Raw genomic sequence first — 203,683 nt, forward strand, 5'->3', positions numbered from 1 at the left:
TACAGGCACTGGAAGGCGGGCGCGGTGACGTTGTGCAGCCCGTGGGTGGCCAGGTGGAAGCGGCCGGAGCGGGTCAGCGCGCGCAGCACGCTCTGCCGGGTGGCGCGGTCGCCGACGAGCGCGTGGCGGGTGATCGCCAGCGCCTCCTCCTCGGCCTCGGGGATCGGCTCGAAGCCGAACTCGCCGCGGGGGAAGCCGAACGCCGCCGCGCGCGTCCTGCCCGCCGCCTGCCGTACGGGCTGGTCGAGCAGTGCGAGGTTGGGCAGGTAGCTGACCGTCCAGGAGTCGGCCAGCGGCCGGCCGTCGAGGTGGCACAGGTGCAGCGGCGCGAAGTGGAAGGGGCCGTGCGGCACCACCAGCAGGTGACCGCCCGCCCGCTCGCGCAGCAGGTCGGCCGCGGGCCCGAGGAACCAGCCGACGTCCAGCGCGCCGGCCCGGGCGGGGGAGTGGGCCCGGCCGGAACCGGGCTCGGCCAGGACCGCGTCGCGGATCAGCTCCACCCGCAGCTGCACGTCGTCCAGGACGCGCACCCGCTCGGCGTGCACCTCGTAGGCCTGGCTCGCCAGCCCCGGCTGCGTGGTCACGGCCACCATGTCGCGGGCGCAGACCACGATGACGCCCAGGTACATCCACAGCAGCACCGTGCCCTCGGGCAGTGCGGCGGTGACGGCCGCGCTGTCGAGCAGCTGCGGCCCGGCCTGCGCCCGCGCCGAGATCGCGCGCTGCACGCGCGCGTCGAAGGTGTGCTCCAGGTTCTCGCGCACCGGCGCGCGGCTCTCCAGCCGCTCGGAGTACGGCGTGACGAGCGTGACGGAGTCGAGCAGCTGGTCGCGCGGCCGTTCCGGCGCCCAGGACACCGACTCCAGGAGCTGCCGCCCCTCGGGGTCGGCCTCCCAGTCGTACGGTACGCGCCCGCGCCACGCCGCCGCGAACCTGGCTCCCTTGGCCCACTGCAGGCAGGCGAACAGGGCGTCGACGTCGTCGCGCTCGGAGTGCACGGCGTGGGCCCAGATGGTCTGCAGGACCGGGGTGGCGCGGGTGCCGACGAGGTTCTCGGCCCAGAGCGCGATCTGGCCGAGCGTGCCCGCCAGGGTCCTGGCCAGGCCCTCCTGGTCGGCCACCAGCCTGGCGATGATCGTCAGCGACTCCTGGGCGGCGTCGGCCAGGCCGAGCGACAGGAAACCGGCGCAGGCGCTGACCTGCGCGGTGACCGCGTCGGCCCGGTTGCCCGCCTCGAAGGCGGCAGTCGACAGGCGCGTCAGCCAGCCGGCCGCCAGGTAGGCGATCGCGTGGTGGTGACGCTCGCCGAAGGGCTGCGGCAGGTCGTTGAGAAGCGCGATCCAGGCCAGGGCGCCCTCCAGGTCGGTGGCCCCGCGCACGCCGGACTCGACGGCGGCGATCAGGGCGAGGGTGTGCCGCTCGGCGCTCCAGGATCCGGCCGACGCCCGTCCCGCGAGATCCGCCGCGGCCTCGGCAGGACTCCGTTCGCCGCCGGGCACGCCGGCGTCCTGGTCGATCAGCAACGCCGCGTGCAGGAGCAGCAGCCGCACCCGCTGCTCCTCCTCCAGCCCCAGCACGAACGCCGCCGACCTGGCGAACAGGGCCCGCCCGCGCGCGGGATCGTGGCGCGCCAGCAGCTGCGCCAGGCCGGTGAGCACCCCGATGGCGGCGTCGCGTCCCTGCTCGGCGGCGATCCGCTCGACGGGACGCTCCACGAGCTCGTCGTCGGGCATGCGGTCCAGGGTCACGAGCGCGTGCACGAGCAGCTGCGGGTAGCGTTCGCCGTCGGCGGTCGCCGCCATGCGCTCGGCCAGCTCCCGCAGCTCCGCCTCGTCGGGCCGCATCCCGAGCACGGTCCGCGTGCGCAGCACCCCGAGCAGCGCCCCGATGACGTGCGCCACCTGCACGTCGGCCGCCATCGGCAGCGCCCGCCGCAGATGGCCCTCGGCCACGTCCATCGTCTCGCCGACCGGCGGCATCGCCGTGTCGCCGTCGTCGCCCTCGACCGGGTCGAGCGGCTCCTCCCCGAGCCGCTCCAGCCAGCGGCGCAGGTCCTCCCAGAACAGCTCGACCGGCCGTCCGGCCCCGTACGGCTCGGCGTGCAGGGCCCCGAGCGCCAGCAGCACCTCGGCGTACTGCGGCGTGCCCTCGTCGAGGGACTCCAGCACGAACCGCCCGGCCTCGGCGGCGCTGCGCAGCACCCTGGCGTCCGGCAGCTGCGCGAGGACCTGGCGGGCCACGAACAACCAGCGGAAGCGCGCCAGCCGGGCCATCGCGTGACCCGTCTCCGACGCCGGAAGCCCGGCCACGGCGGCCAGCAGCAGCTGGTGGAGGCGCAGCGCCTGCCGCCACTGCCCGGCCACCAGCAGCGCCATCGACTCCCGGCACAACGCCTGCACGTAGAAGGGCGACAGCGTGGCGACCACGTTCGGCTGCCTGGCCAGCTCCATCGCGTCGGTCATGCCCATCGCGACGTCGACGGCGTTCAGCAGCTCCTCCAGCGGGCCGCCGCCCAGCCGGTAGGCCTCGGGGTCGCGCGTCAGGTAGTCGTAGACCGAGGCCACGGCCCGCATGCCCGCGTCGACCACCCGCCGGTCGTCGTCGCCCTCCACGCCCGGCACCCGCCCGTCGCTCACCCCGCGCAGCGTCATGATGGTGACCATCGAGAGCAGCTCGGGCCTGGCCATCACCCGGGCGATCCACTCCTCCTGCGGCGAGGCGCCCAGCTCGCGCACGTCGTCGAGCAGCGGGTCGAGGCGCTCCAGCACCGCCATGACCGTCTCCGCCGTGCCCTCGCCGTCGAGCAGGGTGAGCACGTGCAGGCAGGCGGAGCCCAGGTAGTCGTGGAGCCTGGCACGGGAGGCGGCGGCCCGCTCCGCCTCCCCGAGCGCCTCGAAGTGCTCGATCTCCCACGTCATCACCCGGCGCAGCCGCCTGCGCAGGCGCGGATCGGGGCTGTCGTGGAAGTGGCGGTGGAACCTGGCCACCAGGGCGGGCAGCCGGCCCTCGGCGGTGTCCTCGTCGAGCATGAGCGAGGCGTGGTTGAACAACGCCAGCGCCACCCAGAACAGCACCCCCTGGTCCGGGTGGCCCTCGAACTCGGCGACCACCTGCCGGTAGGCCTCCTCCGCCTCGCCGTACCTGCCCATGACGCGCAGGACGGCGGCGCGGTTGTAGCTCAGGGCCGCGCGGGAGTCGGGCGGGCCGTCCTGTGCCAGCAGCTCGTCCATCGCGGCCAGGCCCTGGCGAGGGTCGCGGCCCGCCAGCGCGATCGCCCGTTCGACCGGGTCCATGCCCGGACCCTATGCCGCGGGAGCGGCCCGGTCACGAGTCAGACGGCCACGCTCTGCGAGCTGCGGATCGCCTGGCGGTAGCGGCCGAGCAGCACCTCGACCAGCTCCGGCGCCGGTCCGAGCACGTCGGCGACCACGTCGGCGCCCGCCTCCAGTGTGCTGTGGCGCACCTTGTCGGCGAAGTAGCCCGGTGCCAGCAGATAGGGGGCGACGACGATCCTGGGCGCGCCGGCCCGCTTCAGCAGGGCCACGGCCTGCGCGGGCGTGGGGTCGGCGGCGGAGGCGTAGGCGGCGGTGACGCCCCACCAGCCGTGCCACGACCGGGCCATGGCGCCGATCACGGCGTTGGCCTCGGCGCTGCTGGAGCCGGCGGAGACGAGCACCACGGCGGTGTCGCGGTCCCTGGCGACGCCGGCCTCGGCCAGGCGGCGCTCCAGGGCGGCCGTCATCAGCGGGTGCGGGCCGAGTGTCGAGCCGTAGTGCACCCTCGGCCCGCCGCGGGCGGCGCGCACCTCGGCGATGGCGGCCGGCAGGTCGACCCGGCTGTGATAGGCCTCGGTCAGCAGCAGCGGCAGCACGACCGCCTCGTCGAGCCCGGCCAGAGCCTCGGGGAGGCGGGGACCGGCGTGGTCGAGGTAGGCCGAGCGCACCACCAGGCCGGGGCTCGCCTGCCGTACGGCGTCGAGCAGGGCCTCCACGGTGCGGGCGGCGCGCGGGTCGCGCGAGCCGTGGGCGACGGCCACCAGGGGGAGGGCCGTGGGGGGGGGGGGGGGGCGGGGCGGGGGGGGGGGGCCGGGGGGGGGGGGGGGGGGGGGGGGGGCGCGGCCGCCCGGCCCGCCGCCCCCCCCCCCGCCCCCCCCCCCCCCCCCCCCCCCCCCCCCCCCCCCCCACGACCGCACGCCGCACGGGTGAATGCCCACCCGACGGCGGAAACGAGTCCGCGCAGCCTGCCAACGGCGCGGTCTCGTGGCTCAGAGGTGCAGGCCGCATTCGGTCTTCCCGAAACCCTGCCAGCGCCCGCTGCGCGGGTCCTCGCCGTCGGCCACCTGCCGCGTGCACGGCGCGCAGCCGATCGACGGGTAGTTGTCGTAGTGCAGCGGGTTGATCAGCACGCCGTTGTCGGAGATGTAGTTGTCGACCTCCTCCTGAGTCCAGGCGGCGATCGGGTTGACCTTCACCATCTGGCGCTTGGCATCCCACTCCACGACCTTGGCGCCGGCCCGCGCCGGCGACTCGTCGCGGCGGATGCCGGAGATCCAGGCCAGGTACGGCTCCAGCGCGCGGTTCAGCGGCTCCACCTTGCGCAGATAGCAGCACAGGTCGGGATTGCGGCCGAACAACCGCGGGCCGAGATCCCGCTCCTGCTCCGCGACGGTGCGCGAAGGCTTCACATTGATCACATTGACGTCATAGACCGCCTCGACGGCGTCGCGCGTGCCGACGGTCTCGGCGAAGTGGTAACCGGTGTCGATGAACAACACGTCGACACCGGGTTTGACGCGGCTGACCAGGTCGATCAGCAACGCGTCACTCATCGAGGAGGTCAGGCACAACCGGTCGCCGAAGGTCGCCGCCGCCCAGCGGATGATCTCGCGGGCGGACGCGCCCTCCAGGTACGACGCGGCGGACTCGACGATGCTCTGCAGGTCGAGGGTGCCGCGCTGCTCTCTTAACGTGAGTTCGAGGTCGACGACGCTCATATCTTTACTCCGATTCCGAGGAAAGTCAGCTTGAAGGCGCGGGCGCAGGAGCGGCAGTACCAGCCGCCGTCCTTCTCGTAGGGCTCCAGGTCCTCGTCACCGCAGTAAGGACAGTGGAACGGCACGGCGCGGGTCGTCATTTGAGATCACCCTCGTCCGCCCGCTGGACCCAGTCGGAGAACCGCTCGCCTTCCTTCTTCTGGGACTCGAAGTTCGTGACCACGCGCTCGACGTAGTCGGGCAGGTCCTCCACGGTGGTCTTCAGACCGCGCACCTTGCGCCCGAAGTTGGCGTTGGTGCCGAGCGAGCCGCCCAGGTGGATCTGGAAGCCCTCGACCTGCTCGCCCTTGTCGTTGACGACCAGCTGGCCCTTCAGGCCGATGTCGGCGACCTGGATGCGGGCGCAGGAGTTCGGGCAGCCGTTGATGTTGATCGTCAGCGGGTCCTTGAAGTCCGGCAGGCGGCGCTCCATCTCCTCGATGAGGTGGATGCCGGTCGCCTTGGTCTCGACGATCGCCAGCTTGCAGAACTCGATGCCGGTGCAGGCCATCGTCTGGCGGCGGAAGGTGGAGGGGTTGACCTTCAGGTCGTTGGCCTCCAGCTCGGCCACCAGGCCCTCCACCTGGTCGGGGGCGACGTCGAGGATGACCATCTTCTGCTCGACCGTGGCGCGCACGCGACGCGAGCCGTACTTCTCGGCCAGGTTCGCGATCAGGTGCAGCTTGTCGCCGTCGAGGCGGCCGACCTTCGGCGCGAAGCCGACGTAGAAGTTGCCGTCCTTCTGCTGGTGGACGCCGACGTGGTCACGCCGGTCGCCGCGCGGCTCCTGCGGCGCGGGACCGTCGGGCAGCTGCTCCTTCAGGTACTCGGTCTCGAGGATCTCGCGGAACTTCTCCACGCCCCAGTCGTTGACGAGGAACTTGATCCGCGCGCGGTGACGCAGGCGGCGGTAGCCGTAGTCGCGGAAGATGCCGATGACTCCGCCGTACACGTCGCCCACCTGGTCGGGGCGGACGAAGACCCCGAGCCGCTTGGCGAACATCGGGTTGGTCGACAGGCCGCCGCCGACGAACAGGTCGTAGCCGACCTCGCCGTCCTTGGTGACCGCCACGAACGCCACGTCGTTGATCTCGTGCACCGTGCAGTGCGCCGGGCAGCCGGAGATCGCCGACTTGAACTTGCGCGGCAGGTTGGAGTAGGCCGGGTCGCCGATGAACCGGTCGTGCACCTCGCGGATCGCCGCGGTGGTGTCGACCAGCTCCTCGGTGTCGATGCCGCTCAGCGGGCAGCCCAGGATGACGCGCGGGGTGTCGCCACAGGCCTCGGTGGTCGACAGGCCCACCGACTCCAGCCGCTCCCAGATGTCGGGCACGGCCTCGATCTCGATCCAGTGCAGCTGGATGTTCTGGCGGTCGGTGACGTCGGCGGTGCCGCGGCCGTAGTCGTTGGAGATGTCGGCGATGACCCGGAGCTGCTCCAGCGAGAGCTGGCCGCCGTCGATGCGGACGCGGAGCATGAAGTAACGGTCGTCCAGCTCCTCCGGCTCGAGGATGGCGGTCTTGCCGCCGTCGATGCCGGGCTTGCGCTGGGTGTACAGGCCGTACCAGCGCATCCGTCCACGCAGGTCGGCGGGGTCGATCGAGTCGAAACCGCGCTTGCTGTAGATGTCGATGATGCGCTGGCGGACGTTGAGCCCGTCGTCGTTCTTCTTGTTCTCTTCGTTCTTGTTGAGCGGCTCGTGGTAACCGAGGGCCCACTGGCCTTCACCGCGCGGGCGCTTGTGGTGTCGACTGGCAGCCGTGCTGTTCGGCGGGGTCATTGCGCGTCCTTTGGGTTACGGGCGCGCGCGGCTTGCCTCCTGCCTCGTCATCGAGTGCAGGGGTCAGGCGGGGTGGCGTGCGACGCGCCAACTTCGACTGGGAAGGGGTTAGCGGGCGTCGCAACAGATCGCGCTGCGGACACGCTGAAGATCGACGTGGCGCCGACCGACGAGCATGGGATCCGCTGGCATGTAACAAACGATACATTGGCGTTCCGGGATGTCCAAGACTGGGTCCACACTCTGGACGTCCTGCCTCAAAGCGCCAGCCAGAGCAGCAGGAGCACCGCGACCCCTCCGGCCAGCAGCATCACGTCCGGCGCCGGGCGGGCTATCCGGGGCAGCCGGGCGCGGGTCAGGATCACCAGTCCGGCGGCGGCCACGCCTGGCCAGACGATCGCGTCGGGCGCCCACCGCGGGAGGCAGGAGAGGGCGGCCGAGAACGATGCGAGCGCCAGCAGGGCACCGCCCGCGCCGGTGACGGCTGGGGAGCGCGTCGGGATCGACGCCATGGCGACGGGGCCGAGCAGGACGACGACGAGAGTGGCGGCCTCCTGGCCGGTGAACCCTTGGTACGGTGCCAGCGCCGGTTCGCCCGTGCCCTGGTCGAAGAAGGGCAGGAAGGCCGTCGCCAGCGCGGCGGGCCACAACGCCCAGTCGGCGCGCCCGGGGAGCCGGCCGCTCGGGCGCGCCTTCCCGGCGGCCAGCGTCGCGGCCAGAGCCACCCCGTAACAGGCGACCGACGCCGTTTGCGCGGATAACGCGGCGGTGAACAGGATGGCGGCCGCCGCCCGGTGCACGGCGTGACGCGCGCCGGCCGGCTCCGACAGGAAGATCGTGGCCAGCAGGAAGGGCAGCACCGCGGGCAGGTCCATCAGCAGGACGTCGAGGTCCGACGGCGTGGTGATGATCGTCACCACGAGACCCGGATACACCCGGTCCCACTCCGAGGCGGCCACCACCGACTCGGCTGCCGGGGCGACGAAGGGCATCGCCGTGGCCAGCACGGCCAGCAGCCGTACGGCTAACGCGGAACGATCACCCGGCACCCGCGAGACGATAGCTAACCCTGGCGCGGCCAGTCGAGCGGAGACTCCTCGGCCTCGACCTCGCCCAGATGCTGGCAGTCACACCACGAGCCGCCCTTGCACTCCTCGTGCCGGCGCTCCTTGCATTTTTCGCATATCACTTGTACAGCATCGCTCATGGACTTAATCGGCGAACTGCTGGACGACCTGAGAGCCGAGACGGCCGACCTGAACGACCTGCTGCGCCCGCTGCGCTCCGACGACTGGGAACTGCCCACCCCGGCGCAGGGCTGGGCGGTCCGCGACCAGGTGAGCCATCTGGCGTACTTCGACGAGGCGGCGACCAGGGCCGTGGCGGACCCGATCGGGTTCCGCGCCTCCCTGGCCGAGGTGAGCGCGCAGTTCGTCGACGACCAGGTCGACGAGAGCCGCATCCTGCTGCCCGAGGAGGTCGCGGAGTGGTTCTCCAGGGCCAGGGCGACCATGCTGGAGACGTTCGCGACGCTGGGGGCCAAGGACCGGGTGCCCTGGTACGGGCCCGACATGTCGGCGGCCTCCTTCGTCACGGCCAGGCTGATGGAGACGTGGGCGCACGGCCAGGACGTGGCCGACGCCGTGAAGGTCGAGCGCAGGCCCACCGCCCGGCTGCGGCACGTGGCGCTCATCGGGTGCCAGGCCCGCCCCTACAGCTACGCCGTACGCGGCATGCAGCCGCCCGAGCGGCCGGTCAGGGTGGAGCTGTCGTTGCCGGACGGCACGCCGTGGACCCACGGGCCGCAGGACGCCGCCGACCGCGTGAGCGGGACGGCGCTCGACTTCTGCCTCGTCGTCACCCAGCGCATCCACCGCGACGACACCGGGCTGGAGATCACGGGCGAGGCGGCGGCCGAGTGGATGGGCATCGCCCAGGCCTTCGCCGGTCCTCCCGGGTCCGGGAGGGCGTCAGGGGCGAATCAGGGGGATACCGGATGATCTATTACAGAGCGTGATGAAAGACTGTTCATCATGCGGACCATCCTGAATGTCATCTGGTTGCTCTTCGCGGGGATCTGGCTGGCGATCGGCTACGCCATCGCGGGCGTCATCTGCTGCATCCTGATCGTGACGATCCCCTTCGGCATCGCCTCGTTCAGGATCGCCGCCTACGCCCTGTGGCCCTTCGGCAGGACCGTCGAACGTGATCCCGACGCCGGGATCATGTCGACGCTCGGCAACATCATCTGGCTGATCTTCGCGGGCTGGTGGCTGGCGATCGGCCACGTGGTCACGTCGATCCCGCTGTTCATCTCGATCATCGGCATCCCGCTGGGCATAGCCAATCTCAAGATGATCCCCGTTTCTCTTCTGCCCCTGGGTGCACGAATCGTGGACATTGACTGATAGCGGCCACGCTTCCGGGTAGCTGCCTCACCAGGTCGTAAGCTGGGGCGCGAGATGACATCCACGGACGCGAGGACACGGCCCACGCGAGGCAAGCGCAGGCCGCTCAAAGACGTCAGGACCCGGTTGAGCTGGTTGCTCGACACCCGGTCCTGGTCCATCGTGCGCGCCACCGTCAACGCCGGGGTCACCTACCGGGTCACCGGCCTGGCCGGCGAGGCGGCCTTCTTCGCGCTGCTGTCGCTGCCGCCGTTCGTCCTGGGCCTGCTGGCGGTGCTCGCGCCGCTGAGCAGCCTGCTGGGCGAGGACGTGATCCAGACGATCCGCGCCGGAGTGCTCGAACAGGCCGACTACCTGTTCACCGACTACGCCATCGAGCAGGTGCTCACGCCGCTGCTCGACGACGTGCTCAATCCCAACCACAGCGTGCCGCTGATCTCGCTGGGCTTCCTGCTGGCGCTCTGGTCGGGTTCGCGGGCCCTGTACGTCTACGTCGACCTCATCTCCGTCGCCTACGGCCTGGGCGAGGCACGCGGCATCATCAGCACCCGCCTCATGTCCTTCGGGCTCTACATCGTCTCGCTGCTGATCGGCGTGGTGGTGATGCCCGTCATGCTGATCGGCCCCGACCTGCTGCGCGCGGCCTTCCGCGACTACGCGGTCCTGGTCGACCTGCTCTACTGGCCGGTCGTGATCAGCGGCTCGGTGCTCTTCCTGACGATGCTGTACCACATCAGCGTGCCGGTGCGGACCCGCTGGTTCCGCGAGCTGCCGGGGGCGATCCTGGCGCTGGTGCTCTGGATCGTGTGCGCCGCCGTCCTGCGCGCGGTGCTGGCCTCGTGGCTGTCCCCGGTGAGCGTGTACGGCTCGCTGGCGGCCCCCATCGCGGTGCTGCTGTGGTTGTACATCACGGCCCTCGCGGTGCTCATCGGGGCATTGCTCAACGCCGAGGTCGACAGGCTCTGGCCGAGTTCCGCCAGCCGCATCTCCCGCTGATAAGGTCTAGGGCGCGACTGGCGCACAGAAGGTGGGGCACCACCGGGGAGCGGGCCGAGCGGGGGCCGAGCGCCTGGGTCCCCGCATGACGAGGAGTTTTCATGGGTTCTCTCGCGAACGTCGATCCCCAGCTCGCCGAGCTGATCACGGCTGAGGAGCGACGCCAGGCCGACACGGTCAAGCTGATCGCCTCCGAGAACTACGTCTCCAAGGCGGTGCTCGAGGCCACCGGCACGGTGCTGACCAACAAGTACTCCGAGGGCTACGCCGGCAAGCGCTACTACGAGGGCCAGCAGGTCATCGACCAGATCGAGACCCTCGCCCAGGAGCGCGCCAAGGCCGTCTTCGGCGTCAACCACGCCAACGTGCAGCCTTACTCGGGCTCGCCCGCCAACCTGGCGATCTACATGGCCTTCCTGCAGCCGGGCGACACCGTCATGGGCATGGGCCTGCCCTTCGGCGGCCACCTCACCCACGGCTGGTCGGTCAGCGCCACCGGCAAGTGGTTCAACCCGGTCCGCTACGGCGTGCGCAAGGACACCGGCCGCGTCGACATGGACGAGGTGCGCGAGCTGGCCCTCGAGCACCGGCCCAAGCTGATCTTCTGCGGCGGCACCGCCATCCCGCGCACCATCGACTTCGAGGGCTTCGCCGCCATCGCCCGCGAGGTCGGCGCCGTGCTCGCCGCCGACATCGCGCACATCGCCGGCCTCGTCGCCGGCGGCGCGCACCCGTCGCCCGTCGGCCACGCCGACGTCATCTCCACCACCACCCACAAGACGCTGCGCGGCCCGCGCGGCGCCATGCTCATGGCCACCGCCGACGAGCACGCCACCGCCCTCAACAAGGCGGTCTTCCCCGGCCTGCAGGGCGGTCCCCACAACCACACCACCGCCGCCATCGCGGTGGCGCTGCACGAGGCGGCCCAGCCCGAGTTCAAGACCTACGCCCACCAGATCGTCTCCAATGCCAAGGCCCTGGCGGAAGAGCTGTCCGGCCGCGGCTTCGACCTGGTCTCCGGCGGCACCGACAACCACCTCATCCTGCTCGACCTGACCCCCAAGGGCATCGGCGGCAAGCCCGCCGCCCAGGCCCTCGACCGGGCCGGGCTCGAGACCAACTACAACACGGTGCCGTTCGACACCCGCAAGCCGTTCGACCCCTCCGGCATCCGCATCGGCACCCCCTCGGTCACCTCGCGTGGCATGAAGGAGGCCGAGATGCGCCAGATCGGCGCCTGGATCGACGAGGTCGTCACCGCGCTGGCCAAGGGTGACGCGGAAGACGTCATCAGTCGCGTGCACGCCGAGGTCAGCGAGCTCACCTCGCAGTTCCCCGCGCCCGGCCTGTAAGCAGTCGCGCCCGGCCCGTGAACAGCCGCCGGACGAGCCCCGCCGGTCATCCGACCGGCGGGGCTCGTCCCGTCTAGCGCCGGCCGCCGAACACCCAGTCGTGCACCTCGACGGCGGCGTACCGGTCCGGGGTGAGCACGGCCCGTGCCGCGTCCGCGTCCGGCGCGAGCAGCAGGACCGCCGTCCCCAGCCAGGCCTCGCCGTCGTCCGACAGCAGCGGACCGTACGCGATCAACCCGTCCTGTCCTCGCGGCGGCGTGAGGTCGGCCGCCTGCCCGGCGCCCAGGCCCAGCACCAGGTAGCGGTTGCCGCCCTCCCTGCCGCCGGGGAACTCCCACATGGTCCGCCCCAGCACGTTGCGCCACCGGCGCACCATCACGTCCCGATACACCCCGGCCTGGTAGTTGGGCTCGTCGAAGGCGAACGCCCGCGCGCGGGCGGGATCGGGCAGGTCGACGATGTGCACGCTCCCGGTCGCCACGTCGGCATCGAGGTCCAGGGTCGGGCCGCGGGCGATCAGCTCCGCCTCGAAGCCGTCCATGTAGGACCAGTGCGCTTCGAGCAACTCGTCGCGCAACCCCGCCGAGCCGGGACGATCGCGGTGAAAACAGAAGAACTCCATGCCGGAATGATCACACCTTCACGGTCAGCAACCTGTCACCGGCCGAGGTGGTGACCTCGAACCTGTCGATGTCGCCCATCGGCAGCGCGCTGCCGCCGTGGACGTAGAGCGGCTCGGGGGAGCCCGGCACGCCGTACCCCGGCTCGGGCACCGCCCAGCCGGTCACGACGCTGCGCTCACCGGACCGCGACACGGCCACCAGCTCGCACCTGAGCGGGCCCCTCACGCCCGCCAGCCGCAGGACCGCGTGCGTGCCCCAGGTCTTGGCCTCCAGCACCACGGCGCCGCCGACGCCGGGGGAGCCGACGCCCTCGATGGGGGTGCCGATCAGGTAGGCCGCCTCGGCCGGGCGGTGCGCGTGGTCGAGGATCACGGCGCCCCCGACCTCGCCCTGCTGGGCCGCCGCCGGGCTCGCCGCGCCGTGCTGCGCCGCCACCGCGTGCGTGCCGCCGTCCATCGTGAAGCCGAGGACCGTGCCGCCGGAGACCAGGGCGAGCGCGGCGGCCATGCCCGCGACCGCCATGCCGTACCTGCGCCGGCGTTCGGCCCTGCGGCGCAGCAGCACGACCGGCCTGGCGCGGTCCAGCAACGCGGCCACGCCCTCCAGCTCGGCCAGCTCCACGACGCACGGCGGGCACCCCTCCAGGTGCTCGCCGAACGCCAGAGCGTCGGCCACGTCCAGCAGCCCGAGGGCGTACGCGCCCACGTCGGTGTGTTCGACCCGAGCGATCACGCCGATCGCCCCATCCCCAAGAGCGTCCCCATGGCTGGTAGTACGGGCGCGGGGCGCACCGGGGTTCAAGAGTTTGCTACAGTTTCTCCAGGCACGACTACCAGGGAGGTGACGACAGCATGCGGGTCTTTGTCATGACCATGCCTTCGTCCATCAACCTCCGGGTGTCTGCCTGAAAGACACCCTTTCCTGCAAGGGTGCATCGCGTTGTCTTTTGATCTTTCCCTGCTCGGCTGGACCGATTCCATGGCCGCCGAGCTTCCCGTCGACACCATCCCGGCCCGCGTGGCCAGGGTCGACCGCGGCGCCGCCGAGGTCATCGCCGCCGACGGGCACCACCAGGCGCGCTACAGCGCCGACGTGCGGCGAGCCGCCGCCACCGACCCGGTCGCGCTGCCGTGCGTGGGCGACTGGGCCGCGATCAGGATGCTGCCGGAAGGCCGCTACGAACTCGAGGCCGTGCTGCCGCGCACGACCGCCTTCGTCCGAGGGGGCGTCGGGCGCGACTCGCGCGGCGGCCTGTCCGGCGACAGCCAGGGCCAGGTCCTGGCGGCCAATGTCGACATCGTCTTCGTCGCCGAGCCGTCCATGCACTCCACCGACTTCGCCGACCTGGGCCGCATCGAGCGGCTCGTGGCGCTGGCGTGGGAGAGCGGCGGCACGCCGGTCGTCCTGATCACCAAGTCCGACCTGTTCGAGCACGGCCTGGAAGAGCTCCTGGCCGACGTGCGCGCCGTCGCCCCCGGCGTCGACGTGCACGCCGTCTCCTCGCTCCAGGGCGAGGGCGTCGAGCTGGTCTCCGGCTACCTCCAGGGCTCGCGCACGGCCGTCGTGCTCGGACCCTCGGGAGCGGGCAAGTCCACGCTCGTCAACGCCCTGGCCGGCGACGAGGTCATGGACACCCAGCAGGTGCGCGCGGGTGACGGCCGCGGCCGTCACACCACCGTGCACCGCGAGCTCATCACGCTGCCCGGCGGCGGACTCGTGATCGACACCCCCGGCATCCGCCGGGTGGGCCTGTACGGCATGTCGGAAGGCGTCGACCTGGTCTTCGCCGACATCGAGGAACTGGCCGGGCAGTGCCGCTTCGACGACTGCAACCACGACGGCGAGCCCGGCTGCGCCGTCCTGGCGGCGCTGGAGAGCGGCGAGCTGCCCGAGCGGCGGCTGGAGAGCTGGCGCAAGCTGCAGCGCGAGGCGGCCTGGATGGCCTCGCGTGGTGACGCGCGGCTGCGCAAGGAGCAGGAGTCGAAGCGGAAGTCCATCACCAAGTACTTGCGCACGCACTACAAGAATCGCGGACGGTAGCCGCGGGTAGACCCCCTGCATGGGTCACCTGTTCGCCGACCGTGCCGAGGCGGGCGCGCTGCTGGCAGAGCGTCTGTACGGCCTGCGGGACCCCATCGTGCTGGCGTTGCCGCGCGGTGGGGTGCCGGTGGCGGTCCCGATCGTGCGGCGGCTGGGCGGCACGCTCGACGTCCTGGTGACGCGCAAGATCGGCTATCCGCCCACCCCCGAGCTGGGGGTGGGCGCGGTCTGCGAGGGCGGCGAGCCGGTCTTCGACACCCGGCTCATGGACCGGCTCGGGCTCGCCGAGCACGACCTGCGCGAGGTGGTGGCGCGCGAGGAGCGCGAGCTGGATCGCCGGGTGAGCGCCTACCGCGGGGAGCGGCGGCTTCCCTCGCTGACCGGGCGCGAGGTCGTGGTGGTCGACGACGGCCTGGCGACCGGGGTGACGGCTCGCGCGGCGCTCCGCGCGGTCGCGGCGGCCAAGCCGGGCAGGCTCACGCTGGCCGTCCCCGTGGCCGCCCAGGAGACGGTCAGGTCGATGCGGCCCGAGGCCGACGAGGTGGTCGTGCTGGCGACGCCCGCCGGCTTCCGCGCGGTGGGTCAGTGGTACGGCAGCTTCGGCCAGCTCAGCGACGGCGACGTGCTGGAGCTTCTCGCGCAGCGGTGAAAGAGGGTCAGCGCAGGACCGCCCAGACCCGTTTGCCGTGGGTCATCGGGTACCAGCCCCAGCAGATCGACAGCGCCTGGATCAGGTGCATGCCTCTGCCGTACTCGGCGAAGTAGTCGGGCGTGGTCGGAACGGGTGGTGCCGTGCTGTGGTCGCTGACCGCGCAGCCGACGTGCGTGCCACGCAGCACCAGCGCCAGGCTGGCGGCCCCGCCGCCGTGGCGCATGGCGTTGGTGATCAGTTCGGTGACCACCAGCTGGGCGTCGTAGACACTGTCGTCGGCCTGCCACTGGGTGAGCACCGTGGCGACGAAGACCCTGGCGGCCGAGACCGGCGAGGGTTGGTCGAACACGGCCAGCTCGCCGTCCGGCGAGGTGTCGGACAGGACGGTCTGTAACCACTCGGGCGGTGCCGGACCGGCGGCGGCTTGCGGTCTGGCGGCGGAGGTCGTCATCGCGGTCCCCGTCTAGGCGTGATCTCAGTGACCATACTTATGTCACGAGGTTGCCGATGCAAGACTTTTCGTGATTTACGGATGCATATTCCATTTGCACGTGCACCGTGGAAGACTTGGCACTCACGATCAAGGAGCGGCCATGGGCGCGGCGGAGAACGTCGGGGAAGGTTCGGTCCTGGATTTCACGCAGGGTGGCCCCACCGTCCTGCGCATCCTGCTGGGCACCCAGCTGCGCAAGCTGCGCGTGGCCAACGGCATCTCCCGCGAGGACGCCGGCTACTCCATCCGCGCCTCCCACGCCAAGATCAGCCGCCTCGAGCTCGGCCAGGTCAGCTTCAAGGAACGCGACGTCGCCGACCTGCTGACCCTCTACGGCGTCACCGACCCCGAGGAGCGCGCCCCGCTGCTGGAGCTGGCCCGCACGGCCAACGCCCCGGGCTGGTGGCACAAGTACTCCGACGTGCTGCCCGGCTGGTTCGAGGTCTACATCGGGCTCGAAGGGGCCGCCGCGGCCATCCGCACCTACGAGAACCAGTTCGTGCCCGGCCTGCTGCAGACTCCCGTCTACGCCCGCGCCGTCATCGCCCTGGACCACGCCCGCGCCCCCATCACCGAGATGGACCGCCGGGTCTCGGTCCGCGTCACCCGCCAGCGCCGCCTGACCGGCGATCGTCCGCTGAGGTTGTGGGCGGTGCTCGACGAGTCGTGCGTACGGCGCAGCCCGGGTGGCCCCGAGGTGCTGCGCGACCAGCTCGACCATCTGCTGACGATGGCGGCCCTGCCCAACGTGACGCTGCAGATCATGCCGTTCGACCGTGGCGGCCACGCCGCGGCTGGCGGGCCCTTCTCGCTGCTGCGCTTCCCGCAGCCCGAGCTGCCCGACGTGGTCTACATGGAGCAGCTCACCTCCGCGCTCTACCTGGACAAACCCGCCGAGTCGGAGCATTACACCGAGGTCATGAACCGGCTCAGCACCCAGGCTCTGACGCCTGAGGAAACCACCCAGTTCATCGCTGCCCTCCGAGGCTGATTTTGGTCATCCGGTATATGAAGATCAGTTCCCTGCCCTATCCTCGGATGCACGTGCATTCGTAATCACGGAGGAGCCATCCCCCATGCAGGGCATCCATAACGGAATCGCCGCAAACCACCTTCCGGTCACCTGGCGTAAGAGCACCCGCAGCAACCCCAACGGTAACTGCGTCGAACTCGCCCCGCTGCCCACCGGCGAAGTCGCCATGCGCAATTCCCGCTTCCCCGACGGCCCGGCCCTGGTCTACACCCGCGCCGAGATCGAGGCGTTCGTCCTGGGCACCAAGGACGGTGAGTTCGACGATCTGATCGCCTGACAGCGGTCGCCCGCCGGGGTTCGGCCCACCCGGCGTGCCGTACCCATCGCGCGCCCGTGACCGCCCTCCCGGTCCGGCCGCCCACCGCCCGCAGCCAATCGGCGGGCCGCACCGGCAGGGTGCGGCCGTCCGAAACCCACCGGGCAGCCCCATCGGGGCACCAGGAGACCCCCCAGAACCGCCCGCCCGCAGCCCTTCGCCCGGCGGGCACTCATCGGCCCTCTCGCGCATGAGGCCTCGCTGACGCGGCCTCGCGCACCCACCGCTGGCAGGCGAGAACCCCGGCCCCCTCACAACCAGCCCCGCTCGTCGGCGATCCTGGCCGCCTCCGCGGGGTACGGCGCGGCCATCACCCGCACGATCTCGCGGCCGGTCATCTCCTTGAGGAAGCCGCCCGACCGGAGCATCGCGCCCACGAGCCCTTCGGCGGTGGCTGTGGCGGGGATGCAGCCGAACAGGGACACCGTGCCGGCGTCGGGGGTGGTCAGGCCCAGCAGTCTCCTCGGTGGTGGTTTTGCCGACGCCGTCAGTGGCCGCCACCTTGCCGGGTGCGCCCATCAGGTCGACGCCGTCGGCGGCCCTGACCGGGCCGTAGATCTTGCGCGGTCCGCGCAGGGCGATCGCCGCCCGCGTCCACGTCGGTTGTCATGCGGCGATGGACGCGTCTCGGAGCCGGGAAAGGCCTCGGCCGGCTGTCACGCTCCGCCCGTGAAGATGTCACGGGCGTGTCCTGACATAGAGTGTTCGATCACGCACTTATCGTGATCGTCATGGACGCGTTGGATCTGGCGAGATGGCAGTTCGGTATCACCACGGTGTACCACTTCCTCTTCGTGCCGATCACCATCGGCATGTCGCTGCTGGTGGCCTTGATCCAGACCGCCTGGTTCCGCACCGGAAAGCCCGCCTACAAGCGGGCGGCCAAGTTCTGGGGCAAGCTGCTGCTGATCAACTTCGCCATGGGCGTGGTCACCGGCATCGTGCAGGAGTTCCAGTTCGGCATGAACTGGAGTTCCTACTCGCGCTTCGTCGGCGACATCTTCGGGGCGCCCCTGGCGATCGAGGCCCTGCTCGCCTTCTTCCTGGAGTCGACCTTCCTGGGGCTGTGGATCTTCGGCTGGGACCGCCTGTCCAAGGGCCTGCACCTGATGTGCATCTGGCTGGTGGCGATCGGCACCATGCTGTCGGCCTACTTCATCCTCGCGGCCAACTCCTTCATGCAATGGCCGGTCGGCTTCGCCGAGCGCAACGGCCGGGCCGAGCTGACCGACTTCGCGGCGGTGCTGACCAACAAGGTCGTGCTGGCGACCTTCCCGCACACGATCTTCGGAGCCTGGCTCTCCGGCGGCGTCATCCTGATGGCGGTCTCCGCCTACCACCTGGGCCGCAGGCGCGACCTCGACGTCTTCCTCCCGTCGCTGCGGCTGGGCGCGTGGACCGCGCTGATCTCCTTCGCGCTGGTGCTCGTCTCCGGCGACACGCTCGGCAAGATCATGACCCAGACGCAGCCGATGAAGATGGCCGCCGCCGAGGCGCTCTACGAGACCCGGCAGCCGGCGCCGTTCTCGCTGTTCACGATCGGCACCCTCGACGGCACCGAGCCGATCTTCTCCCTCGAGATCCCCGGCCTCCTGTCGTACCTGGCCACCGGCTCGTTCGACGGCCGGGTCGAGGGCATCAACGACCTGCAGGCGCAGTACGAGCAGCGGTTCGGGCCGGGCGACTACCGCCCCTACATCCCGATCACCTACTGGGGCTTCCGCCTCATGATCGGCTTCGGCGCCCTGGCCGCGCTCGTGGCGCTGGTGCTGCTCTGGGTCACCCGCAGGGGGCGCCTGCCCGACAAGCCCTGGTTGTGGCGCGGCGCGGTGTGGGCGGTGATCCTGCCCTCGCTCGCGCACAGCTTCGGCTGGATCTTCACCGAGATGGGCCGCCAGCCGTGGCTGGTGTTCAGCGTCATGCCGACCCCCGACGGGGTCTCGCCGGCGGTCGGCTCCGGCACGGTGCTGACCTCGCTGATCGGCTTCACCCTGCTGTACGGCGCGCTGGCCGTCGTCGAGGTGGGCCTGATGATCAAGTACGGCAAGGCGGGGCCGCCCCCCGAGGAGGAGCCCCGCGATGCCGACAAGCTGGCGTTCGCGTACTAGGGGGAGTCATGACACTCAACGATGTCTGGTTCATCGCGATCGCCGTGCTCTGGGTGGGTTACTTCGTCCTGGAGGGCTTCGACTTCGGTGTCGGCATGCTGCTGCCGGTGTTGTCGAGGGACGGCGTCGAGCGCCGCGTGATGATCAATACGATCGGCCCCGTCTGGGATGGCAACGAGGTGTGGCTGCTGACGGCGGGCGGCGCGACGTTCGCGGCCTTCCCCGAGTGGTACGCCAGCCTGTTCAGCGGCTTCTACCTGCCGCTCTTCGTGATCCTGGTGGCGCTCATCCTGCGCGGGGTGGCGTTCGAGTATCGGGGCAAGCGCGATTCGGATCGCTGGCGGGCCAACTGGGACAAGGCCATCGTGTTCGGCTCGTTCGTGCCGGCGTTGTTGTGGGGCGTGGCGTTCGCCAACATCGTGCGCGGGGTGAAGCTGGACGCCTCGCATGAGTACGTCGGCACCCTCTGGGATCTGCTCAACCCGTACGCGCTGCTCGGCGGGCTGGTGACGTTGTCGTTGTTCGCCACGCACGGAGCGATCTTCGTCTCGCTGAAGACGGTGGGGGAGATCCGCAGGCGGGCCAGGTCGATCGCCCTGCAGGCGGGTGTGGTCGCGGCGGTGCTCGCGGTCGCGTTCCTCGTGTGGACGCAGGTGATGAGCGGCAACGCGGTCACCATCGTGATGGCGGCGCTGGCGGCCCTGGCCTTCGTGGGAGCGCTCGGGATGGCGGTCGCCGGACGCGAGGGATGGTCGTTCAGCCTGTCGGCGGCGGCCATCGGGCTAGCCGTGGCGAGTCTGTTCGTGGTGCTCTATCCGGATGTCCTGCCCTCGACGCTGGATCCGGCCAACAGCCTCACGGTGACCAACGCCGCGGCCTCGCCCAAGACGCTGGGCATCATGACCTGGGTGGCGGTGATCTTCCTACCGGTGGTGCTGGTCTACCAGTCGTGGTCGTACTGGGTCTTCCGCCGCAGGATCGGCGTTCAGGACATCCCGGCTTGATCAGGCAGTTGTCCCGACCGGGTTCGCGTCCGCCCGGGTCCGTCGCCGGATCCGGGCAGGCATCATCGGGACAACTGCGTGATCACGCTTCTTGTTCGTACCGGGATAACTCAGGCGGCGGAGATGCCGGCGCTCGCGGCGCGACGCATACGACGACGACGCTCGGAAGCGCGCTCGTCCTCGTTCAAACCGCCCCACGTGCCGTACTTCTCCGGACGGGACAGCGCGTAGTCGAGGCACTCGTTGCGCACCGGGCAAGCGCCGCAGATCGCCTTGGCCTTCTTTTCGCGGTTGTCACGCTCGGGCTGCCGCTCCCCATCGGGGCCGAAGAACAGCACGAGGTCCTCACCCCGGCACGCGGCATCATCCTGCCAACCCCAGCTGGGGCGCGGGCGGGTGAGCTGCCGACGTACCTGAGACATGAGAATCCACCTTCTTGAGAGTATTTCTGGTCTGATGAGCCGCATTGGACGCATTTTGGCGTCACTGCTCCAACGCAAAGGGTTGCCGGGATGTTCCCTGCTCAAGTGAGGACGGGCGTGACGTACCGCACAGGCGAAAGCCTGTCCAGCGAGATCAGCCGATAGGTCGTGATCGTTTCGGCGCAAGCCGTACCACACGGTGTTTGGAACACCGATGGCTCAACCACAACCTGAAGCCGCACGTCTCCGCAGCGCACGATGGCTTCGGTGACGTCGCCGTCCAACCTGGAGGATTCCACGGACACACCGCAGACCGAAAGCACACCCGTATGGATTCGGGCGAAATGCTCAACGGCTTGCAATGGCTCAGGGATGCCTGCGCGTCCCCGGTAACGGTCGAGGATGATCTCGCCCGACCGGTACGCGCTAGCCGCCGACAACGCGGCAGCCTGAGACATGCTGCCGTAATAAAGTCCGTGTGGCAAGCACACGAGGTTGGCGGCGTACCTATCGCCGCCAACGTGTGACGTTTCCCACACTCTGTCCGGCAAAAACTCTGCCAGCGACCGAGCGAGGGGTAGTCCAATGCGGGCGCAGCACGCATTGCGCTTGGCGTGCGTGCAGACCAGAAATACCGGCTCGTCTTCAAGTATGCAGGACTCTGGGACCACTCCCGCCATCACGGCGTCAAGGTCAAGATCATCGGGACCTGCGACGATTCCCTGGGCCAACCAGGGACGCTCTCCTGCCGCGTACGCGACTAGCACACGGATTCCCTGGTCCGGCAGCGGGGTCCGGCGACCGGGGCGGCGGATCAGCTGCGGCCTGATGCCCCTCTCGGTGGCACGCCGCACGAGTTTGGCGATTCCATCGGGGAGACTTGAATTCTCCACCCGGTCCGCCCATGGGCCGCTGTATTCGACCAGCAGCCACGACCGGGCTCCGACCGTCGCGCTCGCGAAGGTCGGCAGGGCGCCGGTGTGGCACCCCTCCGGATGGTCGCAGCCTCTGGGCACGTTCCGGTCCCCCCGAATCCGTCGATCAACTTAGGCAAGGCTAACCTACCGGGTGGGGGGTTGTCCGGGAGGGGTGGAAACAACTCTCCGGGCTTATCGCATTCATGCCCAGGCATTTGCCCTTGTCACCCCGCGTGCAGCGCCGCGCGCGCCAGGGGGAGGGCCGCCGCGCGGTCCTCGGGGACCAGGCCGATGCGGGTGCGGCGGTCGAGCAGATCGTCCTCGTCGAGGGCGCCCTCGTGCCGGACGGCCCACATGAGCTCGGCCAGGAGTCCGTCGTGCTCGGGATGTCTTCCCGCCAAGCGCCAGACGTCGGCGGCCTCCGCGCCGTAGCGCGCCACCAGTCGGGCGGGGACGGAGCCGTCGCGTGCCATCGGGCCGCGTGCGCCGACCAGGGGCAACGACGCCGTCACCGACGGCCCGGCGTTCAGGGACCGCAGCGCCACGGCACGATCCACCGCGTCCTCCGCCATCCGCCGATATGTCGTGAGCTTGCCGCCCACCACCGTCACCACCCCGTCCTCGTCGAGGACGGCGTGCCTGCGTGACAGGTCGGCCGTCCGCCCCTCCGCCTCCAGCAGCGGCCGGAGCCCGGCGAACGCCCCCGCGACGTCGTCACGCGTCAGCGGCGCCTCCAGGACGGAGTTGAGCACCTCCAGCAACGCCGTGATGTCCGACTCGGGCGCCTCCGGGACGTCGGGGATCGGCCCGTCGACGGGCTCGTCGGTCAGGCCCACGTAGACGCGGCCGTCCGCCTGCGGCAGGACGAGGGCGAAACGGTTGGAGCTTCCGGGCAGCGGCACGTGCAGCCCGCCGCGCAACCCGGGCAGCGACCCCGGCCGCAGGACCAGGTGGGTGCCGCGCGAAGGGCGCAGCCGTACCGACGGAGCCAGGCCGCCGGCCCAGACGCCGGTCGCGTTCACGATCGCGCGGGCGCGGACGGTCAGCGTCGAACCGGTCAGCTCGTCGCGCACCTCCGCCCGGCCGTACGACAGGCGCAGCGCCCGGCAGCGGGTCAGGATCCGCGCGCCGCACCAGGCGGCGGTGCGGGCGAGGGCCACCACGAGGCGGGCGTCGTCGACCAGCCGGCCGTCCCACGACAGCAGCCCGCCGCGCAGGCCCTCGCGCCGCAGCACCGGCGCCAGCTCCAGCGCCCTGCCCGCGCGCAGGCGCGCCGGTCCCGGCAGCGCGCGGCGCGGGGTGCGCGCGGCGGCGCGCAGGGCGTCGCCGAGGCGGTATCCGGTCATCACCAGCGCCGCCTGCGACGCGGGCACGTCCGGCGTGAGGGGCAGCAGGTACGGCGAGGCCTTGACCAGGTGCGGTGCGGTGCGGGTGAGCAGGATGCCGCGTTCGACGGCGCTCTCGTGGGCGACGTCGAGCTGGCCCTTGGCCAGGTAGCGCAGCCCGCCGTGGATCATCTTGGAACTCCAGCGCGAGGTGCCGAAGGCCAGGTCGTGCGCGTCGATCGCGGCGACCGTCAGCCCGCGCGAGGCGGCGTCGAGGGCCGCGCCCGCGCCCGTCGCGCCCAGCCCGACCACCAGCACGTCGACCGTCTCCTCGGCGACGCGCCGCAGGTCAGCCGCCCGCCTGGCGGCGTTGAGAGAGCTGTCCAAGGTATGCCTCCAGCAGGGTGCGGAGCTCGGCGTCGAGCTCGTCGGTGGTGGTGGGGCAGAGCATCGTGGGAGCGGAGATCAGGAACGACTGCGCGGTCAGCAGCACCGCGCGGGCCTTCGCGGGCGAGCCTGCGACCGGTTCGAGGACCGACAGGATCGCCTCGTGCGCCGCGCCGCGCCGGTCGGTCAGGTACGGCAGCAGCAACTCGGGGTCCACCTCGACGATCTTGCGCCACAACGGGTGCCCCCGCATCGCCCTGACCCCCGACACCACGGCCTCGACCGGGTCCGACAGCTCCAGTCCTTCGAGCACGCGGGTCCACTCGCGGGTCATCAGATCGGCCACCAGCGTGCGCACGTCGGGCCAGCGGCGGTAGATCGTCATGCGCGATACCCCGGCCCGGCGCGCCACGTCGGTCAGCGTCGTACGGCGCACGCCGTGGGCGAGCACGCAGGCCAGAGCGGCGTCCAGCACGCCGTCGTTGTGACGAATTGACGTCATGTGTCACAGTGTAGAGGTGGATGCGATGAACTGGCAGGGCTGGGGCGATCCGGCCAAGGCCCGAGAGCTGCCCGAGCCGATCGTCAAGCTGCTGCACGACCTCCTCGGCGTGCGGCCGCCCGTGGCGCCCGTCGCCATGGAGCAGGTACGGCTGGCGGAACCCGTTCTGCCCGCCCTCGACGAGCTGCGGGCGATCACCCGCGTCAGCACCGACAGGGAGGCGCGCGTCCGCCACACGCGGGGCAAGTCCACGCCCGACCTGATGCGCATGCTGGCGGGCGACGGATCCGACGCGCCCGACGCGGTCGTCTCGCCCGGCTCCCACGACGAGGTGCTCGCCGTGCTCCGGGTGTGCGCGGCCGAGCGGATCGCGGTCGTGCCCTTCGGCGGCGGCACCTCGGTGGTCGGCGGCCTCGCGCCGGCGCGCGAGGGCTTCGCGGGCGTCATCGCCCTGGACCTGGCCCGGCTGGACCGCCTCGTCTCCGTCGACGCCGACTCGATGGTGGCCGTGTTCGAGCCGGGCATCAGGGCTCCCGAGGCCGAGCGCCTGCTCGGCGAGCACGGGCTGACGCTGGGACACTTCCCGCAGTCCTTCGAGTACGCCACGCTCGGCGGGTTCGCCGCCGCCCGCTCCAGCGGCCAGGCCTCGGCGGGCTACGGCAGGTTCGACGACATGGTGGTGGGGCTCACCGTGGCGACCCCCGGCGGGACGCTGGAGCTGGGACGCGCGCCGAAGTCGGCCGCCGGGCCCGACCTGCGCCAGCTGGTCCTCGGCTCCGAGGGGGCGTTCGGGGTGATCACGTCGCTGCGGCTGCGGGTCCGACGCGCGCCCGCCGTCCAGGAGTACGAGGGGTGGAGGTTCCCGGCGTTCCAGGACGGGGCGTCGGCGATGCGGTCGCTGGCACAGCGGGGGCTGCTGCCGGCCGTGCTCCGGCTCTCCGACGAGACGGAGACGATGATCGGTCTGGCCAAGCCCGAGTCGATCGGGGGCGGGGGAGAGGGCGGCTGCCTGGCGATCGCGGGCTTCGAGGGCTCGTCCGGCACCCCCGCCGACCGGGCGCGGTGGGACGCGGCGCGCGCCGTCCTCGCCGAGCACGGCGGCGCCTGCCTCGGCGAGGAGCCAGGACAGGCGTGGGCGCACGGCCGGTTCTCCGCGCCGTACCTGCGCGACTCCCTCCTGGCGGCCGGCGCGACCGTCGAGACCCTGGAGACCGCCACCTTCTGGTCCAATCTGCCCAGGCTCTACGACGCCGTACGGCTCGCGCTGCTCGGGGCGCTCGGCAACCCGCTGGTCATGTGCCACATCTCGCACGTCTACGAGACCGGCGCCTCGCTCTACTTCACCGTCGTCACCAGCGCCGACCTGGAGACGTGGGAGGCGGCCAAGCGTCAGGTCAACGCCGCGATCGTGAGCGCGGACGGGACGATCTCGCACCACCACGGCGTCGGCAGGGACCACCGCGAGGCCTACGCCGAGGAGATCGGCCCCCTGGGCGTGGAGATCCTGCGCGCGGTGAAGGAACGGCTCGATCCGGCGGGAATCCTCAACCCGGGCGTGCTGATTCCTTAATCGTCTACTATGTCCCGCCATGAGCGCCGCCGCCTACGGGCCGCCTGCCGTACAAGCCCTCCGTGAAGGCGATCCCGTCGAGCTCGGCCCGTACCGGATCGCCGGCCGGCTCGGGCAAGGCGGCATGGGCTCGGTCTTCCTCGCCGAGGGGCCGCAGGGGCCGGTGGCGGTCAAGGTCATCACCCCGCACCTGGCCAACGACCCCGAGTTCGCCGAGCGTTTCCGCCGCGAGGTCGCGGCGGCCGGACGGGTGCGGCGCTTCTGCACCGCCCCCGTGCTCGACTCCCGGCTGGACGCGGCACCGCTGTGGCTGGTCACCGAGTACGTCGCCGGACCCGACCTGGGCCGGGTGCTGCGCGAGAGCGGGCCGCTGACCGGCTCCAACCTGGAGGCGCTCGCCGTCGGGGTGGCCACGGCGCTGACCGCCATCCACGGCGCGGGCGTGGTGCACTGCGACCTCAAGCCGGCCAACGTGCTGCTGTCGCCGCTCGGCCCGCGCGTCATCGACTTCGGCATCGCCCGCGCCCTCGACCTCGGACACGGCAAGACCGTGACAGGCCGGCTGCTGGGCACGCCCGAATACATGGCGCCCGAGGTGATCAACGATCACCACCTCACCCCGGCGGCCGACATCTTCGCCTGGGGCTGCGTCGTGTTCGCCGCCGCCACGGGCCGCTCACCGTTCGCGGCGCGCACGGTGCCCGAGGCGCTCATGCGGGTCGTCAACGACCGGCCCTCGCTGGAGGCCGTCGAACCCGGCCTGCGCCCGCTGGTCGCCGCGGCCCTGGAGAAGGACCCCGCCAGCCGCCCCTCCGCCCAGGACCTGGCCGCACGCCTGGTCGGCAGCACCCGGGTCGACGCCCAGGCGGTGGCCGGCACGCTCCGCATCGACCTCGCCTCGCTCACCACGCCGCCGCCCACCGCCGTCGCCTCGCCGGGCGGCCCGGGCGGCCCTGGCGGCCCGGCCGGCGCCCCGTCGGCCACCGTGCCGCCCCGGCGCAGGACCGGCAGGTGGATCGCGATCGGCGCGGGCGCCGCCGCCCTCGTCGCGGCCGCCGCGACCGCCCTCGTGGTGCTGAGCCCTTCCGGGCCGCCCGCCGCCGACGGCGTGCTCTACACCGAGGCCTTCGACTCCAACGAGTCCGGCTGGATCACCGACTCCGGCGGCGCCTACTCCGACCCGCCCGGCCAGTTCGTCCTCACCGCCAGCGGCGGGGCCGGCTCCTGGTCGCGGCCGCCGATCAACGCCAACTTCCCGTCGCGGCTGCTGATGGAGGCGACCGTGCTGATCGAGGGCAGCCCCGGCGCCAGGGCCGGGCTGTACTGCAACTACCTCCACGACGGGCAGGGCGCCTCCTACGACCTGGAGATCCGGCAGGACGGGCGGGCCAGGATCCGCAAGGCCGTCGACAAGGACGGCTGGGACCTGACGGCCGACGTGCCGGTCTCCGGGTTCAAACCGGGCAAGGTACGGCTGCAGGCCCAGTGCGCGCGGGAGGGGGAGCGCATGAGCCTCGCGTTGTGGGTGAACGGCACGCTCGCCGTCACGGTGGACGACACGCTCAAGGCGGCCTCCGACAAGCAGCCGAGCGTGGGAGTGCAGCTGACGCACGCGGGAGAGGCCGACGCCAAGGCCACGTTCGACGACTACCGGGTGTCGTGGTTCTAAGGGCCCTTCGGTGTTTGGTCGCCTTCCCCACGACGTGGACTCGGTCCCCGCGCCGCTGGGCACCCTCGTGGCCGCCTCACGCCTTCGTCGGCGTCAGCCGGCGGACATCCATCGCGGTGGAGGCGAGCGCCACCGCGACCGCGGTCACCACGCAGATGCCGAGCGCGACCTGCGCGGGTACGCGTTCGATCAGCCATGCCACCGCCAGCCCCGCCGCGCCATACCCCAGACCCGCCGCACCGTACAGCGCCGAGAACCCGGCCGCCCAGCTGGACTCGGGCAGGACGTCCTGAAGCGCGGCCGCGCGAGCGGTCAGTGCCGGGGTCTCGAAGAACCCGGCCAGCGCGAGCAGCATCACAACCGCCCCCAGCACCGGGACCAACGCCGCCGCGACCAGTGACACGCTGAGCCCCAGCGCGAACAGGACGGCGTGCCGCAACGGCGTCCCCGGCCAGACCCGCACCCCGTACAGGAGGCCGCCGACGATCCCGGCCAGCGCGAAGGAAGTCAGTACCAGTCCCGACAGTCCCGCTTCGGCGCCGTGGTCTGTCAGGAGCACGGGCAGGGCCAGACTCACCGCGCCGAACGCGAACATCACCGCACCGTCGTAGGCCATCGCGGGCCAACTCGATCGCCACAGCCCAGACGGCTTCGAGGTCGCCGTCCTGATCGCCCTGGAGATCTCCTCATCCGACCTCTTGCTGGTCGCCTCCTCGGCCGCCATCGCCGCCGTTCCTCCGCCCGCCTCTTCGGATGCTTGGCCGGTCGCGACGGCGGGGGCGAGATCGCGCAGCCGCCTGGCCAGTACGGCGCCCGCCGCGGCCAGCGCCGCCATCGCGGCGATGGGGATCCTGGCGTCGATGACGGCGAGTCCCGCGACCAGGGCGGGGGCGGCGGTCCACACGATCGTGGAGGTCGTCGACTCGAGGCTGAGCGCCGGGACACGGCTTTCCGCGGGTGCCAGCCGTACCAGATAGGCACGCAGTCCGCCGTGTGCACCGGCGGAAACGCCGCCACCCAGGCAGGCGGGCACGATCATCCCGACCGTCGCCCACGGGGAGGCGCCCGCCGCGGTCAGCGCGGGGGCAGCCACCGCCAGGGCGGCGAAGACGGCGGCTTCGGCGGACAGCACCCGCGCGAGTTCGCCGCGTGCGGGGCGCACGTCGAAGCGCCTGCCCAACGGTCCGGCGGCGAGTGCCTCGGCCAGGGCGTGGGCGCCACCGAGCAGGGCTCCGACGGCGTAGGAGCCGGTGACTGCGTGGCCGAGGAAGACGAGAGCGAGCGGGGCCATGGCGACGGGGAAGCGCTGGCACACCATCACCGCGGACCAGACGCCGATCCCGGGAGTGCGCAGTACGGCCGCATAGCTGTTACCAGTCATACTTTTAGACGGTAACAGTTACCGCTTAAGTGGTAAACTGGTTACATGGCGGAGAGCGTGGCTCCTGGAGGACTGGAGCAGGTGCGGGCGTTCATCAACACCTGGTGGGTGCCGAATGACACCCGCGTGCCCGAGGATCGATTGCCGGGACTGGTCGCCGATCCGGCGGCGTGGCGGGCGGAACTGCCGGCCGTACCGACTCCAGGGGTGGGCGGCTCATCGGACGGCGAGCTGGCGGAGCTGCGGCGGGACCTGCGTGTGGTGCTCGGACAGGAACAGCCGATCGGGCTGTCGCCGTGGCTCGTGCGTCACCCGCTGCGCGCCGATCTGTCGTCTGATGCGCCCGGAGTGGTGCTACGTCCGCAGACGGACGGTACGGCCGGCCGACTGCTCGCACTGGTGGTGGAGGCGGTCAGGGCAGGGCAGTGGGCGCGGCTGAAGGCATGCCCGGACTGCTCGTGGGTCTTCTACGACCACAGCCGCAACGGCGCCCGCCGCTGGTGTGCCATGAATCCGGCGCCCGGTGCGCGGGGCTGCGGCAGCATCGCCAAGGTGCGCGCGTATCGTGACCGCCTCAGAGAATGACCTGTTACGGCCTGCCGTCCCCCGACCAGCCGCCACACTTCGGCTGAGCCTCAGGCCCTGAGTGGGTGTCGCTGAACTGTGAAAACGCCCGTGCTCATCCAGAGAAGGCTCCCGCGACCGGGGTTGAGGACTGAGACTTCGCAGCGCGCCGCTTGCGGCCGGCGATCTGGTCGGCGCGTTCGGGGATGGCGGACTCCAGCACCTGGCGCAGGCGGGTGCAGTCGTTGACGTTCCCGCCAGTGATCACGAACGCCGGCGGGCGGCCGGTCCCATCGCGGGCCAGCTGGATTTGCCGTTCGGCAGCCGCCGGTCGTCCTCGCGAGGACGACCGCGACGGCCGGTGGGCAGTAACTCAGGTGAGCTTGTCGGCCTCGACCATGGCCATCGCCGCCTCCTCGTGGCGGCCCAGGGCCGTGAGGACCTCCGACAGGCATCCGAGTGCCAGGATCAGCGGCGCCCCTCCCACCGCCCTGGCCAGCTTCACGGCCTCCTGCGCGGACGGGAGGGCGTCGTCGGGGCGCCGGCGGCGGAGCATCAGGCGCGCCGCCGTGCGCAGCGAACGAGCGAGCAGCGCCGTGTGCGCCCCAGGATCGGTTCTCGCCAGTTCGCGGCTGAGCGCGACCGCCTCCCAGACCCGTTCGATGGCCAGGCGGCTCCATCGCGACTGGGTCGAGGCGTAAGCGAGAAGACCCTCGACGGCGTCGACACGCGCCGAGGTGCGTTCGTTGAACCCGTTTCTGGCCATATGAATCCACCCATGCCAGCCCTGAGCGTCGAGGGTATCGCGCTGTGTCGTCAGATGCACGCAGAGTTGGCTTGAAAGGATGCGTTCCGGCAAGATCAAGGTAAAGATATTGCCATGGTCGAGCTGGCGGCGGAGCGCGGGAAACAGGTCTCTTCGAGGGTCTCGGAGGCGGGGGCCGGCTGGCGGTGCCAGCAGATCGGAACGTTCAAGGATCTGCGGCCCAACGACCGCAGCTTCTCCTGGCTGAACCCTGCCACCTTGTGGCGTTCGCGCAACGAGATCCTGGCGGGGCTGTTCGGCGACCCCTCGGGGGAGGTGCGCAGGCGGTGGATGGACTACCAGCGCAGCCGCGAGGACTTCGACCCCGAGCTGAAAATCCGGCCGCCGGTGGGCGAGAGCTTCTCGTTCCTGCTGCTGGGTGACCCCGGCGAGGGCGACGCGTCGCAGTACGCCGTGGTGCCGGGGATGGGCAGGATCGGCCAGGACACGGACTTCGCGGTCGTGGCCAGCGACGTGATCTATCCGACGGGCTCGGGCAACGAGTACTGCGACAAGTTCTTCCGCCCGTACAAGGACTACCGGGCGCCGATCTACGCCGTGCCCGGCAACCACGACTGGTACGACGGGCTCGGCGGGTTCATGCGGGTCTTCTGCGACGCGCCCCCGCTGAAGCCGCAGCCCGACCGGGGGCTGCGCGGGCTGCTGTGGCGCAAGCCCGAGAAGATCGACGAGCCCGCCCTGGCCGAGGCACGCAAGATGCGCGGACTGCCCGAGCAGCAGGCCGTCCAGCAGGCGCCGTACTGGGTGATCGAGACGCCGCACCTGCTGCTCGTCGGCGTCGACACCGGGATCCGCGGCGAGCTCGACAAGGACCAGGTCGCGTGGCTGCGCCGCACCTCCGCCGACCCCCGGCCGAAGATCCTCGTCACCGGCAAGCCGATCTACCGCCGCAACGACTACACGCCCTCACCGCTGGAGGGAGGCGGGACGATCGACGACATCGTGCGCGACCCCGCCCACAACTACGTGGCGGCCATCGGCGGCGACGTGCACAACTACCAGCGTTATCCGGTCAAGGTGGGCGACCGGGTGATCCAGTATCTCGTCGCGGGCGGTTCCGGGGCGTTCATGCACGCCACCCACACCGTGCGGCGCGTCGACGTGGGCGGGGTGCACGAGGAGGAGTACCGGTGCTACCCGCTGCGCGGCGACTCCCTGTCGTTCTACAGCCAGCTGTACGCCAAGCGGCTGCGCATGCGCTGGCTCTACCTCACCCCACAGGAGGCGGTCTGCATCATGGCCGAGCAGATCGGCATCAGGCCGGTCCGGCCGGTCGAGGAGCCGGTGACGATCACCCGGCGGATGAGGTGGGCGGCGCGCATCCTGGGCGCCTGGCCGTGGCCGCTGCGGCTGCCGGTCGACAAGGTGTTCCACCGGTTCCTGTCGGAGTTGTCCGACTGGGACACGCCGCCGTTCTTCAAGAGCTTCCTGCACGTGGCGGTCACGCCCTCCGACGTCACCATCCGCTGCTTCGCGGCGACCGGGTGCCTCACGCAGGAGCTGGAGCCGCCGGTGGAGGACGAGGTGGTGATCAGCCTGCGGTGACGGCCCCGGCGTCGCTTCCTGGCTTGTCGGAGCCGTCTGCCACAGTGGGAGCGTGTACGTACCGCTGACTCCCACCCACGTCGGGCCCGACCGTCCCGACGACGTCGCGGCCGCCGTGCGAAAGCTCGAACACGAGCGCCCGCGCTGGGTGTGGGCCGACGCGCGCGAGGCGTACACACCGCTGCTGCGCGAGGGCGTGCGGGTGAGCCGCTGCCACGATCTGGCGCTGACCGAGGGGCTGCTGCTCGCGGCCGAGGGCCGGTACGGCGCGGCGCGATCGGCCAAGGCGGCCCACGCGCGGCTCCACGGCCTGCCCGAGCCGCACGAGAGCGACGCGGGCGCCGACACGCTGTTCCCCGCGGAACCGCTCGGCGTCTCCGCGGTCGAGGAGGTGCTGGCCGACCAGCTCGCCCGCATCGAGCGGCTGCCCGAGCCCGGCAGGTTCAGGCTGCTGGTCGCCGCCGAGTCGGCGGGCGGGCTGATCGCGGCCGAGATGGCCGAGGCGGGCATGCCGTGGAACCGCCGCGCGCACGACGCCCTGCTCACCGAGAAGCTGGGGCCGCGGCCGATGAGGGGCATGCGGCCGGTCAAGCTGCAGGCCCTGGCCGACGAGCTGGCCGCGATCTTCGGGCACACGATCAACCCCGACTCCGCGCAGCAGGTGATCAAGGCCTTCAAAGCGGCCGGGGTCGACCTCAAGTCCACGCGATCGTGGGAGCTCAAGCAGATCGACCATCCGGCGATCGCGCCGCTGCTCGCCTACAAGGAGCTCGCCAGGCTGCACAGCTTCCACGGCTGGGCCTGGGCCGACCAGTGGGTGCGCGACGGGCGATTCCGGCCCGAATACGTGGTCGGCGGCGTCGTCACCGGGCGGTGGGCGACCAACGGCGGCGGCGCGCTGCAGATCCACAAGTCGATGCGCAAGGTCGTGGTGGCCGAACCGGGCTGGACCCTCGTCGTGGCCGACGCGGCGCAGCTGGAGCCGCGGGTGCTGGCGGCCATGGCCGGCGACGGCGGGCTGGCGCGGGCGGCGGGCGAGATCGACCTGTACGCCGCGCTGGCGCAGTCCTTCGGCGGCGAGCGCGACCACGCGAAGATCGCGATGTTGTCTGCCATGTACGGCGGCACCAGCGGTGACGCGCCCAAGCTGCTGGCCGTCATGCGGCAGCGCTTCCCCAAGGCCTACCAGTTCGTCGAGGACGCCGCCCGGGCCGGGGAGGAGGGGCGCGTGGTGCGCTCCTGGCTCGGCCGTACCTCCCCGCCGCCCTCCGACCGGTGGCGATCGCTGGTGTCGGGACCCGAGGGCGGTCGCGCGGCGCGCGACCGGGGGCGTTTCACGCGCAACTTCGTCGTGCAGGGCACGGCCGCGGAGTGGGCGCTGGCGATGATGGCGGTGCTGCGCGGGCTGCTGCCGGAGGCGGCGCGGTTGGTGTTCTTCCAGCACGACGAGGTGATGGTGCACTGCCCGGCCGAGCAGGGCGACGAGGTGATCGCCGCGGTGGGCAAGGCGGCGGAGGAGGCCACGCGGCTGCTGTTCGGGGGCACGCCGGTGCGGATCCCGATGGAGGCGGTCGCGGTGGAGTGCTACGCCGACGCCAAGTAGCGCGCCGTTCGGTGCTCGCCGTCCAGCGCCCACTGCGGGGCCCGTGACGTGGGCCCGTGACGTGGGCCCGTGACGTGGGCCCGTGACGTGGGCCCGTGACGTGGGCCCGTGACGGTCCCTCGCGCTACGTCGCGGTCAGGGCGCGTCTGCGGATGGCGAGCCAGACGCCCGTGACCGTGACGACGATGCCGACCGCGATGCCGAGCGCGCCGTACGACAGCCCGCCGACGATCAGGCCCGCGACCACCGTTCCCGTCGCGCCGCACACGCTCACCAGCAGGTCCGACAGCCCCTGCACCGACGCCCGCTGCCCGATGGGGGTCGACTCGGTCAGCAGCGCCGAGCCCGCCACCAGCCCGCACGACCAGCCCAGGCCGAGCAGGATGAGCGAGGCCGTGATCTGGCCGACGCTGTGCTCCCCGGCGGTCATGGCCAGGACGGCGGAGCCGAGCAGGATCGCCATGCCCAGCACGAGCACCTGGATCTTGCCCGCCTTGTCGGCCAGCCAGCCGACGAGCGGGGAGAAGACGTACATGCCGGCGATGTGCAGGCTCAGCGCCAGGCCGATGATGCCCGTGGTCGCGCCGCCGTGCTTGAGATGCACGGGGGTCATGGACATGATCGAGACCATCGCCGTGTGGCTGATCGCGATGGCCAGCACCGCGGCGCGGGCCCCGGCGGAGGAGCGGATGGCGTCCCAGCCCGCCCGCATGACCCGCTTGGGCACCTCGCCGCCGCCGGTGCTGACCGTGCGGGCCAGCTTGAGCGGGTCGGGCCGCAGGAAGAAGAAGAGGAACAGCAGCGCGAGCAGGAAGGCGAAAGTCGCGAAGGCGAAGGGTCCCGCGTATTCGGCCAGCCCCAGATTCTTGCCGATGGTGTCGGCGGGCTGGGCCAGGTTCGGTCCGGCGACCGAGCCGATGGTGGTCGCCCAGACCACGAGCGACAGGTGCCGGGCGGTCGTGCCCTTGGGCGACAGGTCCGTGGCCGAGTAGCGGGCGGCCAGGTTGGTCGTGCTGCCCGCGCCGATCAGGAGGAATCCCACCAGCACGAGCGGCCACGACCCGATGCCGATGGCCAGCGTGGCCACCGCGCCGCCGATGGCCGCCGACGCGTATCCGAGGGCGAGGCTGGCCCGGCGCCCGGAGATCGTGGCGACCTTGGCGATGGGCAGGGCGAACAGCGCCGAGCCCAGCACCATCGCGGTGCCGGCGAACCCGCTGATCGTCACGGAACCCGAGAGGTCCTCGACGATCAGCGAGCTGAAGGCCAGGCCCACGGCCACGCCGAGGCCGCCGATGATCTGCGACAGCGACAGCACCGCGAGGGTGCGCCGCTGGACGGACTTGAACTGCTCGACGCCGGGGCTAGCGGGGGCTGCTTTCACCAGCAAAGTGTGTCATAGCACCTGAATTCGGTCGCCGACGACCACCGCTCCCGTGGTGTCCGGAATGAGGTTCATCGCGAACCAGACCTTGCCGTCCCACTTGCGGTGGCGCGACAGCGTGCGGATCGGCTCCTTGCCCTTCTTCAGCGTCTGCGCGTCGATCGTGGTCAGCACGCAGCGGTCGCAGCCCTTGACCACGCGGAAGCCCACCTCGCCCACCCGGATCCTGGTCCAGGAGTCCTCGGCGAAGGGCTCGTCGACGCCGTCGACCACGAGGTTGGGGCGGAAGCGGGAGATGGGCAGCGGCTCGGGCACCTCCTCGCCGCGCTCGGCGGCCTCCCCGGCGATCCAGTCGTTCAGCTGGGCCAGCGAACGGGTGGAGGCCAGCAGCACGGGGTAGCCGTCGGCCAGGGCGACCCGGTCGTCGGCGGTGCCGTACTCGGGGTTGACCGGGCGGCGGGTCGGGTCGTCGAGCCAGGCGAGGCGGGCCGGGAAGCCGAGCAGGGCGCCGAGCCACTCGGCGGCGTCCTGGCCGCCGTCGGTGAGCTCGACCGGGGTCTTCCAGACCTTCGTCTCGCGGCGGCGCGAGGAGGGCAGGACCTTCAGGGGCGCGGCGTGCGGGCCCGTGAGGGTGATCGTGTCGCCGGTCAGCTCCGCCCGCACGGTCAGCAGGCGGGGGTTCTCGCGGGCGGTGAGCATCTCGCCGTCGGCGTCGGTCACCAGGTAGCGGCGGTCTCCTGCCAGGCCCCAGGGCAGGACCTCCGCAACGTCGAGGTCATGGCCTTGGGTCGATTTGACGGGATAAATGTGGATGCTCGCGAGCCTCATGAGCCCGACGGTACACGGCCCGGCCAGCCAGAGTCAGAGGCGGCCAGAGTCAGAGGCGGCCAGAGTCAGAGGCGGCCAGGGTCGGGGGCGGCCAGGGTCGGGGGCGGCCAGGGTCGGGGCGGCAAGGGTCAGCGGTGGGTCAGGGGCGGGCGGCCGCGTCGAGCAGGGCGAGGGCGGCGGCGCGGGCGTGGCGGGCGGCGTCGGGGGTGCCGGGGTGGTGGTCGGCCACGATGGTCGCCCCGGTGACCAGCATGAGGAACTGGCGTCCCAGCACCTCGGGCTGGGCCGCTCCGGCGCCGCGCGCGATGTCGGTGAGCAGGGCCAGCCGCCGCTCCAGGTGCCGCGCCGCCACCTCCCGGGGAGCGCCGTGCGGCCCGGCCGCCGTCGCGGCGGGGTTCTTCGCGCCGTGGTGCCCGCCCACTGCCGCCTCGGCAGGGCTCCTCACACCGTGGTGCCCGCCCACCACCGCCTCGGCGGGGCTCCTCACGCCCTGGTGTCCGCCCACTGCCGCCTGGTGGCCGTGGTGCTGGGTGGCGGCGTTGAGGATCGCGCAGCCGCGGAACCCCGGCTCCGCGTGCCACGAGGCCAGGGCGTCGAAGACCGCCCCCAGCCGCGCCCGCGGGTCGCCCCCCGCCGCCTCGGCCGCCTCCGACAACCACCGCGTGACCCGCTCGCTGCGCTCCACCAGGACGGCCTCGATGAGCCCTTCCTTGGACCCGAAGTGCCGGTAGAGCGTCTCCTTGGAGATCCCCATGGTGGAGCAGAGCTCGGCCACGCCGATCCCGTCGAGGCCGCGCGCGTAGAAGATCTCGGTCGCGCGGTGCAGGACCGCGGCGCGGGTGCGGGCGGGATCGAGTGGGCTTCCCTTGCTGACTGGCACGCCATAGATGGTACCGCCCGGTTCGGAGGCCTGTTATGGTACCGATCGGTTCCATTGAAGAGAGGCGACCATGACGGCCACCACCCCCTCCATCACCATCGAGAGCGGCGGCGAGCAGCTGCTCGGCGTGCTCCACCTGCCCGCGGGGCCCGGCCCGCACCCGATCGTGGTGATCATGCACGGCTTCCCCGGCAACGAGCGCAACGGCGACCTCGCCCAGGCCCTGCGCAGCCACGGCTACGCCGCCCTGGTCTTCCACTACCGCGGATCCTGGGGCGTCGGCGGCACCTGGAGCTGGAACAACGCGCTGCAGGACGCCCTGCGCGTGACGCGTGCCGTACGGGAGGAGGGCTTCGCGGGGCGACACAACCTGGACCCCGGGCGGCTCGCGGTGGTCGGGCACAGCTTCGGCGCGTTCGCCGCGCTCAACGCCGCGGCCGAGGACCCCGGCGTGCGCGCGGTGGTGTCGATCGCGGCCTTCGACTTCGGCACCCTCCCGCTGCCCCTGGACCAGGCGCGGCGCGAGCACTACGAGGACTTCTTCGGCGGCGACCTGCTGCCCCTGCGCGGAACCAGCGGGGCGGCCCTGGTCGAGGAGATCGAGGCGCACGGCTGGAGCCTGGCCGCGCTGGCCCCCGCGCTGGACGGGCGCCCGGTGCTGCTGATCGGCGCCTCACGCGACACGGTCGCCCCGGTGGGCGAGCACCACCGGCCCCTGCTGGAGCCGTACGGCTGGGCGGAGCGGCACGAGTGGCCGACCGACCACGCCCTGTCGGACCACCGGGCCGAGCTGATCGGTGCGGTCCGGGCGTTCCTGGACCGCGCCCTCGGTCAGCTCCTCGGGCCGAACGTGTCCAGGAACACCTGACGCAGCTCCGCCTGGTCGTCCCAGTGCAGGTCCGACATGGTGAACACGATCTTGAAGCCCTTGCTGTCGTTCACCGACACGTAGCGCGCCAGGGCGTGCATGGGCACCCCGTTGGGCAGCTTGTAGGTGTACTCCCAGTCGGCCGCCTTCCACCCGCGGAAGTCGATCTCCTGCAGCTGCACCTGGATGTAGTCGTCGACGCCGCCCGCGCGCTCTTCGGCGGTGAGCTTGGCCAGGCCGCCGTCGTTCTCGGCGGGGCCGGAGCGGACCGTGATCTTCATCCCGGAGTCCTTGGGCCCGGTGAAGACGGTCTCGCCGCCCGAGGCGCTCACCTTCCAGGCGGTGGGCACGGCCGCCGCGAAGCCGCCCTGGGAGTGCTCCTTGTAGCCGTCGGGCACGTCGGTGGGCAGGGGACCCTGCTGCTCGGTGACCGTTTCGCTGGCGGAGGCCGACGGGCTCGCGGTGTTCTGGCCGCCGGAGTCGCCGCCCGTCGCGATGATCACAACGGCGAGCACGACCGCGGCCAGCGCGCCCCCGCCCGCCAGCATCAGGCGCGGCGTGGGCCTGCCCTCGCGCATCCAGCCGTTGCCGCTGGGCGGCGGCTCCTCGGCGCGCCGGCGGCTGCCGACGCGCTGCTGGCCGCCGGTGTGGGTGACGGCGGACTCGGCGTCGCGGGTCAGGTCGCGCGAGTGCGCGGCCAGGTCGTCGGAGGAGGCGAGCGGCCACGGCGTGCCGCCCGTCGTCCGGCCGCCGGTGGTGCTGCTGCTCGTGGTGAGCGGCAGGATCGGCTGCGGCTTGGAAGCGGCGGGCTGCGGCCCCGACAGGTTGCGCAGCTCCTCGTAGGGGTCGGGCTGGCGAGGCTCGGGCCCGCGCTGGGGTCCGGTCGGGCCGGCCGGTGCCTCGCGGGGCACGGGCCCGGACGGGCTGCCGAAAGCCTCGAACGGCACGGGCCCGGACGGGCTGCGGAGGGCTTCGTACGGCACCGGCCCGGACGGGCTGCGCAGCGCCTCGTACGGCACGGGTCCCGACGGGCTGCGCAGGGCTTCGTACGGCACGGGCCCGGACGGGCCGCCCAGCCCCTCGTACGGCACCGGCCCCGACGGGCTGCGCAGCGCCTCGTACGGCACCGGCCCGGAGGCGGCAGGCGGCGCGGGCACGGGACCCGAGGCGCTGCGGAAGGCGTCGTACCCGGTCAGCCGATCGGTGTGCTGCTCGGACGACGGGCTCGCCAGCGGGTCGAATCCCTGCACCGCGTTCGGGTCGTACGGCACGCGCACCGGCCCGGAGGGCGTCTCGATGATGCGCGAGGGCAGCGGCCCCGACGGCTGCTCCAGCGGCGGCAGCAGCCCGATGGGCGTGGAGTCGGCGGCGGTCGGGATGGCGTCGCGCCCGCCCCGCGAGCCGTGCGACCCGTGCGAGCGCAGCACCCGCTCCAGCATCTCGGCCACCTGGGCGGCCGGCAGCCGTTCGGCGGGGTTCTTGCGCAGCAGCCCCTCGATGACCGGCATCAGCGCTCCGGCCCGCTGGGGTCTGATCGGCTCCTGGGTGAGCACGGCGCCGAGCACGGCGATGGCGTCGGGCCCCTCGAACGGCGGCCGCCCCTCGACGGCGGCGTACAGCGTGGCGCCGAAGGACCACAGGTCGGCCGACTGCCCGATGGGCTGGCCGGAGAGCCGCTCCGGCGGGATGTAGGCGGGCGAGCCCATGAGCAGCCCGGTCTGGGTGATGGTGACGTCGCCCTCGATGGCGGCGATGCCGAAGTCGGTGAGCACCACCCGGTCGGTGGTGAGCAGCACGTTGCCGGGCTTGATGTCGCGGTGCAGGATGCTCGCGGCGTGGGCGTGGCGCAGGGCGTCGAGGACGCGGACGCCGATCTCGGCCGCCTGGATGACGGGCAGCGGGCCGCTCTGCCGTACGGCCTGCTCCAGCGACCAGGCGCGCACCAGCTCCATGACGATCCAGGGCCGGCCGTCCTCCTCGACGACGTCGTGGACGGTGACGATGCCGGGGTGGGTCAGCCGCGCGGCCGAGCGCGCCTCGCGCAGCATGCGGCGGTGGGCGACCTGCTTGCCCGCGTGGTCGAGCCCGTAGGGCAGCAGCAGTTCCTTGACGGCGACGTCACGGTCGAGCAGGACGTCGTGGGCGTGCCAGACCATGCCCATGCCGCCCCGGCCGACGGGAGACATGAGCCGGTAGCGGTTGCCGACGAGGCGACCCTGGCTCGAGGCGTGACCCTGGGAGTCCTGCCCGCTGAGCATGCGGTCGGCCGACATCTCGGGCCCCCCATTTCTCCGCATGAATCGTCAATGGTTGGCCACAATAACGGCATTGCCGTGTAATGCGAAAGTTGCCCCTCTATTGGGGACTAATCGAATTCGCCAGTGCCGTGAGCGCCGCGGTGAAGGCCTCGACGGGTGGTTTGACCAGGCCAGCACCGACTTGCCCGGTGCCGGCGACCCGTCCGGCGATGCCCGTGTTCACCACCGGGAGGATGCCCGTTCTCGCGATCAAGGTGACGTCTATTCCGATCGGCGTGCCCCGGAAACCCAGCCCAGGTATCTGGTAGACGGGATGCTCGGCGAGCGTGATCTCGTACATCGACCGGGTGGCGTTGACCGCGTCGGCCACCTCACCGCCGACGAAGCGCACGATCGCCGGGGCCGCGGCCATCGCGAAGCCGCCCAGCCCGCTCGTCTCGGTGATCGTGGAGTCGCCGATGTCGGGATTGGCGTCGCCGGGGCCGTACGCGCCCAGGTAGAGCCCGTCGGGCACCCCGGCGGGGCCGGTGAACCACCGCTCGCCCAGCCCCGAAAGCTGCACGCCGAAGTCCGTGCCGTTGCGCGCCATCGCCACGACCAGGCTGGAGCCCGGCACGTCGCGGGCGGCGTCGGTGCAGACCTTGCCCGCGGCCATTCCCGCGTTGAGGAAGAAGTGGTCGTTGCCGTTGATGAAGCGCAGCACCTCTGCGGCGTGCGCGGGCGCGGCCTCCACGATCGCGGGCGCCAGCTCGCGCAGGAGCAGGCTGGTGGCCGCCCGGTTGCGGTTGTGCAGCTCGTCGCCCATCTGGAGCGCCTGCGCGATCAGGGCACGCAGGTCGATCGGTCCGGCCCTGAGCAGCGCGTCGCGCAGCGCCGGGCCGAGCACCTGGTCCATCCAGCGCAGCCGGTCGAGCACCTCGGGGCCGTAGGCGCCGTACCTCAGCACCTTGCCCAGTCCCTCGTTGAGCGAGCAGTAGGCGGTGCCGCCGTGCACGGCGTCGCGCACCTCGAACAGCCACATCGACGGGCTGACGAGCCCGGCCATCGGCCCGACCGTGCGATGGTGGTGGCAGGAGTCGAGCGTCATCGTGCCGATCCGCCGCTCGGCCTGCTCGGGATCGTCCGCGTGCCCTTCGAGGAGCATCGCGCCGATGAGAGCCCCGCGCATCGGGCCTGAGGCCCGTTCCCACGTGATCGGCGGCCCGGCGTGCAGGAAGGTGCGCTCGGGAAGGATCTCCGAGGCCCGCACCACGCCCACCAGCTGCGGATGGGCGGCCAGCAGGCGTTGCACGGCCCGCGCGTTGGCCTCGGGCCGCCGGGGATCGGCCAGCACCCTGGCCAGCGCGTCCTCGGTGCCCGGCAGCGGCGGGCGCCAGGCCACCGGGACGGTCTCGACCGCCTGGGCGCGCAGCGACTCCTCCAGCAGGGACGCCCCCGCCGTGATCACCCTCGGGACGCCGTCGAGCAGGCTGTTCACCGCGCTCCACCTCCTGCGAACCTGGCCGCGTCCGCGTTGGAGGTGAACACCCACGCCCCGGCTCGTGTCAGTGCGGAGACCTGGTCGTCCAGGCCCTGCGGGTCGCCCTCGGTGCCGACCAGGCAGACCACCACCCGCGCCGGGACGGCCGCGATCGCGGGCGCCAGGGCGGCGGCCGGATCGGGGTCGGCGCCGTGACCGAGGACGACGTCCATGAGGACCGTGTCGCCCTCCTCGGCCTTGTCCAGGGCCTCCAGCCGGAGCGAGGGGTCGATCATCGGGTGCGCTCTGCCCCTGGTGTAGGCGTCGTCGCCGAAGTCGGTGAAGTCGCCGTGCCCGGCGACGAGCCGCGCCTCCTGGCAGAGGGTGCCGCCGGAGAAGAGCCCCAGGAGCCGCCCGCCGGATGCCTGCCCGCCCGCTTCCGGCTCCCAGGAGGGCCACTCCGGTACGGCGCGGCCGAGCACGCGCAACGCCTCGGCGGTGGCCGAGGTGAGGTCGGTGACGCCGAGCATGGCCTGGACCACGGGCGTGGACAGCTCCGCGACGGCGGCCTGGACGATGGCGGAGGCCGACGGGTCCGGCGGCTTGGAGATCAGGACGATCAGCTCGGTGGCCGGGTCGGCGTCGAGCATGCGCAGCGCCTGGACCGTGGCCAGCCCGCCCACCTCGGCCGACAGGTCGCGTCCGCCGACGCCGAGCACGTGGGTGATCCCGACGCCCGCCCGGTCCAGCAGGCAGGTGACGTGTTGCGCGCCGGTGCCGGAGGCGGCGACCACGCCGACGGGGCCGGGCTTGAGCACGTTGGCGAAGCCCAGCCCGGCGCCGGCGATGACGGCCGTGCCGCAGTCGGGGCCCATGACCAGCAGCCCGGCGGCGCGGGCGAGCCCCTTGAGTCGGACCTCCTGCTCCAGGCTCACCCCGTCGCTGAAGATCATCACGTTGAGCCCGGCCTCCAGGGCGTCGAGGGCCTCGGCGAAGGCGTGCTCGCCCGGCACGGAGACCAGGGCCAGCCCGGCGGGCGCGCTGCGGGCGGCGGCGCGGGTGGTGCGCGGCGGCAGGTCGGCCGCCTGGGCCGCCGACTGGCGCGACAGGGCGTCCAGCAGCCGGTCCAGCTCGGCGGCCGCGGCGGCCGGGTCGTGGGCGCGCACCGCCACCAGCAGGTCGGAGGGTTCGCACGCGGGCACCTCGAAGCCGAGGTCGCGGGCGAGGTCGACGTTGAGCGAGGTGGCCATGGCGACGATCGCGACCTCCACGCCCGGCAGGTCCGACAGGGCCTTGCTGACCCGCATCAGGCTGACCGAGTCGTGGTAGATGCCCCGTCGCAGGGCCACCAGCTCGCTCACGCGGCCACCCCGCGGCGCTCGGCTCCGCCAGGAACCGCCGGCGACCCGCTCATGCGGCCTCCCCGCTCAGCCCGCCGCGCCCGGCCATGCCCAGAACCGCCTCCAGCCCGATCGCGATGCCCTGCGCCAGGTCGGAACCCGAGGTGTGACCCAGGCGCCGCAGCCGCGCCAGGGCGGGCTCCAGCGGGGTGCGTCCCGCCACTGCGCGCAGCACGCCGCAGACCTCGGGGCTGGCCGCTCCCTGCGCGGCGCAGTGCAGCAGGGTGGCGGAGATGGGGGTGGTGCGGGTGCGGGCGTCGTACGTCACCGTGGCGGCCAGCCAGTCGCCCACCCTGACCGCCTGCCGTACGCCCGCGGACTTGCCGATGTGCCGCAGCGTCACCAGCAGCCCGGCCAGCACGTCGTCGCCGCTCGGGGTGAGCCCGGGGCCCAGCCCCACGAGTTGTTCGGCCGCGGTGAGGACTCCCAGCAGCCAGCCCGTGCGGCAGGCGCGGGTGAGCAGCTCGATGTTGCCATTGCCCGCCAGGCCCTCGCCGCCGTCGGGGGCCAGGGCGGGCAGGGCCCGCTCCAGCCGTACGGGATCGACGCGGCCCGTGTGCGGGGCGGGATCCCACCATCGGCGCACCCGCATGGACAGCGGCCCCAGCTCGACGGCGCCGTCGCCGACCATCGCCTCGTCACCGACGGTGAGGTGCGGCAGCTGTCCTGGCAGCAGGAGCGCGTTGGGCAGGCGCGTGGCGGTGCCGGTGATCACGGCGATCACCGAGGGTTCGAGTTCGGTCCTGACCTCGAGGTAGGCGCCCGCCGGGAAGACCGCCAGGACTCGTGCGGGCCGGCGCGGTGCCTCCAGGACGGGGCGTACCGCCGCACTGGCCGCGCCGGTCACGGGAGTGCGCACCCGTCGGGGGGCGCCCTTCTGGGCCGTCACAGTCACGGGACGAACGTAGAACGCCGCCGATTACTCCCCGTACGGAGAAATCTGACAACAAAGTCTTAACCTTTGGGCTCTTCCTGACAGACGATTCACAGGCCACAATCGCCCCATGGAGCCCCCCGTCCGTCTGGCCAGCACCGGCACGATCATCCACGGCGTCTCCGTCGGCGAGGTCCTGGGCGTCTCGACCCTGGCCGAGGCCAAGCTGATCGCGGGGGAGAGCGGCCTGGGCCGCATCGTGCAGCGGCTCAACGTCATGGAGGTGCCCGACATCCTGGCCTGGGTCAAGCCGCACGAGCTGCTGCTGACCACTGGCTATCCGCTGCGCAACACGCCGCAGTCGCTGGGCAGGCTCGTGGCCGACCTCGACGAGCGCGGGCTGGCCGCCCTGGCGATCAAGCTCGGCCGCTACGTCGACGAGCTGCCCGAGGAGATGGTCGAGCAGGCGGACCGGCTCGGCTTCCCGCTCATCCTGCTCCCCAACGACGTCGGCTTCGACGACATCCTCAACCAGGTGCTCACCGACATCCTCAACCGCCAGGCCGCCGTGCTGGTGCGCGCGGAGGAGGCGCACCGCGCGCTGGTGCAGGTCGTGCTGGCGGGCGGCGGGCTCAACGAGGTCACCAACGAGGTCTCCGGCCTGCTCGACGTGGCGGTGGCCGCGGTCGACGGCTCGGGCCGGGTGCTGGCCGCCGCCGGTCCCGCCGACCACGTCGCCGCCCTGCGCGCCGCCGTCCCGCGCCTGGCCGGTACGGCCGGCAGCTCGCCCACCTTCGCCTGGGTCCCCGTCGTCGCCGGCGGTCACCACCACGGCCGCATCGTCGCCCACAGCCCCGCGGGCTCCATCCACGACAGCGACGTCGGCATTCTGGAACGTGCCGCCACGGTCGCCGCGCTGGTCGTCACCCGCCAGGACGCCGTCAACGCCGTCGAGTCGAAGTACCGCGCCGACTTCCTGCGCGACGTGCTCACCGGCCGGGCGGGCGGCGCCGAGCGCATCACCGCCCGCGCCCGCGCCTTCGGCTGGGACCTGGAGCGCCCGGTGACGGTCCTGGTGGCCGAGCTCGACCTGTTCGGCGAGGAGCGCACCGCCCAGGACCGCCTGGTGACCGCCTGGACGGCGGCCCTGCGCCGCCACGACTCGCGCGGAGCGGTGGCCGGGTTCTCCAACGAGGTCGTCGCCGTGCTCGACGCGGGCGTCGACTGCGCGAAGGTGGCGCGCGACGCCGCCACCGCCTTCACCGACGCGCTGCCCGCGACGTTCTCGACCGGCACCTCGCGCCTGTGCTCGCGTCCGGAGGCTCTGCCGGAGGCCTACGCGCAGGCGCTGAAGGCCGCGCGCGTCGGCCGCCAGCTGCACGGCCCCGCCGCCGTCGCCCACTTCGACCAGCTCGGCGTCTACCGGTTGTTGTCGCTGGTGAGCGACACCGACGAGCTTCACGCCTTCGTGCGCGAGACGCTCGGGCCGCTGGCCTCCGACGACGACGCGGAGAACGCCGACCTGCGCCGCACACTGCAGGTGCTGCTGGAGACCAACCTCAACGTGGCCGAGACCGCGCGGCGCCTGCACTTCCACTACAACACGCTGCGTTATCGCATCGGCAAGCTGGAGCGCCTGCTGGGCAACTTCACCGCCGACCACCACCTGCGGCTCAACCTGACGCTGGCCCTGCACGTGCTGCGCATGCGCGGGATCTGACGCGCGAGGGCCCTGGATCGTGAGAGCGGCCCGCGTCTAGCCGGCCACCCGCTGGAACAGCTCCTCGCGCAGGCAGCGCAGCGCGACCTCCTCCGCGCCGATGAGCACCGCCTCCTCGCCCAGCGCCGAGCGGGTGACGGGAGGGACCAGGCGGGCCAGCGTGGCCAGCTCGGCGCGCAGGGGCTCCAGCAGCTCGGGTCGGCCGCCGACGGTGCCGCCGAGCACGACGAGCTCGGGGTCGAGCACCGGCACCACCGAGGCCACGGCGCGGGCCAGGTGCCTGGCCAGCCCGGCCACCAGCTCCGCGGCGCCGCGTTCGCCGCGCGCCGCGGCGGCGAACAGCTCCTCGGCGTCCATTCCGGTGCGCTCGCGCAGCGCGGCCTCGGAGATGGCGTGGTGCAGCGGCCCCGACTCCCACAACGCCGGGTCGGCGGGGTCGCCGTCGCCGATCGGCATACGGGAGATCTCTCCGGCCGCGCCCCGCGATCCGCGGTGCACCCGGCCGCCCAGCACGATGCCCATCGCGACGCTGCGCGCCACCCACAGGTAGACGTATTGCTCCAGGCCGCGGGCCGCGCCCCTGGCGCCCTCGCCGAGCGCGGCCAGGTTGATGTCGTTCTCGACCGTGCCGGCGCCGCCGGTGATCGCCAGGATGCGGTCGACGGCGTCCTGGTGGAAGTCGGGCAGCGGGGAGGGCAGGTCGCGGTGGAGGTAGCCGGCCGCGTCGACGATGGTGGGCACCGCCACCACGGTGTGCCAGACCTGCGCGGGGCCGCCGCCCGCCTGGGCGAAGGCGCGCCTGGCCAGGGCGGCGATCTGCTGGGCCAGGGGTGCTCCCGCGGGCAGCGGCTCGGGCTCGCGCTCGACCAGGGCCAGGCGTTCGCCCCGCAGCGAGATCAGGGAGACCTGCAGGCGCACGGGGGAGATGACGACCGACAGCCCGGTGCCGCCGTCGGCGGGCCGCACGTCGTAGAGCGCGGCCGCGGGGCCCTTGCGCGAGGTGTCGTGGCCGACGGCGGTGACGAGGCCGGCGCGTTCGAGGTTGGCGACGGCGCGGCTCACGGTGGGCAGCGCCAGCCCGGTGCGGTCGGCCAGGTCGACGCGGGTGAGGGGCGCGGCGTCCACGAGGTGGGCCACGACGGAGCGCTCGTTGAGCGAGCGGAGGACCCCGGGGGACCCGGACGGCAGCGCGTGCATGCGCCGCAGTCTAACTCTCTAACACTTCGTTAGTGAAAGAGTTCCACTTCTTGACGTCGAAAGCGGAACGGGTCTACCGTCACGGCACCTAGTAGTAACTAACTGTTCGTACTAGAAAGTGCCGGGGAGGCACCCGATGGCCCCCAACTCGATCTCCCGGCGGACTCTGGCGATCGCGACCGGCGCGCTCCTGCTCGCCGGGTGCGCCAGCAGTACCCAGACCCAGAAGCCGCAGACCGGCGGCAGCGGCCCGCTGCTGACGATCATCGCCGAGCAGGGCGCCACGCTCGCCCGCAACTTCAACCCCTTCGCCGCGACCTCACGCTGGGCCACGCGCAACGCCCTCTACGAGCCGCTGATGATCTGGAACCACGTCACCGGCAAGCTCGAACCCTCGCTCGCCACCGGCCACACCTGGTCGGCCGACAACAAGACCCTCACGCTCACCCTGCGCGAGGGCGTCACCTGGTCGGACGGCACCCCGTTCGGCTCCGCCGACGTGCTGTTCACCCTGGAGCTGATGCGCACCCACAAGGGCCTGGTCGGCGAGGCCGCCACCCCGCTGGCGCAGTACGTCGACACCGTCACCGCGCCCGACGCCAAGACGGTCGTCATCACCCTGCGCGAGGCGATCACCCCCGCGCTGTACGACCTGGTCAGCCAGCGCATCGTGCCCAAGCACATCTGGGAGAAGGTGGCCGACCCCGTCACCGAGACCAACCAGAACCCTGTCGGCACCGGACCCTTCGTGCTGTCGACCTTCCGCCCGCAGGGCTACGAGCTCAAGCGCAACGACAAGTACTGGCAGAAGGTCGAGATCCCCGGCCTGCGCCTTTCCGGCTACACCGGCCAGGACCAGATCAACGCCGCCGTGCTCAGCGGCCAGATCGACTGGGGCGCGGTCGTGCCCGACCCCGACAAGACCTTCGTCGCCAAGGACCCCAGGAACCACCACTACTGGTGGCCGCGGACCGCCGACGTCAACCTGGTCGTCAACACCACCCTCAAGCCCTTCGACGACCCCGCCGTGCGCAAGGCCTTCAGCATGGCGCTCGACCGCGCCCGCATGGTCGACATCGCGCTGTGGGGCAAGAGCGACGTCGCCAACGCCGTGGGCATCCCCGCCCAGGCCTACCCGGGCTGGCTCGACGAGTCGGTGCTCGCCGAGGGCAAGAAGGCGGTCACGTTCGACCTGGCCGCCGCCGGCGCCGCCCTCGACGCGGCGGGCTTCAAGAAGGGCGCCGACGGCAAGCGCACCACCCCCGACGGCAAGCCCGCCGCGTGGGACCTGATCGTGCCGACCGGCTGGACCGACTGGATCTCCGTCGCCGGCATCGTCAGCTCCAGCCTGGCCCAGGCGGGCATCACCGCCAACGTCAAGACCGTGGGCTTCGACAACTGGTCCTCCACCGTCTACGGCGGAAAGTTCCAGCTCACCCTCGGCGCGGGCAAGCGCGGCGCGACGCCGTACGGCTACTTCCGCGACATGCTCTCCACCGCGACGGTCAAGCCGGTCGGCGAGGTCTCCACCAACAACTTCCACAGGTACGGCAACGCCGAGGCCGACAAGCTGCTCACCGCCTTCGCCGCCACCAGCGACGAGGCCGAGCAGAAGCGCATCGCCGCCGACCTGCAGCGCATCTACGTCGCCGAGCTGCCCACCATCCCGCTCTACGAGCAGCCCGACTGGGGAGCCTTCGTCACCAAGCGCTACACCGGCTTCCCCAGCGCCGACAACGCCTACGCGCCGCTGGCCAACGACCCGCTCTTCCCGACCACCTATCTCGTCTACCCCAAGCTGAAGGCGGCCCGTTGAGCCGGTTGCCCCGGCGGGTGCTGTTCTACCTGGCGGCCGGGGCGGTCGCGGTCACGCTCAACTTCTTCCTGCCCCGGCTGATGCCGGGCGACCCCGCCACCACCCTGGTCGCCACCTACTCGGGCCAGCTCACCGCCGAGGACCTGCAGGCCATCCGCGAGGCCTACGGGCTCGTCGACGCCCCGCTCTGGCAGCAGTTCGCCACCTACCTGAGCCACCTGTTCAGGGGCGAGCTGGGCGTGTCGCTGTCGCAGTTCCCCACTCCGGTCACCGAGGTGATCGGCACCGGATTCGGCTGGTCGCTCCTGCTGGGACTGGTCTCGGTGCTGCTGAGCTTCGCCATCGGCAGCGTCATCGGCGCGGTGGCGGCCTGGCGGCGCGGCAGCCGTTTCGACTCCATCGCCCCGCCCGTCGCGCTGTTCGCCGGGTCGTTCCCGTACTTCTTCATGGCGTTGCTGGCGTTGTACCTGTTCGCCGTGCAGTGGCAGCTGCTGCCGCTCGGCCAGGCCTACGGCTTCGACGTCGAGCCGGGCCTGAACGCCGCCTTCGCCGTCGACGTGCTGGCCCACCTGGTGCTGCCCGCCGGGACCGTGGTGCTGGTCTCGATCGGCGGCTGGGTGCTGAACATGCGCAACACCATGATCGGCGTGCTCGACGAGGACTACCTGCTGATGGCCGAGGCCAAGGGGCTGAGCACCCCGCGGGTGGTCGGCGCCTACGCCGCGCGCAACGCGATCCTGCCCACCTTCACGCTGCTGGGCCTGTCGATCGGCAACGTCTTCGCCGGCCAGCTGCTCACCGAGGTCGTCTTCTCCTACCCCGGCCTCGGCTACCAGCTCTACCAGGCCGTGACCACCCACGACTATCCGCTGATGCAGGCGCTGTTCCTGCTGATCACGGTCTCCATCCTCGTCGTCAACCTGCTGGTGGACGTCGCCTACGTGCTGCTCGACCCCCGGGTGAGGTGATCGCCGATGAAATCCGCCGCAGGCGGCGTGATACTGGCCGTGCTGGCACTGGCCTGCCTCGCCGCGCCGCTGCTGGCCCCCGACGGGCCGGCCGCCGCCACAGCCGCAGCCTTCGAGGCGCCCTCGGCCGCGCACTGGCTCGGCACCAACGGCCAGGGCCAGGACGTCTTCGCCCAGCTGGTGTGGGGCGGGCGCGGCTCGCTGCTCATGGCCCTGTCCGTGGGCGCGGGCACCACGCTGATCGCGGTCCTGGTCGGGCTGCTGGCCGCCTACTTCGGCGGGCTGGCCGACGAGGCGATCTCGCTGGTGGTCAACATCGTGCTGACCGTCCCAGGACTGCCGCTGATCATCGTGCTCGCCGCCTTCCTGCCGCCAGGACCGGCCACCATCGCCCTGGTGCTGATCATCACCGGCTGGGCGTTCGGCGCCAGGCTGATCCGCGCCCAGGCCCTGAGCCTGCGCCAGCGCGACTTCATCGCCGCCGCCAGGGTCGCCGGCGAGCGCCCGCTGCGCGTCATCGCCGCCGAACTGCTGCCCAACCTGTGGTCGGTCATCGCCGCCTACCTGTGCGGCCAGGTCGTCTTCGCGCTGACCGCCGGATCCGCGCTGGAGTTCCTCGGACTCGGCGACGCCGGCCAGACCTCGTGGGGGACCATGCTCTTCTGGGCCCAGAACGACTCGGCGCTGCTGCAGGGCGCCTGGTGGACCTTCGTCTCGCCCGGCCTGGCGATCGCGCTGACCGCGGGCTCGCTGGCGCTGCTCAACTTCGCCCTCGACGCGGCGACCAACCCGCGCCTGCGCGCCCCCGGCGGCGCCCGCCGCGCCACGGAGGTGCTGCGCCATGGCTGACGCGCTGCTCACCGTCGAGGACCTGTCCGTGGAGTACCGCGGCCCGCGCGGCGCCGCCCGCGCCGTGGACCGCGTCAGCTTCGAGGTCGCACCGGGCGAGGTGCTCGGCCTGGCAGGGGAGTCGGGCTGCGGCAAGTCCACGCTCGCCCTGGCCCTCCCGCGCCTGCTGCGCGCCCCCGCCGTCATCACCTCCGGCACGGTACGGCTCGGCGGACGCGACATCCTGGAGCTCGACGACCGCCGGCTCAGGTCGATCAGGTGGAGCGAGATCGCGATGGTCTTCCAGAACGCGATGAACGCCCTCAACCCCGTCATGCGCCTGGGCGCGCAGTTCGCCGACGTGATCCGCACCCACACCGGCCTGAGCCGGGCGCGGGCCATGGAACGCGCCGCCGAGCTGTGCACCCTGGTCGGCATCGACCCGGCGCGGCTGCGCTCCTACCCGCACGAGCTGTCCGGCGGTATGCGCCAGCGCGCCGCCCTGGCGATCGCGCTGGCCCTGGAGCCCAAGCTCGTCATCATGGACGAGCCGACCACCGCGCTCGACGTCGTGCTCCAGCGGGAGATCATGGAGGAGATCACCGCGCTGCGGGAACGGCTCGGCTTCGCCGTCCTGTTCATCACCCACGACATCTCGCTGCTCATCGAGGTCGCCGACCGCATCGCCATCATGTACGGCGGGCGGATCGTCGAGCAGGCGCCCGCCCGCTCGATCCTGGAGTCGGCGGCCCACCCCTACACCCGCGGCCTGCTCGCCTCCTTCCCCTCCATCGACGACGACGGCGAACGCCTGACCGGCATCCCCGGCTCCCCGCCGTCGCTGATCGACCCGCCACCCGGATGCGGCTTCGCCGCCCGCTGCACGCTGGCCGGCGACCGCTGCCGCGACACCCCGCCGTTCGTCGAGATCGCCCCCGCCCACCGGGCGGCCTGCTGGGAGGTGGGCGCATGAGAGAGCGAAGCGAACGAATCAATCAGCACTGCGCCCCGGCTCAGGGGCCCGACGAAGGAGGGCGCATGAGCCTGCTGGAAGTCGAGGACCTGGGCCGCACGTTCGGCTCCGCGCACGCCGTACGGGAGGCCTCCTTCTCGCTGCAGCGCGGCGAGATCGTCGCGCTGGTGGGGGAGTCCGGCAGCGGCAAGTCGACCACCGCCCGCATGGTCGCCCGCCTGCTCGCCCCGACCACCGGCCGGGTCCTGCTCGAAGGCTCGGCCACCGTGCCGGAGCTGGAGTACCGCTCCAAGGTCCAGATGGTCTTCCAGGACCCGTTCGGCTCGCTCAACCCCGCCAGGACGATCGGCCACCACCTGACCAGGCCGCTCCTGCTGCACGGCCGCGCGACGCGCAAGCAGGCGCCCGAGGCCGTCGCCGCGCTGCTGCAGACCGTCGGGCTCGATCCGTCGCTGGCCGTACGGCACCCGCACGAGCTGTCGGGAGGCCAGCGCCAGCGCGTCGCCATCGCCAGGGCCTTCGCCGTCGAACCGCTGCTCGTCGTCGCCGACGAGCCGGTCTCCATGCTCGACGTCTCCATCCGCATCGGCGTCCTCAACCTGATGGAACGGCTGCGGGACGAGCGGGAGACCGCCTTCCTCTACATCACCCACGACGTCGCCTCGGCCCGCTACCTGGGCGGGCGCATGCTCGTCATGTACGGCGGCCACATCGTCGAGGGCGGACCTGCCCGCGTGCTCACCGGCGAGCCCGCCCACCCCTACACACGGCTGCTGCTGGCGGCCGTGCCCAACCCGCGGCGCGGCTCGTCGGCCACCGTTTCGAGCGCCGTGACCCGGCCCACCGGCCCGCGCCCGGCCGCAGGCTGCCCGTTCACCGCGCGCTGCCCGCTGGTCACCGACGAATGCCGCACCACGATGCCGCCCGTCACCCGGGTGGCCGACGACCACTGGGCGCGCTGCCACGCGCTGGGAAAGGAGAACCAGTGAAGATCGGCATCTGCGGGCGCAAGTTCCCGCGAGCCGCCGAGCTCGGGCCGGAAGGGCTGCTCCGGGAGTGCGCCGACCTCGGCCACGACGGGGTGTTCTTCCGCACGATCCTGGAGATGTCGCCCACCCTCGACCCCGGCTACCTCGAGCACCTGCGCGAGATCGCCGACGACAACGCGCTGTACCTGGAGACCGGGCTCGGCAAGGTCAACCCCTTCAACACCTCCGAAGAGCCCACGATCCGCGAGATCGGCGAGGGCGACTACCTGCTGGGGCTGCGCCGCATGGCCGAGGCCGCCCGCGCGGCCGGCATGACGGAACTGTGGGCCGACACCGCCAACTACCAGCGCTACGACTGGGGCCTGCACGCCATCGACCGCTTCCGCACCGACGTCACCTGGAGCGAGCAGCTCGAGGCCACCCGCCGCCTGCTCCACCGCGCCGCGCCCATGCTGCGCGACCTCGGCTGCCGCATCAACCTCGAGACCCACGAGGAGATCACCACCCACGAGCTCGTCGCCCTCGTCGAAGACGTCGGGCCCGACGTGCTCGGCATCACCATGGACCTGGCCAACGTGGTCGTGCGCGGCGAGGACCCGGTCGCCGCCGCCCGCCGCGTCGCCCCCTACACCCACCAGACGCACCTGCGCGATCTGGTCCTCTACTTCACGCCCGACGGCGTGGAACGCCAGATCCGCGCCTGCGGCGACGGCGTCATCGACCTGCGTGCCGTACTGAAGGAACTCGACCCGCGGGTCAACCTCACCATCGAGAACACCGGCAGCCGCGACCGCAACGGCATCCAGCTCTTCCTTCCCGCCTGGCAGCGGGCCCACCCCGACCTGCCCATGGCGGACGTGCTGGAGCTCGTGCGCCTGACCGTCGAGAGCGAACGGCTCATGCGCGACGGGCACATCCCCGACGCCGACGCCTACTACGCGCCGCCGCTCGGACCCGACTGGGAGAAGGCGTTCATCCGCCGCTCCGCCGACCACCTCACCGCACTCCTGGAGGACAGCACTTCATGAAGCGCACGCTTCGCGTCATCGTCATCGCCGCCCACCCCGACGAGCCCGAGGAGTACGCGGGCGGCACCGCCGCGCTCTACGCCCGGCTGGGACACGCGGTGAAGTTCATGACCCTGACGAACGGATCCGCCGGACACCACGTCCTCGACGCCCCCACCCTGGTCGCCCGCCGGGCCCGCGAGGCCGCGCTCGCCGCCGACCGGCTCGGCGTGGCGCAGTACGAGATCCTCGACATCGACGACGGCTCGCTCATCCCCACCCTGGAGGTACGGCAGGCGGTCATCCGCAGCATCCGCGAATGGCGCGCCGACGTCGTCATCAGCTTCCACGCCGACGGCGGCGGCCACCCCGACAACCGCGCCTCCGGCGTCGCCGTCCGCGACGCCCTGCCGTTCGTCGTCCTCGGCAACATCCTGCCCACGGTCGCCCCCCTCGCCAGACGCCCGCTGCACCTGCAGATGGTCGACTACGGCACCCACGACCTGCACCGCCACGACCTGGCCGTCGACATCGGCCAGGTGCTGGAGGACAAGCTGCTCGGCTGCGACGCCCACGCCACCCAGTTCTACGAGTTCGCCCCCCACTCCAACGGCTGGGGCGAGCAGGTGCCCGGCGACTGGGCGGGCAGGCGCGAGTTCATCCTCAAGTACTGGAGCGAGTACTTCCACGCCGACGCCTCCATGCGCGAATCGCTGACCAGGTGGTACGGCCCCGACACGCGGGCCGAGTTCGCCGAGACCTTCCACCTGGCCCGCGGCAACCGCTCCTACAGCGACGAGGAGCTGCGGGAACTGGTGCCCATGCTGGGCGACTAGTCTTGACCCGTGGACCTGGACTTCGAGCTGAGCTCCGACTTCATCCCCCTGTGCGACCTGCTCAAATACTGCGGCGTCACCGAGACCGGCGGCATGGCCAAGCAGCTGATCTCCGAAGGGCTCGTCACGGTCGACGGTGAGGTGGAGCTCCGCAAGACCCGCAAGGTGCGCTCCGGCTCCGTGGTCAGCGGCGACGGGTTCAGCATCCACGTTTCGTGACTGTGCGCAAGGTGACCTCTGGTCACGGTCCCAGATTTGGCAGATCATGCCGGTGTAGGCGGGCGCGATCAGGCCTAATGTGCCCGCAACAACGCGAGTTCGGGGGCCAACCGGCACGCCGGAAGTGACCAGAGGGGATGCGCTCCATGGTTATGGGTTGGACCAAACACGGTGACGGAAGACACCTGGCCCCCGGCGAGGTGGTCAAGCCCGACGAACGGCTCACCTGGCCGAGGATGATCGGGTTCGGCGCCCAGCACGTGGTCGCCATGTTCGGCGCGACATTCGTCTTCCCCCTGGTCATGGGGCTGGACCCGAACGTCGCGATCATGATGTCGGGCGTGGCGACGATCCTGTTCCTGCTGATCGTCAAGGGCAAGGTGCCCAGCTACCTGGGCACCAGCGCCTCGTTCGTGGGCGGCGTCCTGGCGATCAGGGCGCTGTTCGGCGGCGACACCGCCGGGGCCGACGCCATCGTGACCGGGGCCATCCTGGTCGCCGGACTCGTCCTGGCGCTGGCCGGTGTGGCCGTGCACTTCCTCGGGGTGCAGATCATCCACCGGATCTTCCCGCCCGTCGTGACCGGCGCGGTGGTCATGCTGATCGGCTTCGGCCTGGCCTTCGTGGTCGCCGACGTCTACTGGCCGCAGGACCAGTGGATGGCCCTCGTCACCATGCTGATCACCTTCGTCGTCATCGTCGCCTTCAAGGGCTTCATCGGGCGCATCGGCATCCTGATCGGCCTCATCCTCGGCTTCGTGCTGTCGTGGGGAGCCGACCGGGTCTTCGGCAACATCACCGCCTACAACGCCGGCACCGGCGCCGTCGACACCCACCCGCGGGTGAACTTCTCCGGCCTCGCCGACGCCCCCTGGTTCGGCCTGCCCGACTTCCACGCCCCCGACTTCCGCTTCAGCGCCGTGCTCCTGGTGCTGCCCGCCGTCATCGCGCTCGTCGCCGAGAACATCGGCCACGTCAAGGCCGTCGGCGAGATGACCGGCACCGACGTCGACCCCTACGTCGGCCGCGCCGTCGCCGCCGACGGCGTCGCCACCGTGGTCACCAGCGCCGTCGGCGGCTCGCCCACCACCACCTACGCCGAGAACATCGGCGTCATGGCGGCCACCAAGGTCTACTCCACCGCCGCCTACTACATCGCCGGCGTCATCGCGATCGCCTTCGGCCTCATCCCCAAGTTCGGCGCGCTCGTCGCCGCCACGCCCGGAGGCGTGCTCGGCGGCGTCACGGTCATCCTGTACGGCATGATCGGCCTGCTGGGAGCGAAGATCTGGATCGAGAACCGGGTCGACTTCGCCGATCCGGTCAACATGGTCCCGATCGGCGCGGGCATCATCCTGGCCATCGGACCGGTCAAGCACATGATCACGGGAGAGTTCACCCTGGAGGGCATCGCGCTCGGTACCATCGTCGTCGTGGGCGGCTACCACCTGCTGCGCTGGATCGCGCGAAGGCCCGCCGAGATCAGGGAGTCCACCGGGTCAACCACCACCGACTGACACCGGTGGCTTGCTCTCACGGTCCCGTCTGGCAGAAGGGAGGCCGGTAGCGTGCGGGGAGTTGACTGTCCCCCAGCCCTCGACACCGCGCCGGGCGATGTTGAGTGCCGCGATGTGGTCGGCGTGCCCAGCGAGGCCACACCTGATGCAGTCGAACCGCCCGCGCGCCGGCCGATTCCTGCGCGAAACGCACCCGCACCGGGGGCAGCACTGGCTGGTGTAGGCGGCGTCCACCAGGACGAACGCCACACCCGCGAGCGCGGCCTTGTAGCGGGTGAAGGCGGCCTGCTGGGCGAAGGCCCAGCCGTGCAGGGTGCGCCGCTGGAACCGGTGAGCCCTTACCCGGCCGCGGATGCCACGGAGGTCTTCCATGGCGACACCGCGGCCGGTGCGTTCGGCTTCGCGCACCACGTGACTCGAGATCTGATGGTTGACGTCGGTCATCATCCGGCGTTCGCGGCCCGCCAGGCGGCGCAGCACCCGCCGCGCCGACGGCGTGCCCTTCCGCTGCAGGCGACGCCGCTGACGGTGCCGCCGTCTGCGCAGGCCTCGGATGTGCCCGTTCCCGGCGATCGTGCCTGGCAGCGCCTTGCCGGGCAGCACCACCCCGTCGGAGGTGACGGCGAGATTGGCCAGGCCCTGGTCCACTCCGAGGAACCCTGCTTCGGGTTCGTTCACCTCGGGCTTGGGATGGGTGACGGTGACCTGCAGCAGCCACTTTCCGCCGCGGAACACCAGATCCGCCTCTCCCACGGGCAGCGTGTCGATCGCGTGCCGATCGGCGTCGCGACCCGCGTAGGCGATGTGGACGCGGCCGGTCGGGGTCCACAGCGAGGCGGTGCGGGCAGCGCGGTTGAAGGTCAGCATGCGCGCGTCGTAGGGCACCGCGCCATGCGGACGGAACACGTGCGCGCGCTTGCGAGTGGCGCGCCGATTGGCATAGGCGGCATGCACCTGGGCGATCGCCAGATTGGCGGCCTGCGCGCCCAGGCCGCGCACCTCGGCCCGGACCGCCAGGTAGGCCAGCCGGTGCAGCGCCACCCTGCCGAAACACTGCTGCCGCCAGGCCAGCACCGAGACCACGTTGGCCGCCTGGTTCGCCACCTTCGCCGCGGCTGCCAGCGCTACGGACTGCTCGGTGGTGGGGAACAGGCGAAGTTGCACCATGGAGGTGAGCCCGGCTTGCTTGGCACCGTTTCTGCGGAATGCCACGGAGCACCTCCGGACTCGCGCACCAGTTCGAATCGTCTAACGAAGGTTATCGTGAGTCATCGATTCCTTGTCGGCCCGGACAGCTCCAGTGCCTCCGGTTCTCTCATGGCGGATTCGCCGTGAAACCACCCCCGTTCACCTACCACGCGCCCCTCGACCTCGGTTCGGCGCTCGACGCGCTGGCCGGGGCGGGGGCGCATGGGAAGGTGCTGGCCGGAGGCCAGAGCCTGATCCCGCTGATGAACATGCGGCTGGCCTCCCCGTCGCATGTGATCGACATCAACCGGGTGCCGGGGCTCGACACCGTCGTGGCCGAGCAGGGCGGGGTGCGCATCGGGGCGCTGGCCCGGCACTCGCGGGTGGAGCGTTCCGGGCCGGCGCCGTTGCGGCGGGCGCTCAAGCTGGTGGCACACCCGGTGATCCGTAACCGCGGGACGGTCGTCGGCAGCCTCGTGCACGCCGACCCGGCGGCGGAGCTGCCCGCGGTGCTCGCGGTGCTGGGAGGGTCCGTTCGGCTGGCGCGCAAGGCCGACGGGTCCGTTTCTGCTGACGGGGCGGCGGTGCGTGACGTGGCGGCGGCCGACTTCTTCGTCGGCCCCCTGGAGTCCGATCTGCGTGCCGGTGAGCTGGCCGTGTCCGCGTTCTTCCCCGATCTCCCGCCGGGGTCGGGCTTCGCCGTCCACGAGCTCGCGCGGCGGCACGGCGACTACGCCCTGGCCGGGGTATGCGCCGTCGTCACTCTCGGCGGCGACGGACGCATCGCCGCCGCGAGGGCCGCCTGCATCGGCGTGGCGGCGACGCCCCTGCTGGTCGAGCTGGAGGGCGGCACGCCCGCCGAGCTGGCGCGTGCCGTACAGGAGCGGACCGATCCGGAGGGCGACATCCACGCGAGCGCGGCCTACCGGCGGCACCTGGTCGGGGTGCTGGCCGAGCGGGCGTTCGCCGACGCGGCCAGGGAGGCGGCCCAGTGACCGAGCCAGTGACCCAGCCAGTGACCCAGCCAGTGACCCAGGAGGAGCGGCACGAGATCACCCTGGTGGTCAACGGGGTGGCCCGCCAGGCGCGGGTTCCGGCGCGCAGGCTGCTGTCCGACGTGCTGCGCCACGATCTGGGCCTGACCGGCACCCATGTGGGCTGCGAGCACGGCGTGTGCGGTTGCTGCACGGTGCTGCTCGACGGCGAGCCGGTGCGCTCGTGCCTGACCTTCGCCGTCACCGTCGACGGCCGCGAGCTGACCACGGTGGAGGGCCTGGCGGGTCCCGGCGGCATGTCGCCGGTGCAGCGCGCCTTCGCCGAGTGCCACGGCCTGCAGTGCGGTTTCTGCACGCCGGGCTTCCTGTGCACGGTCACCGCGTTCCTCAGGGACAACCCCGCGCCCACCGACGACGACGTCATCGAGGGCATCTCCGGCAACCTGTGCCGGTGCACCGGCTACCAGAACATCGTCAAGGCCGTGCACCGGGCGGCGGAGCTGATGGCGGAGGAGTCCGAATGACGACGCGGCTGTTCGGTGAGAAGGTGCAGCGGCTGGAGGACCCGCGGCTGCTCACCGGGCAGGGACGCTACCTCGACGACCTGGGACGGGGCGCGGTGGCGGTGGCGTTCGTGCGCTCGCCGCACGCGCACGCCCGCATCCGCGACATCGACGTGAGCGCCGCGCTCGACGCCGAGGGGCTCATCTCGATCTACACGTGGGAGGACCTGCCGGGCCGGCTCGCCCAGCCGCTGCCGCTGCTCATCCCGCATCCGGCGCTGACCCACGGCCGCACCGCCTACCCGCTGGCCAAGGAGACCGTCCGCCACGTGGGCGAGCCGGTCGTCATGGTCGTGGCGGAGGACCGCTACCTGGCCGAGGACGTCTGCGACCTGATCAGGGTCGACTACGAGCTGCTGAAGCCGGTCGTCGGCATCGAGGAGGCCGCGCACGGCGCGCAGCTCGTCCACGACGACGTGCCGGGCAATCTGGGCGCGCACTTCGTGCAGGAGGTGCCCGCCGCCGACGGCAGGGGGGCGCGCGAGGCGATCGAGCAGGCGGCGCACACCCTGGCCTTCCGGCTCGACATCGAGCGCAGCGCCTCCATGCCCCTGGAGGGACGCGGCGTCTACGCCCGGTGGGACGGCACCGACCTGCGCGTCTACTCCAGCACGCAGACCTCCACCAGCGTGCGCATGGCGATCGCGGCCAAGCTCGACTTGCCCCTGCCCAACGTCGAGGTGATCGCCCCCGACGTCGGCGGCGGCTTCGGGGTGAAGATCGTGCACCCGTGGCCCGAGGAGATCCTCGTGCCGTGGGCGGCGATGACACTCGGGCGCGAGGTCAAGTGGACCGAGGACCGGCGCGAGCACTTCGTCTCCAGCGCGCACGAGCGCGGCCAGGTGCACTTCGTAAGGGTCGGCTTCGACGACGACGGCCGGGTCGAGGGGCTGGAGGTGACCATCCTGCACGACCACGGCGCCTACACGCCCTACGGGATCATCGTGCCGATCATCACCTCGACGCAGTTGCTCGGGCCGTACAAGCTGGGCTCCTACCGGGTGGAGTTCTCCTCGATCTACACCAACACCGTGCAGGTCACCCCGTACCGGGGCGCGGGGCGCCCGCAGGGCGTTTTCTGCATGGAACGCACGATGGACAAGATCGCCCAGTACCTGGGCGCCGACCGCACCGCGGTCCGCGAGCGCAACTTCATCCAGCCCGCCGACTTCCCCTACGACCAGGGCATGGTCTTCCAGGACGGCCGCCCGCTGATCTACGACAGCGGCGACTACCCCGAGATGTTGCGCATGCTGAAGGAGCTCATCGGCTGGGACTCCTTCGAGCGCCGCCCGGGCGTCGGCATCGGGATCGGCTGCTATGTCGAGGGCACCGGCGTCGGGCCGTACGAAGGCGGCCACGTGCAGATCACCTCCGACGGCCGCGTGCACGTCTCCACCGGCCTGACCAGCCAGGGCCAGGGGCACGAGACGGTGTTCGCGCAGATCGCCGCGACCGAGCTGGGCGTGCCGATCGAGCGGGTCAGCGTCGTGACCGGCGACACCCGGCGCTTCGGCTACGCGGTGGGCACCTTCGCCTCGCGCGCCGCCGTGATGAGCGGCAACGCCATCGCGCTGGCCTGCCGCAAGGTCCGCGAGAAGGCGCTGCGCATCGCGGCCGACGCGCTGGAGGCCTCCGCCGACGACCTGGAGATCACCGAGGGCGTGGTGCACGTCAAGGGCGCTCCCGGGGCGGCCGTGCCGCTGGCCACCGTCGCCGTGCTGGCCAACCCGCTGCGCTACGCCTTCGACGAGGAGGCCAAGCGCGCCACCCAGTTCGCGGGTACGGCCTCGCCCGACCTGCCGCCGGTCGCCGAGGGCGAGGAGCCGGGGCTGGAGGGGCGCGACTACTACTCGCCGGTGCGCTCCACCTTCGCCTCGGGCATGCACGCCGCGATCGTCGCGGTCGATCCCGACACCGCGGAGGTCGAGATCCTGCGTTACGCGGTGGTGCACGACTGCGGGCGGCTGATCAATCCGATGATCGTCGAGGGGCAGATCCACGGCGGCGTCGCCCAGGGCGTGGGCGGCGCGCTGTACGAGCGCATGGTCTACGACGCGCACGGCCAGCTGCTCAACGCCTCCTTCATGGACTTCCTCATGCCGTACGCCACCGAGGTGCCGCGCGTGGAGACCGCCCACCTGGAGACCCCGTCGCCCCTCAACCCGCTCGGGATCAAGGGGGCGGGCGAGGCCGGGGTCATCCCGGTGTCGGCGGTGATCGCCGGCGCGATCGAGGACGCCGAGGGCATCGCGATCGACCGCATGCCGATCTCACCGTCGGAGCTGTTCCACCTGCGCGGCGAGCAAGGGTGACACCGACTCCATGATCGAATTCCGCGCCCCGGGCGCCGGCCTGGCCCGGCTGCCCGAGGATCTGGCCGACCACCCCGAACTGCGCCTCGTCGACGTGGCCTGGAACGACCTCACCGAGCTGCCGTCCTCCATCGGCAAGCTGGCCGCCCTGGAGGAACTTCGCCTCGACGGCAACCGGTTCGTCACCCTGCCCGCCGAAGTGGGCGACCTCACCGCGCTCAGGGCACTGCACGCAGACGGCAACGAGCTGTCCGGCGTGCCGTACTGCCCGCCGCGACTGGAGGTCCTCTTCCTGTACGGCAACGCGATCTCCACCGTGCCCGCCCGCCTCGGCGCGCTGGAGCGGCTGAGGCATCTCTCGCTGGGCGGCAACCGGCTGGCCGCCGTCCCCGACGCGTTGTGGCGCATGACCTCGCTGGAGTCGCTCAACCTCGCCCAGAACCAGCTCGCCGACCTGCCGCCCGCCATCGAGGGGCTGCGCTCGCTGCGCATGCTGGACGTCGCCCACAACGTGCTCGCCTGCCTGCCGGAGGAGCTCGGGCGGCTCGGCCTGACCGACTACCTCTACGTGGGCGACAACCGCCTCACCGAGCTGCCCGCCTCGCTGGGCGGGCTCGACAGGCTGGCCTACCTCAACGTCAGCGACAACCGGCTGACCGCGTTGCCCGCCACGATCGGCGGCATGACGGCCCTGCGCGAGCTGCGTGCCGACGGTAACCGGCTGACCTCGCTGCCGCCCTCGCTCGGCGGGCTGCGGCGGCTGGTCGAGCTGCACGTGCGCGGCAACCGGCTGACCTCGCTGCCGGCCGAGCTGGCCGGGCTGGGGGCGCTGCGCGAGCTGAACCTGCGCGACAACCTGCTGGCCGAGCTGCCCGGATGGGTGTCGGAGTTGCGCCGGTTGCGCCACCTCGACCTGCGCAACAACCGGCTCAGGGCGCTGCCGGAGAGTTTGGCGGAGCTGCCCGGGCTGGAGCGGCTCGACCTGCGGTGGAACAAGCTCGACGACCGCCGCGCGCTCGTCGCGGCGTTGCGCGCCAGGGGAGTGGTCGTGCTCGACTGAACCGTGCTCGGGACTGCTGCGTACCCCGGGACATGACGACTTTTCCGCGTACTGCCGCTCTCGCCGTCACGGCCGTGCTCTGCGCGGCCTGCTCACCCGGTCCCTCCGGCGACGGCGGTTCCTACGTCGCGGCCGACCAGGCGGCGGCCGCGAACGTCGAGGCGCTGACCGTCGAGCAGCTCGCCGCCAAGGTCGGCTGCAAGCCGCGCATCCAGGTCGACGCCACCGACATGCGCACGGGGCACTGCAAGACCTCCGACGGGGAGTTCTTCCTCAGCACCTTCTCCACGCAGGCGGGCAAGGACGCCTGGATGGACACCGCTCCGGAGTACAACCCGCACCTGGTCGGGCACCTGTGGACGGCGCTGTCGGGCCGCAAGGTGCTGGACCGGCTCAAGGAGCGCCTCGGGGGCGACCTGCACCTGAAGGACCACCGCACCCACACGCCGATGGCCTCGCCCGCCGGCTACTAGGGCGCGGGGCCCGTCGAGGCGCGCACGACCAGTTCGTGGCCGGTGCGGCGGCGGCGCGGCCGGGCGGCGGGCGGCTTGAGCACCAGGTCCAGGGCCTGCCGCCCCATCGCCACCATCGGCAGCCGCACGGTCGTCAGCGCCGGGAAGACGTCGGCGGCGAGCGGGATGTCGTCGAACCCCGCCAGAGACACCTCCGACGGCACCCGCCGCCCCGACCCCAGCAGCCACGACAACGCTCCGACCGCCATCGGGTCGTTGAGCGCGATCACGGCGGTGAGCGAGGGATGCGCGCCGATCAGCTCGGCCACCGCCCTGGCCCCGCCCTCGCGGGTGAAGTCGCCGTCCACGACGGGGACGCGTCCCCAGTCGAGCCCGGCGGCCCCGGCCGCGTCGCGCAGCCCGGCCAGGCGGTCCTCGACGGTGGTCAGGTTGGCCGGTCCGCCGACCACGCCGATGCGGCGGTGGCCCAGGCCCAGGACGTGGCGCATCAGGGTGGCGCCGCCCTCGGCGTTGTCGGGCAGGACGGCGTCGACGGGCAGGTGATGGCGGCCGATGACGGCGACTCGGCCGCCGCTCGCGGTGATGGAGCGGACCTCGGCGGCCAGCGGGTTCTCGGCGGAGGCGTCGATGTAGCCGGAGCCCGCCAGCACGATCGAGGTGACGCGGTGCGCGCGCAGGGCGCGCACGCGTGACAGCTCGGCCCGCGGGTCGCGCTCGGTCTGGCTGATGAGGGCCAGGTAGCCGCGCTGCTCGGTTTCGCGCAGCACGCCGCGGGCGATCTCACCGAAGTAGGGGTCGCCGACGTCGTGCACGACCAGGCCGACGATGGAGGTCTGCCCTCCGGCCAGGGCGCGGGCGTGGCTGTTGGGCACGTAGCCGATCTGGGCGGCGACCGCCTGCACGTGGGCGGCGAGCGAGGGGCTGACGCCGTGGCTGCCGGTGATGGCGCGGGAGGCGGTCGCGAGGGAGACCCCGGCAGCGCGGGCGACGTCGATCAGGCGGGGCGGGCGCTCCATGCGGCCCCCTTGTCATCGGGCACTCCCCGTGCAATGTTAACCGAAAGCGCTTCCGAAAGCGCTTTCGCGCCAGCAGGAGGTCCCTCGATGGCAAGAATCCTGGCGATCACCGTCACCTGCGCCCTGTTAGCGACCGCATGCGCCAAGACCGACGAGCCGGGCACGGCCCCGCAGACCGGTCCGGTCAAGATAGGCATCTCGCTGCCGCTCTCGGGCGACTTCTCCGAGCCCGGCAAGGGCATCCAGGAGGGCTACCAGCTCTGGGCCGAGACGGTCAACGAGAAGGGCGGCCTGCTCGGGCGGAAGGTCGAGCTGATCTTCCGTGACGACGCCTCCGACCCCAACCGCGTCAGCTCCGACTACGAATCGCTGATCACCCAGGACAAGGTCAACCTCGTCTTCGGCCCGTTCTCCTCGCGCCTGGTCATCCCCGCCGCCAAGGTCGCCGAGTCGTACAACATGCTCTTCGTCGAACCGGCCGGAGCCGCCAAGGAGGTCTTCGAGCAGGGCTTCAAGCGCCTGTTCTACGCCGCGCCCGCGATCGCCGACGACCACTACAACTACCTGGCCGAGTACATCACCAAGCTCCCCGAAGCGCAGCGGCCCAAGACCGCCGCCTACGCCAGCCTCGACGACCCGTTCGCCCAGGGCACGGCCTACGGCCTGCGCGACAAGCTGGCCGCGGCCGGCATCACGACGGTGGTCGACGAGGTCTACCCGCCCGACACCACCGACTTCGGCCCCATCGCCGCCAAGATCGCCGCCGCCAAGCCCGACATCGTGGTCGGCGGCACCCAGTTCGAGGACTCGGTCGGCCTGGTCCGCGCGCTCCAGGAGCTGAAGGTGCAGCCCAAGCTCGCGGCCTTCTCCACCGGGCCCACCCTGCCGGAGTTCCCCGCGGCGGTGAAGAACGCCGCCGAGCACGTCGTCTCGCCGGTCGGCTGGGCGCCCACGACCGACTTCCCCGGCAACGCCGACCTGGTCAAGAGGTACAAGGCCAAGTTCGGCGGCGACGCGCACGAGGACGCCGCCAACGGCTTCACCGTCGGCCAGGTGGTCGAGGCGGCCGTCAACGCGGTCAAATGCGTCGAGCCCACCAGGGAATGCCAGGACAAGCTCGCCGACCACATCCGCCAGGGCACCTTCGACACCGTCGTCGGGCCGCTCTCCTTCGACGACCAGGGCAGGCCGGAGCAGGCGCACATGATCCAGCAGTACGTCGCGGGCAAGGTGGAGATCGTCCTGCCCGCCGAGGCCAAGACCGCCGACCTCGTCTTCCCGAAGCAGGCGTGGTGACGCTCCTCCTCCAGGGACTGGTCCTCGGCCTGCTCACGGGCGGGCTGTACGCCCTGCTGGCCGCGGGCCTGTCGCTCTACTTCGGGGTGATGCGGGTGGTCATGGTCGCCCACCCCGCCTTCCTGTTCCTGGCCGCCTACCTGACCTACTCCCTGCACACCGGCTTCGGCCTCGACCCCCTGGCCACGATGCCGATCACCGTGCCGCTGTTCTTCGGGCTCGGCGTGCTGCTCCAGCGGGTGATCATCAGGGGGCTGGACCCGATGATGAGCGTGCTGCTCACCTTCGGGCTGGCGCTGACCGTCGAAGGGCTGCTCGGCACGATCTACACCGGGTCGTACAAGTCGGTCTCGATGGACTACGCGACGAGGTCGCTGAGCATCGGCGAGGTGCATCTGCCGTACGACAAGATCATCGCCTTCTGGATCGCGGTGATCACGCTCACGGCGCTCTTCGCCCTGCTGGTCAAGAGCAGATTCGGGCGGGCGTTGCGGGCGACCGTCCAGCATCCGGAGGCGGCCAGGCTGGTCGGCGTCCGCACCGAGCGGGTCGCCGGCTACGGCTTCGGCGTGGGCCTTGCCACGGCCGCGGTCGGCGGCACGGTGCTGGCGCTGGTCACGCCGTTCTTCCCCGCCTCGCACTGGGCGTGGATCGGCAAGCTGATGGCGATCATCGTCGTCGGCGGGCTGGGCAGCGTGCTCGGCGCGGCGCTGGCGGCGATCCTGCTGGGCGTGGTCGAGGGGCTGGTGCTGGTCACCGTCGACGCCACCTGGGCGACGCTGATGTTCTACGCCTTCCTGCTGGTGACGCTGCTGCTGCGGCCCCAGGGCCTGTTCGGGGGACGGCTTGCGCATCGTTTCTAGCCTGCTGCTCGTCGCCGCCGCGCTGGCCTACCCGTGGCTGGTGCCCAACTACTACCTGGTCTACGCGGGCGTGCTGACCGTGATGTACGCGGCGATGGCCACCTCGTGGAACATCCTGGGCGGCCTGTCCGGCTACGTCTCGCTCGGGCACTCCGCCTTCTTCGGCCTCGGCGCCTACGGAACCGGGCTGCTGGTCGCCCGCCTCGGCTGGCCGTGGCCGCTCGCGCTGGGCGTCTCGACGGCGGGCGTGGCGCTGTTCGCGGCGCTGGTCGGCGTCGCCGCCGTCCGCGTGCGCGGCGCCTCCTTCGTGATCGTCACGATCGCGCTGGTGTCGGCGATGAACCTGCTCGCGCAGGGCTGGCGCTCGCTGACCGGCGGCTCCATCGCGCTGCAGGTGCCCTCGCCCTTCGCCGGGCTGCACAGGGGCCAGACCCACCTGCTCTTCTACCACCTGTTCCTGGCCCTGCTCGCGGCCGTGCTGCTGGCCTGGTGGCTGATCTCCAGGTCCAGGTACGGCAGCGGCCTGCGGGCCATCCGCGAGGACGAGGACAAGGCCGAGTCGCTGGGCGTTCCCACCGCCGCCTACAAGGTGGTGGCCCTCGCCCTGTCGGCGCTGTTCGTCGCCCTCGCCGGAGGCCTGTACGCGCTGTGGTTCGGCTCGCTCGACCCGATCTTCGTCTTCTCCATCGTCTTCGGCGCCTCCATGGTGCTCATGAGCCTGCTGGGCGGGCGACGCCACCTGCTCGGGCCGCTGCTCGGCGCGCTGATCGTGGCCCCGGCGGGCGAGTACTTCCTGATCGCGCTCGGGGAGACGCAGATCCACCTGACCGCCACCGGCGTGCTGCTGGTGCTGGTCGTGCTGTTCATGCCCGAGGGCATCCTCGCGAGGAGGTGGAGACGTGATCAGAACCGCCGGGCTGGGCAAGTCCTTCGGGGGAGTGACGGCGGTGCGTGACGCCACCGTCGAGGTGCTCCCCGGGAAGATCAACGCGCTGATCGGGCCGAACGGCTCGGGCAAGACGACCTTCTTCAACCTCGTCACCGGGCTGATCAAGCCCGACAGCGGCGCCGTCTTCCTGCGCGACACCGACATCACCGGCAGGTCGCCCCACCGCATCGCCCACCTCGGACTCGGGCGCACCTTCCAGCTGTGCAGGATCTTCCCGCGCATGACCGTCCTGGAGAACATGCTGGTCGCCGTCCGGCGCACCCGGCTGCGCGAACTGATGGCCGGCATCGGCAATCCCGCCGAGATCGAGCGCGCACGCGGCTGGCTGCGCCGTACCGGCATCGAGCACATGGAGCGGGCCGAGGCCCGCGACCTGTCGTACGGCCAGCAGAAACTTCTGGAGCTGGCGGCGGTCCTCATGGCGGAACCCGAGCTGATCCTGCTGGACGAACCGGCCGGCGGGGTCAACCCGGCCCTGATCGAGCGCCTGGTCACCCTGATCCGCGAGCTCAACGCCGAAGGGCACACCTTCCTCGTCGTCGAGCACAACATGGACATGGTGATGGGCATGAGCGACCACGTGATCGTCTTCGACCGGGGCGCGCCCATCTGCGCCGGGCCTCCCCGGCAGGTGCAGTCCGACCCTCGTGTACTGGAGGCCTACCTCGGTGTCTGACGTGCTGGTCCTGCGTGACCTCGTGGCCGGGTACGGCAGGGCGGACCCGGTGCTGCGCGGCCTGTCCGTCACGGTCCGAGCCGGGCAGGTCGTCTGCCTGGTCGGGCCCAACGGCGCGGGCAAGTCCACGGTGCTCAAGGTGGCCAGCGGCCTGCTCGCCCCGCGCTCGGGCGGCGTGCTGCTGGAGGGCGCGGACGTGACCGGCCTGGCGCCGCAGGCCCTGCTGGCCAAGGGGCTGGCCCACGTGCTTCAAGGCCACAGCGTCTTCCGCGAGATGACGGTCGCCGAGAACGTCCGCCTCGGCGGCTACACCCTGCGCGACCAGGCCGTCGTGCGCGAGCGGATCGCCCGCGTCAAGGAACTCTTCCCCGTCGTGGCCGAGCGGTGGGGGACCATCGCCGGGCTGCTGTCGGGCGGGCAGCAGAAACAGGTCGAGTTCGCCCGCGCGCTGATGCTGCAGCCCAAGGTGATCCTGCTCGACGAGCCCTCGATGGGGCTGGACCCGCGCACCACCACGACCGTCTTCGAGCAGATCGACCTGATGCGGCGTACCGGGGTGGCCGTGCTGCTGGTCGAGCAGAACGCGCGGCGGGCGCTGGAGATGGCCGACCTCGGCTGCGTGCTCGACCTCGGCCGGGTGCACATCAGCGGCCCCGCCGGGGAGTTGCTGGCCGATCCCCGGCTGGGCCGCCTCTACCTCGGCGGCGGCGTGGCTAGTGAGCCAGGCTGACGCGCTTCCTGAACACCCAGTACGTCCAGCCCTGGTAGAGCAGGATGAACGGCAGGATCGCCAGGCCGATCCAGGTCAGCACGCCGAGCGTGTACGGTCCCGAGGCCGCCTCCTCCAGCGTCAGCCCGGGCAGCGGCGCCGCACGCAGGGTGGTGAAGACCGCGACCGACACCAGGACGATCGCCCCGGCGGTGGCGGTGAAGGCCCAGCCCTCGCGGCGCTGCCAGATCAGCAGCAGCGCCCCCATCAGGGCGATCAGGGCGGCGATCGCGACCGGGCCGAGCGCGGGCAGCGCCAGCGCGGCCAGCGGCAGCGCCACCAGGCCGGTCACCAGGGCGGCGACCCGTGCGCGCCGCCGTACCGCGCCGTCGGTCTTGAGCGCCAGGAAGATCGCGCCGTGCAGGGCGCTGGCGGCCAGCGAGAACAATCCGCCCAGCACCGGGCCGTAGCCGAGCACCTGGGCGAAGACCGCGCCCCAGACGAACGCGGGCAGCGCGCTGCCGACCACGATGCCCAGGTCCGCCCAGCGGGTGTTGGCGACCTTGCCGCGCCACTCCAGGCCCACCCCGCGCACGATCAGCCCGGTGAGCACCAGGACGAGCGGGATGTAGAACGACGACAGCAGCCCCGCGTACCAGGCGGGGAAGGCGGCGAACGTGGCGCCGACCGCGCTGATCAGCCAGACCTCGTTGCCGTCCCAGACCGGGCCGATGGTCTGCAGCGCCTGCTTGTGCTCGTCTTCGTCACCGCTGACGAAGGGGGCGAGCAGGCCGACGCCGAAGTCGAATCCCTCCAGGACGAAGTAGCCGGTCCACAGGAAGGCGATGACGACGAACCACAATTCGATCATGATCAGTATCCCATCAGGACGGGTTCGCGCTGCTCTTCGATCTGCACGGTCTTGTCGGGGCCCCGCTTGACGTGCCGGACCAGCAGGACCGCCTCGGCGATCGTGAGCGCGCCGTACAGGACGGTGAAGATCGCCAGGCTCGTCGCCACCTGGGCGGTGGTGACGCCGGGCGAGACGCTCGCGGCGGTCAGCAGCTCGCCCATGACGGTCCAGGGCTGGCGGCCGATCTCGCTGAGCAGCCAGCCGAAGATGACCGCGAGCCATGGCAGCGGCAGGGCCAGCAGGAGCATGCGGTTGAACCACGGCGGTGGCTGCCTGCGCCTGCGGGTCAGGAACAGGCCGAGAGCGGCCAGGCCCACCGTCGCCATGCCGAAGGCCTGCATGAGACGGAACGACCAGAAGACGACCGGGATGTTGGGCGTGTAGTCCTCAGGGCCGAACTTCGCCTCGAACTCCCGCTGCAGGTCCTCGGTGCCCTTGACCGTCGCGTCCGGGTCGTGGGCGGCCAGCAGGCTCAGCAGCTTGGGCACCTCCACGCCGGGCACGATCGTGAACGGCGCGCCGTCGGTGGTCTCGCTGAGCCCTTCCGCCGCGGCCAGCTTCATCGGCTGCTGGGTGTGGAGCAGTTGCGCCGACATGTCGCCGGTGCCCGCGACCACCGCCCCCGCGATGGCGGTCATCACCAGCGCGCCGCGCATCGCGCTGCGCCACTCGCCCTCGGTCTTCTTGATCAGGTGGTAGCCGCAGATCGCGAGCACGAAGCCGCCCGCCACGATGAACGAGGCCGCCACCACGTGCGGCACCTGCGCCAGCGCGGTGTCGTTGGTGAGCACCGCCCAGATGTCGGTCATCCTGGCCTTGCCGTCGACCACCTCGTAGCCCACCGGGTGCTTCATCCAGGCGTTGGCCGCGAGGATGAAGTAGGCCGACAGGTTCGAGCCGATCACCGCGATCCAGATCGTGGCCAGGTGCACCCGCTTGGGCAACCGGTCCCAGCCGAAGATCCACAGGCCGATGAAGGTCGACTCCAGGAAGAAGGCGAGCAACGCCTCCAGGGCCAGCGGAGCGCCGAACACGTCGCCCACGAAGATCGAGTATTCGCTCCAGTTCATCCCGAACTGGAACTCCTGCACGATGCCGGTCACCACGCCCATCGCGAAGTTGATCAGAAAGAGCTTCCCGAAGAACTTGGTCAGCTTGAGGTAGTGCTCCTTGCCCGTGCGGTGCCAGGCGGTCTGCAATCCGGCCACGAAGACGCCGAGGCCGATGGTCAGCGGCACGAACAGAAAGTGGTACACGGTGGTGATGCCGAACTGCCACCGCGCAAGATCCAACGCGTCCATTTTCCCCTCACGGGCTCTGGAGCTCTACAAGCTGTAGTTCATCTATCCCCAGTAGTACTACGTCTTGTAGAGCAAAGCGATGGAGGGGAACTGCGATCTTCCTCACATGAGCCCCCGCCGAGGATGCAACTGTCTCGCGCAGGACCTCGCGAGCGCGTCACCCGGCGGGCTGAACCCCGATCCGCCGCTCGGCGGACAACCGCAGGAACCACAGGGGCATCGACAACCAGGCGAGCAACCCCGGCACGGCGATGACGATCCTGGCGGCCGGGGGGACGGGCAGCAGGAAGGACGTGGCGAGCGCGGCGACCACGGAGAAGATCACCAGCACGCCGCACGCCACGGCCCACCGGCGCGTCACCCGGCTCAGCCCGGACGCGCGACGGCCCATGCCGATCAGCCAGGCGTGCAACAGCAGGTAACCGGCGACCGCCGAGAGGAACTGCACCGGCCACCACCACGCGGCCGGGGAGATGCTCAGGGCGGGCCTCGTCAGGGCGACGGCCACCATGCCGATCACGCCCAGGACGCGCATGACCCCGCCAGGCGGCAGCCGTACGCCAGCGGGATCATGCAGGCCGCCGAGAGGCCCCCCGCGATCTCGGCGGCGACGCCGACGGCGGGGGAGCGGGCGGCGTAAGCGGTCAGGAAGAGCACACTCGAGACGATGCCGACAATGCCGGCTGCCATGGCCCAGCGCCTCATGTGCCCAGTCTAGGTCGGCCCTACCTCACCCCGGCGGCCTTCAGATACGCCTGCAGATTGCCGAGCTCGAAACCCCGACGCTTGATCTTCTTCACCAGGATCCGGAAGTCACGGTCGAGATTGGGACGGAAGTGCAGCAGCAGGATGTCGCCCGGGCGCAGCCGCTTGTCGGGCACCTGATAGGCGATCTTCCCGCCCGGCTGCACCGTCGCCGTCCACAGCAGCAGCGCCTTCATCCCGCAGGCGCGCATCGCGTCGAGCGTCGCCTGGTTGTAGTTGCCGAACGGCGGCCGGAACAGGACCGGCCTCACGCCGATCTCCTTCTTGATCACCTTGGAGGCGCCGCAGAGCTCCTTCTGCTGCGCCTGCGCGCCGAGCAGGCGCAGGTTGGGATGCGTCAGCGTGTGGTTCTCGATGGAGACGCCCGCGTCACGCAGTTCCCTGAAATACCCCCACTTGCCGGCCCCCACGAACCTCGCCGTGCCCCCCGACTGATCGGGCGTGCCCTCCGCCTCCACCGCCTGGCGCGTCGCGAACACGGTGATCGGGATCCCCTGCTCCCGCACCTGCCGGACGAACCCCGGATCCTGCTCCCACCCGTCGTCGATGGTCAGGAACACCACCTTGCGCTTGGTCGGCACCGAACTGATCACCTCGGACGTGACCCTGCCCACCTCACCCGCCCGCGGCACCGCCCCCACCGGCCCGGCTTCGCGTGTCGGCGCACCGCTCCCCGGCGTCGCCTCGACCGTCGAACCACCCTGCGTCCCCTGCGCCACCGACTGAGCACACCCCGTCAGCACCACCAGCGCCCCGCACGCCGCCACTCGCCCCCAGAACATGGTCTTGGAGTCTAAAGGCCTATGGCACATGTTGCCGTTCAGCGACGCGGGCGGCGAACCCTAGAGTGTGCTGGGTGAAGGTCGCAGGCAGTGCCGTGATCGGCGCCGACAGAGAACAAGTGTGGGCCGCGCTCCAGGACCCGTCGGTCCTCGTGCGCACCATCCCCGGGTGCGAACGCCTGGAGGAGATCGGGCCCGACACCTACCGCATGACCGTCAGCGCCGGAGTCGCCACCATCAAGGGCGTGTACGACGGGGAGGTGGCGCTGTCGTCGCCGCTGCCACCGGAGAGCTTCGTCCTCAAGGCCAGGGGCGCCGGCGCCCCGGGGACCGTCGAGGCGACGGTGGTCGTACGGCTGAGCGAGGCCGACGGGGGGACCCGCGTGGACTACGACGCCGAGGCCGTCGTCGGCGGAGTCATCGGGGGAGTGGGGCAGCGCATGCTGGGCGCCGTCGCCAAGCGAACGGCGGGGGACTTCTTCGCGGCGGTGGAGGGGGTGCTGCTCGCGCCGTCGGGCTGGCCCGCTGCCGAAGGCGCGCTGGCCGGGCCCGAGGGGGCAACCTATCCGGGCCTGTCGTCAGGCGCCTCGTCGCCCGCCTCGTCGGCCGTCTCCCCAAGCCCCACCTCGGCCGCCACTTCGGGCTCCACTTCGGCACCCGCCTCCTCCCTTACTAACGCCGCCGCGCTCACCCCCGCCGCGGCGTCCACCGCTCCATCCACCTCCGCAGCGTCGCGTCCCACCGTCTTCCACCGCCCCACCGCTCCACCCTCGGCCTCACCGTCGCCCAACGCCCTACTCGCGGCCTTCGGCCTCGGCGCCCTCAGCGCCCTCGTCGGCGTCGCCGTCGGCTGGTTCCTCGGCCGCCGCCGCCCCCACTGACGGCTCGGTCCTCGCCGGTCGTGCGCCTTCGGCGCGGGTCGTGCTCGGGCTGTGCTCTGTGGGGGTGCGCCTGCGGCCCACCCCCACACCCCCGGACGAGGGGCTCCGCCCCTCGCGCTCCCCGATGGTCGCCCCAGTCCGACGGACCAAGACGAGGAAGGTCCCAAGTCTGGTTGGTGGTGATAGGCGATCAGTGATCGGGTGACGGGCTGGCCTGTTGTCTGGTTGTGCCAGATCACGGTGGTCAGGGTCAGGATGTTTGAGCGATTCTTGCCCGGCGCCTTTCGGAGTGCGGGCGCCGTGCACTCGAGGTCGAGCTGGCTTGAGGGTGTGGTTGACGCATTCGATGAGCTGGCGGACCGGCTTTGGGCGTATGTGGGCTGATCTTCTGCCCTGTTCCAGCGTCAAAAGTGGTCATCAACGTGGTCTCGGCCGCCGAGGCTCCCGCCGCCCTTGCCGAGCGCGGTAGCGGCCCGGCAAGAAGGCGTAGGCCTCGACATCGGACGTGGGCGGGGGCTCAGTCGGCGGGGATTTCGCACCCGCTTGTCAGGCCCTGCTGAAGGTGAGTGCATCGGGCAGGACCGCGAAGACCGACCGTAGTTCGGTCGCGAGAGCTGCGTGGGTGGGGGTGCCGGGTTTGGCGGTCCAGGCTCGCAACGCGGCGTGGAATGACGCGACCAGCAGGTCCAAGGCCAGCCTCGGCCGTGGGTCTGCCGGATCCAGGCGAAGCCTGCGCTGCAGGGTCGCCTCGATGGCCGCGCTGGTGCGGTCGCAGTACTGGAGCCCGTAGGCGGTGATCGATGGCGTGCGCTCGGCCAGTTCGCGGCTCTGCCGTACGCGGGTCACCCAGGCGCCGCTGTCGTCCATGCGTGTGAGGGTCATGAGAAGCGCCTCCTGCAACACCTCCAGGACGGGCGCGCCGTCGAAGGACAGGTGCTCGACGTCGTCCCGCAAGCCGTCCCACAGCGCCTCCAGCGGAGCGGAGGCGACCTGTTCCTTGCTGGCGAAATTCCGGAAGAAGGTGCGCTTGGAGACCTCGACGGTTTCGCACAGCTCGTCGAGGGTCACCCCGTCGAAGCCGCGCTCGGTGAAGAGCGAGAGGGCCGTGTCGACCAGCGCGGTCCTGGTTCTGAGCTTCTTCCGCTCTCGCAGCGGGAGCGTTTCCGGCGCGGACTCGGAGGAGGTGTCGGCGGTCATCTTCCAAGTGTAACGGGTGCGCAAACGCCCTCTATAGGCTTATGCTCCTCAGTGGCACTTTGTGTGGGATGTCTGAGGAAAGGATCGCCATGCGCGCCCTGATCGTTGATCGTTCCGTCCCCGGTGGCCTGCGGGTGGGGGAAGTGGCCGAGCCTGTGCCCGCCCCCAACCAGGCGCTGGTCCGGGTCACGGCCACCTCGCTCAATTACGGCGAGGTCAAGCACGGCATCGAGACAGCCGCAGAGGGGACGGTGCTCGGCTGGGACGCCGCCGGAGTCGTCGTCCAGGCAGCGGCGGACGGGTCAGGGCCCGCCGTGGGGACCCCCGTCGTGACCCTGGAGGAGAGCGGCGGCTGGGCCGAGGTCCGAGCGGTGCGTACCAACTGGATCGGCGTGGCGCCCGAGCATGCGGAGCCGGGCGCGCTCAGCACCATCCCGGTCGCGGCCGGCACCGCGCTGCGCGCGCTCCACCGGATCGGGCCCATCTTGGGACGCAGGATCCTCGTGACCGGCGCCACCGGAGGCGTCGGCCGCTACGCCGTCCAACTCGCCCGGCTCGGCGGCGCACAGGTGATCGCCTCCACCGGCGACCCCGCCCAGCATGGCGAGGCCTTGCGCGCTCTGGGCGCCCACGAGGTCGTGACTGGGCCTGCGCAAGCCGGCGGCGGGTTCGACGGCGTGCTCGACCTGGTGGGCGGCCCGCAACTCGTGGAAGCATTCGATCAGCTCGGCCAGGGAGGCACCCTGGTGGCGGTCGGGCACTCCTCGGGTGACGGCGAGAACTTCCCCTTCGGCGCCCTGTTCAGTGGGCCAGGACGGGACGATCGCTCGATCGTCACGTTCATGCTGATGTTCTGCGACGGGCTGGACAGGGACCTGGCCTGGCTGGCCCACCAGGTCGCGGACGCGGTGCTGAGCCCCGAGATCACGTGGCGCGGCACCTGGAACGACGTGCCCGAGGCGGTGAGCGCCCTCATGGAACGCCGTCTGCACGGCAAGGCGGTGCTCGACCTCACCTGACGGCCCTGCCGTCTCCGGGAGGCCGGCCCCGACCGGGGCACGTCGACGCGGTCCCGATCAGGTCTGGCTCCGTGCTCCCTTCACCTGATCCACGGGCTCTAGCTGGGCACCCATGAGCCTTCCCGCTGCTCGACGGCGGCGGGAAGCAGCCCGTAGGGGTCGGGGTGGATCTTGCGGACGAAGTCCATGAGTTCGACCCTGTGCGGTCGCAGCCGGATCAGCACGAAGTCGTTCCCGGCCGGGCCGTCCGGAAAGAACGCCTCCAACCCGTCCTGCCACCGAGCTACCCGTTCATCCTTGTCACGGACCAGTTCGGCGTCCGCTTGCAAGCACACATAGGCGAAGGCGGCCCGGTCTTCGACCGCATAAGTCACCATCCGATGACGTGAGATCTCGGCCGCCTTGCGAGATGCCGGGCTCGTCCCGATCCACACGGTCCCGTCGGCGTCAACACTGACGTGCTGGACGAGGCGACTATGCGGCTGCCCGTCGTTCACCGTGGTCAAGAAGCCATAGGGGTTGGCTCGCAACAGCGTCAACGCCACATCGAACAACTCGCCAGACACCGGTTGTCACTCCCCGTCATCTCCGATGATCATTAGTGTCCAGATCCTACTTCGCGGGAACCCGACCTGCTGGGCGGGGCGAACCAGGACTCCGCTGCGGTGATCGCCTGGTCCACCCTCCTCGGCGGCCTCGTGGAGGTGTCCTGCCGTGCCGGTCCAGATCCCGAGGCAACAACCGCCGCCTGCTGTCGGCAGGCGACGATCCTGCTCGCCTCGGCAGGACACCGTGCGCGAGGTGATCCACCGCTTCAACCAGATCGGGCCGGCCTGCCTGGACCCTCGCTGGATCGCGCGGGCGGGTCGATCTGGAGCTCCTCACCTCAGCCACGTGGAACAGCCCTAGCCGCGTACGTGCAGCCCGAAACCCGTGCGGCCCGCGGGCTCCAGTCCTTTTTTCAGATGGAGCGAGGGAATCTCGTAGTCGCCGAAGTTCTGCCGCCGGAACGCGATCGGTTCAGTCGACTCCAGGGTGAGCAGGCGCTGCTCCCAGGCCTTGGCGACGTCCGGGTAGTCCTCGCTGGTCATTCGGTCGGTGCCGTACAGCACGAACGGCGGCAGCACCTCGATGCCCGGGTAGTAGAGGATGCCGTGGTGGATCGGGAACAGCAGGTCGTCGATGGGGCCGTTGATCCCGCGAGCGGCGTAGTGCGACTCCGGTCCGCCGGCGGTCACCGACAGCAGTGCCTTCCTGCCCGCGAGGGTGCCTTCGCCGAAGCGCTCGCCGTACCTGGTGTCGCTGTGCTCGCCGACGCCGTACGCGAAGTGGTAGGTGAACACCCGGTCCACCCAGCCCTTGAGGATCGCGGGCATCGTGTACCACCACAGCGGGAACTGGAAGATGATGGTGTCGGCCCACAGCAGCTTCTCCTGCTCGGCGAGGACGTCCGGGGTGAGCGTCCCGGCGTCGAAAGCCCGGCCCGAGTCCAGGGCGACCTTCAGCGGACTCGAGGCGTCGGGGCCGTAGTCCGCGGCGTCCACGACCGCCTTCCAGTTCATCGCGTACAGATCGCTCACCCGTACCTCGTGCCCGGCGGTCTCCAAGGCCGACACCGCGAGATCCTTCAGCGAGCCGTTGAGCGAGTTCGGCTCCGGGTGGGCGTAGACGATCAGCGTCTTCATGGGAACTCCTTCAGATCGGGTGCCTTCGATTCTGGGAGCTGCGGCGCTCGGCGTTCAGGGGCGCCTCTTCCAGCGGACGGGACTTCCTGGTAATGGCAGGACCACCTTCACAGGCACTGCCGATGCCACACTGGGGGCATGGACGATCTCGCGGGCTTCCTGCGGACCCGGCGTTCCCGGGTCGACCCGGCTGCCGCCGGCATCCCCGCCGACAGCCGCCGCCGGGTCGAAGGGCTGCGCCGCGAAGAGGTCGCGCACCTGTCCGGAGTCAGCGTCGATTACTACGTACGCCTGGAGCAGGGCCGCGCGACCCAGCCCTCCGAGCAGGTCCTCGACGCGCTCGCCCGCGTATTCGGCCTCGACGAGACCGAACGCGGGCACCTCTACCGGCTTGCCCGGCAGCGCCGCCGCCACGCGAAGGCGCCGGTTGGGTGGGTCCGGCCGGAGCTGCTGCGGGTCCTCGACATGGTCGCCGGCGCACCCGCGCTGATCATGGACCACCGCCTGGACGTCCTCGCCGGGAACCGCCTCGCCTGGCTCCTCTACGGCCGGCCGATGCCGGGCCTGAACACCGCCCGGCACCTCTTCCTTGAGGAGGCCGAGCGCGGCCTGTACGCGGACTGGGACAGATGCACCCTCGACGTGGTCGGGCATCTGCGCCTGGCCGCCGGCAAATACCCCGAGGACCCTCGCCTGGCCTCACTCATCGGCGAGCTGGCGATGGGCAGCGAGCGCTTCCGCCGCCTCTGGGCCCGCGCGGACGTGCGCGCCCGCACGCACGGATGCAAGGCGTTCCGGCACCCGCTGGTCGGACTGCTGGAACTGCACCAGGAGAACTTTGCACTACCGGATGAATCGGGCATGGAGGTGCTGGTGCTGTCCGCGGTCCCCGGCAGCCCCGCCGAGGACGGGCTGCGTCTGCTCGCGGGCCTGGGCATGGACAGCGGTGACGCGCATCCCGCAGTGAACGCGCAGGTCCGCGAGTAACCCGACGACGCATGCCCGCCGCCGGAAACGCCTCACCGGCCTGATCGCGCCGGTCGGCTTCGTGGGCCTGATCCTCGCGTTACGGCGTGCTCCCGCCGCTTGCCGCTCAGAACCCGCCGATTCAGCCACACCATCGCCACCGTGGAGACGGCCACCACGATCACGCTCACCTCGAGGACGAGCCACTCCTGCGGCGTCGGTTCCTCCCTGGCCACCCGCGGCGTGATCGGATCCTGAACCATCTCCACTCGCGTCTGCCAAGGTAGGGGCGAAAGTTGATGATCCATGTCAAAAGTCATGAACGGGTACCTTACCGAACCTTGTCAAGTATCCGGCGATCGACACAGCGGTATGACGGCTGCAAGGCCTCGCCGAAAAGGATCTCCCGGCGTAGCGTGGGCATATGCGCCAGGCACGTGCTGAAGACGCCCGCATCGAGGCAAGACGAGTCATTCAGAATCTGCTCGGCGAGGAGCGGCCGACCTCGTCGCTGCTCATCGACGACGCGCGGCCGGTCATCGGGCCGGACCGTACCGCTCGCTGCGTGGCGCTCGCACTCGGCGCCTCCCTCACCAGGCGGTCGGCCGAGCTGGCCTCCATCGCCGCGCTGCTCGTGGGCACGCGGGAGCTGGGGGAGCAGTGGTGGACCCAGGCGCGTGGCGGGAAGTTGCCGCCGCCTCAGGAGGTGCTCGACACGGCCGCGGCGATCGAGCCGTGGACCGATCTGACGGTGCTGGAGATGCTGGCCGCCTGGATCGCCGACGACGCGGCCGACGCGTTGTGGGGGGCCGCGGTCGCTCAGGTCGACCTGAACTCGTGGCAGGCCGAGGACCGTTTCGATCTGCCGGAGGGCGCCAAGCCGGGGCAGCGGCTGGTGGTGCACTTCGACGCGGGAGGGCGGCTCGACGCGGTCGTGACACGGCGGCCGGACGAGGATCTGGGGTCCAACCTGGACTTCCAGTCGTTGCGTTACTCGCGGCCTGCCGAGACGCAGTGGAGTTGGGGAGTCGCCGCCGGGTTGGGGCCGCATCCGCTGCCGGGAGATGAGCCCGATCCGTATGCGCGGGAGGTGCCCGAGGAGGCGGTGAAGATCCTTTACGACTGGGCGTTCCGGCATGGGGCGACCTCCGACCTGCTCGGGGAGCGCTGGCGCACGGTCGGCGAGGTGGTGGGGGCGATCGAGCGGGCCGACTGGATGTGGCGCAGCGCCGAGTGGTTCGGGTGGTGGCGCGGTGCCTCGGCGCTGGTGGACGATTCGGGGTATCTGCCGCATCGGTTGCGGGAGCTGGCCGACGGTTGACGCGGGCGCTTCCCCGGCCGCTGGTCAGCGGAAGCGGCGCTTGCCCACAATCGCGAGCACCTCGCGCAGAGCGTCCGCCGCCTGCCGTACCGCCTCCTCCGGCACGCCCGCGACCACCTCCCCGTGCGCCCGCACGGACGCGTCGAGCGCCTGCGCGGCGATGTGCCGCCCCTCCGCCGTGAGCTGGACCCACCGGCTGCGCGCGTCGCCGGGATTGTCCTCCCGCTCCACGTATCCCGCCGAAGCCAGCCGCTGCAGCACGTTGCTGGTGCCACCTGAGGTGAGGTACAGCGACTTGGCCAGGTCGCTGGGCTTCATCCGATGCGGCGGCCCGGCGCGGTGCAGCGCGGCCAGCACGTCGAACTCGGCGTAGGTCAGCCCCAGCTCGGCCAGCTCCGCCTTGAGCGCCTGCTCGAAGAGGCCGCCGATGCGCGAGATGCGCTTGCTGAGCTCGAGGGTGGCCACCATCGACGGGGGCAGGCCCCGCGCCCATCCGGCGGCCAGCTCGTCGATCTCGTCCCTGTGCACCCTCCGAGGCTACAAGCCTTCCATATTGCTTTTAAGAAAGCTTTTCACTAAGCTAATCTCATGTTGATCATCAAGAACGGCACCGTCATCGACACCGAACCCGTCCCCGTGGTCCTGGGCACCGCCGATGTGCGCATCGTGGACGGGCGCATCGACGCCGTGGGGCCGGCTCTGCCGTACACGGAGGACGCCGAGGTCATCGACGCGACCGGCATGATCGTCATGCCGGGGTTCGTCGACGGCCACCGCCACACGTGGCAGGCGGGCCTGCGCGCCGCGGGCGGCGACATGGCCTTCGGCGACTACCTGGAGCGGGTCATCAACGGGGTCACCCACCGCTACCGGCCCGAGGACGTGCACGCCGCGAACCTGGCCGGCGCGCTGGAGTGCCTCGACGCCGGAATCACCACGATCCTGGACTGGTCGCACATCCAGCTCACCCCCGACCACACCGATGCCGCCGTGGACGCACTGCTGGAATCGGGCGTCCGCGCCGTCTTCGGCTACTGCGGCACGCTCGAAACGCTCCGGGACGAGGCGGCACGCGTGAGCGGACGGATCACGACCGTGCTGGCCGCACGCGGACCGGAGTTCATCGGGCCGGAGGCGGCCGGGCGAGAGCTGGAGATCGCGCGCGAGCTGGGCCTGCCGGTCAGCGTGCACCTGCGCAACGACGGACTGTACGGCGAGCGCACCAACTACGTGCACGGCGCGGCGTTCACCGGGGAGGGGCTGAAGCGGATCGCGGACTCCGGCGGCACGCTGTCGGTGTCGCCCGTCGTGGAGGCCAGGCTCGGCATGGGCGCCCCGCCGATCGTCGCCGCGCAGGAGGCGGGGGTCGTGGTGGGGCTCGGCGCGGACACGGTGATGTGCGGGCCGGGCGACATGTTCGGCATCATGCGCACCACCGCGATGCTGCCGGGACTGTCGACGCGGGACGTGCTGCGGATGGCCACGATCGGCGGCGCGCAGGCCGCGGCGGTCGGTCACGTCACCGGGTCCCTGGGCGTGGGCAAGCAGGCCGATCTGATCCTGATGCGGACCGACCTGGCCGGGCTGTCACCCGTGCACGACCCGATCGCCACGGTCGTCCTGGCCGCCGACACCCGGGCCGTGGACACGGTGCTGGTGGGCGGGAAGGTGGTCAAGCGCGGCGGACGGCTGCTTCGCGACGACCTGCCGGCCGCTCTGGAGGCCCTCGCCCGCTCGGCCCGGGACCTGGCCTTCGCCTGACCACGGCAGGCTCCTGGCCACCCCGGGAATCTGGACAAACCTCGCATGGTTGTCCATGGACGTGAAAGTGGAGATCTTCTCAGATGTCGTCTGTCCCTGGTGCTACATCGGCCACGTGCGCTTCGCCAAGGCCGCCGATCGGTTTCGCGCCAAGGGCGGCAAGGTCGAGGTGACCTTCCGCCCGTTCCAGCTCAGCCCGGAGGCCACCACCGAGGGGCGGCCGCTCCTGGAGGCGCTCGCGCAGAAGTTCGGGCCGAACGTGGCGCAGATGACCTCGCGGGTGCGTGAGGTCGGTGCGCAGGAGGGCCTGGAGATGAACTTCGACCAGGCCGTGCACACCGGCACGTTCGAGGCGCACCGGCTCATCGAGGTCGCCACCGCCCAGGGCAAGGGCCACGAGATGGCCGACGCGCTGTTCAGGGCGCACTTCACCGACGGGCTCAACGTGGGCGACCCCGACGTGCTGGCCAAGCTCGCGGCCGAGGTGGGCGTCAGCGACGACGGCGAGGGCGCCGCTCAGGTCGACGAGCAACTGGCCAGGGCGCGCGAGCTGGGCATCACCGGCGTGCCGTACTTCCTGTTCGAGGACAAGTACGCGGTGTCCGGCGCGCAGCCGGACGAGGTGTTCGACCAGGTCATCGACGAGGTGGCCGAGCGCACCGGCCAGGTGCCGCTGGCTCCCGCCGGCGACGGCTGCGACGACGGATACTGCGCCGTGTGATGACCTTGTCTTGGGGCGGCTCCGGGTAGGAGCCGCTCATGAGATGGTGGCTGCTCGCCGTACTGGCCCTGGCCGGATGCGGCGCCGAGACGAGTGCCGGGATGAGCGTGGCGGTGCCGACGCCGACGCCGACCGTGCAGATCGACTTCGACGAGGCCGCGGCGGCGGCGGCGAAGGAGGGCACGCCGACGCTGCTGCAGTTCACGCGCGGGCAGGCGCCGCCGCCGGTGTGGCTGGCCAGCGTGTACACCCAGGCGGGCAAGCTGACCGACCTGCGCATCGACGCGGCAAGCGGGCAGATCACGGGGCGCCAGGACGAGGGCGCCGACGACGCGGCCGAAGCCAAGGCCGAGCTGGCCGCGGCGAAGGTGAGCATGACGCAGGCGGTGGAGAAGGCCAGGCAGGCCGTTCCCGGCAAGCCGGTCGTGACCGCGCAGCTCGAGCAGGACGACGGGCGCACCTTCTGGGAGGTCGAGCTGGTCGGCGACGATCGGGTGGTGGGCGAGGTCGAGGTGGACGCGGTCACGGGCGCCGTCACCAGCAAGACGGCCACCCCGGGCGGCTGACGGACCGCGGGCGGAAGGCCGGTCGGCTCGCTGTCGCACCGCAGGTGGACTACAGCTGTGGTCGCCCGTTCCGTCGCGTGATCCACGCCCGCGCCCGTACCAGCCACGCCGGGGTCCACGACGAACCCTCCGTGCGCTCCGGCCAGATCCTGCTGTGCCGCTGGACCGCCGCTTCCACGAGGGAGGGGTGGAGCCGAAGCCAGCCGCCGGCCTGCCTCACGTGCTCACGCGGCTCCGTGGTCGTCACCGTGATCGACGTCACCCGTGCTTCGGCCTCCGTCTTGACCACCGCGAGCTCGATCGAGCCGACCTGCTCCCAAGGGATCAGCTGCGGCGGTTCGTCGCCCTTCGGCAGGTAGATCCCCACCGGCCCGACCCCCAAGGCCACCCGGCGGCGTAACAGCCGCCAGCTCTGGACGAAGATGAAGGCGCCGAAGCCGCCGGCGAAATGGAGGGAGACGGTGCTGCTGGTCACGGCGGTGTAGACCGAATACCCGATCGTGGGCGCCAGCGTCCACGCGAGTGCGCGGCCGCTGTAGCCGACGATGAGTGCGTTGTCCCCCAGCTCCCGCTTCGCCCCACGTTTCCGCAGCGGGTGTTTCACAAGGCGATGGTCCGTCAATCCGACGAATCCGGCAACCCCAGATGTCCGAGGATCAGAGTTCGGCGTCGGCGCGCCGGGCCGGGGAGAGTCCCAGGTTCCCCTCGCGGTGGTGGCGGCGGCACAACACCTGGTAGCGCACCTCCGGCTGGGAGATCTCCAGGTCCGGCAGGGGAGCGGGAGCGGGCTCGGAGGTGTCGGGCACGGTGTCGCCGATCACGACCTGCTCGCCGGTGCGCACCATGACGCCGTCGACGATCCTGGCGTTGAGCTGCCCGGCGCGCCCGCACCAGCACAGCACCTCCACCTGCAGCCTGCAGACCTCGTCGGCCAGCTCGAACAGGCGCTGCGCCGCGGGGAACATCACCGAGCGGAAGTCGGAGGCCAGGCCGAAGGCGTAGACGTCGACGCCCTGCTGGTCCACCAGATCGGCCAGCTGCTCGATCTGCTCGACGGAGTAGAAGCAGGCCTCGTCGCAGATGAGGTAGTCGACGCCGTCGTTCAGCTTGACCAGCTCGATCAGGTCCATGGTGTCGGTGACCTCGATGGCCTCGAGTCCGAGCCCGATCCGGCTCGTGACCTGCGGTCCGCCGGACCTGTCGTGCTTGGTGAGCACCAGCCCGCGCCGCCCCTGGCGGCCGTGGTTGTAGTTCATCTGGAGGGCCAGGGTGGACTTCCCGCAGTCCATCGGCCCATAGAAGAACCGAAGCTGGCTAACCCGATTGAACTGCACTGATCCCCCTTTATGGTCATCGGGAGACTACCAAGGCGGTTGGCTACTCCTGTCACTACGTGGAAGATTTGTCCCAAGAGCAACAGGAGGAACCTTGCCAACGGAAACAGCGCTCGATGCCATGATGCGCACCGACGATCTCACCGCGCAGCAGGCCGACCAGGTGCGCTGGCGCTACGGCTTCCTGGTCGTCGTGATCGGGATCGTGGCCATCCTCGCCGCCTTCGGCGCGGCGGTCTTCGCCACCCAGGAGTCGGTGGTCCTCTTCGCGGGCCTGGCCGGGGTGGTCGGCACCATCATGGGCGCCTATTTCGGCATCCAGGCCGGCCAGTCCGGCAAGGCCAAGGTCGAGGCCGAGCTGGCCAGGTCGCAGGAGCTGGTCGTACGGCTCGCGGCCTACGTGGGCACGGAACACGCACCCAGAGTGATCGATGAGGTCTTGGGTAGGCGCAGGAATTAGCCGAAGTAGATACTGAGCCATGCGTAGCCTGCGTATCGGCGTCGACACCGGGGGCACGTTCACCGACGTGGTCGCGGTCGACGAGCACACCGGTGACCTGATCACCGTCAAGACCCCGTCGACCCCCGCCAACCCGGCCGACGGCTTCATGACCGGCCTGGCCAAGGTCGGCGACGTGGACGACGCCTCCGTCGTGCACGGCACCACCGTGGCCACCAACCAGCTGCTCGAGGACCGGATCGACGACCTCGGCTTCATCACCACGGAGGGTTTCGAGTACATCCTCGAGATCGCCCGGCAGAGCGTGCCCGACGGGTACGGCAACTCCTACTTCTGGGTCAAGCCGCCGCGCATCGTCCCGGTGCACCGCGTCAGGACCGTCGGCGGCAGGCTCGACCACCGCGGCGGCGAGGTGCGGCCGTTCGACGAGGCGCAGGCTGTCGAGGCCGCCCGCTGGTTCAGGGGACGCGGCGTGACCTCGATCGGCGTGTGCTTCCTGCACTCCTACGCCAACCCCGCCCACGAACGGCGCATGCGCGAGGTCATCGCCCGTGAGCACCCCGAGGCCGTGGTGAGCCTGTCGAGCGACGTGCTGCGCGAGTACCGCGAGTACGAGCGCTCGATCACCACCCTGGTCGACGCCGCCGTCAAGCCCGCCATGCAGCGCTACCTCGCCAACCTCTCCCAGCGCCTGGGACGGCAGTTCTCGGTCATGAAGTCCAACGGCGGCATCCTCAGCGCCGCCGAGGTGGTCCACCAGCCGATCACCACGGTGCTGTCGGGACCCGCCGCCGGAGCGCTCGGCGCCGCGCTCATCGCCTCCACCGCCGGGCACCCCAGCGTGATCACCCTCGACGGCGGCGGCACCTCCACCGACGTCGCCGTGGTCGTCGACGGCGAGCCCTCCATCACCACCGAGGGCTCGGTCGGCCGCTACCCGTGCAAGATCCCGATGATCGACATCGTCACCGTCGGCGCGGGCGGCGGCTCCGTCGCCTGGATCTCGCCCGAGGGCACCCTGAAGGTCGGACCCAAGTCCGCCGGGGCCGACCCCGGACCGCTCTGCTACGGGCGCGGCGGCACCGAGGTGACCGTGACCGACGCCCACGTCTTCCTCGGCCGCATCCCGCCGCACCTGCTCGGCGGGGAGATCCCCCTCGACGTCGAGGCCTCGCGGGCCGGGATCAACGCCCTCGCCGAGAAGCTCGACCTCACCCCCGAACGCCTGGCCGAGGGCATCCTGGAGATCAGCGCCTTCAACCAGTCGAACGCCATCCGCCAGATCACCGTCAAGCGCGGCCTCGACGTGCGCGACTTCCCGCTGGTCACCTTCGGCGGCTCCGGCCCGCTGCTGGCCTGCCGCCTGATGGACATCCTGGGCCTGCCCGCCGTCATCGTGCCGCCCGACCCGGGCACCGTCTCCGCGTTCGGCCTGCTCACCGTGGACGTCAAGAACGACTACGTGCGCACCTACGTCACCCGCGAGCTGTCGCTCGACAGCGCCGCCGACCTCTACGGCTCGCTGGAGCGCGAGGCGGCCACCGCCCTGGAGCGCGAGGGCTTCGACGAGCCCGTGTTCGCCCGCAGCGCCGACCTGCGCTACTACGGCCAGGCCTACGAGGTCAGGGTGCCCGCCCCGGCGGGCGAGATCTCCGAGGAGTGGCGCGAGGAGGTGCTCGACCGCTTCCACGAGGCGCACGAGAGGCTGTACGGCTACGCCTACCGCGACGATCCCCGTCACGCGGTCGAATGGGTCAACCTCCGCGTCTCCGGCATCGGGCCGATCACCCGGCCCCCGATCCGCCGCAGGGTGGCGCAGGACCTGCTCGCCGAGCCCGCCGAACCCGCCGAGCCCGCCGAGCCCGCCGTGACGCGCACGGTGCACTTCGAGCGCCACCACGACACCCCGATCCACCAGCGCCGGGCCCTCGGCCCCGGCGCCACGGTCACCGGCCCCGCGGTCATCGAGGAGTACGGCTCGACCGTCCCCATCCACCCGGGCTTCACCGCGACGGTGGACGAGTTCGGCAACCTGGAGATTAGACGTGACCACAGCTGATCCCATCTTGGTGGAAATCGTTGAGGGCACCCTGGCGAGCGTGGAGAAGGAAGTCGAGACCGCCATCGCCCGCACCGCGCGATCACCCATGATCCGCGACGCCCACGACTTCCGCGCCGGCATCCACGACGTCGGCCTCCGCAAGCTCACCGGCCGCAGCTACAGCGCCCTCGTCCAGCCGGTCGTGCGCGACTTCCCCGTCGAGACGATGAAGCCGGGCGACGTCTACTTCCACAACGACGTCTACCTGTCCGAGGGCGGCATCGGCCACCTGCCCGACCTGTGCGTCACCGTCCCCGTCTTCCACGACGGCCAGGTGGTCGCGTTCGTGCAGGCCTTCGGCCACCACGACGACATCGGCGGCGCCGTGCCCGGCAGCATGCCCTCGCACGCCAGGTCCGTCTTCGAGGAGGGCCTCATGGTCCCCCCGATCAAGCTGTGGGACCAGGGCGTGCCCAACGAGGCGGCGCTGCGCATCATGACCCGCAACTCGCGCATGCCCGACTCCCTGGCCGGTGACCTCGACGCCGAGTGCTCGGCCTGCCTGATGGGCGCGCGGCGCCTCACCGAGCTGTTCGACCGGTACGGCAGAGCCGCCGTCGAGGCCTGCTTCGACGCGATCATCGACAAGACGACGGAGACGTTCCGCCGCGAGCTGCTCGCCAAGATCCCCGCCGGGACGTACGTGTGGGAGGACTACGCCGAGCACGACGGCGTCGACGAGCCCCGCCTGCACACCCAGCGCATCACCCTGACCGTCGACCACGCGCAGGCGGCGCCGCTGACGATCGACTTCACCGGCACCTCGCCGCAGGCCAAGGGCCCGATCAACCACGCGGGCGACTACGCGGACGGCGTGTTTTTGAAGAAGTGGCTCGCCCCGATCCTGCGCAACCTCGCCGACACCCCCGAGCGCATGGCCGAGCTCGATGTCAACGAGGGCGTCGTGCCGCTGATCAAGATGGTCTTCCCGGAGAAGGGCACCCTGCTCACCCCGGTCTTCCCCGCGCCCACCAACGCCAGGACGTTCGTCATCCTGCGGCTCCTGGGCGTGCTGGCCGGGGTGCTGGCCAAGGCGACCGGCGGACGCATGCCCGCCGACCAGGAGACCATCCGCTACACCGGCGTCTACGGCTCCGACGCCGAGGGCGTGCCGTACCTGATGCGCGAGGTGCTGGGCGGCGGTTCCGGCGGCCGGTGGTACGCCGACGGTGAGGACACCATCCACGTGGTGCCCGACTCGCGCAACATCCCGGTGGAGTTCGCCGAGGCCCGCTGGCCCTTCCGCGTGGAGCGGCTGGCTCTGGCGTGCGACTCGGGCGGGCCGGGCGAGTTCCGCGGCGGGCTCGGCTACGACAAGCACATCAGGATGCTGCGCGACGCGTCGTACATGTCGATCGCCGACCGGTCGATCCTGTCGTGCTGGGGCGTCAACGGCGGCCTGGCCGGCAGGCCCTTCCGGGTGGACGTCAACGGCAAGGAGATGGAGGGGCTCGTCGACGACCACGCGGTCAAGGCGGGCGAGGTCATCAGGATCCGCACGACCGGGGGCGGCGGCTGGGGCTCGCCGTACGACCGCGATCCCAGGAAGGTCGCGGCCGACGTGCGCGACGGCAAGGTGTCGATCGCCGGGGCGCTGGGTGACTACGGCGTGGTGCTGGAGGACGGCCGGGTCGACGAGGTCGGCACGGCCGAGCTGCGCGCCACGATGAGGGCGGGCAAGCGTGCCTTCTTCGACCGGGGGCCCGGCTACCCGAAGCTGGCCGGCGGCCGTACGAACGCGGACGTCGACGAGCTGTAGCGCCCGCTGCCCGCCGCGGGGCCGTCCTCGACCCGAACCGCCCCCGGCATCGGTCAGATGTCGTCGGCGGTCCACTCCGTCAGGCCGTAGGTCTGCGCGAGGGGCCGCCACGCGTCCACGAACCGGCGCTTCGCCTCCTGCGCGCTCTCCGAGTGCGCCAGCCCGCGCCGGTAGTCGCGGTCGCCCGCCACCGGCCCCGTGCACCCGCCGTCCTGGTAGCGCCGCGCCCACGCGTGGAAGGCGGCGTCGGCGCGGTGGGAGGAGTCGAGCGCCTCGACGAGGGTCCGCTTCACCGCCTCCCCGCCGGCCAGCGCCGTGACGTCGAGTTGCCGGGCCTCGGCGAGCTGTTCCCGGCGGCTGGCGGTGATCCGCGCGATGTCCGTCACCCCCGAACGTTCGCACCGCCCGGCGGCCGTGATCGCCTCGGAGAGGCTGCTGCGGCTCGAATGGCTGCCCGACAGGAGGGCCTCGACGGCCTCGGCCTGCGGCGTGCCGTCGTCCTGCGCCGTCTCGGGTGTCGTCTCGGTGGTGGTCTCGTCCGTCTCGGGAGCGGCCTGGGTCCGCTCCACGTGCGAGGGCGACGGCGCGGGCGGCGGCTGCTGCGCCGCGACCCCCTGCGCCTGCGCCTGCCGCTCGCCGGGCGGCTCGCGCGTGAGGATCCACCAGCACGTGCCGAGCGCGGCCGTGACCAGCACCGCGCCCATGGCCGCGCGCGAGAGCGCCCTGCGGCGTTGCCGCCGGTAGCGCACCAGGTCCTCACGTGGTTCCGCCGGCGACTGGCCCGCCAGGGTGGCGCCGCAGCGGGGGCACGCGGTGAGGTGGCCGACGGCGGCGCCGCAACGCCCGCACATCAGACCTTTTGCCAATTCCTCCATAAATCAACCTTCTGCGACAATTCGCCGGTGTCGAATATTTGTTATTGACGCTATTTGATAACAAGGATCGGAGTCTTGGGCGGCTTTTCCTATGCTTTACCTGTCGCGAAGGTGAGGGAGCCCATGACGAACCCATCCACGGCTGACGTGCTGCATCAGTCGCCTCCTGGCGGTATGAGGGTCATGGGGAACACCACGCGATATCTCAGCGCGGCCGCTTATCTGGATGCCGGATTCCGCGACCGCGTGCTGGCCGAAACGCTCCTCGACCCCTTCAGGGCAATTTCACCGTCATATGGCGGTTTTGACCTTGTGCCCGTTATTTACCATTGCAGGCGTTCGCGTTCCATGCTGCTCGTGCGCGACGCGGTCATCACCGCCTGCCTCGTGGCGGGCCTGGTGCTGAGCCCCCTGCCCACCCTGGGATGGATCTCCACCCTGCTGCCCTTCGCCCTGCTGTCCCTCGACCGGGTGCGCACGGGCTCGCCCGTCCTGCGCGCCGTCCTGTGGGTCTGGGCCGCGATGACGATCCTGCAGGTCGTGCTCTCCGGCGTGCTGCTCCTGCTGCTCGACTCGCTGACGGCCACCTTCGGCGTGCGGCGCGACCCGTTCGGCGGCGACCCGGCGTCGGGACCGCTGCTCGAGGAGTTCGCCCTCTCGCTGCTGGTGCCCCTGGCGGCGGTGGGCGTGGCGCTGGCCTACCGGTGCGCGGTCTACCTCACGCTCGCCGGCGGGCTGCGGCCCGGCAGCCCGGCGCCGCCCGCCTACACCACCGACTACAAGCTGCGCGGCCGGCTCGCCTACATCGAGCAGGCGCAGTGGGGCAACATCACGATGTACGCCACCGAGGACCCGTTCATGGGCGCCGGGGTGGTCACGCGCACCTGGTCGATAGCGGTCGAGCTCGACCGGGTGCGCCGGGGCGGCACGGCCGAGGCCCGCAGCACGATCCAGGAGTCGCCGGTCGACATCGACCCCGTGGAACTGCACGGGTTCGTCCGCCGGCGGCTGACCGACATGCGCGAGCGGGTCCTGCGCCCCTGGGAGGGCATCCACCACCTCGACATCGGCGACCAGGTGGTGGTGCGCGGCGTGTTCACCGTCGCCGACTGGAGCCGCCGCCAGGCGCCCCACCCGATGCTCGGCAAGGACGGCCTGCCGCGTCACCGGGCCACGCCCGAGGAGATCGCCGCCATCATCCGCCACCCGCAGGGCGGCGTGCGCTATTACCAGCGGGTCACGGTCAGCAACACCGGCCAGGAGATCCGCGACGCGTCGGACCACCTCGTGGCCCCGGCCGCCGACCAGGAGGCGCTCACCTCGGCGTTCATCTACCTCGCCGTCGAGGGGCGCATGCTCTACACGCAGTTCGTGGTGACCGTGCTGCCCCCGGCGAGCCCGCCGTACCACGTGGTGGACCAGCTGCCCGTGGCGGGCAGCGGCCGCATCGCCTGGGAGGCGCTGGCGGCCGTGCGGCTGACGATCCTGCGCGACGCGCTGGCCGCCCCGTGGCGCCTGGCCCGCTCGGCCGTGCAGGCCGTACGGCAGGGCATGTCGGCGCCGGTGCCGGGCGATCACCCTGTCTACCCGTACGGCGCGCGCTTCAGCGTGCGCGAGCTCGGCGCGAGCCCCACCCTGCAGACCTTCGTGCAGAGCCTCGACGTGTCGAAGTACACCCGCATGATCGAGCAGCGGCTGACCGAGGCGGTGCTCGACTTCCTGGAGGAACGCCAGGTCGACACCGGCGCCTACCGGCTGCAGGCGGCCGGGGTGACGATGAACACCGTCAACGTCGGCGCCGGCGCCTCGGTCGGTCCCATCGCCGTCGGCCACCACGCGGCGGCGACCGTCAACACCGGCCAGAGGGGCGGAGCGGCATGAACACCGTCAACATCCACGGCGGCGAGGTCAACGGTCCCATCGCCGTCGGACCGCACGCCAGGGCGAGCGTCACCCACGCGGGCGCCTCCCCTGAGCGGAGCGAGATCGCGGCGCTCCTGGACCGGCTGGAGCGCCTGCTGGCCGAGCACGCCGGGCAGGTGCAGGAGCCGGAGAGGGCCGCGCGCGACGCGGGCGACGTGCGGCAGGAGCTGGCCGAGGCCGACCCCGACCGGTCGCGCGTCCTCGACGCGCTGCGCAGGCTCTCGGTGCGCGCCGGCGAGGTCACCGCCATCGTCGAGGTCGTCGACCGCATCCGCGAGCTGCTTGGCTGAGCCGCCCCCGCCGCTATGGTCGTCTCCTACCGCTCAGGAGGAGACCGTGCGCATCGCCATGGCCGGACTGGCCACCAGCCACCCCTACGCCGACGCCCGGACGCTCGCCCGTCACGGCGAGCTGGCCGTCTGGGAGCCCGACGCGCAGCGGCTGGCCACCTTCACCGAAGAGCACCCGTCGGCCGCGGTGGCCGCCGGCCTGGAGGAGCTCCTGGCGCGCGACCTCGACGGCATCGTGCTCACCGTGCCCACGCCGCTGGTGCCGGCCGCGCTCGGGCCGGTTCTCGACGCCGGCGTGCCCGTCTTCATCAACAAGCCGGCCGCCGCCACCCGCGACCAGCTGACCGCGATCGACAAGCTGATCAGGCCGTGCGCCGAGCGGGTGCTGTCGAGCTCGGTGCTGCGCTTCGCGCCCGCCTTCCGCGACCGCTCGGTCGATCCCGCCGACGTGCTGGCCGTACGGGCGACCGTGCGTCACGACGTCGGCATCTGGGCGACCGGCTACAACCCCTGGCAGGACACCCCGGGCGAGGGTGGCGGCACGCTGGTGACGATGGGGGTCCACGGCGTGGAGCTGCTGGTGGCGCTGCTCGGCCCCGAGGTGAGCCTGGTCGGCGCGGCCGGGGCGATCAGGCACTACGACACGCTGCGCTCGGAGGACACCGGTGTGATCGCGATGCAGTGGTGGGGGAGCGGCATCCCCGGCACGGTCGAGGTGCTCGGCGTCAGCGAGGAGGAGTCCTACACCGTCACCGTCCACACCAGGAACGGCGCCGAGGAGATCGTCATCGCCGGGGATCTGGGTTACGAGGGCACCATCGACGCCTTCCTCTCGATGGTCGGCGGCGCCCCGAGTCCGGTCCCGTGGGAGCAGACCCGGGCCATCCTCGACGTCCTGGTCAGCGCGCGGGAGGCGTAGGGGGCATTGACACCGCAACCCCCTCCTAGTTACGGTCTGGACCGTAAATGAGAGGAGTCGGGGTTGCTTAACGTTGCCGAACTCGAAGAGCGCCTGGCCGAACCCAGCGCCGCACTCACCGCGGATCTGGCCGAGCTCGACGGTGACCTGCTGATCCTGGGCGCGGGTGGCAAACTCGGTCCCAGCCTGGTGCGGCTGGCGCTCAGAGGCGGGGCCAAGAACGTCATCGCCGTGTCCAGGTTCTCCGAGCCTGGCCTGGCCGACGCGCTGACCGACGAGGGCGCCACCGTCGTCAGGGCCGACGTGGCCGACGAGCGGGCGCTCAGGGACCTGCCCGACGCGAAGAACGTCGTCTTCCTGGTGGGGGCGAAGTTCGGCACGTCCGGGCGCGAGCACGCCACCTGGTTCACCAACGCCTACCTGCCCGGCCGCGTCGCCGAGCGCTTCCGCGACAGCCGCATCGCCGCCCTGTCGACGGGCAACGTCTACCCCCTCGTGCCGGTCACGAGCGGCGGCAGCACGGAGGACTCCCCGACCGGCCCGGTGGGGGAGTACGCCATGAGCTGCCTGGGCCGCGAGCGGATCTTCGAGCACTTCTCCGAGAGGTACGGCACGCCGCTGGCGCTGATCCGCCTCAACTACGCCGTCGAGATGCGCTATGGGGTCCTGGTCGACCTGGCTCAGAAGGTGCTCGACGGCACCCCCGTCGACCTGTCCACGGGGCAGGTGAACGTCGTCTGGCAGGGCTACGCCAACGAGGTCACGCTCCGCGCGCTCAAGCACGCCTCCGCCGCCCCGCCGTACGTGCTGAACGTGACGGGACCCGAGCTGGTCTCCGTACGGCAGGCGGCCACGGCCCTGGGCGCCGCGCTCGGCAGGGAGCCGGTCTTCACCGGCCAGGAGGCGCCCACGGCGCTGCTGTCGAACGCGGGCAGGTGCCACAGGACCTACGGCTATCCCGGCATCACGCCGGAGGAGCTCATCGAGCACACCGCCCGCTGGGTGGCCGGCGGCGGTCCGCTGCTGGGCAAGCCGACCAAGTTCGAACGACGGGATGGGCAGTTCTGATGTTGTCGACGGCGCCCGAGGCGCAGACGAGCGTGCGCGAGCTCTTCCGCCGCGGGCTGGTGATCCCGGCGCACCCCCTGGCCCTGACCGCCGAGCGCGAGCTCGACGAGCGGCGGCAGCGCGCCCTGACCCGCTACTACGTCGAGGCGGGCGCGGGCGGGCTGGCGGTGGGCGTGCACACCACGCAGTTCGCCATCCACGGCACGCCGCTGCTCTCCCCGGTGCTGGAGCTGGCGGCGGAGACGGCGCGTGAATACTCCCGCGACGTGGTGCTGGTGGCGGGGGCGACCGGGCCCACCGCGCAGGCGGTCGCCGAGGCCGAGCTGGCCCGCGACCTCGGCTACCACATGGTGCTGCTCAGCCCCTACCGGGAGGCCGACGAGGACGAGCTGATCGAGCGTGCCCGCGCGGTCGGCGAGGTGCTGCCGGTGATCGGCTTCTACCTGCAGCCCGCGGTGGGCGGCCGGGCGCTGTCGCGCGACTTCTGGACCAGGCTGGCCTCGATCGAGGCGGTGGCCGGCATCAAGGTCGCCCCCTTCGACCGCTACCGCACGCTCGACGTGCTGCACGGCGTCTGCCGCTCAGGCCGCGAGGACGAGGTGGCGCTCTACACCGGCAACGACGACCACATCCTGGCCGACCTGATCACCCCGCACCGGGTCGTGGTCGACGGCCGCGAGGTGGAGGTCGAGTTCGTCGGCGGGCTGCTGGGCCAGTGGGCGGTGTGGGTGCGCCGCGCGGTCGAGCTGCTCGACGAGGCCCGGCGGGCCCGCGCGGGCGACGACGCGGCGACCAGGCGGCTGCTGTCGCTCGACGGCCACCTGACCGACGCGAACGCCGCCATCTTCGACTCCGCCAACGGCTTCCACGGCTGCATCCCCGGCATCCACGAGATCCTGCGCCGCCAGGGCCTGCTGGCCGGGCGGTGGTGCCTGGATCCGGAGGAGGAGCTGTCGCCCGGCCAGCTGGCCGAGATCGACCGGGTCTGGGCCGCCTACCCGTGGCTGCGCGACGACGACTTCGTCGCCGAGGGCCTGGATCGCTGGCTGAGGTAGCGGCCGCCCATGTCAGATCGTCAGCCGGCCCCCGCCTCAGATCGTCAGCCGGTACAGCGTGAGCGGGCGGCCGCTGGAGCCGCTGGTCAGGTTGCCGGTGCGCTCCGCCAGCCCGGCCAGCTCCAGCCGGTAGAGCATGCGCCTGGCGGTGCGCTGCTGGACCGCGAGCCGTTCGGCGATCTCCTTGGTCGTCAGCGGCTCGCCGCCGGCCGCCTCGCGGGCCTCCAGGAGCTTCTCCAGCGTCGGCACCGACAGCCCCACCCGGCGGGCGATGACCGACAGGTTCTGCTCGGGCGCCGGGGCGGTGCCCACCGACTCCAGGACGATGTCGGTGTCGGCGCGCAGCGACAGCACCGCCGCCACGTCGCCGATGCGGCGGGCCCGGCTCAGCGCCCGGCGTGCCAGGCTCTCGGCCTCGGCGGCGCTGCGGCCCAGGCCGAAGCCGACCCGCACCACCCGGTTGCCCGCGCCGGCCAGCCTGGCCAGCATGGGCAGCGCCGAGAAGCCGCCGGTGGCGTCGTGGAGCGGTCCGCGCGTGGTGACCAGCAGGTGCGTGCCGCCGCGGAAGGCGGCCAGCGTGCCGCCGAGCGCGGTGGCCTCGCGCAGCAGTCCTTCGTCGCTGTCGGCCTCGATGAGCCCGAGGGCGATCTGGGCGTCCTCGGTCGCCTGGCCCTCGGCGGTCAGCAGCAGCTGGCGCAGGGCGACGCGCACCGAGTGCACGGAGGGGACCAGGCGGTGGACGTGCATCGAGCCGCGCAGTTCCTCGTAGACGGAGCTCAGGCAGGTGATCGCCGCGTGCGACTTGCGATGGAAGGCGGCGGTCTTGGCCGAGGTGACGCCCGCCCGGTAGGGCATGGTGCGCACCTGGCCGACCGGAAGGCCCGCCTCGGTGAAGGTCGCGGTCACGTCGCCGGTGGCGAGCGTGTCGATCGACAGGCGGGTCACGTCGTGGCCCTCGTGCTGGAGCCGTACCAGGGCCGACAGGAGTGTCGCGCCCGAGTAGTCGACGAACGCGGCCGGCCTGGTGAGCTGGTCGGCGTCGCGGGCCAGCATGTAGGGCACGATGCCGGTGAACAGCCAGCCTTCGACGGCGCCGGCGTGTGCCTCGACGATCGAGGTGGCCTGCGACTCGTGGTCGTAGTCGAGGCGCAGCGCGCTGACGCCCGGCTGCTCCTCGCAGGTGGCAGCGACGTCGTCGACCAGATCATGCGGTCCGACGACCCCGATGACGATGCCCACCCAGGCCTCCCTTGTTCCGGTCCAGACCGAAAGGCTAACTAATGGAGCTCCACTTTCCAACCATGGCCGAGCCCGAAGGCCGCACCCTCGGCGATGAGGAGGTGGCCGCCGCGGAGCGGGTGATCCGCTCGGGCATGCTCAACTCCGTCTGGGGCACCGAGGCCCGCGCCCTGGAGCGCGAGGTCGCGGAGCTGCACGGGGTACGGCACGCGGTCAGCGCGAGCTCCGGCACCGCGGCCCTCCATCTCGCTGTCGTGGCGGCGGCGCCGGATCCCGGTGACGAGATCATCACGACGCCGATCACGGATTTCGGGACCGTGGCCCCCATCTTGGCGCAGAACGCCGTCCCTGTCTTCGCCGATGTCGACCCGGCCGACGGCAATCTGGATCCCGCGGCCGTCGCCGGGCTCATCGGACCCCGGACCAGGGCGATCATGGCGGTGCACCTGTTCGGCGCTCCCGCCAGGCTCGGCGAGCTGCGTGAGCTGGCCTCCGACGCCGGGATCATGCTGATCGAGGACTGCGCCCAGGCCTGGACGTCGACGTTGCCCGACGGGCGGCCCGTGGGCGGTGCGGGCGACGTGGGATGCCTGAGCCTGCAGCAGTGGAAGCACATCACCTGCGGCGACGGCGGCCTGGCCGTCACCTCCTCCGACGAGCTGGCCCGCCGGATGCGGCTGTTCGCCGACAAGGGCTGGGACAGGGCCGCCGGCCGCTCGCACGCCAGTTTCGGGCTCAACTACCGCATGACCGAGCTGCAGGCCGCCGTCGCCCGCGCCCAGCTCGCCAAGCTGCCGGGGGTGGTCAGGTCCAGGCGCTCGACCGCGCTGGAGCTCCTGGAGCTGCTGGAGGGCCTGCCGGACGTGGTCCTGCCGCGCCCGGAGGGCCACGCGTGGTGGTTGTTCCCGCTCATCGTGCCCGACGCCGCCGCCCTGGCGGAGCGGCTTCGCGCGGCCGGGGTCCCGGCCAGGGCCGGCTACCTGGAGGCCCCGCTGAACCGGGCGCCCGTCTGGGACGCCCCGATCTACGGCACGTCGCGTTACCCCCTCGAGGGCTACGAGCCGCGGCCGTGCCCGGTCGCCGAGGAGCTGGTCGGCAGGACCCTGCTGGTCATCGAGTGGAACGAGCACTACACCACGGAACACGTGGCATGGATCGCGAAGGTTATCCGGACCGGTCCGTAGTTACGTTCATGTATCAAGCATTGACCCCCTGTCTCCCGGTCACTAGGTTTCGGTCAGGACCGGTATTATGAAGGAAAGGATGGCGCCGATGAGGAAGCTCGCGGCAGCCGGCCTCGCGGCCGCCCTGGGAATCGTGCTCGCCGGGTGCGGATCCGGGGGCAGCGGCTCCGGCTCGGACAAGAGCACCGTCACGCTCTGGATGTACCCGGTGATCGGGGACCAGGCCAAGAGCCAGGCGTTCTGGGCGAAGGTCGAGAAGGACTTCGAGGCCAAGAACACGTCCGTGGATCTGAAGATCGACATGCAGCCCTGGGAGGGCCGCCAGGAGAAGGTCACCACCGCTCTGGCCGCCAAGAAGGGCTTCGACCTGGTCGTGCTCGGGCCCGACCAGATCCCCCAGTACGCGCAGCAGGGCACCCTCGAACCGGTCGACGACATCATCGCCGCCGAGAAGGCCTCCTACCTGCCCAACTCGCTCGCCGCCCTGACCGTCGACGGCAAGCTGTACGGCGTGCCGGTCTACCAGACGATCACGGCGCCGATCTACAACAAGAAGCTCTTCGCCGACGCGGGTGTGACGGAGATCCCCGACACCCTGGCCGAGCTCAAGGAGGCCGCGCCCAAGCTGGCGGCCAACAAGGTCGCCGTCCTCGACTACCCCGGCAAGCCCGAGGTGTCGCTGAACCAGAGCTTCTACCCGATCTTCTGGGCCAACGGCGGCTCCATCTTCGCCGCCGACGGCAAGACCGTCGCCTTCAACGGCCCCGAGGGCGTGGAGTCGCTGCAGTTCCTGCTCGACCTCAAGGCCGCGGGCGGGCTGCCCGAGAACACCGCCTCCAAGGGCAACGACATCGAGGGCGGCGCCCTGGCCGGCGGCCAGTCGGCCATGTACCACGCGGCCACCGCCCTGCAGGCCGTCCAGCTCGGCAAGGTCATCGGCGACGAGAACGTCGGCATCGGGCTCCCGCTCGAAGGCAAGAAGCGCGTCGCGTTCGGCATCCCCGGCGGCCTGGTGATGGCCAAGCACTCGGAGAACAAGGAGGCCGCCAAGAAGTTCGCCGCCTACCTGTCCTCGCCGGCCGTCGCCGCCGACCTGGCCAAGGAGTCGGGCTTCTTCTCCGCCCGCACCGACGTCACCATCCCGGGCCAGACGCCCGCGGCGGCGGAGTTCGCCAAGTCGCTGGAGTTCGCCTTCCCCGGTGACACCCACCCGAAGGCCCGCCAGGTGATGGGCATCATCGCCGCCCACCTCCAGGCGGCGCTGCTCGGCAAGGAAGACGCCAAGGCGGCTCTGGACGGTGCGGCCCAGGAGGCCAATACCCTTCTGGCCAGCGGCGGCTGAGTTCAGCTCCGGCCGGCGGCCCCTGCGCGGGCCGCCGGCCGGATCCCCCTGAAAGGTGCGAAGTGCGTCAACGCTTGAGAGATCCGGTAACCGGGCTGCTGTTCGTGTTGCCGATGCTGGTGCTGTTCCTGATCTTCCGGATCTTCCCCTCGCTGGGCGCGGCCGGAATGAGCCTCACGAACTGGAACATCGGCGGCGAGTGGGAGTTCACCGGCCTCGACAACTACGCCCGGATGCTCGACGATCCCACCTTCTGGATCAGCCTGAAGACCACGCTGGTCTACGTGGCCGTCTACGTCCCGATGACCGTGCTGTTCTCGCTGGGCACGGCACTCCTGCTCAACGCGGTCGTGACGATGCGCGGGCTGTGGCGCGGCATGCTCTTCCTGCCCTACGTGACCAGCTTCGTGCTGGCCGGAGTGATCTGGCGCTGGATCTATGAGTACAACGGCCTGATCAACGGCCTGCTCGCCAAGCTGGACCTGGGCCCGGTGATGTTCCTGGAGCGCTCGGAGATCGTCCTGCCCGCCCTGGCGCTGGTCAGCGCCTGGAAGGGCTTCGGCTACTCGATGCTCATCCTGCTGGCGGGCCTGAAGGCGATCCCCGGCTCGTACCTGGAGGCGGCCAGGGTCGACGGCGCCTCGGCCTGGCAGCGGTTCCGCAGCATCGTGCTCCCGCTCCTCAAGCCGGCACTCTTCTTCGTCCTCATCATCGAGACGATCAGCGGCTTCCAGGTGTTCGACACCATCTACGTGATGACCGGCGGCGGACCCGCCCGCGCCAGCTACACCCTCATCTACGCCATCTACGACAAGGGCTTCCGCGGCTTCGAGTTCGGCTACGCCGCGGCCTTCGGCATGGTGCTGTTCGCGATCATCCTGATCGTCTCGCTCATCCAGCGCCGCCTGCTCGGACGGGAGAACACATGACGATCACCGACTCCCGCCCCGCCGTACGCAACGCGAAGACCTCCGCCGCCCGCCCCCGCCGCGCCGCGAGGTCGTGGCCGCTGGTGGCGCTGCTGGCCGTCCTGTCGGTGCTGACGGTCAGCCCGTTCGTGGCGATGTTCATCGTGGCGCTCTCGCCCGCGGGCGAGCCGACGGTGCCCGGCAGCTGGCCGTCGAGGCTGACGCTCGACAACATGCTGCAGGTCCTGGAGACCTCCGGCTTCCTGGAGTGGACGGCCAACTCGGCGATCTACTCGGTGGTCTCCGTGGTGGTCATCCTCATCACCGCCTCCATGGCCGGCTACGCCTTCGCCAAGAAACGGTTCCCCGGCCGCGACGCCATCCTGTGGACCTTCCTGGCCACGATGATGGTCCCCTTCCAGGCCACCCTCATCCCCACCTACGTCCTCGTCTCCGACCTCGGCGGCGTCGACACCTTCTGGGGCCTGATCGTCCCCACCCTGGCCAACTCCCAGGCCGTCTTCCTGATGCGGCAGTTCATCCTGGGGCTGCCCGACGAGCTGTTCGACGCGGCCAAGGTCGACGGCGCCTCGGAGCTGCGCATCTACTGGACGATCGTGGTGCCGCTGACCAAGCCGATCCTGGCCACGCTGGGCGTCTTCGTCTTCCTGTGGCACTGGAACGACTTCCTGTGGCCGCTGGTCATCGGGCAGAGCGACGCGACCCGCACGCTGACCGTCGGGCTGACGATCCTGCGCACCGAGGAGATGCAGATCACGCTGCTGATGGCCTCGGCGGCGATCACCGTGCTGCCGTGCCTGCTGGTCTTCTTCCTGCTGCAGAGGTACCTGGTCAACAGCATCGCGATGACCGGGTTGAAATAGTCTGTCGCTTCATGAGCATCTCCCCGGCGGCCGCCCGGCTGCGCGACCTGCTGCGAGGCAGGCTACTGGCCGCGGCCGCGACCCCGATGACCGCCGGCGGCGAGGTGGACCTCGGCGTGGTGCGGCGCTACTACGCCTCGCTGCTCGACGACGGAGCCGACGGCCTGGCCGTCCTGGCGCACACGGGCCGGGGCCCCTTCCTCGGCGAGCGGCTGCGGGGCGAGCTCGTCGAGCTCGCGCTCTCCTTCGGCGCCCCCGTCGTCGTGGGCGTCGGCGGGACGGAGGGTACGGCGGAGCGTCAGGCGAGGGTGGCCGCCGAGCGGGGCGCTTCCGGCGTGATGCTCTTCCCGTCGCCGGACGACCGGATGGCCGAGCACGACGAGGTGTGGCGCGCCACCGGCCTGCCCATGATCGCCTTCGACCTCTACACCAACCCCTGCCCGCCCGCCGTCCTCGACAAGCTGGTGCACCATCCCGGCGTGGCCGGGCTGAAGGTCGCCCTGCTGTCGGACGCCATGGCCTGCCAGGACGCCATCGCCGCCACCCGCGCCGCCGGACGCCTGGCCATCACGGGCGAGGACCGCATGTTCGGCCCCTCCCTGCTGTGGGGCGCGGAGGCGGCCCTGGTCGGCCTGGCCGCCGCCAGCGTCGGGGTGACCGCGGCGGTGATGCGCGCCTTCCGCGGCGACGACCTGCGCGCCTTCGAGGTGGCCTCGGCGCGGCTCGACCGGCTGGCGGGGCAGACCTTCGTCGAGCCGATGGAGGGGTACGTGCAGCGCATGCTGACCCTGGCGGCCCAGGAGGGCCGCATCCCGGCCGCACACGCCCACGACCCCCACCGCCCCGCCTGACCGGCGCGGGGCGATGGGGGCCGTGAGGCGGCTCGTCAGACCGTGATGCGCACCAGGTTGCGCCCCTTGATCGCGAACACGTGGTCGCCCGACGGGTCCAGCGACAACTTCGGCTCGCCGCCGAACCACTGGCCGCCGAGCCCGGAAACGACCGTCGTGGCGGTGAAGCGCCGCAGGTCGATCCGGTACACCGCGTCGAGGTCGCCGGTGAAGGCGGTGCGTCCGCGGATGACCAGGTCGCCGCCGCGCGCGCTGACCTTGAGCGTCCTGGTGACCGCCCCCGCCTGAAGGTCGTACTCGAACAGCACGCCCGTGTTCGTGATGCCGTACAGCGCGTGGGGCGTGCTCACCAGCCCCGTGACGGACCGGGCCCCGGGCACCGGCTCCACCTGCCACAGCAGCGTTCGCGAGGTCAGGGAGAAGGCCGCCAGCCGCGCGGTGGTGGTCACCGGGGGCAGGCCGAGGCCCTCCTGGGTGAGCGTGCCGAGGTAGGCCACGCCGCGCCGGGTCGCGACCGAGTACACGGTCTGCCGCTCGACCACGGGCCGGTAGGTCGCGCGCTCGCCCGTACCGGGCGAGTAGAGCGTCAGGGCGCCGTTCATGTGGCCTGGCTCGGGCTGGCTGGGCATCACGATCAGGCCGGTGCGCTCGTCGTAGGCCAGGTCGCGTGGCCGGTCCTGCTGGTTGCCCGCCCTCAGCAGCAGGGTGGCCTCCTCCTGGCCGGGCACGTGGGAGTAGAGCGCCGCCTGGGTGTAGACGCCGAGGTAGGTGGTGCCGGCGACGGTCAGCATGGTCTTGGGCTCGCCGGGGATGCCGAGCCGCACGACCGAGCCGGTCGCCAGGTCGTGGATGTCGGCGCCGCTCTTGCCGCCCACGTAGACCCGCCTGTCGTCGGAGTGCACCGACATCGGCTCCTCCGGCGCGGCCTTGAGCCCGCGCTGCACCAGGTTGCGATACTCCAGCGAGCCGGTGGCGGGGTCGTAGACGAAGACGGCGTTGTCCTGCACGCCGTAGATCCGGCCCTCGTGGGCCAGCAGCCGGTGCGTCGCGGCCTCGAAGTACGGCACGCCGATCACCTCGAGCTCGCCCGACTCCAGGTGGTAGCGGTAGAAGGTGCCCGTGGGCCGCCCGGCGAAGTAGACGGAGCCGTCGTGGACGAGCACCGAGACGATGTACTTCTCGCCCGGCGCGGTGGCCTTGACGACCTTGTAGGCGCTGGGGTCGGCCTTGCTGAGCACCAGCAGCTCGGCCAGGGAGTTCATGCCCCCGGCGATGTGGGTGTCGGAGATCGACATGCTGGAGACCCAGTCGCGGTCGGCGACCTCGGCGGGCAGCAGGTCGCGCTTGTCGCCGGTGGCCCGGTCGATCGCGACGAGGTGGGCGTTGGCGCCGATGCCGCAGTAGACGTGGGTGGCGTCGGCCTGGATGCTGCGCACGTACGCCTCGCCGGGCGCGGGCTGGCCCAGGTCGCGGCTGGCGCCGGTGGCCGGGTCGTACTCCCAGACCCGGCCGGGCTCGGAGCAGCCGAGGTAGACCTTGCCGTCGGGGGAGGCGGCCATGGTCCAGATGAAGTGGTCGGGATAGGAGCCGACCTTGGTCACCTGCCCGGTCAGCGTGTCGATCTTGTACAGGTCGGAGCGGGAGTGGGTGCCCGCGTAGACGTCGGTGCCGACCTTGCACATCGCCCAGACGCCGATGCCGGTCGGGATGTCGTAGTGCGCGACCACGCGGTCGGCGGCCAGGTCGTAGGCGCCGACGACGTTGGGGGACAGGCCGCGCGAGCCGGCGTAGAGCACGTTCCCGACGAACTCGCCGTTGCCCAGCGGGCTGGCGACGCTGGCCGGACCGAGGTCGGTGACGGTGCCCGGCGGCGAGACGGCGGAGCGCGTGGAGGCGTGGGCGGGGACCGCGGGCAGCAGTCCTGCGGCTAATCCGAGCTGGAGCAGGCGGCGGCGACGGATCATGGGATCTCCAGGTTGAACAGGGAGGCGGCGTTGCGCCAGGCGATGAGCTCGGCCACGCCGGGCTCGAGCCTGGCCGCGGCGACGGCCCCGTAGGCGGACGAGGGGTCGATCAGGGTGGCGTCGGTGCCGAAGAGCAGCTGCCGGTGGTCGACCGAGGCGACCACCTCGGCGATGCGCCCGGCGGGGAAGTGCGACCAGCAGGGTTCGAGGTAGAGGCGCTCGCAGGCGCGGGCGGCCTCGATGGCGTGGCGGAAGCCGTCGGCGCCCATGTGCCCGGCGATCACCCGCAGCCCGTCGATCTCCGCGCACACGCGGGCCAGGTCCAGCACGGAGGCGCCCCAGGTGTGCACCAGCGCGGGCACGCCGTACGACGCCACCAGTTCCAGGGCCCGGCGCATCTGGGGCGAGGTCACGGGCGAGCCGGTGTAGTCGGTGTGGATCTTGACGCCGACGAAGCGGCCGGTCGGCAGGTAGGCGGCCAGGTCACGCTCGGCGTCGGCCAGGCGGCGGGGGTTGACGGTGACGTAGCCGTACAGCCGGTCCGTCAGCGCCTCGGCCAGCGCCCTGTTGCCCGCGGGCGCGTCGTAGATGACCGCCTCGGTGGCCGAGACGATGGCCAGGTCGATGCCGTAGCGGTCCATGGTGCGATGGTTGGCCTCGGCGACGTCCATGGTGAAGAACCACGGGCCCCAGTGGGCGTGCACGTCGATGATCATGGGTGCAGCAGCCTCCTCGCGTTGCCCCCGGCCACGGCGGCGACCTCGTCGGGCTTCAGCCCGCCGGTGGCCAGCCGAAGCAGGGGGACCAGGGGTTCGTAGAAGGGCGCCCGCGAGCCGTACAGCAACCGGGAGGCGCCCGCCTCGGCGGCGGCGATCTCCAGCGCGTCGGGGGAGTTCAGCAGGCGGGTGGAGGTGTGGAAGCCGGGTTCCTCCTGGGCGGCGACCAGGAAGTCGCCCAGGTGGTAGAAGTGCGTGTCGAGGAAGACGACGTCGAGGCCCAGGCCCGACAGCGGCTGCCAGAAGCGGCGCACGTCGCCGCCGGTGAGCACGACCAGGCCGAGCGCGGCGCAGCGCCGGGCGACGTGCCGCACGCTGGGGAAGCCCGCCTCGACTCCCTGCTCCTCGGGGAAGAGCCGCACGGCACGCACGCCCAGGCCCGCGACCCGCTCCAATTCGCGGGCCGCTCCGATGGGGTCGCGCAGGTCCACCGCGGCGACGGGCGTGAACTCCCGGCGTGCGAGGATCTCGTCGTTGCCCGACTCCACGTCGAAGAGGGCGGCGCGCAGGGAGGCGGCCGCAGCGCGGCGGATCGGGTGCTCGCCCAGCACGTCGTGGACGGGGCGCGGCAGGTCCCTGTCGGGGTAGGCGCCGACGAGCACGTCGATGTCGAGCGTCACCTCCAGCTCGCCGATCAGGTTCCCAGCGTCGAACACGAATCCTCCCTTGACGGTTTCTGCGCGAAAGATTACGGTCTGGGCCATAATTGAGCAAGAGTGAAAGGCTCGCCCGTGGCCGGACTCCGCAGAATCCTCATCGCCTTATCGGTCGGCACCGCTCTCCTGGCAACCCCCGCCCACGCGGCGGACCTCCAGATCGCCAACGGCGACTTCGACGCCGGGCTGACCGGCTGGAGCGGCTCCCACAGCCCCGGCGGCGTCACCGCGACGACCCACGAGGGCCGCACGGTCGCCCGCTTCGACGACCTCGACACCACCAAGGCCTACGGCAGGGAGAGCCAGCCCGGCCTGCCCGCCACGGCGGGCGCCCGCTACCGCGCCCACGCCAGGGTCTGGATCACCAGCGGCTCCGCCGACCTGTACCTGCGCTTCCGCGACGCCTCCGGCACCCTGCTGGCCAGCGCCTACACCCCCGGCACCCAGTCGGGGGAGATCAGCGTGAGCGGCACGGCTCCCGCGGGCACGGCCAAAGTCTCGGTCCTGCTCTACTCGGGCGTCGCCAACACCGGCACGGCCTACTGGGACGACGTGCTGATCACCAAGGACGTCACCGACCTCGGCGTGCAGATCGAGAGCACCGTCCCCAACGCCACCACCTTCTCGGGCGGCACGGCCTACGCCGTCTACACCGGCACCGCGGCGACCTCGCCGCAGCTGGCCGTCATCGACCTCGCCACCGAGACCGTCACCCGCACCGTGCCGATCCCGGGCGCGACCGGCGGCTGGGCGGCGACCACCGCCACCGACGGCTCGATCTACCTGGGCACCTACCCGGCCTCCAAGCTCTACCGCTACACGCCGGGCGGCACCAGCGTGACGAACCTGGGCAGCGCCGAGGGCGGCCACTCCTTCATCTGGGACCTGGACGCCGGGGCCGGCGGCAAGGTCTACGGCGGCACCTACAACGACGGCCGCTACTTCAAGTACCAGAACGGCGCCTTCACCACGATCGGCAGCGTGCCGATCTGGAGCGACGAGGAGTACGTCCGCACCCTCGACCACGACGAGCAGGCCAACGCCACCTACCTGGGGGTCGGCGGCGAGAGCGCGGCGCTCGTGCGGTTCGACAACGTCACGGGCGACAAGTCCAACCTGCTGCCCGAGCCGTACAGCGTGAACTCCATGGTCGGCAACGTCACCTGGACGGGCGGCAAGCTGTTCGCCCAGGTGAACGGCACACTGCTGGTACTCACGGTGATCGCGAACGCCGACGGCACCTACAGCAGCAGCACCGACGCCACGATCACCGACGCGGCGCTGCACCTGTCGCCCGCCCGCGACGGCAAGGTCTGGTTCCTGCGCGACGGCGCGCTGACCTCCTACGACCTGGCCACCAAGACCGTGCAGTCCACCACCGTCCGTCCCGAGATGGACGTGACCGGCTACACCTGGCTGGCCGACGGCACGCTGGCCGGGCTCGGAGCGGGCACCGGCCGCACCAAGATCCTGAAATACCGCCCGTCGACCGGCGCCTGGTCGAACAACGCCGTCGACGGCACCCCGATCCTGCCCGCCGCGATCAACGCCCTGGGCGCCGGACCCGACGGGAAGATCTACACCGGCGGCTACCTGACCGGCGGCACCGGCGTCTACGACCCGCTCAGGGGCGACGGCGACGACATGAAGCCCGACACCGAGACGCTCCACGGACTGCACCAGACCGACAGCATCCAGGCGCTCGACGGCAAGCTCTACATCGGCGTCTACCCGTCGTCCAAGCTCTACCAGTACACCGGCACCTGGCCTCCGGCGCTGCTGTACACCGGCGGCCAGGCGGGGAACATCGAGCACGACTGCGGCCAGAACCAGGGACCGCCGCCGCAGGACCGCCCGTACGCGCTGGCCGGGGCCCCCGACGGCACCGTCTACATGGGCGGAGTGCCCAAGTACGGCAAGCGCAGCGGCGGCCTGACCATCTGGAAGGCCGGCAGCGGCGGCACCACGATCTGCGCCGTCCCCGGCCAGGCCATCGTCTCCCTCGCCTACGCCGGCGGCCGCGTCTACGGCGGCACCTCCACGCGCGGCGCGCTCGGCGTCACCCCCGTCTACCTGCCGGGCGCCGAGGCGACCCTGTTCTCCTACGACGGCACCCAGATCAGGACCCACCCGCTGCCCGCCGCCATCACCGCCCGCACCGCCATCACCGCCCTGACCGAGGTCGACGGCCTGCTCTGGGGCATGTCGGGAGGCTGGCTGTTCGTCTTCGACCCGGCCACGGGCACCTATCCCACGGTCAAGAAGGTCCTGGCCGACCCCGACTACGTCACCAGCCAGGGCAGGGCCTTCCGCGACGCCGTCCTCCTGGAGGTCGCAGGCGCCGTCTACGGCACCCTGGGCGACCAGCTCTTCAGGATCGACAAGACGAGCAAGAACCTCACCGTGCTGCACACCGTGGCGGGCATGGACGGCCTGACGGCCGACCGCCACGGACACCTCTACTACAAGGCCGGCGAAAGGCTGTACCGCTATGCGCTCTAGATTCGCCGTCATCCCCCTGCTCGCCGCGCTGCTGACCGCCTCGCCCGCCGAGGCCGCCACCGCGTGCGAGCCACCGGGATACCAGACCTACGGAACCGCCTCCACGACCGGCGCGATCGTGGGCGCCACCGTCCACGAGGGCAAGGCCTACGTCGTCTCGCGCGGGCCCAAGCCGCCGGTCGTGGCGGAGATCGACCTGGCCACCCGCAAGGTGACCAGGACCGCGACGCTGCCCGACGGCCCCGCGGCGGGAGAGCCCGAGGGCGGCTGGGCCACCGCGGTGTCCGGCGGCAAGCTCTACATCGGCACCTACCCGGTGCCCGACCTGTACAGCTACGACCTGGCCAGCGGCCAGGTGACGCACATCCGGTCCTTCGGCGCCCAGGGCGGTTTCGTCTGGAGCCTGGCCGCTGCCCCCGACGGCACCCTCTACCTCGGCACCTCCTCCGACGGCCGGGTGTGGGAGTACGTGCCCTCGACGGGAGCGGTCCGACGTTACGGCGTGCTGGTCTCCGGCGAGCACTACGTGCGCGCGGTGGCCGCCGACGACACGACCGTCTACGCGGGCCTGCTGGAGAAGACCAGGCTGATGGCCGTCGACCGGGTCAGCGGGGCCGTCCGCGAGCTGGCCCTGGGGCCGGGGGCCGTCGGCACGATCGCCCTGCACGGCGAGCGCGTGCTGGCGTCGAGCGGCACGTCCCTGCTCGACGTGCGCAGGGACGGCACCGACCTGCGCACGGTCGCCTCCAGCGCGGGCACCATCGACGCGTTCGCGCCCGCCCCCGACGGCAGCGTCTACCTGACCGCCCGCCCCGACGGCGCGCTCTACCGCTACCGGACCGGCGACAGCGCTCTCACCAAGGTCGCCGCGCCGCCCGCCGTGGGCGAGGAGACCCGGCTGCTCCACCTGGACGGCGGAACGCTGACCGGCCTGTCCGGCAGCGGCCTGATGTGGACTCTCGACCTGGCCACCGGCGCGACCCAGGTCGACGACCTGCTCGACATCGGCTTCCCGGCGGGCGCGGAACGGGTGCAGAGCATGCTCCTGGTGCCCAACCGGGCGCTCTACATCGGCGGCCACTTCGCCGTCGAGGTGCTCGACCTGCGCACGGGGGACCGGCGGCGCATCCGCGTCGTCGGCGAGCCGAAGGCGATGACGCGCCGGGGCAACAAGGTCTACGCCGCCATGTACCCCACGGGCCAGGTCATCTCCATCGACCTCCGCACCGACGAGGTGCGCACGCTCGGCACCATCGGGCACGGCCAGTCCAGGCCGTGGGACATCGAGCACGACCCGGTCACCGACACGCTCCTGGTGGCCTCCGCTCCCACGGGCGCCAACCTCAAGGGCGCGCTGACCATCGTGGACCCGGACACCGGCCACATGGAGGTCCACCACGACGTCATCCGCGACCAGAGCCTCATGACGCTGGCCGTCGACTCCCCGAACGGCATCGTCTACCTCGGCGGCGACGTGCTCGGAGGGGGCGGCACGCCGGTCAGGACCACGGCCGCGCTGGCCGCCTTCGACCTGCGCACCCGCAGCGTCCTGTGGGAGGCGGAGCCGCTGCCCGCGCACCGCACCTTCCAGGACCTCAAGGTCCACGACGGCCTGGTCTACGCGGTCTACAAGCGGGTGCTCGGCGCGTGGACGGCCTTCGACCCGCGCACGAAGACGGTGGTCCGCCAGGGCCTGCTCTCGGGTCACGGCGAGCTCCAGCAGCACAGGGGACGGCTGTTCACCTCCACCTTCTTCGGCGGCGGCAACGCCTACGAGCTGGGGGAGGAGGCCAAGCTGCTGGCCACCGGACTCGGTGACGAGTGGCACACCGCTCCCCAGTTGCAGTTCGAGCCCGGGTCGTGGAACGCCTGGACCATCATCGGCCGTGACCTGGCGAAGGTCCGGCTGGACCCGGGGTGCCCGGCCTTGACTATTCCAGCCGCCCAAAGCTAGGTTTCGGTCTGTGCCGAAATTCGTGCTCGACGCGCATCGCCTGATCGGGCCGCACCCCTTCGACGACCTGCCGGAGGACCCGCGGCCCGACCTCGACCGGCTGGGCATCGACCAGGCCCTGGTCACCCACACGCTCAGCCTCTACACCGATCCGCAGGCGGGCAACGACGCGCTCCTGCGGATCGACGACCCGCGGCTGATCCCGGTGCCCGTCGTGGTGCCGGGATTCTGCGAGAGCAGCGGCGTCATGGTCCGCCTGTGCCCGGAACGCCACCGCTTCGACCTCACCGGCCCCGTCGCCCTGCGCACCGTCGCCGCGCTCGGCGTGCCGGTCGCGGTCGACCTGGAGGAGAGCTCGCCCGGCCAGCTCCTGCGCCTGGCCGGGGAGGTCCCCAAGCTGCTGGTGCTCAACCCCGGCTACCGGCGCCTGCGCGCCGTCGCCGAACTCATGGCCGAGGCGCCCAACGTCTGGCTGGAGATCGGCACGGTCAACACCCAGCGCGGCGTCGAGTGGCTGGCCGGGCAGTTCGGGGCGCGGCGGCTGGTGTTCGGCACCGGAGCGCCCGTCATGGACGACTGCGGGCCCCGCTTCCTGCTGGACCACCTCGACCTGCCCCAGGACGACATCGAGCTCATCGCCTCCGGGGGAGACCTGCTGTGATCATCGACGCGCACGGCCATCTCGGAACCTGGCCCGACTTCCTCATCCCCGAACCGACCGCCGCCGGCATGGTCGGGCTGATGGACCGGGCCGGCATCGACATGATCGGCATCAGCCACCTGCTCGCCGTCGGCCCCGACGCCGTCGCCGGCAACGAGCTGGCCCTGGCCGCGGCCGCGGAGTTCCCCGGCAGGTTCGGCGTCTGGCAGGTCTACAACCCCCACCACCGCACCCCGCTCGCCACCGAGGGCGTGTGGGGCGTCAAGATCCACCCCGACGTGCACCAGTGCCGCCTCGACGACCCCCGCTACGAGCCGGTCTTCGAGCTGGGCCTGCCCGTGCTCTCCCACGGGCAGACCGACTCGCCCTGGAGTGACCCGTCGCAGTTCGCCGAGGTCGCGCGGAGGCACTCGCGGATCCCGCTGCTGATGGGACACTCCGGGCTCTGGCCGTACGGCTTCGCGCGCGCCGCCCGCTTCTCCAGCGAGCACCCCAACCTCTACCTGGAGACCTGCGGCTCGAAGGCGACCGGCCGGTGGATCGCCCGCCTCGTCGAGCTCGCGGGCGCCCGCAAGGTCGTCTACGGCTCCGACGCCTGCTTCCTCGACCTGCGCGTCGGCTACGGCCGGGTCGCGCTCGCCCCGCTCTCCGACGCCGACCGCGCCCTGGTGCTCGGCGGCAACCTCGCCCGCATCCTGGAGCTGAGCCCATGAACTGGCCCGAATGGCCGCCGCCCCTCGACGACGCGCAGCGGAAACTGGTCAACGACGTGCTGGAGAGCGGCCTGTGGGGCGCCACCCAGGGAGGCGACGTGGTCGCGCGGCTGACCGCCGCCTTCGCCGCCAGGTCCGGCGTGCCGTACGGCGTGGCGGTCGGCAACGCCACGCTCGGCCTGTTCGCCGCGCTGAAGGGCCTGGGGGTGCGGCCCGGTGACGAGGTCGTGGTGCCCGCCTACACCTTCGTCGCCTCGGCCACCTCGGTCCTGCTCGCGGGAGCCGTACCGGTGATCGCGGACGTCGATCCCGTCCACCTGCACCTGTCGCCGGAGGCGGTGACGGCGGCGCTGTCGCCGCGCACGGCGGCGATCATGCCCGTGCACCTGGCGGGCAGTCCCGCGCCGATGGACGAGCTCAACGCCGTCGCCGCGCGTCACGGCCTGGCCGTGGTGGAGGACGCGGCGCAGGCGCATGGCGCGACCTACCGGGATCGTCCGGTCGGGGGGCTGGGCGACGCGGGCGTCTACAGCTTCCAGTCGAGCAAGGCGATGACGGCGGGCGAGGGCGGTCTCATCACCTGTCGTGAAGAATCGGTCCACGAGGCCGTCTGGTCGGTGTGCAACGTCGGCCGCGGTCTCGGCGGAGCCTGGTACGGCCATCCGAACGTGGGCTGGAACCTGCGCCTGACCGAGATCCAGGCGGCGCTGCTGCTGCCGTGGCTGGACCGCCTCGACGACGAGATCGACCGGCGTAACGCCTTCTGCGACGCCCTGGACCTCGAAGGCCTGCCCGTCGAGCAGGTGCCGCGGCCGGAGGGCACCACGCGCGACTCGCGGCACCTGCTGATGCTCAGGCTCGATCCCGCGGTCGACAAGGCCAGGGTGCTGCGGTCGCCGGAGTTCGACGGCGGCTACCCGGCGCTGGGGTCGATGCCCGCGCTGCTGGAGGCGGGCGCGCGGGTCACCGACTGCCCCGCGGCCGAGGAGGCCGCGCGTTCCGTGGTGTGGATCCGCCAGAACATCCTGATGGCCGACCCGGGTCGCGCCTCAGAGATCACTGAGAACCTAAATGCGGTCCTAGCCGAAACCTGACCGCATGCTCTAGATTCCGGTCATGACCCTTATTCGACGCGTGTTAGTGGCTCTGCTCGTGGTGGCCGCCTCGGCGGCACCCGCGCACGCCTCGCCCGGCGACCGGATCCAGGACCTGGGCGTCCCCCTCCAGGACGTGCTGCTGATCGGCGGCACCGTCGCCCCCGGGCCGGACGGCAAGACGGTGCTCTGGGGCGCCTCCTCGGGCGCTCCCGCCCACCTCAACGCCGTGGACCCGGCCACCGGCGCCGAGGTCGCCCGCTACGACCTGCCGGGGGCCGGCGGCTCGTGGGCCGTGGAGGCCACTCCCGACGGCAGCGTCTACGTCGGCTCCTACGGCGACGGCCGCCTGTACCGGTGGACCGCCGCGGGCGTGCAGGACCTGGGGCGGCCGATCGCCTCGGAGGACTTCATCTGGTCGGTCGCCGCCGGAGAGGGCGCCACGATCTACGGCGGCACCTCGCCCGGCGGGCGGCTGTTCGGCTACGACCCCGCCACCGGGGTGCGCGACTACGGCAAGCTGTCGGCCGCCCACGCCTACGTCCGCAGCGTGTCGGTGGCCGGCGGCAAGATCTTCGCCGGCACCGAGGCGCCCGCCAAGGTCTTCGAGGTCGACGCCGTCGGCGGCCAGTCCGTCGAGCTGCCCACCCCGCCAGGCCTGGACCCGGTGGGCAAGTGGGCCTACGACGTCAACGCCGTCGGCGGCTACCTCTACGTGCGCTACGGCGGCGCCACCCCCGGCCCGCTGCACGTGTGGGACATCGCCGCCCGCCAGTGGGTGGACGCGCTCGACCAGGCGCACGGCCTGGACGTCTCGCCTCCCGACGCCGAGGGGCGAATCTACTTTGTAAAGGGCGGCGAGCTGGTCCGCTACGACCCGCGCACCCGTACCACCACCTCCACCGGCATGCCGTTCACCGGCCGGGTCGCCAACACGCGCGGCATCGGCTGGGCCGAGCTCGGCCTGCCCGACTACCCCGGCAAGAGCGTCGTGGGCCTTCTGTGGCGCGGACTGATGTTCCGCTACAACCCCGAGACCGGCGCCAAGAGCTTCGTGCAGACCGGCGTGCGCGGCGAGCCCATCGACGTGACCGCGATGTCCGAGGGCCCCGACGGGCGCGTCTATCTGGGCGGCTTCCTCAACGGCGGCTTCGCCGCGATCAACCCGCAGACCGGGGAGCGGGAGGAGTTCCACACCTTCTCCCAGAGCGAGGACATGACCACCCACGACGGCAAGCTGTACGTCGGCGCCTACCCCGAGGCCCGCGTCTACAGCTACGACCCCGCGCTGCCGTGGAACAGCACCGAGTACTCTCCCAGCCCGGAGCCGGGACCCGCGGCCAACCCCGCGCGGCTCTTCGACTTCGCCGCCGACCACCAGATCCGGCCGCGCGCCATGGTCTCGGCGGGCCGCCACCTGGCCGTGGGCACCATGCCCGACCTGGGCCACCTCGGCGGCGTGCTGGCGCTCTACGACGGGACGAACGTCACGTCGCAGCGCCACGTCGTCCCAGACCAGAGCATCGTCTCGCTGGCCTACCGCGACGGCGTCGTCTACGGCGGCACCTCGATCTACAGCGGCCAGAGCGCCACGCCGCCCACCCAGCCGGAGGCCAAGCTCTTCGCCTGGTCGGTGGCGGAGAACAGGCTGCTGTGGGAGATGGTCCCGGCGCCCGGCAAGCCCGCCATCCCGGCGCTGACCTTCGACGACCGCGGCCGGCTGTGGGGCATCGCCGGCGGCGAGGTGTTCGGCGTGGACCTGGGCAGCCGCAAGGTGGTGTCGCGGGTGACGCTGTCGGCGTCGAAGAGCGCCGGCGGCCAGCTGGCCTTCAACCGCAAGGACCGCAAGCTGTACGGCGCGCACGCCGGCCAGTCGCTGTTCTCACTCGACCCGCGCACGCGCCGCCATGCCGTACTGAAGCAAGGACCTGTGCACCACCTCGCGGTGCACAGGTCGGGAGACGTCTACTTCGCCGAGGGTTCCCGGCTCTTCCGGCTTCAGCAGATCCGGTAGGTGTGGAAGTTCTCGTTGCGTGACAGGTACAGGTGCCCGTCAGGGCCCTTGAGCAGGTTCGAGATCGGCCGGGCGATGAGGCTCAGCGCCATCGTCGCCCGGTCGATGCGGTAGGCCTTGCCCTGGACCTTGCCCCACAGGTAGCCGTTGTGGAAGACGATGTTGGTGTCGAGCCACACCTGGACGGCGGTGGACCAGGGGTAGGTGCCGTGCTTGGAGACGCGCAGGGTCCGGCCGGTGGCCGGGTCGACCTCGTAGAGCGCGTCGGGGGTCAGGCCCCACAGCCGGCCCTGGTCGTCGAAGGTGATCGAGCCGAGCGACAGGTCGCCCTCGACAGGGACGGTCTGCCACTTGAGCGCGTCGGCGGCGATGTCGTAGGCGAACAGGGTGCCCTGTCCCTGGGGCGTGCTGATGCCGCCGAAGGCGCTGGTCGCGCCGTAGACGATGCCGTCGCGGTAGGCCAGGCCGATCACCGATTGGCCGGGGATGATGCCGCGCCTGACCCTGAGGGTGCCGGTCGCGGGGTCGAGCAGGCTGAGCGCCCCGCCGAGCGTGCCGGACTTGGGCACGGTGCCGAAGGCCAGCCAGTCGCCCGCCGAGACCATCGCGAACGGGCGGTCCTGCTCCTGCTCGCTGAGGTTGGCCAGCAGCTTCGGGGCGCCGTTCTCGAACTCGTAGATCCGGGCTCCCGGGTAGACGCCCAGGTAGAGCTTGCCCTTGTGGGTGGTGATGCCCTCGCTCTGGCCGACGTTGGGCCAGAACTGCGACTCGCCGGTGGCCGGGTCGTAGGCGGCCAGGCCGCCGGTGAAGAAGCCTCCGCCGTAGACGCGGCCGTCGGGGCCGTTGCCGAGGGATCGGATGCTGACGGGCTGGCCGGTCAGCGTGCCGTCGAGGAGTCTGCCCTTGCCGGTGGTGCGGTTGTAGTGCCAGATGCGGCCGGTCGAGCCGGTGCCGATGAGGGTGTCGCCGACCCAGCCGAGGGTCCTGGCGGCGCCGCCGCCGTAGTCGGTGAAGCCCAGCTTCGTGATCCTGCCGGAGACGAGGTCGTATCTGACGAGTTCCTCGTGCTGGAAGAAGTAGGCGTGGCGGCCGTGCCTGCCGCCGCCGACGGTCAGGCTGTCGACGTCGTCGACCACGTCCTTCCAGGCGCGGCGCTCCAGGTCGTAGACGCCCATGGGGTTGGTGCCGTCGCTGCGGCCGAAGCGCACGAGCAGGTGGTGGCCGACCACGTCGAGGTCGTAGGCGTAGCCGCTGCCCTGCACGGGCGGGTCGATGACGGTGGTGCCGGTCGTGCCGACCACCGCGATCTTCATGCTGGAGGCGCCCATGCCGGCGTAGAGCTTGCCGTCGGGGCCGACGGCCAGGTCGCGGACGAACTGCTCGCCGGGGACCGGGTTGCCCAGGTCGGTGGTGATGCCGGTGGCCGGGTCGTGGCGGAAGAGCTTGCCGCCGGGGGAGGTGCCGCCGTAGACGGCGTCGGCGGTGGCGGCCACGGTCCACACGAAGGTCTCGGTGGCGATGGGGATGCCCAGTTCGACGACCTTGTCCTGGCCGGGCAGGTAGCGGAACAGGCGGCCCATCGCTCCGGCCGTGGCATTGTAGCTGCCGACGTAGACGCTGTGGTCGGGGGCGACGGAGACGGCCCACGAGCCCAGGGCGAGCGGCAGGGGGCGTTCGGCGATGAGGCTGCCGTCGAGGGCGTCGCGGATGCCGAGCTGGGCGGGGCCGGAGGCGCTGGAGGTCACGGAGTAGACGCGCGGGCCGTCCGGGTGGTCGCGGTCGAGCGCGGTGCCGGCCGTGGTGGCGCCGGTGAGGGGGAGGGTGCCGAGGGTGGAGAAGCCACAACCGGTCGGTGGAGCCGCTGCGGCGGATTCGGCCTGGACCGCACTGGTGAGGGAGAAAGCTAACAGTAACGCTGCCAGCTTGGGGAGCATGCCATCCTCCAAGGGATCGACGATACGGTCTTGACCGTAATCCGCAATGGAGGGTCTGGCAAGGGTGTCAGGCGGTCGTGACGATCTCGTCGGCGCGCTCCCTGGTGCCGTCGGCGGCGAACCACTCGCGCTCGGCGGCGAACCAGGCGCGCCACTGCCGCTCCAGGCCGGGGCCGTCGCGCTCGGCGACCCGCCGCCACCGCGCGGGCTCGGGGGCCTCGACCCACACCGTCCAGGCGAGCAGGTGGGCGATCGAGCGCCTGGCCGTACCGACGCCCTCGATGACGAGCACCGGCGCGGGCGGGACGGTCACCACCTCGGCGTAGGCCTCGCGCACCCAGTCGTAACGGCGGAACCTCCCCGTACGGCCGGCGGCCAGCGGGACGAGCACGGCCCGCTCCAGGGCGGGGAACCAGGCGCCCGGCCCTTCGTCCCAGGGCACGGGGAAGTCGTCGCTGCGCACCACCTGGGAGCCCAGCTCCTGGCCGAGTGCCAGGGCGAGGGTGGTCTTGCCGGATCCCGCGGGCCCGTCGACGGCGACCAGCCGCGCCGGGCCGCACGACGGAGCCAGGGAGCGGATGCGGGACGCGAGCTCGGCGACGTTCACCATCGGGCCGATCTTCCCATGTCAGGACCGGCAGCAGCCGCAACGCCGGGCATGAGGGATGATGGTGGCTTCGACCCACGTGGAGGCTGACCTTGCACGGACCCCTCGGTGACATCGTCGTCCTTGATCTGTCTCGCGCGCTGGCGGGCCCGCACGCCGCCCAGATGCTGGGTGACCTGGGCGCCAGGGTGATCAAGGTGGAGCACCCCGACGGCGGGGACGAGTCGAGGGGATGGGGACCCCCGTTCACCGGGCCATCGGGCGATATCTCCACCTATTTCCTGGCGGCCAATCGCAACAAGCAGTCGATCGCCGTCGACCTCAAGGCCCCCGAGGGCAAGGACCTCATCGAACGGCTCGTCCGGCGGAGCGACGTGCTGATCGAGAACTTCCGCACCGGCGTCCTCGACAGGCTCGGCTTCACCGTCGACCGGCTCCACGAGCTCAACCCGCGCCTGGTGATCCTGTCGATCACCGGCTTCGGCCACGACGGCCCCGAGGGCGGCAGGCCCGGATACGACCAGATCGCCCAGGGCGAGGCCGGGCTCATGTCGCTGACCGGCCCGGGGCCCGGCGAGCCGTACCGCGTGGGCGCCTCCATCGCCGACCTGCTGGCCGGCATCCACGGCGCCTACGGCGTGGCCGCCGCGCTGTACGAACGCGAGCGCACCGGACGCGGCACCGTCGTGCGCACCTCGCTGCTGGCCGCCGTGACCGGCGTGCACTCCTACCACGGCACCGCGTGGACCGTCGGCGGCCAGGTGCCCCGGGCGGGCGGCAACCACCACGCCTCCATCGCGCCCTACGGCGCCTTCCGCTGCGCCGACGGCATGATCCAGATCGCCGTCGCCAACGAGAACCAGTGGCGCAAGGTGGCCGCCCTGCTCGACCTCGACAGGCCCGGCTACGCCACCAACCGCGAACGCTTCGCCCGCCGCGACGAGCTGATCGCCGACATCGAGAAGGCCCTGGCCGCCCACGACCGCGCCCACTGGCTGGAGCGCCTGGCCGAGCTCGGCATCCCGGCCGGGGCCATCCGCTCCCTCGACGAGGTCTACGCCTGGGACCAGACCCGCTCCCAGGGCCTGATCGTCGAGGTCGACCACCCCGTGCTGGGCACGATCGAGCTGCCGGGGCCGCCGCTGCGCTTCGACGACCACCCCGAGTTCCGCCACACCGCGCCGCCGCAGCTCGGGGCCGACCGCGACGCCGTCCTGGAATGGCTGGGCAGGGCCGAGGACGAAGCCGAGGGGGGCATGTGAGCCGTCCCGACGCGCGCACGCTGATCGCCACCGTCCTCGACGACGGTTCGTGGCGCTCCTGGGACGACCCGATCACCGACCCCGCGCCGCCCGGATCCTCCTACGCCGAGGAACTGGCGGCGGCACGCGCCAAGTCGGGCTGCGACGAGTCGGTGATCACCGGCGAGGGGCTGCTCGACGGTCGGCGGGTGGCCATCGTGGCCAGCGAGTTCTCCTTCCTGGCCGGGTCGATCGGGGTGGCCGCAGCCGACCGGATCGCCAGGGCGATCCAGCGGGCCACCGCCGAGCGGCTGCCGTTGCTGGCCGCCCCGGCCAGCGGGGGCACGCGCATGCAGGAGGGGGCGCCCGCCTTCGTCCAGATGGTCAAGATCACGACGGCGGTGCAGCTGCACCGCGGCGCGGGCCTGCCCTACGTGGTGTACCTCCGTCATCCGACGACCGGTGGCGTGTTCGCCAGCTGGGGCTCGCTCGGCCACGTGACGGCCGCCGAGCCGGGGGCGCTCATCGGCTTCCTGGGGCCCCGGGTGTTCGAGTCGCTGCACGGCTACCCGTTTCCCGAAGGGGTGCAGACGGCGGCGAACCTGTTCACCCACGGGCTGGTCGACGCCGTGGTCGACGCCGCCAGCGCGCGCGCCGTGGCCATCCGCGCCCTGAGCGTCCTGTGCAGCGACGACGCTCTGACGCGAGCCCGGCCGGACGAGCCCGAGGAGGACCTGCGGCCCGTCGAGGCGTGGGAGGCCATCACCCGCTCCAGGCGCGACGACCGGCCCGGCGTGCGCGCCCTGCTCAAGCTCGCAGCCCGCGACGTCACCCCGCTCAACGGCACCGGCGAGGGCGAGCACGACCCCGGGCTGCTGCTGGCGCTGGCCAGGTTCGGCAGCGCTCCGGCCGTGGTGCTGGGCCAGGACCGGCGCAGGCAGCGGGCCATCGCGCCCCTGGGCCCCGCCGGGCTGCGCGTGGCCCGCCGCGGCATGCGCCTGGCCGCCGAGCTCGGCCTGCCGCTCGTGACCGTGATCGACACCGCGGGCGCCGCCTTGTCGAAGGCGGCCGAGGAGGGCGGGCTGGCCGCCGAGATCGCCCGCTGCCTGGCCGACCTCGTCATGCTGGAGGCGCCCACCGTCTGCCTGCTGCTCGGCGAGGGCGCGGGCGGCGGGGCGCTGGCTCTGCTCCCGGCCGACCGGGTGGTGGCCGCGCAGCACGCCTGGTTGTCGCCGCTGCCCCCGGAGGGTGCGTCGGCGATCCTCTACCGGAGCGTCGACTTCGCCCCGGAGATCGCCCAGGCGCAGCGGGTGCGCGCGACCGACCTGCGCACCGCCGGCATCGTCGACCGCGTCGTCCCCGAACGTCCCGACGCCGCCTACGAGCCGCGCGCGTTCTGCGAGCGGGTGGGCAGGACCCTGGAGTACGAGATCGCCGGGCTGCTCACCCGAGACCAGGCCGAGCGCCGCACGGCCCGCCTGGCCCGCTACAGCTAGGCTCCCCGTCGGCTCACTGGGTGTGCAGCCGTTCCGCCGTGCCGTCCCGGTGGCCCACGGCGATGGCGGCGATCCGCGCCTCACGGGGGAAGCGCAGGAACCAGATCCGGTACGTCGCCCCCGGCGGCCGCTCGAACGTGCCGGGGAAGCGCCGCCCGTCGGCGGCGACCGCGGTGACCGACGTCCAGCTCTCCCCGGCCGCGCCGTACCTCGTGACCTCGGCGCCCTCCGGCGGATAGGTGGTGATCCTTGCGCCGGAAGGGCCGAGCCCGTCCTGCGAGGAGGGGAGGCAGCCCAGGCTGCCGCAGACCTGCCGCCCCTGGCCCGGCACGTCGGCCCACCAGAGCCGGAGGGGCCCGGCGCCCTCGCTGCCGGCCACGGTGACCGGCTCCCCGATCCGCCACCTGGTGAAGTACTCCTCGTCGCCCTCGGTGCGCACCCGCCACAACTCGGCGCCCGACGCGTCGTGGCCGGCCCAGGAGGTCATGGCCGTCTCCCCGCCGGGCACGGCGAACAGGGCCAGCCCGAGCCCCCAGGGGTCGGGCACGGTGTCCACGCCCTTCCGGCCATCGCGGAAGGCGACCGTCACGTGGGCGGTCGCCCCTGAGACGACGCCGAACAGCAGCCCCTCGCCGGAAACCATGCGCGGCGTCTGGACGGGGTCGAGCGGGGTCCTGCCCACCGGCACGCCCCGGCGCGTGAAGAGCACGTCCTGCTGCTCGCCGGTGCGATACGCCAGGATCCCGCCCGTCAGGGTCACCGCCGGGTCCGTCGACGCCGGGGGGTCAGGCAGCCACGCGCGGCTGAGGACGGCCACCTGCCTGCCCTCCGCTCCGGTGAACCGGATCTCGCCGACCTGGTCGGCGGCCTTCAGCGGGATCGACCAGATCGGCAGCGGCGCGCCCTCCGGCTGCTCCATGCGGCCCTCGACCACCGATCCGTCCCTCGTCACCGCGGTCACCGTGGCCGGTTCCCCGCGGTAGACCCCGTAGTCGACGAACTCCTCGGCGCCGGTCACCTCGGTGGTGCCCGCGTACAGGGCCTGCTGCGAGCTCAGCTCGAAACCCGCGGTGATCCGGCAACCGCCCGACCGGGGGCGGTCGATGCGGAAGCACAACTCCACCTCGCCGCGCGGCCCGCGGGCGAACCACAGCTCGACGCCGGCGGGATCGTCCAGGGTGACCGATCCGCCCAGGGGACTGGTGCCGGTCATCAGCTGGTCGATCACCGGATCGGCGGCGGCGTCCGGTTTCGGCGGATCGATCCGCGACACGGCGGGCGCCACCAGGATGGCCGCCAGCGCGACGGCCAGCGCCGCCGGCAGCCACAGCCGCCCGCGTGCGCCACGCTCGGTGCGACGGCGGACCTCGTGCCAGGCGCCGGGGCTGATGTCGTAGGTCTGCGCCCGCGCGTGCAGCGCCGCGCGCAGGCGCTCCTCGATGTCGTTCACAGCGTTCCCCTCAGGGTGGCCAGGGCGCGGCTCGTGTGGGTCTTGACCGAGCCGGTGGAGACTCCCATCGCCTCGGCGATCTCCCGCTCGGACAGGTCGAGCCAGTAGCGCAGCACAATCGCCTCGCGCTGGCGGCGGGGCAGGCGGTCGAGGGCGCCGAGCAGCTCGCGGTGCTGCTCGGCCACGAGCGCCTGGTGTTCCCCGCTGGGGACCGGCTCGGGGGGTTCAGGTCTGCGTAACCGCGCGATCCGCAGGTGCCGTATGCGGTTGCGGGTCAGGTTGCAGACGGTCGAACGCAGGTAGGCCAGGCCGGCGCCGCCGTCGCGCAGGGTGCGGCGGTGCAGCCGGGAGAAGGCCTCCTGGGCGATGTCCTCCGGGTCGTCGGCGCCGAGCAGGCCGGCCAGCCGCACCATGGCGGCGTACTGCGAGGCGAACAGCTCTGCGAAGGAGGGGGTCTCGCGCGCCACCGTCGGGGATTCCATCACGCTCTTAGAGACACGCGAACCGCGCGTGCGTTGACACGGGTTAAGGAACGGGTATCCGCTCCACTCTGATGGAGAAGACCTCCTCAGCTGGGACGATCACCTCGTAGGCGCCGTGGTCGACCATCCAGTAGCCCAGGGCCTCGGCCTTCATGCCGCTGTGGCCGAGGTAGGCGATGTGCAGGCCGCTCTCGTCCTCGTCGAGGACGACGCAGGGCTCGCCGCCGAACGCGCCGACCGTGCGCACCAGCACCAGCCACTCCAGCTCCGTGCGGTGCACGCCGCGCCGCCAGTAGCCCGAGGCCTGCTCGAAGCCGTCGCGCTCCGACTCGCTGAAGAGCACGACCTGGTCGCTGTCGGGCCCGAGCGCGGCGGGGAAGCTGTCGTCGCCGTACTTGGCCACGAAGCCGTTGGAGATGATGGCGCTCATGCGGCCGGCCGCCAGGTCAGGCCGTCGTACTCGGCGAAGGAGCGCCACCGCTCGCCGGTCACGTGCATGATCTCCGCCCCCGCCGGGATCGGCATGGGCATGGTGTGGAACTGCGGCACGACGTGGTCGCGCGAGGTGGTGAAGCCGTTGCCGGCGAAGGGGGCCACGTCGCTCCAGTCGCCGCCCATGTGCGGGCCGTACGGCACGGCGTAGGTGTCGACGTCGCGGGCGTACCAGCGCATGACGTACAGCTCGGGCACGGCGGCGGTCAGCTGGGAGCCGTCGAAGGACAGGTCGAGGCCGTGGTAGAGCTGCTTGGGCGTGGTGAGCCTGGCGCAGTCCTGCACGCGGTAGACGTAGCCGGACACGATGGTGCGCTTGCCTGACAGGTAGGGCACCAGCAGATGCGGTGGCACCACTTTCTGCATCTGCGTTCCGCTCACGATCCCTACTTTACGATCTGTTGACCCCCAGCACGCGGTGTTCCAGGCAGGGCAGTGTTCTCCGGGCTGAAGCAGTCAGTTCCGGGTCTATCCGCACAAGCTGGACGCCGGCTCCACTGCCCAGATCCGCGCGGACCACGCCCAGCGGGTCGACGAGCATGCTGCGCCCGATGCCGAAGCCGTCGGACGACTCCTGAGGGTTGGGCGCCTGCCCGACGGCGGCGGTCCACGTGGTGTTCTCCAGGGCGCGGGCCCGCACGAGGGTGATCCAGTGGTCCTCCTTCAGCACGCCCGACCCCCAGGCGGCGATCACCGCGAACACGTCGGCGCCCTGGTCGACGAGGGCGCGGGCGAGCTCGGGGAAGCGGATGTCGTAGCAGGTGATCAGGCCGACGCGCAGCCCGGCCAGCTCGACGACGGTCGGGCGGTCGCCGGGGGCGACGAGGGACGACTCCGAGGCGCCGAAGGAGTCGAACAGGTGGATCTTGCGGTAGGCGGCCTGCAGCGCGCCGTCGGCGTCGAGGGCGACGGCGGTGTTGTGCACGCGGTCGTCGCCCGGCTCGAACACCCCGGCGATGACGGCGATGCCGTGCTCGCGCGCGGCCTGGGCCAGGCCCGTGACGAAGGGGCCGTCGAGGGGTTCGGCCAGCTCCGTGATGCGCGTGCCGTACCTGGTGAGGGTGGCCTCGGGGAAGATCGCCAGGTCGGCTCCGCGCGCGTGGGCGAGCGCCTCCTGGGCGCGCTTGAGGTTGACCGAGGGATCAGGGGAGACCGGGATCTGGCACAGGGCGATGGTCGTCACGTCGGAAAGATACCCGTTCGAGCCTCGTCAGACAGCGCCAGACCCATTCCAATGGGCCGTAACGGAAGGCGCGCAGCCACCACCAGCTGATCAGCGCCTGCGCGACGATGGCGACCCCGGCCACGACGAGCACCGGCTGGGTGACGAAGGTGATGACGATGGTGCCGGAGACGTAGTTGGTCAGCGCCATGCGTCCCATCGGCTCGAAGATCCGCATGCGCGGCAGCAGCAGGAAGCCAGTGGCGTAGGCGGCGGCGCCCGTGAGCGCGGCCAGGCTGTAGAGGGTCCACGGGCTGAGCGGCGCCGACTGCGGCTCGGCCAGCCACAACCAGGTGAAGGTGGCCGACAGCACCGCCGACAGGGCGAAGGCGGGCAGCAGCCACCGGCGCGTGGGCCGCAGCTCCATCACCGCCATCCCGGCCAGCAGCAGGCCGGGGATGAGCGCGGCGCCGCCGCCGACCCGCATCCCGGCCCACAGGGCCGCCGCCGACAGCAGCGCGATCAGCGGCGCCGGCACGAACGACGCGGGCAGCAGCGCCACCGCGCCCCACACGGCGTAGTCGGTGAGCACCTCGCCCGGGTAGTACATGCGCACGATCAGCCCGAAGCACAGCAGCCAGAACAACCGCCGCAGCAGCACCCAGCGCGAGCCGGTGCGCAGGATGAGCACGAAGCTGACGCCGAACAACGCCGAGAAGATCGGGTAGAAGCGGCCCTGGAACAGCGTCTCGATCACGGGGTCGGAGGTCTGGCTGTGCTGCCAGGTGTTGACCAGCATGATGCCGCACACCGCGAAGCCGCGGAGCGCGTCGAGCTCCCGGATCCTGCTCACATCGCCCAGATGAACCACCATATGAGAAATCCGGCGCCGACGACGGCCGAGGTGATCTGCGGCCATCGCCGCCTGAAACGCAGCGACAGCGCCGACAGCAGCACCGACAGGATCGCCAGCCACGTGACCGGCCACACCGCCGCGGGCACGCCCAGCGCCAGCACCACCTCGTTCTCCTCCAGCTGGCCGTAGACGATCTGGAGGGTGAGCCCGGCGAAGGCCAGGCCGCTGAGCCCGGCGAAGGCGGTCAGCGCCCAGCCGTGCCCGCCGCCCGCCACCAGCTGCAGCACCGCGATCAGCGCGAACAGCGCCAGCGGCGCGGCCAGCCACGGCTCGCTCATCAGCCGGTACGGCGCGGCCGTCAGGTGCACCTGGCCCGCCTCGACCCGCTCGTAGGGCGCGGGGCACGGCGCCGCGGCGGGTGCGGCCGGGTCGGCGACGAAGGCGGCGATGGTGCGCTGCCCGCACCGGGTGGCGAGGAAGACGGCGTGCCCGACCCCGGGGAACTCCACGAAGCGGGCGCCGGGCAACCGCTCGGCGGCGGGCCTGGCCGTACGGCTCGGCGTGGTCGGGTCGAGCGTCCCGGACACGACCAGCACCGGAGCCTCGGTGGTGGCGGCGGCCGGCTTGCTCGACGGCAGCTTCCACTCCTTGCAGGTCCGCCTGTCCTCCAGCGCGGTGAACAGGCGCGGCTCGGCGGCGAACTCGTTGAACGGCACCTCGTCCTGGCACTGCACGGCGTGGTAGAGGCCCCAGTCGTAGCTCGCCAGCGCGGGCGCCGCCCGGTCGAGGATCGGCTGGAGCACCTCGTGGCGCCCGTGCTCCAGCGCGTCGATCAGGGCGGGCAGCGCGGCGGCCACCTGGGCGTCGCGGATCGCCTCGCCCAGGATGGTCATCAGATCGCCCCCGCTCAGCGTGAGGACGAGCCTGCCCCCGGTCAGCGGGTCGGGCGCATCGACGGCGAGCGGCTCGGCGTCGAAGCGGGCGGCCAGCCGCTCGAAGCGCTCACGCACGCCGAGCGCGGCCATCACGTCGAGGATGTTGCGCTCGGCGTCGTCGTACCAGGCGACGCCCTCGGGCAGGAAGGAGTCGAGCACGAGCGCGCGCGTGCCCTCCGGGTCCAGCGCGGCGGCCCGCAGCATGGAGCGGGTGGAGTAGCTGACGCCGAACAGGTTCCACTGCGGGTAGCCCAGCGCCTGGCGCAGGTCCACGACGTCGGCGGCGATCTCCTCGGTGGTGTAGCCGCGCAGGTCCACGCCCTCCTCGCGCAGCCGTGGCAGGCAGGTCTCGGCAGGAGGCTCGCCGGAGCCCGACGGGGGGATCAGGTGCTCGATGATCCGGGTGACCTCTTCCGGGCAGCCCAGGCTGGGGCGGGAGAACCGGCTGCCGCGCTGCTCCAGGGCGATCACGTCGCGGTCGGGGAACATCTGGCGCAGCGTGCCGATGAGCTGCAACGTCCCGGCGCCGGGACCGCCCGCGGTGAAGACCACCGGGTCGGGCTTGCGGCGGATCGAGGGGGAGGAGAAGCGGGCGAAACCCACCTTGATCGTCTTTTCGGGCTTGTCGCGGCGTTCCGGCACCACCAGGAAGCCGCAGCGGGTGCCGCTCGGCACCGCGACGGGGCAGCCGCCCTGCCACTCGATCTCGGGCGGGGCCGCGGGCGCGGATAACAGGAACGACAGCGCGAGCACAAGCCGGGAGATCACGAGGTGAGCCTAATATTCTGGCCACGTGAGTACTGATAGCGCCACGCCGAACCCCCTCGTCGCCAGGATGCGCGGCTTCGGGACCACGATCTTCGCCGAGATGAGCGCGCTGGCCGTCCAGACGGGCGCGATCAACCTGGGCCAGGGCTTCCCCGACACCGACGGGCCCGCCTCGATGCTGGCCCGCGCGGCCGAGGCGATCGCCTCGGGCGCCAACCAGTACCCTCCGGGGCCCGGCGTCCCCGAGCTGCGCCAGGCCGTCTCCGACCACCGCCGCGACCACTACGGCCTGGCCTACGACCCCGACGGCGAGATCCTCGTCACCGTCGGCGCCACCGAGGCCATCGCCGCGAGCGTGCTGGCGCTCTGCGAGCCGGGCGACGAGGTGATCGCGTTCGAGCCGTACTACGACTCCTACGCCGCCTCCATCGCGCTGGCCGGAGCCAGGCTGGTCGCGGTGACCCTGCGGCCGGTCGAGGGCCGCTTCACCTTCGACCCGGCCGAGCTGCGCGCCGCGATCACCCCGCGCACCCGCGCCATCCTGGTCAACTCGCCGCACAACCCCACGGGCACGGTCTTCACCCGCGACGAGCTCACCGAGATCGCCGCGCTGTGCCAGGAGCACGGTCTGACCGCGATCACCGACGAGGTCTACGAGCACCTGACCTTCGACGGAGCCGAGCACATCCCGCTGGCGACCCTGCCCGGCATGCGCGAACGCACCGTCATGATCTCCTCGGCGGGCAAGACCTTCTCCGTCACCGGCTGGAAGACCGGCTGGATCTGCGCCCCCGCCCCGCTCGTGCGCGCGGTGCAGACGGTCAAGCAGTTCCTCACCTTCACCTCCAGCGCCCCCTGGCAGCTGGCCGTCGCCCACGGCCTGCGCCACGAGCTCGACTGGGTCGCGGGCCTGCGCGCCGAGCTTGAGGGCAAGCGCGACCGCCTCATGGAGGGCCTGCGCGCCGCCGGATTCGAGGTGCTCAAGCCGCTGGGCACCTACTTCGTGCAGACCGACATCAGGCCGCTCGGCCACACCGACGGCCTGGAGCTGACCCGCAACCTGCCCGCGCTGGCGGGCGTGGTCGCCATCCCGACCCAGGTCTTCTACGACCATCCCGAGCGTGGCGGCCACTTCGTGCGTTTCGCCTTCTGCAAGAAGGACGAGGTGATCGACGAGGCGGTCGCCAGGCTCAAGGTCCTGGGTCGCTGACTACGTGCATTTACCCTGGTGGCGCGGGAGGCGCTCGCCTACCGTTGACCGATGGCACGCGCCCTCCTGCTCACCCTGCTCCTCCTCGCCGCCGTGGCCGCACCCGCCGTCCCCGCCTCGGCCCAGGCGCCGGGCTGGCGCCACTCCTACGCCGACCCCACGCCCGACGGCCGGTTCACCGACATCGTCACCACCGGGCCCAAGGACGGCTGGGCGGCGGGAGTCGCCGGCGACGCCCTGCTGCTGGCCCGCTACGACGGCACCAGGTGGGTACGGCAGGCGGCGCCCGCCGGATACGTGCCCGGCGGTCCCCATCCCCGCCTGGCCGCCTCGGGATCGTCGAACGTCTGGCTGATCTCCTCGCAGGTCTTCCGCTTCGACGGCACCTCCTGGCATCGCGTGGGCGCGCTGCCGCGCCTGGACGAGGTCCTCGACGCCGAGACCCGCGGCCCCTCCGACCTGTGGATCGCCGACGGCGACGACACCCTGGCCCGCTGGAACGGCGCCGCGTGGAGCAGCGTCAAGCTGCCCGCCAACGCCCGCGCCCTGGCCCGCTCAGGCCAGCGGCTCTGGGCCGCCGGCTACCGCACCTCGGGGCCCGGCGTCGGCAAGGACATGGAGGCCCAGCCCGCCGCCATGCTGCTCAAGGGGACGACCTGGACGCTGACGCCCACGCCCACCTACCGCTTCCCCATCCCCGCGCCCGAGGCCGAGGCGCTGCTCCACCACGTCGCCGGCACCTGGGCGGTGGGCGAGCACACCTTCAACCACGGCGAGGTCTCGCCCGAGCCCACCGACACCGCGATCCTGCTGCGCTGGACCGGCGCACGCTGGTCCAAGGTGAAGATCCCGGCGCGCGAGAAGTACTGCTGCCCGCGCATCGCCCCCGCGGGGCCGGGCCGCGTCCTCTACGCCACCAGCGGCTACGGGCTCAAGCAGAGCTGGTTCGTCCGGCCGGGCGCCGCCCCCGTGACGCTCGCCCCGCTGCCCGCGCTGGCCGGCGCACCCGCCAAGCAGTTCGCCTCGATCGAGGCGATGGCCGCCGGAGGATGGGCGGCAGGACAGCTGTCCGCCAACGGCGGCTGGCGCCGCGCGGTGATCGTCCGGGCGACCGGATGACGGCGTCGCCCTCGCGGTCATAGGGTCGACTCGTGCAGGCTCTGGACCCGGCCGACCCCCGCGAGATCGGCGCCTATCACCTGACCGGCGTGCTGGGCCGGGGCGGGCAGGGCTCGGTCTACCTCGCACGCGCGCCGGAGGGCGGTCAGGTCGCGGTCAAGCTGCTGCACGCCCGCGTGGGCGACGGAGAGGCGCACCGCCGCTACGTCCGCGAGGCCGACGCCGCGCGCAGGGTCGCGCCGTTCTCCACCGCCCGCGTGATCGACGTGGGCGTGGCCGCCGACCGGCCCTACCTGGTCAGCGAATACATCCCTGGCCCTTCGCTGGAGATGCTCGTGCGCGGCGAGGGCCCGCGCGCCGGCAGCGGGCTGGAGCGGCTGGCGGTGGCGACGCTGACGGCGCTGGCGGCCATCCACCGGGCAGGCATCGTGCACCGCGACTTCAAGCCGAGCAACGTCATCATGGGTCCCGAGGGGCCCGTGGTGATCGACTTCGGGATCGCCAGGGCGCTCGACCACACGACGACGCACTCGATCGTCGGCACGCCCGCGTTCATGGCGCCCGAGCAGTTCCACGACGGGCGGCTCACGCCCGCGGCCGACCTGTTCAGCTGGGCGAGCACGATGGTCTACGCGGCGACCGGGCAGCAGGCCTTCCGCGGGCAGACGCTGCCGTCGCTCATGCACGCGATCCTGACCCGCGAGCCCGACCTGTCGGCGGTGCCCGCCGGGTTACGGCCGATCCTGCAGGAGTGCCTGGCGAAGGAGCCCGAGGTACGGCCGGCGGCCGAGGCCCTGCTGCAGCGCCTCCTCGGCGAGCCGCTCACCCTGAAGGCCCCGACGCTCCCCGACCCCCGCCCCTCCGCCGACCCAGGCCCGCAGCAGCGGCCCACGTGGTCGACGGCGCCTCCCACGCGCTTCGTCACCTCGTCGCCCGCCGCCGCTCCCGCGCTCCGCCTCCCGTCGGTGCCCGTCGCGGCGACCGCGCTGGTCCTGGCGATCCCCGCTATCGGCGCCTCGCTGATCATGGCGCTGCTCGCCCTGCGCTTCGCCGTCGACGGCCAGACCCAGCCCGGGTTCGGCTGGACCCGCTGGGAGACCATCCGCAACGTGGCACTCCTGCTCGCCATCCCCGCCCTGGCCGCAGCCCTGTGGCGCGCCGCGGTCGGCGTCGCGGTCGCCGTCGTCGGCCTGACCGCCACGATCGCCCTGCAGCTGGTGTGGGACTTCGCCTTCGAGGGCTACGAGGTGATGCCCCAGCTGATGGCGGGCGCCACCGCCGCCATCCTGCAGGGCCTGCTGTTCCTGGCGGCCGGGCTGCTGTCGGCGCGGGTGAGCGTCACGGCCTGCGCGGCCGGCACGCTGGCCGGGCTGGCCATGCTCGCGGGCGACCTCGGCTGGATCGCGGGAGTCATCACCGAGCAGGACGACACCGCCTACTGGCGGATCGTGCTCGCCGCGACGTGCGTGAGCCGGGGCCTGGCGGCCGTCTGGCTGGCGCTGATCACCGCAGTCCTGCTGGCGCGTGCCGTACGGGCCGGGCAGGCGCGGGCCAAGCGCACCTAGGCCTGCAGAAAGCGCAGCACCTCGCGCAGGAACCCCTCGGGGTCGTCGAAGTGGATCAGATGCCCGACCTCGATCGTCACCAGCTGCGCGCCGGGGATCAGGCCGGCGACGCTGGGGGAGTCGACGTGGCTGGCCGAGCCGCCCGACAGCACGAGCGTCGGCGCGGTGATCTGCTTGAGCAGCCCCGGCCAGGCCGGGTCGGAGCGCACGAACTGCTCCTCGGTGGCGAACATCATCGCGTGGTCGAAGCCGGTCCACTCGTCGGAGGGCACGAGCGGGGGCCGGTGGGGGTGCGGCAGCGGCGGGGGAGGGTCCTCCAGCACCAGGCGGCCGACACGCGAGGGGTGGGTGGCGGCCAGGAAGTAGGCGACGACGCCGCCCAGCGAGTGGCCGACGACCGTGGCCTCCTCGACGCCCATCGCGTCGAGGAATCCCGCGATGTCGTCGGCCATCTCCCGGAAGGAGTAGCTGCCCGGCCAGGCGCTGTCGCCGTGGCCGCGCATGCTCACGGCGTAGACGTGGAAACGTTCGGCCAGGGGGCGGACGACGCCGTTCCAGTCGTTGTGGTTGGCGGTGCGGCCGTGCAGCAGGACGAGCGGTGGAGTGGTCGCCGAGCCGAGCTCGCGGTAGTCGAGGGTCACACCGTTCACCGTTGCAGTCGCCACTCGACCCACCTGTCCACGATCTCGAAGCCGATCATCTCGTTGATGGCCAGCATAGGGCGGTTGGAGTCGGCGTTGCCCGTCAGGATCTTGGTGACCTCGGGCCGCTCGGCGCGCAGCAGCTCCAGGTTGGCCAGCTTGACCAGCAGGCCGAGCCGGTGGCCGCGGTGTTCGCGCAGCACCGTGGTGTCCTCCTGGTCGGCGAAGCCGTCGTCGCGGTCGTCCTCGACGAAGATGCGGGTGAAGGCGGCGACCCGGCCCGTGGCGGCGTGGCGGGCGAGGGTGACGTAGGCACGCTGGCCGCTGCGTTCGATCGCCTTCTCGTAGGTGCGCACACGCTCGACGTCCCACACCATGTCCTCCAGGCCGGTGTCGCCGACGGGGGCGTCGTTCATGCCCTCGGCGAGCCTGGCCAGGTCGGGCAGGAGGTGCTCGGGCGTGGGGCCGGTCCACTGCTCCAGGGTGTAGCCGTGGCTGTGCCGTACGGCCTCGGAGCGCAGCTCGTCGAGGCGGTCGTCGCCGAGCCCGCCCAGGTCCAGGCAGCGGATCGCCTCCGGCATCGCCTCGGTCATGCCGAGGCTGCGGGCGAACGGCACGGCGGGGCCCTCGATGCTGGAGGAGGCGATGACGGTCGTGCGGTCGCAGCCGTCGAGCAGGTGGCGCGCCAGGGCGGTGCCGACGCCCCGGCGCCGGTGCCCGGGATGCACCGCCAGGTTGGACAGGCGGGCCATGTGGGTGTTGTCGGCGACGGGCAGGACCAGGCCGGCGCCGCCGACGACCACCCCGTCGCGCAGCGCGATCACGACCTGGACGTCGTTGCCGGTCCAGCCGGTCGTCGCCCACACCGTGAAGCGGCGCAGGCCGAACGGCGGGACGGGGCTGCCGGCGTAGGCCGCGCAGAAGACGGCGTGGAACTCGGGGATACGATCGGCTTCGAGCGGCACGATGTCCATGGGGTCAGGAGACACCCGCGCGCCGCGCGCGGTCCACCGAATTTCCGCCTCAGCGCGGCGGCAGGTCCGCCGCGGTCGGAGGCTGCGCCCAGGCCGCCTCGAAGGCCGCGGGGTCGGGGTCGGCCAGCACGGCGCAGGCCAGCCAGTGCTCGCCCGGCGGGTGCTCGCCCAGCAACGACGGCAGCCCGGTGCGCGGCACGATCAGGTTCGTGTTGGGGTCGACGACGATCATCTCGCCGGCGCGCTCCCCGCCCAGGTCGACGATGCCGCTGACCCCGGCCCTGGCCGAGCCGGCTCCGGCCTCGACGACGGCACCGTTGCGGTCGGCGGCGAATCCGCCCTCGGCGCTGTGCACGGTGCGGTCGCAGGTCAGCCGGTGCACGCGCAGGTGCCAGGGGGCGTGCGGGATCAGCCAGGTCTCCACCTCGACGCCGGGCATCGGGCTCCAGCGCGAGTGCACGACGTGGCCGTCGATCTTCGACTCAGACTCCTCGCGCACCCGCCAGTGCCGCCCGTCGTCCGACAGGGCGAGCATGCTGTCGGCCGCCGCCTGCCGCAGCCCGATGGAGCCGGTCGGCACGCTGAAGCCGAAGTGGGAGGAGTAGGCGAACTTGGCGTACTTCTCGGCCACGTGGCGCGGGTTCCAGCTCGCCCACTGCCCGCCGCACAACGCCGTGACGTGCGAGCCGGACATCATCACCATGCGCGCGTGCGGCAGGGCGTGCAGCGCGGGCACCTTGGGCATCGCCTCCTCCTGCGCCTGCCAGAAGGGGTGATCCTCGGGCAGGGCCAGGGGCAGGAAGGCCTTCATGGCCCAGTACGGCGAGCCGGGGGAGTTGTAGGCCTCGGCCATGTTGAGGCTGGCGTAGCCGTACCCGATCGACAGCGTGCCGTCGGTCTGGAAGATCGGCCTGCCGCGCCACCAGCGCAGGTGGCGCAGGAGCAGGCCCTTGACCTGGCCCCAGGGCAGCGCCTCGACGCCGGCGAAGGCCAGGGCTCCCCAGAACGCGGCCTGGGCGAAGCGGTAGGTCAGGCTCCTGCCGTACGGCACGGCGGCGCCGTCGGCGGCGAACCAGGTGGCGAAGTCGCGGGCGAACACCGCGGCGCGCTCGCGGAAACGCGCCGCCCGCGGGGTGCCGGGCCGAAGGCCCGCGTAGATGAGGCCGTAGAAGTGCATCGCGAACGGGATGTAGTAGTCGCGCTGCTCGGTGGCGCCGTCGGAGTACCAGCCGTCGGCGAGGTAGAACTCCTCCAGCCGGTCGAGCGCCTTCTCGGTGGCCTCGGGGTCGTGGGGCGCGCCCACGTTCTCCAGGCCGAGGTTGACCAGGACGCGGAAGAAGTGCCAGTTGTTGTCGGCCGGGGTGCGGTGGTTGATCTGGTCGAGCCAGGCGGCCAGCCGCTCCTGCGCGGCGGGGCGCAGCGGGGTCCAGAACCGTTCCGGCGCCAGCGCGAGTGCGAAGCCGATGGCGGCCATCTCCACCAGGCGCTGGTCGTGGTCGCGCGCCTCGCCCCAGTATTCGGCGTGGCCCGGGTCGCTGCCGCTGGTCAGGCCGTCGAGGTAGACGGGCCAGTCGGCGTACTCCCCGCCTCCGGCGGCCAGCGGGGCCAGTCCCCACAGCGGGCGGGCGAACCCCTCGAGCTCGGCCGCTTCCGGGTCGAAGTGGGCGGCGGTGGTGCCGACCTTGACGCGGGCGCCGCCGGGGCTGTGGGTCAGGGGCTCACAGAGCGCGCGGACGGCGTCCTGCAGGTCGTCGCGGGTGCGGAGGGGGTTGTCCATGGGCTCGCTTTCACGCGGTGGCGGGGATGGTGGCGGGGGTGCCGCGCAGGAGTTCTTCGACGACGAGGGTGGCCGCGCCCATGGCGACCGCGTCGGCTCCCAGGCGGCCCAGCACGATGGGCACGGGAGGGAAGGAGCTCATCGTGTTGGCGGCGGCCGAGGCCTGCACGCGGGCGAGCTGCGCGCCGCCGAGCATGAGTCCTGCCCAGCCGCCGATGACCACGCGTTCGGGGTTGAGCAGGTGGATCACATTGGACAACCCTATGCCGAGCAGGTCGGCGCTCTCCTCCACCACCGGCGAGCCTTCGCGGATGAGGCGGGCCAGGGTCGGTTCCTGGTCGGCGGCGTCGGCGGTGATCCCGGCCCTGTCGATGATCGACTCCGCGCCGACGTAGGCCTCCAGGCAGCCCTGGCCGCCGCAGCGGCAGGACCGCCCGCCCGCGACGATCTTCAGGTGGCCGAACTCGCCGGCCGCGCGGCCCGCGCCGCGGTAGATGGAGCCGTCGGTGACGAGCGTGCATCCCACGCCCGACCCTATGAAGACGACGACGGCGTCCCCGGCGTCGCGCGCGGAGCCGAACCACAGTTCGGCCTGGCCCATCGTCTTGGCGCCGTTGTCGACGAACAGCGGCAGCGAGGTGCCGCGGCGCAGCAGGGCGCCGAAGGGCACCGAGTCCCAGCCGAAGGTGGTGGCGTGCACGAGGGCGTCGGGGCCGCCCTCGACGATGCCGGGCACGCCGACGCCGATGCCGAGCACCTTGTCGTACGGCACGGCCGCGTCGGCCACGACGCTGTCGACGCCCATGAGCAGGTGGCGCGCCACCAGCTCGGGATCGTGCCTGGCGGTGTGGAGGGCGTAGTAGGCGCTGGCCCGCACGGTCATCGCCAGGTCGAACAGCTCCACCCTGACGTGGGTCTCGCCCACGTCGACGCCGACCACGTAGCCGTAGTCGGGGTTGACCCGCAGCAGCACGCGGGGGCGCCCGCCGTCGGAGTCGACCTGGCCGGACTCCACGATCATGTTCTCCGCGAGCAGGTCGGCGGTCAGGGTGCTGACCGATCCGGCGCTCAGCCCGGTCGCGGCGCTCAGGGCGTGGCGGTTGGTCTCGCCGGCGAAGTACAGCTCCCTGAGCAGCATCGCGCGGTTGCCGCGGCGCAGGTCTCGGACGGTCTTACGTTCAGACCTGCTCATGGATGCAACCTTTCACGACGCGAGGATAGATGACCCCGCTGTTACCAAAGCGTTTCATGACTTTCTTCAAGGCTTAGATTATCGTCTGGAGCCACCCCCAGTCGATAAGGAGACGACGACATGAGCCGAGCAATCGCGGCGGCGGCGGTTCTGGCCTTCGCATTAACCGCCTGCGGCAGCGGCGACAGCGGCGGCGGTGGGCAGGCCGCGGAGACCAAGACGTTGACCTACTGGATGTACCAGGACCGCACCCCGCAGGCGGGCGAGGTCGTGGAGAAGATCCGCAAGGACTTCGAGAAGGCCAATCCCGGGGTCAGCGTCAAGATCGTCAAGATTCCGAAGGACGACTTCAACACCAAGCTGGGCAGCGCCATCTCCAGCAAGACCGGGCCCGACGTGAGCACCTTGGACCAGCCGCTGGTCTCCAAGTACGCCAAGGACGGCACGATCGTGGAGCTGCCGGCCGGGCTGGTGACCGAGGGCACCTATTTCAAGGGCGCCTACGACACCAACCTGGGCACCGACGGCAAGTACTACGGCCTGCCGCTCGACCAGACCGGCGTGGCGCTGTTCTACAACAAGAAGCTGGTGCCGACCCCGCCCACGACCTGGGACGAGATGAAGGCCGCCAGCGAGAAGGTGCACGCGGCCGACCCGAACGTCGCCGGCATGGTCGTGCCCAAGGGCGACGGTTACGGCGGATGGATGTTCCCCGGCATCGTCGCGGGCAACGGCCTGGAGATGGCCGACGTCGCGAGCAAGAAGATCCTGTTCGACCAGCCGCAGGCCGTCGAGGCGCTGCAGCTGTGGGTGGACCTGCTCAAGTCCTCGCCGCGCAAGATCACCGACTCCGACCAGCCGTTCCAGAACGGCCTGGCGGGCATGATGATCTCCGGCCCCTGGGACGTGCCCACCATCCGCGAGCAGTTCCCCGAGCTCGACTTCAGCGTCGCGCCGCTGCCGTACAAGACCGAGGCCGCCGGAAACATCGGCGGCGAGAACGCGGTCGTCTACAAGACGAGCCCGAACCAGGACCTGGCCTGGAAGTGGCTGACCTTCATCACCAACGAGACCAACAACGGACCGCTGGCCGACGCGCTCGGCGGCTTCCCCGTCCACACCAAGGCCACGGCCGTCGGCTCGGGACCCGAGCACGAGGCCTTCCTGGCCCAGCTGAAGGTGGCGCACGCGCGCCCGGCCGTACCCGAGTGGATCCAGATCAACGACGAGATCATCGCTCCGGCGATCGAGTCGGCGCTGCTGGGCAAGATGACCGCGCAGGAGGCCTTGACCGACGCGGCCAACAAGACCCGCTCGCTGCTCGGGTGGAACAGCTGACATGAGTACTCCGGTCGTGGCCGGGCGGCGTCGCCGCCGCTCGGCCCCTGGACGGCGCAGGGACCACGTGATCGCGTGGCTGCTCATCGCCCCGGCGCTGGTCTACTTCGTGGTCTTCCTGCTGTATCCCGCCCTGTCGGCCCTCTACTACAGCTTCACGGACTGGAACCTGCGCGCCAGCGCCAACTGGGTCGGGTTCCAGAACTACGTCGACCTGTTCACCGACGAGGTGAAGTATCCGCACTTCTGGAAGTCCGTCCAGGTCACGCTGCAGTACACGCTCATCGCCGTGCCTCTCACCCTGGGCACCGCGCTGATCCAGGCGCTGCTCATCAACGCCATCAAGCGGGGCTCCAACCTCTTCCGCCTGCTGCTGTTCCTGCCCGTGGTCACCGCGGAGGCGGCCGTGGGCGCGATCTGGCGCTGGCTCTACGACCCGCGCTACGGCCTGATCAACAGCGTGCTGGAAGTGTTCGGCATCCCCGGGCAGAACTGGCTCAACACCCCCGAGCTGGTCATCCCGGCCCTGGCCTTCATCTCGGCCTGGCAGTGCGGCATCTCCATGATCATCTTCCTGGCGGGGCTCAAGGGCATCCCCGGCTCGATCATCGAGGCGGCCACCATCGACGGCGCCAACGCCTTCCAGCGCTTCCGCAAGGTCGTCATGCCGATGCTCCGGCCGACCACCTTCTACCTGCTGGTCACCGGCGTGATCGCGGCACTGCAGGTCTTCGGCCTGGTCTACGTGATCTTCAGCGGCGCGGGACGCAGCGTCACCGGCGGTCCCGAGCAGTCAGGCCTGGCCTACGTGCTCCACCTGTACCTGTTCGCCTTCCGCTACGACGCGATGGGCGCGGCCTGCGCGATGTCGTTCATCCTGCTGGTCTTCATCATGATCATCACTGCGCTGCAGTTCAAGTTCGTCAAGCAGGAGGCGGCGTGAGACGGCTGTCGATCTACGGCGCGCTGATCATCCTGACCCTGATCTCCGTGGTGCCGTTCCTGTGGATGCTGGCCACCTCGTTCAAGCACGGCTCCGACATCTACACCAAGGTCCCGCAGCTGCTGCCGCTGGACAAGGAGACCGGCGAGTGGGCGGGCACGCTCGAGAACTACTCCTACGTCATGGAGATCGGCGGGCTCGGCCAGGCCTTCCTCAACAGCGTCTGGATCACGCTCGTGCTGGTCCCGGCCAAACTGCTGGTCGACGCGCTGGCCGCCTACGCCTTCGCGCGCATCCCCTTCCCCGGCCGCGACAAGATCTTCGTGCTGCTGCTCGGCGGCATGATGGTGCCGACCATCACGCTGCTCATCCCGCGCATCCACGTCACGCAGGCACTGGGCATGTTCGACTCCCCGTGGGGCCTGATCATCCCGAACGTCGCCTCGGTGATCGACATCTTCCTGCTGCGGCAGTTCTTCCTCTCCATTCCCAAGGAGCTGGAGGAGGCCGCGCTGATCGACGGCGGCGGGCGCATGCAGATCTTCTGGCGCGTCATCCTGCCGCTGTCGAAGCCGGTGCTGGCCGTCGTGACGATCACCAGCTTCCTGTTCCACTGGAACGACCTCGTCTGGCCCCTCGTGGTGCTCAACGACCCGGAGCTCTACACGCTCCCGCTGGCGTTGCAGCAGCTCGTGGCCTCGCCCGACGGCGGACGGGCCTACTACATCATGGCGGGCGCGACGCTGGCGGTCATCCCCGTGATCGTCGTCCTGCTGATCTTCCAGCGGCGAATCCTGGCGGGAATCGCCTTCACCGGTCTCAAGGCCTAAGGAGTCTGCAAGCGTGTCCATCGAGGTACGGGACGGGGTCACCGTCATCGAGGGCGAAGCCAGGGTGCTCGTCAGCGCCGACTATCCCTACTACCGGGACCGGCCGGAGGTCTGGGCCGACCGGCTGACGGCGCTGCGCGACGTGCTGGGGATCGACGTGATCACCAGCTACATCCCGTGGCGCCACCACCAGCCGCTCGCCGACAGCCCGCCGGACTTCACCGGGCACACCCACCCGTCGCGCAACGTCATCGGCTTCCTGGAGCTGTGCCACCGGCTGGGGCTGAAGGTCGTGGCCAAGCCGGGCCCATTCATCCACGCCGAAGTCGACTACGGCGGCCTGCCCGACTGGGTGTGCCCCGACGCCGACCCGGCCATCGAGCCGCTGCTGGACGTCGACGGCAAGGCCTCGCGCTGGTTCTACGGCTCGGGACCCGGCGGCAAGCCGCTGCCCGCGCCGCTGGCCGAGCCGTTCGCCGGCCTGGTCCAGGAGTGGCTGTCGGCGGTCGGGTCCAAGGTGCTGGACGCCGCGACCTGGCCCGACGGCCCGGTGATCCTCATGCAGATCGCCAACGAGGGCATCTACACCAACGGCGCCCGGCCGGTGACGGCCTACGACTTCAGCCCCTCCTCGGTGGAGTTCTTCCGCGCCACCACCGGCCGCCACGAGCCGCCGCGCTCGGCCGGCGAGGACCCGATGCTGCTGGCCGACTGGGGCCGCTACCACGCGGTCTACCTGTCCACCGTCTACCGGCGCTGGGCCGAAGCGGTCGGCTGCCGGGTGCCCACGGTGATCAACCTCAACCCGCCGACCGTCGAGGACCTCGACGACTGGCTGGTGCGGGTCTCGCCGGGGGAGTGGGGCGACATCGCCTACGGCTTCACCAACTGGATGGGCGTGGTCTCCTCCGAGGCCGACGCGCACTTCCGCTACGTGACCGCCGCCAAGCTCGCGCCGGGGCCGAACCTGGAGGAGAACTGGGGCTTCTCCCAGCTCTACGACCCGGCCTACGGCGACGCCACCACCTCCTTCCACCAGTCGCTGCTGGCGCTGGCGGCGGGGGCGACCGGCTTCAACGTCTACACCGGCGTCTCCACCTCCGGCTGGCCGCAGGAGCTCGACTCGCAGACCGCCTCGCCGTACCCGGACTGCTCGCCGATCGCCGCGGACGGCACCGCCACCGTCAAGGCGCCCGCCGTCCGGGCCCTGGCGGACTTCTTCGCCCGCCACGGCGTGGAGTTCCTGGAGAGCACGCCGGTCGTCGGCGGCAGCTTCGGGCTCTACCGGCCCTGGTCGGGCATCGCGGCCTGGGACGTGATGGAGAACGGCGAGGCGCTGCGGGCCTTCCACGCCCGCATGCGGGCGGCCGGGCACGACTACCTCATCGCCGACCTGGCCGGCGACGTCAGCGGGCACGAGCGGATCACCATCCCCGGCGGCCGGTTCATGCACCGCTCGGTCCAGGAGGCCCTGGCGCGCTCCGGCGCGGCGATCGAGGTGCTCGGCCAGGTGCCGGTGCTCGACGAGAACCTCGAACCGTGCACCGTGCTGGCCGACGCGCTCGGCGCGCCGGTCCCGGCGCTGCCGGAACCGCCCGCCCGCGTCGTCGACGGCTCCGCCGACGTCTACGTGCGCAGGCACCCCGAGCGCGACGTCGCCTACCTGACCGTCCTGGTCCAGGACGACAACGCCGGACCCGTCCGGGTGCAGTACGGCACGCGCTCCCTGGAGGTCGTCGCCGCCAGGGGCGGAGCCGCGGTGCTCAGGATCGTGGGCGGTCAGCTCGACGACCTGCTGGTCAAGGGCGTCAACGGCTACCTCGGCTCGAGCGTGGCCGCCTCGGTCTCGCTCGACGGCCAGACCGTGGCATTGGAGGAGCCCGGAGATCTGTACCGGCTTGCCTAAGAAGGGCGCTTTAGTGGGCAGAGATTGCCCATGAACCCCAGGTGAGGGCTCGCTAGCGTCGTCACCGTGGGTGAACGGATCCTCATCGCGCTCGGCGGCAACGCCATGACCGGGCCCGACGGCACGGCCTCTCCGCGCGACCAGCAGGCCGCCGTGGAGCGGGCGATGCGCCACGTGCGCTCGCTCGTCGCCGCCGGGCACCGGGTGATCCTCACCCACGGCAACGGCCCCCAGGTGGGCAACCTGCTGCTGAAGAACCAGCTGGCCGCCTCGGTCGTGCCCCCGGTGCCGCTCGACTGGTGCGGCGCCCAGACGCAGGCGACCATCGGCACGCTCATCCTCAACAGCCTCCAGGGCCGAAGCGCCGCCGTGGTCACCCGCACGCTGGTCGACGTCGGCGACCCCGCCTTCCTCGACCCGGTCAAGCCGATCGGGCGCTACTTCCCCGAGGCGGAAGCGCGCATCTTCGAGAAGCTCGGGCAGAGCTGGCGCTCCTTCGAGCGCGGCTGGCGCCGGGTCGTGGCCTCGCCGGAGCCGCTGGAGATCCTCGACGCGCCTGCCGTACAGGTGCTCATGGACGCCGGATACACCGTCGTCGCCGCGGGAGGCGGGGGAGTGCCCGTCGTCCGGCTGGACGACGGCTCACTGGCGGGGATCGAGGCCGTCATCGACAAGGACCTGGCGGCGGCGCTGCTGGCCCGCTCCGTCCGCGCCTCCGTGCTGATCATCGCCACCGACGTCCCGAACGCCGTCGTGGGCTTCGGCGGCCCCGATCCTCGGCCGCTCGGCGCCATCTCCGTGTCCGAGCTGCGTGTCCTGCACGCCGCCGGGCACTTCGCAGGGGGCAGCATGGGTCCCAAGGTGGAGGCGGCGTTGCGCTTCGTGGGGGCGGGCGGTCGCCTGGCTGTCATCACCGGGCTGGAGTCGCTGGGCGGCGCCCTGACCGGAACCATCGGGACGAGAGTGGAGAGAGATGCCGGATCCGATTGAAGTGCGCAAAGTCATGATCGAGAGCGTGACCGACGCCTCCGGGCTGTCGAAGCTCATCGACGAGGGCGTGATCGAGGCGCACCGGGTGCTCGCCGTCATCGGCAAGACCGAGGGCAACGGAGGCGTCAACGACTACACCCGCATCCTGGCCGACACCGCCTTCCGCGACGTCCTGGCCCGCCACGGCCACCCGTCGCCGTCGTCGGTGCCCCTGGTCTGGTCGGGCGGCACAGACGGCGTGCTCAGCCCGCACGCCACGATCTTCGCCACCGCCGACCCGTCCACGGTCACCCCGTCGGACGAGCCGCGGCTGTCGGTCGGCGTCGCGATGAGCGACATCATCCTGCCCGAGGACATCGGCCGGCCCGCGATGGTGGAGAAGGTCGCCGCCGGCGTGCGGGAAGCCATGAAGGTCGCCGGCATCACCGACCCGGCCGACGTGCACTACGTGCAGACCAAGACGCCCCTGCTGACCCTGGCCACCATCGAGGACGCCCGCAGCCGCGGCAAGGAGACCGTCATCGAGGACACCGGTCCCTCGATGGACCTGTCGAACGCCACCACCGCGCTCGGCATCGCCGTGGCGCTCGGCGAGATCGAGATGCCCACCGCCGCGCAGATCTTCCGCGACCTGTCGCTGTACTCCTCGGTCGCCTCCTGCTCCTCGGGCGTCGAGCTCGACCGCGCCCAGATCGTCGTCGTCGGCAACGTGCGCGGCATCGGCGGCCGCTACCGCATCGGGCACTCGGTCATGAAGGACGCCCTCGACGCCGACGGCATCTGGGAGGCCATCCGCTCGGCCGGGCTCGAACTGCCCGAGCGTCCGCACCACAGCGACCTCGGCGACCGCCTCGTCAACGTCTTCCTCAAGTGCGAGGCCGACCCGTCGGGCCGGGTGCGCGCCCGCCGCAACATCATGCTCGACGACTCCGACGTGCACTGGCACCGGCAGATCAAGGCCGCCGTCGGCGGCGTCACCGCCTCCGTCACCGGCGATCCGGCCGTCTTCGTCTCGGTCGCCGCCGTCCACCAGGGCCCCTCGGGCGGCGGCCCGGTCGCGGCCATCGTGGATCTCTCGACGGACTGACCTGGGCATATCGTCCGGCTGACCGGGAAGGGGAACCGCGAGGAAAGGAGACGACCATGCCTCGCGGTTCCAGCCCGAAACGGGAACGGCAGTACGAGCACATCAAGGACAGCGCCAAGAAACGCGGCGTGAGCGACAAGCGCGCCACCGAGATCGCGGCCCGCACGGTCAACAAGGAGCGGGCCAGGGCGGGGGAGTCCAAGACCGCCAGCCGCACCTCGACGGACGACATCTCCTCGTCCCGGCGCGGCGGGCTGCGCTCGCACAAGGGGGCGGGCGGCCGCACCAAGGACCAGCTGTACGCCGAGGCCAGGAAGCGCAAGATCCCCGGCCGCTCCGGCATGAACAAGGCCCAGCTGGAGAAGGCGCTGTCTTGACCTGGAGTGCGCTCCAGTGCCTAGCGTCGCCCCCATGCGACAAGTCCTACTGGGCCACAGCGGCCTGAAAGTCAGCGAGTTGTGCCTCGGGGCCATGACCTTCGGCCGCGAGAGCGACGAGCGCACCAGCCACGCCATGCTCGACGCCTTCACCGAGGCGGGCGGCGACTTCATCGACACCGCCGACGTCTACTCCTCCGGGGTCTCGGAGGAGATCCTCGGGCGGTGGCTCAAGAGCCGCCCGCGCGAGGACGTGATCGTGGCCACCAAGGTGCGCTGGGGCCCGGGCGGCAACCGGGAGGGGCTGACCCGGGCTCACATCCTGCGCTCGGTCGAGGGCAGCCTGCGCCGCCTCGGCACCGACTACATCGACCTGTACCAGCTGCACGGCTGGGACGACGTGACCCCGCTGGAGCAGACCCTCGGCACGCTCGACCTGCTCGTACGGCAGGGCAAGGTGCGATACCTGGGCGTCAGCAACTGGTCGGGCTGGCAGCTGCAGAAGGGCGTCGACCTGCAGCGCCACCGGGGCTGGGAGCCGTTCGTGTGCCTGCAGCCCCTGTACAACCTGCTCGACAGGGAGAGCGAGCTCGAACTGCTGCCGGTGTGCGCCAACGAGGGGCTCGGGGTCATCCCCTGGAGCCCGCTGCGCGGCGGGTGGCTGAGCGGGAAGTACCACCGGGGCATGGACGCGCCGCCCGCCGGGACCCGGGTGGAGGAGGCGGGCAGGAACAACTGGTCGGAGGACTGGGACACCTACGCCACCGAGCGCACCTGGCGGGTGCTGGAGGAGGCCGCGGCGGTCGCCCGGGAGGCGGGGCGCACCGTGGCGCAGGTCGCGCTGCGGTGGCTGCTGCAGCAGCCCGGGGTGACGGCGCCGATCGTGGGGGCGCGGACCATGGAGCACTTCGGCGACAACCTGGGCGCCGCGGGGTGGGAGCTGAGCCAGGAGCAGATGGCACGGCTGACGGCCGTCAGCGACCGGCCGCTGCCGTACCCGTATGACGTGCTGGCGAGGTCGTCGCGTCGTTGACCTATGACTGACCAGTCAGTCATAATACGATTCATGCCGAAACGAGTGGACAGGGCGGCCAAGCGCGAGGCGATCCTGGAGGCGGCGGTGCGAGTCTTCGCCCGCAAGGGCTTCGCCGCCTCCAGGATCGAGGACATCGCCGCCGAGGCCGGCATCGCCAAGGGCAGCGTGTACCTCTACTTCGACAGCCGCGACGCCGTCCTGGAGGGCGTGTTCGCGGCCTACGCGGAACGCGCCGAGCGGGTCCTGTCCTCGCTCGGCGACGGGCCGCCCCTGGAGCGGCTGGCGGCGTTGATCAGGGGGACGCTCGGGATGCTCGCCGAGCACCCCGACCACGCGAGGGTGCTGGTCGATCTGTGGTCCACGGCCGCGCCGCTCGACATGGCAGCCCTCTACCGCGACTACCGCGAGGTGATCGGGGGGTTGCTGGAGGAGGCGGGGCAGCAACTGCGGCCCGGCATCGGGCGGGCGCACGCCGCGGTGATCGTGGCCGCGATCGAGGGCTGCCTGGTGCAGTGGCTCGTGGACCCCGCCCTGGACCTGCCCGCCCTCGCCGGCCCGGTCATCGACGTGTGCGTGGAAGGAATCCGCGCATGACACCCGACGGCACCCGTGTCAGTCTCACCGACCGCCTCATCGCCCCTGGCGCCACGCGCGGCGAGGTGTCGCTCAGCTTCGGCGTCGCCTTCGCCGGCGCCGCCGTCGCCACCGTCCTGGCCGCCCGCGCGTCCCTGCCCGCCCTCGCCGTCGCCCTCATCGCCCTGGTGGCCTTCGACCTGTACGGCGGAGCCGTCGTCAACGCCACGACCTCGGCCAAACGCTGGTTCCACCGCCCGGGCCGCACCGCCCGCCACCACCTGCTCTTCGTGGCCGTCCACGTCCAGCCCTTCCTCCTGGCCTGGGCCGTACCCGGAGTGACGTGGCGGGCGGCGGCGACGATCTACCTGATCACCCTGGCCGCAGCCCTGGCCGTGGAGTTCACGCCCGCGTCCCTGAAGCGCCCCGCCGCCTTCGCGGCCACCGCGCTGGCTCTGGCCCTCCTGCCCGCCCTGCCCGCGGCCCTGTCGTGGTTCGCCCCGCTCCTCCTCATCAAGCTCCTCCTGGCCCACCTGCTCCCGGAGAGCCCAGCCGCCCGCTGACCGGCGCCCATCAGGCGAAGGCGGCATCCCTGGCCAGCGCCAGCGCCGTCAGCACGGCACCCTGCAGGATCGCATTGCCCTCGACCGTGCTCGCCCGGATCTCGGTCGGCGCCGGAGACCGCGCGGCCACCTTCTCCTGCACCAGCCCGGCCAGCTCGGCGCCGCCCGCCCGTCCGATGGACCCGCCCAGCACCACCAGCCCGGGATCCAGCACCGACGCCACCGTGAAGACGCTGGCGGCGACCAGCTCCACCAGCTCGTCCGAAGCCGTGCCCAGTGCCCGGGTGTTCTCGATCGCGCAGCAGAACGGCTCGCCGTCGAGCTCCAGCAGTCCGACCTCGCCCGCCCCGCCCGAGGCCCCCCGCCGCAGCTTTCCGTCGAGCACGATCGCTCCGCCGACGCCGTCGTCGAGCCAGATCAGCGCGAAGTCGTCGCGCCCGGCCGCGGCACCCAGGCGGTGCTCCGCGATGGCCGCCACGTTGACCTCGTTCTCCAGCACCGTCTCGACCTCGGGCAGCCGGGCCTGGACCGCCGTCCGCAGGTCGGTGCGCCAGCCCGGCACCCCTTCGCCCCGCGCCTCGCCGGTGTGCGGATGCACCAGCCCGGGCGCGCCCAGCACGACGGCCTTGAGGTCGCGCCCGTCGGCCGCCTCCCGCACCGTCGCGGCGATCTCCGCCGCCAGATCGGCCGTCCGTGGCCCGAGCGCGCTCCGCGCCTCGCCCACCCCCCGCCCCGTGAGATCGGCCACCGTCACGTGGACGGCGCTGCGCCGCACGTCGACCCCCACCGCATGGGTCAGCCCCGCCACCAGCCCGTAGAGCTTGGCGTTCGGCCCCCGCCGGTCCTCCCCGGACTCGCCGGTCACCTCGATGAGCCCGTGCGCCTGGAGCCGTTCGATGAGATCGGACACCGTCGGCCGCGACAGCCCGGTGAGTTCGCGCAGTTGGGGCGCGGTGAGCGGCCCGCGCTCGAGCAGCAGGTCGAGAGCCAGCCGGTCGTTGATCGCCCGGGCCAGCGAAGGGGTGGCGGTCTTCACGCCTCCCATAATAAGCAGGGTTCCTGCCTAAAAGGGCTTTTCATCAGGAACCCTTCCTGTTAATTTCTTGGGCATGAACTCCCACCACCGCTCCATCGGTTTGGTCTTCGCCGTCCACGGCATGGTCGCCGGAAGCATGTCCACCCGCATCCCATGGATCCAGGACCAGCTGGACCTGGGCCCCGGCACCCTCGGCCTCGCCCTCCTGTGCCCCTCCATCGGCGCCTTCCTGGCCATGCCGACCGCCAGCCGGCTGGCCCACCGGTTCGGCACCCGTGCGACCACCCGCCTGTTGATCGCCCTGTGGTGCGCCGCAGCCCTGTTGCCCCCCTTGTCTCCCTCACTCGCCTGGTTCTTCGCGACGCTCCTGCTGTACGGCGCCGCCGCCGGGATGTCCGACGTCGTCATGAACGCGCACGGCGTGGTCGTCGAGAAACACCTCGACCGCCCGATCATCTCCGGCTTGCACGGCATGTGGGCGGTCGGCAGCCTGGCCGGCGGCGGCCTCGGCGTCCTGGCCGCCCACTTCGGCCTCGACGCCCGCCTCCACCTGGCCGCGGTGTCGCTGGTGACGCTGGCAGTCGGCGTCCTGGTCGGCCGGGGCCTGCTGGCCGACGGGCCCGCCGGCGCCCACGTCCCCGCGCCCCGCCGTTTCGCCCTGCCCACCCGCGCCATCGCCGCCATCGGCGTCGTCGGCTTCTGCGGCACCTTCGCCGAAGGCGCCAGCGCCAACTGGGCCGCCGTCTACGTCACCGAAGTCGCCTCCGCCGGGCCAGGCATGGCCGCCGCCACCTACACGATCTTCATGCTCTTCATGGCCGGCACCCGCCTGTCGGGCGACCGCATCGTGCAGCGCTTCGGCCCGGTCGCGGTCGTCAGGGTCGGCGGCGCCACCGCCGCCCTCGGCGCCCTCCTCGTCGTCTTCGCCCGCACCCCGCTCCTGGCCATCACCGGCTTCTCCCTGCTGGGCCTGGGAGTCGCGGTCGTCGTCCCGCTCGTGTTCGCCGCCGCCGGCCGCACAGCCGCCACCCCCGGCGAAGGCGTGGCAGGCGTGGCCACCATCACCTACCTGTCAGGCCTCACGGCCCCGGCGATCACGGGGTGGGCCGCGGGCGCCTTCTCCTACCCCACGGCGTTCACGCTGGTCGCCGTGATCCTCGTGGCCATGTCAGCCCTCGCCGGCGCCCTCCGCCCCAAGCCCGCCCCGACCCAGACCCCCGAGCCCGCCCTGCGCTGAGCGCACGCTGCGAGCCTGGCGTGTCACGCCCATGCCGCTCCACTCACCCCGCGGGGCCAGAGGACTCACGCCCACCAATCGAGGTCCGGCAACCGCAGCCAGACATCGGGCTCGCCGGCGATCGCCCGGTCGTCGGTCGGCCGCAGCCCGGCCCGGGCACAGCCGAACGCCACCGGCTGAACGAAGTAGAGAAACTCCCACAAGATCCAGTCGGCCGACGTCGTCTCGTCCAGCCGAACGCCATCGGACGCGACGTACTCCCCGTCCAGATACTCCCGCCACTGGTGACCACTCTTGGGGTTCGAATAGGCGGTGTGGCAGATCGTCCCCGCCGACAGCCGCCGCCCGACCCCAGGAGTGCTCGCGCCGTACGCCCACGGTTGCGTGACCACGCAACCGCCCTGCACCTCGGTCACCCCGACGATCGACAACTCGTCGCCGTCACCCGCCCACGGATCCTCCCGCAGTTCCTCGACGCGCTCCTCTTCGGCGACCTCGGCCCCCAGCCGCCGTGCGACGTCACGCGCCGAGAGGCCGGCGGCGCACGCGAGGCTCCTGCCGTAGAAATCGAACCCACCGAAGACCGCGATCAGCCGCCTCGCCTCATCGACGGCCGCCCGCTCGTCCGGGCTCAGGGCCACCCCGCCCGGTGGCTCGCCGAACAGCCCCGGCTCCCTGCCGGCCAGGCTCAACCGGCCGGGCGACCAGCCCGCCATCATCGGCCGCCACGGGTCCGCGCCGGCCGCGACCAGGGCCCGCGCGTTGTCCGGCCGGTTGGCGAAGACGGCCTCCCACAACGCTGTACGGCCCCGGTGCACCGCCTCGGCCACGGCTCCCGCGGCCACCAACTCCCCGATCGCCTCCGGGCTGCCGTGCCGCGCCGCCATGTGGAGCGGCGGCCTGCGATGACGGATCTCGGCGTTGGGATCGGCGCCGGCGGCCAGTCTCGCGCGGACCTTGGCGGCGTCCTTCCAGTCATGTCCGGGAAAGGGAATCCAACCAGTCACCCGCCCATGACTACACGGCGGCACCGACACTCAAGGGATCTCCGACAGGTGGGCGATGTTCGCCAGATCGGTCTCGTCGTCGCTCGGGCCCGCGGTGAACCACGCGTCGAGAATCTCCGCCAGCACGACCTCGGAGGTCAGCCGCAGGCTCAGCGCCAGGACGTTGGCGTCGTTCCAGGTGCGGGCGCCGGTGGCGGTGTAGGCGTCGCCGCACAGCGCGGCCCGCACGCCCGTCACCTTGTTCGCCGCGATCGCCGCTCCTGTGCCTGTCCAGCAGCACACCACCGCCTGGTCGGCCCTGCCTTCGCCGACGTCGCGGGCCGCCGCTTCCGAGGCCCAGGCCCAGTCGTCGCGTTCGCCGGGGGTCAGGGCGCCGTGGGTGACCACCTCGTGGCCGCGCCGGCGCAACTCGGCCACGACCTTCTCCGCCACCCCGTCGAGGCTGTCCGCGCTCACCGAGATCCGCATGGGGCCATTATCCGCTCCAGGTGGGTGGCTGGCAGACCGCTCGGCGCACGTGTCGGGAAGCGCGCTGGCCCGGCTGATGTGGGAGGGCCGGGAACGGCGGTAGCCTCGACGTTTGTGCCGAGCATTCCCCAGCCTCTCGTCCCGAGCGACGACGGCAGCACCTCGACCGAGGTCGCCGACGCCCTGTCCGCCTTCGCCGCCGGTACGGCCGACGCCACCGCGGTCCTGTCCGCCCTCAACGGCTCCCGGTTGCTGGTGCCCGTCGTGGCCCTGCTGACAGAGTCCGAGGTCGGCGCACACGGGCTGAAGCAGGAGAAGGAAAGCGAGATGGCCCTGCCCAAGCTGGTCGGGCAGGACGGCAGGGAGGCGGTGCTGGCCTTCACCGGGGCCGAGGCGCTGATGCGGTGGCGGGCTGACGCGCGGCCGATCCAGTCGACGCTGCTGTCGGTGTGTCAGGCGGCCGTGCACGAAGGGGCCGCCGCGGTGGTGGTCGACGTGGCGGGTCCGGTGTCGTTCGTGATCGAGGGGCAGGTGCTGGAGGTGATGGCCGCCGTCGAGTCGGGCACGCTGTCGCAGGTCGACGGGGTGACCGTGGCGCGGATCGCCGAGGCACCCGAGGTGTCAGAGGTGCCCGAGGTGTCGGAGGTGTCCGACGCAGGGGTGCCGGAAGCGGCGCCGAAGCGTCGCGGCTGGTTCCGCCGCCGCTGAGCTCGCGCCGCAACACCGCGCCGCGCCCTCACCGTCTCCCCCCGACCCCTGCCTCCGCGCATAGCTCAACCCCGCCCCCGCCTCACCCGTTAAGGTCGGGACGGTGACGATCGCCCTTCTCGCGCTGCTCGGCTTCGTCGCCGGCGTCTACCTCCGCCCCGTCGCCGCCGCCTTCGAGTCCGATCCCGCCGACACCCGGGCCGAGGCGCGGCGCGCGGCCAGGGCGGCGTTGGTCCCCCCGATCCCCGCCTGGCCGCCGCTCGTCGAGCTGGGCACCGCCGCTGTGGTGGCGCTCATCTCGTGGCGGGCCGCGGAGCCGTACCTCGTGGCGTTCGTCTTCGCGGGCCTGGCCGGGACGCTTCTGGCGCTCATCGACTGGCGGACCTACCGGCTGCCCGACGTGATCACGCTGCCCGCCGCGGCGATCACGGCGCTGCTGCTGATCCCTACCGGCCAGGTGGTGGCCGGGCTGATCGGGGCGGCGGCGTTGACCGCGTTCTACGGCGTCCTGTGGTTCATCAGGCCCGAGGCGATGGGCCTGGGCGATGTGAAGCTGGCGCTGCTGATCGGGCTGGTGGCGGGATCGCTGGGCTGGCAGGCGTGGTTGGTGGCGGGGGTGGGCGGGCAGGTGCTGGGGGCGCTCTACGGCATCGGTGTGATTGTCGTGAAAAAGCGAGACAAGAAGACGGACATCCCTTTCGGTCCCTTCATGTTGCTCGGCGCTCTGGCCGCCGTCTGTCTCACCTAGTGGCCTCGCGGACGGTGCACAGGGTCTGATCTGGAAGACTTGACGGCATGTTGCGCTGGTTGACCGCCGGAGAGTCCCACGGGCCCGAACTAGTCGCCATCATGGAGGGCCTCCCCGCCGGGGTCGAGGTCACCACCGAGGCGATCGACGAGGCCCTGCGCCGCCGCAGGCTCGGTTATGGCCGCGGCGCGCGGATGAAGTTCGAAGAGGACAAGGTCTCGATCGTGGGCGGCGTACGGCACGGCCGTACGATGGGCAGCCCCGTGGCCATCCGCGTGGGCAACACCGAGTGGCCCAAGTGGGAGAAGGTCATGGCGGCCGACCCGGTCGACCCGGCCGAGCTCGAGGGCATGGCGCGCAACGCCCCGCGCAGCCGCCCGCGCCCCGGTCACGCCGACCTGGCGGGCATGCAGAAGTACGGCTTCGACGACGCCCGCAACGTGCTCGACCGGGCCAGCGCCCGCGAGACGGCCGCCCGCGTCGCCCTCGGCGAGGTCGCCAAGCGCTTCCTCAAGCAGGCACTCGGCGTCGAGGTCTTCAGCCACGTCGTCTCGATCGGCGGCACGTTCACCACCGGCCTGGAGCTGCCGACCCCGGCCGACCTGGCCCGCATCGACGACGACCCGGTGCGCTGCTTCGACGCGGGCGGCAGCGCGGCGATGGTCGAGACGATCGACAAGGCGCACAAGGACGGCGACACGCTCGGCGGCGTCGTCGAGGTGCTGGCGTACGGCCTGCCGCCGGGCCTGGGCAGCTACACCCACTGGGACCGCCGCCTCGACGCCCGCCTGGCCGCGGCCCTCATGGGCATCCAGGCGATCAAGGGCGTGGGTGTCGGCGACGGCTTCGAGACGGCCCATCGGCCGGGCTCGCGCGCCCACGACGAGATCGAGTACACCACCGCCGACGGCGTCAAGCGCATCACCAACCGCGCGGGCGGCGTCGAGGGCGGCATGACCAACGGCGAGATCCTGCGCGTCAGCGCCGCGATGAAGCCGATCTCGACCGTGCCCAGGGCGCTGGCGACGATCGACGTGAAGACCGGCGAGGCCGCCAAGGCCCACCACGAGCGTTCCGACGTCTGCGCGGTGCCCGCCGCGGGCATCGTCGCCGAGGCGATGGTGGCGCTGGTGCTGGCCGACGCGGCCCTCGAGAAGTTCGGCGGCGACTCGGTCGAGGAAGTCGCCCGCAACCTGTCCGGCTACCTGTCTTCCATGGTGATCAAGTGACACTCAAGGCTGTTCTCATCGGCCCGCCCGGCTCGGGCAAGTCCACTCTCGGCCGCCTGCTGGCCGAGCGCCTCGGCGTGGAGTACCGCGACACCGACGCCGACGTCGAGGCGGCCGCCGGCAAGCCGGTGAGCGACATCTTCGTCGAGGACGGCGAGGAGCGCTTCCGCGAGCTGGAGGCCCAGGCCGTCCATCAGGCGCTGGCCGAGCACGACGGCGTGCTGTCGCTGGGCGGCGGCGCGATCCTGCGCGAGGCGACCCAGGAGCTGCTCGCCGGCCACCCGGTCATCTACCTCCAGGTCGGCCTGGCCGACGCGGTGCAGCGGGTCGGCCTGGGCTCGGCCCGGCCGCTGCTGGTCCTCAACCCGCGCAGCCAGCTGAAGAAGCTGATGGAGGAGCGGCGGCCCGTCTACGAGCGCCTGGCCGTCCTGACCGTCGTCACCGACGGGCGCAAGCCGGTCGAGCTGGTCGAGGAGATCGTGGAGGGCCTGTCCCGATGAGCGTCCCCGTCCACGGCAACATGCCAGCGACCCGCATCACCGTGCGCGGCGACCAGCCGTACGACGTGGTGGTCGGCACGAACGTGCTCGGCGAGCTGCCCGGGTTGCTGGGCGCGGGCGTGCGCACGGTCGCGGTGATCCACCCGGCGAGCCTGCCGGAGCTGTCGCGCCCGGTCGTGGCGGCGCTGACGGACGCCGGGTTCGAGGTCGTCGACCTGCCGGTGCCCGACGGGGAGGCGGCCAAGTCCGTCGAGGTCGCCGCCGGTTTGTGGTCGGCGTTCGGCCGCTACGGCATGACCCGCTCCGACGCCGTCGTGGGCGTCGGCGGGGGAGCGACGACCGACCTGGCCGGGTTCGTCGCGGCCACCTGGCTGCGCGGCGTCAAGGTGGTGCTGGTGCCCACCACGCTGCTGGCCATGGTCGACGCGGCGGTCGGCGGCAAGAACGGCATCGACACCCCCGAGGGCAAGAACCTGGTCGGCACCTTCCTGCCGCCCACCGGGGTGCTGTGCGACCTGGCGACGCTGACGTCGATGCCGCGCGACGACTACGTCGCGGGCCTGGCCGAGATCATCAAGGGTGGCTTCATCGCCGACCCGACGATCCTCATGCTGGTCGAAGACGACCCCGAGGGCGCCACCACGCCCGCGGGCGAGCACACCCGCGAGCTCATCGAGCGCAAGATCAGGGTCAAGGCCGACGTGGTCGGCGCCGACCTGCGCGAGGCGGGCCTGCGCGAGATCCTCAACTACGGCCACACCCTCGCCCACGCCATCGAGCGCCACGAGCACTACCACATGCGCCACGGCGAGGCCGTCGCGATCGGCATGATGTTCGCCGCCGAGCTGGGCCGCCTCGACGGGCGCGCCGACCTGGTCGACCGCACCCGCGACATCCTGACCTCGGTCGGCCTGCCGACCCACTACCGCCGCGACGCGTGGAAGGACCTGCGCGACCACATGCGGCTCGACAAGAAGAACCGCGGCGCCAAGCAGCGTTTCGTGGTCCTCGACGACCTGGCCAGGCCGGGCCGCCTCGAAGACCCGGGCGAGGAGATGCTCGACGCCGCCTACTACGAGGTGTCGCGATGAGAGTCCTGGTCCTCAACGGCCCCAACCTGCGGCGGCTCGGCACCCGCGAGCCGTCGATCTACGGTGCCGAGACCTTCGACGACCTGGTCAAGCTCTGCCGGAAGACCGGCGAGGAACTGGGCTACGACGTCGAGGTGCGCCAGACCGACGACGAGGCCACCATGATCGGCTGGCTGCACGAGGCCGCCGACGGCCGGATCCCCGTCGTGCTCAACCCCGCCGCCTTCACGCACTACTCGTACGGCCTGCGCGACGCCGCCTCGCAGCGCACCGCGCCCCTCATCGAGGTGCACATCTCCAACCCGCACGCGCGCGAGGAGTTCCGCCACACCTCGGTGGTCTCGGCCGTGGCCACCGGCACCATCGCCGGATTCGGCATGCAGTCGTACGTCCTGGCACTCCGAGCCCTGGCCGCCCTGTGACGCCCCGCAACTACGTCGCCGTGGGCGACAGTTTCACCGAGGGCGTCGGCGACCCCTACCCCGACGGCACCTTCCGCGGCTGGGCCGACCGCGTGGCCGAGGTGCTGGCGGCGCACGATCCCGCCTTCGAGTACGCCAACCTGGCGGTGCGCGGCAAGCTGCTCGACCAGATCGTCGAGGACCAGCTGCCGCTGGCCGTGAAGATGGCGCCCGACCTGGTCAGCTTCTGCGCCGGAGGCAACGACCTCATGCGGCCGGGCAGCGACCCCGACCAGCTGGCCAAGCGGCTGGCGGCAGCCGTACGCCAGCTGCGTTCGACCGGCGCCGAGGTGCTGCTGTTCACCGGCGTCGACCCGCGCGACATGCCGCTGATGCGGCGCATGCGGGGCAAGTTCGCCCTGTACTACCTGCACGTGCGCTCCATCGCCGACCTGAACGGCTGCCTCGTCGTCGACCAGTGGTCGATGCAGGGGCTGCGCGACCGGCGCGCCTGGTGCTCCGACCGGATCCACCTCAACTCCGAGGGGCACCGGCTGGTGGCCGCCCGGATCCTCGACCTGCTCGGCGTGCCGACCGAGCATCCGTGGCGTTACACCTGGCCCGAGCAGGCGGTCGACCCGCGCCGGCGGCGCCGCGAGGACGCGCTGTGGTTGCGGGAGTTCCTGCTGCCGTGGATCAACCGGCGGCTGCGCGGCACGTCCTCGGGCGACGACGTCACGGCCAAGCGGCCCGAACTGGGTCCCTGGAGCTGACGGTGGCGGCCCGCCCGGCGTCGTAGGCGACGTCCATGCGGGTGGCGGCGGCCAGGGCGCGGCGGGCGTGGGCTCCGGCCCTGCGGTGGTGGCCCCGGGCCTGGTGGAGCAGGGCCCTGCCCCAGCCGAGCCTGGCGGCGGCGCCGGGGTAGCGGTCGATGTAGCGCGCCAGGTGGCGGTCGAGCACGCGCAGGCGCCGGCGGGCCGCCCGGTCGGGCGTGCTCGCGTGGAGATGGGCCAGTTCCGCCAGGCCCGACCAGCATTCGATCATGCCGGGCTGGGTGCGGGGGAGACGGGCGGCGAGCGCCAGGATGTGGTCGAGTTCGGCGAGCGTGGCCCTGGGGTCGCGGTCCGAGGGCGGGCCCGGCCGGGCGTGCAGCCTGGCGGTCGCGGTGAGGAGGCGGATCTCCTGGACCAGCCGCGCCGCCGGATCGTCCCTCACCCCCAGGAGCGCTCCGTGCGTACGGCGGCGCTCCTCGGCGGCGCGTGCCCGCTCCAGGATCGCGAGGATCTCGCCGGGATCGGTCCCGTCGATGCGCAAGAGGGTCTCCGCGGTGCCCGTCAGGCACCAGTGGCGGCCCACCTCGTCACCCACCCGTGATGCGGCCAGCTCGGCCGTCTCGGCGAACAGGTCGCGGGCCGCGGCGAAGTCGCCCTGCCAGACGGCGGTCTCGGCGAGCAGGCCCGCGCAGGTCTCCGCCAGGCGGGGGTCGACCGTGCGCCCACGGCACTCGGTGAGGACCAGCCGGGCCTCCCGCAGCCGCCCGGCGTTGAGGTGGGACAGGCCGCGGGCGAGGCGGGCACGATCGGCCGCGTCGCCGTGCCCGAACTCGTGGCGCGGGGGGACAGGGCCTGCGGGGGGCACGCCGTGCCGCGAGGGGGCGGGGCCGGCCGTGGAAGGCACGGCGTGCCGTACGAGGTCGGTGTCGGCGCGGTGGCCGATGCGGTCGGCGAGGCGGCGGCGGCCCGCCACGCGTAAGGAGATCGCCAGGTGCGCGTAGGCCTCCGCCCGCAACGCCGCGTCCCCCGACCGCCAGGCCGTGTTCGCCTGCCCGGCGGAGGCGGCGAGCATGGCGGCCAGGTCGTGGCGCCGGTAGGCGAGCAGCGCGATCAGCGCCAGCGCCTGCGCGGCCTCCGCCGCGTCGGGATCGCACCCGCCGCCACGCGCGCGCTGACGCCGCACCTGGCCGAGCGCGGCCGGCGCCCGCTGCCACAAGCGGCTGAGCACGTCCCGGCCTCGCGTGCGCCGCCACAGATGGCCGAGTACGCCCTGGACCCCCGCGCGCTGCCACAGATGGCCGAGTACGTCCCGGACCAGCGCCGTCATCAGGGCGGGAGCCGACGCGGGCCAGTCGCGGTCCAGCGCGCGCAGGGCCGCCACGGCGTGGCCGGCCGCGTCGGGGTCGCGCCCGAGCTGGTAGAGCATGACGCCGGATAGCCGCAGCCAGCGGGCGCGCAGCCGGGACGGGTCGGCGGTGCGTTCCAGCCGGCGGGAGAGCACCGCCAGCCCCTCCTCGTACAACCTCAGCCGCAGGCACAACGTCCAGTACCGGTCCAGGAACGACGGGTCGCCGTCGCCGCGCGCCAGGGCCAGGCGCAGGTTGTCGAGTTCCGCGCCGAGGATGCGGGCGGCCGCGCCGTCCAGGCCGTCCTCGACGGCGTGGCCGCGCAGGAGGCGGGCGAAGTAGGCGGTGTGCCTGCCCACGACCTCGGGCTCCGCGCGATACGGCAGGTGCGATCCGGCGTACTGCTGGATGATCGGGTGGAGGTGGTAGCGCCCGGCCGGGTCGAGGTGGATCATGCAGTGGTCGGCCAGGCGCACCAGCACGCGCCAGGAGGTGGGCGCCACTTCGAGGGCCGCGTCGAGGGTGAAGCCGCCGCGGAAGACCGACAGAGCGGCGAGGGCCTGCTGGGCCGGCGGGTCCAGCAGGCGCCAGGAGGCTTCGAAGACCGCGCGAAGCGACCCGTGGCGGCGGCGCGGCGCCGACTCGGGGGCGGCGAGCAGGTCGGGGTCGGTGGCCAGGCGCCGGGCGACCTCCTCCAGGGGGAGCGCGCGCAGGAGGCTCGCGGCCAGCTCGATCGCCAGCGGCAGCCCGCCGGTGGCCGCGCAGACCGCCGCCACCAGCGCCGGTGACCCTCCGGGCTTGGGGACCTGCCCCCAGGGGGAGGCGGTCTGTGCTCGTTCGGCGAACAGCGCTTCCGCGGTCGGTCCCGCCAGCCCTCGTACGGCGACGCACACCTGCTCGGGTACGGCCGGCCGCCGCCTGCTCGTCGCCAGCACCCGGACACCGGGAGCAGCCCGCAGCACTCGCGCGAGCACCACGTCGAACCCCGGCAGATGGTCCAGATTGTCCAGCACCAGCAACACCGGCCGATCGGCGAGCGCGGCGACCAGCAGGTCCTCCGCCGGGCGGGGCGGCGACAGATCGACCCCGAGCCGCCTGGCCAGCGTCGTGACCACCGCCTCCGCGTGCACGCCCACGAACGACACGAAGGCCCGCTCGCCCTCCCCGTCCCACCGCTGCGCCGCCGCGATGGCCAGCCGCGTCTTGCCCACCCCTCCCGGCCCGTGCAGGGTCACCAGGCGCTCGGTGACGAGCAGGGCCAGCACCTGCTCGATCTCCGCCCGCCGCCCCACGAGCGAGGTGCGCGGCACGGGAAGCCCGGCCCGCCCGGACACGCCGGGAGCCGCCCGGCCGCCCGCCCGCGCGAGCTCCTCCCGGCCGCCGGCCCGCGCGAGCTCCTCCCGCAACGCCACGGTCTCCGGAGCGGGAGCCACGCCGAGCTCCTCCCGCAGCCCGCGTCGCAGAGCCTCGTAGGAGGTCAGGGCCGCCGCCCGGTTGCCGGTGCCTGCCAGGGCCGCCATGAGCAGCCGTCCCGCCTCCTCGTCCAGCGGATCCAGCGCGGTCAAAACCCGCGCGAGCCGCACCAGGGCGGCGTCGGGATGGCCGGCATGGCGCAGCACGACCTGGCGCAGCATCAGGCGCGTGCGCTGCCGTTCGCCCTCCAGCCAGGCGGTGAACGCGGGCGCGTCGTCGAGGCCGACCCCGTCGAGGAAGTCGCCGCGCCACAACCGCAGGGCCTGCTCCACGCCGGGCTCCCCGGCGAGCGCCGCGTGGTCGACGAAGCATCCGGGGCCGAGCCGCAGGGCGATCCGGTCACGGGAGATGTCGAGCCAGGCCCCCGCGTCGCGACGCAGCTCCAGGACGGCCAGCCGGAGACTGCCGCGGGCCCGCGCGTCGGGGCGCTCGCCCCACAGCAGCCCGGCCAGCTCGGCCCGCGAGCGCGGCGTCCGCGTGGCCGCCAGGTAATACAGGAGCGCGCGGGCCTTGGCCGACCTGATCGGCAGCGGCCGGTCTCCCAGGAGCAGGTCCGGCGGGCCCAGAAGCAGGATCCTGAGCGGGTCTCCCATACGACGGGACGCTAGAACGGCCCGCGCGACCCGTCCACGCACCAGCGCTGAGCTGGCCTTTAACGAAGCACTGACGGCCGGCTCCGCAGCCTGGGGCGAACACTCCACGGGGAGGACCCATCATGCGCCGACGCTCCATCCTCTGCGGGATCGTCCTGACAGCCGGACTCGTCCCAGCCGCCCCCGCCCACGCCGCCACGGCGGGCACGAAGGCGACCTACTGCTCAGTCTCGGTCTACTCGGTGTACGCGGGAGACGTCGCCGAGCGGGACGGGCGCGACGAGATCCGCATCAAGGCGGGCGGCAACCTCTACCCCGGCGACGGCTTCTACAAGAAGTTCAGGACCGGCGACACCTTCTACGGCTCCGCCTTCGACAACGCGGCCACGACGGTCGACGAGGACAGCGACGCGAGGTTCAGCCTGCGCGAGGTGAAGCCCCCGGCCGCCGGCGGCGGCACCAACCTGGGCTCGTTCCGCGTCAAGTGGAAGGACTGCAAGAACCTGCAGGTCGGCGCATACGCGTACTCCACCACCAAGCAGGTCAGCGGCAAGCACCAGACGAAGTACGACTACCGCGTCGTCCTGAAGATCACCGGCAAGGGCTGAGACCTATAGGGGATCTATAGCGGCCGCCTCTAGCCTGGAATCTTGGAGGCCGGCCGGAAGGACTGGGGCTCGGCCGGCTTCCGGTGCGGGCTCAGGGTGTCATCTGGTCAATGGCTCCGGGGCCTCGAGCGTGGACATCTCACGTTCGCCACGCGCCTCATCAAGGGGTTCATGAGGCCGAGGCCGCGAGGATGTCCACGCTCGCGCCGGATCCGGCCGGATCGGGTCTCTACTGCCTGGAAAGGATCACCACGGGGATCTCACGGCTGGTCTTCTTCTGGTAGTCCGCGTACGCGGGCCACACCTCGACCATCCGCGGCCACAGCCGGGCCTTCTCCTCGGCCGTGGCCGTACGCGCGACCGCGTCGAACCTGTCGGCCTCCACCTGGACCCCGACTTTGGGGTCGTCGACCAGGTTCAGGTACCACAGCGGATGCTTGGGCGAGCCGCCGAGCGAGGCCACGATGACGTAGTCGTCGCCGTCGCGGTCGTAGATGAGGGCGGTACGGCGAAGCAGGCCGCTCTTGCGTCCCGTGGTGGTCAGCAGCAGGGTGGGGGCACCGTGGAACTGGTGCCCCTTGGCCCCGTCGGACTCCACGTACTGCTTGATGTGCTTGGCGACCCAGCCGGTCGGGCTGTCGTGGATCTCGTCCATGACGATCACCCTAACCCGGCCACGCCGGTCTTACCGGACCCGGGTCGCGACCGACTCGTAGCCGCCGCCACCGGGGTACTCCCAGGCTCCGCTCAGCGTGTCGCCGTCGGCGCTGAACGTGCCCCGGTAGCAGGCGCCCGAGTCCTTGAAGCCGCCCCAGATCGTCAGCTCGTCGCCGTCGATCTCGTAGACGTAGGCCAGGGTGCTCCCGCTGCTGCCGTAGTAGCGCGACTTGATCTCCGGGTCGGGGGTCTCGCTCCCGAAGGGCTTCTCGTGGCCGATGATCTCCAGGCCGCTCTCGCCGCCGAGCTCCACGTCCTGCAGGAGGAAGTGGCCGCCGTCCATCCAGCGGTAGGTGACGGTGCCCTCGGCGCCGCCGGTGACCTTCCAGGTGCCCACGAGCCGGTCGAGTGCCTTGACGTCGGACATGATTCCGGTCCCTTCGTTCGTCAGTGATATCCGTGAGACCGGACGGCGCGGAGAAAGGAATCGGTCCTTCTCAAGATTTTTCTAGAGGGTTGTCTCCAGGCCGAAGGCGGGCAGCAAATCGGCCCCGAACGTGGTGATCTCGGCGATCAGGCCGTCCTCGAAGCGCAGCACGTCGATGTTGACCGCGGTGAAGCGGCTCTCGCCGGGCCTGCGCGCGTAGTTGGCGACTGCGAGCTGCCGGTTGGCGGCGATCTCGACCGTGCGCCACTCGTCGCCGGCATGGCCGCCGGCGAGGGCTTCGCGCCACATCGTGACGATCGCCTGCCTGCCGTCGAAGAGCAGGTTCGCGGGCGGCATGGCCTGGCGGGCGTCGTCGCGCAGGAGCGTGGCCAGCTCGTCGACGTCGGCGCTCTGCGAGGCGGCGATGTAGCGGCGCAGCACCTCGCGCTCCCGCTCGCCCGCCGCCGAGCCCCACTCGTGGCGGTCGGTCGGCAGGGTGGTGCGCAGGGTCTCCCTGGCCCGCTGCAGGGCGCTCTTGGCCGCGGGGACGCTCATCTCCAGCGCTGCCGCCGCCTGGTCGGCCGGCCAGCCCAGCACGTCGCGCAGGATTAGGACCGCCCGCTGCCTGGCGGGAAGGTGCTGGATGACGGCCAGGAAGGCCAGCTCGACCGTCTCCCTGGCGATCGCCACCGCCTCCGGGCCGCGTTCGGCCTCGTCGAGCAGGTGGTCGGGGAAGGGTTGCAGCCAGGTGATCTCGGCCAGGGGCGAGCGCGCGTCACCGCCGCCCGAGTCGGCGGTCATGACGATCTCGCGCGAGCGGGAGGGGGCGGCGAGCATGTCGAGGCAGACGTTGGTGGCGATGCGGTAGAGCCAGGCCCGCAGCGCCGAGGGGTCGGTGAGGGTGGCGCGGTGTTTCCAGGCGCGCAGCAGCGTCTCCTGGACGAGGTCTTCGGCGTCGGTGAACGAGCCGGTCATGCGGTAGCAGTGGACCCGCAGTTCGTGCCTGTGCCGCTCGGCCAGCTCGGAGAAGCCCCCGCCGTCCATGGTCACCACCTCGCCCCGTCGTACACGCCAGTGGTTGTGTGCCCCCAGACCCTAGTCGCCCGCGAGCCTCTTGAGGGCCGCCCGCGGCACCGCCGGGTCGGTGGTGCGCCAGAACGGCGGCAGGGAGTTGAGCAGGAAGCCGCTGTAACGCGCGGTCGCCAGCCGGGGGTCGAGCACCGCCACCACGCCCTTGTCGTCGTGCGAGCGCAGCAGCCGCCCCACCCCCTGCGCCAGCAGCAGCGCCGCGTGGTTGGCCGCCACCGCCATGAACCCGTTGCCGCCGCGAGCCGCCACATGGCGCTGCCGGGCCGAGGTCAGCGGGTCGTCGGGCCGCGGGAACGGCACCCGGTCGATGATCACCAGCCGCAGCGAGGGCCCCGGCACGTCGACGCCCTGCCACAACGACAGCGTGCCGAACAGGCAGGTCGGCTCGTCTTCCGCGAACTGCTTGACCAGCAGCATGGTCGAGTCGTCGCCCTGGCACAGCAGCGGCACGTCGATGCGCTCGCGCAGCGCCTCGGTGGCGGCCTTGGCGGCGCGCATCGAGGAGAACAGCCCGAGTGTGCGCCCGCCCGCCGCCCCGATCAGCTCGGCGATCTCGTCGAGGTAGGCCTCGGGCAGCCCGTCGCGGCCCGGCTGGGGCAGGTGCTTGGCGACGTAGAGGATGCCGGCGCGCGGGTGGTCGAACGGCGAGCCGACGTCGAGCCCCTCCCACTCGCCGTCGGCCAGGCCCCACTGCTTGGCCAGGCCGTCGAAGGTGCCGCCGAGGGCGAGCGTGGCGGAGGTGAGCACGACCGTGCGGTCGCCGAAGAGCTTGTCGCGCAGCATGCCGCCGACGCCCAGGGGCGCCACGCGGAGGATGGGCGGGCGCCGGTCGGTGCCCGCTTCGAGCCAGACCACCTCGGCGCGGTCGACCTCGGAGTCGTGGCCGTAGGCGTCGAGCATGCGCACGGCGGTGTCGTGGACCTCGTCGAGCGCGGCGAAGGCCATCTTGCGCTGGCCGCCCTTCTCGGGGTCGTCCTTGTCGGCGTTGCGCGAGCCCATGGCGGTGATGCAGGCGTGGGCGGAGTCGCGGACCAGGGCGAGGGTGAGGCCGAGCACCTGGGGCAGTTCGTCGATGCGGCCGGAGGGGGCGGCGGCCAGCAGCGCCTTGAGGTCTTCGCCCGCCTCCTGGAGCCGGTCGGAGATCGGCTGGTCGATGAGGCGCGCGACGCGGCGCACGGCCAGGAAGACGGAGTTCTCCGACAGCTCGTCGGTCACCACGGAGGTCACCCGGTCGACGAGTTCGTGGGCCTCGTCGACGACCACCACGTCGTGCTCGGGCAGGATCGCCATGCCCTCCATGGCGTCGATGGCCAGCAGCGCGTGGTTGGTCACCACGACGTCGACCTCGCCCGCCCGCTCCTTGGCCAGCTCGGCGAAGCACTCGCCGGCGCTGGGGCAGCGCTGGCCGCCCAGGCACTCCTTGGCGCTGACGGAGAACTGCCGCCAGGCCTGCTCGTTGACGCCCGGCACCAGCTCGTCGCGGTCGCCGGTCTCGGTGGTCTCGGCCCACTCCTGGATGCGCTGGACCATGCGCCCGGTCGCGCTCACCTCGCGCGGGTCGAAGAGCTGGTCGCCCTCGTCGTCGTCGGGCCAGCCCGCGGTGGCCTTGTAGCGGCACAGGTAGTTGCGCCGGCCCTTGAGGATCGCGAAGGACGGCTCGTGGGGCAGCTCCTTGGCCATCGTCTCGGCCAGGCGTGGCAGGTCGCGGTCGACGAGCTGGCGCTGGAGCGCGATGGTCGCGGTCGAGATCACCACGGTGGTGTCGGAGCCCATCGCGTGGCGGATCGACGGCACGAGGTAGGCCAGGGACTTTCCGGTGCCGGTGCCAGCCTGGACGGCCAGATGCTCCTCTTTGTCGATCGCGTGCTGCACGGCACGCGCCATGCTCACCTGACCTGGTCTCTCGCTCCCGCCGAGGGCGGAGACGGCGGCCTTGAGGAGTTCTTCGACAGGGGGAAGGAGGGAGTCCGGCACGGCGACAACGCTACCCCGATCCGCACCCCGCTCCGGGCCGGTCTGTGGACAACCATGACCCCGGACATACGCATCCTGGCGGTCCTGGACCCGCCTCGGGTCACCCCGTGGCACACTGACGAAACGACCGGAAGGTTCAATAAAGATCTTCCTGTGACCGGTGAGAAGCCCGATTTTGCAGGGTTTTCAGAGGCTGAGTGGACGAATACGGGCTGGTAAAGGAAAAATGTCCTCCATGTCGGAAGTTGTGCCCCTGCCGTCGTTCGGCGAAGTGTTCTTCGATGCCCGAGGTCAGGAGCGGTGCCTTCGGGTCACCTGGCACGAGGGAACCCTGGTGCTGAGCCTGTGGCGAGGCGAGATGTGCACCGGAAGCTTCCGTATGCCCATGGACGACGTGGGCCGCCTCCTCGACACCCTCGACGACGGCTACGCGGAGGCCACCGGCGAGCAGCCCGCGGTCGGCGCGTCCGGAACGGTCGTCGGCGAGGAGCCGATCCCCGGCACCGGGCAGTACAACCGCCCGCCCGAGGGCTTCCCGCCCGGCCAGCCACCCGGCCATCTCGACGAGCGCCCCACGGCCGCCATGTCGCCCAGCGACGTGCTCGTCGCCCGCGGCACTCCCGCGCCGCCCGACAAGCTGGTCGCCTCCTTCGGCGAGACCACGGCGCCGCGCGACTCCTACTACGCCGAGCCGATGGCCGCAGCCGCTTCGGGCGAGGCGGTCTACCAGCTTCCCGGCGAGCCCCAGATCCGGCGTTCCGACCCGCTCGGGCTGGCCACCCCGCCCGCCGACCCGTACGGCCAGCGCTCCGCCGACCCGTACGGCCAGGCGCCCGGCGACCCCTACGGCCAGGGCGACCCGTACGGCCAGGGCGGCCAGGGCGGCCAGGGCGACCCCTACGGCCAGGGTGGTTACGGGCGCCAGCCCGCCGACGCCTACGGCCAGCAGCGCCCGGCACCGCCGGGCGACCTGTTCGCGCCCCAGCCGAACACCCAGCCGAGCCACGACCCGTTCGCGACGCAGCACGCGTCCGACCCCTACGCCGCGCAGCCGCCCCACGCCACCGGCCCGTTCGCGGCGCAGCGCCCTGCCGACCCCTGCGGCCAGGGCGGGTACGGCCAGCAGCCCGACCCCTTCGCCCAGCAGCAGGACCCGTTCGCCCAGCAGGATCCGTTCGGCCAGCAAGACCCCTTCGGCCAGCAGGATCCGTTCGGCCAGCGGGGCCAGCAGCTGCCGCCGCAGCACTACACCGGCCACCAGACCGGCCAGCAGATGGCCGCCCAGCCCGTTCCCGGTCCGAGCACGCCGGGCCTCGGCACGCCCATGCACGGCATCCCCGGCGCGGGCCGGCGTTCCCGCGACCAGGGCCATCCCCAGCAGCAGCCGCCGCAGGCGCCCAACCCGGTCGACTCGCTGCTCGCTCTGGCCACTCCGCAGCAGCAGCCCGAGCCCGGCATCTCCCGCCCCTACGTCAGCGACGAGATGTTCGTCACCGGCGAGCGGCTGCGGCCGGACCAGCAGTACGACGACAGGAACTGGTAGCGCTTACGCCAAGCGTGGGCAATCCGTGATCGCCGGGACGGGGCGCAGGCCTTAGCCTGCGTCCCGTGCGCAAGGATCTTGCCCGTGTGGCCCTGCTGGCGGCCGTGAGCCTGCCCGCCGGTCTCGTCGGCGCCCCCGCCCTGCAGTCCGCCCCGGCACACGCCAGGACCGACCCGGCGCGCCCCGGCTGGCACGGCTCCGGCGTGGCCCCGTTCTTCGCCGCGCCCAGCCGGTCGCTGCCGGGCACGGAGACGACGGTCGCCTGGCAGACGACGCCGGCGGCGAAGAGGGAGGCCGTCCCGCTCGCGCAGCCGGGCGAGCCGCTGTTCGCCGACTCCTTCACCCTCGCCATGACCGGCGACATCCTCCTGCACCAGCCCTTGGTCGCCCAGGCGCGCTCCGACGGGGGCGGCCGCCCCGACTTCCTGCCGATGTTCTCCGGCATCCGCCGCGTCATCTCCGGCGCCGACCTGGCCCTGTGCCATTTGGAGACGCCGCTGGCGCCCAGGCGCGGCCCGTTCAGCGGCTACCCCACCTTCAGCGCCCCTCCGCAGGTCGTCACCGCGATCAAGCGCATCGGCTACGACGGCTGCTCGACCGCCTCCAACCACACCGTCGACAAGGGCGAGCCAGGCGTGATCCGTACGCTGCAGGCCCTCGACCGCGCGGGCCTGCGCTACGCGGGGTCGGCGCGCACCGCCGACGAGGCCAGGCTGATCACGCTCTACAACGCCAACGGCGTGCAGGTCGCCCACCTGTCGTACACCTACGGCACCAACGGCCTGCCCCTCCCGCCGCGCAAGCCGTGGATGGTCAACGTCGGCCTGGCGCCCAGGAAGATCGCCGCGGCGGCAGCCCGCGCCAGGCGGGAGGGCGCCGACGTGGTGGTCGTCAGCCTGCACTGGGGCGAGGAGTATCGCCACGCGCCCACCGCCGAGCAGCGCAGGGTCGCCAGGGCGCTGCTCGGCTCGCCGTCGGTGGACCTGGTCGTCGGCCACCATGCGCACGTGGTGCAGCCGTTCGAGCGGATCGGCGACAAGTGGGTCGCCTACGGCCTGGGCAACCAGGTGGCCAATCCGTCGGCCGGGATCGCGGCCACGCACGAGGGCGCGATCGCCTGGTTCCGCTTCGAGCGAACCGCGGATGGATGGAGAGTGCATCCGTCGTTCGCGCCCACGAAGATCGGTGCCGGCCCGCCGATCAGGCTGGCCGTCACGCGCTCACCGTCCGTCGCGCAGGTGGTCAGGTCGCTGGGTGAACGGGTGCCGCTGCTGAAATAGTTCCATCGGGGTTGCCGAGGTAGGGAGTCTGGCGTGGAGTCTGGCATCGAGCTGGCGACGGTGCTTCAGGTGCTGCTCCTGGCCGCCGGCGGCCTGGCGGTGGCCTGGGCGGCCAGGCGCCGCGGCTGGCCCGCGCCGCTGCTGCTGGTGCTGGCGGGGCTGCTGGTCTCGCCGTTGATGCCCGACGACCTCGTGCTCGACATCTTCGTCAGCGAGCCCGAGCTCATCCTGTTCGTGTTCCTGCCGCCGCTGCTCTATTCGGCCGCCCTCGACAGCTCCTACCTGCGCCTGCGCGACGTCAAGAAGCCCGTGGCGCTGCTGTCGGTCGGGCTGGTGCTGTTCACCATGACGGTGGTCGCCCTGGTCGTGCACTGGATGGTGCCCTCGTTGCCGATGGCGGCGGCGTTCGTGCTGGGCGCGGTCATCGCCCCGCCCGACGCGGTGGCGGCGGTCGCGGTGGGCCGGCGGCTTGGCCTGCCCCGCCGCGCGCTGACGATCCTCGTCGGCGAGAGCCTGTTCAACGACGCCACCGCGCTGACCGCCTTCCGCGTGGCGCTCGGCGCCATCGGCGGTGAGGCCTTCACCCTGCTGAGCGCCACGGGCCAGTTCCTCTACTCCGCCGTCGTGGGCGCGGTCATCGGCATCGTGCTGGCCCTGGTCTTCGGCTGGATCCTGGAGCGGCTGCGCGACTCGCTGGTAGAGAACACCGTGATGCTGCTCATCCCGTTCGCCTCCTACCTGGCGGCGGAGATGGTGCACGCCTCCGGCGTCATGTCCGTCGTGATCGTCGGCCTCTACATCGGCAACCGCATGCACCGCATGGGCTTCGGCACCCGCCTGGTGGCCGACGGGGTCTGGAAGGTGCTCGACTTCTTCCTGGAGACGGTCGTCTTCGCCCTCATCGGGCTGCTGTTCCTCCAGGTCATCCCCAAGGGTTACTCAGGCTGGCAGCTCGTGCTGTACGCGCTGGTCGTCTTCGCCGTCACCGTGCTCGCCCGCTTCGTCTGGCTCGTCCCGTTCTCCTACTTCCAGAAGAACCGGCCCCCGATGTCGAACGTGGTGGTCGTCGGCTGGGCGGGCATGCGAGGCGTCGTCTCGCTGGCCGCGGCGTTCATCTTCATCCTGCAATACCCCGAGCTCGACCTGGTCGCCTTCCTGACCTTCACCACCGTGCTCGGCACCCTGCTCGTCCAGGGCCTCACCTTCCCGATCCTGATCAGGCGCCTGAAGATCTCCTCCGCCGAGGAGGACTTCCAGGACGACCTCACCGAGGCCGCGGCCAAGCAGGAGGCGATCGCCGCCGGCACCGCCGCCCTGGAGGCGGCGATCCAGCGCGAGGGACTGACCGACGAGATCGTCGCCGACGTCGTCTCCCAGCTGCGGGCCAAGACCGAGCGCCGGGCCCTGAACGCCTGGGAGCGCCTGGGCGGCGGCACCGGCCAGGACGGCTCGGAGACGCCCAGCACCCTGTACCGCCGGCTGCGTCTGGAGATGCTCGAAGCCGAGCGAGGGGTGTTCGTACGGCTGCGCGACACCCGGCGCATCGACGACGAGGTGCTGCGCCGCGTCATGGCCGAGCTCGACTTCGAGGAAGCCATCCTGGAGCGCTGATCCGGTCAGGCTTTGACAGACCGGTCACGAATCGAGAAGCGCAGGTCGAGAGCCCCCACGTAGCGTGAACGCCATGGGCACCACCCGTCACGAGCGGGCGGGCCCTCGACGCGAAACGGCAGGAACTCGATATGACCGAGGGCATCAAGACCGTCCTTCACCCGGTGTCCGACCTGGAGAAGGCGAAGAAGGTGTACACCGCCCTGCTCGGTGAGCAGCCGACCGCTGACTCGTCCTACTATGTCGGTTACGACGTCGGGGGACAGCACATCGGGCTGGTCCCGGGCGGAGCGGACCAGGGCATGACCGGTCCGGTGGCCTACTGGCACGTCGCCGACATCGAGGCCAAGCTCGAGGAGCTGACGGCCGCGGGGGCGACCGTGAAGGAGGCCGTGCGCGAGGTCGGCCCCGGACGCGTGGTGGCCACCGTGATCGATTCGGACGGTAATGTTCTGGGGTTGCTCCAGGACCGATAGGCGCCACGGAGCCGGGGAGGCGAACCCCACGCATGGACGGAGAGACGATGAGCAAGAGCACGGACCCGCAGTCGCCCGCGCTGCACGCTGCCGACAGCCATGACATGATCCGCGTGCACGGCGCACGCGTGAACAACCTCAAGGACGTCAGCATCGAGCTTCCCAAGCGCAGGCTGACGGTGTTCACCGGGGTCTCGGGCTCGGGCAAGAGCTCGCTGGTCTTCAGCACGATCGCGGCGGAGTCGCAGCGGCTGATCAACGAGACCTACAGCGCCTTCGTCCAGGGATTCATGCCGACGCTGGCGCGGCCGGACGTCGACGTGCTCGACGGCCTGACCACGGCGATCATCGTCGACCAGAAGCGCATGGGCGCCAACCCCCGCTCCACCGTCGGCACCGCCACCGACGCCAACGCGATGCTGCGCATCCTGTGGAGCAGGCTGGGACAGCCGCACATCGGCTCGTCCCAGGCCTTCTCCTTCAACGTCGCCTCGATCAGCGGGGCGGGCGCCGTCCAGATCGAGAAGGCGGGCAAGACGGTCAAGGAACGCCGCGACTTCAAGATCGTCGGCGGTATGTGCCCGCGATGCGAGGGCATGGGCGTCGTCAACGACATCGACCTGAGCCAGCTCTACGACGAGGAGAAGTCCCTCGGCGAGGGCGCGCTGACCATCCCCGGCTACACCATGGACGGCTGGTACGGCCGGATCTTCTCCGGCAGCGGCTTCTTCGACATGGACAAGCCGATCAAGAAGTTCACCAAGCGCGAGCTGCACGACCTGCTCCACAAGGAGCCCACCAAGATCAAGGTCGAGGGCATCAACCTCACCTACGAGGGCCTGATCCCCAAGATCCGCAAGTCGATGCTCTCCAAGGACGTCGAGTCGCTGCAGCCGCACGTGCGCGCCTTCGTCGAGCGCACGGTCACCTTCACCACCTGCCCCGACTGCGACGGCACCCGGCTCAGCGAGGAGGCCCGCTCCTCCAAGATCAAGGGCATCAGCATCGCCGACGCCTGCTCGATGGAGATCCGCGACCTGGCCGAGTGGATCCGCGGCCTCGACGAGCCGTCGGTCGCGCCCCTGCTCGGCAAGCTGCTGCACACCCTCGACTCCTTCGTCGAGATCGGCCTGGGCTACCTGTCGCTGGAGCGCCCCGCGGGCACCCTGTCGGGCGGCGAGGCGCAGCGCACCAAGATGATCCGCCACCTCGGCTCCGCCCTCACCGACGTCACCTACGTCTTCGACGAGCCGACGATCGGCCTGCACCCGCACGACATCCAGCGCATGAACGACCTGCTGCTGCGCCTGCGCGACAAGGGCAACACGGTGCTGGTCGTCGAGCACAAGCCCGAGGCGATCGCGATCGCCGACCACGTCGTCGACATCGGCCCCGGCGCCGGCACGGCAGGCGGCACGGTCTGCTTCGAGGGCGACCTCGACGGCCTGCGCTCCAGCGGCACGGTCACCGGCCGCCACCTCGACGACCGCTCCGCGCTCAAGGAGCAGGTGCGCACCCCGAAGGGCAAGCTGGAGATCCGCGGCGCCACCCGCCACAACCTGCAGGACGTCTCCGTCGACATCCCGCTCGGCGTGCTCTGCGTCGTCACCGGCGTGGCCGGATCCGGCAAGAGCTCGCTCATCCACGGCTCCATCCCCGGCTCCGCGGGCGTCGTCTCGGTCGACCAGGCGCCGATCAAGGGATCGCGGCGCAGCAACCCGGCGACCTACACCGGGCTGCTCGACCCGATCCGCAAGGCCTTCGCCAAGGCCAACGGGGTCAAGCCCGCGCTGTTCAGCGCCAACTCCGAGGGCGCCTGCCCGACCTGCAACGGCGCCGGAGTCGTCTACGTCGACCTCGGCATGATGGCCGGCGTCGAGAACCCCTGCGAGGAGTGCGAAGGCAAGCGCTTCCAGGCATCCGTGCTCGAATACCACCTCGGCGGCAAGGACATCAGCGAGGTCCTGGCCATGCCCGTCAGCGAGGCCGTGGAGTTCTTCGCGACGGGAGAGGCCCGCACGCCCGCCGCCCACGCGATCCTGGAGCGCCTGGCCGACGTCGGCCTCGGCTACATCAGCCTGGGCCAGCCGCTGACCACGCTGTCGGGCGGCGAGCGGCAGCGGCTGAAGCTGGCCACCCACATGGCCGACAAGGGCGGCGTCTACGTGCTCGACGAGCCGACCACCGGGCTGCACCTGGCCGATGTGGAGCAGTTGCTGGCCCTGATGGACCGGCTGGTCGAGTCGGGCAAGTCGGTGATCGTGATCGAGCACCACCAGGCCGTCATGGCGCACGCCGACTGGATCATCGACCTGGGACCCGGCGCCGGCCACGACGGCGGCAAGATCGTCTTCGAGGGCACCCCCGCCGACCTCGTCGCGGCCCGCTCCACGCTGACGGGCGAGCACCTGGCCGCCTACGTCGGCGCCTGACGCACGACCCGAGAACGGCCCTGCCTGAACAGGCAGGGCCGTTCTGTGTTCTCAGGACCGGTCAGCCGATCTTGCTGTCGACGAAGCACCAGCGCCACGACTCGCCGGGTTCGAAGGACTGGATCACCGGATGCCCCTCGGCGTGGAAGTGGGCGGTGGAGTGCTTGCCGGGCGAGGAGTCGCAGCAGCCGATGTGGCCGCACTCCAGACACCGGCGCAGGTGCACCCAGCGACCGCCGCTGGCCAGGCATTCCTCGCAGCCCTCCGGCGTGCGTGCGGGCGCGTCGCCGGCCTCGGAAAGATGCTCGCAAGTTGTCATAGGAAGAAGATTACGACCAGAGCAAGGTTCCAATTTGGTCGCGCCTATTGATCGAGCGCTTGGTGATGGGGAACCTGTCGTCACGGGGGAGTGACGTAGGACACAGTGCTAGGAGCTCGTGTGCTCGACGTGCGCAACCTCGAAGTCGTCTACGACGACGTCATGCTCGTGCTGAGAGGCGTCAGCCTCACCGTCCCGAAGGGGGCGATCGTGGCCCTGCTGGGGGCCAACGGCGCGGGCAAGTCCACCCTGCTGCGTGCCCTGTCCGGCCTGCTGGACGTGCACGACGGCGAGATCACCAAGGGCTCCATCACCCTCAACGGCGAGCCCATCCACCACCTCAGACCCGCCCAGGTCGTGCAGAAGGGCGTCAGCCAGGTGATGGAGGGGCGCCGGATCCTCGGCGAGCTCACCGTCGAGGAGAACCTGCGCGTCGGCGCGCACACCAGGGCCAAACAGATCGACGCCAACCTCGAACGGGTCTACGGGCTCTTCCCCGTGCTCAAGGGCCGCCGGCGAGGCGTCGCGGGCTACCTGTCCGGAGGCGAGCAGCAGATGCTCGCCGTCGGCCGGGCGCTCATGGCCAGTCCGGAGGTGCTGCTGCTGGACGAACCCAGCCTGGGCCTGGCCCCGGCGCTGGTCGGGCAGATCCGCGAGCTCATCGTCGAGATCAACAAGCAGGGCACCACGGTGCTGCTCGTCGAGCAGAACGCCACCATGGCGCTGTCGATCGCCAGCCACGGCTACGTGATGGAGACCGGCAAGATCGTCATGGACAAACCCGCCGCCGACCTGCTGTCCGACGAGGACATCAAGGAGTTCTACCTCGGACTCGGCGCGGAGGGCGCCGCCAAGTCCTTCCGTGACGTCAAGCACTACAAGAGGCGCAAGCGATGGCTGTCCTGACCTTTCAAGACGTGCACCTCAGCTTCGCCGGCGTGAAGGCGATCAGCGGCGTCAGCTTCGAGGTGGCCGACAAGGAACTGTTCGCGATCATCGGGCCCAACGGCGCGGGCAAGACCTCGATCTTCAACGTGCTCTCCGGCGTCTACCGGCCCCAGCAGGGCGGGGTGAGCTTCCTGGAGCACGACCTGCTCGGCCTGCACCCGCACGCGATCGCCGCCATGGGCATGGCCAGGACCTTCCAGAACGTCGAACTCTTCGACAACCTGACCGTCCTCGACAACCTCATGCTCGGCCGCCACCACCACTTCCGCTACGGCGCGCTGTCGGCGGTCCTGTGGTACGGCAGGGCGCGCAAGGCGGAGCTGCAGGCACGCGCCAGGGTCGAGGACATCATCGACTTCCTCGAACTGGAGGTGTGGCGGCGCCACCCCGTCAGGCTGCTGCCGTACGGGATCCAGAAACGCGTCGAGCTCGGCCGCGCCCTGGCCATGGAGCCCAAGCTGCTCCTGCTCGACGAGCCGGTCGCCGGGATGAACCTGGAGGAGACCGAGGACATGGCCAGGTTCGTCCTGGACATCCGCGACGAGCTGGGCATCCCCATCGTGCTCGTCGAACACGACATGGGCCTGGTCATGGACCTGGCCGACCGGGTGCTGGTGCTCGACTTCGGCAAGCCGGTGGCGCTCGGCGCGCCCTCGCAGGTGCAGCAGGACCCCAAGGTCATCGAGGCCTACTTGGGAGGTGCGGCATGACCGTGACCGCTGTTCAGACCGTTGAGACCATCGTGACCCGGGTGCGCGACCGGGCATCCTCGAACGCCGTCGCCCTGCGCCACAAGGACTTCGGCGTCTGGCAGGAGATCACCTGGGCGGAGTACTGGAACCAGGTCGAGATCGTCGCCCACGCCCTGCTCGCGCTCGGCGTCGAGCCCGGCGACCGGATAGCCGTGCACTCGGAGAACCGGCCGGAGTGGCTCTACGCCGATCTCGGCATCGTCGCCGTCCGGGGCGTCACCGTGGGCCTCTACCCCACCAACCCCGCCTCCGAGGTGGCCTACCTGCTGGCCGACTCCGGCGCGAAGATCCTCATCGCCGAGGACCAGGAACAGGTCGACAAGGCCCTGGAGGTGCTCGGCGAGTGCCCCGAGCTGGAGCGCATCGTCTACCTGGAGCCACGCGGCATCCGCGGGCGCTACGACGACCCGCGCCTGCTGCACTGGGACGAGTTCCTCTTCATCGGCGTGGAGCACCGCGGCGAGCACCAGGGCGCGGTCGCCAGGCGCATGGCCGAGACCCGGCCCGCCGACGTGATGACCCTGATCTACACCTCCGGCACCACGGGACCGCCCAAGGGCGTCATGCTGACCGTGGCCAACGTGGAGTTCGCGGTCGAGGTGCTGGTCAAGAGCGGCGGCTTCACCTCGCCGCCGCCCAACGAGCGCGACCAGACGTTGTCGTACCTGCCGCTGTGCCACGTGGCCGAGCGGGCCTTCACGGTCTGGTTCAACTCCGCCGCCGGCGTGCAGGTGAACTTCGCCGAGTCCATCGAGACCGTCCAGGCCAACCTGCGCGAGGTGCAGCCCACCATCCTGTTCGGCGTGCCGCGCATCTGGGAGAAGGTGCTGGCCCAGGTCAACATCAAGCTCGACTCCGCCTCCTGGTTCAAGCGCACGACGACCCGCTTCTGGCTGCGCGTGGCCGACCGCGTCGGCGACTCCCTGGTCCGCACCGGCGGCACCCACACCGCCGCGACCCGCGTGCTGTACACGATCGGCTGGATCTTCTGCTTCCGCGCGCTGCGCGAGCGGCTCGGCATGCGCCGCGTGCGCTACGCCTCCTCCGGCGCTGCGCCGATCGCCCCCGACGTGCTCAAGTTCTTCATGGGCATCGGGGTGCGCATGCACGAGGTGTACGGCATGAGCGAGAACACCGCCATCGCCACCGCCAACCGGCCGGGACGCGTCAAGCTCGGCACCGTCGGGGAACCGCACGACGCCATCGAGCTGAAGATCGACGAGGCGACCGGCGAGATCCTCACCCGCCACCCCGGAACCTTCGCCGGATACTGGGGCAATCCCCGCGCCACCGCCGACGTGCTCGACGACGACGGCTGGCTGCACACCGGCGACGTGGGCGAGTGGGTCGACGGCACGCACGTACGGATCACCGACCGCATGAAGGACATCATCATCACCGCGGGCGGCAAGAACGTGGCGCCCAGCGAGATGGAGAACGCCCTGAAGGCCTCGCCGTACATCAAGGAGGCCGTCGTCATCGGCGACCGCCGGCCCTATCTGACCGCGCTCATCGGCATCGAGCTCGACGTCGTGGGGGAGTGGGCGCGGCGCCGGCGCCTGCCGTACACCACCTATCGCGACCTGTCGGACAAACCCGAGGTGCGCGAGCTGGTGCAGGGCATCGTCAACGGCGTCAACGAGCAGTTCAACCGGGTCGAGCAGATCAAGCTCTTCGCCTTCCTGCCCAAGGAGCTCGACCACGAGGACGGCGAGCTCACCCCCACGCAGAAGGTCAAGCGCTCGGCGATCGCCCGGCTCTTCGAGGACCTCGTGGAAGGGATGTACCGTCGTTGAAAGGTCTGCTCGAGACCGTCGTCAGGGGGCTGGGGAACGGGTCGGTCTACGCCCTGCTCGCCCTCGGCTTCGTGATCATCTACAAGGCGACCAAGGTCATCAGCTTCGCGCAGCCCGCGCTGATGCTCGCGGGCGCCGTGGCCGTGTCCTATCTCGTGGAGGTGACCGGGTTCTATCTGGCCGTGCCGCTGGCCGCGCTGCTGATCGCGGTGCTGGCTCTGGGCATCGAACGCGTGGCGATCAGGCCCATGGTGGGCCGTCCCGTGTTCGTCGTGGCGATCATCACGCTGGGCATCGACATCGTCATCCGGGTGGTGGTCAATCACTACATCGGCCGTGACGTGCGGCAGATGGGCGACCCGTGGGGCTTCGACCAGGTCGCGCTCGGACCGCTCGTGGTGCAGGAACGCTGGCTGGCCATGCTCGCGGTGACCGCGGTGCTGGTCGGGCTGCTGTTCGCGTTCTTCCGCTACACCAGGTACGGCCTGGCGATGCGGGCCGCCGCCTACGACCAGGAGACGGCCCTGGCGCAGGGTGTCTCGGTGGGCGCGGTGTTCGCCCTGTCGTGGGGGCTGGCGGGCTTCCTGGCGGCGATCGCCGGCATGTTCGTCGGCACCGGGCAGGGCGTCGAGCAGCTCACCTGGATCATCGCGCTGAAGGCGCTGCCGGCGATCATCCTGGGCGGGCTCGACTCGCTGGGAGGCGCGGTCATCGGCGGGCTGACGATCGGCGTCGTGGAGTCGCTGTTCCAGAGCTACCAGGGCGACATCGCGCCGTGGCTGGGCCAGAACTTCGCCGTGGTCTCGCCGTACGTGGTGATGCTCCTGGTCCTGCTCGTCCGGCCGTACGGACTTTTCGGCACGCGGGAGGTCGAGCGCGTATGACCACCGTCAGCCGTGATTCGGACATACCGACCGGACGGTCTCGCAGGGTGCGCGGGCGCCCCCTGCTCTACACCTCCTACGGCCAGGACATGGCCCTGCTCGACACCACGGCCAAGCGGATCTGGACGCTGGTGCTGGTCCTGGTCGCCTTCCTGCTGTCCGGCGTGCTCGCCGACCGCTCGCTGGAGGTCCTGGCGGGCGCCTTCGTCCTGGCCATCGGCGCCATCGGGCTCAACATCGTCTCCGGCTACGCCGGCCAGATCTCCCTCGGCCACGCCTTCTTCGTCGCGATCGGCGCCTACACCGCCGCCGCGTTGTCGGGTCCCGTCGACGGCCGGAACCTGGGTTTCGGGCTGACGGAGATCTGGATCTGGCTGCCCGCAGCCGGCCTGCTCGCCGCCCTCGCCGGCGTGCTGGTCGCGCCGCTCGCCGTACGGCTGCGCGGGCTGTACCTGGCGGTCGTCACGCTCGGCCTGGTCTTCCTGGGCGAGCACATCTTCAAGGAATGGGACCACCTGACCGGCGGGCCCGGCGTGGGCCGCCAGGCGGCGCTGCCGACGCTCTTCGGCACCCGCCTCGACGTCGACGGGCCGCTCGGCACCCGCGAGCAGTCCCTGTACACGCTGATGCTGATCATGCTGATCATCTTCGCCGTGGCCGCGCGCAACCTCGCCAGGTCGCGCATCGGCCGGGCCTTCTCGGCCATCCGCGACCGCGACATCGCCGCCGAGGTCATCGGGGTGCCGCTCACCCGCTACAAGGTGCTCGCCTTCGGGATCTCCTCCTTCTACGCCGGGTGCGCGGGCGGGTTGCTGTACGTGATGACCGGGTTCGTCGAACCCGGGTCGTTCTCGCTGCTGCTGTCGGTGCAGTTCATCGCGATGGTGCTCATCGGCGGGGTGGCGACCGTCTCGGGATCGATCATGGGCGCGCTGTTCATCGTGCTCATCCAGCCGCTCACCCGCTCGCTGCCGGGCTTCGTGCCCTTCGTCAGCGGCGACACCACCGTCACGCCGAACGTGTTCCAGGTCGAGACCGTGCTGTACGGCCTGCTGATCGTTCTGTTCCTCGTGTTCGAACCACGCGGGCTCTTCGGGATCTGGATCCGCGTGCGCAACTACTGGAAGAGCTGGCCCTTCTCGTATTAGGGAGCCCCTGCAATGAAACGACTGATCGGATATATCGCGATAGTCGGGCTTCTGTCCGGTTGTGGCATGTTCCGAGGAGAGTCCTCCACGGAGAGTACGGCGGCGGCCAACGCGCCGGGGATCACCAGCGAACCGTGCCCGATCGCGGTGGACAAGAACAAGGGCTGCATCTACCTCGGCACCATCTCCGACCTGACCGCCGGGCCGTTCGCGGCGCTCGCCGTGCCCATCACCGACGCCCAGAAGGCCTTCTGGAAGCGCGTCAACGAGGCCGGCGGCATCGGCGGCAAGTACGAGGTCGACGTGCAGGCCTACGTGCGCGACAACAAGTACAACCCCGAGACGCACCGCCAGGTCTACAACGAGATCAAGGACAAGGTGCTCGGGCTGGCCCAGACCCTCGGCTCACCCACCACCGCCGCCATCATCGACGACCTCAAGGCCAACAGCATCGTCTCCGCCCCCGCATCCTGGACCTCGGCCTGGGAGTTCGAGGACGTCATCATCGAGACCGGGTCCAACTACTGCATCGAGTCGATGAACGCCGTCGACTACGCCGTCGAGACCTACAAGCCCAAGTCCATCATGGCCGTGCACCTGGCCGGCGACTACGGCGCCGACGCCGCCGCGGGCGCCAAGATCGCCGCCGAGAAGGCCGGCGTGACCTTCACCGCCCTCGAGACCCCGCCGGGAGCCACCGAGCAGGGCCGCGCCATCACCGAGATCACCAAGAACAAGCCCGACGTCGTCATCATCACCACCGGCCCCGCCGACATGGCCACCATCGTCGGCCAGACCGCCGCCGCCGGGTACAAGGGCCGCTTCATCGGCACCGGCCCCACCTGGAACCCCGCCCTGCTGAAGTCGCCCGCGGCGCCCGCGCTCAAGGCCCTGTACGAGCAGTCGTCGCCCGGCAAGTCGTGGGGCTCCGACACCCCCGGCCACAAGGCCATGCGCGACGCCCTGCCCAACGTCACGCCCAACGACGGCTACACCTCCGGGTGGGCCTGGTCCTACCCGATGAAGGCGGCGCTCGACAAGATGGTCGCCGGAGGGGACGTGTCCCGCAAGGGCCTGCTCGCGGCCGTCAAGTCGCTGGCGACCGTGGACTACGAGGGCATGCTGCCCGCCGACGCGGGCAACTTCGCCGGCGACGCCAACGCGGCCACGTTCCGGCAGACGCTGATCAACAAGGTCGACGAGGCCGCGCCGACCGGGGTGTCGATGGTGAAGGACTTCTACACCGGGTCCACGGCGCAGGGGTACACCATGGACGGGCCCTGCTTCCAGAAGCTCTGACCTCTTCCGCCTTCCCGCCCTTCCCCGCCCACCGCCCGCCCACCCACCCGCCCCCGGTCCTGCTCGGGCCGGGGGCGGGTGGCAGTGACCGTTCGTCGCGGGCGGGTGGTGCCTTGGCCGCCGTCGTGGCCCTCGCCGTCTGACGAGGGCCACGTGGTGCGCGCGCATCGGTGGCGCGTTGGTGGGATGGTCCGCCGTCATGACCCCGGGAACCGTCAAGCAGCTATTGGGCTACGACACCACCCGAGGATTGGTCCCGTCCCACTCCGACAGCGGCGCGCAGTGCCACCGCCACCCCGCCTGACGTTCCAAGCCAGGCAGGTCCGCTCGCCCGTTGGCCCACAACAGCGTCTCCCAGGGATCGCCCCCCTCCGGCGCCCAGGGGAACAGCCGCCGCAGTGTCGCCGAGGCCAGCTCCGGGGACGGTTGGAACGGCACGCCCAGCCCGGCCCCGATGTCGGCGGTGTGCACCAGCATCTCGTCGCACGCCATCCCCGCGAACCCCGAGGCGTCGGCGAGCCCGTGCGGGTGCCAGCCCCGCACGTCGGGCCCGACCCCGTCCACGGCGTGCGCGAGGAGGGAGGCGAAGGTCCGCAGGGTGGCAGCCAGGTCGTCGGGCGCAGACTCGGGCCGCACCCGCATCTCCATCGTGCTCAGCTCGCGGTCTCCGGCGACCAGGTCGGTGGCGTACCACAAGACCGTCTCGCTGATGTGCGCCGCGACCTGGGCAACGTTCCAGTCCATGCCGGGCACGCCGGTTTCTGACCACTTCTCCCCGGTGACCGATTCGAGGTAGTCGCAACATTCCGACGCAACGCGGCGAACGATCTTCCCATCCATGCACACACCCTAAGCGTTGGGTAGGGTCCGGGCATGAAGCGAATGTTGGCCATGACCGCGGCTGCGGCCATTCTCCTGACCGGCTGCAGCGAGATCAATAGCACGATCGACAAGGCTCAGGCCTGCCTGGAGGCCCCGAAGATCCTCACCGATCTGGGTGCCGAGCTGACCCGCCTCAAGGACGACCCCCAGGCCATGAACAAGGCGCTCGACGACTCGGCCGCCAAGCTCAACGACCTGGCGGACAAGGCGTCCAACACCACGATCAAGGAGGCCACCGACAACCTCGCCGCCGAGCTCGGCAAGATCAACGTGAACTCGGTCAACGAGGCCGTCGACACGGTCCAGAAGGTCAGCAGCGAGACCGTCACCTACCTCGACGAGCTGCGCAAGGCCTGCACCTAAGAGCGTGACAGGTGCTCGGCGAGCAGGGTGGCTCCGAAGTCGGCGCCGGGCCGTCTGAGCACGCTGTGCGCGTGGGTGGCGCCGTCCTGGGTGTTGTCGTATTCGATGACCAGGTCGGCGCCCTGGATCCGGTAGTAGTGCCCGAGGCCGCGCGCGGTGGGCCCGGCCCAGGCGAACGACAGGTCCGACAGGGCGGGCCTGACGGCGGGGTCGAGGCGGTCGGTGTAGGTCGAGGCGAGCCGGGTGAGCAGGTCGCGGGCGGCGTAGCCGAGGTCGGCGGCGCGTACTCCCAGGGGTGACAGTTCGGTGACCTCGGTGGCGTCGCCGGTGAGGATGTCGTCCGGCGCTGTGGCGTCCACGATGGCGACCGAGCGCTGGGCGGGTGTCAGGGCGGCGAGGAGGGCGCGGGCCAGGTCCTCTTCGAGGGGGAGCGGCCGGATGACCGGCGCTGTGCCGTACAGGACGGAGACGGGTCGCGCGCCGATGAACACGGGCCCGACCTCGCGGCGGCCGTCGATGGAGGTCGTGGTGACCGACAGGTGGTGTCCTTCGAAGCGCCAGGCCCAGGTGGGGGAGGCGGGGTCGCCGAAGACGGCCAGGTAGTAGTCGTCGCTGTGGCGTCCGCGGCGTCCGCCCTCGTCGAGGTCGATGACCTCCTCCATCGCCATCACCGTCACGGCCTGCGCGAAGGCGTGCCGGGTGAGCACCGAGGCCAGCAGGCGGTGGGCGGCCTTGCGCGCGGCGGACGAGAGCCCGAGCAGGGGCACGCCGGGCCGGGCGCCGGGCAGGTAGGTCCACTGGAGGCGGCGGGGGTCGGCGAAGGAGTGCTGGGCGGCCTGGCGTTGGGCGTCGGTCAGGGCGTTGAGGAAGTCCACGTTCCTAGCATGGCGGGTCCTTGACGGTCCTGCCGCTGAGGGCCTGGGTGAGGGAGTCGGACGCGTCGAGGAAGACCTGTTCGCTGACGCGCCGGTTGATCACGCCGGTGGCGCAGCTGCGGAAGGCCTTGCTGAACTGGGAGTAGTAGGCGGTGCGCGGGCGCATGACGGATCTGTCGATCGACGTCTTGATCTGGGCCGCGAGATCTTTCAGCTCGGCCGGGCCGATCTCCACGACCTCGGAGGCGGCGGTGGGCCTGGGCTGCTGCAGCAGTGCGGCGCAGTCGGGGCCGTGGCCTCCCGCGTAGGCGGTGTAGACGGAGGCCAGGACGGGCGCGTACCCGCCGCACGCGAACAGGCGCAGCTGCACGTCGTGCCGCGTCAGGTCCTCGATGAGCTGCAGCGCCTGCCGTTCGCGCTCGGGCCCGATGTGGGCGGAGACGGCCAGCACCGAGCCGCCCAGCACTCCTCGTCGTGGCGCGCGGATCCGGAAGGCGAGCGTGCCGTCCTGGCGGCGCATGAGCGGGTCGGCGGCCAGCCGGTGGAAGGCGATGGGCCAGTTGCGCATGTGGGTGACCTGGTTGCCCAGGTGGGTCCTGCCGTCGCGGAAGGCCTTCAGGCTGGAGTCCTCGTCGTAGGAGAGGGATTCGGCCAGCACCGGCTCGCGTCCCGCCGAGCGCTGGTAGTCGCGCAGCGCCCGCCATCCGGCGCTGTCGAGCGCGACCCGGTCGCCGTCCAGGACGTCGGCCAGTTCGAGCATGTTGATCGTGCCCGCCTCCGCGTCGTCGAGCTGGAGCGCCCATCCGGTGGTGTCCACCTCCTTCCTGGCGTACTCCAGGGGCGCGTCGGCGGCGAACGGCACGCCGTACTGCCTGCCGTCGTACCTGCCGGCCTCCAGCGGACCGGGCAGGAAGCGGCTGTCGTCGGCCAGGTCGATGGGCTTGATGTAGCCGAACTCGGCGAACTCGGCGACGTGCGCCACGTCCAGGACGAGGATGTCGTATTCGCAGCTGCCCGCCTGCGCGGCCGCCGCGAGCTGGGCCCGCCGCACGTCGGTGCTGCCGGAGACCTCCAGCATCGTCGCGGAGATCTTCCGCTCGGCGCTCCAGTCGGCGATCACGTCGCGCCGGTGGCTGCCGCGGCTGATGTCGTCGCCGGTGGCGACGGTGAGCCCGGCGCGCGGCGTGCAGGCGCCGGCGTTCGGCGCGGGGACCGGCGCCGCGCTCACCTGGGCGGGCGAGCCGCTGGCGGCTCCCGCCAGCGGTTCGCGCTGGAACGGCAGCGGCTGGTAGAACCACACCCATCCGGCCAGCAGCCCCACGAGGAGGGCCGCGATCGTCATCCTCGTGCGGCTCATCGCCACCCCTTCGCGGTGAGCACGGTGTCGGCGAGCGCCTGCGGCACCTCGGCGACCGCGCGGCAGGCGTACGGCTTGGCCGTACCCTTGAGCGCGGTGACGCGGCAGGTGCCGCCCCCGACGACCAGGACCGACAGGCCCGTCACCGGCCCTGCGCGCTGCAGCGCCCGGCCGATGGTCGCGGCGGCGTCGCCGTCCGGTTCCTCGTTGTCCAGCCTGCCGTCGGTGAGCACGACCACGGCCTGCGGCTCGTCGCCTTCCACCTTCTCCAGCGCGGCCGAGACGGCGGCGTCCCAGCCGCGGAACTCGGCGGCCTCGACGGCTCTGGCCGGTTCGTCGAGTTCCTCCAGGCCCGCCCCGCGGGTCAGCTCGTCGAGTCGCGCCGGCCCGGCGCGTGATCCCGCGGCCAGCCCGGAGACGCTCACGCGGTCCTTCGGGCCGAGCACGTCGGGCAGGGCGCGGATCGCGGCCGAGGCGGGCGCGCGCAGCAGCTCGCGGGCCGAGCCCGACATGTCGACCAGCACGTGCAGGCCGAACGCCGGCCTGATCTCGGTGTCGAGCCTGCGACGGGTCTCGGCGAGCGTCTCCTTGTCGTACAACTCCTGCGGCGCGGACTCGCTGAACAGGGGATGCGCCCGCAACCACGCCGCGAAGTGGTCCACGACCGCCTGCCGCGCCGCCGAGTGCTGCCGCGGCCACCGCATCGACACGAACGGGTAGTCGAGGGCGTGCATGCCCTGCAGCCTGACCGCCTCCAGCCGGTCGCTGCCGAAGAGCCCGATCTCCGGACATCCTTCGCGCTTGGCCTGCGCCGTCAGCTGCGCGTCGTTGTAGTCGGCGACGCTGTGCGCCGGGATGAACAGGGCGACCTGCTCGGACCTCCTGGCGTGGAAGGCGCACAGCAGCTTGGTGACGGTCAGGCTGGGCAGCGGCGCCCGCAACATGCCGCGTTCGGCCTGCTCCAGGCCCGCTTCGCGCATGTCGGTGGCGCCGCTGAGGGCCGCGGCCGACGTCTCGGGGTACGGCCTGGCCACCCGCATGCCGAGCTTCCCGGTCACGACGTCCCAGGCGCGGCGGAGTTCGACGCCTTCGGCCGCCTTCAGCTCCCGTTCGACCCGCCGGGCGGCGCCGGGCAGCATGGCCAGGACCAGCTGGTCGCCCGCCACCGGTGCCCCGATCGTGAGCAGGTCGGGATCACGGACGGCGGCCTCCACCAGGTCTGCCTCGCCCTTGCTGGTGGCGATCCACCCGTCGGGCTGCAGCCCTTCCAGGCGCACGTACGGCTCGGTGCCGCCGGTGTCCTGGCGCTCCCAGTCGCTGTTGAGCGCGTCGATGAGGCGGCCCAGCGCCGGCGCCTCGGCCACGGTCACTCGCACGGGCGCGCACCCGTCGGCGAGCTGCTCCTTCTCGTAGAGCCTGGCCTTCTCGGTGAGATGCCAGAGCGTCTCGGCTGCGGTGATCATGCGGATCTCGGTGGCGGGGGCACAGGGTTCCGGGGTGCTCAGGTCGACGATGAGGGAGAAGGCGAAGACGACCCCGATCCCGGCCATCACGGCGACCGCGAGCCGGGCGGCGCCCAGCAGCCGCGGCGCCGACTTCCGTAAGGTCGAGAGCGCTTTCGGCACCTGTTTGATGCGTTTCGCGCCATACCACGCCAGACCGGTGGAAAGGAAAACCAGGATTCTCGCCCACGGCGGAAGCGGGTCCAGCACCTCGGTGACACTGTCGAAGAAGGCGGCCAGGAAGGGAGGCAGGACGAAATCGCGCCAGGTGGGTTTGCCCTGCTCGGCCTGCTGTGTGGACACGTTTACATCGGCCACTCACCGATCGTAACCCGCCATCTCTAGGGGAAATGCCGCTGAATTAACGTTGTGATATGAAAGAGCCCGACCCCCGTTTCACCCTCGCCAACGAGCGGACGTTTCTCACGTGGATCAGCACCGCGCTGGCCCTGAGCGCGGGCGGGGTGGCGATCGCGGCCATCCCCGACACCGTCTTCGTCCCGTGGGTGCGTACGGTGCTGGGCGTCATGCTCGTCTCCCTCTCCGCGCTCGCCGCCGGCCTGGCCTACCCGCGCTGGCGCAACATCCAGCGGGCGCTGCGCCAGGAGGCACCCCTGCCGCCGCCGGCCCTGGCCGCGGTGTTCGGGTACGGCGTGGCGGCGGTCGCCGTGGTGGCGCTCGTCCTGATCATCCTGTCGGCGTGAGCCCCCATGTCGATGGAGATCTGGGACCCCGGGCTGCAGAGCGAGCGCACCCGCCTGGCTTGGGTGCGGTCCGCCGTCGCCCTGTCGACGGGCGGGCTGGGCGCGGCGGGCGCGGCGCTGCGCACCGGGATGCCGATGATCGCGGTGGCGGCCTTCGCCGTGGCGGCGTTGTGCGGGGGAGTGCTGCTGGTGCGCACCGGCGCCAGGTTCAGGCGCGTGCAGGAGGCGCTGCACGAGGGCCGGTCGCTCGACGAGAAGGCCGACGCCCTGCTGGCGTGGGTCGGAACGCTCGCCGTGGTGGCAGCGGCGGGGGTCTTCTTGCTGTTCAGAGCGTGACGGCGGACACTGGAAGGGTGGACACGGAGAACCGGACCGTGCCGTTCGAGTGCCGGCGCTGCTGGCACGTATGGGAAGAGGACTTCATCGTCCTCACGGAGACCGACCGGCACGGACACGACAACGAGTTCTGGACGCTGCACGGAGTGCGGGTGCCACCGCCGTCGGCGGAGGCGTCCTGCGTCAAGTGCGGGTGCCAGCAGGTGACGACCTTCCCGTCGGGCTATCTGAGCCGACATCCCGAGGTCGTACGGCAGGGCGAGCCGGTGGCGCCTGACGCGTCGCTGCTGCGCAGCCCGGCGCCACCGAGACCCTTCTACCTCTAGGCGAGGCTCTCCAGCCACGCCCGATGCAGACCCGCGAAGCGGCCGTCGGAGCCGATGAGCTCCCCGGGCGGGCCGTCCTCGACGATCTGCCCGTGCTCCATGACCAGCACCCGGTCGGCGATCTCCACCGTCGACAGGCGGTGCGCGATGATCAGCGCGGTGCGGTCGGCCAGGATCGTGCGCAGCGCCCGCTGCACCAGCCGCTCGCTCGGCACGTCCAGCGACGAGGTGGCCTCGTCGAGGATGAGCACCGCAGGGTCGGCCAGGAAGGCGCGGGCGAAGGCGACGAGCTGCCGCTGACCGGCGGACATGTGGCCGCCGCGCTTGCCGACCTCGGTGTCGTAGCCGTCGGGCAGGTCCACGATGAAGTCGTGGGCGCCGATGGCCTCGGCCGCGTGCCGTACCTCGTCGATGGTCGCCTCGGGCTTGCCGAACCTGATGTTGTCGGCCACGGTGCCGCTGAACAGGAAGTTCTCCTGCGTCACCATGACCACCGCGCGGCGCAGCGTGCCCTCCTCGAGGTCGCGCAGGTCCACGCCGTCGAGCATGACCCGGCCCGCAGTCGGGTCGTAGAAGCGGGAGATCAGCTTGGCCAGCGTGGTCTTGCCCGCGCCCGTCGAGCCGACCAGCGCGATGGTCTGCCCGGCCGGGACGGTCAGGTCGAGACCGGGCAGGATCGGGCGGTCCTCAACGTAGGCGAAGCGCACCTGGTCGAAGCGGACCTGGCCCTTGGGCCTGGGCAGCGCGGCGGGAGCCGCCGGCTCGGCGACCGCAGGCTCCTCCTCCAGCACGCCCGACAACTTCTCCAGGGCGGCGCCGGCCGACTGGAGCGTGTTGTAGAACTGGCTGATCTCCTGCATCGGCTCGTAGAACTGGCGCAGGTAGAGCAGGAAGCCGGTGAGCACGCCGACCATGAGCTCGCCCTGCAGGACCAGGTAGCCGCCGTAGATCAGCACGCCCGCGATGGTCAGGTTGCCCAGCAGCTTGATGCCCGGCATGAAGATCGCGATCAGCTGCATGCCGCGCGCGTTGGCGTCGCGGTAGTCGGCGTTGAGCTTGCCGAAGATCTCCTGGTTGCGCGGCTCACGGCGGAAGGCCTGCACCGCGCGGATGCCGGTCATCGACTCCACGAAGTGCACGATGACCAGGGCCACCGTCTCGCGCGTGCGCCGGTAGGCGGCCGTCGACTGGTTGCGGAACCAGCGGGTGAACAGCAGCAGGATCGGCAGCGGCAGCAAGGCCACCAGGCCGAGGTGCACGTCCATGACCACGAGCAGCGCCGCCGTGCCGAACATGGTCAGCACCGCGGTCACCAGTCCGTCGAAGCCCTGCTGCAGCAGCTCGGCGATGGCCTCGACGTCGGAGGTGAGGCGGGAGATGACCCGGCCGGAGGTGTACTTCTCGTGGAAGGACAGCGACAGCTTCTGGAAGTGGGCGAAGACCCTCCGCCTGAGCTCCAACAGGATGTCCTGGCCGATGCGGCCCGACAGCTTCAGGAAGTACTGCCGGGTGTAGGCCTGCACGCCCGCGGCGGCCAGGATCGAGGTCACCGCGATGATCAGAATCCGCGGTCCCTCGCCCCTGGCCATGGGCGGGATGCCCTGGTCGATGCCGTAGGCGACGAGCAGGGGGATGGACAGCCGGGCCGCGTTGGAGATCACGATCATCGTGATCAGCAGGTAGATGCTCCGCCTGCGCGGCCCGATGAGGTCGGCCAGCAGCCGCCGAGAACGTTTACGGAGCAGGATGGAGACCTTCTCGTCGAGGTCGTCCTGGTTCTCCGCCGCCACGCCGCGCCAGTCGGTCGCCTGCACGGTCATGCCAGCACCTCCTCGGCGGCCAGCAGCTCGCGGTACTGCGGCACGGTCTCCAGGAGCTCCTGGTGCGTTCCCACGTGGGTGATCGTGCCGTCCTGCAGCAGCGCCACCTTGTCGGCCAGCAGCACCGTGGAGGCCCGGTGCGCCACGACGATGCCGGTGGCCTCGCGCAGCACGTGCTTGAGCGCCTCCTCGACCAGCGCCTCGGTCTCCACGTCGAGAGCGCTCAGCGTGTCGTCGAGGACGAGGATCTTGGGCTTCGACAGGACGGCACGCGCCAGGGCCAGGCGCTGGCGCTGACCGCCCGACAGGGACATGCCCTGCTCGCCGATGCGGGTGTCGAGACCCCAGGGCAGATCGTGCACGAACCCGGCCTGCGCGGTCTGGATGGCGCTTTCCAGCTCCTCATCCGTGGCCTCCTTGTTCCCGAGCGTGAGGTTCTCGCGAACGCTCATGGAGAACAGGGTCGGCTCCTCGAAGGCCGTCGCCACGATCTCGCGCAGGGCGCTCAGCCGGAGATCGCGAACATCGTGGCCGTCGACCGTCACCCGGCCCTCGGTCACATCGAGCAGGCGGGGCACCAGGGCGGTCAAGGTCGTCTTGCCCGAACCCGTCGCGCCGACCAGCGCCACCGTCTCGCCGGGCCGTACATCGAGCCAGACGTCGTGCAGCAGCTGCTTGTCGTCGTAGGCGAATCCGACGCCTTCGAGCCTCAGGTGACCCCTGGGCTCGGCGACCGTGCCGGTGCCGTCGACGATCGACGGAGGCGTGTCCATGACCTCCATGACGCGGTCGGCGCTGGTCATCGCCTCCTGAGCCATGGCGATCAGGAAGCCGAGCGCGGAGATGGGCCACACCAGCGAGAGCATCAGCGTGGTGAAGGCCAGGAGCGCTCCAAGAGTGATCTCGCCCGTGCCGACCGCCCACGCGCCGATCAGCAGGACCAGGGCGAGGGTCACGTTGGGGATCACCTCGAGGAAGGTCCAGAACTTCGCCGACAGGCGGACCCGCTGCATTGTGGAAGCATGCAGCTGAGAGGCGCTGTCGTCGTAGGTGCCGAACACGTGCTTGGCGCGGCCGAACGCCTTGATGGTGCGGATGCCCAGCGCGGACTCCTCGACGAGCGTGGCGAGGTCGCCCTGCTCGTCCTGGACCTGCCGGGAGACCTTGATGTACTGCTTCTCGAACTTCAGGCTGAGCAGCACGATCGGGACCGCCGAGCCCAGCACCAGCAGGCCGAGCGGCCAGTACTTACTGAGCAGCACCCCGGTCACGACCGCGATCTGGATGACGCTCATGAACAGGAAGAGCAGGCCGAAACCCAGGAACCGCCTGAGCATCGACAGGTCGGTGGTCGCCCTGGACAGCAGCTGCCCGGACTGCCACTCGCCGTGGAAGCGCATCGGGAGCCGCTGCAGGTGCTCGTAGAGATCGTCACGGATCTCCGTCTCGAGGCCGAGCACCGGCCCGACGAGCATCCAGCGGCGGGTGAAGATCAGCACTGCCTCGGCCACGCCCACACCCACGGCGAGCAGGCCGAGGGGCAGGAGCCCGGCGGGATCGTTGTGGCTGACCGGTCCGTCGACGACCGCCTCGCCGACGAGAGGGAAGGCGATGCTCGCTCCGATGCTCAGGAGGGCGGAGGTCCAGATCAGGACGAGCTTGCCGGCGTAGGGGCGGAGATACGATCTCATCCGCCAGAGGGAGTTGGTTGCGAGCAGGGGACGACTGGGGGAATGGGTATCGGGAGGCATCCCTTCTAGGCTAATACGTGGGATCAACCCATTTTCGTGCGGGGATGCGGTTTCCCACTTGCGGCCTGCACCGTAATGCACGCATCTCCCCGATCCACCGTCACCGCCCGCCTTCCCGAGCCCGGCACCCGCCGCAACGCCGCCAAGCTGGGCTCGTGCTCATCGGAGCGGCCTGCTCCCGGGCACCGTGGAGGAGTTCACCCTCCACGCCACGATCGCGCTCCACCCGCACCCAGCCGGACCGCCGAACGCGCCCTGGCCGCAGGAGGAGATCGTACGGCCGAGCGAGCGTTACGAAAGGCTCACCTGCGAGGAACTCCGGCCGCGACTCGTCCTCGACGGCCTGCGCGATCATCACCGGCCGGAGTTCGTGTCCGCACGATGGCTCGCGGGCAGCCGGGGGCTGCAGGCCACCTCGCTGATCCTGGCCGGACGGCTGCTGCCGCTGTCCGATCTCGCCAACGGCGCCGCGCTCCCTCACGGCTTCGGCACGGACAGCAAGGCCGACGGTGCCTGGAGAGCGTCGTCGAGATCCTGGGTAGGCATCCGGGCCTGGGCCTGCCGCTGATCGAGGCGGCGCCGGGCAACCGGATGATCCGGTGCCGCCGTACCGCGCTCGCCGCGTCGGCAGCCTGGCCCGCGTCATCCGTGCCGGACGAAGCGGGGCGATGGGTGTGTGAGGCGCTGGGGCGTCGAGCCGGACGCCGACCTCCCTGCGTAGCCGGCGCGTTTTGTCGGAGCCGATCCCTAGGGTTCGACCATGAGCGACGAGCTGTGGCGGCAGATCCTCCAGCTGATCCGGGGCGACGACCTCGGTGCGTTGCGGGCCCGGCTGCACGCCCTCGACCCCGCCCGGCGGCGCGACGTCGCCGGGCGGGTGGCCGGGCTGCTCTCCGAGGAGTTCCCCTGGGCCGCCACGCGGCGCCACACCGTGGCCGTGCTGGTCGCGGGCGCGGCCGCCCTGCGGACCGCGGCCCAGGTGGCGGCCTGGCTGAACCGTCGTGAGCTGCGCTTCACGGCCAGGCTCGAGAGCAGCGCCGCCGACCTCGCCGCCGCGGTCGCCGACCGCCCGGCGGACTGGCGGCGCGACCTGGCCGACCGGCTCGCCGCCCGGTTGCCCGCCCCCAGCCGGCCATGGCCGCGGGGCATGCAGGGCTGGGACCTGGTCGCCCGCCTCGTCGTGGAGCTGGGCGACGAACCTCCGGCGCACGACGCATTCGTGGCCGGGTGGGCGTGGCGGCAGGTCGCCCTCGCGGAGCGGAGCGAGCCCCACGCGGCCGCCGTCGAAGGTCGGCTCCTCGTCGAAGGTCGGTTCCCCGTCGACGGGCGCGACCCGCTGCTCTTGGCCATGGTGCCGCGGCTGTTCCACGCCGACGGCGTCGTCGCCGCCCTGATGTGGGCGCAGGGCCCGTCACCCGGGAGCGTGATCGTGCACCGGCTCGCGGCGCTGGCCCACGCCGGGGTCGTGCTGCGGAAAGTGCTGCTCGACGGCTGCGCGGGCCGGTTCCTCAGAGGGGGCGACGTCTCCGAGACAGCGCCGTTCGTCACGTTGTGGCGCGAGCTCCACCCGTCGCCCGAAGAGATCCCCGTCCTCGACCTCGTCCGCGTGCTGGCCTCGGGAGCCTCGCCGCTGGTGCAGCTCGCGGTCACTGAGCTGCACCGAGCGGAAGAGGCGCACGGGATCGACCCCGGCCTGTTCGCCGAGGCGGTGCAGGCCCTGGCCTTCCGCCCGGAGAAGAAACACCTCACCGCCGCGCTCCAGTGGATCGGCAGGAGCGGGCGCCTGCACCCCGACGGCTCCCTCGAAGCCCTGGCCATGACTTTCTGCCAGGCCGACGCGGTGCTGCGGGCGCGTGCCGTACGGCAGGCGGTCAGGCTCGCCCCGCACGCAGGCGAGGCGGGATTCACGGCGGTGCGCCAGGCCGCTCCCGAGCTGCCCGCCGATCTGCGTGAGACGCTCGCCGGACACTACGGTCCCTTCGACGACGTGCCGGAGGAGCTGCCCTCCGCGGCGTGCGCGGCCCCGCTTGCCTCGTTGCCCCCGCTGCTGCCGCCCATCGACTCGCCGTCCGAGCTCGCCGCAGAGTTCGAGAGCACGCGCCGGCCACGCACACCCGCCGAGTACGAACGCATGCTCGCGGCGTTCGTCGAGCTGACCCACCGCGACCGGGCGGCGGTGGCCGGCGCACTCGCCGCCTGGCAGGCCACCGCCTTCGTCCGCGACTCGGGCGGGGAGATCTACCCCGACCGCTGGCTCGACGAGCATCCGCACACGCTCCTCTCACGCTGCGCGCTCGCGGTGGTCGACCCCGAGGGCAGCTGCCGGCTGACGCAGGCACTGGGAGCCGAACCCCCCGGTCCCCAGCCGCACCTGCTCGTCCAGCGACGTATTCGCGAGGTCATCCACCTGCTGGAACGCGGCGACACTGTCCCGTTCCTCCTGGCGACGCCGACGCATCCCACCGGTCACCTCGACCCCGAGACCCTCATCGCCAGACTCGAACGGTTCGCCGGCGCGGAGCCGCTCGCGAACGACTTCCTGCAGGCGATGCTCCGCCTGCCGCCGGACCCCGACCCCGCCATGGCCGCGCGGGCCGAGCGCCTCACCTCGGCCGCCGGGCAGCGGCTCGCCGCACGCTTTTCCGCCGGGCAACGGCTTGCCGCACGCTTTTCCGCCGGGCAACGGCTTGCCGCACGCCTTTCCAGCGGGGCACCGCGGCCGACCGTCACCTGTGGCACCGACCTGCTCGGGCCGCACGCGTGGATGCGCCCCCAACTGCATGCCCGCATCACCCCGCCCGCCGACTGCCCACCCGAGCCGGCCTTCCTGTTCGACCTCGAACCGGCCGCCGGATACGGTCACACCGATGTCGACCTGGCCTGGTGGCCGTGGATCATGCCGTCGCACCGGGAGGTCGTCGCCGCGTACCTGCTGAAGTACCTCCCGTCGCGCATGAACAGCTCCGACGGGCAGGTCGGCACCCTCGCGGCCGCCATGCACGGCGCCGGCCCCGTCGGCGCCGCGACCGCGGGCGCGCTGGCCATCGGCATGGGCCACGAGCGTGCGGAGCAGCGAGCGGCGGCCGTCGAGGCCGTGCTGACGCTGATCGCCCGTGGCGAGTTACCGGCCGCGGACCTCGGACGCCTGATCGGAGAGTTGGTCGGCCTGAACTTCATCGTCCTCAGCCGGGTCACCGAGGTCCTCGACCAGGTGGCGGTCTTCGCACCGGCCGAGATGTGGACGGTGCTGGCGGAAGCCCTCGCCTCGATCCTGCCCGAACCGGGCGCCAAGCCCCGCACCGGCCTCGCCGACCTCCTCGCCCTGGCCACGCGCTGCACCGAGGCGGGCACGAGCGTCACGCCGGGTCCGTGGTCGCCGAGACTGGCGGAGATGGCCGCGCGCAAGGGCGGCAGCCGGGCCGTCCTCGAGGCACGCAGACTGGCCGCACTCACTTATCAAGGGTTACCCGCGTCCATAGGATGATCACGTGGATCCCTTACAGACCGTCGTGAATCCGGACATTCCGAGCATCGCCCGCGTCTACGACTACATGCTCGGCGGCAAGGACAACTTCGCCGCCGACCGGGCCGTGGGTGACCAGCTCTTCGCCCTCAATCCCGACTCCAGAGCCGCGACCCTCGAGAACCGAGCGGTCCTGGTGCGGGCGATCCGCTACCTCGCCGCCGAACGCGGGATCACCCAGTTCCTCGACATCGGCTCCGGCCTTCCCACCCAGCAGAACGTGCACCAGGCCGCCCAGGCGATCAACCCCGACGCCAGGGTCGTCTACGTCGACAACGACCCCATCGTGCTCGTCCACGGGCGAGCCCTGCTGGCCGAGAACGACAAGACCGTCGTCATCCAGGCGGACATGAGAGACCCCCAGTCGATCCTGACCGACCCGCACGTGAAGGCGATGCTCGACTTCGACGAGCCGGTGGCGCTGATCCTCTGCGGGGTGCTGCACCACCTCGACGAGGCGGAGGACCCTCGGGGGGTCGTCAGGTCCTTCATGGACCGGATGCCCGCGGGCAGCCACGTCTTCATCACCCACTTCGCCCGGTCGGGGCCCAACAGCGAGATCGCCGAACGCATCCTGATCGCCGGCATCGGCTCGGGGCGCTTCCGGACCGCCCAGGAGATCGAGGAGCTCTTCGAGGGGTACGAGCTGGCCGAGCCCGGCGTGGTGTTCGCGCCGGAGTGGCGGCCGGAGGAGCCGATCGAGGAGGAGCTGGAGGACTGGCAGCGGCTGCTCATGGGCGGGGTGGCGGAGAAACGCTGAGGTCGGCTGCCCACCTCCGCCTGAGCAGCCCTCCGCCCCTGCGCACGCCGTCCCCCTGGCCGGCTCCGTGAGCGGCCAGGCGGACGTTCTCTGCCAGGCAACGAGGCCCACTGCGTAGAGCCCACGGCAACGGGGCCCACGGCAACGGGGCCGACGGCAACGGGGCCGACGGCAACGGGGCCGACGGCAACGGGGCCCACGGCAACGGGGCCGACGGCAACGGGGCCGACGGCAACGGGGCCGACGGCAACGGGGCCCACGGCAACGGGGCCCACGGCAACGGGGCCGACGGCAACGGGGCCCACGGCAACGGGGCCCACGGCGAACCCATGGCGTCGAGGTCCACGGCGGCGAGCCCAGGGCGTCGAGGTCCACGGTGGCGAGGGGGTCAGCCCTCTGTGCCGCCCATGGCGATCGTCTCCGCGACCTCCTCCGCGCGCTCCGCCTCCTCGGCGGCGAATCGCTCGGCGTCGAGTTTGTCGGCGATGTCCTCGTCCTGCTTCATGAGCGCCTCGAGCGACTGCCCGGCCATCTCCAGCACGCCCATGTCCGCGTACGCCTGCTGCAGGCGCGGCGACCAGAGGCCGATGTCCTTGACGCAGGGCACGATGCGGCTGAACAGCAGCGAGCGGAAAAGCCGGAGGTACTCGGACTTGTCGACGGCCTCCATCGCCTCGTCCACCTCGGACTTCGACAGCCCGATCGTCTCCCACGTCTCCTTGCCGCGCAGCCGGTCGCGCATGAGGTAGCAGCCCTCGATCACGAAGTCCTCGCGCTCGCGCAGCTCGCTCTCCGACAGGTTCTCGTAATAGTCACGCAGCGCCATGCGCCCGAAGGCCACGTGCCTGGCCTCGTCCTGCATCACGTAGGCGAGGATCTGCTTGGGCAGGGGCTTGGTGGTGATGTCGCGCATCACGCCGAACGCCGCCAGGGCCAGGCCCTCGATGAGCACCTGCATGCCGAGGTAGGGCATGTCCCAGCGCGAGTCGGACAGGGTGGAGTCGAGCAGCGCCTTGAGGTGCTCGTTGATGGGGTAGGCCAGGCCCACCTTCTCCTGCAGGAAGCGGGCGTAGGTCTCAGCGTGACGTGCCTCGTCCATGGTCTGGGTGGCCGCGTAGAACTTGGAGTCGAGGTCGGGCACCGATTCGACGATCTTGGCCGAGCAGATCATCGCGCCCTGCTCGCCGTGCAGGAACTGGGAGAACTGCCAGGCCGCGCTGTGGCGGCGCACCTCCTGGCGCGTCTGCTCCGACATGCGCTCCCACAGCGGCGTGCCGTAGATGGCGATGGTCTGGTCGGGGATGCCGAGCACGTTGTACGGATCGACCTCGAGGTCCCAGTCGATGCGCTTGGTGGAGTCCCACTGCTTGTCCTTGCCCTTTTGGTACAGGGCGAGCATGCGGTCGCGGCCGTCGTCGTATTCCCAGGTGAACCGCGACGAGCCGGACATCTCGACGTCCCAGGTCGCCAGCGAGGCGGGGATGGTGTACAGCTCGTGCGTCGACATAGGAAGGGCCTCCCGGAGAGGTACGTACGCCGTACGTCCTCACGGTGACACGTACGCTGTACGTGCGTCAATAGAATGGCTCTGTGCCCCTGAACCGCAGCATGATCGTGGACGCGGCGATCGCCCTGATCGAGCGCGAGGGGGCCGACGCGGTCTCCATGCGGCGCATCGCGGCCGATCTGCAGGTCGGCGTGATGTCGCTCTACAACCACGTGCCGAACAAGGCCGCGCTGCTCGAAGGCGTGGCGGAAGCCGTACTGTCGAAGATCGAGTTCAGGGACGACCCTGACGCGCCGTGGCGTGACCGGGTGCGCATGCAGGCGCATGCCTTCCGGCAGATCGCGCACCACTATCCGCGCTCCACGATGGTCGTCGTCAGCCGGCAGCTGCACTCCTCGACGGGGCTGCTGCCGGTGGAGCGGGCGCTCGCCACGTTGCGGAGCGCCGGGTTCGAGGGGGCTGATGCGGTGCGGATGTTGCGGATCTTCATCGCCTACATCGTGGGATCGCTGCTTCGTGAGGTGGGGGTGACGCCGACGTTCGCGCCGACCCACATGCAGGCCGACGTCGACCAAGACGTGGACCCGGCGCTGTTCCCGCAAGTGAGCGAGCTGGCGCCGTTGCTGCGGCAGTGTGACCATGAGGAGGAGTTCGAGTTCGGGATCGAACTGCTCATTCAGGCGATCGCCGTTCATCCGAGACGGAGGCGGCAGGGCACCGTCTGAGATTTGCGCGGGTGGAAGCGTGTGCCGCTTGGCCTTGCGAGCCTGAGCGTGCTGGGTGGGCTGGCGAACTGCAAGGCCCTGCTGGGGGCCTCATGTGGCCGAAGAGGGCAGGCCTCGCTCACGAGGTCGCTGAAGGGAACGGGCCTGGCTCGCTTGTGGCCGTTGGCTGCAGGTCTGGCTCGCGGGTGGCTGCGGGCGGCTGGTCTGGCTCGCGGGTGGCTGAGGGGGGCTGGGTGGGCTCGCGGGGAGTGGTTCGGGTCTGCTTGAGGAGGTGGGCCGCCAGTAGCGATGCCCAGCTCCAGCCGGTCACGGCCAGTAAGCGGAGCATGAGGCTGAGCGGCTGGGGGTCGGCGCCGCCTCGCGACAGGACGCCGGACAGGGCGTAGATGACCGGCAGCGCCACGCCGACCGTCGCGCAGATGATCGCCCAGGGTCGGTCGCCGGCGACGGCGAAGCGCCTTGTGAAGACGAAACACGCGGCGATCAGTGAGACCAGGACGATGAAGAAGCCGACGCCGTGCAGCACGTAGGCGATGTCGATGGAGTCGGTGGGCGGGGCACCCAACGGCGGTGAGGTCGATGGCGGGGGTGCGGTGACAGCCGACGTTTCGGGGATGGGCGTGGTGCCCGAGCCCGGTGAGGGGGTCGGGAGCCGCGACGTGCCCGGAGGCGGTGACATGCCAAGGGGGGCTGGCCCGTCCGGGAGCGGTGAGGTGCCCAGGAGGGCTGACCCGTCCGGGAGGGGGGCGGTACCCGGGAGCGGTGAAGTGCCCGGGAGCGGTGATGTGCCCGGGAGGGGTGAGGTGCCCGGGAGGCCGGTTGGGGCGCCTGGGGGATAGCCCCAGCTTGGGGCGGTGCGGAAGATGCCGGCGGTGATCAGGCCCGCGCCGAAGGTGCCGATGAACAGGGGGCCCCATCGCCTCGGCGATCGGGCGCATGCCGATCGCCGAGGCGATGAAGAGCAGGCCGGTGATGACGAAGGTGGCGATCTGGATCCAGCCCAGGTCGCCGAGGCTCAGCAGGCTCAGCGGATGTTTGCGCGGGTCGAAGTCGGGGCGGGTGTAGTCCTGGATCAGGACCATGGCGATGAAGAAGGGGCCGGCGATCACGCCGCAACGCAGGAGCAACCTCATGATCCACCTTCCTTAGCAGTGCTAAGGAGGCTCATCCTTCCTTAGCGCTGCTAAGGTGTCAAACCATGGCGCTCACCAGGCAGACCCTGATCGAGACGGCACTGCGGTTGCTCGATGACGTCGGGCTCGACGGGCTGACCGTGCGCAGGCTCGCCGGCGAGCTGGGTGTGCAGTCGCCGGCGCTCTACTGGCATATCCGCACCAAGCAGGAGCTGCTTGACGGCATGGCGGATGCGATCGTGCTCGCCGGGGGGATGGGGCCGCCGCGTGATGGGGAGGGGTGGCGGGAGTGGCTGGGGCGGCGGGCTCGGGGTTACCGGGGGGCTTTGCTGGCTCATCGTGACGGGGCTCGCGTGATCACGATGGCGGCGAGTCTGGGGCCGGGGACGATCCGGCAGTTCGATGAGGAACTCACGGCGTTGGTGGGGTGCGGGTTCACCCCGGTGCTGGCGTTGCGCACCTTGGCGAGTTGCACCAGTTATGTCAACGGGTTCGTGTTGCGGGAGCAGGCGGAGCGGGGGGCGGTGACGAGCGTCGCGGAGATCGCCGGGCTGCTGGAGGGCGGGATGGAGTCCACGCTGCTCCGGGCGATTCGTGAGGGTGGGGGGACGATGGGGGAGGAGGCCTTCGAGCACGGGCTGCGGCTGCTCATCGACGGCACGGCGGTGGCGCTGGGCTGAGGGGATGGGCGGAGCGCGTGCGGGGGCTCGTTGGCGGGGGCCAGTGGAGGGGAGACGGGGCCTCGTGAGCGGGCGCCGGTGGAGGGGCGAAGGCCTCATTCGGCGGGCGCCGGTGGAGAGGGCGGGGGCTCGTTGGCGGGTGCCAGTGGACGGGGGAGGCGAAGGGGCTCTCCTGGGGGCGTTGCGTCGGCATCGTGGGTGTCGCCCAACGAAGCAGAGGGCCGACCGCGTCAAGCGGTCGACCCCCTGCGAAGCAGCCGTTCCTTCCCCCGAGCGGCTGCTAGTACCAGTTGTGCGACCTGAAATGCCCCCAAGCCCCGCACGGGCGCCCGTAGCGGTGCTTGATGTACTTCAGGCCCCAGCGGATCTGGGTGGCCGGATTGTGCCGCCAGTCCCTTCCCGCGCCTGACATCTTGCCCCCAGGCAAGGCCTGGGGAATGCCGTAGGCGCCGGACGAGCGGTTGTGGGCCCGATGGTTCCAGTTGCTCTCCCTGGTCCAGAGGCTGTTGAGACACTGGAACTGTCCGGAGGACCATGCGCGTTGCCGTAGCAGCCCGCGGGCGATCTCCTTGTTCCTGGCCTTGCCCGGCCTCTTGACCCGGGCTTCCGGTTGGTTGGGCATGCGCCAGGCGCCGGCGCGGTCCACGGTGGGCTTGGCGTGGGTGCGCCAGGTCCTGCGGTGGATCCGCGCCGGTCCGTCGTCGGCCCGCCAGACACCCTGACGGGCCTCGCCGGATCCGGCGTCGGCCTCCCAGCTCCGGAAGTGGACCGCGGTGGCGGACTCGGTGTCCGTTTCGGCGGTCGCGGTGCCCGTCTCCATCGCCCCAACGGTCAGGGCGACGATGGCGAGCGTGCCGCACAGAGCGCGTTTGCTGTCCAAATCGATCCTTGCTGTCCGGTCGCGTGCGGACAGGCGCCGGTTCCTCCTGCGGCGTCTGGCTCCACCAGCGCCCCTGGCGGGGGCGTGGAGGGTCCGCGTGGCCTGGCCGGGATCTGGTACCGCCCAGACTTCGGACGGCCCGGCAGGCCCGCGACGTGCTCTAGAGGCGGTTCTAGTACGGCGGCGCGCGCCGCGACCGTGCACGAGCTACGCGGCTGGAAGGGTGTTTGCCGCGGACTGGGGGCGCATGACCGATTCGGGTGGTTGACCTACCTCATGGGGGGTGGTCGTTGACCAATACGTGAGGAAGGGGGTCAGTACCAGCCGCGTGCGAGGAAGTGCCCCCAAGCTCGGCACGGCGCGCCGTACCTGCTCTTGATGTAGGAAAGCCCCCAGGAGATCTGGGTGCGGGGGTTGGTGCGCCAGTCGCTGCCGTGGCTGGCCATCTTGCGGCCCGGCAGTGCTTGGGGGATGCCGTAGGCGCCGGAGTACCGGTTTCCGGCTCTGTGGTGCCAGCCGCTCTCGCGGCTCCACAGCTTCTCCAGGCAGTGGAACTGGGTGCGGCTCCAGCCGCGTTTGGCCACCAGGGGGCGGGCGATCGCCTTGTTGCGTTCCTTGATTCCGGCCGTCTGCGCCTCGGCGGCCGACGCGGTGCCCGTCGTCCCCGCCGCCACCAGTGTGGCGGCCGCGATCAGAGCGCTCGTACGGCGTAGCGTGGGCATGAGGGATTCCCTTTCGGATGGACTCGTGAGGGACCGCGACACCCTCCCGCATGCCGTCCATGCGCCGCTACTCGATCATGCGTTTGAAGATCGGTTTGCTCATGATTGATTTGTCGCCCGCCAGGGGATTTATCGGAAAAATGTGGAACGGGTCACAGTTTTCGCGCGAAGGTCGTTAAGTAGGGTTGGGCGCATGAGTCTCCGTGAGATCCCGTTGCGCACCCTCGACGACGCCCCCACCACCCTGGCCGAGCTGGCCGGTGACAAGGCGGTGCTGGTCGTCAACGTCGCTTCGAAGTGCGGGCTGACCCCGCAGTACACCGGTCTGGTCAAGCTCCAGCAGACCTACGGCCCGCGCGGGTTCACCGTGGTGGGCGTGCCGTGCAACCAGTTCATGGGGCAGGAGCCGGGCAGCGCCGAGGAGATCCAGGAGTTCTGCTCGACGACCTACGGCGTCGACTTCCCGCTGCTGGAGAAGGTCGAGGTGAACGGCGAGGGCCGTCACCCGCTCTACACCGAGCTGACCCAGGCCGCCGACGCGGCGGGCGAGTCGGGCGACATCCAGTGGAACTTCGAGAAGTTCCTGGTCGACCGCTCCGGCGCCGTCGTTGGCAGGTTCCGCCCGCGCACCGAGCCCGAGGACCCCGAGGTCACCGGAGCGATCGAGAAGCTCGTTCAGGCGTAGACGCGCGCGTGCAGGGCCCGGACCTCGTCGGCCAGTTCGGGCGCCGGGCCCTCCACCACCGCGCCGGGCACGACCTCGCGGATCGGCAGCGCCCGCACCGGCGACTCCGGCGCGCCCAGTTCGGCGCGCCAGGCCGTCAGCTGCTCCGACGACGTCGCGTAGACGATGCGGCCCAGCCCCACCCAGCCGTGCGCGGCCGAGCACATCGGGCAGTGCTCGCCCGAGGTGTAGACGGTGGCCGCCGCCCGCTGCTCGGGGGTGAGATTCCCGGCCGCCCACCGGGCCAGCTCGAACTCGGGGTGGCGGGTGTAGTCGCCGCTGGACTCCTCGTTGTGGCCCTCGGCGAGGATCTCACCCTCGCTCACGAGCACCGAGCCGAACGGGAAGTTGCCCTTCTCCAGGGCCTGGCCCGCCAGCTCCACACAACGCCTCAAATAGCGCAGATCCTCATCGTTCACTTCTTCAGTCTAGGTCCGCAGCTCCCGCGGATGATCAGCTCGGTCGGCAGCAGCACGCTGCGCGGGCGGCGGCGGGGATCCGCCCGCAGCACCAGCTCGGCGGCGCGGTAACCCAGGTCGCGCGCGGGCTGGGAGATCACCGTCAGCGGCGGCGCGCACAACTCCGCCCACGGGACATCGTCGAACATGATCAGGCTCAGGTCGCGCGGGATGCGCAGGTCGAGCTCCCTGGCCGCCAGCACCGCCGCCTCGCCCAGCACGTTGCCCCCCGCCAGCACCGCGGTCACGTCGGGGTTGCTCTGGAACAGTCCGGAGGCGGCGGCGTAGGCGGCGTCGCGGGTCGCCTCGGCCAACACGACCAGGCCGTCGTCGGTCGCCTCGCGGAAGGCGGCCACCCGGCTCGCGTGCCCGGTGTTGCCCAGGAAGGCAATGTCGCGGTGCCCCAGCCCGCGCAGGTAACGCACCGCCGTACGGATGCCTGCCCGGTCGTCGGCCAGGACGGCGGGCAGGTCGGGGACCGAGGGCGGCTTGACGCGGCGGGGCAGCCCGTCGAGGGCCTCGAGCTCGTCGAGGGGCTCGTCGTACGCGGTGTCGAACTCCGAGGCGGGCTCGCTGGGCAGCCGGTCGGCGAAGACGACGGTCATGCCCGACCGGATCGCCGGGGCCCACGCGTCGGGGCCGCCGGCCGGCACCGCGATCACCCGGTCGACGCTCTGCTCCAGCAGCATGCCGATCAGCTCGGCCTCCTGCTCCGGGTCGCCCCCCGTGGAGCCGACCATGACGGGCTCGCCCGCCGTACGCGCGCAGGACAGCACGCCCTCGGCCAGCCGGCCGTAGAAGGTGTCGGTCAGGTCGGGCACGAGCAGCCCCATGCCGCCGGTGCGGCGCTGGCGCAGGTTGCGGCCCAGGGCGCTGGGGCGGTAGTCGAGCTGCGCGGCCACGGCCAGCACGCGCTCGCGCGTCTCGGGGCTCGCCGAGCCGCCGGACAGCACCCGGGACACCGTGGCCACCCCGACGCCCGCGGCCTCGGCCACTTCCTTGATCGTCACCCGCTCCATGGAAACGATTCCATCATGACGTTCCATCGCGGTCGAGCTCAGGGGGATAACAGTCCAGGTCCTCTTGACAGGGATGTCCGTTTCGGGTGAGATGCATGAAAACGTATCCAAGCCGAGGTAATCCCCCGGTAGCGCGAAGGACTGTTATGGCATCCATCGTTCTTAGCAACGTCGACAAGGTGTACGCGGGCGGCGTCAAGGCCGTCAACGGGCTCAACCTTGAGATCAGGGACGGCGAGTTCATGGTGCTCGTCGGCCCCTCTGGATGCGGTAAGTCCACCGCGCTCCGGATGATCGCAGGGCTCGAGGACATCAGCGGCGGCGAGATCTCCATCGGCGACAAGGTGGTCAACCACCTGCCGCCCAAGGACCGTGACATCGCGATGGTCTTCCAGAACTACGCGCTGTACCCCCACATGACCGTCGAGGAGAACCTCGCCTTCGGTCTGAAGCTCCGCAAGATGCCCAAGGCCGAGATCGCCTCGCGCGTCAACGACGCCGCCAAGATGCTGGGCCTGGAGCAGTACCTCAAGCGCAAGCCGGCCGCCCTGTCCGGTGGTCAGCGCCAGCGTGTCGCCATGGGCCGCGCCATCGTGCGTAACCCGCAGGCCTTCCTCATGGACGAGCCGCTGTCCAACCTCGACGCCAAGCTGCGTGTGTCGATGCGCGCCTCGCTGAACCAGATGCACGAGCGCCTGCGCACCACCACCGTCTACGTCACCCACGACCAGGTCGAGGCCATGACCCTCGGCGACCGCGTCTGCGTGCTGCGCGACGGTCTGCTGCAGCAGGTCGACACCCCGCAGAACCTGTTCGACAAGCCGGTCAACCTGTTCGTCGCCGGCTTCATGGGCTCGCCGTCCATGAACTTCGCCACCGCCGAGCTGGTGCGTGACGGTGGCGCCTCGGTCACCTTCGCCGGCATCAAGCTCTCCATCCCGGACTCGACCTTCGCCGAGAAGCCGGGCCTCGACAAGTACATCGGCCGCCAGGTCATCCTCGGCATCCGCCCCTCCGACTTCGAGGACGCCGCCTCCGCCGGCCAGCACGCCAACGGCTGGGCGACCCTCCCGGTCAAGGCCGAGGTCACCGAGGAGCTCGGCTCCGAGATCAACGTGCTCTTCCTCATCGACGCCCCGCCCGTCGAGCACAAGGACACCGTCGCCGCCGCCGACACCGGCGACGAGGACGAGTCGGCGCTGCCGCTGTCCGGCGACAAGTCGCTGTGGACCGCCCGCGTGAACGCCCGCTCGCACGTGCGTCCCGGCCAGTCGATCGACCTGGTCATCGACACCCACAACCTGCACTTCTTCGACAAGGAGTCGGGTCTGGCCATCGGCCACGAGGCCAACATCGGCCGCTGACGCCCGACCGGGCCGGATCGCTCCCCGCGAAGCCGGCCCGATCCGGTGATCCCCCTGCCCCAGGCCCCCGCCGCGACCCCCTCCCGCAGCGGGGGCCTGCTCATGACCTCAGTGCGTGTGCGAGCCCGCCACCAGCCGCGTGGTCACGCCGACGCGGTTCCAGAAGTTGATGGTCGCGATCGCCATCACCAGCGCGGCCAGGGTCTCCTGGGGGTACTCCTTCTCGGCCGCCTGCCACACCTCGTCCGGCACCGCGTTCGGGTTGTCGGCCAGCCGGGTCGCCGCCTCGGCCAGGTCGAGGGCGGCACGTTCCGCGTCGGTGAAGTACGGCGCCTCGCGCCAGGCCGCCACCGACCACAGCCGCTCGTCGCTCTCGCCCGAGGCCTTCAGGTCGCGGGCGTGCATGTCGACGCAGTAGCCGCAGCCGTTGATCTGGCTCACGCGCAGCTTGACGAGCTCGTAGGTGGTGCGGGGCAGCGAGCTGCGCCGCATGGCGGCCTCCACGCCGGTCATGGCCTTGTAGATGTCGGGCACCAGCTCGAAGGCGTTGAGACGAGGCTGCATGACATTCTCTCCAATCGGGATGAAAAATATCCAGAATTAGTCCACGGAGAAGCTCACATGAGCTGCCCGCGGGTGCGTGAGGAAGCGTCGGGATGGTGGCGTTCCACCTGGGCGATGACGTCGGAGATCGTCTGGGCGGCCAGTTCCCGCCGCCAGGCGAGCTCCGCCTTGCGCATGCCGATCGACACGGCGCAGGTGCGCCGGTAGTCGACGTCGTCGCGCCCGCCGGGACCCTCGCGGAGGATCTGCTGGCAGCGGAAGGCGTCCTCGCCGCCCTCGATGGCGGTCACCACGTCGAGCAGGGTGATCGCCGTGGTCGGGCGCGCGAGGCGGAAGCCGCCGCGCGGGCCCGGCGTGGAGGTGAGGATGCCCGCCTTGGCCAGCAGCTGGAGCTGCTTGTTGAGGTAGGCGGCGGGCAGGGAGTAGAGCGCGGCGAGCCGGGCGGCGGTGACGGCCCGGCCCTCCATCCAGGCCAGGTTCACGCAGCTGTGAAGCGCCCATTCGACGCCCTCGCTCATCCGCATATCCTGGATATTACATGTCCAGGATTAGTCGCGTCGACCCAGCCTCGCGTTGACGGCGTGCTGCAGCGACTTGGGCACCAGCGTGCCGAAGGTCACGATGGCCTTGTAGAGCGCGCCGGGGACGCTGACCCTGACGCCCCGCGCCAGGTCGCGCATGGCGGTCCTGGCCACGGCGTCGGCGTCGAGCCACAGGAACTCGGGTGTGCCCGACATGTCCATCGAGGCCCGCGAGTGGAACTCGGTGCGCACGAAACCCGGGCACAGGGCCATGACCCGCACCCGTGGCGAGCTGATCTCGGCCGCGACGGACTCGGTGAAGTTGACCACCCACGCCTTGGAGGCGCTGTAGCTGCCGCGGTTGAAGAAGGCCGCCACCGAAGCGACGTTGATGACACCGCCCCGGCCGCGCGCCTTCAGGACCGGCACGGCGGTGAGCGTCAGGCGCAGCACGGCCTCGCAGTGCACCTTCAGCATCGCCACCTCGTCGGCGACCGGGGTCTGCAGGAAGGCCGTGCGGTGGCCGAAGCCGGCATTGTTGACCAGCAGGTCGATCCCGTCGCGGATCCGCTGCTCGACCAGCTCCAGGCCCTCGTCGGTGGCCAGGTCGGCGGGCAGGGTCTCGACCGCCGTGCCGTACCTGAGCTTGAGGGTCTCCGCCGACTCGGCCAGGCGCTGGGAATCGCGGGCCACCAGAACGAGAGCGAAACCGTCGGCGGCGAGGCGACGGGCGAAGGCGGCGCCGATGCCCGCCGTGGCGCCGGTGATGAGTGCGGTTGGCATGCCCAGCAATCTACTGGGCGCCTTGCGGGGAACCTCAGGCCCACGCGGGCAGGATGGAGGCGTGGGAAAACTACCCGGCACCACCCTCCTGATCGCGGCCGTCGCCCTGGGCGGCTGCACGGCGGCGGAGCCCGCCGTCGTGTCCACGAGCGCGCAGGCCACCGCGTCCGCAGCGCCCACCCCGACGGTGACCCAGGTCGAAGGCAAGCTGCGCTTCCGCCAGATCGCCCGCTTCGACAAGCCGGTGGCCTTCGCCACCCGCGACGGCGACGACACGCTCTACGTCGCCGAGCAGTCCGGCAGGCTCAAGGCGCTCAAGGACGGCAGGCAGCGCACGATCGTCGACCTGTCCGAGGAGGCGAGCACGGGCGGTGAGCGCGGCCTGCTGGGCGTCGCCTTCCACCCCAGCGGCGACTGGCTCTACCTGGACTGGACGGACGACCAGGGCGACACCCGCGTCACCGAGTGGGCCTTCGACGGCACGAAGGCGAGCGCCAGGCGCGAGGTGCTCAGGCAGGACCAGCCGTACGCCAACCACAACGGCGGCCAGCTCGCCTTCGGCCCCGACGGCTACCTCTACATCGCCTTCGGCGACGGCGGCAGCGGGGGAGACCCGCACGGCAACGGGCAGAAGTTGTCGACCTGGCTCGGCAAGATCCTGCGCATCGACCCCAGGGGCGGCCGGCCCTACCGGGTCCCGCCCGACAACCCCTTCGCCGCACGGCGCGGCGCCAAGCCGGAGATCTGGGCGTACGGCCTGCGCAACCCGTGGAGGTTCGGCTTCGACCGGCAGAGCGGCGACCTGTGGATCGGCGACGTCGGCCAGGACCGGTGGGAGGAGGTCGACGTCCAGCGAGCCTCGTCCAAGGGCGGCGAGAACTACGGCTGGAACGTCTACGAGGGCACGTCGAGGTACGGCGAGGGCCAAGTCCGCGACCACGCGGAACCGGCGATCACCTACCCGCTCGGCGAGGGCGGCAACTGCTCGGTCATCGCCGGATACGTCTATCGCGGCACCGCCATCCCGTGGTTGCGCGGCCGGTTCGTCTACGGTGACTTCTGCGCGGGCTGGGTCAACACCACGCCCGCGAGCAGGCCGGGCAAGGGAAGCAGGGCGGGCACCGTGAGACAGCTGTCGTCGTTCGGCCAGGACAACCAGGGCGAGCTGTACGCCCTGAGCCTGCGCGGCCCGCTCTACCGCGTCGAGGCCGTCTCGTGAGGCTGCTCATCGTCCACCACACCGCCTCGCCCGCCACCCACGAGCTGTTCGACGCGGTACGGCGAGGCGCGCGCGAGGTGCCGGAGGTGGAGGTGGCCAGCCGGGCGGCACTCCAGGCGACGGCCACCGACGTGTTCGCCGCCGACGGGATCCTGCTGGGCACGCCCGCGAACATCGGCTACATGTCGGGGGCGCTCAAGCACTTCTTCGACGGCGTCTACTATCCCTGCCTGGAGGAGACCAGGCGCCTGCCGTACGGGCTGTACGTCCACGGCAACAGCGACACGACGGGCGCGGTCGCCGCGGTGGAGTCGATCGCCTCGGGCCTGGGCTGGACCCCGGTGGCCAGGCCGGTCGTGGTGCTCGGCCCCCCGTCGAAGCCCGACCTGGACGCCTGCTGGGAGCTGGGCGGCACGCTCGCCGCGACCATCGCCCCGTAGCGCGCCCGTCAGCCCCTGGCGGTGCGTTCGATGAGGTCCTCCGCCTGGCGGTCCAGACGCGCGCCGCGCGCGGCGCCCGCGTAGTGGACGACGAGGGCGACGACGGCGCGCAGTTCGCCGGGCGTCAGGTCGCCGGTGCGCAGCGCCGCGTCGAGCTGGATCTCCAGCTCCTCCTCCAGGCCCTGGGCGACGAGCAGGCCGACCAGCACCAGGCGCCTGTCGCGGTCGCTGATCTCGTGGCGAGACCACACGTCGAGGAAGCGGCGCTCGGCGAGAGGGTCGTCCATACTGGGAAGTCGGATGTGAGCGCCCCGCGCGTTACACCCTTCCCCGGCCACCTGACCCCTCTGTCACAGGTAAAGCCAAGGTACGGCCAAGATTTGGTCAAGATTTATCAGCTTCCAGGCGCACTAAACCCGCATGAAACAGGGCACAAAGACCTCGTTGGGCCTAAAGCGGAGGTAAGCCCTGGTGAAAGCATTATGGGCTTGGAAACGGCTGACCGCGATCACGATCGCGGTCTTTGTGATGACAGGGGCCGCCTCATGCGGCCAGAACGAGTTCACCTACGTGCGGGATCGGGAGGGAACCACCTACTTCAAGGTGCCCGCCACTTTCGCCCAGGTCGAGTCCTACGGCATCGACCTGTTCCTGAGCGGCGACAATCCCGAATCCGAATCGGCGCGACTGGCCAAGCAGCGTGTCTGGTCGACGGCCTTCGACCAGGCGACAGAACCGACACCCGAGCATCTCATCAGCTCGACGGAACCCTTCGTCTACGCCACCGTGCACAAGCTGACCGAGGACCAGGTCGGCGCCATCTCGATGAACCGGCTGCGCGACTTCTTCCTGCCGGTGACCAAGGACCTGCGCAGCGCGCTGGAGCAGCAGGCCGCCATGGCGGGCCGGGAGATGCGGTTCACGAAGTTCGAACTCCTCGCCGACGATCTCCTGTCCCTGGAAAACGGCGCACGAGGCGTCCACGTCCGCTTCAACTACGAATTCCAAGGGAAAGTGCAGACCTACGATCTGACGTCCCTGCTGGATGAGAAGGGCGCCACGGTATCCGCCCTGGTCATCAGCTGTCACTCCCTGTGCTTCAGGGCCCGGGCGGGTGAGTTCGACAAAATCAAGGACTCCTTCAAGCTGATCCGGATGCCGGGTTAAAAGGGGCGCACGTGAATCAGACGACCTATCACGAGGGACTGCGCGCTCCTGACAGTGGTCCCGACGACGGCCAGGTGTACCGCAAGGCCCTGCCCATGTGGGACCGCATCAAGTTCCTGATCCTGCTCACCGTGGCCTTCCTCGTCCTGACGTGGAAGACCATGGCCGACTACCAGGGCATCATGCCCTTCGTCGAAGCTCTGCGCTCGATCGCCGCGGAACACCAGTGGATCTTCTGGTTCCTCGGCATCGAGGTGCTGCGCCAGATCCACTTCCTGATCAGCGAGAAATCCTCCGGCTACCACCGCTTCTGGAGCAAGAGGGTCTTCGGCGGCACGGAACGCTGGAGCAAACGCCGCTTCAGCGACTGGACCCGCTTCCGCGTCTCCCGGTGGGCGAAGGTCGCCTTCTTCGTCACCGTGCTGGCCCTGGTCCTCGGCGCGGTGCTCGACACCAGCCCGTTCATCGCGATCTTCCAGGCGCCCGCGCTGCTGTTCATGGCCCTGCCGTACGTGGCGCAGCTGGCCTTCGCCTTCTTCTTCGTCATCTTCCAGTTCGTCGGACTGTTCTGGTTCCTGTCTCGCGGCGGCATCGAGACCTACTTCCCCGACGACATCAAGACCCGGTTCAAGGACGTGTGGGGCCAGGACCACGTCGTCGAGCGCGTGCGCGAGAACATCGTCTTCCTGGAGCGGCCCGAGGCGATCGAGGACAAGGGCGGCTACGTGCCGGGCGGCCTGCTGCTGTGGGGGCCGCCGGGAACCGGCAAGACCCTGATGGCCGAGGCGGTGGCGGGCGAGACCGGCAAGCCGTACGTCTTCGTCGACCCCGGCGCCTTCATCAACATGTTCATGGGCATCGGCATCCTCAAGGTCAAGGGGCTCTTCCGCAAGCTGCGCAAGCTCGCCCTGCGCTACGGCGGAGTGATCGTCTTCTTCGACGAGGCCGACTCGCTCGGACGCCGCGGGCGCCTGGCCGGCCAGCCGCAGCCGGGACAGGGCTTCACCCACACCGGCTGCCACGGCTTCGACTACCTGGCCGAGGACAGCAGGTCGAGGCTGACCTTCAGGACCCCGCAGGAGGAGCCGGTCGAGAAGCGCCGCTTCATCATGGGCGGCGGCATGAACGGCGGAGGCGGCGACATGGGCACGCTGCAGGCGCTGCTCACGGAGCTGTCAGGCCTGAAGAAGCCGCGCGGCTTCTTCAACCGGCTGGTACGGCGGGCCCTGGGCATGCGGCCCAAGCCCCCGCCCAAGTACCGGATCCTCGTCATGATGGCGACCAACATGCCCGACGTCCTCGACGAGGCGCTCCTGCGCCCCGGCCGCATCGACCGCATCTACAAGGTGGGCTATCCCTCCAAGGCCGGACGGGTGCGCACCTACGAGGGCTACTTCGCCAAGGTCGAGCACGACCTGACGGCCGAGCAGATCGACAAGCTCGCGACCATCACCCCGTACGCCACGGGCGCCACGATCAAGGACATGGTCAACGAGTCCCTGATCACCGCGATCCGCGACGGCCGCGATGTGATCACCTGGGCCGACGTGCTGCGCGCCAAGCGGCTCAAGCAGCTCGGACCGCCCGAGGACGTGGAGTACATCGAGCGCGAGCGGCACGCGGTAGCCGTCCACGAGGCCTGCCACGCGGTGATCGCCTACCGCACCCGCTACCACCTCGAGATCGACGTCGCCACCATCGAGAAGGGCGCCGACTACCTGGGCATGGTCGCCTCCATCAAGCCGGAGGACCAGTTCACCCGCTGGAAGTCGGAGTACGAGGCCGACATCATGGTCTCTCTGGCCTCCCTGGCCGGTGAGCGCATGTTCTTCGGCGAGGACAACTCCTCGGGCGTCTCGGGAGACCTGCACTCGGCGACGTTCCTCACCGCCCTGATGGAGTCGCACTGGGGCATGGGCACCGGCGTCACCTCCCTGCCCGCGCTCCAGCAGCTGGAGATCATGGGCGGCGGCAAGGCGATGCCGCGCCAGCGCCCGCCCGGCGGGCCGATCTCCATCACCGACCGCGACCCGGCCAACCGGCGAGCGGCCGACGAGGAGACCCCGCACGTCCTGGGCGAGCGCATCGAATGGAACCTGGTGCGCCTCATGGGCATGGCCGAGGAGTTGCTGCGAGAGCACCGCCGAGACGTGCTCTGCCTGGCGCACGCCCTGGAGACGCACAAGACGCTCAACGGCGACGACGTCGTGGCGATCTTCGAGCGGCGGCGCGGCACCCTGATCGACGGATCGATCTACGACTCCGACGAGCTGTTCGCCGAGATCGAGGAGTACCACGTGGAGGCGGCGCGGGCGCACCGGGAGCACAGCCCGGTCATGCGCGAGCTGCCCGGCGCGGTGGAGGAGCCGGAGTCGTACGGCGCCATGGTCACCCCGGCCCACGGGACGCCGGCGCACGTCGCCGTCGCCCCGATGGCGACCGAGGTGGTGATCGCGCCGCCGCCCCACGCGCCGGTCGCGCTCGCCGAGAACGGCAGGCAGCCGGAGTTCGTGCCGTGGGCCGCCGATCCCCAGCCGATCCCGGAGGCCACGCCGCTCGCCGCGTCCGCACCGCCCGCGGCCGAGGTGCCCAGGAGCCGGGGCAGGGGCGTGCTGGTGGTCGTCGGCAGCCTGGTCGCGCTGGTCGCGGTGGCCGTGGTCGGCGCGCTGGTGGCCACGGGAGGCCTGCCTGGCTCGGCGTCGTCCGCGATCTCGGGCGTGGCCTCGCCCGGACTGCTCGCCGTGCTGTTCATCATCGTCGTCGCGGTCATCGTGGGCCTCGGGGTCGCGATGATCATGGTGAGGAACATGCGGTCCGCCCAGGCCAGGGCCGAGCAGGACAGGGACCGGGCCAACGCCCGCGCCCAGCTGCTGGCCGCGGCCATGGATCCGGAGACGGCGATGCGCCTGCTCGGCTACGACGGGAGGAAGGAACCCTAGATCAAATCACCGGCGGGGGGGGGGGGCCCCCCCCGGGGGGGGGGGGGGGGGGGGGGGGGGGGGGGGGGGGGGGCCCCGCCCCCCCCCCCCCCCCCCGCCCGCCGAGGCCGGGGCGGGCATGCGGGCGCCTGTCACGACTACGGGCTGACCGTGGCGCCAAGCCGCG

At 71.4% G+C, this 203,683-nt stretch carries 193 protein-coding genes and 1 pseudogene (1 of these 194 running past the window's edge); 112 read left to right on the plus strand and 82 right to left on the minus strand.

What is annotated here, in order from left to right; all coding sequences use genetic code 11:
- From ACIBH1_RS34480 to ACIBH1_RS34510, 7 genes are all read right to left on the minus strand, one after another.
- Positions 1-3,293, minus strand: the 5' portion of a protein-coding gene (locus ACIBH1_RS34480) for a CHAT domain-containing protein (protein WP_397318186.1). 343 nt of this gene lie to the left of the window's left edge; the window shows 3,293 of its 3,636 coding nt (coding positions 1-3,293); it begins with the start codon at positions 3,291-3,293; its stop codon lies beyond the left edge, outside the window.
- Positions 3,294-3,331: 38 nt separating this feature from the next.
- A complete protein-coding gene (locus ACIBH1_RS34485) occupies positions 3,332-4,036 on the minus strand; it encodes a sirohydrochlorin chelatase (RefSeq protein WP_397318187.1) in 705 nt (234 codons plus the stop codon).
- A gap of 228 nt (positions 4,037-4,264) precedes the next feature.
- Positions 4,265-4,993, minus strand: coding sequence for a phosphoadenylyl-sulfate reductase (locus ACIBH1_RS34490; protein WP_397318188.1), 729 nt, complete (start codon positions 4,991-4,993; stop codon positions 4,265-4,267).
- The gene (locus ACIBH1_RS34495; RefSeq protein WP_397318189.1) at positions 4,990-5,133 is read right to left on the minus strand and encodes an Insertion element protein; all 144 of its coding nucleotides are present in this window, start codon (positions 5,131-5,133) and stop codon (positions 4,990-4,992) included. Before ACIBH1_RS34495 ends, ACIBH1_RS34490 begins: the two co-directional genes overlap by 4 nt.
- Entirely contained in the window at positions 5,130-6,812 is a 1,683-nt protein-coding gene (locus tag ACIBH1_RS34500; protein ID WP_397318190.1) for a nitrite/sulfite reductase, read from the minus strand. Before ACIBH1_RS34500 ends, ACIBH1_RS34495 begins: the two co-directional genes overlap by 4 nt.
- A gap of 108 nt (positions 6,813-6,920) precedes the next feature.
- A complete protein-coding gene (locus ACIBH1_RS34505; RefSeq protein ID WP_311132608.1) occupies positions 6,921-7,004 on the minus strand; it encodes a putative leader peptide in 84 nt (27 codons plus the stop codon).
- A 65-nt stretch (positions 7,005-7,069) separates the two neighbouring features.
- Positions 7,070-7,861, minus strand: a complete 792-nt coding sequence (locus ACIBH1_RS34510) for a hypothetical protein (RefSeq protein ID WP_397318191.1) — start codon at positions 7,859-7,861, stop codon at positions 7,070-7,072.
- A gap of 156 nt (positions 7,862-8,017) precedes the next feature.
- Between ACIBH1_RS34510 and ACIBH1_RS34515 the strand changes: the two genes are divergently transcribed.
- The 4 genes from ACIBH1_RS34515 to glyA all read left to right on the plus strand — a co-directional run bounded on the left by ACIBH1_RS34515 (position 8,018) and on the right by glyA (position 11,568).
- Positions 8,018-8,812, plus strand: coding sequence for a TIGR03084 family metal-binding protein (locus tag ACIBH1_RS34515; protein ID WP_397318192.1), 795 nt, complete (start codon positions 8,018-8,020; stop codon positions 8,810-8,812).
- 33 nt (positions 8,813-8,845) lie between these two features.
- Positions 8,846-9,220, plus strand: a complete 375-nt coding sequence (locus tag ACIBH1_RS34520; RefSeq protein WP_397318193.1) for a YccF domain-containing protein — start codon at positions 8,846-8,848, stop codon at positions 9,218-9,220.
- A 54-nt stretch (positions 9,221-9,274) separates the two neighbouring features.
- Positions 9,275-10,216 (plus strand): YihY/virulence factor BrkB family protein, encoded by a 942-nt coding sequence (locus ACIBH1_RS34525; RefSeq protein ID WP_397318194.1) that lies wholly within the window; start codon positions 9,275-9,277, stop codon positions 10,214-10,216.
- Positions 10,217-10,317: 101 nt separating this feature from the next.
- Positions 10,318-11,568 carry a serine hydroxymethyltransferase gene (gene glyA / locus ACIBH1_RS34530; RefSeq protein ID WP_397318195.1) on the plus strand — a complete coding sequence of 417 codons (1,251 nt, stop codon included), beginning with the start codon at positions 10,318-10,320 and terminating at the stop codon, positions 11,566-11,568.
- 73 nt (positions 11,569-11,641) lie between these two features.
- Here glyA and ACIBH1_RS34535 read toward each other — a convergent pair whose 3' ends face one another.
- Both ACIBH1_RS34535 and ACIBH1_RS34540 read right to left on the minus strand, forming a co-directional pair.
- On the minus strand, positions 11,642-12,190 hold the full coding sequence (locus ACIBH1_RS34535) for a YciI family protein (RefSeq protein WP_397318196.1): 549 nt from the start codon (positions 12,188-12,190) through the stop codon (positions 11,642-11,644).
- A 10-nt stretch (positions 12,191-12,200) separates the two neighbouring features.
- Positions 12,201-12,923 (minus strand): anti-sigma factor family protein, encoded by a 723-nt coding sequence (locus ACIBH1_RS34540; RefSeq protein WP_397318197.1) that lies wholly within the window; start codon positions 12,921-12,923, stop codon positions 12,201-12,203.
- Positions 12,924-13,130: 207 nt separating this feature from the next.
- Between ACIBH1_RS34540 and rsgA the strand changes: the two genes are divergently transcribed.
- The gene (rsgA, locus tag ACIBH1_RS34545) at positions 13,131-14,231 is read left to right on the plus strand and encodes a ribosome small subunit-dependent GTPase A (RefSeq protein WP_397318198.1); all 1,101 of its coding nucleotides are present in this window, start codon (positions 13,131-13,133) and stop codon (positions 14,229-14,231) included.
- 19 nt (positions 14,232-14,250) lie between these two features.
- Positions 14,251-14,880 carry a phosphoribosyltransferase gene (locus ACIBH1_RS34550; RefSeq protein WP_397318199.1) on the plus strand — a complete coding sequence of 210 codons (630 nt, stop codon included), beginning with the start codon at positions 14,251-14,253 and terminating at the stop codon, positions 14,878-14,880.
- A 7-nt stretch (positions 14,881-14,887) separates the two neighbouring features.
- On the opposite strand, the gene ACIBH1_RS34555 is transcribed toward ACIBH1_RS34550, so the two are convergent.
- Positions 14,888-15,334 carry an ATP-binding protein gene (locus ACIBH1_RS34555; RefSeq protein ID WP_397318200.1) on the minus strand — a complete coding sequence of 149 codons (447 nt, stop codon included), beginning with the start codon at positions 15,332-15,334 and terminating at the stop codon, positions 14,888-14,890.
- Positions 15,335-15,476: 142 nt separating this feature from the next.
- Between ACIBH1_RS34555 and ACIBH1_RS34560 the strand changes: the two genes are divergently transcribed.
- Positions 15,477-16,367, plus strand: a complete 891-nt coding sequence (locus ACIBH1_RS34560; RefSeq protein WP_397318201.1) for a helix-turn-helix domain-containing protein — start codon at positions 15,477-15,479, stop codon at positions 16,365-16,367.
- Positions 16,368-16,452: 85 nt separating this feature from the next.
- Positions 16,453-16,686, plus strand: coding sequence for a DUF397 domain-containing protein (locus tag ACIBH1_RS34565; RefSeq protein ID WP_397318202.1), 234 nt, complete (start codon positions 16,453-16,455; stop codon positions 16,684-16,686).
- Positions 16,687-16,976: 290 nt separating this feature from the next.
- On the opposite strand, the gene ACIBH1_RS34570 is transcribed toward ACIBH1_RS34565, so the two are convergent.
- Positions 16,977-17,150 (minus strand): hypothetical protein, encoded by a 174-nt coding sequence (locus ACIBH1_RS34570; RefSeq protein WP_397318203.1) that lies wholly within the window; start codon positions 17,148-17,150, stop codon positions 16,977-16,979.
- Between the two features lie 306 nt (positions 17,151-17,456).
- Between ACIBH1_RS34570 and ACIBH1_RS34575 the strand changes: the two genes are divergently transcribed.
- The gene (locus ACIBH1_RS34575) at positions 17,457-18,833 is read left to right on the plus strand and encodes a cytochrome ubiquinol oxidase subunit I (RefSeq protein ID WP_397318204.1); all 1,377 of its coding nucleotides are present in this window, start codon (positions 17,457-17,459) and stop codon (positions 18,831-18,833) included.
- 8 nt (positions 18,834-18,841) lie between these two features.
- Positions 18,842-19,837 (plus strand): cytochrome d ubiquinol oxidase subunit II, encoded by a 996-nt coding sequence (gene cydB / locus ACIBH1_RS34580; RefSeq protein WP_397318205.1) that lies wholly within the window; start codon positions 18,842-18,844, stop codon positions 19,835-19,837.
- Positions 19,838-19,947: 110 nt separating this feature from the next.
- On the opposite strand, the gene ACIBH1_RS34585 is transcribed toward cydB (ACIBH1_RS34580), so the two are convergent.
- The 4 genes from ACIBH1_RS34585 to ACIBH1_RS34600 all read right to left on the minus strand — a co-directional run bounded on the left by ACIBH1_RS34585 (position 19,948) and on the right by ACIBH1_RS34600 (position 23,390).
- The gene (locus ACIBH1_RS34585; protein ID WP_181613327.1) at positions 19,948-20,259 is read right to left on the minus strand and encodes a WhiB family transcriptional regulator; all 312 of its coding nucleotides are present in this window, start codon (positions 20,257-20,259) and stop codon (positions 19,948-19,950) included.
- Between the two features lie 101 nt (positions 20,260-20,360).
- Positions 20,361-20,990 (minus strand): sucrase ferredoxin, encoded by a 630-nt coding sequence (locus ACIBH1_RS34590; protein WP_397318206.1) that lies wholly within the window; start codon positions 20,988-20,990, stop codon positions 20,361-20,363.
- A 410-nt stretch (positions 20,991-21,400) separates the two neighbouring features.
- Positions 21,401-22,888: a glycerol-3-phosphate dehydrogenase/oxidase gene (locus tag ACIBH1_RS34595; RefSeq protein WP_397318207.1), complete on the minus strand. Its 1,488-nt coding sequence runs from the start codon at positions 22,886-22,888 to the stop codon at positions 21,401-21,403.
- The gene (locus ACIBH1_RS34600) at positions 22,851-23,390 is read right to left on the minus strand and encodes a TetR/AcrR family transcriptional regulator (RefSeq protein ID WP_397318208.1); all 540 of its coding nucleotides are present in this window, start codon (positions 23,388-23,390) and stop codon (positions 22,851-22,853) included. Before ACIBH1_RS34600 ends, ACIBH1_RS34595 begins: the two co-directional genes overlap by 38 nt.
- 25 nt (positions 23,391-23,415) lie before the next feature.
- Here ACIBH1_RS34600 and ACIBH1_RS34605 point away from each other — a divergent pair, with 25 nt between their 5' ends.
- Positions 23,416-24,960, plus strand: coding sequence for an FAD-binding oxidoreductase (locus ACIBH1_RS34605; RefSeq protein ID WP_397318209.1), 1,545 nt, complete (start codon positions 23,416-23,418; stop codon positions 24,958-24,960).
- A gap of 19 nt (positions 24,961-24,979) precedes the next feature.
- Positions 24,980-26,629, plus strand: a complete 1,650-nt coding sequence (locus ACIBH1_RS34610; protein WP_397318210.1) for a serine/threonine-protein kinase — start codon at positions 24,980-24,982, stop codon at positions 26,627-26,629.
- A 76-nt stretch (positions 26,630-26,705) separates the two neighbouring features.
- Here ACIBH1_RS34610 and ACIBH1_RS34615 read toward each other — a convergent pair whose 3' ends face one another.
- Positions 26,706-28,010 carry a hypothetical protein gene (locus ACIBH1_RS34615; protein WP_397318211.1) on the minus strand — a complete coding sequence of 435 codons (1,305 nt, stop codon included), beginning with the start codon at positions 28,008-28,010 and terminating at the stop codon, positions 26,706-26,708.
- A 45-nt stretch (positions 28,011-28,055) separates the two neighbouring features.
- On the opposite strand from ACIBH1_RS34615, the gene ACIBH1_RS34620 reads away from it, so the two are divergent.
- Positions 28,056-28,595 (plus strand): CGNR zinc finger domain-containing protein, encoded by a 540-nt coding sequence (locus ACIBH1_RS34620; protein WP_397318212.1) that lies wholly within the window; start codon positions 28,056-28,058, stop codon positions 28,593-28,595.
- A gap of 352 nt (positions 28,596-28,947) precedes the next feature.
- Here the strand turns inward: ACIBH1_RS34620 and ACIBH1_RS34625 are convergent, their stop codons facing one another.
- Entirely contained in the window at positions 28,948-29,340 is a 393-nt protein-coding gene (locus ACIBH1_RS34625) for a hypothetical protein (RefSeq protein WP_397318213.1), read from the minus strand.
- 114 nt (positions 29,341-29,454) lie between these two features.
- On the opposite strand from ACIBH1_RS34625, the gene ACIBH1_RS34630 reads away from it, so the two are divergent.
- Both ACIBH1_RS34630 and ACIBH1_RS34635 read left to right on the plus strand, forming a co-directional pair.
- On the plus strand, positions 29,455-30,945 hold the full coding sequence (locus ACIBH1_RS34630; RefSeq protein ID WP_397318214.1) for a metallophosphoesterase family protein: 1,491 nt from the start codon (positions 29,455-29,457) through the stop codon (positions 30,943-30,945).
- A gap of 52 nt (positions 30,946-30,997) precedes the next feature.
- Positions 30,998-32,548, plus strand: a complete 1,551-nt coding sequence (locus ACIBH1_RS34635; RefSeq protein WP_397318215.1) for a bifunctional 3'-5' exonuclease/DNA polymerase — start codon at positions 30,998-31,000, stop codon at positions 32,546-32,548.
- Positions 32,549-32,672: 124 nt separating this feature from the next.
- Here ACIBH1_RS34635 and ACIBH1_RS34640 read toward each other — a convergent pair whose 3' ends face one another.
- The 3 genes from ACIBH1_RS34640 to ACIBH1_RS34650 all read right to left on the minus strand — a co-directional run bounded on the left by ACIBH1_RS34640 (position 32,673) and on the right by ACIBH1_RS34650 (position 35,640).
- Positions 32,673-33,932: an MFS transporter gene (locus ACIBH1_RS34640; RefSeq protein WP_397318216.1), complete on the minus strand. Its 1,260-nt coding sequence runs from the start codon at positions 33,930-33,932 to the stop codon at positions 32,673-32,675.
- Between the two features lie 12 nt (positions 33,933-33,944).
- Positions 33,945-34,760, minus strand: a complete 816-nt coding sequence (locus tag ACIBH1_RS34645; RefSeq protein ID WP_397318217.1) for an MOSC domain-containing protein — start codon at positions 34,758-34,760, stop codon at positions 33,945-33,947.
- 139 nt (positions 34,761-34,899) lie between these two features.
- Complete coding sequence (locus ACIBH1_RS34650; RefSeq protein WP_397318218.1) at positions 34,900-35,640, minus strand: TetR family transcriptional regulator; 741 nt, start codon at positions 35,638-35,640, stop codon at positions 34,900-34,902.
- Between the two features lie 70 nt (positions 35,641-35,710).
- Between ACIBH1_RS34650 and ACIBH1_RS34655 the strand changes: the two genes are divergently transcribed.
- Positions 35,711-36,508 (plus strand): alpha/beta hydrolase family protein, encoded by a 798-nt coding sequence (locus ACIBH1_RS34655; RefSeq protein ID WP_397318219.1) that lies wholly within the window; start codon positions 35,711-35,713, stop codon positions 36,506-36,508.
- Here the strand turns inward: ACIBH1_RS34655 and ACIBH1_RS34660 are convergent.
- The 4 genes from ACIBH1_RS34660 to ACIBH1_RS34675 are packed head-to-tail and all read right to left on the minus strand — an operon-like array spanning position 36,472 to position 42,520.
- A complete protein-coding gene (locus tag ACIBH1_RS34660; protein ID WP_397318220.1) occupies positions 36,472-38,805 on the minus strand; it encodes a protein kinase in 2,334 nt (777 codons plus the stop codon). The two genes, ACIBH1_RS34655 and ACIBH1_RS34660, sit on opposite strands and share 37 nt — an antisense overlap.
- A 58-nt stretch (positions 38,806-38,863) precedes the next feature.
- On the minus strand, positions 38,864-40,243 hold the full coding sequence (locus ACIBH1_RS34665; RefSeq protein WP_397318221.1) for a DUF1116 domain-containing protein: 1,380 nt from the start codon (positions 40,241-40,243) through the stop codon (positions 38,864-38,866).
- Complete coding sequence (locus ACIBH1_RS34670; protein WP_397318222.1) at positions 40,240-41,586, minus strand: FdrA family protein; 1,347 nt, start codon at positions 41,584-41,586, stop codon at positions 40,240-40,242. The genes ACIBH1_RS34665 and ACIBH1_RS34670 overlap by 4 nt, the downstream gene beginning before the upstream one ends.
- Before the next feature lie 49 nt (positions 41,587-41,635).
- On the minus strand, positions 41,636-42,520 hold the full coding sequence (locus tag ACIBH1_RS34675) for a DUF2877 domain-containing protein (protein ID WP_397318223.1): 885 nt from the start codon (positions 42,518-42,520) through the stop codon (positions 41,636-41,638).
- 109 nt (positions 42,521-42,629) lie between these two features.
- Between ACIBH1_RS34675 and ACIBH1_RS34680 the strand changes: the two genes are divergently transcribed.
- Entirely contained in the window at positions 42,630-44,219 is a 1,590-nt protein-coding gene (locus ACIBH1_RS34680) for a PucR family transcriptional regulator (RefSeq protein ID WP_397318224.1), read from the plus strand.
- A gap of 36 nt (positions 44,220-44,255) precedes the next feature.
- Here ACIBH1_RS34680 and ACIBH1_RS34685 read toward each other — a convergent pair whose 3' ends face one another.
- Complete coding sequence (locus tag ACIBH1_RS34685) at positions 44,256-45,416, minus strand: ROK family protein (RefSeq protein ID WP_397318225.1); 1,161 nt, start codon at positions 45,414-45,416, stop codon at positions 44,256-44,258.
- Positions 45,417-45,552: 136 nt separating this feature from the next.
- Between ACIBH1_RS34685 and ACIBH1_RS34690 the strand changes: the two genes are divergently transcribed.
- From ACIBH1_RS34690 to ACIBH1_RS34730, 9 genes are all read left to right on the plus strand, one after another.
- Complete coding sequence (locus ACIBH1_RS34690) at positions 45,553-47,232, plus strand: ABC transporter substrate-binding protein (RefSeq protein ID WP_397318226.1); 1,680 nt, start codon at positions 45,553-45,555, stop codon at positions 47,230-47,232.
- Entirely contained in the window at positions 47,229-48,200 is a 972-nt protein-coding gene (locus ACIBH1_RS34695) for an ABC transporter permease (RefSeq protein WP_397318227.1), read from the plus strand. The genes ACIBH1_RS34690 and ACIBH1_RS34695 overlap by 4 nt, the downstream gene beginning before the upstream one ends.
- Positions 48,201-48,206: 6 nt before the next feature.
- Positions 48,207-49,049: an ABC transporter permease gene (locus ACIBH1_RS34700; RefSeq protein WP_397318228.1), complete on the plus strand. Its 843-nt coding sequence runs from the start codon at positions 48,207-48,209 to the stop codon at positions 49,047-49,049.
- Positions 49,042-50,001, plus strand: coding sequence for an ABC transporter ATP-binding protein (locus tag ACIBH1_RS34705; protein ID WP_397318229.1), 960 nt, complete (start codon positions 49,042-49,044; stop codon positions 49,999-50,001). The genes ACIBH1_RS34700 and ACIBH1_RS34705 overlap by 8 nt, the downstream gene beginning before the upstream one ends.
- 65 nt (positions 50,002-50,066) lie before the next feature.
- A complete protein-coding gene (locus ACIBH1_RS34710) occupies positions 50,067-50,990 on the plus strand; it encodes an ABC transporter ATP-binding protein (RefSeq protein WP_397318230.1) in 924 nt (307 codons plus the stop codon).
- Positions 50,987-52,018, plus strand: a complete 1,032-nt coding sequence (locus tag ACIBH1_RS34715) for a sugar phosphate isomerase/epimerase family protein (RefSeq protein ID WP_397318231.1) — start codon at positions 50,987-50,989, stop codon at positions 52,016-52,018. Before ACIBH1_RS34710 ends, ACIBH1_RS34715 begins: the two co-directional genes overlap by 4 nt.
- Positions 52,015-52,833: a PIG-L deacetylase family protein gene (locus ACIBH1_RS34720; protein ID WP_397318232.1), complete on the plus strand. Its 819-nt coding sequence runs from the start codon at positions 52,015-52,017 to the stop codon at positions 52,831-52,833. Before ACIBH1_RS34715 ends, ACIBH1_RS34720 begins: the two co-directional genes overlap by 4 nt.
- Positions 52,834-52,842: 9 nt before the next feature.
- The gene (locus ACIBH1_RS34725) at positions 52,843-53,052 is read left to right on the plus strand and encodes an RNA-binding S4 domain-containing protein (protein ID WP_397318233.1); all 210 of its coding nucleotides are present in this window, start codon (positions 52,843-52,845) and stop codon (positions 53,050-53,052) included.
- A 146-nt stretch (positions 53,053-53,198) separates the two neighbouring features.
- The gene (locus ACIBH1_RS34730; protein WP_397318234.1) at positions 53,199-54,569 is read left to right on the plus strand and encodes a uracil-xanthine permease family protein; all 1,371 of its coding nucleotides are present in this window, start codon (positions 53,199-53,201) and stop codon (positions 54,567-54,569) included.
- Here ACIBH1_RS34730 and ACIBH1_RS34735 read toward each other — a convergent pair.
- A complete protein-coding gene (locus ACIBH1_RS34735) occupies positions 54,552-55,781 on the minus strand; it encodes an RNA-guided endonuclease InsQ/TnpB family protein (protein ID WP_397318235.1) in 1,230 nt (409 codons plus the stop codon). The two genes, ACIBH1_RS34730 and ACIBH1_RS34735, sit on opposite strands and share 18 nt — an antisense overlap.
- A gap of 119 nt (positions 55,782-55,900) precedes the next feature.
- On the opposite strand from ACIBH1_RS34735, the gene ACIBH1_RS34740 reads away from it, so the two are divergent.
- Genes ACIBH1_RS34740 through ACIBH1_RS34760 form a run of 5 tightly spaced genes read left to right on the plus strand, consistent with a single transcriptional unit; the run spans position 55,901 to position 61,163 of the window.
- Complete coding sequence (locus ACIBH1_RS34740; RefSeq protein WP_397318236.1) at positions 55,901-56,752, plus strand: FAD binding domain-containing protein; 852 nt, start codon at positions 55,901-55,903, stop codon at positions 56,750-56,752.
- Positions 56,749-57,276 (plus strand): (2Fe-2S)-binding protein, encoded by a 528-nt coding sequence (locus ACIBH1_RS34745; RefSeq protein ID WP_397318237.1) that lies wholly within the window; start codon positions 56,749-56,751, stop codon positions 57,274-57,276. Before ACIBH1_RS34740 ends, ACIBH1_RS34745 begins: the two co-directional genes overlap by 4 nt.
- A complete protein-coding gene (gene cutA, locus ACIBH1_RS34750) occupies positions 57,273-59,630 on the plus strand; it encodes an aerobic carbon-monoxide dehydrogenase large subunit (protein ID WP_397318238.1) in 2,358 nt (785 codons plus the stop codon). Before ACIBH1_RS34745 ends, cutA begins: the two co-directional genes overlap by 4 nt.
- A gap of 10 nt (positions 59,631-59,640) precedes the next feature.
- Positions 59,641-60,690, plus strand: coding sequence for a leucine-rich repeat domain-containing protein (locus tag ACIBH1_RS34755; protein WP_397318239.1), 1,050 nt, complete (start codon positions 59,641-59,643; stop codon positions 60,688-60,690).
- 32 nt (positions 60,691-60,722) lie between these two features.
- Complete coding sequence (locus ACIBH1_RS34760; RefSeq protein ID WP_397318240.1) at positions 60,723-61,163, plus strand: hypothetical protein; 441 nt, start codon at positions 60,723-60,725, stop codon at positions 61,161-61,163.
- Here ACIBH1_RS34760 and ACIBH1_RS34765 read toward each other — a convergent pair.
- Positions 61,160-62,179, minus strand: coding sequence for a LacI family DNA-binding transcriptional regulator (locus ACIBH1_RS34765; protein ID WP_397318241.1), 1,020 nt, complete (start codon positions 62,177-62,179; stop codon positions 61,160-61,162). The two genes, ACIBH1_RS34760 and ACIBH1_RS34765, sit on opposite strands and share 4 nt — an antisense overlap.
- 87 nt (positions 62,180-62,266) lie before the next feature.
- On the opposite strand from ACIBH1_RS34765, the gene ACIBH1_RS34770 reads away from it, so the two are divergent.
- Genes ACIBH1_RS34770 through ACIBH1_RS34790 form a run of 5 tightly spaced genes read left to right on the plus strand, consistent with a single transcriptional unit; the run spans position 62,267 to position 66,693 of the window.
- Complete coding sequence (locus ACIBH1_RS34770; RefSeq protein ID WP_397318242.1) at positions 62,267-63,475, plus strand: amino acid ABC transporter substrate-binding protein; 1,209 nt, start codon at positions 62,267-62,269, stop codon at positions 63,473-63,475.
- Complete coding sequence (locus ACIBH1_RS34775; RefSeq protein WP_397318243.1) at positions 63,472-64,338, plus strand: branched-chain amino acid ABC transporter permease; 867 nt, start codon at positions 63,472-63,474, stop codon at positions 64,336-64,338. Before ACIBH1_RS34770 ends, ACIBH1_RS34775 begins: the two co-directional genes overlap by 4 nt.
- Positions 64,322-65,293 (plus strand): branched-chain amino acid ABC transporter permease, encoded by a 972-nt coding sequence (locus ACIBH1_RS34780; RefSeq protein ID WP_397318244.1) that lies wholly within the window; start codon positions 64,322-64,324, stop codon positions 65,291-65,293. The genes ACIBH1_RS34775 and ACIBH1_RS34780 overlap by 17 nt, the downstream gene beginning before the upstream one ends.
- The gene (locus ACIBH1_RS34785; RefSeq protein ID WP_397318245.1) at positions 65,238-65,963 is read left to right on the plus strand and encodes an ABC transporter ATP-binding protein; all 726 of its coding nucleotides are present in this window, start codon (positions 65,238-65,240) and stop codon (positions 65,961-65,963) included. Before ACIBH1_RS34780 ends, ACIBH1_RS34785 begins: the two co-directional genes overlap by 56 nt.
- Positions 65,956-66,693, plus strand: coding sequence for an ABC transporter ATP-binding protein (locus ACIBH1_RS34790; protein WP_397318246.1), 738 nt, complete (start codon positions 65,956-65,958; stop codon positions 66,691-66,693). The genes ACIBH1_RS34785 and ACIBH1_RS34790 overlap by 8 nt, the downstream gene beginning before the upstream one ends.
- Here the strand turns inward: ACIBH1_RS34790 and cydB (ACIBH1_RS34795) are convergent.
- From cydB (ACIBH1_RS34795) to ACIBH1_RS34815, 5 genes are all read right to left on the minus strand, one after another.
- Positions 66,677-67,543, minus strand: a complete 867-nt coding sequence (gene cydB, locus ACIBH1_RS34795; protein ID WP_397318247.1) for a cytochrome d ubiquinol oxidase subunit II — start codon at positions 67,541-67,543, stop codon at positions 66,677-66,679. The two genes, ACIBH1_RS34790 and cydB (ACIBH1_RS34795), sit on opposite strands and share 17 nt — an antisense overlap.
- Before the next feature lie 2 nt (positions 67,544-67,545).
- Positions 67,546-68,886, minus strand: a complete 1,341-nt coding sequence (locus ACIBH1_RS34800) for a cytochrome ubiquinol oxidase subunit I (protein ID WP_397318248.1) — start codon at positions 68,884-68,886, stop codon at positions 67,546-67,548.
- 157 nt (positions 68,887-69,043) lie between these two features.
- The gene (locus tag ACIBH1_RS34805) at positions 69,044-69,421 is read right to left on the minus strand and encodes a hypothetical protein (RefSeq protein ID WP_397318249.1); all 378 of its coding nucleotides are present in this window, start codon (positions 69,419-69,421) and stop codon (positions 69,044-69,046) included.
- Positions 69,403-69,591: a hypothetical protein gene (locus tag ACIBH1_RS34810; protein WP_397318250.1), complete on the minus strand. Its 189-nt coding sequence runs from the start codon at positions 69,589-69,591 to the stop codon at positions 69,403-69,405. The genes ACIBH1_RS34805 and ACIBH1_RS34810 overlap by 19 nt, the downstream gene beginning before the upstream one ends.
- 20 nt (positions 69,592-69,611) lie before the next feature.
- Positions 69,612-70,433: a polysaccharide deacetylase family protein gene (locus tag ACIBH1_RS34815; protein WP_397318251.1), complete on the minus strand. Its 822-nt coding sequence runs from the start codon at positions 70,431-70,433 to the stop codon at positions 69,612-69,614.
- 74 nt (positions 70,434-70,507) lie between these two features.
- On the opposite strand from ACIBH1_RS34815, the gene ACIBH1_RS34820 reads away from it, so the two are divergent.
- A complete protein-coding gene (locus tag ACIBH1_RS34820) occupies positions 70,508-71,314 on the plus strand; it encodes a carbon monoxide dehydrogenase subunit G (protein ID WP_397318252.1) in 807 nt (268 codons plus the stop codon).
- A 546-nt stretch (positions 71,315-71,860) separates the two neighbouring features.
- On the opposite strand, the gene ACIBH1_RS34825 is transcribed toward ACIBH1_RS34820, so the two are convergent.
- Positions 71,861-72,511: a TetR family transcriptional regulator gene (locus tag ACIBH1_RS34825; protein WP_397318253.1), complete on the minus strand. Its 651-nt coding sequence runs from the start codon at positions 72,509-72,511 to the stop codon at positions 71,861-71,863.
- 68 nt (positions 72,512-72,579) lie between these two features.
- Between ACIBH1_RS34825 and ACIBH1_RS34830 the strand changes: the two genes are divergently transcribed.
- Positions 72,580-73,530 carry a zinc-binding dehydrogenase gene (locus ACIBH1_RS34830; RefSeq protein WP_397318254.1) on the plus strand — a complete coding sequence of 317 codons (951 nt, stop codon included), beginning with the start codon at positions 72,580-72,582 and terminating at the stop codon, positions 73,528-73,530.
- Between the two features lie 98 nt (positions 73,531-73,628).
- Here the strand turns inward: ACIBH1_RS34830 and ACIBH1_RS34835 are convergent, their stop codons facing one another.
- A complete protein-coding gene (locus tag ACIBH1_RS34835) occupies positions 73,629-74,096 on the minus strand; it encodes a pyridoxamine 5'-phosphate oxidase family protein (protein ID WP_397318255.1) in 468 nt (155 codons plus the stop codon).
- A gap of 339 nt (positions 74,097-74,435) precedes the next feature.
- Entirely contained in the window at positions 74,436-75,215 is a 780-nt protein-coding gene (locus ACIBH1_RS34840; RefSeq protein ID WP_397318256.1) for an NAD(P)H-dependent oxidoreductase, read from the minus strand.
- 138 nt (positions 75,216-75,353) lie between these two features.
- Between ACIBH1_RS34840 and ACIBH1_RS34845 the strand changes: the two genes are divergently transcribed.
- A complete protein-coding gene (locus tag ACIBH1_RS34845; protein ID WP_397318257.1) occupies positions 75,354-76,202 on the plus strand; it encodes a helix-turn-helix transcriptional regulator in 849 nt (282 codons plus the stop codon).
- 403 nt (positions 76,203-76,605) lie between these two features.
- Positions 76,606-77,502, plus strand: a complete 897-nt coding sequence (locus ACIBH1_RS34850) for a hypothetical protein (RefSeq protein WP_397318258.1) — start codon at positions 76,606-76,608, stop codon at positions 77,500-77,502.
- A gap of 24 nt (positions 77,503-77,526) precedes the next feature.
- Here ACIBH1_RS34850 and ACIBH1_RS34855 read toward each other — a convergent pair whose 3' ends face one another.
- Positions 77,527-78,030, minus strand: coding sequence for a MarR family winged helix-turn-helix transcriptional regulator (locus ACIBH1_RS34855; RefSeq protein ID WP_397318260.1), 504 nt, complete (start codon positions 78,028-78,030; stop codon positions 77,527-77,529).
- Positions 78,031-78,090: 60 nt separating this feature from the next.
- Here ACIBH1_RS34855 and ACIBH1_RS34860 point away from each other — a divergent pair, with 60 nt between their 5' ends.
- From ACIBH1_RS34860 to ACIBH1_RS34870, 3 genes are read left to right on the plus strand one after another with little or no spacing between them, the layout of a single operon-like run.
- Complete coding sequence (locus ACIBH1_RS34860; RefSeq protein WP_397318261.1) at positions 78,091-79,263, plus strand: amidohydrolase family protein; 1,173 nt, start codon at positions 78,091-78,093, stop codon at positions 79,261-79,263.
- A gap of 55 nt (positions 79,264-79,318) precedes the next feature.
- The gene (locus tag ACIBH1_RS34865; RefSeq protein ID WP_397318262.1) at positions 79,319-79,984 is read left to right on the plus strand and encodes a DsbA family protein; all 666 of its coding nucleotides are present in this window, start codon (positions 79,319-79,321) and stop codon (positions 79,982-79,984) included.
- A 38-nt stretch (positions 79,985-80,022) separates the two neighbouring features.
- A complete protein-coding gene (locus tag ACIBH1_RS34870; RefSeq protein ID WP_397318263.1) occupies positions 80,023-80,550 on the plus strand; it encodes a PepSY domain-containing protein in 528 nt (175 codons plus the stop codon).
- A 49-nt stretch (positions 80,551-80,599) separates the two neighbouring features.
- Here the strand turns inward: ACIBH1_RS34870 and ACIBH1_RS34875 are convergent, their stop codons facing one another.
- The gene (locus tag ACIBH1_RS34875; RefSeq protein WP_397318264.1) at positions 80,600-81,154 is read right to left on the minus strand and encodes a hypothetical protein; all 555 of its coding nucleotides are present in this window, start codon (positions 81,152-81,154) and stop codon (positions 80,600-80,602) included.
- Positions 81,155-81,206: 52 nt separating this feature from the next.
- A complete protein-coding gene (locus ACIBH1_RS34880) occupies positions 81,207-81,884 on the minus strand; it encodes a thymidine kinase (protein WP_397318265.1) in 678 nt (225 codons plus the stop codon).
- Positions 81,885-81,978: 94 nt separating this feature from the next.
- Between ACIBH1_RS34880 and ACIBH1_RS34885 the strand changes: the two genes are divergently transcribed.
- The 3 genes from ACIBH1_RS34885 to ACIBH1_RS34895 are packed head-to-tail and all read left to right on the plus strand — an operon-like array spanning position 81,979 to position 86,204.
- A complete protein-coding gene (locus ACIBH1_RS34885; RefSeq protein WP_397318266.1) occupies positions 81,979-82,344 on the plus strand; it encodes a hypothetical protein in 366 nt (121 codons plus the stop codon).
- Between the two features lie 19 nt (positions 82,345-82,363).
- The gene (locus tag ACIBH1_RS34890; protein WP_397318267.1) at positions 82,364-84,403 is read left to right on the plus strand and encodes a hydantoinase/oxoprolinase family protein; all 2,040 of its coding nucleotides are present in this window, start codon (positions 82,364-82,366) and stop codon (positions 84,401-84,403) included.
- A gap of 10 nt (positions 84,404-84,413) precedes the next feature.
- Positions 84,414-86,204: a hydantoinase B/oxoprolinase family protein gene (locus tag ACIBH1_RS34895; protein WP_397318268.1), complete on the plus strand. Its 1,791-nt coding sequence runs from the start codon at positions 84,414-84,416 to the stop codon at positions 86,202-86,204.
- Between the two features lie 53 nt (positions 86,205-86,257).
- On the opposite strand, the gene ACIBH1_RS34900 is transcribed toward ACIBH1_RS34895, so the two are convergent.
- Positions 86,258-87,079: a hypothetical protein gene (locus ACIBH1_RS34900; RefSeq protein ID WP_397318269.1), complete on the minus strand. Its 822-nt coding sequence runs from the start codon at positions 87,077-87,079 to the stop codon at positions 86,258-86,260.
- A gap of 357 nt (positions 87,080-87,436) precedes the next feature.
- Here ACIBH1_RS34900 and ACIBH1_RS34905 point away from each other — a divergent pair, with 357 nt between their 5' ends.
- From ACIBH1_RS34905 to ACIBH1_RS34925, 5 genes are all read left to right on the plus strand, one after another.
- Entirely contained in the window at positions 87,437-88,960 is a 1,524-nt protein-coding gene (locus ACIBH1_RS34905) for a hypothetical protein (RefSeq protein ID WP_397318270.1), read from the plus strand.
- Complete coding sequence (locus tag ACIBH1_RS34910; RefSeq protein ID WP_397318271.1) at positions 88,957-89,292, plus strand: hypothetical protein; 336 nt, start codon at positions 88,957-88,959, stop codon at positions 89,290-89,292. Before ACIBH1_RS34905 ends, ACIBH1_RS34910 begins: the two co-directional genes overlap by 4 nt.
- Positions 89,293-89,338: 46 nt before the next feature.
- Entirely contained in the window at positions 89,339-90,211 is an 873-nt protein-coding gene (locus ACIBH1_RS34915; RefSeq protein WP_397318272.1) for a Gfo/Idh/MocA family protein, read from the plus strand.
- A gap of 63 nt (positions 90,212-90,274) precedes the next feature.
- Positions 90,275-91,279 (plus strand): NAD-dependent epimerase/dehydratase family protein, encoded by a 1,005-nt coding sequence (locus ACIBH1_RS34920; RefSeq protein WP_397318273.1) that lies wholly within the window; start codon positions 90,275-90,277, stop codon positions 91,277-91,279.
- Complete coding sequence (locus ACIBH1_RS34925; protein ID WP_397318274.1) at positions 91,279-92,334, plus strand: dihydrodipicolinate synthase family protein; 1,056 nt, start codon at positions 91,279-91,281, stop codon at positions 92,332-92,334. Before ACIBH1_RS34920 ends, ACIBH1_RS34925 begins: the two co-directional genes overlap by 1 nt.
- Positions 92,335-92,370: 36 nt before the next feature.
- On the opposite strand, the gene ACIBH1_RS34930 is transcribed toward ACIBH1_RS34925, so the two are convergent.
- Entirely contained in the window at positions 92,371-93,573 is a 1,203-nt protein-coding gene (locus ACIBH1_RS34930; protein ID WP_397318275.1) for a hypothetical protein, read from the minus strand.
- A 62-nt stretch (positions 93,574-93,635) separates the two neighbouring features.
- On the opposite strand from ACIBH1_RS34930, the gene ACIBH1_RS34935 reads away from it, so the two are divergent.
- From ACIBH1_RS34935 to ACIBH1_RS34955, 5 genes are all read left to right on the plus strand, one after another.
- Positions 93,636-94,757, plus strand: a complete 1,122-nt coding sequence (locus ACIBH1_RS34935) for a DegT/DnrJ/EryC1/StrS family aminotransferase (protein WP_397318276.1) — start codon at positions 93,636-93,638, stop codon at positions 94,755-94,757.
- Between the two features lie 88 nt (positions 94,758-94,845).
- Positions 94,846-96,099 carry an ABC transporter substrate-binding protein gene (locus ACIBH1_RS34940; RefSeq protein WP_397318277.1) on the plus strand — a complete coding sequence of 418 codons (1,254 nt, stop codon included), beginning with the start codon at positions 94,846-94,848 and terminating at the stop codon, positions 96,097-96,099.
- A gap of 74 nt (positions 96,100-96,173) precedes the next feature.
- Complete coding sequence (locus tag ACIBH1_RS34945) at positions 96,174-97,028, plus strand: carbohydrate ABC transporter permease (protein ID WP_397318278.1); 855 nt, start codon at positions 96,174-96,176, stop codon at positions 97,026-97,028.
- Entirely contained in the window at positions 97,025-97,891 is an 867-nt protein-coding gene (locus ACIBH1_RS34950; RefSeq protein ID WP_397318279.1) for a carbohydrate ABC transporter permease, read from the plus strand. Before ACIBH1_RS34945 ends, ACIBH1_RS34950 begins: the two co-directional genes overlap by 4 nt.
- Positions 97,892-97,902: 11 nt before the next feature.
- A complete protein-coding gene (locus ACIBH1_RS34955; RefSeq protein WP_397318280.1) occupies positions 97,903-98,742 on the plus strand; it encodes a dihydrodipicolinate synthase family protein in 840 nt (279 codons plus the stop codon).
- 35 nt (positions 98,743-98,777) lie between these two features.
- On the opposite strand, the gene ACIBH1_RS34960 is transcribed toward ACIBH1_RS34955, so the two are convergent.
- Genes ACIBH1_RS34960 through ACIBH1_RS34970 form a run of 3 tightly spaced genes read right to left on the minus strand, consistent with a single transcriptional unit; the run spans position 98,778 to position 102,138 of the window.
- Positions 98,778-100,706 carry a hypothetical protein gene (locus ACIBH1_RS34960; RefSeq protein ID WP_397318281.1) on the minus strand — a complete coding sequence of 643 codons (1,929 nt, stop codon included), beginning with the start codon at positions 100,704-100,706 and terminating at the stop codon, positions 98,778-98,780.
- Positions 100,703-101,422: an amidohydrolase family protein gene (locus tag ACIBH1_RS34965; RefSeq protein ID WP_397318282.1), complete on the minus strand. Its 720-nt coding sequence runs from the start codon at positions 101,420-101,422 to the stop codon at positions 100,703-100,705. The genes ACIBH1_RS34960 and ACIBH1_RS34965 overlap by 4 nt, the downstream gene beginning before the upstream one ends.
- Entirely contained in the window at positions 101,419-102,138 is a 720-nt protein-coding gene (locus ACIBH1_RS34970; protein ID WP_397318283.1) for an amidohydrolase family protein, read from the minus strand. The genes ACIBH1_RS34965 and ACIBH1_RS34970 overlap by 4 nt, the downstream gene beginning before the upstream one ends.
- Positions 102,139-102,213: 75 nt before the next feature.
- Here ACIBH1_RS34970 and ACIBH1_RS34975 point away from each other — a divergent pair, with 75 nt between their 5' ends.
- Genes ACIBH1_RS34975 through ACIBH1_RS35000 form a run of 6 tightly spaced genes read left to right on the plus strand, consistent with a single transcriptional unit; the run spans position 102,214 to position 111,076 of the window.
- A complete protein-coding gene (locus ACIBH1_RS34975) occupies positions 102,214-104,640 on the plus strand; it encodes a hypothetical protein (RefSeq protein ID WP_397318284.1) in 2,427 nt (808 codons plus the stop codon).
- Positions 104,630-106,594 carry a hypothetical protein gene (locus ACIBH1_RS34980; RefSeq protein WP_397318285.1) on the plus strand — a complete coding sequence of 655 codons (1,965 nt, stop codon included), beginning with the start codon at positions 104,630-104,632 and terminating at the stop codon, positions 106,592-106,594. The genes ACIBH1_RS34975 and ACIBH1_RS34980 overlap by 11 nt, the downstream gene beginning before the upstream one ends.
- Before the next feature lie 10 nt (positions 106,595-106,604).
- On the plus strand, positions 106,605-107,255 hold the full coding sequence (locus ACIBH1_RS34985; RefSeq protein WP_397318286.1) for an amidohydrolase family protein: 651 nt from the start codon (positions 106,605-106,607) through the stop codon (positions 107,253-107,255).
- The gene (locus ACIBH1_RS34990; protein WP_397318287.1) at positions 107,252-107,968 is read left to right on the plus strand and encodes an amidohydrolase family protein; all 717 of its coding nucleotides are present in this window, start codon (positions 107,252-107,254) and stop codon (positions 107,966-107,968) included. Before ACIBH1_RS34985 ends, ACIBH1_RS34990 begins: the two co-directional genes overlap by 4 nt.
- On the plus strand, positions 107,965-109,062 hold the full coding sequence (locus ACIBH1_RS34995) for a DegT/DnrJ/EryC1/StrS family aminotransferase (RefSeq protein ID WP_397318288.1): 1,098 nt from the start codon (positions 107,965-107,967) through the stop codon (positions 109,060-109,062). Before ACIBH1_RS34990 ends, ACIBH1_RS34995 begins: the two co-directional genes overlap by 4 nt.
- A 40-nt stretch (positions 109,063-109,102) precedes the next feature.
- Positions 109,103-111,076: a hypothetical protein gene (locus ACIBH1_RS35000; RefSeq protein ID WP_397318289.1), complete on the plus strand. Its 1,974-nt coding sequence runs from the start codon at positions 109,103-109,105 to the stop codon at positions 111,074-111,076.
- Here the strand turns inward: ACIBH1_RS35000 and ACIBH1_RS35005 are convergent.
- Both ACIBH1_RS35005 and ACIBH1_RS35010 read right to left on the minus strand, forming a co-directional pair.
- Positions 111,061-113,010, minus strand: coding sequence for a hypothetical protein (locus ACIBH1_RS35005; protein ID WP_397318290.1), 1,950 nt, complete (start codon positions 113,008-113,010; stop codon positions 111,061-111,063). The genes ACIBH1_RS35000 and ACIBH1_RS35005 overlap by 16 nt on opposite strands.
- A gap of 67 nt (positions 113,011-113,077) precedes the next feature.
- Entirely contained in the window at positions 113,078-113,620 is a 543-nt protein-coding gene (locus tag ACIBH1_RS35010) for a uridine kinase (RefSeq protein WP_397318291.1), read from the minus strand.
- Positions 113,621-113,709: 89 nt separating this feature from the next.
- On the opposite strand from ACIBH1_RS35010, the gene ACIBH1_RS35015 reads away from it, so the two are divergent.
- The gene (locus tag ACIBH1_RS35015; protein ID WP_397318292.1) at positions 113,710-114,879 is read left to right on the plus strand and encodes a CaiB/BaiF CoA transferase family protein; all 1,170 of its coding nucleotides are present in this window, start codon (positions 113,710-113,712) and stop codon (positions 114,877-114,879) included.
- Positions 114,837-116,354: a carboxyl transferase domain-containing protein gene (locus tag ACIBH1_RS35020; protein ID WP_397318293.1), complete on the plus strand. Its 1,518-nt coding sequence runs from the start codon at positions 114,837-114,839 to the stop codon at positions 116,352-116,354. Before ACIBH1_RS35015 ends, ACIBH1_RS35020 begins: the two co-directional genes overlap by 43 nt.
- 13 nt (positions 116,355-116,367) lie before the next feature.
- On the opposite strand, the gene ACIBH1_RS35025 is transcribed toward ACIBH1_RS35020, so the two are convergent.
- The 7 genes from ACIBH1_RS35025 to ACIBH1_RS35055 are packed head-to-tail and all read right to left on the minus strand — an operon-like array spanning position 116,368 to position 122,499.
- The gene (locus ACIBH1_RS35025; protein ID WP_397318294.1) at positions 116,368-117,804 is read right to left on the minus strand and encodes a hypothetical protein; all 1,437 of its coding nucleotides are present in this window, start codon (positions 117,802-117,804) and stop codon (positions 116,368-116,370) included.
- On the minus strand, positions 117,801-118,286 hold the full coding sequence (locus tag ACIBH1_RS35030) for a sigma-70 family RNA polymerase sigma factor (protein ID WP_397318295.1): 486 nt from the start codon (positions 118,284-118,286) through the stop codon (positions 117,801-117,803). Before ACIBH1_RS35030 ends, ACIBH1_RS35025 begins: the two co-directional genes overlap by 4 nt.
- 43 nt (positions 118,287-118,329) lie before the next feature.
- The gene (locus tag ACIBH1_RS35035; protein WP_397318296.1) at positions 118,330-118,716 is read right to left on the minus strand and encodes a hypothetical protein; all 387 of its coding nucleotides are present in this window, start codon (positions 118,714-118,716) and stop codon (positions 118,330-118,332) included.
- Complete coding sequence (locus ACIBH1_RS35040) at positions 118,713-119,159, minus strand: hypothetical protein (RefSeq protein ID WP_397318297.1); 447 nt, start codon at positions 119,157-119,159, stop codon at positions 118,713-118,715. The genes ACIBH1_RS35035 and ACIBH1_RS35040 overlap by 4 nt, the downstream gene beginning before the upstream one ends.
- A 10-nt stretch (positions 119,160-119,169) precedes the next feature.
- A complete protein-coding gene (locus ACIBH1_RS35045) occupies positions 119,170-119,961 on the minus strand; it encodes a carbon-nitrogen hydrolase family protein (RefSeq protein ID WP_397318298.1) in 792 nt (263 codons plus the stop codon).
- Positions 119,921-120,793: a DUF418 domain-containing protein gene (locus tag ACIBH1_RS35050; protein WP_397318299.1), complete on the minus strand. Its 873-nt coding sequence runs from the start codon at positions 120,791-120,793 to the stop codon at positions 119,921-119,923. Before ACIBH1_RS35050 ends, ACIBH1_RS35045 begins: the two co-directional genes overlap by 41 nt.
- Positions 120,790-122,499, minus strand: a complete 1,710-nt coding sequence (locus tag ACIBH1_RS35055; RefSeq protein ID WP_397318300.1) for an alpha/beta fold hydrolase — start codon at positions 122,497-122,499, stop codon at positions 120,790-120,792. Before ACIBH1_RS35055 ends, ACIBH1_RS35050 begins: the two co-directional genes overlap by 4 nt.
- Positions 122,500-122,524: 25 nt before the next feature.
- Here ACIBH1_RS35055 and ACIBH1_RS35060 point away from each other — a divergent pair, with 25 nt between their 5' ends.
- From ACIBH1_RS35060 to ACIBH1_RS35070, 3 genes are read left to right on the plus strand one after another with little or no spacing between them, the layout of a single operon-like run.
- Positions 122,525-123,709, plus strand: a complete 1,185-nt coding sequence (locus ACIBH1_RS35060; RefSeq protein WP_397318301.1) for a pyridoxal phosphate-dependent aminotransferase — start codon at positions 122,525-122,527, stop codon at positions 123,707-123,709.
- A gap of 51 nt (positions 123,710-123,760) precedes the next feature.
- On the plus strand, positions 123,761-124,828 hold the full coding sequence (locus ACIBH1_RS35065) for a hypothetical protein (protein WP_397318302.1): 1,068 nt from the start codon (positions 123,761-123,763) through the stop codon (positions 124,826-124,828).
- Positions 124,829-124,860: 32 nt separating this feature from the next.
- Complete coding sequence (locus ACIBH1_RS35070; RefSeq protein WP_397318303.1) at positions 124,861-126,393, plus strand: serine/threonine-protein kinase; 1,533 nt, start codon at positions 124,861-124,863, stop codon at positions 126,391-126,393.
- Here ACIBH1_RS35070 and ACIBH1_RS35075 read toward each other — a convergent pair.
- From ACIBH1_RS35075 to ACIBH1_RS35090, 4 genes are read right to left on the minus strand one after another with little or no spacing between them, the layout of a single operon-like run.
- On the minus strand, positions 126,390-127,034 hold the full coding sequence (locus tag ACIBH1_RS35075; protein WP_397318304.1) for an alpha/beta fold hydrolase: 645 nt from the start codon (positions 127,032-127,034) through the stop codon (positions 126,390-126,392). The two genes, ACIBH1_RS35070 and ACIBH1_RS35075, sit on opposite strands and share 4 nt — an antisense overlap.
- Positions 127,035-127,039: 5 nt before the next feature.
- Complete coding sequence (locus tag ACIBH1_RS35080; protein WP_397318305.1) at positions 127,040-128,008, minus strand: GNAT family N-acetyltransferase; 969 nt, start codon at positions 128,006-128,008, stop codon at positions 127,040-127,042.
- Positions 128,009-128,057: 49 nt separating this feature from the next.
- On the minus strand, positions 128,058-129,785 hold the full coding sequence (locus ACIBH1_RS35085) for a DUF2264 domain-containing protein (protein ID WP_397318306.1): 1,728 nt from the start codon (positions 129,783-129,785) through the stop codon (positions 128,058-128,060).
- 10 nt (positions 129,786-129,795) lie between these two features.
- A complete protein-coding gene (locus ACIBH1_RS35090) occupies positions 129,796-130,977 on the minus strand; it encodes an ROK family protein (protein ID WP_397318307.1) in 1,182 nt (393 codons plus the stop codon).
- A gap of 120 nt (positions 130,978-131,097) precedes the next feature.
- Here ACIBH1_RS35090 and ACIBH1_RS35095 point away from each other — a divergent pair, with 120 nt between their 5' ends.
- The 10 genes from ACIBH1_RS35095 to ACIBH1_RS35140 all read left to right on the plus strand — a co-directional run bounded on the left by ACIBH1_RS35095 (position 131,098) and on the right by ACIBH1_RS35140 (position 140,620).
- Positions 131,098-132,315, plus strand: a complete 1,218-nt coding sequence (locus ACIBH1_RS35095; RefSeq protein ID WP_397318308.1) for an ABC transporter substrate-binding protein — start codon at positions 131,098-131,100, stop codon at positions 132,313-132,315.
- 1 nt (position 132,316) lies between these two features.
- On the plus strand, positions 132,317-133,258 hold the full coding sequence (locus ACIBH1_RS35100; protein WP_397318309.1) for a carbohydrate ABC transporter permease: 942 nt from the start codon (positions 132,317-132,319) through the stop codon (positions 133,256-133,258).
- A complete protein-coding gene (locus ACIBH1_RS35105) occupies positions 133,255-134,088 on the plus strand; it encodes a carbohydrate ABC transporter permease (RefSeq protein ID WP_397318310.1) in 834 nt (277 codons plus the stop codon). The genes ACIBH1_RS35100 and ACIBH1_RS35105 overlap by 4 nt, the downstream gene beginning before the upstream one ends.
- Positions 134,089-134,101: 13 nt before the next feature.
- Complete coding sequence (locus ACIBH1_RS35110; RefSeq protein WP_397318311.1) at positions 134,102-135,994, plus strand: beta-galactosidase; 1,893 nt, start codon at positions 134,102-134,104, stop codon at positions 135,992-135,994.
- A gap of 66 nt (positions 135,995-136,060) precedes the next feature.
- Positions 136,061-136,984 (plus strand): carbamate kinase, encoded by a 924-nt coding sequence (locus tag ACIBH1_RS35115; protein ID WP_397318312.1) that lies wholly within the window; start codon positions 136,061-136,063, stop codon positions 136,982-136,984.
- Positions 136,968-138,071: a ring-opening amidohydrolase gene (locus tag ACIBH1_RS35120; protein ID WP_397318313.1), complete on the plus strand. Its 1,104-nt coding sequence runs from the start codon at positions 136,968-136,970 to the stop codon at positions 138,069-138,071. Before ACIBH1_RS35115 ends, ACIBH1_RS35120 begins: the two co-directional genes overlap by 17 nt.
- A 56-nt stretch (positions 138,072-138,127) precedes the next feature.
- Complete coding sequence (locus ACIBH1_RS35125) at positions 138,128-138,448, plus strand: plasmid stabilization protein (RefSeq protein ID WP_397318314.1); 321 nt, start codon at positions 138,128-138,130, stop codon at positions 138,446-138,448.
- 34 nt (positions 138,449-138,482) lie between these two features.
- A complete protein-coding gene (locus ACIBH1_RS35130; RefSeq protein ID WP_397318315.1) occupies positions 138,483-139,481 on the plus strand; it encodes an aldo/keto reductase in 999 nt (332 codons plus the stop codon).
- Positions 139,482-139,514: 33 nt separating this feature from the next.
- Positions 139,515-140,078, plus strand: coding sequence for a TetR/AcrR family transcriptional regulator (locus tag ACIBH1_RS35135; protein ID WP_397318316.1), 564 nt, complete (start codon positions 139,515-139,517; stop codon positions 140,076-140,078).
- Positions 140,075-140,620, plus strand: a complete 546-nt coding sequence (locus tag ACIBH1_RS35140; protein ID WP_397318317.1) for a hypothetical protein — start codon at positions 140,075-140,077, stop codon at positions 140,618-140,620. Before ACIBH1_RS35135 ends, ACIBH1_RS35140 begins: the two co-directional genes overlap by 4 nt.
- 10 nt (positions 140,621-140,630) lie before the next feature.
- Here the strand turns inward: ACIBH1_RS35140 and ACIBH1_RS35145 are convergent, their stop codons facing one another.
- On the minus strand, positions 140,631-141,656 hold the full coding sequence (locus ACIBH1_RS35145; RefSeq protein ID WP_397318319.1) for an ROK family transcriptional regulator: 1,026 nt from the start codon (positions 141,654-141,656) through the stop codon (positions 140,631-140,633).
- Between the two features lie 73 nt (positions 141,657-141,729).
- Between ACIBH1_RS35145 and ACIBH1_RS35150 the strand changes: the two genes are divergently transcribed.
- Positions 141,730-142,893, plus strand: a complete 1,164-nt coding sequence (locus ACIBH1_RS35150; RefSeq protein ID WP_397318320.1) for an MFS transporter — start codon at positions 141,730-141,732, stop codon at positions 142,891-142,893.
- Positions 142,894-142,958: 65 nt separating this feature from the next.
- Here the strand turns inward: ACIBH1_RS35150 and ACIBH1_RS35155 are convergent, their stop codons facing one another.
- Both ACIBH1_RS35155 and ACIBH1_RS35160 read right to left on the minus strand, forming a co-directional pair.
- Positions 142,959-143,900, minus strand: a complete 942-nt coding sequence (locus tag ACIBH1_RS35155; protein ID WP_397318322.1) for an ankyrin repeat domain-containing protein — start codon at positions 143,898-143,900, stop codon at positions 142,959-142,961.
- Between the two features lie 30 nt (positions 143,901-143,930).
- Positions 143,931-144,368 (minus strand): RpiB/LacA/LacB family sugar-phosphate isomerase, encoded by a 438-nt coding sequence (locus ACIBH1_RS35160; RefSeq protein ID WP_397318323.1) that lies wholly within the window; start codon positions 144,366-144,368, stop codon positions 143,931-143,933.
- Positions 144,369-144,482: 114 nt separating this feature from the next.
- Between ACIBH1_RS35160 and ACIBH1_RS35165 the strand changes: the two genes are divergently transcribed.
- The 7 genes from ACIBH1_RS35165 to ACIBH1_RS35195 all read left to right on the plus strand — a co-directional run bounded on the left by ACIBH1_RS35165 (position 144,483) and on the right by ACIBH1_RS35195 (position 149,818).
- A complete protein-coding gene (locus ACIBH1_RS35165; protein ID WP_397318325.1) occupies positions 144,483-145,076 on the plus strand; it encodes an SseB family protein in 594 nt (197 codons plus the stop codon).
- Positions 145,077-145,179: 103 nt separating this feature from the next.
- Positions 145,180-145,824: a prepilin peptidase gene (locus tag ACIBH1_RS35170; RefSeq protein WP_397318326.1), complete on the plus strand. Its 645-nt coding sequence runs from the start codon at positions 145,180-145,182 to the stop codon at positions 145,822-145,824.
- A gap of 47 nt (positions 145,825-145,871) precedes the next feature.
- Entirely contained in the window at positions 145,872-147,053 is a 1,182-nt protein-coding gene (aroC, locus tag ACIBH1_RS35175; RefSeq protein WP_397318327.1) for a chorismate synthase, read from the plus strand.
- Positions 147,050-147,553 carry a shikimate kinase gene (locus ACIBH1_RS35180; protein ID WP_397318329.1) on the plus strand — a complete coding sequence of 168 codons (504 nt, stop codon included), beginning with the start codon at positions 147,050-147,052 and terminating at the stop codon, positions 147,551-147,553. Before aroC ends, ACIBH1_RS35180 begins: the two co-directional genes overlap by 4 nt.
- A gap of 20 nt (positions 147,554-147,573) precedes the next feature.
- Complete coding sequence (gene aroB, locus ACIBH1_RS35185; protein ID WP_397318387.1) at positions 147,574-148,644, plus strand: 3-dehydroquinate synthase; 1,071 nt, start codon at positions 147,574-147,576, stop codon at positions 148,642-148,644.
- Complete coding sequence (gene aroQ, locus ACIBH1_RS35190; protein ID WP_397318330.1) at positions 148,641-149,066, plus strand: type II 3-dehydroquinate dehydratase; 426 nt, start codon at positions 148,641-148,643, stop codon at positions 149,064-149,066. Before aroB ends, aroQ begins: the two co-directional genes overlap by 4 nt.
- Positions 149,063-149,818 carry an SGNH/GDSL hydrolase family protein gene (locus ACIBH1_RS35195; protein WP_397318331.1) on the plus strand — a complete coding sequence of 252 codons (756 nt, stop codon included), beginning with the start codon at positions 149,063-149,065 and terminating at the stop codon, positions 149,816-149,818. Before aroQ ends, ACIBH1_RS35195 begins: the two co-directional genes overlap by 4 nt.
- Here ACIBH1_RS35195 and ACIBH1_RS35200 read toward each other — a convergent pair.
- The gene (locus ACIBH1_RS35200; protein ID WP_397318332.1) at positions 149,781-153,230 is read right to left on the minus strand and encodes an ATP-binding protein; all 3,450 of its coding nucleotides are present in this window, start codon (positions 153,228-153,230) and stop codon (positions 149,781-149,783) included. The genes ACIBH1_RS35195 and ACIBH1_RS35200 overlap by 38 nt on opposite strands.
- A 122-nt stretch (positions 153,231-153,352) precedes the next feature.
- Here ACIBH1_RS35200 and ACIBH1_RS35205 point away from each other — a divergent pair, with 122 nt between their 5' ends.
- Entirely contained in the window at positions 153,353-153,838 is a 486-nt protein-coding gene (locus ACIBH1_RS35205) for a hypothetical protein (RefSeq protein WP_397318333.1), read from the plus strand.
- Positions 153,839-154,067: 229 nt separating this feature from the next.
- Here ACIBH1_RS35205 and ACIBH1_RS35210 read toward each other — a convergent pair whose 3' ends face one another.
- The 4 genes from ACIBH1_RS35210 to ACIBH1_RS35225 all read right to left on the minus strand — a co-directional run bounded on the left by ACIBH1_RS35210 (position 154,068) and on the right by ACIBH1_RS35225 (position 157,985).
- Positions 154,068-154,493, minus strand: coding sequence for a nitroreductase family deazaflavin-dependent oxidoreductase (locus ACIBH1_RS35210; RefSeq protein ID WP_397318334.1), 426 nt, complete (start codon positions 154,491-154,493; stop codon positions 154,068-154,070).
- 30 nt (positions 154,494-154,523) lie between these two features.
- Complete coding sequence (locus ACIBH1_RS35215) at positions 154,524-154,922, minus strand: hypothetical protein (RefSeq protein WP_397318335.1); 399 nt, start codon at positions 154,920-154,922, stop codon at positions 154,524-154,526.
- An 81-nt stretch (positions 154,923-155,003) separates the two neighbouring features.
- On the minus strand, positions 155,004-155,966 hold the full coding sequence (locus ACIBH1_RS35220) for an RNA polymerase subunit sigma-70 (protein ID WP_397318336.1): 963 nt from the start codon (positions 155,964-155,966) through the stop codon (positions 155,004-155,006).
- Between the two features lie 51 nt (positions 155,967-156,017).
- The gene (locus tag ACIBH1_RS35225) at positions 156,018-157,985 is read right to left on the minus strand and encodes an ATP-dependent DNA helicase (protein WP_397318338.1); all 1,968 of its coding nucleotides are present in this window, start codon (positions 157,983-157,985) and stop codon (positions 156,018-156,020) included.
- A gap of 235 nt (positions 157,986-158,220) precedes the next feature.
- Between ACIBH1_RS35225 and ACIBH1_RS35230 the strand changes: the two genes are divergently transcribed.
- From ACIBH1_RS35230 to ACIBH1_RS35250, 5 genes are all read left to right on the plus strand, one after another.
- Positions 158,221-159,528: a hypothetical protein gene (locus ACIBH1_RS35230; RefSeq protein WP_397318339.1), complete on the plus strand. Its 1,308-nt coding sequence runs from the start codon at positions 158,221-158,223 to the stop codon at positions 159,526-159,528.
- A 65-nt stretch (positions 159,529-159,593) separates the two neighbouring features.
- Complete coding sequence (locus ACIBH1_RS35235; RefSeq protein ID WP_397318341.1) at positions 159,594-160,808, plus strand: CapA family protein; 1,215 nt, start codon at positions 159,594-159,596, stop codon at positions 160,806-160,808.
- A 33-nt stretch (positions 160,809-160,841) separates the two neighbouring features.
- Positions 160,842-162,419: a Na+/H+ antiporter gene (locus ACIBH1_RS35240; protein ID WP_397318342.1), complete on the plus strand. Its 1,578-nt coding sequence runs from the start codon at positions 160,842-160,844 to the stop codon at positions 162,417-162,419.
- 131 nt (positions 162,420-162,550) lie between these two features.
- Positions 162,551-162,895 carry a VOC family protein gene (locus ACIBH1_RS35245; protein WP_397318343.1) on the plus strand — a complete coding sequence of 115 codons (345 nt, stop codon included), beginning with the start codon at positions 162,551-162,553 and terminating at the stop codon, positions 162,893-162,895.
- 47 nt (positions 162,896-162,942) lie between these two features.
- Positions 162,943-165,327: an ATP-binding cassette domain-containing protein gene (locus ACIBH1_RS35250; RefSeq protein WP_397318344.1), complete on the plus strand. Its 2,385-nt coding sequence runs from the start codon at positions 162,943-162,945 to the stop codon at positions 165,325-165,327.
- 61 nt (positions 165,328-165,388) lie between these two features.
- On the opposite strand, the gene ACIBH1_RS35255 is transcribed toward ACIBH1_RS35250, so the two are convergent.
- Positions 165,389-165,646: a ubiquitin carboxyl-terminal hydrolase 14 gene (locus ACIBH1_RS35255; RefSeq protein ID WP_397318346.1), complete on the minus strand. Its 258-nt coding sequence runs from the start codon at positions 165,644-165,646 to the stop codon at positions 165,389-165,391.
- Between the two features lie 120 nt (positions 165,647-165,766).
- On the opposite strand from ACIBH1_RS35255, the gene ACIBH1_RS35260 reads away from it, so the two are divergent.
- The 6 genes from ACIBH1_RS35260 to ACIBH1_RS35285 all read left to right on the plus strand — a co-directional run bounded on the left by ACIBH1_RS35260 (position 165,767) and on the right by ACIBH1_RS35285 (position 172,473).
- Positions 165,767-166,552, plus strand: coding sequence for an ABC transporter ATP-binding protein (locus ACIBH1_RS35260; protein WP_397318347.1), 786 nt, complete (start codon positions 165,767-165,769; stop codon positions 166,550-166,552).
- Positions 166,540-167,304, plus strand: a complete 765-nt coding sequence (locus ACIBH1_RS35265; protein ID WP_397318348.1) for an ABC transporter ATP-binding protein — start codon at positions 166,540-166,542, stop codon at positions 167,302-167,304. Before ACIBH1_RS35260 ends, ACIBH1_RS35265 begins: the two co-directional genes overlap by 13 nt.
- Positions 167,301-169,142, plus strand: coding sequence for an AMP-dependent synthetase/ligase (locus tag ACIBH1_RS35270; protein ID WP_397318350.1), 1,842 nt, complete (start codon positions 167,301-167,303; stop codon positions 169,140-169,142). Before ACIBH1_RS35265 ends, ACIBH1_RS35270 begins: the two co-directional genes overlap by 4 nt.
- Positions 169,139-170,026 carry a branched-chain amino acid ABC transporter permease gene (locus ACIBH1_RS35275; RefSeq protein ID WP_397318352.1) on the plus strand — a complete coding sequence of 296 codons (888 nt, stop codon included), beginning with the start codon at positions 169,139-169,141 and terminating at the stop codon, positions 170,024-170,026. The genes ACIBH1_RS35270 and ACIBH1_RS35275 overlap by 4 nt, the downstream gene beginning before the upstream one ends.
- Positions 170,027-170,073: 47 nt before the next feature.
- A complete protein-coding gene (locus ACIBH1_RS35280) occupies positions 170,074-171,174 on the plus strand; it encodes a branched-chain amino acid ABC transporter permease (protein ID WP_397318353.1) in 1,101 nt (366 codons plus the stop codon).
- Between the two features lie 66 nt (positions 171,175-171,240).
- Positions 171,241-172,473 carry an ABC transporter substrate-binding protein gene (locus ACIBH1_RS35285; RefSeq protein WP_397318354.1) on the plus strand — a complete coding sequence of 411 codons (1,233 nt, stop codon included), beginning with the start codon at positions 171,241-171,243 and terminating at the stop codon, positions 172,471-172,473.
- Positions 172,474-172,704: 231 nt separating this feature from the next.
- Here ACIBH1_RS35285 and ACIBH1_RS35290 read toward each other — a convergent pair whose 3' ends face one another.
- Positions 172,705-173,313: a maleylpyruvate isomerase N-terminal domain-containing protein gene (locus ACIBH1_RS35290; protein WP_397318355.1), complete on the minus strand. Its 609-nt coding sequence runs from the start codon at positions 173,311-173,313 to the stop codon at positions 172,705-172,707.
- 33 nt (positions 173,314-173,346) lie between these two features.
- Between ACIBH1_RS35290 and ACIBH1_RS35295 the strand changes: the two genes are divergently transcribed.
- On the plus strand, positions 173,347-173,718 hold the full coding sequence (locus ACIBH1_RS35295) for a hypothetical protein (protein WP_397318356.1): 372 nt from the start codon (positions 173,347-173,349) through the stop codon (positions 173,716-173,718).
- Here ACIBH1_RS35295 and ACIBH1_RS35300 read toward each other — a convergent pair.
- Genes ACIBH1_RS35300 through ACIBH1_RS35310 form a run of 3 tightly spaced genes read right to left on the minus strand, consistent with a single transcriptional unit; the run spans position 173,715 to position 177,770 of the window.
- Positions 173,715-174,593 (minus strand): DUF3500 domain-containing protein, encoded by an 879-nt coding sequence (locus ACIBH1_RS35300; RefSeq protein ID WP_397318357.1) that lies wholly within the window; start codon positions 174,591-174,593, stop codon positions 173,715-173,717. The two genes, ACIBH1_RS35295 and ACIBH1_RS35300, sit on opposite strands and share 4 nt — an antisense overlap.
- Before the next feature lie 4 nt (positions 174,594-174,597).
- Positions 174,598-175,950: an extracellular solute-binding protein gene (locus ACIBH1_RS35305; protein ID WP_397318358.1), complete on the minus strand. Its 1,353-nt coding sequence runs from the start codon at positions 175,948-175,950 to the stop codon at positions 174,598-174,600.
- A complete protein-coding gene (locus ACIBH1_RS35310; protein WP_397318359.1) occupies positions 175,947-177,770 on the minus strand; it encodes a hypothetical protein in 1,824 nt (607 codons plus the stop codon). Before ACIBH1_RS35310 ends, ACIBH1_RS35305 begins: the two co-directional genes overlap by 4 nt.
- A gap of 56 nt (positions 177,771-177,826) precedes the next feature.
- Here ACIBH1_RS35310 and ACIBH1_RS35315 point away from each other — a divergent pair, with 56 nt between their 5' ends.
- The 3 genes from ACIBH1_RS35315 to ACIBH1_RS35325 are packed head-to-tail and all read left to right on the plus strand — an operon-like array spanning position 177,827 to position 178,818.
- Positions 177,827-178,156, plus strand: coding sequence for a YidH family protein (locus ACIBH1_RS35315; RefSeq protein ID WP_397318360.1), 330 nt, complete (start codon positions 177,827-177,829; stop codon positions 178,154-178,156).
- A gap of 6 nt (positions 178,157-178,162) precedes the next feature.
- Positions 178,163-178,492, plus strand: coding sequence for a DUF202 domain-containing protein (locus tag ACIBH1_RS35320; protein WP_397318361.1), 330 nt, complete (start codon positions 178,163-178,165; stop codon positions 178,490-178,492).
- Between the two features lie 17 nt (positions 178,493-178,509).
- A complete protein-coding gene (locus ACIBH1_RS35325) occupies positions 178,510-178,818 on the plus strand; it encodes a hypothetical protein (protein ID WP_397318362.1) in 309 nt (102 codons plus the stop codon).
- Here ACIBH1_RS35325 and ACIBH1_RS35330 read toward each other — a convergent pair.
- Together ACIBH1_RS35330 and ACIBH1_RS35335 are read right to left on the minus strand one after the other, a co-directional pair.
- Complete coding sequence (locus tag ACIBH1_RS35330) at positions 178,815-180,638, minus strand: ABC transporter ATP-binding protein (protein ID WP_397318363.1); 1,824 nt, start codon at positions 180,636-180,638, stop codon at positions 178,815-178,817. The two genes, ACIBH1_RS35325 and ACIBH1_RS35330, sit on opposite strands and share 4 nt — an antisense overlap.
- Positions 180,635-182,329, minus strand: coding sequence for an ABC transporter ATP-binding protein (locus ACIBH1_RS35335; RefSeq protein ID WP_397318364.1), 1,695 nt, complete (start codon positions 182,327-182,329; stop codon positions 180,635-180,637). The genes ACIBH1_RS35330 and ACIBH1_RS35335 overlap by 4 nt, the downstream gene beginning before the upstream one ends.
- Positions 182,330-182,576: 247 nt before the next feature.
- On the opposite strand from ACIBH1_RS35335, the gene ACIBH1_RS35340 reads away from it, so the two are divergent.
- From ACIBH1_RS35340 to ACIBH1_RS35350, 3 genes are all read left to right on the plus strand, one after another.
- Complete coding sequence (locus tag ACIBH1_RS35340) at positions 182,577-182,957, plus strand: hypothetical protein (protein WP_397318365.1); 381 nt, start codon at positions 182,577-182,579, stop codon at positions 182,955-182,957.
- 192 nt (positions 182,958-183,149) lie between these two features.
- Positions 183,150-185,873 (plus strand): DUF6493 family protein, encoded by a 2,724-nt coding sequence (locus tag ACIBH1_RS35345; protein WP_397318366.1) that lies wholly within the window; start codon positions 183,150-183,152, stop codon positions 185,871-185,873.
- 4 nt (positions 185,874-185,877) lie between these two features.
- A complete protein-coding gene (locus ACIBH1_RS35350; RefSeq protein ID WP_397318367.1) occupies positions 185,878-186,672 on the plus strand; it encodes an SAM-dependent methyltransferase in 795 nt (264 codons plus the stop codon).
- Positions 186,673-187,060: 388 nt separating this feature from the next.
- Here the strand turns inward: ACIBH1_RS35350 and ACIBH1_RS35355 are convergent, their stop codons facing one another.
- A complete protein-coding gene (locus ACIBH1_RS35355) occupies positions 187,061-188,179 on the minus strand; it encodes a ferritin-like domain-containing protein (RefSeq protein ID WP_397318368.1) in 1,119 nt (372 codons plus the stop codon).
- An 83-nt stretch (positions 188,180-188,262) separates the two neighbouring features.
- On the opposite strand from ACIBH1_RS35355, the gene ACIBH1_RS35360 reads away from it, so the two are divergent.
- Positions 188,263-188,904 (plus strand): TetR/AcrR family transcriptional regulator C-terminal domain-containing protein, encoded by a 642-nt coding sequence (locus tag ACIBH1_RS35360; RefSeq protein ID WP_397318369.1) that lies wholly within the window; start codon positions 188,263-188,265, stop codon positions 188,902-188,904.
- A 118-nt stretch (positions 188,905-189,022) separates the two neighbouring features.
- Here ACIBH1_RS35360 and ACIBH1_RS35365 read toward each other — a convergent pair whose 3' ends face one another.
- Both ACIBH1_RS35365 and ACIBH1_RS35370 read right to left on the minus strand, forming a co-directional pair.
- Entirely contained in the window at positions 189,023-189,469 is a 447-nt protein-coding gene (locus tag ACIBH1_RS35365) for a DUF998 domain-containing protein (protein WP_397318370.1), read from the minus strand.
- A 418-nt stretch (positions 189,470-189,887) separates the two neighbouring features.
- Positions 189,888-190,037 (minus strand): annotated as a pseudogene (locus ACIBH1_RS35370) (DUF998 domain-containing protein); the annotation flags it as partial.
- Positions 190,038-190,102: 65 nt separating this feature from the next.
- Here ACIBH1_RS35370 and ACIBH1_RS35375 point away from each other — a divergent pair.
- Positions 190,103-190,717, plus strand: coding sequence for a TetR/AcrR family transcriptional regulator C-terminal domain-containing protein (locus tag ACIBH1_RS35375; RefSeq protein ID WP_397318371.1), 615 nt, complete (start codon positions 190,103-190,105; stop codon positions 190,715-190,717).
- Positions 190,718-190,997: 280 nt separating this feature from the next.
- Here ACIBH1_RS35375 and ACIBH1_RS35380 read toward each other — a convergent pair whose 3' ends face one another.
- A complete protein-coding gene (locus ACIBH1_RS35380; protein WP_397318372.1) occupies positions 190,998-191,597 on the minus strand; it encodes a transglycosylase SLT domain-containing protein in 600 nt (199 codons plus the stop codon).
- A gap of 314 nt (positions 191,598-191,911) precedes the next feature.
- Positions 191,912-192,319 (minus strand): lytic transglycosylase domain-containing protein, encoded by a 408-nt coding sequence (locus ACIBH1_RS35385; RefSeq protein WP_397318373.1) that lies wholly within the window; start codon positions 192,317-192,319, stop codon positions 191,912-191,914.
- A gap of 193 nt (positions 192,320-192,512) precedes the next feature.
- Between ACIBH1_RS35385 and ACIBH1_RS35390 the strand changes: the two genes are divergently transcribed.
- Complete coding sequence (locus tag ACIBH1_RS35390) at positions 192,513-193,004, plus strand: glutathione peroxidase (RefSeq protein ID WP_397318374.1); 492 nt, start codon at positions 192,513-192,515, stop codon at positions 193,002-193,004.
- Here the strand turns inward: ACIBH1_RS35390 and ACIBH1_RS35395 are convergent.
- Both ACIBH1_RS35395 and ACIBH1_RS35400 read right to left on the minus strand, forming a co-directional pair.
- Complete coding sequence (locus tag ACIBH1_RS35395) at positions 192,995-193,462, minus strand: nucleoside deaminase (RefSeq protein WP_397318375.1); 468 nt, start codon at positions 193,460-193,462, stop codon at positions 192,995-192,997. The genes ACIBH1_RS35390 and ACIBH1_RS35395 overlap by 10 nt on opposite strands.
- Positions 193,459-194,520 carry a LacI family DNA-binding transcriptional regulator gene (locus ACIBH1_RS35400; RefSeq protein WP_397318376.1) on the minus strand — a complete coding sequence of 354 codons (1,062 nt, stop codon included), beginning with the start codon at positions 194,518-194,520 and terminating at the stop codon, positions 193,459-193,461. The genes ACIBH1_RS35395 and ACIBH1_RS35400 overlap by 4 nt, the downstream gene beginning before the upstream one ends.
- 146 nt (positions 194,521-194,666) lie before the next feature.
- Here ACIBH1_RS35400 and ACIBH1_RS35405 point away from each other — a divergent pair, with 146 nt between their 5' ends.
- A complete protein-coding gene (locus ACIBH1_RS35405) occupies positions 194,667-195,884 on the plus strand; it encodes an ABC transporter ATP-binding protein (RefSeq protein WP_397318377.1) in 1,218 nt (405 codons plus the stop codon).
- A gap of 108 nt (positions 195,885-195,992) precedes the next feature.
- Here ACIBH1_RS35405 and ACIBH1_RS35410 read toward each other — a convergent pair whose 3' ends face one another.
- The 3 genes from ACIBH1_RS35410 to ACIBH1_RS35420 are packed head-to-tail and all read right to left on the minus strand — an operon-like array spanning position 195,993 to position 197,752.
- The gene (locus ACIBH1_RS35410) at positions 195,993-196,448 is read right to left on the minus strand and encodes a carboxymuconolactone decarboxylase family protein (RefSeq protein ID WP_397318378.1); all 456 of its coding nucleotides are present in this window, start codon (positions 196,446-196,448) and stop codon (positions 195,993-195,995) included.
- Positions 196,449-196,501: 53 nt separating this feature from the next.
- Positions 196,502-196,966, minus strand: coding sequence for an RrF2 family transcriptional regulator (locus tag ACIBH1_RS35415; protein ID WP_397318379.1), 465 nt, complete (start codon positions 196,964-196,966; stop codon positions 196,502-196,504).
- Between the two features lie 30 nt (positions 196,967-196,996).
- Positions 196,997-197,752, minus strand: coding sequence for an SDR family NAD(P)-dependent oxidoreductase (locus ACIBH1_RS35420; RefSeq protein WP_397318380.1), 756 nt, complete (start codon positions 197,750-197,752; stop codon positions 196,997-196,999).
- Positions 197,753-197,813: 61 nt separating this feature from the next.
- Between ACIBH1_RS35420 and ACIBH1_RS35425 the strand changes: the two genes are divergently transcribed.
- Positions 197,814-198,971, plus strand: a complete 1,158-nt coding sequence (locus ACIBH1_RS35425; protein WP_397318381.1) for a PQQ-dependent sugar dehydrogenase — start codon at positions 197,814-197,816, stop codon at positions 198,969-198,971.
- Entirely contained in the window at positions 198,968-199,411 is a 444-nt protein-coding gene (locus ACIBH1_RS35430; RefSeq protein ID WP_397318382.1) for a flavodoxin family protein, read from the plus strand. The genes ACIBH1_RS35425 and ACIBH1_RS35430 overlap by 4 nt, the downstream gene beginning before the upstream one ends.
- An 8-nt stretch (positions 199,412-199,419) precedes the next feature.
- On the opposite strand, the gene ACIBH1_RS35435 is transcribed toward ACIBH1_RS35430, so the two are convergent.
- The gene (locus ACIBH1_RS35435) at positions 199,420-199,698 is read right to left on the minus strand and encodes a carboxymuconolactone decarboxylase family protein (protein ID WP_397318383.1); all 279 of its coding nucleotides are present in this window, start codon (positions 199,696-199,698) and stop codon (positions 199,420-199,422) included.
- A 184-nt stretch (positions 199,699-199,882) separates the two neighbouring features.
- Between ACIBH1_RS35435 and ACIBH1_RS35440 the strand changes: the two genes are divergently transcribed.
- Positions 199,883-200,578 carry a hypothetical protein gene (locus ACIBH1_RS35440; protein WP_397318384.1) on the plus strand — a complete coding sequence of 232 codons (696 nt, stop codon included), beginning with the start codon at positions 199,883-199,885 and terminating at the stop codon, positions 200,576-200,578.
- A gap of 11 nt (positions 200,579-200,589) precedes the next feature.
- Entirely contained in the window at positions 200,590-203,517 is a 2,928-nt protein-coding gene (locus tag ACIBH1_RS35445) for an AAA family ATPase (RefSeq protein ID WP_397318385.1), read from the plus strand.
- Positions 203,518-203,683 lie beyond the last annotated feature (166 nt).

Source organism: Nonomuraea sp. NPDC050663 (assembly GCF_044456985.1).
In the GTDB taxonomy this organism is placed as follows: domain Bacteria; phylum Actinomycetota; class Actinomycetes; order Streptosporangiales; family Streptosporangiaceae; genus Nonomuraea.

Bases quoted from the DNA above. Each gene is read 5' to 3' on its own strand.
- ACIBH1_RS34490 (WP_397318188.1), bottom strand. From the start codon at position 4,993: ATGAGCGTCGTCGACCTCGAACTCACGTTAAGAGAGCAGCGCGGCACC.
- ACIBH1_RS34495 (WP_397318189.1), bottom strand. From the start codon at position 5,133: ATGACGACCCGCGCCGTGCCGTTCCACTGTCCTTACTGCGGTGACGAG.
- ACIBH1_RS34500 (WP_397318190.1), bottom strand. From the start codon at position 6,812: ATGACCCCGCCGAACAGCACGGCTGCCAGTCGACACCACAAGCGCCCG.
- ACIBH1_RS34505 (WP_311132608.1), bottom strand. From the start codon at position 7,004: ATGCCAGCGGATCCCATGCTCGTCGGTCGGCGCCACGTCGATCTTCAG.
- ACIBH1_RS34515 (WP_397318192.1), top strand. From the start codon at position 8,018: ATGGACTTAATCGGCGAACTGCTGGACGACCTGAGAGCCGAGACGGCC.
- ACIBH1_RS34520 (WP_397318193.1), top strand. From the start codon at position 8,846: ATGCGGACCATCCTGAATGTCATCTGGTTGCTCTTCGCGGGGATCTGG.
- ACIBH1_RS34525 (WP_397318194.1), top strand. From the start codon at position 9,275: ATGACATCCACGGACGCGAGGACACGGCCCACGCGAGGCAAGCGCAGG.
- glyA (WP_397318195.1), top strand. From the start codon at position 10,318: ATGGGTTCTCTCGCGAACGTCGATCCCCAGCTCGCCGAGCTGATCACG.
- ACIBH1_RS34535 (WP_397318196.1), bottom strand. From the start codon at position 12,190: ATGGAGTTCTTCTGTTTTCACCGCGATCGTCCCGGCTCGGCGGGGTTG.
- ACIBH1_RS34550 (WP_397318199.1), top strand. From the start codon at position 14,251: ATGGGTCACCTGTTCGCCGACCGTGCCGAGGCGGGCGCGCTGCTGGCA.
- ACIBH1_RS34555 (WP_397318200.1), bottom strand. From the start codon at position 15,334: ATGACGACCTCCGCCGCCAGACCGCAAGCCGCCGCCGGTCCGGCACCG.
- ACIBH1_RS34560 (WP_397318201.1), top strand. From the start codon at position 15,477: ATGGGCGCGGCGGAGAACGTCGGGGAAGGTTCGGTCCTGGATTTCACG.
- ACIBH1_RS34565 (WP_397318202.1), top strand. From the start codon at position 16,453: ATGCAGGGCATCCATAACGGAATCGCCGCAAACCACCTTCCGGTCACC.
- ACIBH1_RS34575 (WP_397318204.1), top strand. From the start codon at position 17,457: ATGGACGCGTTGGATCTGGCGAGATGGCAGTTCGGTATCACCACGGTG.
- cydB (WP_397318205.1), top strand. From the start codon at position 18,842: ATGACACTCAACGATGTCTGGTTCATCGCGATCGCCGTGCTCTGGGTG.
- ACIBH1_RS34585 (WP_181613327.1), bottom strand. From the start codon at position 20,259: ATGTCTCAGGTACGTCGGCAGCTCACCCGCCCGCGCCCCAGCTGGGGT.
- ACIBH1_RS34600 (WP_397318208.1), bottom strand. From the start codon at position 23,390: ATGACGTCAATTCGTCACAACGACGGCGTGCTGGACGCCGCTCTGGCC.
- ACIBH1_RS34605 (WP_397318209.1), top strand. From the start codon at position 23,416: ATGAACTGGCAGGGCTGGGGCGATCCGGCCAAGGCCCGAGAGCTGCCC.
- ACIBH1_RS34610 (WP_397318210.1), top strand. From the start codon at position 24,980: ATGAGCGCCGCCGCCTACGGGCCGCCTGCCGTACAAGCCCTCCGTGAA.
- ACIBH1_RS34615 (WP_397318211.1), bottom strand. From the start codon at position 28,010: ATGACTGGTAACAGCTATGCGGCCGTACTGCGCACTCCCGGGATCGGC.
- ACIBH1_RS34620 (WP_397318212.1), top strand. From the start codon at position 28,056: ATGGCGGAGAGCGTGGCTCCTGGAGGACTGGAGCAGGTGCGGGCGTTC.
- ACIBH1_RS34625 (WP_397318213.1), bottom strand. From the start codon at position 29,340: ATGGCCAGAAACGGGTTCAACGAACGCACCTCGGCGCGTGTCGACGCC.
- ACIBH1_RS34630 (WP_397318214.1), top strand. From the start codon at position 29,455: ATGGTCGAGCTGGCGGCGGAGCGCGGGAAACAGGTCTCTTCGAGGGTC.
- ACIBH1_RS34645 (WP_397318217.1), bottom strand. From the start codon at position 34,760: ATGAGGCTCGCGAGCATCCACATTTATCCCGTCAAATCGACCCAAGGC.
- ACIBH1_RS34655 (WP_397318219.1), top strand. From the start codon at position 35,711: ATGACGGCCACCACCCCCTCCATCACCATCGAGAGCGGCGGCGAGCAG.
- ACIBH1_RS34660 (WP_397318220.1), bottom strand. From the start codon at position 38,805: ATGCGGAGAAATGGGGGGCCCGAGATGTCGGCCGACCGCATGCTCAGC.
- ACIBH1_RS34680 (WP_397318224.1), top strand. From the start codon at position 42,630: ATGGAGCCCCCCGTCCGTCTGGCCAGCACCGGCACGATCATCCACGGC.
- ACIBH1_RS34685 (WP_397318225.1), bottom strand. From the start codon at position 45,416: ATGCACGCGCTGCCGTCCGGGTCCCCCGGGGTCCTCCGCTCGCTCAAC.
- ACIBH1_RS34690 (WP_397318226.1), top strand. From the start codon at position 45,553: ATGGCCCCCAACTCGATCTCCCGGCGGACTCTGGCGATCGCGACCGGC.
- ACIBH1_RS34700 (WP_397318228.1), top strand. From the start codon at position 48,207: ATGAAATCCGCCGCAGGCGGCGTGATACTGGCCGTGCTGGCACTGGCC.
- ACIBH1_RS34705 (WP_397318229.1), top strand. From the start codon at position 49,042: ATGGCTGACGCGCTGCTCACCGTCGAGGACCTGTCCGTGGAGTACCGC.
- ACIBH1_RS34710 (WP_397318230.1), top strand. From the start codon at position 50,067: ATGAGCCTGCTGGAAGTCGAGGACCTGGGCCGCACGTTCGGCTCCGCG.
- ACIBH1_RS34720 (WP_397318232.1), top strand. From the start codon at position 52,015: ATGAAGCGCACGCTTCGCGTCATCGTCATCGCCGCCCACCCCGACGAG.
- ACIBH1_RS34730 (WP_397318234.1), top strand. From the start codon at position 53,199: ATGGTTATGGGTTGGACCAAACACGGTGACGGAAGACACCTGGCCCCC.
- cutA (WP_397318238.1), top strand. From the start codon at position 57,273: ATGACGACGCGGCTGTTCGGTGAGAAGGTGCAGCGGCTGGAGGACCCG.
- ACIBH1_RS34755 (WP_397318239.1), top strand. From the start codon at position 59,641: ATGATCGAATTCCGCGCCCCGGGCGCCGGCCTGGCCCGGCTGCCCGAG.
- ACIBH1_RS34760 (WP_397318240.1), top strand. From the start codon at position 60,723: ATGACGACTTTTCCGCGTACTGCCGCTCTCGCCGTCACGGCCGTGCTC.
- ACIBH1_RS34765 (WP_397318241.1), bottom strand. From the start codon at position 62,179: ATGGAGCGCCCGCCCCGCCTGATCGACGTCGCCCGCGCTGCCGGGGTC.
- ACIBH1_RS34770 (WP_397318242.1), top strand. From the start codon at position 62,267: ATGGCAAGAATCCTGGCGATCACCGTCACCTGCGCCCTGTTAGCGACC.
- cydB (WP_397318247.1), bottom strand. From the start codon at position 67,543: ATGATCGAATTGTGGTTCGTCGTCATCGCCTTCCTGTGGACCGGCTAC.
- ACIBH1_RS34800 (WP_397318248.1), bottom strand. From the start codon at position 68,886: ATGGACGCGTTGGATCTTGCGCGGTGGCAGTTCGGCATCACCACCGTG.
- ACIBH1_RS34805 (WP_397318249.1), bottom strand. From the start codon at position 69,421: ATGCGCGTCCTGGGCGTGATCGGCATGGTGGCCGTCGCCCTGACGAGG.
- ACIBH1_RS34810 (WP_397318250.1), bottom strand. From the start codon at position 69,591: ATGAGGCGCTGGGCCATGGCAGCCGGCATTGTCGGCATCGTCTCGAGT.
- ACIBH1_RS34815 (WP_397318251.1), bottom strand. From the start codon at position 70,433: ATGTTCTGGGGGCGAGTGGCGGCGTGCGGGGCGCTGGTGGTGCTGACG.
- ACIBH1_RS34825 (WP_397318253.1), bottom strand. From the start codon at position 72,511: ATGACCGCCGACACCTCCTCCGAGTCCGCGCCGGAAACGCTCCCGCTG.
- ACIBH1_RS34830 (WP_397318254.1), top strand. From the start codon at position 72,580: ATGTCTGAGGAAAGGATCGCCATGCGCGCCCTGATCGTTGATCGTTCC.
- ACIBH1_RS34840 (WP_397318256.1), bottom strand. From the start codon at position 75,215: ATGAAGACGCTGATCGTCTACGCCCACCCGGAGCCGAACTCGCTCAAC.
- ACIBH1_RS34845 (WP_397318257.1), top strand. From the start codon at position 75,354: ATGGACGATCTCGCGGGCTTCCTGCGGACCCGGCGTTCCCGGGTCGAC.
- ACIBH1_RS34850 (WP_397318258.1), top strand. From the start codon at position 76,606: ATGCGCCAGGCACGTGCTGAAGACGCCCGCATCGAGGCAAGACGAGTC.
- ACIBH1_RS34860 (WP_397318261.1), top strand. From the start codon at position 78,091: ATGTTGATCATCAAGAACGGCACCGTCATCGACACCGAACCCGTCCCC.
- ACIBH1_RS34865 (WP_397318262.1), top strand. From the start codon at position 79,319: ATGGACGTGAAAGTGGAGATCTTCTCAGATGTCGTCTGTCCCTGGTGC.
- ACIBH1_RS34870 (WP_397318263.1), top strand. From the start codon at position 80,023: ATGAGATGGTGGCTGCTCGCCGTACTGGCCCTGGCCGGATGCGGCGCC.
- ACIBH1_RS34890 (WP_397318267.1), top strand. From the start codon at position 82,364: ATGCGTAGCCTGCGTATCGGCGTCGACACCGGGGGCACGTTCACCGAC.
- ACIBH1_RS34900 (WP_397318269.1), bottom strand. From the start codon at position 87,079: ATGGAGGAATTGGCAAAAGGTCTGATGTGCGGGCGTTGCGGCGCCGCC.
- ACIBH1_RS34910 (WP_397318271.1), top strand. From the start codon at position 88,957: ATGAACACCGTCAACATCCACGGCGGCGAGGTCAACGGTCCCATCGCC.
- ACIBH1_RS34925 (WP_397318274.1), top strand. From the start codon at position 91,279: ATGTTGTCGACGGCGCCCGAGGCGCAGACGAGCGTGCGCGAGCTCTTC.
- ACIBH1_RS34935 (WP_397318276.1), top strand. From the start codon at position 93,636: ATGGCCGAGCCCGAAGGCCGCACCCTCGGCGATGAGGAGGTGGCCGCC.
- ACIBH1_RS34940 (WP_397318277.1), top strand. From the start codon at position 94,846: ATGAGGAAGCTCGCGGCAGCCGGCCTCGCGGCCGCCCTGGGAATCGTG.
- ACIBH1_RS34950 (WP_397318279.1), top strand. From the start codon at position 97,025: ATGACGATCACCGACTCCCGCCCCGCCGTACGCAACGCGAAGACCTCC.
- ACIBH1_RS34955 (WP_397318280.1), top strand. From the start codon at position 97,903: ATGAGCATCTCCCCGGCGGCCGCCCGGCTGCGCGACCTGCTGCGAGGC.
- ACIBH1_RS34960 (WP_397318281.1), bottom strand. From the start codon at position 100,706: ATGATCCGTCGCCGCCGCCTGCTCCAGCTCGGATTAGCCGCAGGACTG.
- ACIBH1_RS34965 (WP_397318282.1), bottom strand. From the start codon at position 101,422: ATGATCATCGACGTGCACGCCCACTGGGGCCCGTGGTTCTTCACCATG.
- ACIBH1_RS34980 (WP_397318285.1), top strand. From the start codon at position 104,630: ATGCGCTCTAGATTCGCCGTCATCCCCCTGCTCGCCGCGCTGCTGACC.
- ACIBH1_RS34995 (WP_397318288.1), top strand. From the start codon at position 107,965: ATGAACTGGCCCGAATGGCCGCCGCCCCTCGACGACGCGCAGCGGAAA.
- ACIBH1_RS35005 (WP_397318290.1), bottom strand. From the start codon at position 113,010: ATGCTCCCCAAGCTGGCAGCGTTACTGTTAGCTTTCTCCCTCACCAGT.
- ACIBH1_RS35010 (WP_397318291.1), bottom strand. From the start codon at position 113,620: ATGGTGAACGTCGCCGAGCTCGCGTCCCGCATCCGCTCCCTGGCTCCG.
- ACIBH1_RS35020 (WP_397318293.1), top strand. From the start codon at position 114,837: ATGGCTGGGCAGGGCCGAGGACGAAGCCGAGGGGGGCATGTGAGCCGT.
- ACIBH1_RS35030 (WP_397318295.1), bottom strand. From the start codon at position 118,286: ATGGAATCCCCGACGGTGGCGCGCGAGACCCCCTCCTTCGCAGAGCTG.
- ACIBH1_RS35035 (WP_397318296.1), bottom strand. From the start codon at position 118,716: ATGAGCGCCATCATCTCCAACGGCTTCGTGGCCAAGTACGGCGACGAC.
- ACIBH1_RS35065 (WP_397318302.1), top strand. From the start codon at position 123,761: ATGGCACGCGCCCTCCTGCTCACCCTGCTCCTCCTCGCCGCCGTGGCC.
- ACIBH1_RS35080 (WP_397318305.1), bottom strand. From the start codon at position 128,008: ATGGACATCGTGCCGCTCGAAGCCGATCGTATCCCCGAGTTCCACGCC.
- ACIBH1_RS35085 (WP_397318306.1), bottom strand. From the start codon at position 129,785: ATGGACAACCCCCTCCGCACCCGCGACGACCTGCAGGACGCCGTCCGC.
- ACIBH1_RS35090 (WP_397318307.1), bottom strand. From the start codon at position 130,977: ATGAGCAGGTCTGAACGTAAGACCGTCCGAGACCTGCGCCGCGGCAAC.
- ACIBH1_RS35095 (WP_397318308.1), top strand. From the start codon at position 131,098: ATGAGCCGAGCAATCGCGGCGGCGGCGGTTCTGGCCTTCGCATTAACC.
- ACIBH1_RS35100 (WP_397318309.1), top strand. From the start codon at position 132,317: ATGAGTACTCCGGTCGTGGCCGGGCGGCGTCGCCGCCGCTCGGCCCCT.
- ACIBH1_RS35120 (WP_397318313.1), top strand. From the start codon at position 136,968: ATGCCGGATCCGATTGAAGTGCGCAAAGTCATGATCGAGAGCGTGACC.
- ACIBH1_RS35125 (WP_397318314.1), top strand. From the start codon at position 138,128: ATGCCTCGCGGTTCCAGCCCGAAACGGGAACGGCAGTACGAGCACATC.
- ACIBH1_RS35130 (WP_397318315.1), top strand. From the start codon at position 138,483: ATGCGACAAGTCCTACTGGGCCACAGCGGCCTGAAAGTCAGCGAGTTG.
- ACIBH1_RS35135 (WP_397318316.1), top strand. From the start codon at position 139,515: ATGCCGAAACGAGTGGACAGGGCGGCCAAGCGCGAGGCGATCCTGGAG.
- ACIBH1_RS35140 (WP_397318317.1), top strand. From the start codon at position 140,075: ATGACACCCGACGGCACCCGTGTCAGTCTCACCGACCGCCTCATCGCC.
- ACIBH1_RS35150 (WP_397318320.1), top strand. From the start codon at position 141,730: ATGAACTCCCACCACCGCTCCATCGGTTTGGTCTTCGCCGTCCACGGC.
- ACIBH1_RS35160 (WP_397318323.1), bottom strand. From the start codon at position 144,368: ATGCGGATCTCGGTGAGCGCGGACAGCCTCGACGGGGTGGCGGAGAAG.
- aroC (WP_397318327.1), top strand. From the start codon at position 145,872: ATGTTGCGCTGGTTGACCGCCGGAGAGTCCCACGGGCCCGAACTAGTC.
- aroB (WP_397318387.1), top strand. From the start codon at position 147,574: ATGCCAGCGACCCGCATCACCGTGCGCGGCGACCAGCCGTACGACGTG.
- aroQ (WP_397318330.1), top strand. From the start codon at position 148,641: ATGAGAGTCCTGGTCCTCAACGGCCCCAACCTGCGGCGGCTCGGCACC.
- ACIBH1_RS35200 (WP_397318332.1), bottom strand. From the start codon at position 153,230: ATGGGAGACCCGCTCAGGATCCTGCTTCTGGGCCCGCCGGACCTGCTC.
- ACIBH1_RS35205 (WP_397318333.1), top strand. From the start codon at position 153,353: ATGCGCCGACGCTCCATCCTCTGCGGGATCGTCCTGACAGCCGGACTC.
- ACIBH1_RS35210 (WP_397318334.1), bottom strand. From the start codon at position 154,493: ATGGACGAGATCCACGACAGCCCGACCGGCTGGGTCGCCAAGCACATC.
- ACIBH1_RS35215 (WP_397318335.1), bottom strand. From the start codon at position 154,922: ATGTCCGACGTCAAGGCACTCGACCGGCTCGTGGGCACCTGGAAGGTC.
- ACIBH1_RS35220 (WP_397318336.1), bottom strand. From the start codon at position 155,966: ATGGACGGCGGGGGCTTCTCCGAGCTGGCCGAGCGGCACAGGCACGAA.
- ACIBH1_RS35230 (WP_397318339.1), top strand. From the start codon at position 158,221: ATGTCGGAAGTTGTGCCCCTGCCGTCGTTCGGCGAAGTGTTCTTCGAT.
- ACIBH1_RS35245 (WP_397318343.1), top strand. From the start codon at position 162,551: ATGACCGAGGGCATCAAGACCGTCCTTCACCCGGTGTCCGACCTGGAG.
- ACIBH1_RS35250 (WP_397318344.1), top strand. From the start codon at position 162,943: ATGAGCAAGAGCACGGACCCGCAGTCGCCCGCGCTGCACGCTGCCGAC.
- ACIBH1_RS35255 (WP_397318346.1), bottom strand. From the start codon at position 165,646: ATGACAACTTGCGAGCATCTTTCCGAGGCCGGCGACGCGCCCGCACGC.
- ACIBH1_RS35265 (WP_397318348.1), top strand. From the start codon at position 166,540: ATGGCTGTCCTGACCTTTCAAGACGTGCACCTCAGCTTCGCCGGCGTG.
- ACIBH1_RS35270 (WP_397318350.1), top strand. From the start codon at position 167,301: ATGACCGTGACCGCTGTTCAGACCGTTGAGACCATCGTGACCCGGGTG.
- ACIBH1_RS35285 (WP_397318354.1), top strand. From the start codon at position 171,241: ATGTTCCGAGGAGAGTCCTCCACGGAGAGTACGGCGGCGGCCAACGCG.
- ACIBH1_RS35290 (WP_397318355.1), bottom strand. From the start codon at position 173,313: ATGGATGGGAAGATCGTTCGCCGCGTTGCGTCGGAATGTTGCGACTAC.
- ACIBH1_RS35295 (WP_397318356.1), top strand. From the start codon at position 173,347: ATGAAGCGAATGTTGGCCATGACCGCGGCTGCGGCCATTCTCCTGACC.
- ACIBH1_RS35305 (WP_397318358.1), bottom strand. From the start codon at position 175,950: ATGAGCCGCACGAGGATGACGATCGCGGCCCTCCTCGTGGGGCTGCTG.
- ACIBH1_RS35315 (WP_397318360.1), top strand. From the start codon at position 177,827: ATGAAAGAGCCCGACCCCCGTTTCACCCTCGCCAACGAGCGGACGTTT.
- ACIBH1_RS35320 (WP_397318361.1), top strand. From the start codon at position 178,163: ATGTCGATGGAGATCTGGGACCCCGGGCTGCAGAGCGAGCGCACCCGC.
- ACIBH1_RS35330 (WP_397318363.1), bottom strand. From the start codon at position 180,638: ATGACCGTGCAGGCGACCGACTGGCGCGGCGTGGCGGCGGAGAACCAG.
- ACIBH1_RS35335 (WP_397318364.1), bottom strand. From the start codon at position 182,329: ATGAGATCGTATCTCCGCCCCTACGCCGGCAAGCTCGTCCTGATCTGG.
- ACIBH1_RS35345 (WP_397318366.1), top strand. From the start codon at position 183,150: ATGAGCGACGAGCTGTGGCGGCAGATCCTCCAGCTGATCCGGGGCGAC.
- ACIBH1_RS35355 (WP_397318368.1), bottom strand. From the start codon at position 188,179: ATGTCGACGCACGAGCTGTACACCATCCCCGCCTCGCTGGCGACCTGG.
- ACIBH1_RS35375 (WP_397318371.1), top strand. From the start codon at position 190,103: ATGGCGCTCACCAGGCAGACCCTGATCGAGACGGCACTGCGGTTGCTC.
- ACIBH1_RS35385 (WP_397318373.1), bottom strand. From the start codon at position 192,319: ATGCCCACGCTACGCCGTACGAGCGCTCTGATCGCGGCCGCCACACTG.
- ACIBH1_RS35390 (WP_397318374.1), top strand. From the start codon at position 192,513: ATGAGTCTCCGTGAGATCCCGTTGCGCACCCTCGACGACGCCCCCACC.
- ACIBH1_RS35400 (WP_397318376.1), bottom strand. From the start codon at position 194,520: ATGGAGCGGGTGACGATCAAGGAAGTGGCCGAGGCCGCGGGCGTCGGG.
- ACIBH1_RS35405 (WP_397318377.1), top strand. From the start codon at position 194,667: ATGGCATCCATCGTTCTTAGCAACGTCGACAAGGTGTACGCGGGCGGC.
- ACIBH1_RS35410 (WP_397318378.1), bottom strand. From the start codon at position 196,448: ATGCAGCCTCGTCTCAACGCCTTCGAGCTGGTGCCCGACATCTACAAG.
- ACIBH1_RS35415 (WP_397318379.1), bottom strand. From the start codon at position 196,966: ATGAGCGAGGGCGTCGAATGGGCGCTTCACAGCTGCGTGAACCTGGCC.
- ACIBH1_RS35420 (WP_397318380.1), bottom strand. From the start codon at position 197,752: ATGCCAACCGCACTCATCACCGGCGCCACGGCGGGCATCGGCGCCGCC.
- ACIBH1_RS35435 (WP_397318383.1), bottom strand. From the start codon at position 199,698: ATGGACGACCCTCTCGCCGAGCGCCGCTTCCTCGACGTGTGGTCTCGC.